This is a genomic window from Streptomyces sp. NPDC041122, from assembly GCF_055592445.1.
In genome coordinates this window covers 222,630-436,167 of record NZ_JBVIYQ010000006.1, presented here as the reverse complement: position 1 = coordinate 436,167, position 213,538 = coordinate 222,630, and the positions used below count along the sequence as shown (strand labels likewise).

General features: G+C 71.3%; 256 protein-coding genes, 1 tRNA gene and 5 pseudogenes (1 of these 262 running past the window's edge). 77 read left to right on the top strand and 185 right to left on the bottom strand.

From position 1 onward, the window contains the following. Positions 1-42: 42 nt before the first annotated feature. Positions 43-1,731 (top strand): amidohydrolase family protein, encoded by a 1,689-nt coding sequence (locus ACZ6B8_RS23820; RefSeq protein ID WP_471608522.1) that lies wholly within the window; start codon positions 43-45, stop codon positions 1,729-1,731. Positions 1,732-1,836: 105 nt separating this feature from the next. Here the strand turns inward: ACZ6B8_RS23820 and ACZ6B8_RS23815 are convergent, their stop codons facing one another. Further along, positions 1,837-2,304, bottom strand: a complete 468-nt coding sequence (locus tag ACZ6B8_RS23815) for a MarR family transcriptional regulator (RefSeq protein WP_471608521.1) — start codon at positions 2,302-2,304, stop codon at positions 1,837-1,839. Between the two features lie 238 nt (positions 2,305-2,542). Here ACZ6B8_RS23815 and ACZ6B8_RS23810 point away from each other — a divergent pair, with 238 nt between their 5' ends. Then, a complete protein-coding gene (locus ACZ6B8_RS23810; protein ID WP_471608520.1) occupies positions 2,543-2,923 on the top strand; it encodes a peptidase inhibitor family I36 protein in 381 nt (126 codons plus the stop codon). Between the two features lie 155 nt (positions 2,924-3,078). Here ACZ6B8_RS23810 and ACZ6B8_RS23805 read toward each other — a convergent pair whose 3' ends face one another. Further along, entirely contained in the window at positions 3,079-3,954 is an 876-nt protein-coding gene (locus tag ACZ6B8_RS23805) for a LysR family transcriptional regulator (RefSeq protein ID WP_471081724.1), read from the bottom strand. Positions 3,955-4,058: 104 nt separating this feature from the next. On the opposite strand from ACZ6B8_RS23805, the gene ACZ6B8_RS23800 reads away from it, so the two are divergent. From ACZ6B8_RS23800 to ACZ6B8_RS23785, 4 genes are all read left to right on the top strand, one after another. Next, on the top strand, positions 4,059-4,616 hold the full coding sequence (locus ACZ6B8_RS23800) for a GNAT family N-acetyltransferase (RefSeq protein ID WP_471608519.1): 558 nt from the start codon (positions 4,059-4,061) through the stop codon (positions 4,614-4,616). Positions 4,617-5,222: 606 nt separating this feature from the next. After that, entirely contained in the window at positions 5,223-6,215 is a 993-nt protein-coding gene (gene dhaK, locus ACZ6B8_RS23795) for a dihydroxyacetone kinase subunit DhaK (protein ID WP_471608518.1), read from the top strand. Between the two features lie 76 nt (positions 6,216-6,291). Then, positions 6,292-6,918 (top strand): dihydroxyacetone kinase subunit DhaL, encoded by a 627-nt coding sequence (gene dhaL, locus ACZ6B8_RS23790; RefSeq protein ID WP_471081733.1) that lies wholly within the window; start codon positions 6,292-6,294, stop codon positions 6,916-6,918. After that, entirely contained in the window at positions 6,911-7,321 is a 411-nt protein-coding gene (locus ACZ6B8_RS23785; protein ID WP_471608517.1) for a PTS-dependent dihydroxyacetone kinase phosphotransferase subunit DhaM, read from the top strand. The genes dhaL and ACZ6B8_RS23785 overlap by 8 nt, the downstream gene beginning before the upstream one ends. A 33-nt stretch (positions 7,322-7,354) precedes the next feature. Here ACZ6B8_RS23785 and ACZ6B8_RS23780 read toward each other — a convergent pair whose 3' ends face one another. After that, on the bottom strand, positions 7,355-8,077 hold the full coding sequence (locus ACZ6B8_RS23780) for a glycoside hydrolase family 75 protein (protein ID WP_471608516.1): 723 nt from the start codon (positions 8,075-8,077) through the stop codon (positions 7,355-7,357). Positions 8,078-8,307: 230 nt separating this feature from the next. On the opposite strand from ACZ6B8_RS23780, the gene ACZ6B8_RS23775 reads away from it, so the two are divergent. The 3 genes from ACZ6B8_RS23775 (at position 8,308) to ACZ6B8_RS23765 (ending at position 12,189) form a co-directional block, all read left to right on the top strand. Beyond that, on the top strand, positions 8,308-9,303 hold the full coding sequence (locus tag ACZ6B8_RS23775) for a fibronectin type III domain-containing protein (RefSeq protein WP_471608515.1): 996 nt from the start codon (positions 8,308-8,310) through the stop codon (positions 9,301-9,303). A gap of 69 nt (positions 9,304-9,372) precedes the next feature. Beyond that, a complete protein-coding gene (locus ACZ6B8_RS23770) occupies positions 9,373-10,935 on the top strand; it encodes a GMC family oxidoreductase (protein WP_471608514.1) in 1,563 nt (520 codons plus the stop codon). Positions 10,936-10,947: 12 nt separating this feature from the next. Next, on the top strand, positions 10,948-12,189 hold the full coding sequence (locus ACZ6B8_RS23765; protein WP_471608513.1) for a glycosyltransferase: 1,242 nt from the start codon (positions 10,948-10,950) through the stop codon (positions 12,187-12,189). A gap of 36 nt (positions 12,190-12,225) precedes the next feature. Here the strand turns inward: ACZ6B8_RS23765 and ACZ6B8_RS23760 are convergent, their stop codons facing one another. Next, a complete protein-coding gene (locus tag ACZ6B8_RS23760) occupies positions 12,226-12,789 on the bottom strand; it encodes a PadR family transcriptional regulator (protein ID WP_471608512.1) in 564 nt (187 codons plus the stop codon). 85 nt (positions 12,790-12,874) lie between these two features. On the opposite strand from ACZ6B8_RS23760, the gene ACZ6B8_RS23755 reads away from it, so the two are divergent. The 5 genes from ACZ6B8_RS23755 (at position 12,875) to ACZ6B8_RS23735 (ending at position 16,872) form a co-directional block, all read left to right on the top strand. Beyond that, a complete protein-coding gene (locus ACZ6B8_RS23755) occupies positions 12,875-13,306 on the top strand; it encodes a nuclear transport factor 2 family protein (protein WP_471608511.1) in 432 nt (143 codons plus the stop codon). 230 nt (positions 13,307-13,536) lie between these two features. Then, positions 13,537-14,049, top strand: coding sequence for a hypothetical protein (locus ACZ6B8_RS23750; RefSeq protein WP_471081757.1), 513 nt, complete (start codon positions 13,537-13,539; stop codon positions 14,047-14,049). 183 nt (positions 14,050-14,232) lie between these two features. After that, the gene (locus ACZ6B8_RS23745) at positions 14,233-14,985 is read left to right on the top strand and encodes a sugar phosphate isomerase/epimerase family protein (RefSeq protein ID WP_471608510.1); all 753 of its coding nucleotides are present in this window, start codon (positions 14,233-14,235) and stop codon (positions 14,983-14,985) included. Further along, a complete protein-coding gene (locus ACZ6B8_RS23740) occupies positions 14,982-16,103 on the top strand; it encodes a Gfo/Idh/MocA family protein (protein WP_471608509.1) in 1,122 nt (373 codons plus the stop codon). The genes ACZ6B8_RS23745 and ACZ6B8_RS23740 overlap by 4 nt, the downstream gene beginning before the upstream one ends. Positions 16,104-16,263: 160 nt before the next feature. Then, positions 16,264-16,872: a hypothetical protein gene (locus ACZ6B8_RS23735; protein WP_471608508.1), complete on the top strand. Its 609-nt coding sequence runs from the start codon at positions 16,264-16,266 to the stop codon at positions 16,870-16,872. Between the two features lie 52 nt (positions 16,873-16,924). On the opposite strand, the gene ACZ6B8_RS23730 is transcribed toward ACZ6B8_RS23735, so the two are convergent. Next, a complete protein-coding gene (locus tag ACZ6B8_RS23730; RefSeq protein ID WP_471608507.1) occupies positions 16,925-17,458 on the bottom strand; it encodes a PadR family transcriptional regulator in 534 nt (177 codons plus the stop codon). A gap of 40 nt (positions 17,459-17,498) precedes the next feature. Beyond that, positions 17,499-19,520, bottom strand: coding sequence for an NADPH-dependent 2,4-dienoyl-CoA reductase (locus ACZ6B8_RS23725; protein WP_471081772.1), 2,022 nt, complete (start codon positions 19,518-19,520; stop codon positions 17,499-17,501). 230 nt (positions 19,521-19,750) lie between these two features. On the opposite strand from ACZ6B8_RS23725, the gene ACZ6B8_RS23720 reads away from it, so the two are divergent. Continuing rightward, a complete protein-coding gene (locus ACZ6B8_RS23720) occupies positions 19,751-20,248 on the top strand; it encodes a methylated-DNA--[protein]-cysteine S-methyltransferase (protein ID WP_471081776.1) in 498 nt (165 codons plus the stop codon). Beyond that, a complete protein-coding gene (locus ACZ6B8_RS23715) occupies positions 20,245-20,967 on the top strand; it encodes a 2OG-Fe(II) oxygenase (protein ID WP_471608506.1) in 723 nt (240 codons plus the stop codon). The genes ACZ6B8_RS23720 and ACZ6B8_RS23715 overlap by 4 nt, the downstream gene beginning before the upstream one ends. Before the next feature lie 16 nt (positions 20,968-20,983). On the opposite strand, the gene ACZ6B8_RS23710 is transcribed toward ACZ6B8_RS23715, so the two are convergent. The 3 genes from ACZ6B8_RS23710 to ACZ6B8_RS23700 form a co-directional block, all read right to left on the bottom strand. After that, entirely contained in the window at positions 20,984-21,634 is a 651-nt protein-coding gene (locus ACZ6B8_RS23710; protein ID WP_471081782.1) for an alpha-ketoglutarate-dependent dioxygenase AlkB family protein, read from the bottom strand. A gap of 99 nt (positions 21,635-21,733) precedes the next feature. After that, positions 21,734-24,094: a phosphoketolase family protein gene (locus ACZ6B8_RS23705; RefSeq protein WP_471608505.1), complete on the bottom strand. Its 2,361-nt coding sequence runs from the start codon at positions 24,092-24,094 to the stop codon at positions 21,734-21,736. Positions 24,095-24,365: 271 nt separating this feature from the next. Then, entirely contained in the window at positions 24,366-25,535 is a 1,170-nt protein-coding gene (locus ACZ6B8_RS23700; RefSeq protein ID WP_471608504.1) for a methyltransferase, read from the bottom strand. A 175-nt stretch (positions 25,536-25,710) separates the two neighbouring features. Between ACZ6B8_RS23700 and ACZ6B8_RS23695 the strand changes: the two genes are divergently transcribed. Beyond that, positions 25,711-26,232, top strand: coding sequence for a P-loop nucleotide/nucleoside kinase family protein (locus ACZ6B8_RS23695; protein ID WP_471081791.1), 522 nt, complete (start codon positions 25,711-25,713; stop codon positions 26,230-26,232). Positions 26,233-26,343: 111 nt separating this feature from the next. Here the strand turns inward: ACZ6B8_RS23695 and ACZ6B8_RS23690 are convergent, their stop codons facing one another. Genes ACZ6B8_RS23690 through lnt form a run of 3 tightly spaced genes read right to left on the bottom strand, consistent with a single transcriptional unit; the run spans position 26,344 to position 29,143 of the window. Continuing rightward, complete coding sequence (locus tag ACZ6B8_RS23690) at positions 26,344-26,982, bottom strand: GrpB family protein (protein ID WP_471608503.1); 639 nt, start codon at positions 26,980-26,982, stop codon at positions 26,344-26,346. Next, the gene (locus ACZ6B8_RS23685) at positions 26,979-27,461 is read right to left on the bottom strand and encodes an NUDIX hydrolase (protein WP_471608502.1); all 483 of its coding nucleotides are present in this window, start codon (positions 27,459-27,461) and stop codon (positions 26,979-26,981) included. The genes ACZ6B8_RS23690 and ACZ6B8_RS23685 overlap by 4 nt, the downstream gene beginning before the upstream one ends. Before the next feature lie 47 nt (positions 27,462-27,508). After that, positions 27,509-29,143, bottom strand: a complete 1,635-nt coding sequence (lnt, locus tag ACZ6B8_RS23680; protein ID WP_471608501.1) for an apolipoprotein N-acyltransferase — start codon at positions 29,141-29,143, stop codon at positions 27,509-27,511. Between the two features lie 222 nt (positions 29,144-29,365). On the opposite strand from lnt, the gene ACZ6B8_RS23675 reads away from it, so the two are divergent. Then, on the top strand, positions 29,366-30,442 hold the full coding sequence (locus ACZ6B8_RS23675) for an O-antigen ligase family protein (protein WP_471608500.1): 1,077 nt from the start codon (positions 29,366-29,368) through the stop codon (positions 30,440-30,442). 12 nt (positions 30,443-30,454) lie between these two features. Here the strand turns inward: ACZ6B8_RS23675 and ACZ6B8_RS23670 are convergent, their stop codons facing one another. Then, positions 30,455-31,006 carry a hypothetical protein gene (locus tag ACZ6B8_RS23670; RefSeq protein WP_471081806.1) on the bottom strand — a complete coding sequence of 184 codons (552 nt, stop codon included), beginning with the start codon at positions 31,004-31,006 and terminating at the stop codon, positions 30,455-30,457. 117 nt (positions 31,007-31,123) lie between these two features. Next, positions 31,124-31,912: a glutamate racemase gene (locus tag ACZ6B8_RS23665; RefSeq protein WP_471081809.1), complete on the bottom strand. Its 789-nt coding sequence runs from the start codon at positions 31,910-31,912 to the stop codon at positions 31,124-31,126. 58 nt (positions 31,913-31,970) lie between these two features. On the opposite strand from ACZ6B8_RS23665, the gene ACZ6B8_RS23660 reads away from it, so the two are divergent. After that, complete coding sequence (locus ACZ6B8_RS23660) at positions 31,971-33,161, top strand: glycosyltransferase (RefSeq protein ID WP_471608499.1); 1,191 nt, start codon at positions 31,971-31,973, stop codon at positions 33,159-33,161. 50 nt (positions 33,162-33,211) lie between these two features. Here the strand turns inward: ACZ6B8_RS23660 and ACZ6B8_RS23655 are convergent, their stop codons facing one another. Together ACZ6B8_RS23655 and ACZ6B8_RS23650 are read right to left on the bottom strand one after the other, a co-directional pair. Continuing rightward, a complete protein-coding gene (locus ACZ6B8_RS23655; protein ID WP_471608498.1) occupies positions 33,212-34,522 on the bottom strand; it encodes a TerD family protein in 1,311 nt (436 codons plus the stop codon). A gap of 112 nt (positions 34,523-34,634) precedes the next feature. Continuing rightward, on the bottom strand, positions 34,635-35,918 hold the full coding sequence (locus ACZ6B8_RS23650) for a DUF6777 domain-containing protein (protein WP_471608497.1): 1,284 nt from the start codon (positions 35,916-35,918) through the stop codon (positions 34,635-34,637). 149 nt (positions 35,919-36,067) lie between these two features. On the opposite strand from ACZ6B8_RS23650, the gene ACZ6B8_RS23645 reads away from it, so the two are divergent. Further along, positions 36,068-37,369 carry a streptophobe family protein gene (locus ACZ6B8_RS23645; protein ID WP_471608496.1) on the top strand — a complete coding sequence of 434 codons (1,302 nt, stop codon included), beginning with the start codon at positions 36,068-36,070 and terminating at the stop codon, positions 37,367-37,369. 20 nt (positions 37,370-37,389) lie between these two features. On the opposite strand, the gene ACZ6B8_RS23640 is transcribed toward ACZ6B8_RS23645, so the two are convergent. The 4 genes from ACZ6B8_RS23640 to ACZ6B8_RS23625 form a co-directional block, all read right to left on the bottom strand. Next, positions 37,390-38,433 carry a serine/threonine-protein kinase gene (locus tag ACZ6B8_RS23640; protein WP_471081823.1) on the bottom strand — a complete coding sequence of 348 codons (1,044 nt, stop codon included), beginning with the start codon at positions 38,431-38,433 and terminating at the stop codon, positions 37,390-37,392. After that, positions 38,433-39,326: a hypothetical protein gene (locus ACZ6B8_RS23635; RefSeq protein ID WP_471608495.1), complete on the bottom strand. Its 894-nt coding sequence runs from the start codon at positions 39,324-39,326 to the stop codon at positions 38,433-38,435. The genes ACZ6B8_RS23640 and ACZ6B8_RS23635 overlap by 1 nt, the downstream gene beginning before the upstream one ends. Positions 39,327-39,337: 11 nt before the next feature. Beyond that, a complete protein-coding gene (locus ACZ6B8_RS23630) occupies positions 39,338-41,719 on the bottom strand; it encodes an ABC transporter ATP-binding protein/permease (protein ID WP_471608494.1) in 2,382 nt (793 codons plus the stop codon). 106 nt (positions 41,720-41,825) lie between these two features. Then, on the bottom strand, positions 41,826-42,434 hold the full coding sequence (locus tag ACZ6B8_RS23625; protein WP_471081832.1) for a sigma-70 family RNA polymerase sigma factor: 609 nt from the start codon (positions 42,432-42,434) through the stop codon (positions 41,826-41,828). Positions 42,435-42,740: 306 nt separating this feature from the next. Between ACZ6B8_RS23625 and ACZ6B8_RS23620 the strand changes: the two genes are divergently transcribed. From ACZ6B8_RS23620 to ACZ6B8_RS23600, 5 genes and pseudogenes are all read left to right on the top strand, one after another. After that, positions 42,741-44,396 carry an SDR family oxidoreductase gene (locus ACZ6B8_RS23620; protein ID WP_471608493.1) on the top strand — a complete coding sequence of 552 codons (1,656 nt, stop codon included), beginning with the start codon at positions 42,741-42,743 and terminating at the stop codon, positions 44,394-44,396. Between the two features lie 201 nt (positions 44,397-44,597). Further along, on the top strand, positions 44,598-45,758 hold the full coding sequence (locus tag ACZ6B8_RS23615) for a polyprenyl synthetase family protein (RefSeq protein ID WP_471608492.1): 1,161 nt from the start codon (positions 44,598-44,600) through the stop codon (positions 45,756-45,758). Further along, positions 45,755-47,254, top strand: a pseudogene (locus ACZ6B8_RS23610) (phytoene desaturase); the annotation flags it as partial. The gene ACZ6B8_RS23615 and the pseudogene ACZ6B8_RS23610, both read left to right, overlap by 4 nt. Continuing rightward, positions 47,254-48,270: a phytoene/squalene synthase family protein gene (locus ACZ6B8_RS23605; protein WP_471608491.1), complete on the top strand. Its 1,017-nt coding sequence runs from the start codon at positions 47,254-47,256 to the stop codon at positions 48,268-48,270. The pseudogene ACZ6B8_RS23610 and the gene ACZ6B8_RS23605, both read left to right, overlap by 1 nt. Continuing rightward, on the top strand, positions 48,267-49,283 hold the full coding sequence (locus ACZ6B8_RS23600) for a DUF5914 domain-containing protein (RefSeq protein WP_471608490.1): 1,017 nt from the start codon (positions 48,267-48,269) through the stop codon (positions 49,281-49,283). Before ACZ6B8_RS23605 ends, ACZ6B8_RS23600 begins: the two co-directional genes overlap by 4 nt. 84 nt (positions 49,284-49,367) lie before the next feature. On the opposite strand, the gene ACZ6B8_RS23595 is transcribed toward ACZ6B8_RS23600, so the two are convergent. From ACZ6B8_RS23595 to ACZ6B8_RS23560, 8 genes are all read right to left on the bottom strand, one after another. Next, positions 49,368-50,921 (bottom strand): FAD-dependent oxidoreductase, encoded by a 1,554-nt coding sequence (locus ACZ6B8_RS23595; RefSeq protein ID WP_471608489.1) that lies wholly within the window; start codon positions 50,919-50,921, stop codon positions 49,368-49,370. Then, entirely contained in the window at positions 50,918-51,646 is a 729-nt protein-coding gene (locus tag ACZ6B8_RS23590; protein WP_471608488.1) for a class I SAM-dependent methyltransferase, read from the bottom strand. Before ACZ6B8_RS23590 ends, ACZ6B8_RS23595 begins: the two co-directional genes overlap by 4 nt. Next, a complete protein-coding gene (locus ACZ6B8_RS23585; protein WP_471608487.1) occupies positions 51,643-52,884 on the bottom strand; it encodes a lycopene cyclase family protein in 1,242 nt (413 codons plus the stop codon). Before ACZ6B8_RS23585 ends, ACZ6B8_RS23590 begins: the two co-directional genes overlap by 4 nt. 267 nt (positions 52,885-53,151) lie before the next feature. Continuing rightward, positions 53,152-53,583 (bottom strand): STAS domain-containing protein, encoded by a 432-nt coding sequence (locus tag ACZ6B8_RS23580; RefSeq protein WP_471081855.1) that lies wholly within the window; start codon positions 53,581-53,583, stop codon positions 53,152-53,154. After that, complete coding sequence (locus tag ACZ6B8_RS23575; protein WP_471608486.1) at positions 53,580-54,665, bottom strand: cobalamin B12-binding domain-containing protein; 1,086 nt, start codon at positions 54,663-54,665, stop codon at positions 53,580-53,582. Before ACZ6B8_RS23575 ends, ACZ6B8_RS23580 begins: the two co-directional genes overlap by 4 nt. Then, positions 54,662-56,374: a PP2C family protein-serine/threonine phosphatase gene (locus ACZ6B8_RS23570; protein ID WP_471608605.1), complete on the bottom strand. Its 1,713-nt coding sequence runs from the start codon at positions 56,372-56,374 to the stop codon at positions 54,662-54,664. Before ACZ6B8_RS23570 ends, ACZ6B8_RS23575 begins: the two co-directional genes overlap by 4 nt. Before the next feature lie 206 nt (positions 56,375-56,580). Next, positions 56,581-57,063 carry an ATP-binding protein gene (locus tag ACZ6B8_RS23565; protein WP_471081860.1) on the bottom strand — a complete coding sequence of 161 codons (483 nt, stop codon included), beginning with the start codon at positions 57,061-57,063 and terminating at the stop codon, positions 56,581-56,583. A 13-nt stretch (positions 57,064-57,076) separates the two neighbouring features. Then, a complete protein-coding gene (locus ACZ6B8_RS23560) occupies positions 57,077-57,466 on the bottom strand; it encodes an STAS domain-containing protein (RefSeq protein WP_471608485.1) in 390 nt (129 codons plus the stop codon). A gap of 325 nt (positions 57,467-57,791) precedes the next feature. On the opposite strand from ACZ6B8_RS23560, the gene ACZ6B8_RS23555 reads away from it, so the two are divergent. The 3 genes from ACZ6B8_RS23555 (at position 57,792) to ACZ6B8_RS23545 (ending at position 61,746) form a co-directional block, all read left to right on the top strand. Continuing rightward, entirely contained in the window at positions 57,792-58,217 is a 426-nt protein-coding gene (locus tag ACZ6B8_RS23555; protein ID WP_471608484.1) for a DUF6643 family protein, read from the top strand. Positions 58,218-58,518: 301 nt separating this feature from the next. Further along, the gene (locus ACZ6B8_RS23550) at positions 58,519-59,124 is read left to right on the top strand and encodes an Rv1733c family protein (protein ID WP_471081869.1); all 606 of its coding nucleotides are present in this window, start codon (positions 58,519-58,521) and stop codon (positions 59,122-59,124) included. Positions 59,125-59,334: 210 nt separating this feature from the next. Continuing rightward, positions 59,335-61,746, top strand: coding sequence for a right-handed parallel beta-helix repeat-containing protein (locus ACZ6B8_RS23545; RefSeq protein WP_471608483.1), 2,412 nt, complete (start codon positions 59,335-59,337; stop codon positions 61,744-61,746). Here the strand turns inward: ACZ6B8_RS23545 and ACZ6B8_RS23540 are convergent. Then, complete coding sequence (locus tag ACZ6B8_RS23540) at positions 61,706-63,970, bottom strand: hypothetical protein (RefSeq protein WP_471608604.1); 2,265 nt, start codon at positions 63,968-63,970, stop codon at positions 61,706-61,708. The two genes, ACZ6B8_RS23545 and ACZ6B8_RS23540, sit on opposite strands and share 41 nt — an antisense overlap. A 289-nt stretch (positions 63,971-64,259) precedes the next feature. Here ACZ6B8_RS23540 and ACZ6B8_RS23535 point away from each other — a divergent pair, with 289 nt between their 5' ends. Together ACZ6B8_RS23535 and ACZ6B8_RS23530 are read left to right on the top strand one after the other, a co-directional pair. Continuing rightward, a complete protein-coding gene (locus tag ACZ6B8_RS23535; RefSeq protein WP_471608482.1) occupies positions 64,260-65,183 on the top strand; it encodes a DeoR/GlpR family DNA-binding transcription regulator in 924 nt (307 codons plus the stop codon). A 63-nt stretch (positions 65,184-65,246) separates the two neighbouring features. Then, positions 65,247-65,750: an SRPBCC family protein gene (locus ACZ6B8_RS23530; RefSeq protein ID WP_471608481.1), complete on the top strand. Its 504-nt coding sequence runs from the start codon at positions 65,247-65,249 to the stop codon at positions 65,748-65,750. A gap of 53 nt (positions 65,751-65,803) precedes the next feature. On the opposite strand, the gene cds1 is transcribed toward ACZ6B8_RS23530, so the two are convergent. Continuing rightward, positions 65,804-66,901, bottom strand: a complete 1,098-nt coding sequence (gene cds1, locus ACZ6B8_RS23525; RefSeq protein WP_471608603.1) for an L-cysteine desulfhydrase Cds1 — start codon at positions 66,899-66,901, stop codon at positions 65,804-65,806. 327 nt (positions 66,902-67,228) lie between these two features. Here cds1 and ACZ6B8_RS23520 point away from each other — a divergent pair, with 327 nt between their 5' ends. Together ACZ6B8_RS23520 and ACZ6B8_RS23515 are read left to right on the top strand one after the other, a co-directional pair. Continuing rightward, positions 67,229-67,561 (top strand): hypothetical protein, encoded by a 333-nt coding sequence (locus ACZ6B8_RS23520; RefSeq protein WP_471081881.1) that lies wholly within the window; start codon positions 67,229-67,231, stop codon positions 67,559-67,561. Positions 67,562-67,753: 192 nt separating this feature from the next. Further along, positions 67,754-68,227 carry an ATP-binding protein gene (locus tag ACZ6B8_RS23515; protein ID WP_471081884.1) on the top strand — a complete coding sequence of 158 codons (474 nt, stop codon included), beginning with the start codon at positions 67,754-67,756 and terminating at the stop codon, positions 68,225-68,227. A 98-nt stretch (positions 68,228-68,325) separates the two neighbouring features. Here ACZ6B8_RS23515 and ACZ6B8_RS23510 read toward each other — a convergent pair whose 3' ends face one another. Genes ACZ6B8_RS23510 through ACZ6B8_RS23500 form a run of 3 tightly spaced genes read right to left on the bottom strand, consistent with a single transcriptional unit; the run spans position 68,326 to position 72,079 of the window. After that, complete coding sequence (locus ACZ6B8_RS23510; protein ID WP_471608480.1) at positions 68,326-70,914, bottom strand: ABC transporter permease; 2,589 nt, start codon at positions 70,912-70,914, stop codon at positions 68,326-68,328. Next, on the bottom strand, positions 70,911-71,780 hold the full coding sequence (locus tag ACZ6B8_RS23505; protein WP_471608479.1) for an ABC transporter ATP-binding protein: 870 nt from the start codon (positions 71,778-71,780) through the stop codon (positions 70,911-70,913). The genes ACZ6B8_RS23510 and ACZ6B8_RS23505 overlap by 4 nt, the downstream gene beginning before the upstream one ends. Further along, positions 71,777-72,079: an SHOCT domain-containing protein gene (locus ACZ6B8_RS23500; RefSeq protein WP_471081893.1), complete on the bottom strand. Its 303-nt coding sequence runs from the start codon at positions 72,077-72,079 to the stop codon at positions 71,777-71,779. Before ACZ6B8_RS23500 ends, ACZ6B8_RS23505 begins: the two co-directional genes overlap by 4 nt. 162 nt (positions 72,080-72,241) lie before the next feature. On the opposite strand from ACZ6B8_RS23500, the pseudogene ACZ6B8_RS23495 reads away from it, so the two are divergent. Then, a pseudogene (locus ACZ6B8_RS23495) lies at positions 72,242-72,382 on the top strand (TetR/AcrR family transcriptional regulator); the annotation flags it as partial. A 63-nt stretch (positions 72,383-72,445) separates the two neighbouring features. Next, positions 72,446-73,969, top strand: coding sequence for a recombinase family protein (locus ACZ6B8_RS23490; protein WP_471608478.1), 1,524 nt, complete (start codon positions 72,446-72,448; stop codon positions 73,967-73,969). Here the strand turns inward: ACZ6B8_RS23490 and ACZ6B8_RS23485 are convergent. Then, complete coding sequence (locus ACZ6B8_RS23485; RefSeq protein ID WP_471608477.1) at positions 73,953-74,111, bottom strand: hypothetical protein; 159 nt, start codon at positions 74,109-74,111, stop codon at positions 73,953-73,955. The two genes, ACZ6B8_RS23490 and ACZ6B8_RS23485, sit on opposite strands and share 17 nt — an antisense overlap. Positions 74,112-74,525: 414 nt before the next feature. On the opposite strand from ACZ6B8_RS23485, the gene ACZ6B8_RS23480 reads away from it, so the two are divergent. Continuing rightward, complete coding sequence (locus ACZ6B8_RS23480) at positions 74,526-75,095, top strand: hypothetical protein (protein ID WP_471608476.1); 570 nt, start codon at positions 74,526-74,528, stop codon at positions 75,093-75,095. Between the two features lie 1,039 nt (positions 75,096-76,134). On the opposite strand, the gene ACZ6B8_RS23475 is transcribed toward ACZ6B8_RS23480, so the two are convergent. From ACZ6B8_RS23475 to ACZ6B8_RS23465, 3 genes are all read right to left on the bottom strand, one after another. Next, positions 76,135-76,329 carry a hypothetical protein gene (locus ACZ6B8_RS23475; protein ID WP_471608475.1) on the bottom strand — a complete coding sequence of 65 codons (195 nt, stop codon included), beginning with the start codon at positions 76,327-76,329 and terminating at the stop codon, positions 76,135-76,137. 184 nt (positions 76,330-76,513) lie between these two features. Continuing rightward, a complete protein-coding gene (locus ACZ6B8_RS23470; protein ID WP_471608474.1) occupies positions 76,514-76,729 on the bottom strand; it encodes a hypothetical protein in 216 nt (71 codons plus the stop codon). After that, the gene (locus ACZ6B8_RS23465) at positions 76,726-76,941 is read right to left on the bottom strand and encodes a hypothetical protein (protein WP_471608473.1); all 216 of its coding nucleotides are present in this window, start codon (positions 76,939-76,941) and stop codon (positions 76,726-76,728) included. The genes ACZ6B8_RS23470 and ACZ6B8_RS23465 overlap by 4 nt, the downstream gene beginning before the upstream one ends. A 173-nt stretch (positions 76,942-77,114) precedes the next feature. Between ACZ6B8_RS23465 and ACZ6B8_RS23460 the strand changes: the two genes are divergently transcribed. The 5 genes from ACZ6B8_RS23460 (at position 77,115) to ACZ6B8_RS23440 (ending at position 81,165) form a co-directional block, all read left to right on the top strand. Next, positions 77,115-77,867 (top strand): DUF6879 family protein, encoded by a 753-nt coding sequence (locus ACZ6B8_RS23460; protein ID WP_471608472.1) that lies wholly within the window; start codon positions 77,115-77,117, stop codon positions 77,865-77,867. Between the two features lie 13 nt (positions 77,868-77,880). Next, positions 77,881-78,735, top strand: a complete 855-nt coding sequence (locus ACZ6B8_RS23455; protein WP_471608471.1) for a helix-turn-helix domain-containing protein — start codon at positions 77,881-77,883, stop codon at positions 78,733-78,735. 78 nt (positions 78,736-78,813) lie between these two features. Beyond that, positions 78,814-79,545 carry a GntR family transcriptional regulator gene (locus ACZ6B8_RS23450; RefSeq protein WP_471608470.1) on the top strand — a complete coding sequence of 244 codons (732 nt, stop codon included), beginning with the start codon at positions 78,814-78,816 and terminating at the stop codon, positions 79,543-79,545. A gap of 190 nt (positions 79,546-79,735) precedes the next feature. Further along, positions 79,736-80,191: an NUDIX domain-containing protein gene (locus tag ACZ6B8_RS23445; RefSeq protein ID WP_471608469.1), complete on the top strand. Its 456-nt coding sequence runs from the start codon at positions 79,736-79,738 to the stop codon at positions 80,189-80,191. A gap of 236 nt (positions 80,192-80,427) precedes the next feature. Continuing rightward, entirely contained in the window at positions 80,428-81,165 is a 738-nt protein-coding gene (locus ACZ6B8_RS23440; RefSeq protein WP_471608468.1) for a hypothetical protein, read from the top strand. 52 nt (positions 81,166-81,217) lie between these two features. Here the strand turns inward: ACZ6B8_RS23440 and ACZ6B8_RS23435 are convergent, their stop codons facing one another. Together ACZ6B8_RS23435 and ACZ6B8_RS23430 are read right to left on the bottom strand one after the other, a co-directional pair. Then, positions 81,218-81,370 carry a hypothetical protein gene (locus ACZ6B8_RS23435; RefSeq protein ID WP_471608467.1) on the bottom strand — a complete coding sequence of 51 codons (153 nt, stop codon included), beginning with the start codon at positions 81,368-81,370 and terminating at the stop codon, positions 81,218-81,220. A gap of 54 nt (positions 81,371-81,424) precedes the next feature. After that, entirely contained in the window at positions 81,425-81,643 is a 219-nt protein-coding gene (locus tag ACZ6B8_RS23430) for a hypothetical protein (RefSeq protein WP_471608466.1), read from the bottom strand. 113 nt (positions 81,644-81,756) lie between these two features. Here ACZ6B8_RS23430 and ACZ6B8_RS23425 point away from each other — a divergent pair, with 113 nt between their 5' ends. Beyond that, positions 81,757-81,951, top strand: coding sequence for a hypothetical protein (locus ACZ6B8_RS23425; protein ID WP_471608465.1), 195 nt, complete (start codon positions 81,757-81,759; stop codon positions 81,949-81,951). 79 nt (positions 81,952-82,030) lie between these two features. Here the strand turns inward: ACZ6B8_RS23425 and ACZ6B8_RS23420 are convergent, their stop codons facing one another. The 10 genes from ACZ6B8_RS23420 to ACZ6B8_RS23375 form a co-directional block, all read right to left on the bottom strand. Then, positions 82,031-82,252 (bottom strand): holin, encoded by a 222-nt coding sequence (locus tag ACZ6B8_RS23420; RefSeq protein ID WP_471608464.1) that lies wholly within the window; start codon positions 82,250-82,252, stop codon positions 82,031-82,033. A 7-nt stretch (positions 82,253-82,259) separates the two neighbouring features. Beyond that, positions 82,260-83,003: an N-acetylmuramoyl-L-alanine amidase gene (locus tag ACZ6B8_RS23415; RefSeq protein ID WP_471608463.1), complete on the bottom strand. Its 744-nt coding sequence runs from the start codon at positions 83,001-83,003 to the stop codon at positions 82,260-82,262. Next, on the bottom strand, positions 82,996-83,469 hold the full coding sequence (locus tag ACZ6B8_RS23410; protein ID WP_471608462.1) for a hypothetical protein: 474 nt from the start codon (positions 83,467-83,469) through the stop codon (positions 82,996-82,998). The genes ACZ6B8_RS23415 and ACZ6B8_RS23410 overlap by 8 nt, the downstream gene beginning before the upstream one ends. A gap of 149 nt (positions 83,470-83,618) precedes the next feature. Beyond that, positions 83,619-83,888 carry a hypothetical protein gene (locus ACZ6B8_RS23405; RefSeq protein WP_471608461.1) on the bottom strand — a complete coding sequence of 90 codons (270 nt, stop codon included), beginning with the start codon at positions 83,886-83,888 and terminating at the stop codon, positions 83,619-83,621. Positions 83,889-83,897: 9 nt separating this feature from the next. Beyond that, a complete protein-coding gene (locus ACZ6B8_RS23400) occupies positions 83,898-84,971 on the bottom strand; it encodes a hypothetical protein (RefSeq protein ID WP_471608460.1) in 1,074 nt (357 codons plus the stop codon). Next, positions 84,968-86,113, bottom strand: coding sequence for a DUF5047 domain-containing protein (locus ACZ6B8_RS23395; RefSeq protein WP_471608459.1), 1,146 nt, complete (start codon positions 86,111-86,113; stop codon positions 84,968-84,970). Before ACZ6B8_RS23395 ends, ACZ6B8_RS23400 begins: the two co-directional genes overlap by 4 nt. A gap of 15 nt (positions 86,114-86,128) precedes the next feature. Beyond that, complete coding sequence (locus ACZ6B8_RS23390; protein ID WP_471608458.1) at positions 86,129-90,091, bottom strand: hypothetical protein; 3,963 nt, start codon at positions 90,089-90,091, stop codon at positions 86,129-86,131. Further along, positions 90,091-94,407 (bottom strand): aggregation-promoting factor C-terminal-like domain-containing protein, encoded by a 4,317-nt coding sequence (locus ACZ6B8_RS23385; protein WP_471608457.1) that lies wholly within the window; start codon positions 94,405-94,407, stop codon positions 90,091-90,093. The genes ACZ6B8_RS23390 and ACZ6B8_RS23385 overlap by 1 nt, the downstream gene beginning before the upstream one ends. Before the next feature lie 22 nt (positions 94,408-94,429). Further along, on the bottom strand, positions 94,430-94,696 hold the full coding sequence (locus tag ACZ6B8_RS23380) for a hypothetical protein (protein WP_471608456.1): 267 nt from the start codon (positions 94,694-94,696) through the stop codon (positions 94,430-94,432). Positions 94,697-94,710: 14 nt separating this feature from the next. Further along, on the bottom strand, positions 94,711-95,103 hold the full coding sequence (locus ACZ6B8_RS23375) for a hypothetical protein (RefSeq protein WP_471608455.1): 393 nt from the start codon (positions 95,101-95,103) through the stop codon (positions 94,711-94,713). A gap of 72 nt (positions 95,104-95,175) precedes the next feature. Between ACZ6B8_RS23375 and ACZ6B8_RS23370 the strand changes: the two genes are divergently transcribed. Then, positions 95,176-95,514 carry a histone-like nucleoid-structuring protein Lsr2 gene (locus ACZ6B8_RS23370; RefSeq protein ID WP_471608454.1) on the top strand — a complete coding sequence of 113 codons (339 nt, stop codon included), beginning with the start codon at positions 95,176-95,178 and terminating at the stop codon, positions 95,512-95,514. 93 nt (positions 95,515-95,607) lie between these two features. On the opposite strand, the gene ACZ6B8_RS23365 is transcribed toward ACZ6B8_RS23370, so the two are convergent. The 19 genes from ACZ6B8_RS23365 to ACZ6B8_RS23275 form a co-directional block, all read right to left on the bottom strand. Next, positions 95,608-96,078 carry a hypothetical protein gene (locus ACZ6B8_RS23365; protein WP_471608453.1) on the bottom strand — a complete coding sequence of 157 codons (471 nt, stop codon included), beginning with the start codon at positions 96,076-96,078 and terminating at the stop codon, positions 95,608-95,610. 17 nt (positions 96,079-96,095) lie between these two features. After that, the gene (locus ACZ6B8_RS23360; RefSeq protein ID WP_471608452.1) at positions 96,096-96,512 is read right to left on the bottom strand and encodes a hypothetical protein; all 417 of its coding nucleotides are present in this window, start codon (positions 96,510-96,512) and stop codon (positions 96,096-96,098) included. A 280-nt stretch (positions 96,513-96,792) separates the two neighbouring features. Further along, the gene (locus tag ACZ6B8_RS23355) at positions 96,793-97,128 is read right to left on the bottom strand and encodes a hypothetical protein (protein WP_055563606.1); all 336 of its coding nucleotides are present in this window, start codon (positions 97,126-97,128) and stop codon (positions 96,793-96,795) included. 11 nt (positions 97,129-97,139) lie between these two features. Then, complete coding sequence (locus tag ACZ6B8_RS23350; RefSeq protein WP_471608451.1) at positions 97,140-97,577, bottom strand: hypothetical protein; 438 nt, start codon at positions 97,575-97,577, stop codon at positions 97,140-97,142. A 1-nt stretch (position 97,578) separates the two neighbouring features. Continuing rightward, complete coding sequence (locus ACZ6B8_RS23345; RefSeq protein ID WP_471608450.1) at positions 97,579-98,190, bottom strand: hypothetical protein; 612 nt, start codon at positions 98,188-98,190, stop codon at positions 97,579-97,581. Between the two features lie 12 nt (positions 98,191-98,202). Next, positions 98,203-98,445, bottom strand: coding sequence for a hypothetical protein (locus ACZ6B8_RS23340; protein WP_471608449.1), 243 nt, complete (start codon positions 98,443-98,445; stop codon positions 98,203-98,205). Continuing rightward, positions 98,442-98,858 (bottom strand): hypothetical protein, encoded by a 417-nt coding sequence (locus ACZ6B8_RS23335; RefSeq protein WP_471608448.1) that lies wholly within the window; start codon positions 98,856-98,858, stop codon positions 98,442-98,444. The genes ACZ6B8_RS23340 and ACZ6B8_RS23335 overlap by 4 nt, the downstream gene beginning before the upstream one ends. A gap of 66 nt (positions 98,859-98,924) precedes the next feature. Continuing rightward, positions 98,925-100,190, bottom strand: a complete 1,266-nt coding sequence (locus tag ACZ6B8_RS23330) for a phage major capsid protein (protein ID WP_471608447.1) — start codon at positions 100,188-100,190, stop codon at positions 98,925-98,927. Positions 100,191-100,252: 62 nt separating this feature from the next. Then, complete coding sequence (locus tag ACZ6B8_RS23325) at positions 100,253-101,398, bottom strand: HK97 family phage prohead protease (protein WP_471608446.1); 1,146 nt, start codon at positions 101,396-101,398, stop codon at positions 100,253-100,255. Continuing rightward, on the bottom strand, positions 101,388-102,833 hold the full coding sequence (locus ACZ6B8_RS23320) for a phage portal protein (protein ID WP_471608445.1): 1,446 nt from the start codon (positions 102,831-102,833) through the stop codon (positions 101,388-101,390). The genes ACZ6B8_RS23325 and ACZ6B8_RS23320 overlap by 11 nt, the downstream gene beginning before the upstream one ends. Before the next feature lie 3 nt (positions 102,834-102,836). Next, entirely contained in the window at positions 102,837-104,417 is a 1,581-nt protein-coding gene (locus ACZ6B8_RS23315) for a terminase (protein ID WP_471608444.1), read from the bottom strand. Beyond that, the gene (locus ACZ6B8_RS23310; protein WP_471608443.1) at positions 104,414-104,719 is read right to left on the bottom strand and encodes a hypothetical protein; all 306 of its coding nucleotides are present in this window, start codon (positions 104,717-104,719) and stop codon (positions 104,414-104,416) included. The genes ACZ6B8_RS23315 and ACZ6B8_RS23310 overlap by 4 nt, the downstream gene beginning before the upstream one ends. Next, positions 104,716-105,921, bottom strand: a complete 1,206-nt coding sequence (locus ACZ6B8_RS23305) for a hypothetical protein (protein ID WP_471608442.1) — start codon at positions 105,919-105,921, stop codon at positions 104,716-104,718. Before ACZ6B8_RS23305 ends, ACZ6B8_RS23310 begins: the two co-directional genes overlap by 4 nt. 62 nt (positions 105,922-105,983) lie before the next feature. Beyond that, positions 105,984-106,484, bottom strand: coding sequence for a hypothetical protein (locus tag ACZ6B8_RS23300; protein ID WP_471608441.1), 501 nt, complete (start codon positions 106,482-106,484; stop codon positions 105,984-105,986). Beyond that, positions 106,481-106,750: a hypothetical protein gene (locus tag ACZ6B8_RS23295; RefSeq protein ID WP_471608440.1), complete on the bottom strand. Its 270-nt coding sequence runs from the start codon at positions 106,748-106,750 to the stop codon at positions 106,481-106,483. Before ACZ6B8_RS23295 ends, ACZ6B8_RS23300 begins: the two co-directional genes overlap by 4 nt. A 9-nt stretch (positions 106,751-106,759) precedes the next feature. Beyond that, a complete protein-coding gene (locus ACZ6B8_RS23290; RefSeq protein WP_471608439.1) occupies positions 106,760-107,482 on the bottom strand; it encodes a hypothetical protein in 723 nt (240 codons plus the stop codon). A 25-nt stretch (positions 107,483-107,507) separates the two neighbouring features. Further along, positions 107,508-107,918 (bottom strand): hypothetical protein, encoded by a 411-nt coding sequence (locus tag ACZ6B8_RS23285; RefSeq protein ID WP_471608438.1) that lies wholly within the window; start codon positions 107,916-107,918, stop codon positions 107,508-107,510. 12 nt (positions 107,919-107,930) lie between these two features. Next, positions 107,931-108,404 (bottom strand): hypothetical protein, encoded by a 474-nt coding sequence (locus ACZ6B8_RS23280; protein WP_471608437.1) that lies wholly within the window; start codon positions 108,402-108,404, stop codon positions 107,931-107,933. Positions 108,405-108,418: 14 nt separating this feature from the next. Continuing rightward, the gene (locus ACZ6B8_RS23275) at positions 108,419-108,703 is read right to left on the bottom strand and encodes a phage fiber-tail adaptor protein (protein WP_471608436.1); all 285 of its coding nucleotides are present in this window, start codon (positions 108,701-108,703) and stop codon (positions 108,419-108,421) included. On the opposite strand from ACZ6B8_RS23275, the gene ACZ6B8_RS23270 reads away from it, so the two are divergent. After that, a complete protein-coding gene (locus ACZ6B8_RS23270) occupies positions 108,702-108,932 on the top strand; it encodes a hypothetical protein (RefSeq protein ID WP_471608435.1) in 231 nt (76 codons plus the stop codon). The two genes, ACZ6B8_RS23275 and ACZ6B8_RS23270, sit on opposite strands and share 2 nt — an antisense overlap. Before the next feature lie 720 nt (positions 108,933-109,652). Here the strand turns inward: ACZ6B8_RS23270 and ACZ6B8_RS23265 are convergent. The 79 genes from ACZ6B8_RS23265 to ACZ6B8_RS22875 form a co-directional block, all read right to left on the bottom strand. Then, positions 109,653-110,789 carry a transglycosylase family protein gene (locus tag ACZ6B8_RS23265; RefSeq protein WP_471608434.1) on the bottom strand — a complete coding sequence of 379 codons (1,137 nt, stop codon included), beginning with the start codon at positions 110,787-110,789 and terminating at the stop codon, positions 109,653-109,655. A 453-nt stretch (positions 110,790-111,242) separates the two neighbouring features. Further along, positions 111,243-111,473, bottom strand: a complete 231-nt coding sequence (locus tag ACZ6B8_RS23260) for a hypothetical protein (RefSeq protein ID WP_471608433.1) — start codon at positions 111,471-111,473, stop codon at positions 111,243-111,245. A 42-nt stretch (positions 111,474-111,515) separates the two neighbouring features. Beyond that, on the bottom strand, positions 111,516-111,653 hold the full coding sequence (locus ACZ6B8_RS23255) for a hypothetical protein (RefSeq protein WP_471608432.1): 138 nt from the start codon (positions 111,651-111,653) through the stop codon (positions 111,516-111,518). After that, positions 111,650-112,090 carry a DUF6221 family protein gene (locus tag ACZ6B8_RS23250; RefSeq protein ID WP_471608431.1) on the bottom strand — a complete coding sequence of 147 codons (441 nt, stop codon included), beginning with the start codon at positions 112,088-112,090 and terminating at the stop codon, positions 111,650-111,652. Before ACZ6B8_RS23250 ends, ACZ6B8_RS23255 begins: the two co-directional genes overlap by 4 nt. After that, positions 112,087-112,281, bottom strand: a complete 195-nt coding sequence (locus ACZ6B8_RS23245; protein WP_471608430.1) for a hypothetical protein — start codon at positions 112,279-112,281, stop codon at positions 112,087-112,089. Before ACZ6B8_RS23245 ends, ACZ6B8_RS23250 begins: the two co-directional genes overlap by 4 nt. Continuing rightward, positions 112,278-112,523 (bottom strand): hypothetical protein, encoded by a 246-nt coding sequence (locus tag ACZ6B8_RS23240; protein ID WP_471608429.1) that lies wholly within the window; start codon positions 112,521-112,523, stop codon positions 112,278-112,280. Before ACZ6B8_RS23240 ends, ACZ6B8_RS23245 begins: the two co-directional genes overlap by 4 nt. After that, positions 112,523-113,251 (bottom strand): hypothetical protein, encoded by a 729-nt coding sequence (locus ACZ6B8_RS23235; protein ID WP_471608428.1) that lies wholly within the window; start codon positions 113,249-113,251, stop codon positions 112,523-112,525. The genes ACZ6B8_RS23240 and ACZ6B8_RS23235 overlap by 1 nt, the downstream gene beginning before the upstream one ends. Continuing rightward, positions 113,241-113,390, bottom strand: a complete 150-nt coding sequence (locus tag ACZ6B8_RS23230; RefSeq protein WP_471608427.1) for a hypothetical protein — start codon at positions 113,388-113,390, stop codon at positions 113,241-113,243. The genes ACZ6B8_RS23235 and ACZ6B8_RS23230 overlap by 11 nt, the downstream gene beginning before the upstream one ends. Next, positions 113,387-113,551 carry a hypothetical protein gene (locus ACZ6B8_RS23225; RefSeq protein ID WP_471608426.1) on the bottom strand — a complete coding sequence of 55 codons (165 nt, stop codon included), beginning with the start codon at positions 113,549-113,551 and terminating at the stop codon, positions 113,387-113,389. Before ACZ6B8_RS23225 ends, ACZ6B8_RS23230 begins: the two co-directional genes overlap by 4 nt. A 125-nt stretch (positions 113,552-113,676) precedes the next feature. Further along, positions 113,677-113,985: a hypothetical protein gene (locus ACZ6B8_RS23220; RefSeq protein WP_471608425.1), complete on the bottom strand. Its 309-nt coding sequence runs from the start codon at positions 113,983-113,985 to the stop codon at positions 113,677-113,679. 403 nt (positions 113,986-114,388) lie between these two features. Then, on the bottom strand, positions 114,389-115,717 hold the full coding sequence (locus ACZ6B8_RS23215; protein WP_471608424.1) for an AAA family ATPase: 1,329 nt from the start codon (positions 115,715-115,717) through the stop codon (positions 114,389-114,391). 42 nt (positions 115,718-115,759) lie between these two features. Beyond that, positions 115,760-116,380 carry a LuxR C-terminal-related transcriptional regulator gene (locus ACZ6B8_RS23210; RefSeq protein ID WP_471608423.1) on the bottom strand — a complete coding sequence of 207 codons (621 nt, stop codon included), beginning with the start codon at positions 116,378-116,380 and terminating at the stop codon, positions 115,760-115,762. A 172-nt stretch (positions 116,381-116,552) separates the two neighbouring features. After that, a complete protein-coding gene (locus tag ACZ6B8_RS23205; protein ID WP_471608422.1) occupies positions 116,553-116,942 on the bottom strand; it encodes a hypothetical protein in 390 nt (129 codons plus the stop codon). Further along, complete coding sequence (locus tag ACZ6B8_RS23200; RefSeq protein WP_471608421.1) at positions 116,932-117,132, bottom strand: hypothetical protein; 201 nt, start codon at positions 117,130-117,132, stop codon at positions 116,932-116,934. The genes ACZ6B8_RS23205 and ACZ6B8_RS23200 overlap by 11 nt, the downstream gene beginning before the upstream one ends. Further along, complete coding sequence (locus ACZ6B8_RS23195) at positions 117,129-117,350, bottom strand: hypothetical protein (RefSeq protein WP_471608420.1); 222 nt, start codon at positions 117,348-117,350, stop codon at positions 117,129-117,131. The genes ACZ6B8_RS23200 and ACZ6B8_RS23195 overlap by 4 nt, the downstream gene beginning before the upstream one ends. Beyond that, entirely contained in the window at positions 117,347-117,508 is a 162-nt protein-coding gene (locus ACZ6B8_RS23190; RefSeq protein ID WP_471608419.1) for a hypothetical protein, read from the bottom strand. The genes ACZ6B8_RS23195 and ACZ6B8_RS23190 overlap by 4 nt, the downstream gene beginning before the upstream one ends. Further along, positions 117,501-117,716 carry a hypothetical protein gene (locus ACZ6B8_RS23185; protein ID WP_471608418.1) on the bottom strand — a complete coding sequence of 72 codons (216 nt, stop codon included), beginning with the start codon at positions 117,714-117,716 and terminating at the stop codon, positions 117,501-117,503. Before ACZ6B8_RS23185 ends, ACZ6B8_RS23190 begins: the two co-directional genes overlap by 8 nt. Continuing rightward, entirely contained in the window at positions 117,709-117,942 is a 234-nt protein-coding gene (locus tag ACZ6B8_RS23180; RefSeq protein ID WP_471608417.1) for a hypothetical protein, read from the bottom strand. Before ACZ6B8_RS23180 ends, ACZ6B8_RS23185 begins: the two co-directional genes overlap by 8 nt. After that, on the bottom strand, positions 117,939-118,115 hold the full coding sequence (locus ACZ6B8_RS23175; RefSeq protein ID WP_471608416.1) for a hypothetical protein: 177 nt from the start codon (positions 118,113-118,115) through the stop codon (positions 117,939-117,941). Before ACZ6B8_RS23175 ends, ACZ6B8_RS23180 begins: the two co-directional genes overlap by 4 nt. Beyond that, entirely contained in the window at positions 118,108-118,287 is a 180-nt protein-coding gene (locus tag ACZ6B8_RS23170) for a hypothetical protein (RefSeq protein WP_471608415.1), read from the bottom strand. The genes ACZ6B8_RS23175 and ACZ6B8_RS23170 overlap by 8 nt, the downstream gene beginning before the upstream one ends. Beyond that, entirely contained in the window at positions 118,284-118,733 is a 450-nt protein-coding gene (locus tag ACZ6B8_RS23165) for a hypothetical protein (protein WP_471608414.1), read from the bottom strand. The genes ACZ6B8_RS23170 and ACZ6B8_RS23165 overlap by 4 nt, the downstream gene beginning before the upstream one ends. After that, positions 118,730-118,900: a hypothetical protein gene (locus ACZ6B8_RS23160; protein WP_471608413.1), complete on the bottom strand. Its 171-nt coding sequence runs from the start codon at positions 118,898-118,900 to the stop codon at positions 118,730-118,732. Before ACZ6B8_RS23160 ends, ACZ6B8_RS23165 begins: the two co-directional genes overlap by 4 nt. After that, positions 118,897-119,274 (bottom strand): SLOG family protein, encoded by a 378-nt coding sequence (locus ACZ6B8_RS23155; RefSeq protein WP_471608412.1) that lies wholly within the window; start codon positions 119,272-119,274, stop codon positions 118,897-118,899. Before ACZ6B8_RS23155 ends, ACZ6B8_RS23160 begins: the two co-directional genes overlap by 4 nt. After that, a complete protein-coding gene (locus ACZ6B8_RS23150) occupies positions 119,271-119,486 on the bottom strand; it encodes a hypothetical protein (protein WP_471608411.1) in 216 nt (71 codons plus the stop codon). The genes ACZ6B8_RS23155 and ACZ6B8_RS23150 overlap by 4 nt, the downstream gene beginning before the upstream one ends. After that, positions 119,483-119,680 (bottom strand): hypothetical protein, encoded by a 198-nt coding sequence (locus tag ACZ6B8_RS23145; RefSeq protein ID WP_471608410.1) that lies wholly within the window; start codon positions 119,678-119,680, stop codon positions 119,483-119,485. The genes ACZ6B8_RS23150 and ACZ6B8_RS23145 overlap by 4 nt, the downstream gene beginning before the upstream one ends. Next, the gene (locus ACZ6B8_RS23140; protein WP_471608409.1) at positions 119,673-119,948 is read right to left on the bottom strand and encodes a hypothetical protein; all 276 of its coding nucleotides are present in this window, start codon (positions 119,946-119,948) and stop codon (positions 119,673-119,675) included. Before ACZ6B8_RS23140 ends, ACZ6B8_RS23145 begins: the two co-directional genes overlap by 8 nt. Further along, on the bottom strand, positions 119,945-120,352 hold the full coding sequence (locus tag ACZ6B8_RS23135; protein WP_471608408.1) for an SsgA family sporulation/cell division regulator: 408 nt from the start codon (positions 120,350-120,352) through the stop codon (positions 119,945-119,947). The genes ACZ6B8_RS23140 and ACZ6B8_RS23135 overlap by 4 nt, the downstream gene beginning before the upstream one ends. A 51-nt stretch (positions 120,353-120,403) precedes the next feature. After that, complete coding sequence (locus tag ACZ6B8_RS23130; protein ID WP_471608407.1) at positions 120,404-120,604, bottom strand: hypothetical protein; 201 nt, start codon at positions 120,602-120,604, stop codon at positions 120,404-120,406. A gap of 70 nt (positions 120,605-120,674) precedes the next feature. Then, positions 120,675-120,851, bottom strand: coding sequence for a hypothetical protein (locus ACZ6B8_RS23125; RefSeq protein ID WP_471608406.1), 177 nt, complete (start codon positions 120,849-120,851; stop codon positions 120,675-120,677). After that, positions 120,848-121,042 carry a hypothetical protein gene (locus ACZ6B8_RS23120; RefSeq protein ID WP_471608405.1) on the bottom strand — a complete coding sequence of 65 codons (195 nt, stop codon included), beginning with the start codon at positions 121,040-121,042 and terminating at the stop codon, positions 120,848-120,850. The genes ACZ6B8_RS23125 and ACZ6B8_RS23120 overlap by 4 nt, the downstream gene beginning before the upstream one ends. 103 nt (positions 121,043-121,145) lie before the next feature. Beyond that, positions 121,146-121,460, bottom strand: coding sequence for a hypothetical protein (locus ACZ6B8_RS23115; RefSeq protein WP_471608404.1), 315 nt, complete (start codon positions 121,458-121,460; stop codon positions 121,146-121,148). Next, on the bottom strand, positions 121,457-121,609 hold the full coding sequence (locus ACZ6B8_RS23110; RefSeq protein WP_471608403.1) for a hypothetical protein: 153 nt from the start codon (positions 121,607-121,609) through the stop codon (positions 121,457-121,459). Before ACZ6B8_RS23110 ends, ACZ6B8_RS23115 begins: the two co-directional genes overlap by 4 nt. Then, a complete protein-coding gene (locus ACZ6B8_RS23105; RefSeq protein ID WP_471608402.1) occupies positions 121,606-121,779 on the bottom strand; it encodes a hypothetical protein in 174 nt (57 codons plus the stop codon). Before ACZ6B8_RS23105 ends, ACZ6B8_RS23110 begins: the two co-directional genes overlap by 4 nt. A gap of 493 nt (positions 121,780-122,272) precedes the next feature. Beyond that, on the bottom strand, positions 122,273-122,545 hold the full coding sequence (locus ACZ6B8_RS23100) for a hypothetical protein (RefSeq protein WP_471608401.1): 273 nt from the start codon (positions 122,543-122,545) through the stop codon (positions 122,273-122,275). Then, positions 122,542-122,829: a hypothetical protein gene (locus ACZ6B8_RS23095; RefSeq protein WP_471608400.1), complete on the bottom strand. Its 288-nt coding sequence runs from the start codon at positions 122,827-122,829 to the stop codon at positions 122,542-122,544. The genes ACZ6B8_RS23100 and ACZ6B8_RS23095 overlap by 4 nt, the downstream gene beginning before the upstream one ends. Further along, a complete protein-coding gene (locus tag ACZ6B8_RS23090; RefSeq protein ID WP_471608399.1) occupies positions 122,826-123,167 on the bottom strand; it encodes a hypothetical protein in 342 nt (113 codons plus the stop codon). The genes ACZ6B8_RS23095 and ACZ6B8_RS23090 overlap by 4 nt, the downstream gene beginning before the upstream one ends. After that, positions 123,164-123,391, bottom strand: a complete 228-nt coding sequence (locus tag ACZ6B8_RS23085) for a hypothetical protein (protein ID WP_471608398.1) — start codon at positions 123,389-123,391, stop codon at positions 123,164-123,166. The genes ACZ6B8_RS23090 and ACZ6B8_RS23085 overlap by 4 nt, the downstream gene beginning before the upstream one ends. Before the next feature lie 26 nt (positions 123,392-123,417). Then, positions 123,418-123,540: a hypothetical protein gene (locus ACZ6B8_RS23080; RefSeq protein ID WP_471608397.1), complete on the bottom strand. Its 123-nt coding sequence runs from the start codon at positions 123,538-123,540 to the stop codon at positions 123,418-123,420. Next, positions 123,537-123,794 (bottom strand): hypothetical protein, encoded by a 258-nt coding sequence (locus ACZ6B8_RS23075; protein WP_471608396.1) that lies wholly within the window; start codon positions 123,792-123,794, stop codon positions 123,537-123,539. The genes ACZ6B8_RS23080 and ACZ6B8_RS23075 overlap by 4 nt, the downstream gene beginning before the upstream one ends. 68 nt (positions 123,795-123,862) lie before the next feature. Then, positions 123,863-124,162, bottom strand: a complete 300-nt coding sequence (locus ACZ6B8_RS23070) for a hypothetical protein (protein ID WP_471608395.1) — start codon at positions 124,160-124,162, stop codon at positions 123,863-123,865. A 2-nt stretch (positions 124,163-124,164) separates the two neighbouring features. Continuing rightward, a complete protein-coding gene (locus ACZ6B8_RS23065) occupies positions 124,165-124,485 on the bottom strand; it encodes a hypothetical protein (RefSeq protein WP_471608394.1) in 321 nt (106 codons plus the stop codon). 11 nt (positions 124,486-124,496) lie between these two features. Next, entirely contained in the window at positions 124,497-124,655 is a 159-nt protein-coding gene (locus ACZ6B8_RS23060; protein ID WP_471608393.1) for a pRL2-8, read from the bottom strand. After that, positions 124,655-124,810: a hypothetical protein gene (locus ACZ6B8_RS23055; RefSeq protein ID WP_471608392.1), complete on the bottom strand. Its 156-nt coding sequence runs from the start codon at positions 124,808-124,810 to the stop codon at positions 124,655-124,657. Before ACZ6B8_RS23055 ends, ACZ6B8_RS23060 begins: the two co-directional genes overlap by 1 nt. A gap of 1 nt (position 124,811) precedes the next feature. After that, on the bottom strand, positions 124,812-125,045 hold the full coding sequence (locus tag ACZ6B8_RS23050; RefSeq protein ID WP_471608391.1) for a hypothetical protein: 234 nt from the start codon (positions 125,043-125,045) through the stop codon (positions 124,812-124,814). Positions 125,046-125,128: 83 nt separating this feature from the next. Beyond that, on the bottom strand, positions 125,129-125,311 hold the full coding sequence (locus ACZ6B8_RS23045) for a hypothetical protein (RefSeq protein WP_471608390.1): 183 nt from the start codon (positions 125,309-125,311) through the stop codon (positions 125,129-125,131). Between the two features lie 14 nt (positions 125,312-125,325). Continuing rightward, positions 125,326-125,670, bottom strand: coding sequence for a hypothetical protein (locus tag ACZ6B8_RS23040; protein ID WP_471608389.1), 345 nt, complete (start codon positions 125,668-125,670; stop codon positions 125,326-125,328). A gap of 348 nt (positions 125,671-126,018) precedes the next feature. Then, positions 126,019-128,100 (bottom strand): cell division protein FtsK, encoded by a 2,082-nt coding sequence (locus tag ACZ6B8_RS23035; RefSeq protein ID WP_471608388.1) that lies wholly within the window; start codon positions 128,098-128,100, stop codon positions 126,019-126,021. Next, the gene (locus tag ACZ6B8_RS23030; RefSeq protein WP_471608387.1) at positions 128,097-128,909 is read right to left on the bottom strand and encodes a DUF2637 domain-containing protein; all 813 of its coding nucleotides are present in this window, start codon (positions 128,907-128,909) and stop codon (positions 128,097-128,099) included. Before ACZ6B8_RS23030 ends, ACZ6B8_RS23035 begins: the two co-directional genes overlap by 4 nt. A 93-nt stretch (positions 128,910-129,002) precedes the next feature. After that, a complete protein-coding gene (locus tag ACZ6B8_RS23025; RefSeq protein WP_471608386.1) occupies positions 129,003-129,896 on the bottom strand; it encodes a LuxR C-terminal-related transcriptional regulator in 894 nt (297 codons plus the stop codon). Between the two features lies 1 nt (position 129,897). Beyond that, on the bottom strand, positions 129,898-130,074 hold the full coding sequence (locus tag ACZ6B8_RS23020; protein WP_471608385.1) for a hypothetical protein: 177 nt from the start codon (positions 130,072-130,074) through the stop codon (positions 129,898-129,900). Positions 130,075-130,115: 41 nt separating this feature from the next. Next, the gene (locus ACZ6B8_RS23015; RefSeq protein WP_471608384.1) at positions 130,116-131,081 is read right to left on the bottom strand and encodes a phosphoadenosine phosphosulfate reductase domain-containing protein; all 966 of its coding nucleotides are present in this window, start codon (positions 131,079-131,081) and stop codon (positions 130,116-130,118) included. After that, complete coding sequence (locus ACZ6B8_RS23010; RefSeq protein ID WP_471608383.1) at positions 131,078-131,995, bottom strand: bifunctional DNA primase/polymerase; 918 nt, start codon at positions 131,993-131,995, stop codon at positions 131,078-131,080. Before ACZ6B8_RS23010 ends, ACZ6B8_RS23015 begins: the two co-directional genes overlap by 4 nt. A 55-nt stretch (positions 131,996-132,050) precedes the next feature. Next, entirely contained in the window at positions 132,051-132,290 is a 240-nt protein-coding gene (locus tag ACZ6B8_RS23005) for a hypothetical protein (RefSeq protein WP_471608382.1), read from the bottom strand. After that, on the bottom strand, positions 132,290-133,015 hold the full coding sequence (locus ACZ6B8_RS23000; RefSeq protein ID WP_471608381.1) for a VWA domain-containing protein: 726 nt from the start codon (positions 133,013-133,015) through the stop codon (positions 132,290-132,292). The genes ACZ6B8_RS23005 and ACZ6B8_RS23000 overlap by 1 nt, the downstream gene beginning before the upstream one ends. Before the next feature lie 102 nt (positions 133,016-133,117). Then, complete coding sequence (locus ACZ6B8_RS22995; protein WP_471608380.1) at positions 133,118-133,966, bottom strand: hypothetical protein; 849 nt, start codon at positions 133,964-133,966, stop codon at positions 133,118-133,120. 19 nt (positions 133,967-133,985) lie between these two features. Next, entirely contained in the window at positions 133,986-134,111 is a 126-nt protein-coding gene (locus ACZ6B8_RS22990) for a hypothetical protein (protein ID WP_471608379.1), read from the bottom strand. Continuing rightward, a complete protein-coding gene (locus tag ACZ6B8_RS22985; protein ID WP_471608378.1) occupies positions 134,108-134,293 on the bottom strand; it encodes a BldC family transcriptional regulator in 186 nt (61 codons plus the stop codon). The genes ACZ6B8_RS22990 and ACZ6B8_RS22985 overlap by 4 nt, the downstream gene beginning before the upstream one ends. A gap of 184 nt (positions 134,294-134,477) precedes the next feature. Continuing rightward, entirely contained in the window at positions 134,478-135,269 is a 792-nt protein-coding gene (locus tag ACZ6B8_RS22980; protein ID WP_471608377.1) for a hypothetical protein, read from the bottom strand. 1,185 nt (positions 135,270-136,454) lie between these two features. Next, on the bottom strand, positions 136,455-136,985 hold the full coding sequence (locus ACZ6B8_RS22975) for an endonuclease VII domain-containing protein (RefSeq protein ID WP_471608376.1): 531 nt from the start codon (positions 136,983-136,985) through the stop codon (positions 136,455-136,457). 163 nt (positions 136,986-137,148) lie between these two features. Continuing rightward, entirely contained in the window at positions 137,149-138,492 is a 1,344-nt protein-coding gene (locus tag ACZ6B8_RS22970; RefSeq protein ID WP_471608602.1) for a DNA cytosine methyltransferase, read from the bottom strand. Positions 138,493-138,567: 75 nt separating this feature from the next. Continuing rightward, positions 138,568-138,888 (bottom strand): hypothetical protein, encoded by a 321-nt coding sequence (locus tag ACZ6B8_RS22965; RefSeq protein WP_471608375.1) that lies wholly within the window; start codon positions 138,886-138,888, stop codon positions 138,568-138,570. A 2-nt stretch (positions 138,889-138,890) separates the two neighbouring features. Beyond that, the gene (locus ACZ6B8_RS22960; RefSeq protein WP_471608374.1) at positions 138,891-139,076 is read right to left on the bottom strand and encodes a hypothetical protein; all 186 of its coding nucleotides are present in this window, start codon (positions 139,074-139,076) and stop codon (positions 138,891-138,893) included. Next, the gene (locus ACZ6B8_RS22955; protein WP_471608373.1) at positions 139,073-139,264 is read right to left on the bottom strand and encodes a hypothetical protein; all 192 of its coding nucleotides are present in this window, start codon (positions 139,262-139,264) and stop codon (positions 139,073-139,075) included. The genes ACZ6B8_RS22960 and ACZ6B8_RS22955 overlap by 4 nt, the downstream gene beginning before the upstream one ends. Then, positions 139,264-139,431, bottom strand: a complete 168-nt coding sequence (locus tag ACZ6B8_RS22950) for a hypothetical protein (protein WP_471608372.1) — start codon at positions 139,429-139,431, stop codon at positions 139,264-139,266. The genes ACZ6B8_RS22955 and ACZ6B8_RS22950 overlap by 1 nt, the downstream gene beginning before the upstream one ends. Next, positions 139,428-139,598: a hypothetical protein gene (locus tag ACZ6B8_RS22945; RefSeq protein WP_471608371.1), complete on the bottom strand. Its 171-nt coding sequence runs from the start codon at positions 139,596-139,598 to the stop codon at positions 139,428-139,430. The genes ACZ6B8_RS22950 and ACZ6B8_RS22945 overlap by 4 nt, the downstream gene beginning before the upstream one ends. A 320-nt stretch (positions 139,599-139,918) precedes the next feature. Further along, complete coding sequence (locus ACZ6B8_RS22940; protein WP_471608370.1) at positions 139,919-140,407, bottom strand: hypothetical protein; 489 nt, start codon at positions 140,405-140,407, stop codon at positions 139,919-139,921. Positions 140,408-140,564: 157 nt separating this feature from the next. Next, positions 140,565-140,747: a hypothetical protein gene (locus ACZ6B8_RS22935; protein WP_471608369.1), complete on the bottom strand. Its 183-nt coding sequence runs from the start codon at positions 140,745-140,747 to the stop codon at positions 140,565-140,567. Next, entirely contained in the window at positions 140,744-141,259 is a 516-nt protein-coding gene (locus ACZ6B8_RS22930; protein WP_471608368.1) for a hypothetical protein, read from the bottom strand. Before ACZ6B8_RS22930 ends, ACZ6B8_RS22935 begins: the two co-directional genes overlap by 4 nt. Continuing rightward, entirely contained in the window at positions 141,256-141,867 is a 612-nt protein-coding gene (locus ACZ6B8_RS22925; RefSeq protein ID WP_471608367.1) for a hypothetical protein, read from the bottom strand. The genes ACZ6B8_RS22930 and ACZ6B8_RS22925 overlap by 4 nt, the downstream gene beginning before the upstream one ends. A 128-nt stretch (positions 141,868-141,995) precedes the next feature. Continuing rightward, positions 141,996-142,070: transfer RNA gene (locus ACZ6B8_RS22920), tRNA-Leu, on the bottom strand. Between the two features lie 56 nt (positions 142,071-142,126). After that, positions 142,127-142,366: a hypothetical protein gene (locus tag ACZ6B8_RS22915; protein WP_471608366.1), complete on the bottom strand. Its 240-nt coding sequence runs from the start codon at positions 142,364-142,366 to the stop codon at positions 142,127-142,129. A gap of 11 nt (positions 142,367-142,377) precedes the next feature. Beyond that, positions 142,378-142,608: a hypothetical protein gene (locus tag ACZ6B8_RS22910; RefSeq protein WP_471608365.1), complete on the bottom strand. Its 231-nt coding sequence runs from the start codon at positions 142,606-142,608 to the stop codon at positions 142,378-142,380. Further along, entirely contained in the window at positions 142,601-142,828 is a 228-nt protein-coding gene (locus ACZ6B8_RS22905; RefSeq protein ID WP_471608364.1) for a hypothetical protein, read from the bottom strand. The genes ACZ6B8_RS22910 and ACZ6B8_RS22905 overlap by 8 nt, the downstream gene beginning before the upstream one ends. An 89-nt stretch (positions 142,829-142,917) precedes the next feature. Beyond that, positions 142,918-143,235, bottom strand: coding sequence for a hypothetical protein (locus ACZ6B8_RS22900; protein WP_471608363.1), 318 nt, complete (start codon positions 143,233-143,235; stop codon positions 142,918-142,920). A gap of 393 nt (positions 143,236-143,628) precedes the next feature. Continuing rightward, on the bottom strand, positions 143,629-143,754 hold the full coding sequence (locus tag ACZ6B8_RS22895) for a hypothetical protein (RefSeq protein WP_471608362.1): 126 nt from the start codon (positions 143,752-143,754) through the stop codon (positions 143,629-143,631). Further along, a complete protein-coding gene (locus ACZ6B8_RS22890; protein WP_471608361.1) occupies positions 143,754-144,194 on the bottom strand; it encodes a hypothetical protein in 441 nt (146 codons plus the stop codon). Before ACZ6B8_RS22890 ends, ACZ6B8_RS22895 begins: the two co-directional genes overlap by 1 nt. 9 nt (positions 144,195-144,203) lie before the next feature. Continuing rightward, a complete protein-coding gene (locus tag ACZ6B8_RS22885; RefSeq protein ID WP_471608360.1) occupies positions 144,204-144,530 on the bottom strand; it encodes a hypothetical protein in 327 nt (108 codons plus the stop codon). Between the two features lie 157 nt (positions 144,531-144,687). Continuing rightward, positions 144,688-144,936 (bottom strand): hypothetical protein, encoded by a 249-nt coding sequence (locus ACZ6B8_RS22880; protein ID WP_471608359.1) that lies wholly within the window; start codon positions 144,934-144,936, stop codon positions 144,688-144,690. A gap of 93 nt (positions 144,937-145,029) precedes the next feature. Beyond that, positions 145,030-145,224 carry a hypothetical protein gene (locus ACZ6B8_RS22875; RefSeq protein WP_471608358.1) on the bottom strand — a complete coding sequence of 65 codons (195 nt, stop codon included), beginning with the start codon at positions 145,222-145,224 and terminating at the stop codon, positions 145,030-145,032. 139 nt (positions 145,225-145,363) lie between these two features. On the opposite strand from ACZ6B8_RS22875, the gene ACZ6B8_RS22870 reads away from it, so the two are divergent. Next, complete coding sequence (locus ACZ6B8_RS22870; protein WP_471608357.1) at positions 145,364-145,639, top strand: hypothetical protein; 276 nt, start codon at positions 145,364-145,366, stop codon at positions 145,637-145,639. Here the strand turns inward: ACZ6B8_RS22870 and ACZ6B8_RS22865 are convergent. Further along, positions 145,633-145,800: a hypothetical protein gene (locus ACZ6B8_RS22865; RefSeq protein WP_471608356.1), complete on the bottom strand. Its 168-nt coding sequence runs from the start codon at positions 145,798-145,800 to the stop codon at positions 145,633-145,635. The two genes, ACZ6B8_RS22870 and ACZ6B8_RS22865, sit on opposite strands and share 7 nt — an antisense overlap. A 144-nt stretch (positions 145,801-145,944) precedes the next feature. Between ACZ6B8_RS22865 and ACZ6B8_RS22860 the strand changes: the two genes are divergently transcribed. The 8 genes and pseudogenes from ACZ6B8_RS22860 (at position 145,945) to ACZ6B8_RS22825 (ending at position 151,853) form a co-directional block, all read left to right on the top strand. Then, the gene (locus ACZ6B8_RS22860; RefSeq protein ID WP_471608355.1) at positions 145,945-146,124 is read left to right on the top strand and encodes a ribbon-helix-helix domain-containing protein; all 180 of its coding nucleotides are present in this window, start codon (positions 145,945-145,947) and stop codon (positions 146,122-146,124) included. Positions 146,125-146,177: 53 nt separating this feature from the next. Beyond that, a pseudogene (locus ACZ6B8_RS22855) lies at positions 146,178-146,660 on the top strand (TetR/AcrR family transcriptional regulator); the annotation flags it as partial. 11 nt (positions 146,661-146,671) lie between these two features. Next, on the top strand, positions 146,672-147,067 hold the full coding sequence (locus ACZ6B8_RS22850; protein WP_471081899.1) for a (R)-mandelonitrile lyase: 396 nt from the start codon (positions 146,672-146,674) through the stop codon (positions 147,065-147,067). Between the two features lie 23 nt (positions 147,068-147,090). Further along, positions 147,091-147,675, top strand: a complete 585-nt coding sequence (locus tag ACZ6B8_RS22845; RefSeq protein ID WP_471608601.1) for a DUF4865 family protein — start codon at positions 147,091-147,093, stop codon at positions 147,673-147,675. After that, on the top strand, positions 147,669-148,619 hold the full coding sequence (locus ACZ6B8_RS22840) for a phosphotriesterase family protein (RefSeq protein ID WP_471082660.1): 951 nt from the start codon (positions 147,669-147,671) through the stop codon (positions 148,617-148,619). The genes ACZ6B8_RS22845 and ACZ6B8_RS22840 overlap by 7 nt, the downstream gene beginning before the upstream one ends. Positions 148,620-148,800: 181 nt before the next feature. Further along, complete coding sequence (locus ACZ6B8_RS22835) at positions 148,801-149,535, top strand: S1 family peptidase (protein ID WP_471081905.1); 735 nt, start codon at positions 148,801-148,803, stop codon at positions 149,533-149,535. A 324-nt stretch (positions 149,536-149,859) separates the two neighbouring features. Further along, on the top strand, positions 149,860-150,459 hold the full coding sequence (locus tag ACZ6B8_RS22830) for a TetR/AcrR family transcriptional regulator (RefSeq protein WP_471081911.1): 600 nt from the start codon (positions 149,860-149,862) through the stop codon (positions 150,457-150,459). Positions 150,460-150,587: 128 nt separating this feature from the next. Then, positions 150,588-151,853, top strand: coding sequence for an MFS transporter (locus ACZ6B8_RS22825; RefSeq protein WP_471608354.1), 1,266 nt, complete (start codon positions 150,588-150,590; stop codon positions 151,851-151,853). Here the strand turns inward: ACZ6B8_RS22825 and ACZ6B8_RS22820 are convergent. Continuing rightward, positions 151,850-153,091 carry an ROK family protein gene (locus ACZ6B8_RS22820; protein ID WP_471608353.1) on the bottom strand — a complete coding sequence of 414 codons (1,242 nt, stop codon included), beginning with the start codon at positions 153,089-153,091 and terminating at the stop codon, positions 151,850-151,852. The genes ACZ6B8_RS22825 and ACZ6B8_RS22820 overlap by 4 nt on opposite strands. A 190-nt stretch (positions 153,092-153,281) precedes the next feature. On the opposite strand from ACZ6B8_RS22820, the gene ACZ6B8_RS22815 reads away from it, so the two are divergent. Next, a complete protein-coding gene (locus ACZ6B8_RS22815) occupies positions 153,282-154,604 on the top strand; it encodes an MFS transporter (RefSeq protein WP_471608352.1) in 1,323 nt (440 codons plus the stop codon). Between the two features lie 51 nt (positions 154,605-154,655). Then, entirely contained in the window at positions 154,656-155,471 is an 816-nt protein-coding gene (locus ACZ6B8_RS22810) for a maleylpyruvate isomerase family mycothiol-dependent enzyme (RefSeq protein ID WP_471608351.1), read from the top strand. A gap of 12 nt (positions 155,472-155,483) precedes the next feature. Here the strand turns inward: ACZ6B8_RS22810 and ACZ6B8_RS22805 are convergent, their stop codons facing one another. The 4 genes from ACZ6B8_RS22805 to ACZ6B8_RS22790 form a co-directional block, all read right to left on the bottom strand. Continuing rightward, the gene (locus ACZ6B8_RS22805) at positions 155,484-155,885 is read right to left on the bottom strand and encodes a MarR family winged helix-turn-helix transcriptional regulator (protein WP_471081924.1); all 402 of its coding nucleotides are present in this window, start codon (positions 155,883-155,885) and stop codon (positions 155,484-155,486) included. A gap of 130 nt (positions 155,886-156,015) precedes the next feature. Then, a complete protein-coding gene (locus ACZ6B8_RS22800; protein ID WP_471081926.1) occupies positions 156,016-156,681 on the bottom strand; it encodes a response regulator in 666 nt (221 codons plus the stop codon). Continuing rightward, a complete protein-coding gene (locus ACZ6B8_RS22795) occupies positions 156,678-158,084 on the bottom strand; it encodes a sensor histidine kinase (protein ID WP_471608350.1) in 1,407 nt (468 codons plus the stop codon). The genes ACZ6B8_RS22800 and ACZ6B8_RS22795 overlap by 4 nt, the downstream gene beginning before the upstream one ends. 162 nt (positions 158,085-158,246) lie before the next feature. After that, complete coding sequence (locus ACZ6B8_RS22790; RefSeq protein ID WP_471608349.1) at positions 158,247-158,954, bottom strand: TetR/AcrR family transcriptional regulator; 708 nt, start codon at positions 158,952-158,954, stop codon at positions 158,247-158,249. Positions 158,955-159,094: 140 nt separating this feature from the next. Between ACZ6B8_RS22790 and ACZ6B8_RS22785 the strand changes: the two genes are divergently transcribed. Continuing rightward, positions 159,095-159,625: a nitroreductase family deazaflavin-dependent oxidoreductase gene (locus tag ACZ6B8_RS22785; protein ID WP_471608348.1), complete on the top strand. Its 531-nt coding sequence runs from the start codon at positions 159,095-159,097 to the stop codon at positions 159,623-159,625. Positions 159,626-159,632: 7 nt separating this feature from the next. On the opposite strand, the gene ACZ6B8_RS22780 is transcribed toward ACZ6B8_RS22785, so the two are convergent. Further along, complete coding sequence (locus ACZ6B8_RS22780) at positions 159,633-160,889, bottom strand: geranylgeranyl reductase family protein (RefSeq protein WP_471608347.1); 1,257 nt, start codon at positions 160,887-160,889, stop codon at positions 159,633-159,635. A gap of 147 nt (positions 160,890-161,036) precedes the next feature. Between ACZ6B8_RS22780 and ACZ6B8_RS22775 the strand changes: the two genes are divergently transcribed. Continuing rightward, positions 161,037-162,392 (top strand): M20/M25/M40 family metallo-hydrolase, encoded by a 1,356-nt coding sequence (locus ACZ6B8_RS22775; protein ID WP_471608346.1) that lies wholly within the window; start codon positions 161,037-161,039, stop codon positions 162,390-162,392. A 136-nt stretch (positions 162,393-162,528) separates the two neighbouring features. Here the strand turns inward: ACZ6B8_RS22775 and ACZ6B8_RS22770 are convergent, their stop codons facing one another. Continuing rightward, entirely contained in the window at positions 162,529-163,572 is a 1,044-nt protein-coding gene (locus ACZ6B8_RS22770; protein WP_471608345.1) for an NUDIX domain-containing protein, read from the bottom strand. Positions 163,573-163,919: 347 nt separating this feature from the next. On the opposite strand from ACZ6B8_RS22770, the gene ACZ6B8_RS22765 reads away from it, so the two are divergent. From ACZ6B8_RS22765 to ACZ6B8_RS22755, 3 genes are all read left to right on the top strand, one after another. After that, the gene (locus tag ACZ6B8_RS22765) at positions 163,920-164,339 is read left to right on the top strand and encodes an anti-sigma factor antagonist (protein ID WP_471608344.1); all 420 of its coding nucleotides are present in this window, start codon (positions 163,920-163,922) and stop codon (positions 164,337-164,339) included. A gap of 204 nt (positions 164,340-164,543) precedes the next feature. Then, entirely contained in the window at positions 164,544-165,320 is a 777-nt protein-coding gene (locus tag ACZ6B8_RS22760) for a DUF998 domain-containing protein (RefSeq protein WP_471608343.1), read from the top strand. A gap of 64 nt (positions 165,321-165,384) precedes the next feature. Next, positions 165,385-166,257: a DMT family transporter gene (locus ACZ6B8_RS22755; RefSeq protein ID WP_471608342.1), complete on the top strand. Its 873-nt coding sequence runs from the start codon at positions 165,385-165,387 to the stop codon at positions 166,255-166,257. 77 nt (positions 166,258-166,334) lie between these two features. Here ACZ6B8_RS22755 and ACZ6B8_RS22750 read toward each other — a convergent pair whose 3' ends face one another. After that, positions 166,335-166,598, bottom strand: a complete 264-nt coding sequence (locus ACZ6B8_RS22750; RefSeq protein ID WP_471608341.1) for a hypothetical protein — start codon at positions 166,596-166,598, stop codon at positions 166,335-166,337. 149 nt (positions 166,599-166,747) lie between these two features. On the opposite strand from ACZ6B8_RS22750, the gene ACZ6B8_RS22745 reads away from it, so the two are divergent. After that, entirely contained in the window at positions 166,748-168,073 is a 1,326-nt protein-coding gene (locus ACZ6B8_RS22745) for a low temperature requirement protein A (protein ID WP_471608340.1), read from the top strand. Between the two features lie 121 nt (positions 168,074-168,194). Here the strand turns inward: ACZ6B8_RS22745 and ACZ6B8_RS22740 are convergent, their stop codons facing one another. After that, a complete protein-coding gene (locus ACZ6B8_RS22740; protein WP_471608339.1) occupies positions 168,195-168,770 on the bottom strand; it encodes a CGNR zinc finger domain-containing protein in 576 nt (191 codons plus the stop codon). Between the two features lie 102 nt (positions 168,771-168,872). Here ACZ6B8_RS22740 and ACZ6B8_RS22735 point away from each other — a divergent pair, with 102 nt between their 5' ends. The 3 genes and pseudogenes from ACZ6B8_RS22735 (at position 168,873) to ACZ6B8_RS22725 (ending at position 173,331) form a co-directional block, all read left to right on the top strand. Next, entirely contained in the window at positions 168,873-170,045 is a 1,173-nt protein-coding gene (locus ACZ6B8_RS22735; protein WP_471608338.1) for an epoxide hydrolase family protein, read from the top strand. A gap of 218 nt (positions 170,046-170,263) precedes the next feature. Next, a pseudogene (locus tag ACZ6B8_RS22730) lies at positions 170,264-171,029 on the top strand (class I SAM-dependent methyltransferase). Positions 171,030-171,237: 208 nt separating this feature from the next. Next, the gene (locus ACZ6B8_RS22725; protein ID WP_471608337.1) at positions 171,238-173,331 is read left to right on the top strand and encodes an NPCBM/NEW2 domain-containing protein; all 2,094 of its coding nucleotides are present in this window, start codon (positions 171,238-171,240) and stop codon (positions 173,329-173,331) included. Between the two features lie 69 nt (positions 173,332-173,400). On the opposite strand, the gene ACZ6B8_RS22720 is transcribed toward ACZ6B8_RS22725, so the two are convergent. After that, a complete protein-coding gene (locus ACZ6B8_RS22720) occupies positions 173,401-174,369 on the bottom strand; it encodes an ROK family protein (protein WP_471081971.1) in 969 nt (322 codons plus the stop codon). A 216-nt stretch (positions 174,370-174,585) separates the two neighbouring features. On the opposite strand from ACZ6B8_RS22720, the gene ACZ6B8_RS22715 reads away from it, so the two are divergent. After that, on the top strand, positions 174,586-175,626 hold the full coding sequence (locus tag ACZ6B8_RS22715; RefSeq protein ID WP_471608336.1) for a LacI family DNA-binding transcriptional regulator: 1,041 nt from the start codon (positions 174,586-174,588) through the stop codon (positions 175,624-175,626). Positions 175,627-175,665: 39 nt separating this feature from the next. Here the strand turns inward: ACZ6B8_RS22715 and ACZ6B8_RS22710 are convergent, their stop codons facing one another. The 3 genes from ACZ6B8_RS22710 to ACZ6B8_RS22700 all read right to left on the bottom strand — a co-directional run bounded on the left by ACZ6B8_RS22710 (position 175,666) and on the right by ACZ6B8_RS22700 (position 179,377). Further along, positions 175,666-176,196, bottom strand: coding sequence for a hypothetical protein (locus tag ACZ6B8_RS22710; protein ID WP_471608335.1), 531 nt, complete (start codon positions 176,194-176,196; stop codon positions 175,666-175,668). 37 nt (positions 176,197-176,233) lie between these two features. Next, positions 176,234-177,979, bottom strand: coding sequence for a protein kinase domain-containing protein (locus ACZ6B8_RS22705; protein ID WP_471608334.1), 1,746 nt, complete (start codon positions 177,977-177,979; stop codon positions 176,234-176,236). Positions 177,980-178,084: 105 nt separating this feature from the next. Then, positions 178,085-179,377: a DUF6986 family protein gene (locus tag ACZ6B8_RS22700; protein ID WP_471081983.1), complete on the bottom strand. Its 1,293-nt coding sequence runs from the start codon at positions 179,375-179,377 to the stop codon at positions 178,085-178,087. A gap of 252 nt (positions 179,378-179,629) precedes the next feature. Between ACZ6B8_RS22700 and ACZ6B8_RS22695 the strand changes: the two genes are divergently transcribed. Further along, the gene (locus ACZ6B8_RS22695) at positions 179,630-180,529 is read left to right on the top strand and encodes an endonuclease/exonuclease/phosphatase family protein (RefSeq protein WP_471081986.1); all 900 of its coding nucleotides are present in this window, start codon (positions 179,630-179,632) and stop codon (positions 180,527-180,529) included. A 77-nt stretch (positions 180,530-180,606) separates the two neighbouring features. Here ACZ6B8_RS22695 and ACZ6B8_RS22690 read toward each other — a convergent pair whose 3' ends face one another. The 4 genes from ACZ6B8_RS22690 to ACZ6B8_RS22675 all read right to left on the bottom strand — a co-directional run bounded on the left by ACZ6B8_RS22690 (position 180,607) and on the right by ACZ6B8_RS22675 (position 183,709). Further along, complete coding sequence (locus tag ACZ6B8_RS22690; RefSeq protein WP_471081989.1) at positions 180,607-181,569, bottom strand: electron transfer flavoprotein subunit alpha/FixB family protein; 963 nt, start codon at positions 181,567-181,569, stop codon at positions 180,607-180,609. 59 nt (positions 181,570-181,628) lie between these two features. Continuing rightward, a complete protein-coding gene (locus ACZ6B8_RS22685; protein ID WP_471081992.1) occupies positions 181,629-182,414 on the bottom strand; it encodes an electron transfer flavoprotein subunit beta/FixA family protein in 786 nt (261 codons plus the stop codon). Positions 182,415-182,645: 231 nt separating this feature from the next. Continuing rightward, positions 182,646-183,155, bottom strand: coding sequence for a flavin reductase family protein (locus ACZ6B8_RS22680; RefSeq protein ID WP_471081995.1), 510 nt, complete (start codon positions 183,153-183,155; stop codon positions 182,646-182,648). A 227-nt stretch (positions 183,156-183,382) separates the two neighbouring features. Then, complete coding sequence (locus tag ACZ6B8_RS22675) at positions 183,383-183,709, bottom strand: thioredoxin family protein (protein WP_471608333.1); 327 nt, start codon at positions 183,707-183,709, stop codon at positions 183,383-183,385. A gap of 227 nt (positions 183,710-183,936) precedes the next feature. Here ACZ6B8_RS22675 and ACZ6B8_RS22670 point away from each other — a divergent pair, with 227 nt between their 5' ends. Further along, complete coding sequence (locus ACZ6B8_RS22670) at positions 183,937-184,665, top strand: lysophospholipid acyltransferase family protein (RefSeq protein WP_471082001.1); 729 nt, start codon at positions 183,937-183,939, stop codon at positions 184,663-184,665. 33 nt (positions 184,666-184,698) lie between these two features. On the opposite strand, the gene ACZ6B8_RS22665 is transcribed toward ACZ6B8_RS22670, so the two are convergent. The 7 genes from ACZ6B8_RS22665 to ACZ6B8_RS22635 all read right to left on the bottom strand — a co-directional run bounded on the left by ACZ6B8_RS22665 (position 184,699) and on the right by ACZ6B8_RS22635 (position 191,650). Further along, entirely contained in the window at positions 184,699-185,403 is a 705-nt protein-coding gene (locus tag ACZ6B8_RS22665) for a B3/B4 domain-containing protein (RefSeq protein WP_471082004.1), read from the bottom strand. Between the two features lie 26 nt (positions 185,404-185,429). Next, positions 185,430-186,023: a transglutaminase domain-containing protein gene (locus ACZ6B8_RS22660; protein WP_471608332.1), complete on the bottom strand. Its 594-nt coding sequence runs from the start codon at positions 186,021-186,023 to the stop codon at positions 185,430-185,432. 110 nt (positions 186,024-186,133) lie between these two features. After that, positions 186,134-187,204: a threonine aldolase family protein gene (locus ACZ6B8_RS22655; protein ID WP_423598476.1), complete on the bottom strand. Its 1,071-nt coding sequence runs from the start codon at positions 187,202-187,204 to the stop codon at positions 186,134-186,136. Continuing rightward, positions 187,201-187,941: an SDR family NAD(P)-dependent oxidoreductase gene (locus ACZ6B8_RS22650; RefSeq protein WP_471082009.1), complete on the bottom strand. Its 741-nt coding sequence runs from the start codon at positions 187,939-187,941 to the stop codon at positions 187,201-187,203. The genes ACZ6B8_RS22655 and ACZ6B8_RS22650 overlap by 4 nt, the downstream gene beginning before the upstream one ends. A 26-nt stretch (positions 187,942-187,967) precedes the next feature. After that, complete coding sequence (locus tag ACZ6B8_RS22645) at positions 187,968-189,371, bottom strand: DUF6421 family protein (protein WP_471082011.1); 1,404 nt, start codon at positions 189,369-189,371, stop codon at positions 187,968-187,970. Positions 189,372-189,452: 81 nt separating this feature from the next. After that, on the bottom strand, positions 189,453-190,514 hold the full coding sequence (locus tag ACZ6B8_RS22640; RefSeq protein ID WP_471608331.1) for an alpha/beta hydrolase: 1,062 nt from the start codon (positions 190,512-190,514) through the stop codon (positions 189,453-189,455). Then, on the bottom strand, positions 190,514-191,650 hold the full coding sequence (locus ACZ6B8_RS22635) for an LLM class flavin-dependent oxidoreductase (protein ID WP_471608330.1): 1,137 nt from the start codon (positions 191,648-191,650) through the stop codon (positions 190,514-190,516). Before ACZ6B8_RS22635 ends, ACZ6B8_RS22640 begins: the two co-directional genes overlap by 1 nt. Positions 191,651-191,965: 315 nt before the next feature. On the opposite strand from ACZ6B8_RS22635, the gene ACZ6B8_RS22630 reads away from it, so the two are divergent. After that, a complete protein-coding gene (locus ACZ6B8_RS22630; protein ID WP_471608329.1) occupies positions 191,966-192,859 on the top strand; it encodes an ANTAR domain-containing protein in 894 nt (297 codons plus the stop codon). A gap of 65 nt (positions 192,860-192,924) precedes the next feature. Here ACZ6B8_RS22630 and ACZ6B8_RS22625 read toward each other — a convergent pair whose 3' ends face one another. Together ACZ6B8_RS22625 and ACZ6B8_RS22620 are read right to left on the bottom strand one after the other, a co-directional pair. Further along, complete coding sequence (locus ACZ6B8_RS22625; protein WP_471608328.1) at positions 192,925-194,124, bottom strand: GDSL-type esterase/lipase family protein; 1,200 nt, start codon at positions 194,122-194,124, stop codon at positions 192,925-192,927. Between the two features lie 78 nt (positions 194,125-194,202). Further along, positions 194,203-194,796 carry a TetR/AcrR family transcriptional regulator gene (locus ACZ6B8_RS22620; RefSeq protein ID WP_471608327.1) on the bottom strand — a complete coding sequence of 198 codons (594 nt, stop codon included), beginning with the start codon at positions 194,794-194,796 and terminating at the stop codon, positions 194,203-194,205. Between the two features lie 133 nt (positions 194,797-194,929). Between ACZ6B8_RS22620 and ACZ6B8_RS22615 the strand changes: the two genes are divergently transcribed. Next, positions 194,930-195,061, top strand: a complete 132-nt coding sequence (locus ACZ6B8_RS22615; protein WP_471608326.1) for a hypothetical protein — start codon at positions 194,930-194,932, stop codon at positions 195,059-195,061. Positions 195,062-195,170: 109 nt separating this feature from the next. On the opposite strand, the gene ACZ6B8_RS22610 is transcribed toward ACZ6B8_RS22615, so the two are convergent. Continuing rightward, a complete protein-coding gene (locus tag ACZ6B8_RS22610; protein ID WP_471608600.1) occupies positions 195,171-195,851 on the bottom strand; it encodes a DAK2 domain-containing protein in 681 nt (226 codons plus the stop codon). A gap of 87 nt (positions 195,852-195,938) precedes the next feature. After that, positions 195,939-196,910, bottom strand: a pseudogene (locus ACZ6B8_RS22605) (dihydroxyacetone kinase subunit DhaK); the annotation flags it as partial. 341 nt (positions 196,911-197,251) lie between these two features. Between ACZ6B8_RS22605 and ACZ6B8_RS22600 the strand changes: the two are divergent. Next, the gene (locus ACZ6B8_RS22600; protein WP_471608325.1) at positions 197,252-198,049 is read left to right on the top strand and encodes a helix-turn-helix domain-containing protein; all 798 of its coding nucleotides are present in this window, start codon (positions 197,252-197,254) and stop codon (positions 198,047-198,049) included. A gap of 21 nt (positions 198,050-198,070) precedes the next feature. Here the strand turns inward: ACZ6B8_RS22600 and ACZ6B8_RS22595 are convergent, their stop codons facing one another. The 5 genes from ACZ6B8_RS22595 to ACZ6B8_RS22575 form a co-directional block, all read right to left on the bottom strand. Further along, positions 198,071-198,943, bottom strand: coding sequence for a formylglycine-generating enzyme family protein (locus ACZ6B8_RS22595; protein ID WP_471608324.1), 873 nt, complete (start codon positions 198,941-198,943; stop codon positions 198,071-198,073). A 140-nt stretch (positions 198,944-199,083) separates the two neighbouring features. Then, on the bottom strand, positions 199,084-199,632 hold the full coding sequence (locus ACZ6B8_RS22590; protein WP_471608323.1) for a cysteine hydrolase family protein: 549 nt from the start codon (positions 199,630-199,632) through the stop codon (positions 199,084-199,086). Between the two features lie 152 nt (positions 199,633-199,784). Continuing rightward, positions 199,785-200,789, bottom strand: a complete 1,005-nt coding sequence (locus tag ACZ6B8_RS22585; protein WP_471608322.1) for an alpha/beta fold hydrolase — start codon at positions 200,787-200,789, stop codon at positions 199,785-199,787. Between the two features lie 156 nt (positions 200,790-200,945). Next, positions 200,946-201,740, bottom strand: a complete 795-nt coding sequence (locus ACZ6B8_RS22580; protein ID WP_471082040.1) for an SDR family NAD(P)-dependent oxidoreductase — start codon at positions 201,738-201,740, stop codon at positions 200,946-200,948. Between the two features lie 109 nt (positions 201,741-201,849). After that, on the bottom strand, positions 201,850-202,236 hold the full coding sequence (locus tag ACZ6B8_RS22575; protein ID WP_471082043.1) for a DUF488 domain-containing protein: 387 nt from the start codon (positions 202,234-202,236) through the stop codon (positions 201,850-201,852). Positions 202,237-202,390: 154 nt separating this feature from the next. Here ACZ6B8_RS22575 and ACZ6B8_RS22570 point away from each other — a divergent pair, with 154 nt between their 5' ends. The 4 genes from ACZ6B8_RS22570 (at position 202,391) to ACZ6B8_RS22555 (ending at position 205,777) form a co-directional block, all read left to right on the top strand. After that, complete coding sequence (locus ACZ6B8_RS22570; protein WP_471608321.1) at positions 202,391-203,941, top strand: phosphatase PAP2 family protein; 1,551 nt, start codon at positions 202,391-202,393, stop codon at positions 203,939-203,941. Positions 203,942-204,015: 74 nt separating this feature from the next. After that, positions 204,016-204,813 (top strand): PadR family transcriptional regulator, encoded by a 798-nt coding sequence (locus ACZ6B8_RS22565; protein ID WP_471608320.1) that lies wholly within the window; start codon positions 204,016-204,018, stop codon positions 204,811-204,813. 77 nt (positions 204,814-204,890) lie between these two features. After that, positions 204,891-205,016 carry a hypothetical protein gene (locus tag ACZ6B8_RS22560; RefSeq protein WP_471082051.1) on the top strand — a complete coding sequence of 42 codons (126 nt, stop codon included), beginning with the start codon at positions 204,891-204,893 and terminating at the stop codon, positions 205,014-205,016. Between the two features lie 77 nt (positions 205,017-205,093). Beyond that, positions 205,094-205,777, top strand: coding sequence for a glycerophosphodiester phosphodiesterase (locus tag ACZ6B8_RS22555; protein WP_471082054.1), 684 nt, complete (start codon positions 205,094-205,096; stop codon positions 205,775-205,777). A gap of 12 nt (positions 205,778-205,789) precedes the next feature. On the opposite strand, the gene ACZ6B8_RS22550 is transcribed toward ACZ6B8_RS22555, so the two are convergent. Beyond that, positions 205,790-206,344, bottom strand: coding sequence for a GNAT family N-acetyltransferase (locus ACZ6B8_RS22550; RefSeq protein WP_471082057.1), 555 nt, complete (start codon positions 206,342-206,344; stop codon positions 205,790-205,792). 80 nt (positions 206,345-206,424) lie between these two features. Here ACZ6B8_RS22550 and ACZ6B8_RS22545 point away from each other — a divergent pair, with 80 nt between their 5' ends. Continuing rightward, the gene (locus ACZ6B8_RS22545) at positions 206,425-206,817 is read left to right on the top strand and encodes a VOC family protein (protein ID WP_471082059.1); all 393 of its coding nucleotides are present in this window, start codon (positions 206,425-206,427) and stop codon (positions 206,815-206,817) included. 208 nt (positions 206,818-207,025) lie between these two features. Further along, positions 207,026-208,375, top strand: a complete 1,350-nt coding sequence (locus tag ACZ6B8_RS22540; RefSeq protein WP_471608319.1) for an NAD(P)/FAD-dependent oxidoreductase — start codon at positions 207,026-207,028, stop codon at positions 208,373-208,375. Positions 208,376-208,532: 157 nt separating this feature from the next. Here the strand turns inward: ACZ6B8_RS22540 and ACZ6B8_RS22535 are convergent, their stop codons facing one another. Next, on the bottom strand, positions 208,533-209,291 hold the full coding sequence (locus ACZ6B8_RS22535) for a GntR family transcriptional regulator (protein ID WP_471082065.1): 759 nt from the start codon (positions 209,289-209,291) through the stop codon (positions 208,533-208,535). Between the two features lie 230 nt (positions 209,292-209,521). Here ACZ6B8_RS22535 and ACZ6B8_RS22530 point away from each other — a divergent pair, with 230 nt between their 5' ends. After that, positions 209,522-210,832, top strand: coding sequence for a PTS transporter subunit EIIC (locus ACZ6B8_RS22530; RefSeq protein WP_471608318.1), 1,311 nt, complete (start codon positions 209,522-209,524; stop codon positions 210,830-210,832). A 47-nt stretch (positions 210,833-210,879) separates the two neighbouring features. Continuing rightward, positions 210,880-211,935 (top strand): SIS domain-containing protein, encoded by a 1,056-nt coding sequence (locus ACZ6B8_RS22525; RefSeq protein WP_471608317.1) that lies wholly within the window; start codon positions 210,880-210,882, stop codon positions 211,933-211,935. A gap of 177 nt (positions 211,936-212,112) precedes the next feature. Here the strand turns inward: ACZ6B8_RS22525 and ACZ6B8_RS22520 are convergent, their stop codons facing one another. Continuing rightward, complete coding sequence (locus tag ACZ6B8_RS22520; RefSeq protein WP_471082074.1) at positions 212,113-212,649, bottom strand: MarR family winged helix-turn-helix transcriptional regulator; 537 nt, start codon at positions 212,647-212,649, stop codon at positions 212,113-212,115. Further along, positions 212,646-213,538: the 3' portion of an FUSC family protein gene (locus ACZ6B8_RS22515; RefSeq protein ID WP_471608316.1), read on the bottom strand. 922 nt of this gene lie beyond the right edge of the window; 893 of the gene's 1,815 nt are visible here — the last part of the coding sequence; its start codon lies beyond the right edge, outside the window — the gene reads right to left on this strand; the stop codon is at positions 212,646-212,648. Before ACZ6B8_RS22515 ends, ACZ6B8_RS22520 begins: the two co-directional genes overlap by 4 nt.

The following is a 213,538-nucleotide window of genomic DNA, read 5'->3' as shown; positions in this document are numbered from 1 at the left end:
GCGCGGCCGGGCCTTCCCTGTGCGAACGCGAAGGAGCGTGCTGTGGTGCAGCAGGCGTGGCAGGACGGGTCATCGAGCGACGGCGGCGGCGCCGACAGGCACGGCCTCGGTGGGCACGGTGTCGACCAAGGGGGCGCGCACGCCGTGGACGCGGTGCGGGGTGTTCCTCCGGAGGCGGGCGGCGAGGACGGCGGGGCACGGGGCGTGGGGCGTCGGCGCTTCGTCGTGGGGGCCGGGCTCGTCGGGACCGGCGGCCTACTGGGCGCCGCCGGCGCCGGGGCCACGCCCGCGGCGGCGGCGAGCCGCGACACTCACACGAGCCACGACAGCGACGGCAACGCCAACGGCAGCGCAGGCCACGACGCCTTCGGTCCCCGAGACTTCCACGCGAAGCGGCTGCTGCTCGTACCGGACGTGGTCCTGTTGCCCCAGGGGCCGGTCAGGGACCGGGCAGTGCTCGTGGAGGGCGGCACCTTCCGGGCGGTCGGCCCGGTCCGCAAGCTCACCCAGGAACACCGGGACGCCCGCACGGTGCGGCTGAAGGGCCATCTGCTCATGCCGGGCTTCGTGGACGCCCACCACCATCTGACGCAGAGCTTCGGCAAGGCGCAGGCGTTCGGGCAGCCTTCGGAGATCTTCAAGACCGTGTGGGAGCCGCTGGAACACGCCCTGGACGAGGAGACCGCGCACCTCTCCGCGAAGCTCGCGGCCTTGGAGGCGCTGCGCGGCGGGTTCACCACCGCCGCCGACGCGGGCACGCGCGCTCCGATCGACGTGGGCGTCATCGCCAAGGCCGCGGAGGAGGCCGGGCTGCGCTGCGTGCTGTCCAAGGTCGTCTCCGACGGCAAGGGTGGCAAGGAACACCTGGAACGCTTCCAGGACTCCCGGCTGATCCACCCCTCGCTGGCGATACCCGTCCCGGAGGACGCGACGGCGGAGGTGCTGAAGAAGACCGCCGACCTGTGCGCGGACGCCGACGCGGTCTTCCAGGTCCACGTCAACGAGCACTTGGCCTCCGTCGAACGCTCGCTCAAGAGCGTGGGGCGCCGGCCGCTGTCGTACCTGCACCACGTCGGCGCCCTCAACGCGCACACGCTCGGCGCCCACGCCACCCTGCTCACGCCCGACGAGATGCGCATGCTCGCCGATACGGGCGCGGCGGTCAGCTACAACCCGGTGGCCAGCGCATGGAAGGGCAACGCCGTCGCACACGCGCTGATGTGGCAGACCATGGGCATCCGGTTCGGCATGGGCACCGACGGCACCCGGGGCAACGGCTTCCGGCTGATCGACGCGGCGGAGAGCGCCCAGCGCCTGACCTACGGCCTGCTGTCCGGCGACTCGGTGTGCGGCGCCGGCCGCACCTGGGTCACCCACGCCACCGGCCTGAGCGCCGACGCGGTCGGGCTCGGCAAGGTGACGGGCGAGATCGCGGCGGGCAAGGCCGCCGACTTCCTGCTCGTCGACCTCCAGGTCCCCGAACTCACCCCCTCCTACGACCTGTCCTGGGAACTGGTCAGGCTGGCCGACCGCGACCAGATCACCGCGGTCTTCGTCGACGGCACGCTCCGGCTGTGGCAGGGCTGGCCCACGACCTGGGACGGACGCGCGCTGGTCCGCAAGGCAGCGGAGGTGGGACCGAAGGTCGTCCAACGCGCCCGCATCCAACGGGTGGATCCGGACCCGGACGGCACGACACGTCACGTGCCGACTCCTCAACGCCGCTCCTAGGAGCCGGTTTCCGCCCGGTGTCGAAGCGACGGGCGGCCGAAGCTCCGGGCACTCGCGGGCGCCGGTCTGCCGGGCCGTGGCCGGACCGGAGGAGGCCCCGACCCGCTAGCCCGTCGTCCCGCCCGCGTTCCGGATCAGGCGCTGGAGCACCTTCACCGTGGTGACGTAGTCGGCGTCGTCGATGCCCTCGTGGAGGGTGGCCCGGATCGCGGGGGCGTTGCGGGCGAGGTCGACGCGGGCCCGTTCGCCCTCTTCCGTGAGCCACAGGCGGTCCGCGGTGTCCCGGGTCAGCCAGCCGCGCTCCACGAGCACCGCCGCCTCCGCCGCCAGGTCGTCCTCCGGCCGGATGTAGGAGGCCATGGCCGCCCGCAGTTCCGGCAGGGTCATCCCGGCGCCGTCGGGCGAGATGTCGTTCGCCGACAGGTTGCGCAGCAGCCAGAACTGGGGCTGGGTGTACCCCTTCTCGGCCTGCTGGGCCCGGGTGTAGGCGATGAGCGCTTCATACGCGACGCCCGTCCAGTACGCGGCGGGCTGTCCGGCGAGTTCGGCGTCGGACATCTGCTGGTTCCTCATGTCATCCCCCTCGTGGCGCGGCGTGATACTTCGCCGCACTTCGTTGCGGGACCTGCATACGGTGCAGGTCATGCGGATACCGTAGAACCTCAAGTGCACTTGAGGGCAAGGCGGTGATCTTCCGGACGCCTGGCACACAGGGGGGCACAGCATCTCAGCGAGGAGCAGGGAATGAGGGTGAGGATGAAGATCCGGAAGACGAGCCAAGACAGGAACTGAGAACCTCACCGCGCTGGTCATGGCCGTGGCCGCGACCACCGCCGTCGTGGTGCCGGCCTCCGCCGCTCACGCGGCCGACGGGTACGACCGGTGCCCCGACGGCTACTACTGCATGTTCTCGGGACTCGACGGCACCGGAGACATGATCAGGCTCATGCCGGGCACCCCCGACCTCGCGGCGCTCGGCATGAACGACCGTGCCACGTCGGACAGGAACCGGACGCCCTCGACCGTGTACCTCTGGTCGGACGCGAGGTACAGCGGCTGCACGGCCGTGACCTCGGCCGGGCCGTCCGGCAAGGGCAACTTCTTCCCCGCGTACCGGGACTTCCTCAGCTCGGTGCGGTTCGACGGGCCGGACGGCCCGAGTTGCGGCACGCCGCCCGGGGAGGACGGCTGAGCTCGGCGGTTCGAGCCCGGCGGTGCCGAGGGCGGCCGCCCAATTCCCCAGCCTCGCCACCCCGACGCTCCCCACCGTCCGCCCTTCAGCTTTGAGCGTGCCGGTCCACCCGCCCCCCCCCGGCCCCGCCCCGCGCCGTCCTGTGCTCCCGTGGGTCAGAGTTGCAGATGGCTCAGGGCGTTGATCACGGCGGCGATGGCCGGCTCGTCGGCGCGTTCGCGGTGGTGGGCCGCCATGAGGTCGACGTGCCACTCGGGCATGTCGCTCACGTCGAGTTCGACCAGGCTGCGGGTGGCGAGGTCGCGTACGACCGTGGCGCGAGTGAGGACGGCGATGGCCTGCCCTGAGCGCGCGAGATCGGCTGCGATCTCGGCGGAGCTGATGCGGTAGATCTGATGCGCGCGGGTGGGCGCGTCCAGAAGCTGTTCGTGGAAGAGATCCGCACCGCTGCCCCAGAGGTTCACGGCGAGGGGGTGACCGCTCAGCCGCGCGAGGTCGCAACGGCGCGCCGCGAGCGGGTGGTCCGGGTGGCAGACCGCGACGACCGGCTCACTGCGGAACTTGTGCAGCCGTACCTCGGGGGCGTGCGGCAACGGCAGCGTGATGGCGATGTCGGTCGTGCCCGCGGCCACGCGCTGCAAGGCGCTTGGGCTGTGCTGGTCATCGACCACGACGCCGTACCTGAGCGGTTGGAGGGCGCCGATGACGAAGGGAACGGCCAGCGGCGCGTAGGTGGCGTGGGTGGTCAGGTGCAGGGTGCCCTCGGTGTCGTCCTCTCGGGCGATGTCCAGGACCCGGGCCGCCATGTCCAGGCACCGCTGCGCGTGGGGCAGCACCCTTTCCCCCGCGGGGGTCAGCGACACTCCTCGGCTCGACCGATCGAGCAGCGGCCGGCCGACGAGCCGTTCCAGCCGGCGCAGGCGTTCGCTGACGGACGGCTGCGCGACTCGCAGCTCGCGTGCCGCGGCGGATAGCGAACCGGCGGAGGCGGCGGTGACGAAGACGCGCAGGTCCACGAGTTCCAGAGCCATAGGCGCAGCCTATCGCCAGCCGTATTGGATCACGGGGTTCTGTGTGGTCGACGGTGCCCATAGCGTGCCGATATGACGTCCCCGCTGGCCTGAGGAGCCTCTCCATGTACGAGTTTCACCAGTCCGTGTACGAGCTTCACCCGACGGCTGTCGATATCGCCCCGGCGACCGCGCATGATCTGCCCGGGATCGTCGCCATCCAGAATCACGCGGCCGCGACCTCGCACGCCCGATTCGCCACCAGGCCGCTGGGTATGGAGGAGCGGCGCGACTGGTTCGCGCAGTTCTCGGAGTCGGGCCCGTACCGGATGCTCGTCGCCCGCCGAGGTAGCCAGGTTCTCGGTTATGCGTGCAGCCAGATGTACCGCGATCAGGAAGCCTTCCGAGAAACGGTCGAGGTGAGCGTCGGGCTTGTTGAGGGCAGCAGAGGACAGGGCCTGGGAACCTCCCTGTACCAAGAGCTCTTCGGCCTCCTGGCCGAAGAACCGGTACACGTCGCACTCGCAGGCATCGCCCTGCCGAACGACGCCTCGGTGGCCTTGCACCGCAGGTTCGGTTTTTCCGACATCGGGATCTTCCGCGAGTACGCCGTGAAGAACGGCCAGTACATCAGCTCGTTGTGGATGCAACGGCTGCAGTCCGCCCCGCTCTGCGTCCGGTGATCTCGTCGCGCACGGCGCGCGGGCGGCCTGTCGCTTGCAACATGGCTCGCGCGCCGGCCGACGCGTCGTGCGCCGTACCTATCGCGGTCTGTTTTTTGAATACGAACACGGGATCCTCGACACGCAGCCATTTCACATCCTGCGGGATGGCGCCCGCGGCCACACCGGGCACCACCGAGATGCCCAACCCTGCGGCAACGAGCCCCCGGCGTGTCTGCAAGCCGGGGGATGAAGTGTCCCCCCACAGCACCTACAGCACCTGATGTCGAGGCCCGACACACCACGGCACCGGTATGCGACCACCACCGCACGGCTCCTGACGGACCGGGGCGCGCCCATGCCGTTCTCGCGCGTGACCTTCGCTGCCGCAAGGCCGATACTGCCGACAGCAGGGGTCCCGACCAAGCCGCATCCGACCGACCGAACGCCCAAACGCCCACATGCCCTGACGAGGCGTCACAAAAGTCAGCATTGAGTCAGCATCAGTACCGCCGGGACCCGCTCCACGCCGTCACGAACCGCCAAGATCGAAAACTACTTCCACCCGCTCCGACCAGCAAAAACACAGGTGAGGGACCTGCCTGCCAACCTTCCCAGGAGGTATCCATGAGGATGCTGATCAATGTCGCCGAGACCGTCGTCGCCGACGCGCTGCGCGGGATGGCCGCCGCTCACCCCGAGCTGACGATCGACGTCGAGAACCGCGTGATCGTACGCAGGGACGCCCCCGTCGACGGGAAGGTCGCCCTCGTCTCCGGCGGCGGGTCGGGGCACGAGCCGTTGCACGGCGGGTTCGTGGGGCCGGGGATGCTCTCGGCCGCCTGCCCCGGCGAGGTGTTCACCTCGCCCGTTCCCGATCAGATGGTGCGGGCGGCCGCCGCCGTGGACAGTGGCGCGGGCGTGCTCTTCGTCGTGAAGAACTACACGGGCGACGTGCTCAACTTCGACATGGCGGCGGAGCTCGCCGAGGACGAGGGCATCCAGGTGGCCAAGGTGCTCGTCAACGACGACGTGGCGGTCACCGACAGCCTCTACACCGCCGGGCGGCGCGGCACCGGCGCCACCCTCTTCGTGGAGAAGATCGCGGGCGCCGCCGCCGACGCGGGCATGCCCCTGGAACGGGTGGAGGCCGTCGCCCGGCGGGTCAACGAGAACGCGCGCAGCTTCGGCGTCGCGCTCAGCGCCTGCAGCACGCCCGCCAAGGGCAGCCCCACCTTCGAACTCCCGGCCGGTGAGCTGGAGTTGGGCGTCGGCATCCACGGGGAGCCGGGACGCGAGCGGCGGCCCATGATGACCTCGCGCGAGATCGCCGACTTCGCGGTCAACGCCGTACTGGAGGACCTCGACCCGCGCAATCCCGTCCTGCTGCTCGTCAACGGCATGGGCGCGACCCCCCTGCTCGAACTGTACGGATTCAACGCCGAGGTCCACCGCGTCCTCGTCGAGCGCGGCGTACCCGTCGCCCGCACCCTCGTCGGCAACTACGTGACCTCGCTGGACATGGCCGGTGCCTCCGTGACGCTCTGCCAGGTCGACGAGGAGCTGCTCGGGTTGTGGGACGCCCCGGTCCGCACGCCCGGCCTTCGCTGGGGAGTCTGAGCGCCCTTCCGCATCGCCACGGCCGTCTGTTCCTGAGCGCAGGCGCCCCGCACCCACGACAACGCAAGGAGACCCCATGCTCGACGCCGATTTCTTCCGCCGCTGGCTGGTGGGCACCGCCGCCGCCGTCGACCGCGAGGCGGACCGGCTCACGGAGCTGGACTCGCCCATCGGCGACGCCGACCACGGCAGCAATCTGCGGCGCGGGTTCACCGCCGTCGTGACCGCTGTGGAGAAGGAGGCGCCGGATACTCCAGGGGCCGTACTCACGCTGGCCGGGCGGCAGTTGATCTCGACGGTGGGCGGGGCGTCGGGGCCGCTCTACGGTACGTTGCTGCGCCGCACCGGCAAGGCGCTGGGCGATGCGGCCGAGGTGGACGAGGCGGAGTTCGCCGACGCGCTGCGGAGTGGCGTCGACGCGGTGGCCGGGCTCGGCGGCGCCGCGCCCGGGGACAAGACGATGCTGGACGCGCTCGTCCCCGCGCTCGACGCGCTCGGCGAGTCCTTCGACGCCGCCCGGGAGGCCGCGCTGCACGGGGCCCTGGCCACGACGCCGCTCCAGGCGCGCAAGGGCCGGGCGAGCTATCTGGGCGAGCGCAGCATCGGCCACCAGGACCCGGGCGCGACGTCGGCCGCGTTGCTCTTCGAGGCGCTCGCCGAGGCCGCGGAGGGCGACGGCAGGACGGAGGGCGGCCGTGGCTGACGCCCCGTTGGTCGGCATCGTCCTCGTGTCGCACAGCGGCCCCGTCGCGGAGGCGGTCGCCGCGCTCGCCACGGGCCTCGCGGGCGGCGGCACGATCGCACCTGTGGCGGCGGCCGGCGGGACACAGGACGGCGGCCTCGGCACGAGCGCGGCGCTCATCTCGGCCGCGGCCGAGCGGGTCGACCGCGGCGCCGGCGTCGCCCTCCTCGCCGACCTCGGCAGCGCCGTCCTCACCGTGAAGGCGCTGCTCGCCGAGGGCGACGAACTCCCGCACGGGGCACGCCTGTTGGATGCCCCGTTCGTGGAGGGCGCGGTGGCGGCGGTGGTGACCGCGTCGGCCGGCGCCGATCTCGCCGCGGTCGAGGCGGCGGCCACGGAGGCGTACACCTACCGGAAGGTCTGACCGGAAGGCCTGGCCCGGGGTGCCACGGCCGCCTCACCCACGCGACGACAGGCCCTGATCGCCCCGCACGAACCGCCGGGCCAGCACCTCGCCCCGGTCGACCGCGGCCCGGTGGCTCTCGATCGGGACGGCCTTGGACCCCTTGAAGAAGATGTACGTGACGTCGGCGGCCGTACCCCCCGACCGCGGGTCGGGACGGATGCCGAGCGCCTGAGCCGTCGCGTACGACGCCTCGCCGATGAGGTCGACCGGCCCGGTGTCGCCGACGACGGCGTACTGGACCTTGTCGCCGTGGACGACGGCCGCGACGGTGCCGCCGGTGACGCCGTGCCGGGTGTGGTTCCAGCGGTGGCTCGGGCCGGGCACGACGACGTAGGGCAGGTGTTCAGCGGCCAGGTGCCGGCCGTCGGACTGCTGGAAGGCCGTGGTGTGGAGGAACAGCGGGTCGGTGCGGCGGTTGCAGGCCGTGGTCGGCCGGCCGTCGCAGTCGATGTCCATGTCCGCCGTCCAGAACACCGCGTCGCGCGTCCCGCAGACGGGGACGACGGCGCGGGCGCCGTCGTCGGTGCGGTACTTGCCGTGTGAGATCTCCGTGCAGGTCTTGGTCGCGGCGAGCAGATCGGCCGCCCGCACGGTCCCCTCCCCGCCCGGGGCGTTCGCTTCGGCGGCGGGCCGCTGGGCGGCGGCGGAGTACGCGGCGGGGGCGAGCAGGGTGGCGCCGGCCGCGGCGACCACGGCCACCGTTCTGATACGCACGAGAAGGAACCTTTCGCAGGGGAAGACTGACGGCTTGTCAGCCACGTATCCCACGTCACGCACGGTCATAAGCCCCACGCCCGGCTCGGTGCGCAGCCTCGCACTCGGCTCGGTACGCGGCCTCGCAGTCAGGCCCGTTCTCACCTCGTACTCAGCCCGACCCCTTGATGTGCCCCCGTCACCTGTGTCAAATAGGTCCGGACCAATGCCGTCGAGTGGAAGGCAGCACCGTGCGACGGATCCCCCAACTGTCCGCCCCTCTCACCCTGCTGACCGCGGTCACCGTGACCGTGATGACACTCGGCGGCTGCGCGTGGAGCGGCGACGACGCCGGCGACACCCATCCCCCGGCGGCCCCGCGCGGGCTCACCGTGCAGGCGGGCAGTTCCACCACCGCGCACGTCATGTGGAACCGGGCCACCGACGACAGGGAGGTCACCGGGTACGAGGTGTATCGCGGCGCCAAAAGAGTGAGGGAGGTTTTGGGCGGCGAGACGATGGTGGACGTCGTCGGGCTCGAACCCGACGCCACGTACACGTTCACCGTCCGCGCCCGGGACGCCGAAGGCAATGTCAGCGAGGACAGCGAGCGGCTGTCCGTCACGATGCCCGCGGCGGCCGCGGCGGACCGCGAGGCCCCCTCGCGGCCCGGGCGCCTGACGGGCCGGGCGGCGGGGAGCAGTTCGGCGATGCTCTCGTGGGGGAAGTCGTCGGACAACCGGCGCGTGGCCTCGTACGAGATCTATCAGGGCGGTTCGAAGGTCCACAGCGTGGGCGGGGGCCAGACCGCGACGCTGGTCACCGGGTTGCGGCCGGGCACGGACTACACCTTCACGGTGAAGGCGCGCGACGCCGCCGACAACTTCTCCCCCGCCGGCACGCGGATCCGTCTCACCACGGCCGGGAGCGGCAAGGGCTCCGGGCGCGGCACCGCGCCCACCGCCTTCCGGGCCGGCACGCACGAGAAGGGTGGGGCGTACTACATCGACTTGTCCTGGGTCCCCCCGCGGACCGGCGGGGCGGTCGCGGAGTACCAGATCCGGCTCGACGGCCGCACCGCCACCTCCCTCGTCTTCGGCGGCACGGCACCGGAGGACAAGGCGGAACACAGCTTCTACATCGGCAGGAAGGCCGGGGAGTCCCACCGAGTGAGAATCCGCCCCAAGCTCCCGGACGGAACGTGGGGCGGCTATACGCCCGAGCGGACGGTCAGGACGACGGGGTGAGCCGCGGCGGGTCCCATCAAAGCGCCTGTGCACTAGGTCAGTTGGCGGTTTCCGTGAAAGATGGGGCAGATGTTGCTCGGTGAGTGGGACTACGTCGTGGTGGGGGCCGGGTCGGCCGGATGTGTGGTGGCTGCCCGGTTGTCCGAGGACCCGGAGAGCCGGGTCCTGCTGATCGAGGCCGGCGGGGAGGACGTCAAGCCCGAGATCTCGGTGCCCATGGCCTGGCCCGCGCTCCAGGGGTCCGAGGTCGACCACGGCTACACCACGGTCCGGCAGACCGGTGCCGACGGGACCGCGCGGGCCTTTCCCCGGGGGCGGACGCTGGGTGGTTCCGGTGCCATCAACGGGCTCATCCACCTGCGTGGGCACCGTGCGGACTTCGACCGCTGGGCGGCTCTGGGCTGTACGGGCTGGGGGTACGACGAGACGCTGCCGTACTTCCAGCGGATGGAGACCGTCCACGGCAGGGACCCCAAATACCGGGGACACGATGGGCCGTTGCTGCCGGAGACCGCGGAGGAGGGCGGCCACCCGCTCTCCCAGGACTTCGTCGACGCCGCGACCTCGGTCGGGTTCATCCGGACTGATGACTTCAACGGGGCGACCCAAGAGGGCGTCGGCTGGCATGACTTGAACATCTCGCGGGGCGCGCGGCAGTCCGCCGCCCACGCCTACCTCCACCCCGTGCGGGCCGACAGGAGCAACCTCACCGTCTCGACCGGCTCCCGCGCGCTGCGCCTGCTCTTCGACGGTGACCGTTGCGTCGGCGTGGAGTTCGAGCGTGACGGCGACCGGCACACCGCCCGTGCGACGGCGGAGACCATCGTGAGCTGCGGGGCCGTCGACTCGCCCCGGCTCCTACTGCTCTCCGGCATCGGCCCGGCCGACGACCTGCGGAAGGCGGGCGTCACCGTCCGGCACGACCTGCCCGGGGTCGGCCGCAATCTGCACGACCACCCGCTCTGCCCCGTCGTCCACGAGGCCGGCTGCACTCTTCCCCCGCCGCGGACCAGCCTCGCCGAAACCTCCCTGTCCTGGCGCAGCGACGCCACCGCCTCGGGGCCCGACCTGCAGCTGCTCTGCATCCACGTGCCGTACCACCCGCCCACGATGCCGGTCCCGGCCAACGGGTTCACGTTGGCGGTGGCCACCGTTCCGGAGAGCCGCGGTTCGGTGCGGCTGGCCGGGCCCGACCCGGACACCCCGCCGCTCATCGACCCCCACTACCTGGGCCGGGAGTCGGACGTCCGGCGCCTGCTCCAGGGCATTGCGACCGCACGGGAGATCGCGGCCGCGCCCCCGTTCGCACAGTGGGCGCCGCGCGAGGTGCTGCCCGGTCCGGGCGTCACCGACGAGGCGGGGCTGCGCGACTACCTCGCCGCGGCCGTGGGCCCGTACTTCCACCCCGTGGGCACCTGCGCGATGGGTACCGGACCGGACGCGGTGGTGGCGCCGGACCTGACCGTGCACGGCCTCGAAGGCCTGCGGGTCGTGGACGCCTCGGTCATGCCGACGATCGTCTCGGTCAACACGAACGCCGCGACCGTCATGATCGCGGAGAAGGCGGCGGACCTCATCCGGCGGGACGGCATGCCGGGCCCACGACACCCTGCGCCCGCGGGCGGCGTCTGACATCCTGACGCGGTGCGCGTACTGATCGTGACGGCGGGGAGTTGGGGCGACGTCGCCCCGTACACGGGCCTGGGCGTGCGGTTGCGCTCGGCGGGCCACGAGGTGTCCCTGGCCACTCATGAGCGCTTCGAACGGGCGGTGACCGCCCACGGGCTCGGCTTCCGGCCGCTGCCCGTCGACCCGCGGCAGGAGCTGGCCTCGCGGACCGGCCAGGGCCTCGCCAAGGCGGTGAGCCCGCCCGTCGCCCTGACCCAACTGATGCGGATGGCACGGGCGTTCATGCCCGGCCTGACCGCCGGGGTCGCGGACGCCGTCCGGGCGGGCACCGACGCCATCCTCAGCTCCACCGTCACCGACCCGATGTGCGCGGCGCTCGGCGAGGCCCTGGGGCTGCCGAGCATCGGGGTCTACCTCCAGCCGGTCCACCCGTCCGGCGCCCATCCGCCGATGATCACCGGCGCCCGTACCTTCGGCACCCACGGCAACCGGCTGGCAGCACACGCCCTGTGGCTCGGCAGCGAGCGGATCTTCGCGCCCGCCGTCACCGCGCTGCGCCGCGAACTCGGCCTGCCACGAAGGAGGTTCAGCGGACCGCTCGGCCTGCCGCGCGGGCGTCACGTCCTGCACGGCTTCAGCCCGCGCATCGTCCCGCGGCCCGCGGACTGGCCCGACGGGCACCGGGTGAGCGGCTACTGGTGGCCGCGGACCCCGCCCGGCTGGAAGCCCGAACCGCGACTCCTCGACTTCCTCGGCGCGGGACCGCCCCCGGTCTTCGCCGGCTTCGGCAGCTTCGTCACCGCCGAGTCCGAGCGACTGAGCTCCCTGCTCGTCGACGCCATGCGCCGGGCCCGGGTGCGCGGCATCGTCCAGGCGGGCTGGAGCGGTCTGCACGCCGAGAACGACGACGTGATCACCGTGCAGGAGGTCCCGCACGCCTGGCTCTTCCCCAGGACGGCCGCCGTGATCCACCACGCCGGGGCCGGCACCACCGCGGCCGGGCTCCGCGCGGGCACCCCCGCCGTCCCCGTACCGGTCCAGTTGGACCAGCACTTCTGGGCCAACCGCCTGCACGACCTCGGGCTCTCGCCCCGGCCGTTGTGCTTCCAGCGGCTGACGGCGCCGAGCCTGGCGCAGGCCGTCACCGTGGCCGTCCACAGTCCCGTCCTGCGCACCCGCGCCCGGAGCGTCGCCGACGCCCTCGCCCGCGAGGACGGCGCCCGCCAGGTCGTCGAGACCCTCGAACGGCTCGGCTGACCCGCTCCGGGTCCGCGCCCGGTCCGCATCAGGTCCTCAAGGCGCGGCGGAAGCCCGCTCGGTCAGCAGGGCCGCAGCCCGCCGGCACCAGTCCCGTGTCTCCCGCTCGAAGGCGAGCCCGCGCAGGCACGTCAGATAGGGGCCGACGCGCTCGCCCGTGCGCAGGAAGTCCTCCTCCTCGGCATCGCCCCGCAGCCGGACCAGGAACTTCTCCAGGACCTCGATCTTCGCGTCGGCGGCCGTGGCCCGTTCCGCGAGCTGTTCGATCACCGGGGCGGCGGCCACGCCGTCGACGGCCTGCACCTTGACCAGCAGGTCGTCGCGGATGAAGGACGGTTTCGCGGCGCGGGCGGCGAACCGCTCCATCTCGGCGAGGCCCTCCTCGGTGACCTTGAACAGCCGCTTGTTGGGCCGGCCCTCCTGGACCACCTCCCGCCCGGCGACCAGGCCCTCCGCCTCCAGCCTCGCCAACTCGGCGTAGAGCTGCTGGGGCAGGGCGTGCCAGAAGTTGGCCACGCCGATGTCGAAGCCCTTGGCCAGTTGGTAGCCGCTGTACTCGCCGTCCAGCAGTGCCGCGAGCACCGCGTGCCGCAGAGCCATGGTCCGGCCCCCTTCCCTCGCGCCGCCTCGTACCCTCATCATAGTCATGAATATGACTACTCAGATTCATGACTATGGAGGCACCATGACCCACCCCACCGCCGCACGCTTCCGCGCTCTCGTCGAGCAGCGTGACCTCGATGGGATCGCGGAGCTGTTCACGCCGGACGTCCGCCTCTACAGCCCGGTGAAGTTCACGCCCTTCGACGGGCGCCCCGCGGTCCTTGGGCTCTTCGGCGTCCTGCTGCGGACGTTCGAGGACTTCCGGTACGTAGGCGAGTACGCGGGCCGGGCGCGGACCAGTGTCGACGGCACCGAGGCCGAGTCGGACGTGCTGCTCTTCCGCACCACCGTGAACGGCAAGGAGGTCCACGGCATCGACCTGCTGCACTTCGACGAGGAGGGACGGATCAAGGAGTTCACCGTGATGGTCCGCCCGCAGTCCGCCGTCCAGGCGCTCGGCCAGGCCGTGTACGAGGGGCTGGTGGCGGAGGGCCTGGCTCCGGCCCCGCGCTGACCTGTGCTCGGCTACGGGCTCCGCGCCGGTCTGTCGCCGGACGGCTCTCCGGTCGACGCGTCCCGCGCCGGCTTGTGCGCCGGACGATGGATTTAGTCACCTGCCCGGCGGCCGTCCGCATGCGCCGGCCGCTCCCGCCGCGTTGGCTCTTCGTCAGGTAGCACGGGCGATCCCCGACTCTCGGCGGCGCATGGGTTGTACCGCCTCCCGTGTCACCGGAGGGCAGACTCATGCGTACCACTCAGATATGTGTCCGGGCCGGCGTGACCGTCGCCGCCGCCGCGCTGCCGCTGGCCCTGAGCGCCCCGTCGGCGTTCGCGGGCAGCGACCTCACCGTCACCGCCACCGGATCCACCGTGACGGCCACCACCACCGCGTGCGGTAGCGGTGGCGGCACGGCCTCGCTCATGGGCGGCACCAACGCGAGCTTCGCCGGCGGCCAGCAGGCGGAGCTGATGAACGGCACCGCTTCGTGGCGGAACGTCGGGGCGGGCACCTACACGGTGCTCGTCGCCTGCAAGGACGGCTCATCGGCGGGACCGAGGACCGTCACCGTCGGCGCGGCGCCGACGTCCTCCTCCACGACGGCGCCCTCGCGCGGCGTCCGCGGAGGGCTCGGGGGCGGTTCGGAGGACCGGGGCACGCTCACGCTCGTCACGGGCGGTGGCCTGGTGGCCGCGGCCGCGGTCGGCGGCGGTGTCTGGTACCTGCGCCGTCGCCGGGGAGCGGTCGGCCGTTTCTGACCGGGGCCGCGGGCACGGTTCCTGGTTTCCCTGTCGGCTGCCGCTCACCTGTCGGGACGAGGGTGGGCGGCAGCCGCGTGCGGGCGCCCCCCTGCCACACGCCCCTCCCGCCCGGCCGACGCACCCTTGCCCGCCCCCGCGAACCGACTTACCGTCCTCCCAGCCGACAGGGAGGGCGCGCTCATGCCACGACCGCTCAGCGTTCAGCTCTACTCCGTGCGCGATCAGCTCGTCGCCGACCGGGCCGGGACGCTGCGCCGCCTCGCCACTCTCGGGTACGGCGCCGTGGAGGCGTACGACGTCCTCGGCGACCCGGAGGGGCTGCGGCGACTGACCGACGATCTCGGTCTCACCGTCTCCGGCACGCACGCCCCGCACCTGCTCGGCCCCGAGCCGGAACCCGTGCTCGACGCGGTGGCGACACTCGGCACCGACCACGCGATCGTCCCCGCGGGCATCGCACCCGAGGAGTTCACCTCGCGCGACGGTCTTGCACGGACCGCCGACCGCCTCAACTCCCTTGCCGCGGTGGCCGAACGGCACGGCATACGGATCGGCTACCACAACCACTGGTGGGAGATCGAGCCCCGCTTCGGCGACCGGCACGCCGTCGACGTGCTGGCCGAACTCCTCGACCCCGCCGTCTTCCTGGAGATCGACACCTACTGGGCCGCGGTCGGCGGCGCCGAGGTCCCGGCGCTGCTGCGCCGCCTCGGGGACCGCGTCCGCGCGCTGCACCTCAAGGACGGGCCCGGCACCAAGGAGGACCCGAACGTGGCCGTCGGCGGCGGTGTCATGCCGGTGCCGGAGATCCTCGCCGCGGCGCCCGACGCCTGGCGCATCGTCGAGTTCGACTCCTGCGCGGGCGACGCGGACGACCTCTTCGACGCACTCGCCGCCAGCCGGACGCACCTCGCCTCCCTGGCGGCGCCATGAACCACGCCCCGGCCGGCGCGGGCCCCGTCGGCGTCGCCGTCGTCGGCGCGGGCGTCATCAGCGCCCAGTACCTGCATACGTTGAGCGGGTTCCCGGACGTGCGGGTCGTGGCCGTCGCCGACCTCGACGAGGAGCGGGCCGCCACCGTGGCCCGCACCCACGGCATACCCGTGGCGGGCGACCCCGCGACGGCGCTCGCCCTTCCCGAGGTCGAGGTCGTCGTCAACCTCACCGTGCCGGCGGCCCACGCGCAGGTGGCCGCGGCCGCGCTGCGGGCCGGCAAGCACGTCTACGGCGAGAAGCCGATCACGCTCGCGCCGGGCGAGGCGGAGAAGCTGCTCGCCGAGGCGTCCGAGCGCGGGCTGCGCGTGGGCAACGCGCCGGACACGTTCCTCGGCGCGGGTTTGCAGTCGGCGCTGCGGGCGGTGGCGGCTGGGCACATCGGCGCGCCCGTGGCGGCGACGACGGTGACCCAGGGCCCCGGTCCCGAGTCATGGCATCCCGACCCGGCGTTCTTCTACCAGCCGGGCGCGGGGCCGCTCTTCGACCTCGGCCCCTACTATCTGACCTCGCTCGTCGCCCTGTTCGGCGGGGTGGCGCAGGTGGCCGCGGTGGCGGCACGCGCGCGTGCGGAGCGCGTCGTCGGGTCGGGGCCGAAGGCGGGGCAGGTGTTCCCCGTCGACGTGCCGACGCATGTGGCGTCACTCATCGGGTTCGCCTCCGGGGTACGCGCCGCCTCGACGTTCAGCTTCGACTCCGCGCTGCGCCGCATCCGCTTCGAGATCACCGGGACCGACGGCACCCTCGCGGTGCCCGACCCGAACACGTTCGGCGGCCCGTTGCGCCTGCTGCCCCACGGCAGCGACGAGTGGCGCGAACTGCCGGTCCGCGGGCGGACGGACGGGCGCGGGCTCGGCGTGGTCGACATGGCGCGCGCCCTGCGGACGGGCACCGCCCACCGGGCCTCCGGCGCGCTCGCCCTGCACGTCCTGCAGGCGATGACCGCGATCACGGACTCGGCGGCGCGCGCGAAGTTCCTGCCGCTCGCGACCCAGCTCGTGCCGCCGCAACCGCTCCCCGACGACTGGGACCCCGAGGAGCCGACCCTCGGCGGGTGACCCGGCAGCGCACGCCCCGGGCCGCGCCGCGGTGGAACGGAAGCGGCGCCACCTGATGACGTGCGGGCCGCACGGTGAGACGTTGCGCACCCGGGAAGCAACGGGATGCGAACGCCCGGGCCGACAGTGCCGCCCCGGCGGCATCAGGAGGGGGACTGCCATGACGAAGGAGTACAAGGGCGTCGTCTACGCGGAGAGCCAGAAGGAGGCCGAGGTCCTGCTGCTCGCGTTCTGCGACCGCATCGACTTCGCGCGGGAGTGGATCTCCGACGCGACCTGGCAGAACACGCTCGACATCGCCTGCAAGAAGGACACCGGCATCGACACGGCCGAGAAGGCCATCCTCGGGGACCAGCAGGAACGCCAGAACGCGACTCAGAAGGCGGCCCGGCAGGCGAAGATCTCCGGGGACGAGGAGGACATCCTGGGCCAGACCGAGGGGGTGGACTCCTTCGACGAGCACGCCGTCCGGATCTTCCAGCAGGTGTGCGCCCAGTACGTCGGGGGCGGCGGCCTCAACATGACGTACGGCACGAAGCTCGGCCAGACCCGTTACGACGATCTGTGCGGCCACTGGCGCCGGGTCGGCAAGATCGCCGCGGCGGCCGACGACAAGGTGTTCCGCGGCTTCGACTACCTGCCGGTCGAGAACAAGGAGCAGAAGGGCAAGGGCAGCACCGGCGACACCCTGGAGCGCCGCACCAAGCAGGGCAACTTCTTCGTCACGGTGGTCAACATCCGCTTCAACGTTCACATCAACATCAGCTAGTACCCGCGGAGGCGTCGGCCCGAGCCCACGGACGGGCGGAGGCGCCGTCCCGTCACGGCGCCTCCAGCTCCTCGATCGCCCGCGTGAGCCACTGGGTCCAGAAGGTCTCCAGGTCGATGCCCGCGCGCAGCACCACATGGCGCAGCCGGTCCTCGACGGCGTCCTTGCCCGGCGGGAAGTCCCGCCGTTCGATCTCCTCGTACTCGGCCAACTGCCGCTGGTGCAGGCCTAGATGGCGGTGCAGCTCCTGCTGGATGCCGTCCGTGCCGACGACGGCCGCGGCCCGCAGGCGCAGCAGGAGGGTGTCCCGCAGCGGCTTGGGGTCCTGCCGCTCGGCCGTCCAGCGCGCCAGTTCGGCGCGGCCCGCCGGCAATACCTCGTACTCCTTCTTCTGCCCGCGCGTGACCCCCTGCGGGGGCAGCGCGCGGATCGCCCCGTCGCGCTCCAGCCGGCCCAGCTCGCGGTAGATCTGCTGGTGCGTGGCCGACCAGAAGTAGCCGATCGACTTGTCGAACCTGCGGGTGAGCTCCAGGCCCGACGACGGCTTCTCGAGGAGGGCGGTGAGGATGGCGTGCGGGAGGGACATGGGGCAATCCTAGGGACGCCCCGCGCCGGGCGAGGCCGGCTCAGAGCGCGGCGGCGAGCTCCGTGCCCTGCTTGATGGCGCGCTTGGCGTCCAGCTCGGCGGCGACGTCGGCGCCCCCGATGAGGTGGGCCGTGACGCCGGCGGCGACGAGCTCCTCGTACAGGTCGCGGCGGGGCTCCTGCCCGGAGCAGAGCACGACGGTGTCGACGGGGATCACGGACGACTCGCCGTCGACGGTGACGTGCAGGCCCGCGTCGTCGATCAGGTCGTAGGTGACCCCGGCGACCATGGCGACGCCGCGGTGGCGCAGTTCGGTGCGGTGGATCCAGCCGGTGGTCTTACCCAGGTCCTTGCCGACCTTGGACGCCTTGCGCTGGAGCAGGTGGACGGTGCGCGGCGGGGTGGGCCGCACGGGCTTCGTCAGACCGCCGCGCTCGCGGTAGTCCATGTCGACGCCCCACTGCCGGAAGTACGTCGCCGGGTCCAGGCTCGCCTTCTCGCCGCCGTCGGTGAGGAACTCGGCGACGTCGAAGCCGATGCCGCCGGCGCCGATGATCGCGACCCGCTCCCCCACCGGCGCGCCGTCGCGCAGCACGTCGAGGTAGCCGACGACGCTGGGGTGGTCGATGCCGGGGATCTCCGGGATGCGGGGCGTGACACCGGCGGCGACGATCACGTCGTCGTACCCGGCTCCGGCGAGCTCTTCCGCGGTGACGACGGTGTTCAACCGGACGTCGACGCCACGCAGTTCGAGCTGGGTGCGGAAGTAGCGCAGGGTCTCGTCGAACTCCTCCTTGCCCGGGACCCTGCGGGCGACGTTCAGCTGCCCGCCGATCTCGGGAGCGGCGTCGAAGAGGGTGACGTCGTGGCCCCGCTCGGCGGCCGACACGGCGAAGGCGAGTCCCGCGGGACCGGCGCCGACGACGGCGAGGTGCTTCTTGGCGCGGGTCGGCGAGAGCACGAGTTCGGTCTCGTGGCAGGCGCGCGGGTTCACCAGGCAGGAGGTGATCTGCAGGTTGAAGGTGTGGTCGAGGCAGGCCTGGTTGCAGCCGATGCAGGTGTTGATGGCGTCGGCCCGCTCGGCCCGCGCCTTGGCGACGAAGTCGGGGTCGGCGAGCAGCGGGCGGGCCAGCGAGACCATGTCGGCGGCGCCGTCGGCGAGCAACTGCTCGGCGATCTCCGGGGTGTTGATGCGGTTGGTGGTGACGAGCGGGACGGAGACCTCGCCCATGACCTTCTTGGTGACGAAGGTGTACGCGCCGCGCGGCACCGAGGTCGCGATGGTGGGGATGCGCGCCTCGTGCCAGCCGATGCCGGTGTTGATGATCGTGGCGCCCGCGGCCTCGATCTCCTTGGCGAGGTGGACGACCTCGTCGAGGGTGGAGCCGCCGGGGACGAGGTCCAGCATGGAGAGGCGGTAGATGAGGATGAAGTCCGCGCCGACCCGCTCCCGGGTGCGCCGGACGATCTCGACGGGGAAGCGGATGCGGTTCTCGTAGGAGCCGCCCCAGCGGTCGGTGCGGGTGTTGGTGGGGGCGGCGATGAACTCGTTGATCAAGTAGCCCTCGGAGCCCATGACTTCGACGCCGTCGTATCCGGCGAGCTTCGCGAGCTCGGCGGTGCGCACGAAGTCCTCGATGGTCTGCTCGACCTCGTCGTCGGTGAGCGCACGGGGCACGAAGGGGCTGATGGGCGCCTGGAGCGCGCTGGGAGCGACCAGCTTGTCGTGGTAGGCGTACCGCCCGAAGTGCAGGATCTGCAGGGCGATCCGGCCGCCCTCGGCGTGCACGGCCGCCGTGACGGCCCGGTGCTCCGCGGCCTCCGCCTCGGTGGTCAGCTTGGCGCCGCCGTCCCAGGGCCGGCCCACCTCGTTCGGGGCGATGCCGCCGGTGACGATGAGGCCGACGCCGCCGCGGGCGCGGGTCGCGTAGAACTCCGCCATCCGCGCGAAGCCGTTCGGTGCCTCTTCGAGGCCCACGTGCATGGAGCCCATCAGGACCCGGTTGGGCAGGGTGGTGAAGCCCAGGTCGAGCGGGTTCAGCAGGTTCGGGTAACGGCTCATGCGGCGCCTCCGTACGCGGTGTCTACGGGACAGTTGTAGACCAGCACGACCCTCTTATGCAACTAGTTGCATAAGGCGGGACGAACCTCACGGGCCACCCGCGGGGCGTGCCGGACCTCGCCTCAGCGCCATGTCCGAATCCCGCCAGCCACGCTCGCGCGCGCGCAGCAGACTGGTGGATGTCACCAGGAAGAACCCGCACGGATCACGGCACCACCGAGGAGAGCCCCATGACCGTCCACACGACCTTCGACAGCCCGCTGGGCGAGCTGCTGCTGGTGGGCGAGGAGTCGGCCACCGCCAAGGGCGGCACCGCGCTCGTCTCGCTGTCCATGCCGGGGCAGAAGGGCGGCGCCGTCGTCCGGGACGGCTGGACGCGTGACGACGCGGCCTTCGACGTGATCACCGCGCAGCTGCGCGGGTACTTCGCCGGGAGCCTGACCCACTTCGACATCGAGTACGCCGCCGGGGCGGGCACCGCGTTCCAGCGCAGGGTCTGGGACGCCCTGGACACGGTCCCGTACGGCACCACGACCACCTACGGGCGGCTCGCCGAGCAGCTGGGACTCTCCCGGGTCGCGGTCCGCGCCCTGGGCTCCGCCGTCGGACGCAACCCCCTGCTCGTGGTGCGCCCCTGCCACCGGGTGATCGGCGCCGACGGCTCCCTCACCGGGTACGCGGGCGGCCTCGACAACAAGCGGCGGCTCCTGGACCTGGAGGCGGCATGACCACCACCGCACGGTCGGCCGGGGCGGCGGTCGACGCCGCGGACTGGACGGCAATCGCCGCCGAGCTCGACGCGCACGGCTGCGCGCTCACGCCGCGGCTCCTCGATCCGGCCGCGTGCCGGCACCTCGCCGGGCTCTACGACGACCTGACGCTGTTCCGCTCCACCGTCGACATGGCCAGGCACCGCTTCGGCTCCGGACAGTACCGCTACTTCACCCACGACCTGCCCTCCCCCGTCGCCGAGCTGCGGGCCGCGCTCTACCCGCACCTGCTCGCCGTCGCCCGCGACTGGGCGGCCCGCCTCGGCCGCCCCGCGCCCTGGCCGGATTCCCTGGAGGAGTGGCTCGACCGGTGTCACGCGGCGGGCCAGACGAGGTCGGCCCAGATCCTGCTGCGCTACGAGGAGGGCGACTGGAACGCCCTGCACCGCGACCTCTTCGGCGACATGGTCTTCCCGCTGCAGGTCGTCATCGGCCTGGACGAGCAGGGCACCGACTACACGGGCGGCGAGTTCCTTCTCGTCGAACAGCGTCCCCGCGCGCAGTCGCGGGGCACGACGACGGCCCTCCCCCAGGGCCACGGCCTGATCTTCACCACCCGCGACCGCCCGGTCCGCTCCGCCCGCGGCTGGTCGGCCGCCCCGGTACGCCACGGGGTGAGCACGGTGCGGTCGGGACTGCGGAGGTCGCTGGGGCTGGTCTTCCACGACGCGTCATAGGCGGCCCCCGCGGGCCTCACCCGAACCCGCTCACGCGCAGGGTGATGTTCACCCGGCCGGCGAGGCCGAGCTCCGGCGGCCCCGTGCCCGGGAGCACCCGTGGCACCCCGTGGTACGCGAGGCGGGACGCGCCGCCGAAGACCACCAGGTCGCCGCTGCGCAGCTCCACGTCCGTGTACGGCTTCGTACGCGTCCCGGTGTTGCCGAAGCGGAAGACGCCCGTGTCACCGAGGCTCAGCGACACCACGGGGGCGTCGGACTTCTCGTCGCTGTCGCGGTGCATGCCCATGCGCGCGTCGGCGTCGTAGAAGTTCACCAGGGCGATGTCGTACGGCTCTTCGACCGTGTGGCCGGCCGCCTCCGCCGCCGCGCGGCCCAGCTCGGCGAGCCACGGGGGCATCGGCTTCACCGGCGCCCCGTCCCCGTCCACCACGGTGCGCGCGTACCCGTACGGATACCAGTGCAGGCCCAGGCAGAACTGGCGGGCCGTCATCGTGCCGCCCCCGGGTGTCCTGACCAGCCGGAGGCCGGCGGGCGGCCGGGCCCACGCGCGGCACGCCTCGAGAAGGCGCCGTTGCTCCCGCGCGGGCAGCCAGTCGGGCAGGTGCGCCGCGCCCGGGCCGAGCTCGGTCCGGGCGCGCGCGAACAGCTCGTCGGCCGGTGACATGCCCCTCCTCGCGCCTGTGTGGTCGGTCCACTCCACACGGTGCCACAGGGGTCCGACAACGGCCTCGGACCGCTGTGGGGCGTGGTGGGCCCGGCCGGATCAGAACGGCCATGTCCAGTCGGCGACCTCCGGCAGGTCCGTGCCGTGTTCGCGGATCCAGGAGTGGTGGCGGGTGCGGGTGTCGGCCATCGCCTGACGTACGGCCGTCGCGCGCACGGCCAGGCCCGGGACGCGGTCGATGACGTCCATGACGAGCCGGTAGCGGTCGAGGTCGTTGCGGACCACCATGTCGAAGGGCGTGGTCGTCGTGCCCGCCTCCTTGTAGCCGCGCACGTGCAGATTGGCGTGTCCTGTACGGCGGTAGGCGAGCCGGTGGATCAGCCACGGGTAGCCGTGGTATGCGAAGATCACCGGCTTGTCCGGCGTGAACAGGGCGTCGAACTCGGAGCCGGCCATCCCGTGCGGGTGCTCCTCCTCGGGCATCAGCCGGGCGATGTCGACGACGTTGACGACGCGCACGGCCAGGCCGGGCAGGTGCTCGCGGAGCAGCGCCGCGGCGGCGAGGACCTCCTGGGTGGGTACGTCCCCGGCGCAGGCGAGGACGACGTCGGGCTCGCGCGAGCCGTCGTCGGTGCCGGCCCACTCCCAGGTGCCCGCGCCGCGCGCACAGTGCGCACGGGCCTCGTCGAGGGTGAGCCAGTCGAAGCAGGGCTGCTTGCCGGCGACGACGACGTTGACGTAGTCGCGGCTGTGCAGGACGTGCTCGGTGACGGAGAGCAGGGTGTTGGTGTCCGGCGGCAGGTAGACCCGGACCACCTCGGGGCTCTTGTTGAGCACGTGGTCCACGAAGCCGGGGTCCTGGTGCGAGAAGCCGTTGTGGTCCTGGCGCCAGACGTGCGAGGTCAGCAGGTAGTTCAGGGACGGCACGGGCGCGCGCCAGGGCAGCGACCGGGAGGTCTTCAGCCACTTGATGTGCTGGTTGACCATCGAGTCGATGATGTGGACGAACGCCTCGTAGCAGGAGAACAGGCCGTGCCGGCCGGTGAGGGTGTAGCCCTCCAGCCAGCCCTGGCAGAGGTGTTCGGAGAGGATCTCCATGACGCGGCCGTCACGGGCGAGGTGCTCGTCGGTGGGGAGGGTGCGGGCCTGCCAGGCCTTGCCGGTGGCCTCGTAGAGCGCGCCGAGCCGGTTGGACTCGGTCTCGTCCGGGCCCACCACCCGGAAGTCGCGGCGCCCCGCGGTGTCCGCCATGACCTGCTCGAGCAGCTCACCGGCGACGCGGGTCGGCTCGTGCAGGACGGTGCCCGGCTTGTCGACGGGGACGGCGAACCGCTCCAGGGGCGGCACCGGCAACGGCCGGGTGAGCCGTCCGCCGTTGGCGTGCGGGGTGGCGCCGAGCCGGCGCTCGCCCTCGGGCACGCAGGCCAGGACCTGCGAGGTCGGGCGGCCGTCCGCGTCGAAGAGGTCGCGCGGCCGGTACGAGAGGAGCCACCGCTCCAGCTGGGCGAGGTGCTCCGGGTTGTCGCGCACCCCGGCGAGCGGGACCTGGTGGGCGCGCCAGGTGCCCTCGACCGGCTCGCCGTCCACGGTCGCCGGGCCGGTCCAGCCCTTGGGCGTCCGCAGCACGATCACGGGCCAGCGGGGGCGGCCCTGCGCCCCGTTGCTCCGGGCGGCCCGCTGGATGGCGGTGATGCGGTCGAGCGCCTGGTCCATGGCCTTGGCCATCGTCTGGTGGACCTTGCGCGGGTCGTCGCCGCCCACGTACAGCGGCTCGTGGCCGTACCCCCGCAGCAGCGCGTCGAGTTCGGCCTCGGGGAGCCGGGCCAGCACGGTGGGGTTGGCGATCTTGTAGCCGTTGAGGTGGAGGATCGGCAGGACGGCGCCGTCGTGCACGGGGTCGAGGAACTTGTTGGCGTGCCAGGAGCCGGCCAGCGGCCCGGTCTCGGCCTCGCCGTCGCCGATCACACAGGCGACCAGCAGCTCCGGGTTGTCGAACGCGGCTCCGTAGGCGTGCGCCAGGGAGTAGCCGAGCTCGCCGCCCTCGTGGATCGAACCGGGCGTCTCGGGCGCCACGTGGCTCGGCACGCCGCCGGGGAAGGAGAACTGCCGGAACAGCTTCGCCATGCCCTGCGCGTCCCGCGTGACGTCCGGGTACACCTGCGTGTAACTGCCCTCCAGCCACGCGTTGGCGAGCACCGCGGGACCGCCGTGCCCGGGACCCCACACGCAGAGCGGGTCCAGGTCACGCTCCTTGATGACGCGGTTGAGATGGGTGTGGACGAAGTTGAGGCCCGGCGAGGTGCCCCAGTGGCCGAGCAGCCGGGGCTTGATGTGCTCGGGCCGCAGCGGTTCGGTGAGCAGCGGATTGCTCATCAGGTAGATCTGACCGGCTGCCAGGTAGTTGGCGGCACGCCAGTGGGCGTCGAGCGCCGCCAGGTGTTCCTTCGCCAGGGCTGCCACGGGCTTCTCTCCTCGCAGGGTTCGGGACGTACGGCCGGGCAGGCGGTACGGCGGAGCGCCGGTCGGGTTCCACGAGAACGGCGGGTCAGTCGTGCGCGGCGCGTCCCGTGCTGCGCGGGGGCACGCCGACCGGGCCCCACGGCGCCGCGGCGGCGTACCGGTACGCCGGCCGTACGGAACGGCTCATGCGCGTCCAGCACACCAGCCGTGCGGGACGAGCGCCACCGGGCGGGCGGGGGGACGGCGGGAAAGGGACCTCGCGGGCGGCGGGTCAGCGGCCGCCCTTCACCGCCCGCAGCAGCACGAACTTCGGGTCGCTCGCCACGACCTCCGCGTTGCCGAAGAGCTTGCGGAGCTTGACGTGGTAGCCGAGGTGGCGGTTTCCGATGACCCACAGCTCACCACCGGGGCGCAGGGCGGCGCGGGCGCCGGAGAACATCCGGCGGGCCGTCACATCGGTGGTGGCCTGGTGGCTGTGGAAGGGCGGGTTGTTCAGGACGAGGTCCACGGTGCCGGGCGGGACCGCCGCGAGGGCGTCGCCGGCCACGAAGTGCGCCTCGGCGTCCTCGGCGGCGTTCGCCCGGAAGGTGGCCTCGGCGGAGGCGACGGCCTGAAAGGACTCGTCGATGAAGGTGACCGTGGCGTCGGGCTCGGCCACGGAGGCGGCGGTGCCGAGCACGCCGTTGCCGCAGCCCAGGTCGACGACGTGGGCGCCGCCGCGGGCGCGCGGCAGGTGCTTGAGGAAGAAGCGGGTGCCGATGTCGAGCCGGTCGGCGCAGAAGATGCCCGCGTGGTTAACGACGGTCAGGCCGGCGGCGGCCCCGGAGTCGGCGGGCAGCACATAGCTGCCGGGCCAGGGGTTCGGGCCGGCCGCGCGCGCCGGGTCAGGCGTGCTGAAGATCAGGCGCGCCTTCTGCCGGGCCAGCGACGTCCTGGTCGGCCCGATGATCCGTTCGAAGAGGTCCAGGGTCGACGTGTGGATCTCGGTGACCATGCCGGTGCCCACGACGACGGTGCCCTCGTGCAGGGCCGGGGCGAGCCGGTGCAGCTGGTCCTCCAGGAGCGCCAGGCTCTTGGGGACGCGGACCAGGAGCACGTCGACGCGCTCGGGCGGGGCGTCTCGGGTGGTGCGGAGCCGGGCCGCGTCGGGCGCGTGGCCCGCCCGGGCGAGATTGGCCCGGGTGGCCTGCTGGGCGAGGAAGGAGTCGGTGATCTGCACGGGCCCGCGCGCGTGCCCGGCGAGAGCGGTGGTCAGCGCGCCCCACCGGTCGCCGACGACGACCACGGTGCCGCTGAGGCCGACCGCGTCCGCACCCTCCTCCCCCGCGAGGTGGCGCAGCAGGTACGCGTCGGCGGCGGACCAGGCGCGCAGCTGGTCGCGGGGGTCCTCCGGGAAGCGGGTGAGGTCGTACGCACCCCATGACGTGCTCAAACGGTTCATCGTGCCCTCAGGCTAACGGAGTGCGGCCGGACCGCGGACGCCGCATGGGGCCCCGAGCCGGCGTACAGGGAGTTCCCCGCCGTCGTACGCCGGTCCGGGCCGCCGGGCGGTGTCGGCTCGCCCGCCCGCCGCGAACCCTCGTGCCCCTCCCGGGCGGATCGCTACGCTCGGCCGCATGATCGTATGGCTGAACGGAACCCATGGCGCGGGCAAGACGACGACCAGCGGCCTGGTGCAGCAACTGCTGCCGGACGCGCGGGTGTTCGACGCCGAGAAGGTCGGCGAGACGCTCATGGACATCAAGCCGGGGCTGCCGTGGACGGGCAACTTCCAGCACTGGCCGCCGTGGCGGCCGCTGGTCGTCGAGACCGCCCGGCACGTCCTCGACTACACCGGCGGCACCCTGGTCGTCCCGATGACCGTCCTGGTCGAGCAGTACTGGCGGGAGATCAGCGCGGGCCTCGCCCAACACGCCATCCCCGTACGCCACTTCGTCCTCCACGCCGACCAGGAGACCCTGCGCGGCCGTATCGAAGGGGACACCGTCCTCGGCCCCTCCGAGTTCCGCCTCGCACACCTCGCGCCCTACGCCGAGGCGGCCCGCACCTGGCTGCACGCCGCGGCGGAGGTCGTGGACACCACCCGGCTCGGGCCCGAACAGGCCGCGCTGCGCATCGCGGAGGCCGTCAAGAACTGAGGCCGCCGTCGCCCTCGGCCGGGAACACCGGGGTGGCGTCCGGTTCCTCAGCGGCAGTCGGCCCTGCCGAAGCGACCACTCGCGGTCTCCCGGCGGGCGCCCCGGCCGTCGTCACCGCTCCTGGTGTTCCCCGCCGGCGCGGGCCATGATGCCCGCCACCACCTCCGACTTGGCGTCGGCGTAGTTCTGCACGTACTCCCATGTCCGCCGGGACAGCGTGCGCTTGGTCTCGGCGTACAGCTCGCGGTCGCCGCGGTGCTCCCGGAGCCGGTCGCGGAAGACCAGCATGCGCTCGGCCTCCGGGCAACCCGTCGACAGGACATGCAGGTTGGCCGTCCCGGCGCTCGCGTCGAGCGCGTGCTTGCGGAGCATGCGGTGCTCGTACCAGTCGGGCTCGCGGATCACGAGCTCGAAGCCGAGGTCCAGAAGCGCCGGTGCGTAGGAGCCCTCGTCGGCCGGGTCGGGGACGGTCAGCAGCATGTCGACGACCGGCTTCGCCGGGAGGTCCGGCACGGAGGTGGAGCCGACGTGCTCGATGCGGTGGTCGACGTGTCCGAGGCGCTCCCGTATCCGCGCCGCCTCGCGCTCGAAGACGTCCGGCCAGCGCGGGTCGTACTCCCGCAGGGTGATCCGGCCGTCGAGTCTGGGCGCGGCGGCCACATGGACCGCTTCGATCTCGTCGGCGGTCATCGAGTCGTGCGGGGCGTTCCGGCCGGGCGGGGGCGTCTGCTCCCCGTTCTCGCCGGTCATGCCCGGGCCTGCGGTGCGAACCAGGCCGGGCCCTCGGCCGCCATCGCCTGCTTGATCCGGAACAGCGAGAACTCGTGCAGGTGGGGCAACACGTCCACGTCGAACCACGCCACTTCGAGCGATTCGTCGTCGTTGACCTTGGCCTCGCCGCCGACCGCGCGGCAGCGCAGGGTGATGTCCATGTACTGGCACTGGTCGCCGTTGTCGTACGTGACCGGTTCGAGTGCCTGCACCAGGACCACGCGCTCGGGGACGCAGTGCACCGCCGTCTCCTCGTACACCTCGCGCACCGCGCACTCGGCGGGCTGCTCCCCCGGTTCCGGGATGCCGCCGATCACCGACCACCTGCCGTTGTCGGAGCGCCGCCCGAGCAGCACCCTCCCGTCGTCGTCGAAGACGATGGCGGTGACTCCGGGGAGCCACAGGAGCTGTTGGCCGGCGTCGGCCCGGATCGTGCGGATGAAGTCAGGAGTAGCCATGCTCCGACCCTAACGGCGTCGCGCGGTCCTCCCGGCGAGGTCCCCGGTCATCCCCGCGCGGCCCGCCGTGCCCGCGCCGCCGACGTGACGGCCCAGCCGAGACCGCCCGCGGCGATCAGCACCAGGATGCCCTCGGGCAGCACGCCGAACCGGGTGGCGGGTGTCCGCGAGGAGCGCAGCGGCACCTCCTCGACGAGCGAGTCGGCGGTGTACCAGGTCGTCTTCGCCCTGACCTGGCCGTCGGGATCGATCACGGCGCTGACGCCGCTGGTCACCGGGACGGCGACGGCGCGGCTGTGTTCGACCGCGCGGATCCGGGACATCGCGAGCTGCTGGTAGGTCATCTCGCTGCGGTCGAAGGTGGCGTTGTTGCTGGGCACCGAGATGAGCTGCGCGCCGTGCGTGACGGTGTCGCGCACCGCCCAGTCGAAGGCGGCCTCGTAGCAGGTGGCGATGCCCACCCGGGTGCCGGCCATGGTGAAGACGCCGGGCTCGGTGCCGCGGCTGAAGTCCTGGCGCACCTTGTCGACATCACTGCTGAACGCGCTGATGAGGGACCGCAGCGGGATGTACTCGCCGAAGGGCTGGATCTGGCGCTTGTCGTACGTCTCCGTGGGGCCCTTCTCCGGGTCCCACAGGATCTGCTCGTTGTACAGCTTGCCGTCCTCGGTCTCGACGACGCCGCCGACGGAGACCGGGGCCCCGATCGCCTTGACCGCGTCCTCGATGGCGACGCGCGCGTCGGGGTTGGTGAAGGGGTCGATGTCGGAGGAGTTCTCCGGCCACAGGACGAGGTCCGGGCGCTTCGCCTTGCCCGCCTTCACCTCGGCGGCGAGGCGTTCGGTCTCGTGGACGTGGTGGTCGAGGACCGCGCGGCGCTGTGCGTTGAAGCCGAGCCCCGCGCGCGGGACGTTGCCCTGGATGGCGGCGATGGTCGCGGTGCCGTCCTCCGCCTTGTCGCTGACGAGCCCCCGCGCGGCGAAGGCGCCGGCCACCGGTACGAGCACGCTGAGGACCGCCACCGCCACCGCCGCCGCACCGTGGCGCACGGTCCGGGCGCCGTCCACCGCGGTCTCACGCAGAGCGCGGAGCAGCCGGACGACTTCGTACAGCCCGAAACCGCAGAGGACGACGGCGAACCCGAGCACGGGGGTGCCGCCCAGGGCGGCGAGCGGCAGGAAGACGCCGTCAGCCTGGCCGAAGGCGATCTTTCCCCAGGGGAAGCCGTGGAACGGCACGCGCGCGCGTGCCGCCTCCCCCGCGATCCACAGGGCGGACGCCCAGAGCGGATAACCGGGCAGCTTGGAGACGGCCGCGATGCCCGCGCCCACCAGGGCGACGAAGACCGCCTCGACGGCGGCGAGCGCGAGCCAGGGACCGGGGCCGACCTCGACGCCGGTCCAGACGAGGAGCGGCAGCAGGAAGCCGAGGCCGAAGAGATAGCCGAGGCCGAGGCCCGCCTTCCAGGTCCGGCCGTGCAGACACCAGGCGAGGAGCCCGAAGGCGGGGAGCGCCAGCCACCACAGGGTGCGGGGCGGGAAGCTGACGTAAAGCAGCACTCCGGAGAGGGCCGCCACGGCGGCGGGCGCGAACCGTCGCAGGACACGCAGGGCACGGCCGCCCTGCGAGGGCCGCGGATCCAGCTGATCCGGTTCGTCTACGGGAGTGGTGGTGGCGGTCACCCGGGGAGTGTACGGCGCGTCCTGCGGGCGCCGACAGCTCGGTCGGCGGGGAACGGCGCGGGCCGGGGCAAGCCTCGTGCGCCGGATCGTTCCTGCACAACTGACCCCATTCCGGGGCGCCAGCGGTTAGCGTGTGGCCGAGTCCCCGAGGCCCGGCCGGTGCACGCCACCGTGGAGCCGTCCGCGCCGGCAGGGGCCCGTCATACACCGGGGGGCGACGGGATGGGGTCAACGGGGACAGCTGTGTCGACCGGTCCCGCGGCGGCGGGAGAGCTGCGGAGCGCCTCCGACGCCACGGGCGGGGCGCTGCTCGGCGCGTGTGCCGCCTGGGCGCTGATCACGGCGGGGGTGCACGGCGGCAGTCCCGAAGGGATACTCCTCGCGGTGCTCGCCGTGGCCGCCGGCTTCGCGGGCGGGCGGATCTGCGGGGCGCTGCTCCCGGTCGCCGCGCCCTGCGCCGGAGCCCTCGCTGGGCTCGGGCTCGCGGTGGCGGCGCCGCGTCCCGCGCTCGGTGCGCCCTCCGCGCTCGGCCACGCCGGTGCCACGGCCGGGGTGCTGATCCTCGCGGCCGGTGCGGCGTGCTGCGCGGCGTGGGCCACCGGTCGTCCGTCCGCCCGTCTCGCGCTGAGGCTCCTCGCCGCGGTGATCGCCGGTACGGCGGCGGCGCTGGGGTCGCCGGTCGGCTGCGCGGGCGCCCTCGCGGTGCTGCTCTGCTCCCTCGCGAGCGCCCGGCTGCGCGGCAGGGCGCTCGGCGTCGCCGGGCTCGCGCTCGCCGCGGTGCTGGTCACCGGGCTCTCGGTGGCGGTAGCCGACGAAGCGCTGCCGGAGGGCCTCGCGGCTCCGCTGGAGGGCGGCCTCGGCCGCCAGCGCGTCCTGCTCTGGCAGGACGCGCTGGGCCTCGCGGAGCGGGACCCCGCGTCGGGGGTCGGGCCGGGGCGCTTCGGCGAGGCCGGCCCCGTGGTCGCCGAGGACGTCCCTGCGGACGGCAAGCCGCATTCGGCTCTGCTGCAACAGGCTTCGGAGCAGGGGCTCGTCGGAGCGGGGCTGCTCGCGGGGGTGTACGGCTGGCTGTTGTACGCGCTGTGGCGTTCGCCCGGCTCCACACAGGTCGTGCTGTCGGCGGGCGCGGCCCTGACGGGGTTGACGGCCGTGGCGGCGGTGGGCAACGCGCTGAGTGTGACGGTGGTGACGACGGGGGCGGGGCTGCTCGCGGGCATCGCTACGGCGCTGCCGCTGGACGACGAGCTGCGGGAGAGGCCTGCGGCACGCCCTCACAGAGTCAGCGAGGACGGCGGGTGATCGCCCCTCCGGTCAGGATCCGTTGCCGCCCTTGAGGCCCAGGCGGGCCCGGATCGCGCGGACGCCCGCCTCGGCGTTGTCGACCGTCACCGTGAACTTGTGGCCGTCGCCCAGGCTGATCACCAGGCCCTCGCCGCGCCGGACCACGACGGCGGTGCCCTTCTCGGGCCGCCAGCGGTAACCCCAGCCGCCCCACTGCCGGGGCGTGACGGCGGGCGCGAAGTCGGCGCCGACGACATGGGAGAGCGGAATGAGGCGGCGCGGCAGCCCCAGATGGCCGCAGCGCACTTCCAGGCACTCCTGGTCGACCTTCACGGCCACGTGGACGAAGGCGAGCGTCCCGAAGAGCATCAGGAGTCCGACCGCGATGCACCCGACGACGGACATGACCAGCGGAGCGATGCCCGACGTCCACATGGAGTCCACGGCGAGCTCGATGCCGAGCGCCACACACGCGGCGCCGGCGCAGGCCAGCAGCCACTGCGCGCGGTTGGTCGCGCGCCCGGTCCACACTTCGGGCGGGCCGTCGGATGCGGCCCGCTCACCTGGGGCTTGGTCCTTCATGGTTCGAGACTACTCAGATTCCGCCGTGAAGCCACCTCGTCGCGGAGAGTGATCACGCGGCCGGGCGGGCCCCCGTGCGCCGGGCCGAGGCGGGTGGCGCCCCGGCGGGGCTGCGGCTCAGAGCGCCGGGCTGACCGCCGCGAGCATGCGCCCCTCCGCGTACGCGAGCGCGGCGGGCGGCAGCTGCTCCTCGCGGCCGCTGAGCAGGACGGTGAGGCCGGGCGCCGCCGCACCGGCGTCCGTCCCGGCGAGCGCTCCGGTCCTGCGCAGCGCCTGGGCCGCCACCGCGCCGGCCGAGCCGTGCAGGACCAGCGGCGGCAGGCCGGGCCGCTGGACGGCGGCCCGGATGCGTTCGGCGACGAGCTCGTAATGGGTGCAGCCCAGGACGACGGCCCTCGCCTCGGGCGGCGTGCGGGCCGCGGCGGCGGCGATCGTCTCGTCGATGGCCTGCTCGTCCGCGTGCTGCACGGCGTCGGCGAGGCCCGGGCAGGGCACCTCCGTGACGTCCGCGCCGTGCGCGAAGTCGTCGATGAGCCCCCGCTGATAGGGGCTGCCGGTGGTGGCGGGGGTGGCCCAGATGGCGAAGGGGCCGCCGCCCGCGGCCGCGGGCTTGATCGCGGGGACGGTCCCGATGACCGGGATCCCGGGCTCCAGGACGGCTCGCAGCGCGGGCAGCGTGTGCACGGACGCGGTGTTGCAGGCCACGATCAGCGCGTCGGGGCGGTGCCGGGCGGCGGCCTCGGCGACGGCGATGGCGCGCTCCGTGAGGTCCTCGGGAGTGCGCGGACCCCACGGCATGCCGTCGGGGTCCGAGGAGAGGACGAGATCGGCGTCGGGCCGCAGGCGACGTACCGCGGCCGCCGCGGCGAGCAGTCCGATACCGGAGTCCATGAGCGCGATCTTCACCCGGTCACCATAGTCGATGGGCCCCACAGCACCCCTCCGGTGGGGCAGACTTCGGCGGATGAGCGCCGTTGCGTGGATCGCCGCCGGATCGCTTGCCGCGTGGCTGTGGCTGTTGGTGGGGCAGGGCTTCTTCTGGCGTACGGACGTCCGGCTGCCACCGCGCCGGGAGCCCGCGGACTGGCCGTCGGTCTGCGTGGTCGTCCCGGCCAGGGACGAGGCGGAGGTCCTGCCGCTGAGCCTGCCCTCGCTGCTCGCCCAGGACTATCCGGGGCGGGCCGAGATCTTCCTGGTCGACGACGGCAGTACGGACGGGACGGGTGAGCTGGCCCGCGCGCTGGCCGAGCGCCACGGCGGCCTGCCCCTCACCGTCGGCTCCCCCGGTGAGCCGCCCGCCGGCTGGACCGGCAAGCTCTGGGCGGTGCGCCACGGCATCGGCCTGGCACGCGCGCGTGACCCCGAGTACCTGCTGCTCACCGACGCCGACATCGCCCACGAGCCGGACAGCCTGCGCCAGTTGGTGGCCGCGGCCCGGCACGGGGGCTACGACCTGGTCTCCCTGATGGCCCGGCTGCGGGTGGCGAGCGGGTGGGAGCGCCTGGTGGTCCCCGCCTTCGTGTACTTCTTCGTGCAGCTCTATCCGTTCCGGTGGATCGGCAGGAAGGGGTCGCGGACGGCGGCCGCGGCGGGCGGCTGTGTCCTGCTGCGCACGGACGCCGCCGAACGCGCCCGGATCCCCGACGCCATCCGGCAGGCGGTGATCGACGACGTGGCGCTCGCCCGCGCGGTCAAGCGCGCGGGCGGCCACATCTGGCTGGGGCTGGCCGAGCGCGTCGACAGCGTGCGCCCGTATCCGCGTCTCGCCGACCTGTGGCGGATGGTGTCGCGCAGCGCGTACGCCCAGCTGCGGCACCAGCCGCTGCTGCTCGTCGGCACGGTCTGCGGCCTCGCGCTGGTGTATCTCGCCCCGCCCGTCGCGCTGTTCGCGGGGCTCGCCACGGGGAGTGCGGCGGCCGCGGCGGCGGGCGGGCTCGCATGGCTGGTGATGACGGTGACGTACCTGCCGATGCTGCGCTATTACCGGCAGCCGACCTGGCTCGCCCTGTCGCTGCCCGCCACCGCGTTCCTGTACCTCCTGATGACCGTGGACTCGGCGGTGCAGCACTACCGCGGGCGGGGCGCGGCATGGAAGGGGCGGACGTACGCGCGCCCCGACACCACCACGGCGGAGCCCTCACCCGAGCAGCACTGATCTGCGCGGTGCCGGGGCGGGGCGCCGCCGGTCCGGGCGGCGCCCGTGGGTCACTTCCTGCCGGGTGTCCAGTTCATGCCCCACCCGTAGGCGTGGTCGACGGTGCGCTGCGGGCTGACGCCGCGGTCCGGGACCAGGTAGCGGGCCTCGCGCTGGACGACGATGTCGCCGCCGTTGTTGGTGAGCAGGGCGAGCGCGCACACCGTCGAGGGGACCGTGCACTCGTCGAGCGAGAAGTCGACCGGGGCGCCGTGCTGCGGCTGGAGGGTGACCGTGGCGTTGAGGTCGGCGAAGCTGCGCGCTCCCTCGTAGACGGTCACGAAGATGAGGATGCGGCGGAAGTCCTTGATGTGGTCGAGGTTGATGGTGAGGTTCTCGCCGGTGGCGACGGCGCCGGTCCGGTCGTCGCCGTCGAGCAGGATGTACGGCGGCTGGTGCAGCGCCCCGAAGGCGTTGCCGAGCGCCTGGACGACTCCCTTGCGGCCGTCGGCGAGTTCGTAGAGGGCGCAGAGGTCGAGGTCGAGGTCGGCGTGCATGGCGACGGCCCTGCCGAGCTTGGCGCCCCACCCCTTGAACTGCTTGCGCACCTGCCAGTTGAGGTTGACCCGCATGCCGCCCGAGGTGCCGCCCTGCTTCATCAGGGAGACGGAGGGCGCGTCCTTGGTCAGAGTGACCTTGGTCAGGCGTACGGGGGCGGCGGGGGCGGCTGCCGCGGCGGGAGGGGCGGGCGGGGCCGCCGGTGGCGGGGTGGGGGCGGCGGCCGGCGGGGCGGGCGGGGCCGGAGGTACGGGGGCGGGCTGGGCCGGAGCCGCCGGGGCCGGGGCCGCCTGCTGGGGCTCGTCCACTGTGATGCCGTAGTCGGTGGCCAGCCCCTCCAGCCCGCTGCCGTAGCCCTGTCCGACGGCGCGGAACTTCCACGCGCCCTGGCGCCGGTACAGCTCGCCGAGGACGAACGCGGTCTCCACGGTCGCGTCGGAGCTGTCGTAACGCGCGAGTTCGGCGCCGTTCGCCGCGTCGAGGACGCGGATGTACAGGCCGGGGACCTGCCCGAAGGTGCCGCCGTCGGCCGACGCGGCGAGGACCACGGTCTCGATCTGCGGTTCCACGCGCGCGAGGTCGACGCTCAGCACGTCGCTCACCCCGCCGTCCGAACGCTGCTTGCCCTCGTGCCGTACCGCCCCGGACGCGTGCCCGGGCTGGTTGTAGAAGACGAAGTCCGCGTCCGAGCGCACCTTTCCGGAAGCGGCCAGCAACAGTGCCGACGCGTCGGCGTCCGGCACTCCGGCGCCGGCACCCCACCCCAGTTCGATCCGTACCGCGGGTGCCGGTACGGGCACGTTCGATCCCTTAGGCATGGTCATGTCCGCCCCCATCACAAGTCGCCGCGTCCGGCGGGGTCGCTGTTCACGTTCGCGGCCAACCTATATCCGGACCGCGCGAAGGCCCCCCACCGGCGTCCGTCGGCTTGTCCGGTCAGGGACTCCCGTCCGTACCGGGAGCCGACGGCGGCTGCGCGGGCTCGGACGCGGACGACTCCTCCTGGGCCGACGAGGGCGGCTGCGTGGCCGGCGAGGAGGACGGTGCGGACGACGACGCGGACGAGGGCGGGCACGAGCTCGCCGACGACGCGCCGGCGGACCGCGAGGCGCACGGCGGCGGAGTGCTCGCCGAGGACGACTCGTCGGTGGACGGGGGCGTGGAGGGTTGCGTGGAAGGGGGCGTGGAGGGGTCGGCCACCGGCGGCTCGGTCTTGGTGTCGCCGGTTCCCGTGTCGCCCTTGGGCCGTTCGAACCAGGCGCCACTGTCCCGGTCGTACATGACGAACGTGTGCACGGCCTGGGCGGCGGGCGCCACGGCCACGACGTTCGACGAGCGGTAGCCGGGCCAGGCGTCGCCCGTCCGCTTCGGCGTGCCCTTCTGCGCGACGGGCGGCGTCAGCGGGTTGCCGCACGCGCAGCGCACCCGCGGCACGCCGCGGTCGTCGACCAGCACGGCCGTGCCGGCCTGCAGGACGGCCTGATAACTCGTGGACTTTCCGTCGCGGTAGCCGTGGTTGGTCACGCGGGTGTCCCACCGCAGCTGTACGGGCGTGAGCGCACGGAGATGGGCGGGGACACCGGACGGCTGGACGCCGAGGACCGAGGCGAACGCCTTGTTCTTCGCCGGGTCCTTCCGGAGCGCGTCGACCTGCTTCTCCACGTCGCAGCTGGCGACCTTACGGGTCCCGCCGTAGAGGCCGGGCGCTCCGCCGTCGACGCCGCGCGTCACGTTGGCCGACGCCGAGGAGCTCGGCAGGGCACTCGGGGAGGGCGGCGTGGAGTCGCCGCGGGCCGTCGACCCGGTGAAGGGGTCGGGTCCCGACTTGGCGGCGGGCTGGAGGAGGACCTCGCCGCCGGCCTGCGACGAGCCGTCGGGGCGGGTGAGGACGACGGTCAGCACCACCGCGGCCACCACCGCGGCGGAGACGGCCGCGACGCGGGGCGCGGACTTCCACCACGGGCGGGACGGACCGGGGCTCGCGCCGGAGCCCTCGTCCGGACCCTCGGGCCCACCGCCGCGGCCCCCGCCGCCCGGCGGAGCACCGCCGGAAGGCGGGCCGGAGGGACGCTCGCCTCCTGGCGGCGGCGTCGCGGGACCGGCGCGGGTCGCACCCGCCTGGGTCTCGCCCGGCCCCGAAGGACTCGGCTGTGAGGGGCCCGAGAGCGGACCCGAAGGGGGCCCCGTGGGGCGTCCTGACGACGGCGGTTCGACGCTCACGAACACTTCTTCCCTGCGTAGGGGGAACCACTACGTACGGTTTGTTGCGTTACGCGCCTATTGTGTGCCTGGGTCTCCGGGGGCCCGCAAGCCGACGCGGTCGGCCCTCCCGACGGGCGAGCCGGTCCGGCGCTGCTTAGCGTGACAACGTGAGCGAGCAGACACCGCCTCGGCGGGCAGCGGCGCAACGCGCGGAGCAGGGCCGAAGGGCACCCCACGGCTGGCCCCACGCGCTGGTGGCCGTGCTCGCCCCGCTGGTGGTCATGGCGGTCGTCGCGGCGCTCGGCCTGTGGGCCGCGGGCGCGGCCGACCTGCCCGGCGGGGCCTTCCCGAGCGTCGTCGCGGCCGTCGTCGTGATGGCGGTCGGTGGCTCCGTGGGGCTGTCCGGCGGCGCCGGGATGATCGCCGAGACGAACGCCGGGCTCTCCGTGCTCCCGCTCTCCGTGAGCCTCGCCGGAGCCCTGACACTCGCCGTCGGGTTCCTCCGGCCGCTGCGGCACCGGGCCGTCGCCGACGCGAAGGAACTCGCGGGCTGGGCAGGCCGGATCGCGGTGCTGTGGCTCCTGGCGCTCGTCGGCCTCGGGCTGCCGGCACGGCACCGCTTCGCCGTCGGACTCGGCGACGGTCCCGCCGACGAGATCGGCGACCTGCTCGACTCCTCGCCCGAGGTGGGGTTCGAGACCGACGTGCCGCTGACCCTCCTCTTCGGACTGCTCTGGCTCGCCGGCGTCCTCGCGCTGGTCCTCCTCGTCTCGCGTGGGGCCCCGCTCCCCGCCCGTCTGCTGCGCTTCCAGGAGTCGGTACGCCCCGCGGCCTTCGCCATGGTCGTCCTGCTGCTGTCGTACGTCGTCCTCGGCTTCGTCATCGGGCTCGTCGTGGCGGTGACCCGGGGCCATGCCGCCGAGACGTGCGCGGTGGTGCTGCTCGGGCTGCCCAACCTCGTCTGGCTCGCCTTCACCCTGGGGCTCGGCGCCTCGTGGGAGGGCCGGGTGGACGGGCCGTTCGGGCTGCCCATGCCGCAGGTCCTCGACGACGTACTGCGGACGCCGGACATCTCCACGCTCAGCCTGCACACGCTCGCCGAACACGACGGGCGGGTGTGGTGGCTGCTCGTCGTCGCGGCGGTCCTGGTGCTGGGGGCCGCGTTCCTCATGGCGGTCCGTTCCCCGGCGCGGATGCGGCTGTGGCAGCACGCCGTGCACATGGCGGTCGCGCTGGCCCTCACGGTGCTCGCCGTCTGTCTGCTCGCCGGTGTGTCCGCCCACTACGGCCTCTCGCTGCTGGGCATCGGTGACCTCGGCGGCGGTCTGTCCGGCCTGGTCGAGCTGCGGCCCCAGCTGGGGAGGGCGCTGATCCTGGCCGTGGCCTGGGGCCTGGTCACGGGTTTCCTCGGCGGCCTGCTCGCGCGGCCGATCCACCGGCGGGGCGAGGTGGAGAACGGCCACGTCTGACGGGCCGGAGCGGGGCGAGGTCAGCCGGTCAGCGACCGGAAGACCGGACGGGCCCAGGCGGGCGGTCCGGGAGGCGCCCCGGGCCCCGGCGACGCTCCCACGACCGGGCGGTCCACCCGCGTCGGAGGGTGGTCCCCCGCCGTGCCGGCCGTGACCGCGGCCCGCAGCGCGGCGGTGAACGCCAGGCAGGAGCCGTACCGGTCCTCGGGGCTCTTGGCCAGCGCCCGCCCGAGGACGTCGTCGAGGGCCGCGGGGACACCGGGGCGCTTCTCCGTCAGGCGGGGCGGCGCGTCGTACTGGTGGGCCCAGAGGAGGGCGATGTCGTCGTCACGCTGGAACGGCGGCCCGCCCGCCATGGTCTCGTGGACGACGCAGGCGAGACTGTAGACGTCGCATCTGCCGTCCACCGGGCGGCCCGAGATCTGCTCCGGGGCCACGTAGTCGAGGGTCCCGACGAACTGGCCCACGGTCGTGAACCCGGTCAGCGAGAGCGACTTCTTGGTGAGGCCGAAGTCCGTGAGGTAGGCGTGCTCCGGGTGGTCGCTGTCCGTGCCCTTGGCCACGAGGATGTTGCCCGGCTTGACGTCGCGGTGGACCAGGCCGTGGTCGTGGGCGGCGTCGAGCGCGGACGCGACCTGCGTGGCGATGCGGAGGGCGGCGCCGACGGAGAGGGGGCCCGCGTGGTCGAGGAGATGGCGCAGATCGCGACCGGGGACGTACCGCATCGCGATGTAGAGCACGCCGTCCGTCTCCCCCGCCTCGAAGACCGGCACGATGTGCGGGTGCTCGATCGCGGCGGCGACGCGCGACTCATGGGTGAAGCGCTGCCGGAAGGTGTCGTTGCGCGCGAGCTCGGGGGCGAGCAGCTTGAGGGCGACGGTCCGGTCGAGGCGCAGGTCCTTGGCGCGGTAGACGACGGCCATGCCGCCGCGCCCGATCTCGTCCTCGATCCGGTAGCCCGCGATCTGCTTCCCGATCAGCTCGGAGGGCCGCCCGGAGTGCGGGCTCGGGCCGCGGTCACCCGGGGCGGGTCCGGGAGCGGCGGGCACCGCTGCGGGAACCATCAGGCGTCACCGGGTCGTTGGGCCGGATCGGGATCGTCCATCCCGGGCGGCAGGAGCGGGGCGGGGCGTCCGCCGTGCGGAACGGGGCCTTCGCCGTGGGGCGCCTGTCGAGCGGCTCGCCCGTCCTGTGGCGCGGGCGCCCGCCCGGGGTCGGACACGACCTCCACCAACTGCGTCTCCTCGGGCCCCACCATCTGCGGCGGCCCGACTTCCACCACCCGCGTCGGCTCGGGCCCGGCCACCCCGACCACCTGGGTCTCCCCCGGCCCCACCGTCCCTTCCCCAGCGTCGTCGACCTCCCGCACGGCCGGGACAAGAGCGGTGGGTTCCTCGTCGTACGGGCCGGGCGAGCCGGGCAAAGAATCCCCCGGTCCCGCTTCACCGTTCGGGATCCCCCGCCCCTCGACGCCGGGGCCGCCCCCCGCCGCGTAGGTACTGAGCTGCGTCCCGTCGCAGTACACCCACCGTTCGTGTTCGGCGTCGTAGAGCCAGACCGACTCGCCCTCCACGACCACGCCCACCCGCAGTCCGCGCGTCCTGCGCCGGAACGACTCCCCGTCCACGCCACCCTCCGCCAGCTCCTGCGCCGCGCGCCGGTAGCGGCCCAGGGCGTCCTCGGTCCTGGACAGGAGCGGCCCGGGGTCGGCCGTCCGGGTCAGCGGGCCGCCCGCGCCCGGCGGGTCCCGCGGTACGGCGACCAGGAGCCTGCCATCGACCCACGCCGACCATCCGTTGGCGCAGACGATCCGGCCCCAGTCGCCGAGCCGGTCGACCAGTTGTACGGGCAGCAGCGCGTCGAGCGGGGCCGTCGGGCGCCGCACGTCCGGCGCCTCCCAGGCGGGCAGCCCGTCCTGGGGGACGACATGTGTGGGGCGGAACTCCGCGGTGGTCATCGCTCGGGCTCCTACTTCCGCATGACGGCGGGTTCGTGGCGGCGCAGCAGCCGGGCGACCGCGTATCCGAAGACGGCGGAGAGGGCCACCAGCATGCCCAGGTCGAGCAGCCAGACGCCCAGGGAATGGCGGAACAGCGGGTCGGCGGTCAGTTCCCCGGGGATGATCCTGCCGAGGCCGATGGTCCCCGCCATGGCGCCCAGCGCCCAGCGGGACGGCACGAGCCACGCCAACTGCTCGACGCCCGGCACCCCGTTCAGCTTGAGGAGTGCGCCGCAGAAGACCACCTGGACGATGGCGAGGAGCACGAGCAGCGGCATCGTCACCTCCTCCTTGCGCACCACCGCCGACACGAGAAGTCCCAGCATCATGGCGGTGAACGCCAGCAGGGCGACCGCCAAGGTGACCTCGACCAGCGGTGGCAGGACCACCCCCTTGCCGCCGGGGGCGTTGAGGTCGACGCCGAGCAGGGCGACCAGGGTCAGCACCACCGCCTGCAGCACGGTGATCGTGCCGAGGACGACGACCTTCGACATCAGGTACGCCGATCTGGAGAGCCCGACGGCCCGTTCCCGCCGGTAGATCACGCGCTCCTTGACCAACTCCCGTACGGCGTTGGCCGCGCCGGTCAGGACGCCGCCCACACAGAGGATGAGCAGCGCGTTCATCGCCGTGTCCTGCGTCAGCTTGCTCCCGGCGAGCGCACGCGCCATGGCACCCATCACGAACGGCAGCGCGATCATGATCGCGAGGAACGTCCGGTCCGCGCCGAGTGCGGCCGCGTAGCGCCGTACCAGCGTGCGCAGTTGGGATCCCCAGCTCTGCGCCTTCGGCGGTGGCGCGAAGGAGGCGGGCGGTGCCGCGCCGCCCCGCGCGCCACCCGGGAAGGGCTGGGCGGAGGAGTTGGCGATGTACTGCTGGTGGAGGGGCGAGCGCCGGTACTCCTCGGCCCAGTCCCGGTCGCGGTCTCCTTCGAAGGCTTCGAACGCCTCCGGCCACTGGGTGAAGCCGAAGAACGGCAGCGCGTCCTGCGGCGGCCCGTAGTAGGCGATCCTGCCGCCCGCGGCGAGCACCAGGAGCCGGTCGCACACGTCGAGGCTGAGCACGCTGTGCGTGACGACGATGACCGTGCGGCCGTCGTCGGCCAGGCCGCGCAGCATGTGCATCACCGAGCGGTCCATGCCGGGGTCGAGCCCGGACGTCGGCTCGTCGAGGAAGAGCAGCGACGGCTTGGTGAGGAGTTCGAGCGCGACGCTCACCCGCTTGCGCTGGCCGCCGGAGAGGCTGTGGATGGGCTGGTTCACGCGTTGTTCCAGGCCGAGTTCGCGAATGACCTCGTCGACCCTGGCGCGGCGTTCCGCCTTCTCGGTGTCCTGGGGGAAGCGGAGTTCGGCGGCGTATCCGAGGGCGCGGCGCACGGTCAGCTGGGCGTGCAGGATGTCGTCCTGCGGGACGAGACCGATGCGCTGGCGCAGCTCCGCGTAGTCGCGGTAGAGGTCGCGGCCGTCGTACAGGACGGTGCCGTCGTCCGCGGGGCGCAGCCCGGTGAGGGCGTTGAGCAGGGTGGACTTTCCCGCGCCGCTGGGCCCGACGACGGCCAGCAGGCACTTCTCGCCGACGGGGAAGGAGACCTGGTCGAGGAGGGTCTTGCGGCCCCGGTCGACGGTGACCGTCAGCCCCTGGACGTCGAGCGACACCTCGCCCGTGTCGACGTACTCCTGCAGTTCGTCGCCCACGAGGCAGTACGCGCGGTGGCCGACGCCGATGATGTCGCCCGCCGCGACCGGGGCGCGGACCACGGGCTGGCCGTTGAGGTAGGTGCCGTTGTGGCTGCCGAGGTCGACGATCTCGTACGTGCCGTCGGCGAGCACCCTCAGTTCGGCGTGCCGCCGCGAGACCACCAGATCGTCGATGACCACGTCGTTGTCGTCGGCGCGGCCGATGCGGACCGTACGGGAGGGCAGCGGGCGTACGGACGTCGGCTGCCGGAAGGTGCCCGTGGCCGAGGGCATGCTGACGGAGGAGGGGCGCTCGGGGGCGACCGGCCGGGCCGCGACGGGCTCGGGCGGGGCGCGGCCGACGAGGACCGCGCGGGGGCCGTCCGTGACGCTGCCGAACCGGATGACGCTGCCCGGCCCGATGTCCCCCTCCTGGACGCGCCGCCCGTCGGCGTAGGTGCCGTTGGTGCTGTGCTCGTCCTCGATCGTCCAGTGGTCGAGCCCGGCGTGCAGGACGGCGTGGTGCCAGGAGACGCGGGCGTCGTCGATGACGATGTCGCTCAAGGGATCGCGCCCCACGTGGTAGTCCCGGCTCGGACTCATCACCGTAGAGCCCGAATCGGTCTCCAGGACGAGCTCGGGCGCGGTCGACGCCATGGACCACCACTCTCCCATGCCCGAATTCTACCCATTTGGCCGAGAGGTCGCCTGGGCTGGAGGCGGCTGCGTCGAATATGCACGATTCCGCGCGGACGGCCTGGTCGGTGCGGGCGGGGCGGCGCTAGTTCCGCAGGGAGCGGTTCAGGCGGCCCAGCGCCCGGCGGATGTGGCTCTTCACCGTGCCCAGCGGCAGCCCGGTCCGCTCCGCGATCTGCACCTGGGTGAGGTCCTCGAAGAACGCGAGACCGAGGACGTGCCGCTGGGCCGCGGGAAGCTTCGCGAGCTCCTGGCCGAGCAGGACGCGGTCGAGCGCGGCGTCGAGATGCGCCTGCGGCACGGGGTCGGCCTCGGCGGCGACGCACCCCCGGTCGACGACCTCGCCGCGCCGCGCGCGGGCCGAGAGGGCGTCGACGGTCTTGTGCCGGGCGATGCCGACCAGCCAGGCGGAGACGGGCCCGCGCTCGGGCCGGTAGCCGCCCCGGCCGCGCCACGCGGCGAGGAACACCTGCTGGGTGACGTCCTCGGCCTCCCGCGGGTCGCCGAGGGAGCGCACCGCGAGCGCGTAGACCAAGGAGCCCCAGCGGCGGTAGAGCGCGGTGAAGCAGTGCTCGTCGCCACGGGCGAGGCCCGCGGAGAACTCCTCGTGCGCGTGCGCCTCTTCGGCGTCGATCGCCCACCCGCCGAGCACCTTCGACGAGGGGCCGGTGCCGGCCTGTGCCGTCGCGGTCATGTACGTCGCCCTCCAGCCGAGTCCTGCGCGGCACCGGCACAGTGGTACGGAGAGCCGGGCGCGCCGGTCGTCGCGGGCCGCCCGCCTGCACGCCGGTGCACGCCCGCCGCCCTTCCCTGTGCCCCCAACCTCACGGTCACGCCGCCCGAGCCGCAATGTGCGTCGGTTGTGCGTCGCTTCTGCGTCGGACCGGGCCAGTGACCCCGAACGGCCGTACGCCTCCGGTTCGGCATCCGGCCTGGTCCGTGCATCCGCCGGCGGCTCCCGCGAGGAAGTGGTCATGTGAAGCGGCGGCCCGTTGCGGTCATGATCGGCCGAGGGGGCCGTTTCCGGCGCGGGGCCGAGGGAGCGGCCGCGGTGAGCACGCGGAGCGAACAGCCGGTGGATGGTGGAGAGCAGCCGGTGGAGAGCGCCGGTGCGGAGCAGCCGAAGGAGTCGATCGTGGCCAGGGACGGACAGCCGACCGAAGAGCCCTTGCACTGTCTGGTCACCGGGGCGTCCGGATACATCGGCGGGCGTCTGGTGCCGGAGCTGCTGGCGGCGGGCCACCGCGTGCGCTGTCTGGCCCGCTCCCCCGGCAAACTGCGCGACCTCCCCTGGGCGGGAGACGTCGAAACGGTCAAGGGCGACGTGACCGACGCCGAGTCCGTAGGGGCGGCGCTGAGCGGGATCGAGGTCGCGTACTACCTGGTGCACGCCCTCGGTTCCGGGTCGGATTTCGAGGAGACGGACCGCCGGGCGGCCCGGATCTTCGCCGAGCAGGCGCGGGCCGCCGGGGTGCGCCGGATCGTCTACCTGGGCGGCCTGACCCCCCAGGGCGTTCCGGAGCGGCGCCTCTCACCGCATCTGCGCTCGCGGGCGGAGGTCGGACGGATCTTCCTGGACGGTCCGGTGCCGGCCACCGTGCTGCGGGCCGCCGTCGTCATCGGCTCCGGGTCGGCCTCGTTCGAGATGCTGCGCTATCTGACCGAACGGCTTCCGGTCATGGTCACCCCCAGCTGGGTGCAGACCCGCACCCAGCCCATCGGGGTGCGTGACGTGCTGCGCTACCTCGTCGGTTCGGCCGGCATGCCGGCCGACGTCGACCGGGCCTTCGACATCGGCGGCCCCGACGTCCTCACGTATCTCGACATGATGCGTGGATACGCGGCCGTCGCCGAGCTGCCGCGTCGCCTCATCGTGCCGGTCCCGGTGCTGACCCCGAGCCTGTCCAGTCACTGGGTCGGCCTCGTCACGCCGGTGCCCGCCTCCATCGCCCGGCCGCTCACCGAGTCGCTCCGGCACGAAGTCGTCTGCCAGGAGCACGACATCGCCCGGTACGTGCCGGACGGTCCGGGCCGCCCGCTGCCCTTCCCCGAGGCGCTGGCCCTGGCGCTGCGCAGGGTGCGGGAGGCCCAGGTCGCGACGCGGTGGTCGTCGGCGTCCGTGCCGGGGGCGCCGAGCGACCCGCTGCCCACCGACCCGGACTGGGCGGGCGGCAGCCTCTACAAGGACGAACGGGAGCTCACCGTCGACGTGTCGCCCGCCCGGCTGTGGAGGGTCATCGAGGGGATCGGCGGCGACAACGGCTGGTACTCGTGGCCGATCGCCTGGGCGGTCCGCGGCTGGCTCGACCGCTTCGTCGGCGGGGTCGGACTGCGCCGCGGGCGCCGGGACGCCGAGCATCTGCGGGTCGGTGACTCGCTGGACTTCTGGCGGGTGGAGGAGATCGAGCCCGGCCGGCTGCTGCGACTGCGCGCGGAGATGCGGCTGCCGGGTCTCGCGTGGCTGGAGATGTACGCGGAGACCGACGAGGAGGGCCGCACCCGCTACCGCCAGCGCGCCCTGTTCCACCCGCGCGGGCTCCTCGGCCACGCCTACTGGTGGTCCGTCTCCCCGTTCCACGCCGCGGTGTTCGGCGGCATGGCCCGCAACATCACCGAGGCCGCCGCGAAGGGCCGCAGGCCGGGCGACCGGGGCTGACGGCCCACACCGGCGGCGGGCCTCCACGAGGAGAGCCGCGCGGGGTGGGACGCCGCCATGAGGCTCACACCGGTGGCCCCACCGTGTGGCGTTCGGCCGATCGCGCCGTCGGGCGGGCAAAACTGCCGGAGCCGCATCCGTATCGGGGCCGGCGGCGGAACCACATGTGTGCAGGTGTCGGAGACCGAGAAGAGGCAGTGCATGCTTGGACTGCGGCCGACCGCCGCCGAATCCGCCGGACCGGTCGGCACCCCACGTACGGCCGTCGGCACACCGCGTACGGCCGCCGACGCCACCGGGGCCGTGGAGGCGGTGCTCACCCGGGTGCTGGACGCCTCGGCGCGGCGGGCCCGTGCCGTCGACCCGGTGTTCGCCGAGGACGTGGCCGACCGGCTGACCGCGTTCGTCCTGCGCGGCGGGAAGCGGCTGCGCGCCGCCTTCGCGTGGTGCGGGTGGCGTGCCGCGGGCGGTTCGGGGGACCCGGAGGCCGTCCTGCGCACCGCTGCCGCCCTCGAACTGGTCCAGGCGTGCGCCCTCGTGCACGACGACGTCATGGACGGATCGCCGCTGCGCCGGGGCGCGCCGGCCGTGCACGTCGAGTTCGAACGGCTGCACCGGGCCGCCGGGATGGGCGGACCGCCCCGGACCTTCGCCATGTCCGCCGCGGTGCTCACCGGCGACCTCGCGCTGGCGTGGGCCGACGACCTGCTGACCGAGACCGCGCTCACCTCGGCCCACGGCGCCCGGCTGCACACCGAATGGCGGGCCATGCGGAGCGAGATGGTCGCCGGCCAGTACCGCGACCTGCACGCGCAGGCGACCGGCGCGACCGGCCTCGACGAAGCGGAGGCCATCGCCACGCTCAAGAGCGCCCTCTACACCGTCGCCCGCCCCTTGGCGCTGGGCGCCCTGACGGCCGGCGCCGACGAGCGGACCCTGGAGGCGCTGCGCGCGGCCGGGCGGTGCGCGGGGCTGGCCTTCCAGCTCCACGACGACCTGGTCGGCGCGTTCGGCGACCCGGCGCGGACGGGCAAGCCGGCCGACGACGACCTGCGCACGCGCAAGCTCACCTACCTGCTCGCGGTGGCCCTCACCCTCGCCGAGACGTCCGGCGACCCGGACGCCACCGCCGCCCTCGCACCCGGCACGGACCCCACGCCAGCCGCGGTGCAGCACATGCGGCGGACCCTGGAGAAGACCGGGGCGCGCGCGGTGGTGGAGGCCAAGATCGTGGAGCTGGCGGCCCGGAGCCGCCGCCACTTCGAGGCCACGGGCGCGGACCCCGACGTACAGCGGGAGTTCGCGGCCCTGGTCGAGCGCGCCGCGGGTCTCGCGCCGCACCGCATGGAGCGGGTCCGATGAGGGCCGTGAGCGGGCCGACCGACCACGTCGTGGTCGTCGGCGCCGGGCTCTCCGGTCTCGCCTGCGCCCTGCACCTCATCGGCGCGGGGCGCAAGGTCACCCTGGTCGAGCGGGACGCGGGGCCCGGCGGCCGGGCGGGGCGGGTCGAGCTGGGCGGGTACCGGCTCGACACCGGCCCCACCGTGCTGACCATGCCGCACCTGGCCGACGAGGCGTTCGCCGCCGTCGGCGACAGCCTGCACCGGCGGGTGGAGCTGGTGGCCCTGCACCCGGCCTACCGGGCGTGCTTCGCGGACGGCTCCTCGCTGGACGTGCACACCGACGGCGAGGCGATGGAGGCCGAGGTCAGGCGCTTCGCCGGCCCCGCGCAGGCGGCGGGGTACCGCAGGCTGCGGCAGTGGCTGGAGCGGCTCTACGCGGCCCAGATGCGGCGCTTCATCGACACCAACTTCGACTCGCCCCTCCAACTGCTCCACCCCGATCTGGCCCGGCTCGCGGCGCTCGGCGGCTTCGGCAGCCTGGACCGCCGCATCGCCGGCTTCCTCTCCGACCCGCGGCTGCGCCGGGTCTTCTCCTTCCAGGCCCTGTACGCCGGGGTCGCCCCGGCCCGCGCGCTCGCCGCGTACGCCGTGATCGCCTACATGGACACCGTGGCCGGGGTCTTCTTCCCCCGGGGCGGCATGCACGCGCTGCCCCGTGCGATGGCCGACGCGGCCGGGGACGCCGGTGCCGATCTGCGCTGGTCGGCCGAGGTGAGCACACTGGAACGGTCGGCGGGCCGGGTGCGCGCGGTGCGCCTGACGACGGGCGAGCGCATCCCGTGCGACGCCGTCGTGCTCTCCTGCGAACTCCCGTCCGCCCACCGCCTCCTGGGCCGCGCGCCCCGGCGCCCGGTACGTCTGCGCCAGTCCCCGTCCGCGGTCGTCCTGCACGCGGGCACCGACCGCACCTGGCCCCAACTCGCCCACCACACGCTGTCGTTCGGGTCCAAGTGGGCGGAGACCTTCGACGAACTGACCCGTACCGGGCGGCTGATGAGTGATCCGTCCCTGCTGATCACCCGGCCGACCACCCACGACCCCTCCCTCGCCCCGCCGGACCGGCATCTGCACTACGTCCTCGCCCCCTGCCCCAACACCGCCGTCGGCCCCTCCCCCACCACCTGGCGGGACCTGGGCCCGCGCTACCGCGACGAGCTGGCGGCGGAACTGGAACGCCGGGGTCTCGACGGGTTCCGGGACAGCATCGAGAGGGAGTTGCTCGTGACCCCGTGGGACTGGGCGGCGCAGGGCCATGCCGCGGGCAGCCCCTTCTCCGTCTCGCACACCTTCGCGCAGACCGGCCCGTTCCGGCCGCGCAACCTGGTGCGCGGTCTCGACAACGTGGTCCTCGCCGGGTGCGGCACCACCCCGGGCGTGGGCGTCCCGACCGTCCTGATCTCCGGCAAGCTGGCCGCCGCGCGCGTGACCGGCGCCGGAACCGCGAAAGGCCGCCGATGACCCGTCGCGAACTCACCGCCGCCCGCATCACCGACCCCGCGCTGCGCGCCGCCTACGCCCGGTGCCGGCAGCTCAACGCCCGGCACGGCCGCACCTACTTCCTCGCCACCCGGCTGCTTCCCGTGGAACGCCGCACCGCCGTGCACGCCCTGTACGGCTTCGCCCGGTGGGCGGACGACATCGTCGACGACCTGGACCGGCGGCTGACCCCGGCGGAACGCGACCGGCTCCTCCTGGAACTGGAGGGCGACCTCGCGCGGGGTCTGCGCACCGGGGGCGGCGAGGAACCGGTGGTCCGCGCGGTGGCCGACACCGCTGAGCGCTACGCCATCGATCCGGACCTCTTCTCCGACTTCCTGGTCTCGATGCGCAGCGATCTGAGCGTCACCGACTATCCGACCTACGCGGAGCTGCGGACGTACATGCATGGTTCGGCCGCGGTGATCGGACTGCAGATGCTGCCGGTGCTCGGCACGGTGGTGCCCCGCGAGGAGGCGGCGCCGCACGCGGCGGCCCTCGGCGTGGCCTTCCAGCTCACCAACTTCCTGCGGGACGTCGGCGAGGACCTGGACCGGGGCCGCGTCTATCTGCCCGCCGACCTGCTCGCCGCGCACGGCGTGGACCGGCCGCTGCTGGAGTGGAGCCGCCGCACCGGACGACGCGACCCACGGATCCGCGCGGCACTGGTCGCCGCCGAGGCGATGACGCGGGACGTGTACCGGGAGGCGGAGCCCGGCATCGCCATGCTCGACCCCCGCGTGCGCCCCTGCATCCGGGCCGCGACCACGCTGTACGGCGGCATCCTCGACGCGATCGCCGACCAGGAGTACGACGTGCTGCACCGCAGGGCCGTGGTGTCCCGTGCCCGCCGGGCGGCGACCGCGGCGGCCGGGGTCGTCCGCGTGATCGGCGCGCGGTGGCGCGCCCGCGCCCGGGAGTTCACACCACCCGGACGCGCCGGGACCCTGGAGACGCACTCCCCCAACTCCCCCGTGGAAAGGACCAGTCAGTGACCGGCCGACCGGAACGGGCCCGCTGGACACCTCCGTTGCGGCGGCGCCGCGGTCCCGGCTGGGCGGACCAGGAGCCGACCTGGCGGGAGGCGCGGCCCGCGCTGATCGCCGGGGCGCTCGACCGGGCCTCGGCGCGCCCCTCCGGCAACTGGTTCGTGGTCGGCGCCTCCCGTGACGTGCGCGCCGGGGGTGGCCCCTGCGGCCGAACGGTGGGCGGCGAGGAGGTCGTGCTGTGGCGTTCGGACGGCGGTGAGCTGCACGCGGGCCCGGGGATCTGCCCGCACCTCGGGGCGCCGCTGCGCGACAGCCGGGTGGTGTGCGGGACCCTGGTCTGCCACTGGCACGGACTGGCCCTGAACGGCGGCCCGTTCGCCGGCTGGGAGCCCTACCCCGTCCATGACGACGGGGTGCTGGTGTGGGTACGTCTGGACGCGGTGGGCGGCGAGGAACCCTCGCCCCGGCCGATGGTTCCGGAGCGTCCCGCGCCGGACACCGGGGTGGCGGCGGTCTTCACGGCGGCGGGGCGGTGCGAACCGCAGGACGTCATCGCCAACCGGCTGGACCCGTGGCACGGCTCCTGGTTCCACCCGTACTCGTTCGTCGACCTGACGGTGGTCCGGGGGCCGGAGGACGGCGCGGAGGGAGCTGACGACGCGTTCGTCGTCGACGTGTCGTTCCGGGTGACGCGCCGTCTGGTCGTGCCGGTGCGGGCCGAGTTCACCGCCCCGGGGCCGCGGACGGTGGTGATGCGCATCACCGAGGGCGAGGGAGCGACGTCCGTGGTGGAGACGCATGCCACGCCGCTGACGGGCGCGTCCGCCACACGGCCGCGCACCGCGGTGGTCGAGGCGGTGGTTGCCGCATCGGACCGGCGCGGCTTCGCCCTGGCCCGAGCCGCCGCCCCCGCGCTGCGCCCTCTGATGCGTCACACGGCGGGCCGCCTGTGGCGCGACGACCTGGCGTACGCGGAACGGCGCTGGGCACTGCGCAGCACGAAGCGTTTTCCGGGCTGAGCCAGACGACAGGCAGGTGACACTTCGTCAACTCCGTACCACAGCACGTTAATCAGCCGGCTATGCGCCCCGTGAATCCCCCACTCACGGGATGACCGCCAGTGAGCCGAGGGCTCGCAGCACGGCTGAGCGGCCCATCCGTGGAACCGTCCACAAGGTCTGACCCTTGACCCCGTGTTCGGCCAGCAGGGTGTTCGCCGCCAAGAAGCCCGTGGTGGCGGCGCGTTCCATCAGGGCGACCGGGAGGTCGCAGCGCACCACGTCGCCGGCCAGGGTCAGCCAGGGGTGGGGGCTGCGTACAGTCGGCCGCCGTCGGTAGGTGCCGACCGGGAAGAGGGGGCAGTCGGCGTGCCACTCGTGCCGGGCGTCGACCACACGGGCCCCGCGGGTCTCCGGATATACCTCGTACAACTGCTCCACAAGGCGCCGCTCGACGGCGGTCCGCTCCTCGCCCTCCCCCACGGCGTAGGCGTGGAGTTCCACGACCGCGCCCCCGTTCCGTGAGGCCCAGCGCGCGGCCTCGTCCTCGTACCGGTCCAGGACGCTGACGTTGTCCAGGCCGCCGTATCCGCTGGTGCCGAGGAACCCCGGCCGGTCGGCGCGGACCGGCCGGTCGAGCCAGAGCCGGCTGACGAGGAAGGGCGGCGCGTTGCGCAGGGCCGCGATGTCGTCGCGCCAGGGCGGGGTCCCCAGGCCCGGCGAGGCGGCGACGAGCCGGCGCAGTCCGGCGGAGTCGAGGGCGAGGACCACCGCGTTGTACCGGTCGGCCGCCGTCTCGGTGCACACCTCGGCCCCGCCGTCGCGCGGACGCACCCTCCGCACGGGTGTTCCAGTGCGGATGTCCGTCCCGAGGCGCTGCAGGTAGTCGCCGAGGGGCTCCCAGAGCGCCTGCGGGAAGGGCTCGTTCGGTACGTCGAAGAGGAGGCCCTCCGCCGAGCCGAGGAAGTAGATGTGGAACATCAGGAGCAGTTCGGCGGCGGACAGTTCGCGCGGGTCGGCGAAGAAACTGCGCGAGAACACCTCGAACGCCAGGTGGTGCGCCGCCTCGGGGAAGCGGATGCCTTCCAGGAAGGCGGTGGCGCTGAGCCCGTCGTACCGCTCGTACACCTCGGGGACGCGGACGTCCAGGAGGGGCAGCGCGGCGCGGGCGTCCATGGTGGCGAGGTCGCGCCAGCCGAAGGTGGGGCTCAGCGCGACGAAGCCGAGCGCGCTGAGCGGGGGCGTGCGCGGGACGCGGGCGAAGCTGTCGGTGAGGCCACCGCTGTGCCGCAGGGGGTAGTCGGGCAGGGCGGTGAGCCGGGCGAGCGTGGGGTCGGTGCGCCGCAACAGGCCCCGCAGGTTGTAGTACTGCCGGAAGAAGGCGTGGAACCCGCGACTCATGGTCGCCGCCGAGCCGTCCGCCAGCCGGATCCGCCGGCCCGCGAGCCGCCCGCCGAGCGCTTCGCCGCTCTCGTACACGGTGACGCGGACGCCGCGCTCGGCGAGCCCGGTGGCGGCGGCGAGTCCGGCGATACCGCCGCCGATCACGGCGGCGCGGGGCGCGTCGCCGGGGGCGAACCGCGCGCGGCCCGGGACGGCCCGCAGCACGTCGGCCTTGCGGTCCCGGCCCCGGCGGGGGATGTCGCGCGGGGTGCTCACGAGGTGGCCTCCGATGTGGCGGCGCCGCCCGCCGCGAGGAAGGTGTGCACGATGCCCGTCTGCCAGCCGGCGACCGGGACGGCCCGCGCTCCGGTGAACCCGGCTCGGGTCAGCCGGGCGGTGAAGTCGGGCACGGTGTCGAAGTCGAGGACGCTGCGCCGCAGATGGCGGTAGAGGGCGCCGTCGCCGCTGAGGGTGCCGGCCGGGATGATCACCGCGCGGCACACGGCGTTCCACAGGGCCCGGTGGGCCGCCGCCCCGCTGAGGCTGTACTCGTGGACGGCGAGCCGGCCGCCGGGGCGCAGCACGCTCCGGACGGCGGCGAGGACCCGGTCCGGGTCGGTGACATTGCGGAACAGGTAGGCGGCGAAGACCGCGTCGAACGGTCCGCGGTCCGCCGTGGCCAGCTCCTCGGCGCTCAGGTGCAGGAAACGGACTCCGACCGGCCACGACTTGGCGCGGGCCCGCGCCAGCATGCCCGCCGATGCGTCGACAGCGGTGATGCGGGCCTCGGGCGCGGCCCGCAGCAGCGCGCGGGTCGAGGAGCCGGTGCCGCAGCCCAGGTCGAGCAGGTGCAGCCCGGCCCCGCGGCCGGGCAGCCGAAGCCTGCGGGCCGAGCGCGACAGGTCGGCCCGGTAACCCGGGTTGAGGGCGGTGAGCAGGTCGTACGTGGGTGAGGCGGCGTCGAAGGCACGCGCAAGGTCGCGGTCGCGCAGCAGGGTCATCCGGGGCTCTCTTCGCTTCGGGGGCGGCCCGGTGCCGGGTGGAACCGGCGGGGCAGGAAGGGGAGTTCGACGGCGGTGCGGAGCATCGGCCCCACGGGGCTGCGCATCCCGATGCCCCACTCCTCCCACGGCGTGGTGGCGCCGTCGAGGAAGCGCAGCAGCCGCTCCGCGGGGGTGGTGCGGAACAGACCGGTGAAGAAGTCGGGGCCGTCGATCCGCCCGGTGTCCAGGGCGCGCAGCAGTACGGCGTCCATGGCCAGCGCGCGTCGCCCGTGCGGCGCGGGCACGTCGGGGCGCCCGGCGCGCACGGCGGCGGCGATGGCCCGGCTCTGCCGCTGGACGGCGGCGAAGGTGTAGCCGGTCGCGGGGCGGGTGGCGCCGCCCGCGGCCCCGATGCGGTGGACGGCGGGCCCGGTCCGGCGCGGGAAGCGGGCGTCGGTCATCGGGATGACGCCCTGCTCGGCCGACTCGATCGTGGGCGTGCCGATGCGGAGGATGTCGCGGCAGTAGTGGGTGAGGGCCCGCTCGTACGCCTCGGTGGTGAGCGGGGCGCGGGAGAACTCGGTGTACTCGACGAGTGCGCGGTCGGGGGCGAGCGGCAGCACGTATCCGAAGGCGAGGCCGTGTCGCGGCTGGGGGACGCGGAAGTCCATCAGGTCGGCGACCGCGGGATCGAACCGGTCCGTGGCCGTGCGGACGAACCAGCCCCGGAAGTGCTGCAGCAGCAGGGTGCGGGCCGGGGGCGGCGAGCGCAGTGGGCGGGAGTCGAAGACGTGGCGGGCACGCAGGGTCAGGTCCTGCCCGTCCTGGCCGGTGCAGCGGACCTCGGCCCCGCCGCCCACCGTGCGCACCGCCTCCGCCGTCGCGCGCAGCACCCGTGCTCCGGAGGATCGCGCCAGCCGTGCGTGCACGAGGCGTTCGAAGGGCCCTGAGCGCAGCATGCGGTAGCTCAGGGGCGCGGGATCGACGGTGACGGCCGCGCCGTCGGCGCCGTGCACCCGCAGCCGGGACCAAGTGGCGGTCAGCGCCGCGTCGAAGTCGCCCGTGCCCCGGTCCCAGTAGCACCAGGTGCGTTCGGCGGGGCGCAGCGGTCCGGCCGGCGGCTCCACCACGGTCACCGCGCCCGCGCCGGTCTCCGTCAGGCGGTACGCGAGGCTGAGTCCGGCCGCGCCGCCGCCGAGAATGACCACGTCCGAGGGCCGGCCGGGGATGTCGTGCCCGTGCGACGCCCGCCTCATGGCTGCCGCCGCCCCTCGGCGGGCCCGGCACCGCATCCGCCGCCCGCGCCCGTCACCGGCGGGAACACGCATCGAAGGTTCACGTCACACTCCGGATCGCAGGGACACTGGGGCGCGCCGGTCCCGCTCCGGTGGTCCCGGCGCGCATCTCCTCTTCGGCCCGTGGTCCGCGTTCGGATGCGACGGGTTCGACGGGACAGCCGGCCATCAGTACAGACGGCGCGGCGCACGTGCCAGGTGGCGGCGCGCCGGGACGCCTACGATTCGCTACTCCGTGCCGGAGAACCGCCGGTCCCATGCGTCGGCCACGCCGTCGTCACCCGTCTCCCCCTCCGCGGCGGCGGCACTCGGGGGGTCGACGGCGGCGGTGAGGTAGCCGAGGGTGCCGGTGAGCTGCAGCAGCCGCTCCAGGCAGACCGGCCGGTCGAGCAGGCGCAGGGTGACCGCGTGGGCGTCGGTGACGCGTCGGATCATCAGCAGGGCGGCCAGCCCCATCGAGTCGACGAACTCCAGCTCCGCCAGGTCGAGGTGGAGCCGGCCGACGGGCCGGCCGTGCGCACGCGGGGCGTTCAGCTGGTCGGTGACGGCGGAGACGAGTCCGTCGGCCACCCCGTACTCGAGGCTTCCGCCGACGTGAACGGTCACGACGTCCTGGTGGAACTCGGCGCGCAGGCTCAGGCGCGCACAGGGGCGGGTCATGCGGTCTCTCCGGTGTCGGGGCTCGCCGCCCTGCGGGGCATGGTGACACCACGGGCGGCGTCCAGCACCCGGGTGGCGCGCGGAAAGTCGGACAGTCTGCGGCTCAGCACGTCCAGGGCGAGGAGCAGGCTGTGCGCGGGGACGCTCCGGGCGGTGAGGATCTGCGCCGTCCACTCCAGGAACCCGGTGAAGAGCTCGTCGTCGTCCAGGTAGAGCGCGGTGGCCAGGAAGTCGACGATGTGGGCGACGTCCTCGGCGGTGTGCTGGCGCTGCTGCGGCGTGTACCGGGCCATCGGCGGGAAGAGCCGCTCCAGTTCGCAGAGCACCTCCTTGACCAGTTCGCCGCGGGTGCGGGCGACCATCGAGTATTCCTGGTCGACCAGGTGCGGGAGGTCGTCGACGGCCTGATGGAGCGTCATGCGCGGTCGGTCCAGCCCGTGTTCGAGCAGGGCGACGGCGTCCCGGGCGTCGCCCGCCCAGGCGTCGGCGCCGAAGACCTCCGCGTACCGTCCGCCGGGACCGAAGGCGGCGCCGCCGACCAGGACGGGCATGCCGATGGCCTGACAGGCCGTGAGGGCGGCGTGGGCGACGGGGAGGTTGGTGGGGATCGACGAGGAGAGCGCCACGGCGTCGGGCACGTGCTGGTGCAGGTGGGAGACCAGGTGGGGCGTGGGGGTGTGGGCGCCGAGGAAGTCGACCTGCCAGCCGTGCAGGCGCAGCACCTCGGCGAGCAGGCGCGCGGGCATGGCGTGCCACTCGCCGTCCACGCAGGCCACGGTGATCCGTCTGCGTCGTCCGGCCCGCTCGGGCGGCGGGGCGGCGGACGCGGTGAGGGTCATGACCCGGTCGTTGATGGCCGTCGCCGCGTGTTCCTGGGCGACGCTGATGCGGTTCGCCGCCCATTCGACGCCGACCCGCCGCTGCACGGGGGCGATGAGGTCGAGCAGGACGCTCTCCGCTTCGACACCGGCGTCGAGCGCGGCGCGCACGGTCGCGGCGGCCGCGGCCTCGTCCCCGGCGCGTACGTCCTCCCACAGGCGGTCCCTGACCGGTTCGAGCTGGTCGTGAAGGGTGGCGGTCATCCGGTGTACCTGCCTCGGGTGTGTCCGTCGACGGCGCTGAGGTGCTGGTGGCGGGGGACGGCTATGGCGACGACGGCCATGTCGTCGTGCGGTCCGCGGCCCACCCACTGCGACGCCAGCATCTGCACCCGTTCGACGACGGCCTCGGCCATCATGCCGAAGCACTCGCCGAGCGCCCACGACAGCCGTTCCTGCCCGAACATCTCCTCGCCCGTCGGCCCGCCCCTGGCCTCGATGATGCCGTCGCTGAACAGCAGGCAGACCTCGCCGGGCCGGAGGCGGACGGCGGCGGTGTTGGAGGTGACCTCCGGCAGGGCGCCGATCAGGGTGCCCCGTGTCTCGGCCGACTCGACGGTGCCGTCCGCCCGCACGATCAGCGGCGGCGGGTGGCCGGCGCTGGTGACGCGGAGATCCACGCCGTTGCCCCGGCGGACCACGGAGGCCAGCGCCAGCGTCGCGAAGCGGGTGTGCTCGGTCTGCAGCAGCGAGTCGTTCAGGAGGGCGAGCAGCCGCTGGTGGTTGTCCCCCATCGGACGCAGCGCCTGCACGGTGTTGCGGATCTTGCCGGTGAGCGCGGCCGCCTCCAGCCCCTTGCCGCAGACGTCGCCGAGGACGGCGAGCGTCTCGTCCTCGGGGCCCTGGCCCGCGTGCACGTCGTAGAAGTCGCCGCCGATGCGCTCGCCGGGCCCCGCCGCGATGTAGCCCCCGGCGAACTCCACGCCGTGCACCGTGCTCAGGGACGGCGGCAGGAGGTCGCGCATGAGGGTGCGGGAGATGGCGCTCTGTTCGGCGTACAGGCGGGCGGCGGAGACCGCGGCGCCCGCGCGGGCGGCGAAGATCCGGGCGAAGAGCTCCTCGGCCTCGGTGAAGGCGCTGCGGTCGGTGGAGCGCAGCAGTATCAGGACACCGGCGGGCACCCCGTGACCCGGCAGCGGGGTGATCACCACGGAGCAGACCGGACCGGTGAAGTGCGCGGGCACGGCCCACTCCGGCAGCGAGGACGGGTCGATCCAACGCGAGGGCACCGGCGGGAAACCCTGCATGGCCTCGCTGAGACCGGGCACCTCCGCGAGGTCGACGGTGAGGGTGGTGTGGGTGACCTCGCCGGCCGGTCCGGTGAAGGTCACGGGGTAGGTGCTGCCGTGACCCGGCGCGATCACGAGGGCGGCGTCGCAGAGATGGCCTGCAGCCATGGTGGCCGTCACTTCCATGCACCGCTCCACGTTCAGCGATGCCAGTAATTGCTGGGAGACGTCGGCGAGCAGCGCCGTACGCCTGCGTTCGGCGCCCAGTTCGGCCTCGGCCTCGCGCCGGGGGGTGTCCTCGGTCAGCCACCAGGCCCAGTGGTCCCCGTCCAGCCGGGCGGGGCGGGCCTCGAAGCCGCGCACGCCGATCTCGCCGCGCACGGGGCGCGTCTCGGGTGCGCTCTGCGCGCAGGTGGGCGCCTGGGCCTGCGCCGGCAGGACGGGGCGCGGCGCGCCCCCGGTCGTGAGCCGGGTGTGGGCGTCGGCGAGCCAGGGCGGGACGGTGTCGTGCAGGACGGCACCGGACACAGCGGTCGGCAGGAGGAGTCTGCCCACCTCGTTGCTGGCCGCGATCCGGCCCCGGTCGTCCGCCACGACCACGGGGTGCGGTGCGGTCTCCCAGGCGCCGGCCAGGGCCGGTGGTGCGGTGGGCGTCGTCGTCTCGACCTGTTCCGGTGCGTTCATCTTCGTGGGCACGCGGTGCGAACCCCCACCCCCTTTCACATCGGTGGGTGTACGCCGACGGTCTCGCCTCCGCCCTCCGATGGCAAACCCTCGCCAGGGTTACATCCCTTTGGGGATGATTTGCACGCCGGTTCTGGGGGCGGATTGGCGAGCGCCAGCCACCTGTTCGAAAGGGATACGCGGGAAAAGGGAGGGGAGCGGGAGGCTCAGCGCAGGGGCAGGGTGACGGTGATCTCCTTGCCCGTGCGCCCGAGCACGAGCGTGATCTCGGTGGCCAGCTCACGGACGAGGAACCATCCGTATCCGCCCTCGCCGCGCGGGCGCGGCCGTTCGGGGTCCGGGTGCCGGGGAAGGTCCGCCGAGCGGTCGCCCACGGTCACGCGTATGCCCTGGTCGCCCACGTCGGCGTCGAAGCGGGTGACGCCGCCGCCGTGCCGGAGCGCGTTGGTGACCAGTTCGGAGACGGCGAGGAGGATGTCGGCCCGGGCGCGCTCGCCCACGGCCCCGCCCCGGCCGTCCGCCCACGTGCGCAGGGTTCCCGCGACCTGTCCGCGCGCTTCGGCCGCGGTGGCCGGGAGGGTGGAGGCGGCCGGGGCCGCCACGTCGTGACCGCGCTCGCTGCGCAGGTCGGGTACGCCGGTGCTCATGTCCGGTACGTCGGTGCTCATGTCAGGTACGTCGGTGCTCATGCCAGGGCCCCCTTCACCGGGCCGCGTTCACGGCGGCGTCGACGTCCTCGGTGAGGGCGAAGAACTCGGTGGTCCCCGTGACGCTGAACAACCGGTCCACGACCGGGCGCAGCGGACCGCACACCACCAGCTGCCGGTCGCTCGCCCGGTGCCGGCGCTGGGCGTCGAGGAGCACATGGAGCACCGAGGAGTCCGCGAACTCCAGCGCGGACAAGTCGACGACCGTTCTGCTCTGTCCGGCCAGCTCCGCCGCTCTGGCCAGCTCGCCGTCGAGCGCCGCCACGTTCTCGGAGTCCAGCGCTCCGCTCGCTCGTACCACCGCGGCCCGGCCCCGCCGGGCGAGCGTGACCTCCGCGACCATCGTGTGCCGCCGTGTCAGCTGGCTCTCCACCGGTTCCGTCATGGGCCTCTCCCTCGGCCGGGCGCGACCGCCCGCCTTCCCTCGTACAGCCCGGTGATTCTACGTATCCCCGAGCCCGCCTCGACTCCTTCTGCCCCGATCCCGCGGATCTGCGCAGCATCGGAAGAAGACCGCGCCCCTGCGCGCGAGCGCCGCGCACCTGCACGGAAGTGGTGGCGAACTCCGCCGGAACCCCTCGGGAACACCCCCGGACCGACACGTTCAACGGCGCCGTTTCGGCAGGTCAGTCGGGCAAAACCAGCGTAAATCGGATGACCCCAAGATTGGGACTCCCCAACCGGCACATCAAGGGCTTAACTTATGGAGCATGACCTCCCCCCGCTCCACCTATGGCGGCGGTTACTACTCCGCGCCGTCCTTCCCGGACACTCCGATCTACGACTCTCTCGTCGCAGAGCGGGGCACTCCGCAGATCGCCCCGATCCGGGTCCCCTCCGCGTACGACACCGGCAGCCACCTGTCGGCCCTCCCGGCCGCGCTGCCCGCCCTGCCGGCCGCCCCTTCCCATCCCAACCCCGCGTACGGCTACACGCAGGCCCAGCAGCCCGCCCCGCTGCAGCAGGCGCCGTCGCCCTACATCCCCCAGCAGGCCGCGGGCCCGCGCGGCTACCCGGGACCCCAGGCCCAGCGCCCGGCTCCCGGTACGGGATACGAGGCGATGCGCCCGGCGGCGCCCCGTCCCGCCCCGGCGTCGTACGAGGATCCGTACAACCGCCCCTACCGCGGATACTGACCGGCCGCGGACGCCGGGCGGCCGCAACCGTTCCGGCGTTGTCCGCCGTCGAGCCACGGCCCGGCGGCGGCCTTCCCGCGTCCATATGTTCCGGGGGTCAGATGTCCGGATGCCCGCTCCCCGAATGATCGGCGCCCGGACGGGGAACTCGTTGACGGGGCACGGTCGTTGGGCATCATGGATGTGAAGGGGCGACGCGAAGAGGGGCGACCACGGAGGGTGATGTCACCCTCACTTCTCGCCTGTCGCGCTCGGGCCGTGCCGTTCTTGGCCGAGACGGACGCGGAAGGGGGTGCAGGGCGTGCGAGCGATCGCCGGCCTCTGGCGGTGGCGGCACAATCCGCTGCGCCGCGGCACCGACCTCGCCGAGGCCTGGACGGCCCTGGTCGCCCTGGTGTTGATCGTCGTCGCGGTCCCGGTCGCCGCGGTGCTCACCACGAGCCTGACGCGGGACGCCCTCCTCGGCTCGGTCCACCAGCAGCACGAGAACCGGCACAGGATCGTCGGCACCGTCCTGCGGAAGATCGACTCCCCGCCGCTCGACCCCGACCCCGAGACCTCCTCGGTCCGTGACGCGCACAGCCGCGTGCTCGCCCGCTGGACGGCCCCCGACCGCACCGACCGCTACGGCGTGGTGCTGTCCGGACTCAAGTCCCCGGACCGCGGCGACCACTTCAGGATCTGGACCGACGAGCGCGGCCGGGTCGTGGGCCGCCCGCTGGACACCGCGACCGCGACGACGCACGCGGTCCTCGCCGGTTTCGGCGCGGCCGTGGCGGCGGCCGGTCTTCTCGAGGGCACCCGCAGGCTGATCCTCTGGCGCATCGTGCAAGGGCGTTACGCCCGCCTTGACCGGGCCTGGGACAAGGCGGGCCCGGACTGGGGCCGTACGGGCACCGGTTCCTGACCCGCCCGGCGGACGCGGCCGGGTGCACGCCGCCCCGCGCCGTCGAACACCTCTGCCCAAGGCCGCCCAGGTGAGAGCCTGGCCATCGGGTCAACTCCGCCTGCTCCCGCGCGCTACGGTGGACCGGCCGAACTCTTCGGCTCCCTGCGCGGCACCACGGAACGACGACGCAGGATCCCGCGTACGACGAGGTGGGGGCAGAGCAACTCCATGGCACAGGGCACGGTCCAGGTGACGCACACCGGCACGTCGCGGTGGCGGCGCCGCACCGGCGAGTACGCATCGCTCGCCGCTGCCTTGGAGGCCGCGAGCGACGGCGACATACTGACCGTCGCCGCCGGCACCTACCGCGAGAACCTCGTCGTCCAGCGCGCGGTGACCCTGCGCGGACCGGAGAGCGCCCCCGGCTCGGTGCGCATCGCGCCGGCCGACGGAGTGCCGCTGACCGTCCGCGCCTCCGCGATCGTCCAGGACCTGCACGTCGAGGGCCAGGACTCCTCCGCGCCCGCCCTGCTCGTCGAGGACGGCGCCCCCGAACTCATCGGCATCCGCGTCGTGACACGGTCCGCGGCCGGCATCGAGGTGCGCGGCGGGGCGCGCCCGACGGTGCGCCGCTGCACCGTCGACAACCCCGGCGGCATCGGCATCGCGGTGCTCGACGGCGGCGGCGGTGTCTTCGAGGAGTGCGAGATCGTCGCGGCCGGCCAGTCCGGCGTCTCGGTGCGCGGCGGCGCCCACCCCCGCCTGGAGCGGTGCCGGGTGCACCACGCCTCGGGCGCCGGCCTCTCGGTGACCGGGGAGCACACCGGGCTCGAGGCCATCGGCTGCGAGGTGTACGAGGTCAAGGGCTCCGGGGTGCAGATCACCGGACGGGCCGCGGCGCACCTGACCGACTGCGACGTGCACCGCACCACTTCCGACGGCGTCACGCTCGACACGGACGCCGTCCTCACCCTCGCCGACTGCCGCATCCACGACATCCCGGAGAACGCGGTCGACCTGCGCTCGCGCTCCGTCCTCACCCTCACCAGGTCCACGGTGAGCCGCTTCGGCCGCAACGGCCTGTCGGTCTGGGACCCGGGCACCCGCGTGGACGCCAACCAGTGCGAGATCCACGACAGCACGGGGGACTACCCGGCGGTGTGGGTCAGCGACGGGGCGACCGCCGTCCTGGAGTCGTGCCGGGTGCACGACGTGCCGGACGCGCTGTTCGTCCTGGACCGCGGCTCGCGCGCGGACGTCGTCGACAGCGACCTCTCCCAGGTGCGCAACACCGCCGTGTCGGTGAGCGACGGGGCGACCGCGCAGCTCGACGACTGCCGCATCCGCGAGGCCGCCACTGGCGCGTGGTTCCGCGACCACGGCAGCGGCGGCACCCTCGCCAACTGCACGGTGGACGCCGTCCAGACGGGCGTCATCGTCACCAAGGGGGCGGACCCCACCCTCGAACGGTGCACGGTGACCTCCCCCGCCGAGGCGGGCTTCTACGTCTCCGCGGGCGGCCGCGGCAGCTTCCACGGCTGCCGGGTGAGCGGCAGCGGCGGCTACGGCTTCCACGTCATAGACGGCTGCCGTACGACGCTGAAGAAGTGCCGCACCGAACGGTGCGCCCGGGGCGGCTACGAGTTCTCGGAGGAAGGGCCGCTCGTCGAGGACTGCGCGAGCGACGAGAGCGGCGGCCCGCGCACCCCCGCGCCGGCGGCCGCGGAGACGCCGGCCGTGCAGACGGCCACCCAGACCGTCGGACTGCTCGGCTCGCTCCCCGCCCAGCACGCCCCGCAGGCCGCACCGCCCGCCGCCGAGAAGCCCTCCCGCGCCTCCAAGGAGGTCCTCGGCGAACTCGACGCCCTGGTCGGCCTGGACAGCGTCAAGCGCGAGGTGCGCGCCCTCACCGACATGATCGAGGTCGGCCGGCGCAGGCAGCAGGCCGGCCTGAAGGCCGCCTCCGTCCGCCGCCACCTGGTCTTCACCGGCTCCCCCGGCACCGGCAAGACGACCGTCGCCCGGCTGTACGGCGAGATCCTCGCCTCGCTCGGCGTGCTGCAGAGCGGCCACCTCGTCGAGGTCTCGCGCGTCGACCTGGTCGGCGAGCACATCGGCTCGACGGCGATCCGCACCCAGGAGGCGTTCGACCGGGCGCGCGGCGGCGTGCTGTTCATCGACGAGGCCTACGCGCTCTCCCCCGAGGACTCCGGGCGGGACTTCGGCCGCGAGGCCATCGACACGCTCGTGAAGCTGATGGAGGACCACCGCGAGGCCGTCGTGGTGATCGTCGCGGGTTACACCGCCGAGATGCAGCGGTTCCTGTCCGTCAACCCCGGTGTGGCGTCACGCTTCTCACGCACCATCACCTTCAGCGACTACGCCCCCGAGGAGCTGCTGCGGATCGTGGAGCAGCAGGCCGACGAGCACGAGTACCGCCTCGGCACCGGCACGCCCGAGGCGCTCCTGAAGTACTTCACGGCGCTGCCCAAGGGGCCCGCCTTCGGCAACGGCCGCACCGCGCGGCAGACGTTCGAGGCGATGGTGGAGCGGCACGCGGGCCGGGTCGCCCAGCACGACGAGCCGAGCACCGACGACCTCACCCTGCTGTATCCGGAGGATCTGCCGGAGCTGGTGTGACGTCGTCCGCCCCGGCGGGCCGCGGCGAGGGCACGCCCGGCCTGAGGCGGGCCAGCAGCCGCGCCCGCTCCTCGGCGAACGCGGGATCGGCCTGGTAGTCGCCGTGCCCGAGGATGGGCGCGGGCAGTGGATGCTCCTCCGTACGTCCGTAGGCGAGGGGGTCCTTGAGTGCGGGGCGGTCGACCTTGGGGCCGCAGTCGCCGGGCAGGTCGATGGGGCCGCCGATCGGATCGGTGGTGCGGTGGAGGTTGCGCCAGCAGTCGACCTCGCGGTGCAGGGAGGACAGGGCCGCGGTGCCGAAGTGTGCGGGGAACCAGCGGCCGTAGAGGCGCTCCAGGGGCGAGCCGTAGGTGAGCAGGGCGACGCGTCTGCGGACCGACGGGCGCAGTTGCCAGGCCGCGGCGGCCGCGAGGACGCTGCCCTGGGAGTGGCCGGAGAGGACGAGGCGGCCGCCGGTGGCGCTGGTGGCGCGCGTCCAGGCGGCCATCCGCCAGGTCAGGTCGGGGACCGCGCGCTCGGCGTAGCAGGGCGGGGCGAAGGGGTGGGCGGCGCGCGGCCAGAAGGTGCCCACGTCCCAGAGGATGCCGATGGTGCGCCGGGCGGAGGCGTCCTTGTAGGCGCGGCGCCCCCAGGTGACGAACAGTATGAAACCGAATCCGATCAGCCAGGAGCCGAGGGCCTGGGCGGTCTCGGCGGCTCCTTCCAGGATGTCGGGCAGGCCCTGCGCGGCCTGCGCCGGGGCCTTCCCGGTCGCCCACGCGCCGGTGAGCGCGGCGGCGCCGAGGAGCAGCGTCACGGCGGAGACGATGCCGACGACCAGCGGCGTGCGGTCGGTGAGCGCGGCACGCGCTCGGGTGCCCGCGATGCGGCGAGTACGGGTGGTGTCCTTCGGTTCGCCGGGGTAGTCCAGCGGAATGCGGGCCATCTCCCGGTGTTTGCGCTGGAGGGCCCGCACGCCGAACCAGCCGCACAGCGCCGCGACCACCACGAGGAGCGGCGGGATCACGGACGCCTGCCAGGTGAGCAGCACCGGCGGACCGTCGATCGAGCCGTGGTTGCCGTCCAGCCAGTCGGCGACGCGCTGCGCCCCGCCGCCGGTCATGACCCCGCCGAGCGCGCAGGAGAGCATCGCGACGGCGGGGCCGCCGAAGCCGCGGATGGCGGTGCGGGAGTCGGGTGAGGAGCGGTACAGGAAGTGGGCGGCGGCCGCGAGGCAGAGCACCAGCAGGCCCTGGACCAGTGCGATGCCGCCGAAGGTGGCGTCCCCCGGGAGTCCGCCGTCGGAGCGCCAGTCGGGGCGCGACCACCCCGCGTACAGCAGGGCGAGGACGAGCAGGATGAGCGCGCCCGCCGGGAGCCACCGCACCAGGGTCGTGTCCAGCCGCCGGTCGAGCCGGTTCTCGCTGCGCCCCCTGCGGCAGACCACCCACACGACGAACCCGCCGCCCAGGACGAGCGTGGTGTCGAGCGCCCAGCCGAGGACGTCGAGGAGCGCCGGTCCGTCCGCGCGCCGGTCGTGCCGTGCGGCCGACGTGCCGACCGCTGCGGCGACGGTGAGCAGGCCGGCGGCGGTGTGGGCGACGCGCAGCCGGGCGACCAGGCGCCGCCCGTACCAGAAGCCGGGCCTGCCGAGCGCGGTGCGGCCGGCCTCCTCCTCGGGGTCGGGCTGGTGGGGCAGCGGCTGCTGGGACTCGTACGCGCTCCAGGTGCGGTGGGACAGGTACCAGAGCAGTCCGGTGAGGGCGGCGGGCAGGAGCGCGGCGAGGGCGAGGCGGCGGCCCGGCTGGGACCACCAGCCGCCGTGTCCGTCGGCGTCGACGGCGAGGAAACCGAGCCAGGCGCGGTCCTCGGCGCACCGGGGGGTGCCCGCGCACTGCCAGGCCGTGAGGTCGAGCGCGACCTCGCAGGCCGCGGCGACGAGCAGCACGGTGAGGGTGAGGCCGACGAGCCGTACGAGGAGGCCGTAGGTGCGTACGAGGCGTCTGCGGCGGTGCGCGGTGGGGCGCATCCAGTGGGCGATGTTGACGACCATGAAGGGCAGCAGCAGGAGCCACAGGGCCCGGGAGCCGTTGCCGGACGTCAGATTGCACCAGACGTACGCCTCCGGCACCGGTTTGCCGCGGTAGTCGTCGGGGCGCCGCTCGGCGTCGGCGTCCTCGGTGCGGCGGAACACGGCCGCCGTGTCGTCGCCGGAGATCCGCACGGTGCGCGGGTCGCCGAGCATCTTCTCCGGTGTGGTGCCCCCGACTCCGTGCACCAGGAGTTCCAGGGCCGTCTCGTCCTGCGTGGCTCTCTCCACTGTCCCGCTTCCCCGAGATGCGCATGGTGAGGGGACAAGGATCTCGGCTCGTGGCGCCCGGCGCACCCCTCGTCACGCAATCTCCTCCTTCCGTGCCGTTCCCGGCCGGGGGCGGAACCGGGTGGTGGGACGTCCGTCACCGGCCCGTGCGAGGATGAGACGGTGCGCCGCAGGGGCGCGGGGAGCGTGTTGAGGCAGAGGGGCCGGAGCGGGCGTGAGTGACCATCAGAACCTTCTCGCCGAGCAACGCCGCGCCCTGATCCTCGACGAGGTGCGCCGGCGCGGCGGCGTCCGGGTCAACGAACTGACCCGCAAGCTCGGGGTGTCCGACATGACGGTCCGCCGCGACCTGGACGCGCTGGCCCGCCAGGGTGTCCTGGAGAAGGTGCACGGCGGCGCGGTCCCGGTGGTCGAGGCGAGCACGCACGAGCCGGGGTTCGAGGCCAAGTCGGGCCTGGAGCTGACCGCCAAGGAGGACATCGCGCGGACCGCGGCGTCCCTGGTGGCGCCCGGTACGGCCATCGCCCTGTCGGGCGGTACGACGACGTACGCGCTGGCGCACCACCTCGTGGACGTGCCGGATCTGACGGTGGTCACGAACTCGGTGCGGGTGGCGGACGTGTTCCACTCCGCGCAGCGCACCTCGGGGCAGGGGCAGGGCGCGGCGACGGTCGTACTGACCGGCGGTGTGCGGACCCCGTCGGACTCGCTGGTCGGCCCGGTCGCGGACCAGGCGATCGGCTCGCTCCACTTCGACGTGCTCTTCCTCGGTGTGCACGGCATATCGCCGGAGGCCGGCCTGTCGACGCCGAACCTGGCGGAGGCGGAGACGAATCGGCGTCTGGTGCAGTCGGCGCGGCGCGTGGTGGTGGTCGCGGACCACACCAAGTGGGGGACGGTGGGCCTGAGTTCGTTCGCCACGCTCTCGCAGGTGGACACGTTGGTGACCGACGCGGGGCTGCCCGCGGGGGCCCGCGCCGAGATCGCCGAGCATCTGAACCGGCTCCTGGTCGCGGGTGAGCGCGAGCCGGACGGGGACGCGGACGCCGATGCCGAGCCGGCCGGTGAGTCCGCCAGGTCCGACCTGCCCGGCGCCGCTGACGGAATCGGCAACTCCGGGGCGGGCAAAGACATCTGACGACCCGCCAGCTATGGTGACCGGACCCGGTCAACCGTCCGTTCCGCTGGGGGGCAGAGTTCGATGGCACGCCGACTGAAGCCCGTGGGGCTCGACTTCGTCGACACCGCTCCGCTGCGTCTGGTCTTCTCGCGCGAGGTGAGCGCTCCGCCCGTGGAGGTCTACCGCGCCCTGGCCGACGACGTGACCGGCTGGCCCCGCTGGTTCACCGCGGTCACCCTGTGCCGGCCCACCGGCGGCGGCACGGGCCGCGAGGTCCGGCTGAAGGGCGGCACCCGGTTTCGGGAGTCGGTCCTCGCGGCCGACGAAGCGGAGCGGTACACCTACCGCGTCGACGAGACCAACGCGCCCGGCCTGCGCGCCCTCGTCGAGGAGTGGCGGCTCTCCCCGGCCGGCGCCGGCACCCGGGTGCAGTGGACGTTCGCCCTGGACGGCCCGGCCCCGCTGCGCGCGGCCCTGAAGCTCGGCCGCGCGGGCCTGGGCCGGGCGTTCCGCGACGCGGTCACCGCCCTGGACCGCCGGCTCACGACCACCGCGGCGCGGGACACACCAGGGAGCGGGGCATAGGAGGCCGCCTCGTGCGGGAGCACACAGGGCCCGGGCCGGACTCGGGCACGGCGCTAGCGGCGCCACTCCCCCGTGCTGAGGAGCATCTCGATCGTCTGCGCGTACGGCCTGATGTCCAGGCCCTGTTCGGCCAGCCACGCGTCGGAGTAGTACTTGTCGAGGTAGCGGTCGCCGGGGTCGCAGATCAGCGTGACGACGCTGCCGGTGCGGCCCGCGGCCACCATCTCGGCGACGATCCTCAGGGCGCTCCACAGGCCGGTACCGGTCGAGCCGCCCGCCTTGCGGCCGATGGCCTGTTCCAGGGCGCGGACGGCGGCCACGGACGCCGCGTCCGGCACCTTCATCATGCGGTCGATCGCGCCGGGCACGAAGCTGGGCTCCATGCGGGGCCTGCCGATGCCCTCGATGCGGGAGCCGCAGTCGCTCGTCGCCTCCGCGTCGTTCTTCGTCCAGCCGTCGAAGAAGCAGGAGTTCTCCGGGTCGGCGACGCAGATGTGGGTGTCGTGCTGCATGTAGTGGACGTAGCGGGCGATGGTCGCCGAGGTGCCGCCGGTGCCGGCCGTGGCGACGATCCAGGTGGGCTCGGGATAGCGCTCCAACCGCATCTGCTGGTAGATCGATTCGGCGATGTTGTTGTTGCCCCGCCAGTCGGTGGCGCGTTCCGCGTAGGTGAACTGGTCCATGTAGTGCCCGCCCGTCTCGACGGCGAGGGCCGCGGACTCCGCGTACATCGTGCGTGAGTCGTCCACGAAGTGGCACCGCCCGCCGTGGAATTCGATCAGGCGGATCTTCTCGGCGCTCGTCGTGCGGGGCATCACCGCGATGAAGGGCACTCCGATCAGCTTCGCGAAGTACGCCTCGGAGACGGCCGTCGACCCGCTGGAGGCCTCGATGACCGGACGCCCCGGCCTGATCCAGCCGTTGCACAGGCCGTACAGGAACAGGGAGCGGGCCAGGCGGTGCTTGAGGCTGCCCGTCGGGTGGGTCGACTCGTCCTTCAGGTACAAATCGATGCCCCACCGCTCGGGCAGCGGGAAGAGCAGCAGGTGGGTGTCGGCCGACCGGTTGGCGTCGGCCTGGACCTTGCGGACGGCTTCTTTGAGCCAGTTCCGGTAGGCGTCGTCGCTGTGGTCGACGTCGAGCGTCGGCATCGGCTCGTCGACTCGATCCTGCTGTGGGGTGCTCACGGCGGGGCTCCTTCGCGTCGTGCCGGACGCGATTCGACGCGGCCGTACACCTCGATCTTAAACACCCGCCACACGCTTCTCACCTGCATAAACACACCTTTGAGCACCTCAAAGGAGCGCGTGGCGGCACTGCGGGGAACGCATGCGGGCCCGTCGCGTCGAACAGGTTTGAAGCCGTGGCCCTCCGTCTCCATGCACACTGGTGCTCGACGGCCGGGACGTGCAGACTTCGTTCCACGGGGCACCCGTCCCGTGGAACTGACCAACCGAGGCACACAAGGGGGCGGTGCCATGGCGGAGCCGGAATTCACAGCCAGGGGCGTGCAGATCGAGCGGCGCCTGCGCTCGCTCACGCGCGCCGGACAAGTACGCATCACCGACGGCCGGCTGGAGTTGCTCACCAGCTACGGCACGGAGATCGACAGCGCGCCGCTGCAGGCGGTGCGCACGGGCAAGCCGTGGTTCGCTGCCCAGGACAGAGCGCTGGCCGAGGTCAACGGCACCCGGTACCGGCTCACCCTCGGCGAGCACGAGCCACGTCCCGGCGAACCGGGACCACCGACGGCGCGCAGATTCATCGAGGCGGTGCGCAGCGCCACGGAGCACCGCCGCCCGCGAGGCTGAGCGGGGCCGCGCGATACGCGCGAGTTGCACGCCCGCACCCCCTGGGTCACTCTGGTCTCACATCACTCTGGGTTTACCGGCGATGACGCTGCGAACCAGCCCCGCCGGCCACACAGCAGGCGGCAGACCACGCGGCCCCTGCTGGATCCGAATCTCGTCTTCTTCCGGACCTCAATTCGGGGAGTCGCAGCCGTGATCAGCCAGCCGAGCAGGCATTGCACGGTAGAGCTCCAAGCTCTGCCGTCGCGGATCCGCCAGGTCCGCAGAATCGTATCTGCGCAGTTGCGCTACTGGCATCTGGATCCATTGATCGACCAGGCCGCCATCGGGGTGACGGAACTGCTCACCAACGTCCATCGGCATGCCGAACCGGACAAGGTGTGCACCGTGGAGATCGAGCTCCTGCTCGACCGGCTCACGGTCTCCGTCCACGACCATGATCCCCGCCTTCCGCAGATCGGCGCGCCGGATCCCCTCGCCACCTGTGGCCGGGGACTCGCGATGGTCGCCGCGGTCAGCGACGCCTGGGGCGTGAGCCCACGGGGCGACGCCGGGAAGACCGTGTGGTTCACGCTTCCCACGCCGGTCGCCGCGACGGCCGTGTCCTCGTACCCCGTGTACGGGATGGCCGCCAAGACTCCCGCCCGGTCGGCCATTGCCGGCTGACCGGGCGGTGATCGTCCCCCCGGGACGCCCTCCCGCGTCCGGGCGTCCGCTCCCGTACGCGGGCGGTTCCACTCCCCCGTACGCGGACGGGCCGACCGTCACTCGGTGGCGATGGCCCGCAGTACGTCGAGACGTGCCGCCCGACGAGCGGGGCGCAGGCCCGCCAAGGCTCCCGCCGCCAGGCCCACCAGGGCGACCACCCCGAGTTGCACCGGCGGCACGGCGAACGCGAAGGCGCTCTCGGTCGTGCTGTCGGACGCCTTGACGAGCACCCACCCGAGGAACCCGCCGAGCGCGAGGCCGCCCGCCGTCCCGAAGGCGGCGACGAGCATCGACTCCCAGCGGACCATCGCCCGCAGCTGCGCCCGGGTCTGCCCCACCGCGCGCAACAGGCCGAGTTCACGCGTGCGTTCGTGGATCGCGAGCGTCAGGGTGTTGGCGATGCCCAGCAGGGCGATGAGCACCGCCAGGGCGAGCAGCGCGTAGACGAGGGTGAGCATCATGTCGATGCCGCTCGCGGAGGTCTCGGCGTACTCGGAGCGGGTCTGCACATCCGGATTGCCGTAGTTCCGCGCGGTGTCGGCGACCGCGGCCTTGCCCTCGGCCGTGCTCACGCCGTCCTTGAAGGTGACGGAGACGAGGTTGTCGGAGTCCTGCATGCGGTGCGGGGCCCACGCCTCGCGGGTGATGACGTAGTCGCCCGCCAGCTCGAAGCGGCCGTAGACGGCGCGGACCGTGAAGGTCTGCTTCTTGCCGTCGGCGAAGGCGAGTTCGGCACGGGAGCCGACCTTCAGATCCTGGTTGTCGGCCTCCGAGCGGGTGAGGGCGATACCGTCCGTTCCGAGCGCGGCCAGGGATCCGTCGACCGTGCCGAGTTCGAAGGACGTGGCGAACGGGCCGGGATCGGTGACGGTCAGTGCGCGGCCCTCGCCGTTGACCTCGGCGGTGCCCTTGCCGAGCCCGACGGCGGTCGCGACCTCGGGGCGCTCCGCGAGGGCGGGGGCCAGCTTCGGGCTGAGACCGCTGCCGCCGGCGCCGAATCCGGGGGTGCTCACCGCGACGTCGCCGGCGAACGAACGGTTGACGGTCTGGTCCATGGTGGCCTTCAGCGAGGCACCGAAGACCGTGAAGAGCGAGACGACGGCGACGCCGATCATCAGCGCGCTCGCGGTGGCGGCGGTCCGTTTGGGGCTGCGCAGGGCGTTGCGCCGGGCCAGGCCGCCGGTGACGCCGCGCAGCCGGTCCAGGGGCCCGCCGAGAACGCGTACCGCTCGCGAGGACGCGACCGGTCCGAGCACCACGAAGGCCACCAGGGCGAGGACCGCCCCGGCGCCCGCCGCCCAGACGGACGGGCTGACCAGGGTGCCGGTCAGGGCGAGACCCACGGAGGCCAGGGCGAGGACGACGCCCACCACGGCCCGGCGGCGGGAGGCCGCCGAGTGGTCGACCGCGGTCTCGCGCAGCGCGGCCAGCGGGGCGGTGCGCCCGGCCCGTACGGCCGGTGCGAGGGCGGAGCCCAGACAGACCACGACGCCGACACCGAGCGGCAGCAGCATGGACAGCGCGCTGATCACCAAGTCGCCCTCGGGAAAGGGGAATCCGATGGCGGGGAAGAGCGCCTGCAGACCGGCCGCGATGCCGATGCCGCCCGCGAGACCCGCGGCCGACGCGACGACGGCGACGGCGCCCGCCTCCACCAGGGTCGAGACGGTGACCTGGCGGCGCGAGGCGCCGAGGGCGCGCAACAGCGCGTTCTCGCGGGCGCGTTGGGCGACGACGATGGCGAAGGTGTTGTGAATGCTGAAGGTGGCGACGAGCAGCGCCACTCCGGAGAACACCAGCAGGAGGGTGGTGAAGACGGAGAGGAACTGGCCGGAGATGTTGTCGGTGTTCTCCGCGGCCGACGCCTCGCCGGTGATCGCCTCGACCCCCTTGGGCAGTACGGGTGTCAGCGCGTCGACGAGTTCTCGCTGGCTCACGCCAGGTGCGGCCCGCACCTGGATGGTCGAGGCCTCGCCGGGCCTCGGGGTGAGGTACTTCTCGGCGTCGGCCTGCGTCATGCCGGTGAAGGTGGTCTGCGCCATGCCGTCCTCGCCGCCGAAGGTCGCGAGGCCCACGATCTTCACCTTCAGCGGGTCGGGGGTGCGCAGCGTCGCCGTGTCGCCGACCTCGAGGCCGCCGGACTCGGCGGCGCCGCGGTTGACGACGACCTCGCCGGACTTCGACGGGACACGTCCCTCGGCGAGTCGGTACGCGTTCAGGTGGGGGTCGTCGATCCAGTTGCCGGCGAGGGTGGGCGGGCCCTGACCGCCGATGGGTTCGCCGTCCTTGCCGAGGAGCTGGCCCGCGCCCTGGATGTTGGGGGCGGCCGCTTCCACCGCGTCGGACTTCTCGATCGTCGCGACGAGGCCGGTGCCGACCGGCTTGCGGGTGCCCTGTTGGTCGTCGGGGGTGGTGATGGTGTCGGCGCTGCGGACGACGGCGTCGGTGCCGCGGGTGGCGTTGCCGAACATCGTGTCGAAGCTTGCGCGCAGGGTGTCGCCCATGACGAGCGTGCCCGCGAGGAAGGCGACGCCGAGCAGGACCGCGAGGAACGTGCCGGCGAAGCGGCGTTTGTGGCCCCGCAGCGAGGACAGGCTGATGCGCGCCGAGGCCCTGAGAGAGCTCAGCGATCGCAGGGAGCTCATGACGACGGCTCCTTCCTTCCGGGACCCGTGCCGGCGCCGTCGGCCGCGGGCGCGGTCTGTGCCGCGTGCGCGCCGACGGGGTGCGGGTCCGGGGTGACGGCCGGCCGCGCGTCGAACGCCTTCAGGCGGTCCAGGACGCGGTCGGCCGTCGGATCCTCCATCCGGTCCACCAGGCGCCCGTCGGCGAGGAAGACGACCTCGTCGGCGTGGGCGGCGGCCACCGGGTCGTGGGTGACCATGACGACGGTGCGGCCCATCCGGCGCACCGCGCGGCCGAGCAGGTGCAGCACCTCTTCGCCGGAGCGCGAGTCGAGGTTGCCGGTCGGTTCGTCGGCGAAGACGACCTCGGGCCGGCCGGCGAACGCCCGTGCCACGGCGACGCGTTGCTGCTGGCCGCCGGAGAGTTCGGAGGGCCGGTGGTGCAGTCGGTCGCGCAGCCCGACGATGTCGATGAGGGCGTTGGTCCACGCGTGGTCGCCGCGGATGCCCGCGAGATCCATGGGAAGCGTGATGTTCTCGGCGACGGTCAGCGTCGGCACCAGATTGAAGGCCTGGAAGACGAAGCCGACGCGGTCGCGGCGCAGCAGGGTGAGGCGCCGGTCGTCCAGCGTGCCCAGCTCGGTGTCGCCGATGAAGGCGGCGCCCGAGGTGAGCGTGTCCAGACCCGCCGCGCAGTGCATCAGGGTGGACTTGCCCGAGCCGGACGGGCCCATGATCGCGGTGAAGCGTCCGGCCGGGAAGGCGACGCTCACCCCGTCCAGGGCCCGTACGGCGGTGTCCCCGCTGCCGTAGACCTTCACGGCGTCGGCGACGCGGGCGGCGCCGGTCTCCACCGGCCGGGCCGCCCGTCCGGTCGCGGTGCTCATGCCGCACCGCCCTTGTGGGCACGGCCGAACTCCTCGTTGAGGACGGTCAGCCGCCGCCAGTACTCGTCCTCGTCGATCTCGCCGGAGGCGAAGCGCCGGCCGAGCACGGCGATGGGCGAGTTCTCGTCGACGCCGGTGCGCCCGGCGGGACCGGCCATGCCCCGGAACGGGCCGCGCCGGCCGCGCCACACGGTGCGGCGGAGCAGGGTGACGACGCCGATGACGACGGCCGCCCAGATCAGCGGGAAGAACAGGATCCACGGACCGGGTCCGCCGTCCCATTGCGCCAGGGTCTCCATCTGAACTCATCTCCTTCAGAGCGGTTTCTCCGATGCCTCCAAACTCGCTCCGCGGGTGCCCTCACGTCGTCGTACGGCCAGCGGCACCGTGCGTACCACCCCGGGAGTACGCGCGGCGGGCGGGCCTGCTCCCACCGGCCCTGGCCTTCTGTACCTACTAGTATGTACAGTGTCGTCATGAGCACTTCGGAGCGGTTGATCGAGTCCACCCGCGAGCTGCTGTGGGAGCGCGGTTACGTCGGCACGAGCCCCAAGGCCATCCAGCAGCACGCGGGGGCGGGGCAAGGCAGCATGTACCAGAACTTGGCGTAGTTTCTTCCCCGAAACGCTGCGGCGCGGGCACATGCCGCTCTACGCTCTGACCCCATGAACAGCCGTCTGGTGCTGGACAGTTATGCGCGCGAAAGCCGCCGTGGGGACAAGCGCCGCCTGTCCGTCACCGGGCAGCACGCCTCGAACGAACAGCGCATCAAGGCGCTCGGCGCAACGCTTGGCCGCCGCCTCGATGACCAGGGGAAGTCGGCCTGGAACCCCGAAGTGCATCGCGAGGACTGGCACTTACTGATCAGCCGCCTCACGGTCGGCGAGTCCGACGGCGTGGTGATCTTCGACCTGGAGAGGTTCCTGCGCCAAGTCCGCGACGCGGTGCGCATCGTCGACCTGGCCAAGCTCGGCTTCAAGATTTTCGACTCCGACATGGAGTTCGATCTCACGACGACCAGCGGGCGCGACACCTTTTACAAGCAGGCCGTTACCGCTGAGACGTACAGCTCGCGGCTCTCCGAGAAAGTCTCACGCGGCAACCTGCAGCGCGCCACGAACGGCGAGGGCAAGCGCGGCCGGTACCGGGCTTTCGGCTTCGAGGACGACGGGACCACGGTGCGCGAGTCCGAGCGCCCGCACATCCGTGAAGTCGACCGCATGATCCGCAAGCAGGGGAAGACGTGGAGGGAAGCCGTCGCCTATCTGACGGCGCACGGCATCTACTCCACCGCGATCCGGCATACAGCGGAATGCCTGGAGACCAAAGACTCTCTCTCCTCGTACCAGCTACGCCGGTATGCATGCGAATGCACAGGCGATCCCTTCACGGAAAACGGTCTTCAGAAGGCGATGAAATCCCCGCGCATGGCGGGATATTCACGCCTCGGCAAGCTGCTGGTCGGCCGCCTGCCGGGAGAGCCCATCCTCGATCCACCCGACCATCAGGAGCTACTCATGCTCATCAGCTCACGCCGGGGCCGGCCGCCCACGCAGATCTTTCTGTGTACCGGAAAAGTGCCGGTGCGGTGCTGGAACTGCTCGACCGTCCTGACTCAGCGGCAGAGTTCCCACGGGACGCTGTATCCCGACCGGAGCGAGGTCAAGCGGCACTATCTCTGCGACAAGACCGCCGGGGGCTGCGGCAAGATGATCGCAGACCGGTATGTCCTGGACGGCCATGTGCGTGACGCTGTCATCGAGGAGCTGTCCAGCGCGGAGAGCGCCGAAGAACTGAAGCGGCAGCGTGAACGCAAACAGGCCGAACGCGAACCCTTCGAGAAGGAGATCGTGCGGCTGGAGCGGATTCGCGCGCACTGGGACAAGCAGCTCAATGACGGCGTGGAGGACATGACGATCGAGCGTCACTCCTTCCTGGTCGCCGACCTCAACTGCAAGATCAAACAGCAGCGGGCGGCGCTCGACGGCATCGGCTCCGCTCCGGCCGCCCCGCCCGAAGCAGAGCCCCGGGACGCAGTCCTCGCCAAGTGGGAGGCCGCGGGCCCCGAAGGGCAGCGGCGCATGTTCAAGGAGGCTTTCGCCGGGCGCCCCTTCTACGTGGTGCCGGGCTCCTCGCTGGACACTGATGCTCTCGACCGGATCAAGGCGCAGCCTAGGCAGAGTCCTTGAGACCGGACAAGCGGTGAATCTCGACGGATTCGTATTCCTGCACCAGTCGCTGCCTCGCCTCGTCGGAGATGGGCGGGAACTGCGCGAGCATCTTCTTCAGCCGCCGCCGGTAATCCGCCGCGGCTTCTTCGCCCGTCTGCATTGCCCCTCCCTCTGGCCGCCGCACGGCGTGTCACTGAGTCACTCCTGCTCAGCGGCGCTACCAGAGCGCCGCAAACAGCGGAAGTTGTTGGAAAAGTTCCGCCATTGCGGGTCTGCGGTCCAGCAGTTGTGGCTAGCCTTAGGCCTAGCCAGCGCTTCACGGTGTGTGACTGCTCAACCACTTGGCCGGGATGTGCCGGATGGCGTGCAGTGAAGGACCTGTGCAGCTATGGTCAACTTCGCAATGCCAGACGTCTGAACCAATGACCCCTGATCCTTGGCCCGCCGGGAGGATCTGTTGCCGCTCGCGCAGGGGCCGCGCCGAAGAGGCCGCCCCCATGAAGATCCTTACCTGTGCAGTGGCAGAGACTCCCCCGTCCGGTGCGGCAGCTGCGGCTTCTCTTTATCGGCCACGGTGCATCAGCGCGGGGCGACCTATGCCGAGGGCGGGATCCGCCACCACTACCGCTGCCACCGGGCGGCCGGCGGGTGCGGCAAGGTCATCGCAGACGTCCGGGCGCTGGACTGCGGCATCTCCCGGATGACGCTGCACCGCCTCACCGACCAGGATCAGCTCGATGTGATCCACAAGATCCAGGCCGACCACCGGGCCGAACGCGAACCCTACGAGGCGGAGATCGAGCGGTGCGAGGAATTGCGCGCGTACTTCGACAGACGGCTCGCCAGCGGGCTGATCACCGTAGGTCAGCATGCGGAAGCGGTGCAGCCGCTGGACGCTGCGGTCCTCAATGCGCGCTCTGCCCTGGAACGGCTCAACAGCATGCCGGTGCCGGACCTGGACGACAAGGAGATAGGGCGGGTGGTCACCGGCTGGGAGACCGCCTCACCTGCCGTCAGATACCGCGACCTGCGGCGAATCTGGGCGGGCTTCGAGATTCTCGTGAGGCCCGGCCCGTCCACCGAGTCCGCCTCCGAGGTGCGCCAGCGGATCCTGCCTCCTAGGCGGACCGCGCCCCGCCGGTGACGGGGCCGTGACCGTGAACCACCTCGCGCACGGACTCCAGGTCTTCGACATCATCACGGCTCATGGGCGTCAGCCCCTGCACCATGTCCTTGGCCCACGCTTCGGCGTCGGCGTCTTCCGCTGCCCCTGATGACACCGGCGCTCCCCTTACGTTGATGCGGGATCACGAGACACCGGGGGCCGGGGTGCTCTGCTCGTGCCCCGGGATCCATCGAAGGTCACGGCCTGGCCGTCACCGGGGCTTGTGCAGAGTGCGTGCGCCATGACCACGGAACACCGTTTTACGGGACGGGCGACCCGGCGCGGTCATGACGCAGCGCACTCTACGATTTTCGCTTGTGCTACCTAGAATTTGATCTCCGGCTTGGGCCCTCCGTCTGATCACGGTGCCTGCGGGTTTCAGCCGCGGTCGCAGCTCTCAAGGGCCCGGTCCTAGTGGTACCGGCTGGCCCTCCCGGTGATTTCGTCCGGGTCGTGTATGAGGAGCGGTCAGCCCATGCTTGAGGGGATTAGCCCAGTGCCTCGGAGGCTGATCTTTTGTCTCCCACCCAGTGGAGGAATTAACCACGCTGGGTGAGTGGCTCCATATTCCTCCGCAGCGTGCCGGGGTCAAGGTGTCCGGCAATGACCGACTCATGATTCTTTCGACCTCCGTGGGCATCCGTGGGTTGCGGTGTCCGCCGTGACGGTTTGCACTGACGCCCCGTCAAGCACAGCGGCACGCATGGCCGGCTCCGGGAGGGAGGGCCAGCCACGTGGGCATATGCACCGTCGCACTGTGGACGGTGCAGGGTCAGGGGGTGCGGTAGATATATGCGCGCACCAGGCTCACACGGGGTGTGAAGCCCACCGGCGGACTGAGACGCATCTACGCCAAAAAGCCCCGCCCCCGCTCCCCCCACAAGGGGAACGAAGACGGGGCTGCAAGGCAGGGTCCGTTCCGGTGTCAGCACCTCCCCAGGCGCTGACACCGGAACGGGGAGGAACGGCGACGGGTCCCAGCCGGCGGACCGGCTCGCCGTCCCCGTCACCGCTCCGCTCAGGGGCCCGGCTTCTCGAACAGCAGGAAGCCCAGCGAGCCGGCCGGATGACTGTCCAGCGGCACCATCTGCAGGATGTCGCGGCACACCGGGCAGAGGTACACGACGCGCCCCGCACCGGAAGCGACGTGTTCCAGGGCGACGGGTATCGGCTCGTCCGTCGGCTCGTCGCACTCGCGGCAGATACGCCTCACGACTGCGCCCGCGGAATCTTCCGCTGCCCGCCGTGGCAGCACCCGTGAGCACAGCGCCGTACGAAGATCGGCGGCTCGAACTCCGGCCGCTTGCCGGGAGCGTAGACCTTGACGCCGTCGCCCGGGCAGAGGCTGCACATACTGACCTGGCACTCCGGAGAGAGGTCTTCGGGCTTGGTCCGTGTCATGGCGTCCGCCTCTGCGTCACGAGGCTGACCTCCAGCACGCTGGCGCGCAGGATCTCCTCTTCCCTCGCCCGGCGGACGTGAGCGAGGTCGGCGTCCCACTCACGCCCGCCGCCCGGCGGGCGCAGCTGGAGGCGGGCGCCCACCCGGTCCATGACGCGGCCCAGGCGCTGCCGCTCGGTGTCGACGACCAGGTCGCCCCTCTGAACGCTCACGTCTCCCGCCCTCCCTGCCGCAGCACGGCCGCCAGCCGCACGGCCACATCGGCGCGGACGCTGCCGAGGATCACCAGGCCAAGCTGCGGCGAGGCGTGGTCTGCGGTGAGAGACGGCAGGACGATGTCCGCCGCGCTCAGCGCATCCCGCAGCATCTCCGTGGCCGTATGAGGGTCGACGACGGCGGGCTTGGACTTAGGTCGTGGGGCCATGAACAGGAAGCTAGAGGCGGGCAGTTGGGAGGGGAAAGTCAAGTTGCGCCAAGTTGCTTGACGCCTTCCTGGAGTTGCGCAATGTTGGTCACAAGGGTTGTGAATCACTCCTACGCGGAGGGCCGGTGTCGGGAATGCTTGTCGCACCAGCCCCCGTACAAGAGGAGAGATCCATGGCGCGACGACTGCGCTTCAACGGCACTGGCAGCGGCGGCGGTTCGTGCCCCGCCGTACACGAGGATCTCGACACGGGCGAGGTCATCGTCCACGGCCCCCGGCTCACGGATCCGGAAGCGCTCGCCCAGCTCCAGCACATCGACGAGGATGAGATCCCGATCGTCATGCCGCGCAACACGCTCATCGACTTCGGCCCCAGGGACCGTGACGAAGAGCCCCGCATCCTGGACCCCGAGGACTTCGCCCGGATGTTCCAGAACTTCCAGCACAGCGCCTGGCACCTGGAGATGCGCAAGCGCTACGCCGTGGACGAAGCGACCGACACGTGGGCGCAGTTCGTACGTGGCGAGACGCCGGCCTGGGATATGAACTCCGCCTGGGCGCGCACCATCAGCGCCAAGACCGCGGGCGGCGCCTCCGTCGGGCGCGTCCGCATCGTCGACGACCCGCCCACCCAGGGACAGCGCTACCTGCTCGCCCACGCCGAACACAACGAGGCCACCGGCGAGGACGTCCGCAACATGTGGCGCGAGGACGCCGAACGGCACAACCTGCCCGACGAAGATTTCTGGATCTTCGATTCACACATTGTCGCGCTGTGCCTGTGGGACGACGACGACAACCTGACGGGAGCGGAACTCATCACGGAGCCGCGGGCCGTCAACCAGTACAACCGCCTGCGGGACGTCGCCATGCACTACGGCGTACCGCATCAGGCCTTCGCCGCCCAGCTGGCCGCGAAGGAGTAGGAGAGCGTGACCGGTGACCGACTTCCAGCAAGCACGGGAAGCCCTCGGAGCACGAATGCGCGAACTGCGCTTCTCCTGCCCTGAAGGTCGGCTCACCGGTACGCAGCTTGCCGAACGGCTCGGCGCCGGCTGGGACAAGACGAAGGTCTCGAAGCTGGAGAACGGCAGGCAGACCGCGACCCAGGCCGACCTGCGGGCATGGGCCCAGGCGTCGGGCCATCCGGACGCCTACGAAGAACTCGCCGCCCGGCTGGCGGGCTTCGAATCACACATCCGCTCGTGGCGGCGCCAGCTCGCCAAGGGGCACCGCGCCGTCCAGGACACTGCCGCAATGGAAGACGAGCGGACACAGACACTGACCATCTGGGAGAACTGCCTGATCCCCGGACTTCTCCAGATCCCCGACTACGCCCGCCACGTCTTCACCCGTCACGCCGACCTCATGCGCTCCCCCCGGGACACCGAGGACGCCGTGCGCTCCCGCATCCAGCGGCAGGAAGGGCTGTACCGGCCGGGCAAGAAGCACCGGATCATGATGTGGGAGGGCGCGCTGCGCTCGCTGGTCTGCCCGCCCTCAGTCCTGGCGACCCAGCTCGACCGCCTCGCCGGGGCCATCGGCCTGGACACCATCGAGCTGGGCATCATCCCGTTCAGCGCCTCACTGAAGATCTACCCGGGCAACAGCTTCTGGGTCTACGACGAACGCCTCGCGATCGTGGAGGACTGGCACGCCGAACTGTGGATCGACGATGCCGACTCCGTCGCGGTCTACCTGCGCACCTGGAACACCCTGCGCGAGTCCGCCGTGCACGGCGCCGAGGCGCACAACGTCATCAACGCGGCGCGGCGGGCGCTCACTGCACGGTGATTTCGCCCCTCCTGTTGACGAGCCGCACCACCCCCGGAAGCATGACTACTGGACCAGTCCACCAGAAGGGGGAGGCTCATGACACTGCCCAAGTACGACCAGATTGCAGCCGACTTGCGCGGCAGGATCGTCCGGGGGGAACTGGCACCCGGCGAGGCCCTGCCTTCCGAGCGCGACCTGACCGAGCGCTGGGGTGTCGCCCGCGCCACGGTCGTACGCGCGCTTGACGTACTGCGTCAGGAGGCGCTGATCGAGACCAAGCAGGGCACCGGCTCGCTCGTACGTGAGCGCACCGCCCTGGCCCGCACCGCGCGCGACCGGTACGCCAAGGCAGCTTCCACCGGCACCATCTACACGGCCGGCGAGCACGCCGAGATCATCGCCGCAGAGAAGGTACCCGCCCCTGATGACGTCGCTACCGCCCTGGACGTCGACCCGGGGGCCACCGTCGTGCGCCGCCACCGCGTCACCTTCGAAGGTGACGTCCCCGTCGCCACCTCACAGACCTGGCTCACGGCCGACACCGGCGAGGCGGCATCGCGGCTCATGCAGCGGGAACGGATCCTGGAGGGCACCACCCGCTACGTCGAACGCGAGACCGGCCGCCGCGCCCACACCGGCCGCAGTTGGTGGATGGCGCGCCTGGCGACCGGGACCGAACGAGAGCAACTGCGCCTCGAAGATCCCTCCGCAGTACGCGAAGAGCGTCATGTCACCTACGACACCGAGGGGCGCCCGCTCGCCTACGAGGTGGATATCAGCCCCGGAGGGCGCTGGAGTCGCACGGAAGACTTCCCAATGGGCGGCTGACACACCGTCATCTGCCCACGAAACCCCCGCTGTTGGCGGGGGTTTTTGCTGTCCGCACCCTTGACCGGACTAGTCCACCAGTCCACCATGGAAGTAGGAGCTTCATGTCGAGTGCGGCGTTTGGCCGACTCACCCCGGATGCGCCATTGTGGTCCGCCTCACCCACCGACTCCCGGAAAGAAGGCAGAAGTTGAAGAAGATCCTTGCCGGTCTGTGGCGGGCGCTGCGCGGTCCCTTGCAGTGGCGCATCCTGTGGTTCGCCCACGCCAAGTTCATGGTCGGAGTCACTGGCGTTGTCCGTGACGACCAAGGGAACGTCCTCTTGCTGCGCCACCGCATGTGGCCCCCGGAGAAGCCCTGGGGGCTGCCCACCGGTTACGCGGTCAAAGGCGAGGAGTTCCCGCTCACCATCGCCCGCGAGGTGAAGGAAGAGACCGGTCTCGATGTCAAGGCTGGTCAGCTCGTGCATCTCAAGAGCGGATACAAGCTCCGGGTCGAAGTGGCCTACGAAGCCGCCCTGACCGGAGGCACCCTCAAGATCGATGAGTTCGAAATCCTGGAGGCGAAATGGCACTCTCCGGACTCCCTGCCCGACGGGCTACAGGAGTCACACCGGGCTCTGATTCTCGGCACCACGACACTCTGAGCCTCGCACCGAACGAGCACCTGACCGGTGACCCCGGCCCGCTCACGGAAGCGCTCGCACACCTGCGGGCCACCCCTGACCAGCTCACCGCAGAGCACCCCGACCACACGTTCGTCACGGCATCGCTGGCACTGCGCCAGTGGGGCGCAGATGCTTCTCTCTTCCATGACGGCGCCGCTCAACTGCGGCGCAGGTACGCGGACCTGGGGCTGACCGATCTTCTGCCCCTCGACCGTGTGCACGTCGCGGTCCACTCGGCGCGGGACGGCGCGTTCGGCGGGTTCCATCACCCCGACCAGGGGTACCGCCACCTCCAGATGCGCGCCGTGATCACCATGTACGGCGACCTGACCGCAGAGGGACCCACCCGTCCCGCGCTCGCCGCGCTCGACCTGCTGCGGGCCTACGCACACGACTGTCTGCACTACGGCTCCTACCGCAGCTACCAGATGCGGGAAGGCGCCGTGATCCGTACGCAGTACGGCGTCAACTTCCGGCGCGTCGGCGGTCGTACGTACTCCGCTCCCGACATGACGGGCACCACCGGGACCCGCAATCTCGGAGTCGTCATGGAGGGGGCGTGCGACCGCGAAGCGCGCGCCATCACCCGCCGCATCGCGACACAGCACCGGGTCGCCGCACAGGACGGCATCGACGGCTACGCCCTGCGGGACGTGACCGGGCAGCTCACCGGCATCGAGGCGCCGTCCGGCCTGAGCACGGAACAGGCGGCGTACCTCGCTTCCATGGCGAAGTATGAGGCAGGCGTGGACGCGCGGTATGCCGATTTCCTCGCGGACATCGGCGGCGCTGAGCGGGACGAGCTGCACTCTCTCATTCTGTCCTGCATGATCAGCGGCGATCTTTCGCCGCTGTGCACGTGGCTGGATCGCAGGCACGGGCCGGGAAGCTTCGGCGCCCTGTTCATGTCGCCTCTGTACCTGAGCACCGACCGCATGGTGCTCGCGAGCTAGCGCGCACCGCGAAGCCCGGCGCCAGTCAGGGGCGCCGGGCTTCTCCCATGCCCTACCCCGCCTCCCGCGACGGCACCCGCGCGGCCACCTCGCACAGCAGGCGCTGGGCGTCCGCGTCCCCCTCCCCTGCCGCCCGGGCCAGCACGTCGATCAGGTCGTGGGCCTCACCCAGGGTCAGCAGCGCCAGGCGCTCGTCATCGTCCATGCCCGGCACTGTAGAGCGGCGCACCCGGGAACTGGTGTGCCTGTGGACAGCCCGTCACGCCGCCTCGTACTGGTGGGCCCGGCCGCCCCGCCACGTCACCCACGCCGGATCATCGAGCAGGCCTTCCGCGTCCTCCAGCCCGGCGCGGCGCAGGAACTCCACGACGTCGTGGTCGGAGTGGGCGAGGCCCAGGATCTGCCCGCGCACCGTGACCCGCCGGCCGCCCGTGGGGGACGGCGGGTGAACAGCTATCGGCGCCGCTGCACTGGCCATGCCTCCAGGGTGCGGCAGAGCAGACCGACCGGCATGTCGAAGCCGCCTCGTCACGTGCAGTGGCCACTGACCCGGGGCTGAGTACCGTCGGTGAACAAAGGGAGGGGGACGTCATGAACGACATCCCGAAGAGCCGCGACGCGAAGCACCCGGTCCTGAGACAGCTGCTCACGCCGTTCTACCGGACACGGATGCGGCGGATCCAGCGCAGCCGGGCGACGGCGGGCGAGAACGCGGCGAAGGCCAGGGCGAACCGGACCGCGGCGCAAGAGGTCAAGGACCTCAGGAAGCGCGGCATCCTGAAGTAGCCGCCGCCACCCTGAGCGGAAAGGCAGCAAAGAAGCCCCCTCCACCCGCAAGGGCAGAGGGGGCTTCGCCGTGCTGCGGTCAGGCGGACGCACGCGGCGAATGCTTCGCCGCCCAGCCGGACACGAAGGTGATGGCCGCGGGGATCAGAGCGAGCACGAACGGGGCGATCCCGCTCGGCAGCGCACCGACCAGGCGGTCATCGCTCTGGACTGCCGTAAGCACGGCCAGCAGGCCGGTGCTGGCCAGGTAGGCGGCAACGGTGGCAAAGGTGACCTTGTTCTCTACGGGCGCGGTGGCCATGACTGCCTCACTTCTTGGGGATCTTCAGTTCCTGACCGGGGTAGATCCGGTAAGGCGTCTTGATGTTGTTGGCCTTGGCGATGGACGGCCACGGCACGTCCACCAGGGCGCCGATGGAGGACAGCGTCTCGCCGGGACGCACCGTGTGCGTGGCAGGCGGCGGCGCGAGGCGGCGCCTCACCCGCTCGCGCATGCCGCCCATCGTGAAGCCGCGGGGATCGGACTTCCCGGGCTGCCACTCCAGGTGACCGATGACCGAGCGCTCCGTCCAGCCGTGCGCCCGGCACAGAGCCGCGGACACCCGCTCGATCGCGTCCAGTTGCACGGACGGCCACGGGTCGCGGCCGTCCCCGAGGTTCTCGCACTCGAAGCCGTAGAAATGCCGGTTGCCGTCGGTGTTCGCCTCGTTGTCTGCAGGCAGCGGCGCCTCGTTCTTCACCGCGGTCAGCACGTCGTCGTCCCCGAGCCCGGCGTGATTCGCGCGGCCGTAGCCGACCAGGTGGACGCGGCCGTCCTTCGCGATCATCCCGTGACACAGCGGGCCGGGAAGGCCTGCGTACCCGTCACGGACGATGCGGACCGTGGCCGCCGTCCCCGACGTCACCGTGTGGTGGATCATCACGCCGTGCACCGGGCCCCACGGACCCTTGCTGTTGCGGTTGTGCGTGCGCCAGCCCGTCACTTCGACGACGCGCACGCCTTCCGCCTTCAGTGCCGCGATGAAATGCGCGGCCGACTTCGGATCAGCCATTACCGTTCCCGTTCTTGTAGCCGTCGGCCTGCTCGTTGAACTTCTCGCACTGCAGGACCTTGTAGCCCTGCCTGATGAGGGAGACGGCGCGGTCGTACTGCTCGGGGTCAGGCGCAGACGCGCGCCCCTTCGGCGTCTGGTAGTCGAGAAAGACCTGATAGAGGGGACACAGGGCCTGGCGCCGGTACAGCGTCTGCGACGTGTCGAGCCGCACCGTCAGATCAGAGATCCGGTCCGCGTTGCTGTCGACCTTCACCAGGGCGATCGTGAGGGCAGTGGTCAGCGCGACGACCATCGCGATGCCCACGCTCATGATCTGGATCCAGCGCCGGTTGGCCTTCTCCCGCCGGGACAGCGCCACCAGTTGATCCCCGCCGCCGTCCGCCAGGGCCTGCACCTCGGTCAGCAGCTCACCGGCCAGCTCAGCCAGCCGTGCCAGACGGTCCGCTTCCTGCTCCGTCGTCATCGTCACCTCCCCCCGCGTCGCGCAGCTCTTGTACTTCCGTCGTGAGTTCGCGGGAGAAAGCGAGCAGGCGGGCCGCCGTCTTCTTCAGGTCCGCGCGCAGCTTCTCCGACTCGGCAATCAGACGGTCGGCGCTCTCCCGTGACATCGGATCAACCCCGTCGGACCGCGGCCAGGGCGTCGGCGACCGCACGGTTTGCGTCGTTGATCGCCTGCGCGGACTGAGTGATGGTGGAGATGTACTCACCTCTCACCGCCTCATTGAGTTTGCGCAGCTCCTCTTCGAGACGGTCGGCGCGCTGCGCCTCACGGTCGACCGCGGCCTGAAGGCGCGTGAACAGCACCCGGACCGCGGCTATCGCCATGACCGCCACAGCACCCACGGCGCCGTACTGGATGAGCACGCCGGTAACGGGGTCCATGCGCCGCCCCTAATCCAGGAAGTACTCCACGTTGAAGGAAAACCACGCCGGATCGTCGACCGTCGGCGTGAACGTGTGCAGGTGTGCCTCGGTCCCGGTCGTGCCGCCCGGCTGGCCGGCCACCGGACTGCCGTGCTTGTGCGTCGTGGTGCTGACCGCGTGGGCGTGGTCGTTGACCGACGTCGTGCCGCCGGGCTCGCCGTCCGCCGCCGATCCGTGCTTGTGCGTCGTGACCGGGATGGAGTGGCTGTGGCTTGAGGCCGATCCCGTATTGCCGCCGTGATTGTGATCGTTGTTGGCGATGCCGTGCGTATGCGAGCCCTCCGACGAGGTGTCGCCGCCGTGGTCGTGGTCGTTGTTCTCCATGCCGTGGGAGTGGCCCGACTCGGAACTGGTGTTGCCGCCGTTCGGCGCCGTGGTGCCGCCGACCAGCTCGACCGTGCCGTCCTGGTTGAAGTCGAGTTTCACCGCGTTGCCGCCGCCGGTCGCGGTGCGGCCGACAACGATGGAGCGCTTCTCCACCGGGCGGTAGCCGGAAGCGAGCGGCGTGGACACCACGACCGTCCCTGAGCTGCGCGTGGCCGCACCCTTCCACTGCATCTTGGGGCTGCCGTGATCCCAGATCTTGCGATAGCGCACGGAGCCGTTCGCGTTGCCGTTGTGGCCGAAGCCCGCCCCGAGCGTGACTGTCGTCCAGGCGGACGCGGAAAAGGCGGCGGTGATCTGACCCAGCGCCACAAGATCCGTGCCCTGTTTGATGATCAGGGCGGTGTCGCCGGCCACGGGCGCGTAGCTGTCGATGTACCGGACCCCGTCGATCGTGGTCGTCGTGTCCCCGGAGATCTGCACGGACAGCGTCGGGGGCGCCGCGGTGTCCGCGATGGCGGTGACAGTGCCCTTGCGGATCGTCGCCGGGTCGAAGTCCAGCACAGCCTGCCTGGCAATCTGCGTGGCCAGCTCGCGGATGGCATCGAGCTGCGCGGAGGCAGCCGACTCCGCTTCCTGCGCGGCCTGCTGCGCCGCGGCCTCCTCCGGGCTGACCGGCGGCTCGGCCGGTACCGACGCGTCCGGGGTGGTGGTCATGCGCCCCCCGTCCGCTTCTGACGCAGCGTCAGGGACTGCGTGCCCTTGGCGTCCAGCGGGACGGTGAAGGAGTCGACCGCGTACAGGCCGCTGACGTGCGCCCGCTCCCGCACGACTTCGACGACCGCGCCGGCCTCGTAAGCCGGATTCACGATCCCCGAGATCGAGAGCTGAGAAGAGAAGCCCAGCAGGTTGCGGAGCAGCTGGTCCGCGGTGGCCTGGGCTTCCTCCGTCGTCTTGATGAGCTGGTCGGTGATGAAGGTGGGCACCTCGCCGTAGGGGCCCAGGTGGTACGTCGCCGACGTCGGCTCTTCGTCCCACGCCACCGCGCGCACCGGAGGCAGCTCATCCCCCGGCGACTCCCCCGTCAGCACGACCCCGTTGAAGCCGGGCTCGTCGGTGAGCACCCGGGACAGGTCGAGCATCGTGCACCGCTCGCCCTCGACGTAGGTGAAGTCCGGGCTCGGCAGGGCGTCGATGTCCGGTGGAGGCGCGATCACCACCCAGCCCTCGACGTCGAAGTAGATGTCACAGCCGAGGCTCTGCGCGAGCACGGTGACCGCATCCCACGGGTCGTCGCTCACGTCGTACAGGCGCGGCGCCGTGGTGGTCCTGGTGGTGCTGATCGCGTCGTAGCTCAGGTCATCGAAGGTGCGCGCCAGGATCGCCTTGATCGCGTCGATGATGTTCGTGCCGGTCTCGATGACGTACGGCGAGATGAACTTGTCCCGCGCCACCGTCCGCGACAGATCGAACGCTTCGAGGCCTATGTCCGGCGAGCCGCCCGGCTGGTCCTGGATCGATACCTTGGCCAGCCGGAAGACACCCAGGGGCAGCACCTCGACCTCGCCGTCGGGATGCTCGGGTGTGGCGGCGTACCGCACGCCCCGGTACGGGCGCAGCTCCGTGCCGTACGGCGTCAGGAGCGACGTCACGTCGCTGGGGACCAGGGTGCCCAGAGGATCCACGCAGGTGGCCTTGCAGGTCCGCCGGATCGCGGCCGTCCGGTCGCACGACACGTCACCGCCGACGGCAGGAAGCCGCACACGCTCCTGGGTCGGGCTGATCACATCCACATACGCGTAGACCTGATGGGAGCTGCGGATCTCGGAAAGCAGGCGGGCCGAAGCGCGTTGGATCACCGGCCCGCCTCCTTCCTACTCGGGTGCGGCCACCTCCACGAAGGTGACTTTGACGAACCGGATCGGATCGACGAACCGCTGCCCGCTGACCTGGACTTCCGCCTGGATGTCGCCGACAGCCCTGACCCACCAAGCGTGATCGACATTGGTCTGGAGGAAGAGCGTGCGGCCGGACTTCAGTAGTCTGCGCAGCGGCGCGTACTCCTCCCGCCGGAGAATCAGCGTCAGCTCGATCGCGTCACCCTTGTAGCCCTCGGACACCACCACCGGCCGGTCTTCGCCCAGCGGCTGGTACATGACGGACGTGCCCGTCGTGCCCACCTGCAACGGCTCAGCCTTGACCCGCAGCGGGATGTTGTGCCCCGGGTCGGTGATGTCCTTAAGCCACCAGCCCACCGCCGTCAGCGAGACCTCGTCAGACGGCGGGCCGAAGCCGGAGACAAAGCGGTCCCCGGCCAGGCCATAGCTGATCGTCTGCGCCCGGTAGCGACGGTTGACCAGCGGAATCACCGTCTGGTCGGTGTACGTGGCGAATCCGCTCAACGGGTCGTACACAGGCGGCGACGTATCCAGACCTGGCAGCACCTGCCAGTCGCCGTACCCCGCGCCGTCGTCGTCCGCGTACTGGATCACCGGCGCGTGCCAGACCGCGTGCGTGCTGCGGCCGGTGCCGTTGCGCCACACCGGCGACGACCCGAGCATGATCCCGACCCTGTCGAAATAGACGAGATCGCTCACCGCGCGGTCCGTGACAGCGACCTCCCCCTTGATCCGGGTCGTGCCCGGCGGAATGTCGTACGTCCCCGCGGACTTCATCCAGGTGGCCGTGCCGAAGCTGGTCCCCTGGATCGTCTGCGCCGTGATCAGCTGATTCGCGCGGTAGAAGGCGAGCGTCAGGTACGGCGTGCCGCTGGTCGACCCGAGGAACGCGCTCGTAAACGTGACCTTCTGTCCGGCCAGCTGCAGAATCTGAGGATCGATCCCGGAGATGTCGACCGCGTCCGGCATCGTCGCGACCGTCCGGCCGGCGACCAGCGGGACGGCCGGTTTGATCAGGCCGATCCATGACGCCGCGCTGTTGATGTCCGCCCCCGACCCGGGGGTGAACGCACCTGTCACAGAAGTCGCGCCGACGGGCACCACGCCGTTGGAGTCGTACACCCCGGTCGTCAGCCACGGATCGGCAGAGCCGACCGTCACGTCCGAGCGCTCCGTCTCGTTGGCGCCCGCAGCGGGCGCCGACGGCAGCGGCTTGATGATCCCGACCCAGCTCGCGCCCCCGTAGAAGTTCCGGTTCAGCGAGCCCGTCCGGCTGTGACTGCCCGTGCCGACCGGGCCGTTGGAGTCGGCCATCATCAGCGTCGCCGTGCGATAGCTGTACCAGCTGATCTGATACTCGGCCGTGCTGTCCGAGCGCTCCGTCACCTCCGACGTATAGCCCCACGACGTCTCGTAGTCGCCGGACGCCCCGAAGGCACTGATGCGCCAGGCGCGGGAGTCGGTGTTCGTGACCGTCGCCGTCGACACCGTGCTGCCGCTTCCGGACTGACTCGTGTTCTCCGCGATGAACTGATTCGCCGCCGTGTCAGCGTTCCTGTACGCCGACACCTGGGTGACGACCGGCTTCACGGTGGCGCTGAGAGTGCCTGTCCAGGACGACGGTTCGGACGACCCCGCGGTCCGCTTCAGTACCGCGAAGCGGAGACTGGCCGTGCCGTCGGTCTCCGTGATCTGCCGGACCACCGTCCAGCCCGACGGCGCCGTCAGCGTCGCGGTGACCGTGTCCGAGATGGCGACGGTCGCCACCATGAGGTCACCGGACACCACACCGGACGGACGGTTGATCACGTAGCTGGTCGCGTTCGATGTCGCCGTCCAGGCTGTGCCCCTGCCGACGTAAGCGATCTCCGGACTCGTCACCGGCGGCGCGATGTTGGCGACCATGCTGCCGCCGGTGACGTTGTCGCTCACCGCGAAGGCGCTGATCCTCCACGCGTTGACGTCGCTGTTGTTGAGCGTCGCCGACGTCAGGTACAGCGGCGTGCCCGTCGCCCTGGTCAGCACACCCTCGGCAATGAACTGGTCGACGGCGTCGGCGGCGCCGGAGTACGCGACGACGACGGCGTACCGCCGGGTGCTCGCCACGCTCAGGCTGCCGTCCGTCCAGGTCGACGGCTCACTGCCGCCGGCGGTGCGCTTCAGGACGAAGAGCGCCGTGTCCGTCGTGCCGTCGTCCACGCTCGCGGTGTTGACGGCCGTCCAGCCAGCAGGCGGCGTGATCACGGAGTGCTGGTTCGAACTGACGAAGGCCACCATCAGATCACCAGTCGTCACGCCCGCGGGCTTGTTCAGCGTGAAGTCGCTGCCGGACGTCGGGCTCGTGAAGGCTGTGCCCGTCGCCCTGAAGGCCAGCGACGGGGTGATGCCCGTGTAGGTGAGGCGCTTCGTCTGACTGCCGTGCGAGCCGGTGCCGGTGACCGCGACGCGGCTGATGGTCGAGCCGGTGCCCGCGACCCAGTTGTCCCCCACCGGGTCATCTCCGGTGGCAGAGAAAGCGCTCAGGATATTGCGGCTCGCGTGCCCGCCGTCCGACCACGGCGCGGCGGCCCCGTACATCAGACCGACGTGATCGACGTTGTGCACCTCGGCGCTGGCCGGCGAGGCGACCTCGACCTCAGCCTTGGCGTACACCGTCGTCGCCGGAGACGTACCGGTGGCCACGACCTCGGTCCACGTGCTGGTCGAGTCCGTACCAGTGCCCGTGAGCGTCCCCGCGATGGCGGTGTACGTCACGTCGTAGAAGCGGACGCGGACGCTGCACGTCCTGGCCGTAGCCGCGGAGCGCAACTGCGCCCGCACCGTGACCGGCGAGTCCGGCGCCAGCTCCACGAAGGGCGACAGCGCTGACATCGTGGCCGCGCTGGACGCGGTGAGCTTCAGCGACGCGACGCCCGCGAAGTACACACCCGTGTCCTGTGCCGCAGTGCAGTTGGTGGTCGTGTACTCAGGGGCATCCGTCAGCGTCTCGAAGTCCGCGGACTGCACGGAGAGCAGGTTCGAGCTGTCCCGCAGCGTGAGGGCCACCGCGGACGCGTAGCTGTCCGGGACGACGCTGACCACGCCAATGCCCGGTGTGCCGGACACGGTGTTGTCGTCGCCGGGTACACCCGGGGACGGCCCCTGCACTGCGAAGGCGCGGCCCACCCAAGCCGACTTGGCGCCGAAGCTGGAGTACACCCGCACGTACACGGCGTAGCTGTCCGGGTTGATCGACGTCGGCAGCGTCTGGGACGTGATGTCACCCTCGACCGTGCCCGAGTACACGGGTGACGTCTTGGTCGGGCTGAACGTCGTCTCGCTCTCCTGGATCGCCGTGAAGATGCGGTACTCGGCACGGGCCTGAGGGTCACCGTCCGCCTGCGCATAGGTCCAGGAGATGACCGGTGACGGCGTGAGCACCGTACCGGTCGGCGCCTCTACCGTCACGGTGGGCCGCACCCGGTAGTTGATCTGACACCAGACCTTGTACACGCGGATGCAGTCGAAGACCGCGGACACCGAGAAGACCTGACACAGCAGCTTGTTCAGGCGGTGGATGTCCCACGGGTGCCCCAGCGGGTCGCGCGTATAGGTCGCCACCTCGTACGTGGTCGGCGTCGTCGTGGGGTAGATGGTGCGGCTCGTGAATTTGCTGGTGTCGTCCAGGCAGACGACGTTGACCGTGATCGAGCGCGAGCCGCTGCCGACTTTCGCGCACCGGATGTAGATGGTCACGCTGGTGATGACGGCGCCGTCGGGGACGGTACCGATGTCCACGGGAAACCTGACGCAGGCCCGCCCCTTGTGGGGCGGGTTGCGGCAGTACTTGCTGTCGTCGTCGTTGTTCCAGCAGTGGAACAGCCGGGAGACCAGCGACCCGACCAGCGACCAGCCCTCATTGCGGTAATCGTCATTGCAGATGTGGGCCAGACCGGTCATCAGCTGCGCCTCCCGACTCCCTGCTTGATCGCCATCGTGAGCTTCGGCACCAGCTCGCGCTCCAGGCGGTCGACGACGCCATGATCGGCGCGGCCGTTGATGGTGATCGGAACGGTGACGTTGGTGTCCCCGCCGCCGCGGCCGACCAGATCGGACAGCGGATCGATGCGTTCCCCGCCCCGCAGATTGATGAACTCCGGCTCGTGTTCGCCGACAATGGCCGGCCCCCTCGCCGCGCCGGGAGTCCCCAGGCCGTACCAGTTGTGCGACTTCTGGAAAGAGTTCGCCTTGCCGGGATTGCCGTACCGGGACTTGATGTAACCCAGGCCCCACTTGATCTGCGTCGCCGGATTCGACTTCCAGTCCGAGCCGGCGGACTTCATCTTCGAGCCGGGCAGCGCCTGCGGGATTCCGTAGGCGTCTGAACTGGGGTTGTCCGCGTTCCAGCGCCAGCCGGACTCACGGGTCCACAAGGCCTTCAGGTCCGACCAGTACTTCGCCCAGCCACGGGCCGCGTTCAGGCTCTTGCCGGTCGCCTGGGCTGCCGCCACCGACTTACCGGACGTCACCCCGCCGTGGTAAGTGTCGGGACCGTTGTCGGCCAGGCCGTTCTTGCCAGCCTGGAAAGCCTTGACCTGCTGCTTGGCCGCGGACGAAGCCGTCGGGTCGCCCACGGCGATGCCATGGATGTGCGGGCTGAAGCCTTCGGCAGGAGTACGCCTCCACGCCGCGAAGCCCGACGACCGCATCGCGCCGACGATCGCGTCCTTGGCCGGCCCCAGGTCGATGGCGCCGCCCCCGGAGTGCGTACCGGCGGACGCGCCGACGCTGTTGGAGTACGACCCCTGGAATGCCGTGAAGGCCGTATTGGCGATCTTCTCGGCGTGGTGAAGCATCGCTGCCGTACGGCGGTTGACGATGACGCCGCGGTAGGTCTGCTTGGTCCCGTCGCCGTCCTTCCACTTGGCCCACGGGATGAAGCCACCGCCGCCCGTCTCGGCCACGTCGTTGTCGCTGACCCACGACTTGGCGACTTCGCCGATCTTCGCGGGAATCCCGACGGCCAGCTTCTCCAGGCCGGTGTCATCACCGGGGACAAGCTTTCGGATCACGGACTGAGCACCCTTGACCATGGCGTCGACGGCCGCGCCGAAGGGACCGGAGATCGCCCCCAGCGCCAGGTCCTTCAGCTTGCCGACGGCGCTCCCGATCGCACTGCCGATGTTCCCGATGATCCCGTCCGGCACCAGATCGGGGCCGGTGTCCGGGCCCCAGCCCGACCCGAAGATGCCTCCACCGTCCTTGAACCGGTGGTCGCCGTCGCCGTAGGTGCGCACGTTCGCGCCGCCCATGGCCCGGCGCCGCAGCGCCGCGACAGCCTCATGCCCGCCGGCCCCGGCGACCTCCTTCGCCGTCCACACGTGCTCCCCTGCGGAGAGGCGCGCGACGACCGAGTCCGAGGTACCCGACCCGGCCCCGGACACGGGGCCGCCCTTCCGGAACGCGGGCAGCTTGAAGTCGTGCAGCTTCGGCGCCGAGAAAACTCCGGCTACGGCGTTCCACAGTTTTACAATGCCCCCGTTATAAACGACATCAACGACCGCCTGTATGGGCTTTCGAACAAGCGCCTTAATTGAATCCCAGGCCTTGCCGAGTGCCTTCGCCCCCGCCTCGAAAGCAGCAGGTATCGTCTTGGTGAAGAAATTGCTAACAGGGCTCCAGAAGGTATTCCGCAGCCACGTGGAACCGGCGCTGAAGATTTCCCGTATCTTTTCCCAGAGCCCCGAAGCGGCAGTCTTCACGCCGTCCACAACCGTGTTGAAATATGTCTTTATCGCACTCCACGCCGTATTCCATGCAGCCTTCACCGCAGCCAGGAATAGATCAAGCGCCGCGCGGATCGTATTCCACGCCGCCTGCCCGATCGAAATGACTGCATTGACAATAGCCTGGAAGATGGAGCGAATGGCGGTCCAAACCGTGTTCCAAATATTCTGAAGCGCATTCAGAAATACTTGGAATGCGGACCGGATAGCAGACCAGGCTGCTGCGGCAACTGCCTGGATCGCCGCCCAGACGGCACGGAAAGCCGCGGAGAAGACGGAGGCAAAGGCATTGAAAACCGCGGTGATCACACCCAGGAAAGCCGACCAGGCTGCTTTTATCAAATTCCATACAGCAGCCGCCGCATTCTTAATTGCGTTCCAGGCGGCACCCCAGTGCCCAGTGAATATGGCAGTGAAGGTCAAGAAGATCGCAGTAACGACTGCCCACAGCGCACTCCAGGCCGCTTTGACGACATTCCATATTCCGGTAGCAATGGCAACTATTACGTTCCAGGCCGCAGAGAATATAGCGCTGAATGTCGCGTAGAAAACATTCCAAACTCCCTGCACGACAGCCCATATCACAGACCAGGCGCCCGTCAGAACCGCCCACGCCATCTGGGCCGCACCAGTAAGCAACGCCCACCCGATCTGCCAGGCACCGGACAGAATCGCCCAGCCGACTTGGAAGATCGAGCTGATTACTGCCCACACCAGCTGCCACGCTGAAGTCAGCAGATTCCACAGCCCCTGAGCGGTGGCGACAATGCCACTCCAGGCCGTGACAAACACGGGCCCGAATACGCCCCAGAAGATATCCCAGGCACCCCTGATCAGGCCCCACAGAAATGACCATGCGGAACTAAGGGCGTTCCAGATATTCTGAGCAGCCAGCTTGATCTCCGGCCAGACCTTATTCCACATCTCCATGAACGGGCCTATAAAAGCGTTCCAGGCCGTGAGGAGTCCGCCCCAGATCATATCCCAAGTGGAAGAAAGCCAGCCAGTGAAAGCCGCCCAGCCGCTACGCAGGGCATCCCATACAGCCTGAGCCGCGACCTTAATTCCCTCCCATATCTGCTTCCAGTGGGACGCCACATAGATCAGGCCGCCGATGGGACCCATCAAAATCAGAAGGAACTGCCCCCACCCGTGTGTGAGGAAATCCCACACCGCCACGGCGGAAGCTTTTATGCCGTTCCACACGAAATCCCATGACGACTTGATGGCGCCCCAAACCGTGTCCCAGTACTTGACCAGGAAATAGATCCCTACGGCGAGAGCCGCAAGAGCTGCGACCACGGCAAGGACCGTGAGGGCGGCGCCCGCTATGAGCAAGAGGAAAGGCGATGCGGCCGTAGCAAGCGCAACAGACGCCATAGCCGCCAACGTGCAGTACAGCGCATAGCCTTCCAGAGCGAGATTCCAGCCCAGCCATGCATAAGTGATTGCCGTAATCATCTCAGGGCTCAGAAGAGCCAACAGGTCCGTCAGGATTCCGACGAGCGTCAGCGATTCGTCGGACGTATCCGCCATGGAGCCGCTGACCGCACCGAGAATTTTGACGAGATCCTTGAAGATGCTTTTCAGTTCCGGCGCATTGTCCGTCACCTTTTCTATGAAGCGCTCGAAGCCGCCACCCTCTGCCCAGCCCTGCAGCTTCTTGGCGCCCTGCGCCAGGGCTTCGACAACCTTCATTCCCAGCGGCAGGAAATCCTTGAAACCCCTGCCAAGGACCGCGACGACACTCCTGCCCATGTCGATGAAATCAGACAGGGCGGGAACCCCGTACTTCAGAACCAGGTCGATGAACTGGTCGAGACCCGGGCCGTCCATCCACTTGGCAAAGTCCTTGGCCAGGCGAGTCACGAGCGGCGAGACAGCCTTGACGATCGGCACGAATTTCGACATGTTGCGGCTGACCGCGTCCATGGCAATGGAGACGGGCGTGAGGGTGTCCTTCTCCGTGGCCTGGATGAAGTCGCCCCAAGCGCCCTTCATCGCCTGCTCCGACTTTATGTACTTCTGGGCAGGGTCAGACATCCCGGCGATTGTCAGGTTCAGGTTCTTCTGAGCCTCGGCAACCTTTTTCAGCTGCTCGCGGTACGCCTTCGTTCCCGGCGTCATTCCGGCCAGCGTCGCCTTCTGCCGCTCCAGCGCGTCGGTGGGGCCCTTGATCTGAGCGGAGATGCTTTTCAGCGCCCCGGCGAGAGCACCGCCGAAAACACCCGCTGCCGCACCGGCCGCCACCGACGCGGCAGCCATCCCGCCGGCCAGCGCGCCCACCGCGGCTGCCGCCGGGATCAGTGCCGGCCCGAGCCCGATCGCAATCGCCGACATCGTTTTGAGCTGCGAGTTGAACGGCGTGAGGATGCTGTGCAGCGACTTCGTGCTGCTGCCGAAACCGTCAAGATCCCGGCGGGCCCGGCGCATACCCGCCCCGTCATAAGTGGAGGTGATGACGAAGCTGAGAGACGTGATGGTGGCCAAGACCGAGCACCACCTTCGCTATTCAGCTGCCGCCCTCCTCCTCGGAGGAGCCGTACAGCTCATAAGGGCGCGGATAGTGCTTCGGCTCGGGTGCCGGATTCTTCTTGTGCTTCCTGTCCGTGAAATGAGCGGCGCCCGTCATGCGGTTCAGCGTCTGCACCTGCTCATGAAGAGCCGCCAGAACCCCGGCCAGGTATGCCTCATCGATCGGCCCCGCGTAGCGCTCGTACGCAGACCATTCGGCCAGCTCCCGGGAATCGATCCGTTCCAGCAGTTCGCGGACAGTCATCCCCAGGACCTTGGCTAGCCGGAAGTAGAGTCCTCGCTCGGGGCGTCGTCGAAACCCTCGGTCAGCTCCTCGACATCACTCTCCGAGAAGCCGTTCAGCTTCTGGCAGGCATCGAACACCCGGGACAGCGCAGCGGCGCTCTTCTCCCCCAGCGGCTCGATGTCCGGAGGGCTGAACATCAGCTCGCCGTTCTCGTTGACGATGCACTTCGCGATGAGCCTCGCCCTGAAGTTCTTGAGGTTCTGCCGCTGCTTGCCGCCCTTCGTCTCCACCATCGACTGCTCGAAGGCATCCCGCTCCTTGCCCTTCAGGGTCTTGATCCGTACATCGCCGCCCCACTCGGGAACGGGCACGTCCTCGGTCTTGAGGTCATCGGCCTTCAAGATCTGTTCGCGGGAAAGCAGCATTGCATTACCTTTCGATCACGGGTTTTGAAAACTCAGGGTTGGATGGGCTAGAAGATGGGGTAGCATCCGGCCATGGCCCAGAAAGTTGTGACTACCTATACCGACGACCTCACCGGCGAAGCGTCGGAAGAGATCGGCACGCACACAATTCTTGTAAACGGCGCAGGCGTAGAGATCGACCTGACACCGGAGAATTACGAAGAGCTTCTCGAAAAGCTCTCGCCCTACTTCAGCGCCGACGGCGCCCGCCGGGTGCGGGGCACCGCAGGCAAGAGCAAGCAGCGCAAGACGACAGCGGGCGGACCCAGCGCTGAAGCAGTACGCGGCTGGGCGAGGGAGAACGGGTTCGAAGTCAACGACCGCGGCCGTGTGCCCGCCTCCATTCGCGAGGCATTCGACAAGTCGCACTGACCAGACGGAGCAGAGCCCCCGGTCCGATGCCGGGGGCTTCGTCGTGCGCAGGTCCGGCCGGGGTACCCGCGAACCCCGGCCGGACCGCACCGATCAGCCGCGAGAAGCAGCGGCGATCGTCTCGGCTGCGTCGTCCAGCACCTGACGCAGGTTGTCGGCGATCTCCGGACGGTGGTCCGCCAGGACATCGCGGAACCAGCTGCCGCCCGTGCTCTGGTGCACCCATACATGCCGGTTGCCGAATACGGGGTGCCTCCAGCCGGCTGCCTCGTCCAGGTACAGCGGAAGGCGCTGCTCGTCCCGCTCCGCCATCGACGTGGTCACCCGCAGCATCGGGCTCCTGCTGGTACGCGCCTGAATGCTGACACCCCGCGCCACTCGGCGGCGCAGCCCGGTGTGTTCGGAGCCGGTGACAGGAAGACTCCGTACGCGCGCCTTGGCATCCGCCACCGCAGGGCGTACAGCCTTCTCGATGTCCTTTCGGAGCTTGGCAGGCAGCGCACCGTCCACCGCTCGCAGAGCGGTCGCCGTACGCCGGAACTCGTCGCCCAGGTCGATATTCACGCCCGCACGGGCCGCCATCAGCTGGTCGCCATGGTGATACCGGTGCGCTGCGTCGGGAAAGTGACCTCCGTCTCGGAGAGGTCGCCGACGTCACCGGAAAGCGGCTGGTACTCCAGGAGAATGCACGTAGCCGTGTACGAAGGATTCGATACCGACACTGCCGACCCCGTCGGCTTGATGACGACAGTGAACTCCGTTTCATTGTTCCACAGCGGATAGAGCGTGGCGTTCACTTCGCCAGCAGCGAAGTCCTGCTGAAAATTGACAGTGATCGCATCGTCCTTCAGGCCCGCAACGCGTTCGCGGCCCTGGCCAGAGAAATTCGTCGTCTCGATTTCGTCCTTGACCAGCGTGATCTCGACAGATGACACATGGTCGGACAGATCCACCGAGTTGACGACTATCGAGCAGTCGCGCAGTACGAGCTTAGCCATCGCTAGCCTCTTCCTTGTCGGCCACCGATGGCCGGTCCATTTCCGGCGCGGGCCTGACGTGCCCGGCTTCGATAAGCGCCCGTTCCTGGGCATCAGTGAGGGCGAGCGTCACCCGCTCGCCCTTCTTCCTGCCGCCTACTGTTTTCGGCCCGACTACCTCGTAATTCCGCTCCGTCGGCTCCTGCCTCCGGACACGCAAAGACCGCCGCGGCTGATCTGCCGGGCGGTCCTGTACGGGGAGCGGTTCGGGTATCGGGCGGCTATCCGCCCTGGCCATCGCTCATCGCCTCACTACAGCCATCGTCACGGCCGTCTGCTGGGACGTCGTGACGGTGGCCAGGCCGGTGACGGAATCCTGATACGACCGGTAGAGCGGAATGCGCAGCTCTGACATGGTCACGTTGCCGATGCCCAAGGTGTAGACCTTGTTCGGCACGGTGTCGCCGTTGTCGAGAACGCCCTTGCCGAGAACGGTGACCGTGGTGGTAGCAGAATGAGTGCTGCGGTATTCGACCCAGACACGGTCACCGATCTCGCACGTATCGGAAGCGGTAGCGGCCGTGAATGTAGGAGCCGTGCCCGCAGGCACAATGACTTGAGTTGTCCTGAGGGACATTGCTGCCTCGCTTAATTGGGAGTGCGCACCGTGAGCCGCACGACAGCGCCCACATGCTGAATACCGGCCGTCATGAAGCTGCCGCCGTACTCGCGGATTCCCTCCGCATGGGCGTCCGTCCCGTCGTCCAGTCCGAGATCCGGCGCGCTGAAAACGATTTGCCGTACGCTCTTCGGCCCGCTGCCCGTGACGAAACGGTCCAGGCTCTTCTGAGAGAGAGCCCCGTCGGTCCGGGGAACGAGGACGTAAAGGTCCAGCGTCCAGACGTCCATGCCCCGGCCCATAGCACCGTTGAAGTCACAGGCGAAACCGTCCGGACGGGGTGCAGGCAGAATGACAACGGCAGGTACCTGCGCGACGTCGGCCACTTCGGAATATACATTGAGTTCCGGAGCAGCCGATTTAATGGTGGTCTTCAGCGCAGCCCTGATCTCTGTGAGGGACGCCATGTCACCTCACTCGGATAGGGTCGCGGCAATAACGGGAGAGCTTCGCGGCAGCCATGCGGTTGTCGCGTACTCGGATGGCGCCGAATTGATCCATCCCGGCCACACCAAAAGGCGCGTCCTTGATCTGGAAAGTTTCGGCGGCCATGATCAGGCAGGCTTGCTTCACCGGCGCAGGGACGGTGGACCAACCCCACTTCGCCGTGACGCTCAGACCTCCGGTGAATGAAAGAGAACCGGCGGCGTAGACCTCGTAGTGCGGCCAGCCCGGCTGCCCGTCTACCACGCCGTTGCGGGGATGCAGGACGAAGTCATCGGCCGTCCACACGGTGCCGCCCGACTCGATGACCAGGCCGGCCGTGTCGTAGAAGTCATCGACCTCCGCCCAGTGCGCGAGCATCGTGCCCTCGCGCAGCGTGAAGACTTCGTCGGGCCCGTACGTCCGGGCCGTCGCCGTATCAGCCCGGTTGAACTGGCGCCCGCAATGCAACTCGATCTCGCGGCTCACGGAGTCGAGAGCATCTTCGAGGACCTCGTCATACAGATCCTGGCCATCGAGGTTCGAGAGCCGCGCCTTCAGCTCCGCGAGCGTGGCGTACGAGTCGCCAAGGGCCATGGGAGAGCCCCCTCACCGCCGCTTGTTCTGCGTGGGCGTGCGCTGCTTGTTCGCCGCAGGCTCTGCCTTCTTGACCTCGGGAGCGGCAGCCGGCTCTGGCTCGACCGCCCCCAGGCGCACAGCCTCGTCACGCCGGACCAGGTCACCGGGCTTCCAGTGCAGCCAGCGCGCCGCCGGGTCCGTCTCCGGCACCACGCGGTCGCGTTCCTCGGTGAAACACCAGTGCTGCCTGATCGTCACCCAGTCGCCGCTCACGCCAGCTCCACGTACGTGACGAGCACCGAGAACTTCCCCGCGGTCAGTGCCGCGGTGGCCACCGTCGCCACCACGGAACGGGCCGCGGTCGTGCGGATGGCGCTGAGCGCCTCCTTCGGCGTCGCCGTCGACAGCGCGGGCGCCGTGGACAGCGTGGCCGCCGCGCGGATGTCCGCCGCCGCCTCCAGATCCAGCGACACCGTGGCGGCGCCGCCCGACGTCGTGACCGTGGTGACGTCGACATGCGTCGCCAGTACCAGCGAGCCGGACGGAACCGTCTCACCGCGCAGCGGGATCGCGCCGACAGCCCCGCCTTCGACGGCGAAGTCGTAGAAGAACCGCGCCACCTTCACGCGGGCCACCTGATAGGAGAGCCCGGCCTTACCCGAGCCCGCTCCTGACTGAACAGCCATGGTCAATCTCCTTTCGCAGCAACAGGGCAGGCGAAAGGGGCCGGGCGGGATCCGGCCCCTGATCGCTTACAGGCCTGTCACCGTGGCCATGGCCTTCGGGCGGTACACGACGAACGCGGCGCGCACGTCGGCGCGGATCGCGAGCTTGCCCTCAGCGAAGAAGGTGCTGTGGCTGTTGCTGACCTGGACGTCCAGACCGCGGCGGACCGCCAGCTCCGTGAAGTTCTGGAGGTCTCCGAGCACTGCCTTCGTGGCCGTGACCGCCGTGGTCTCGATGACCGGGATTCCCCAGCAGGTGTACGGGCCGGGCATCGAGGGATGCCCCCACACGTACACGCCGTCAGCGGTCTTCAGCAGCCGCACGGCTTCCCACTTCGACGGGGCGATGAAGACGGCGGACGGCTCCGCGAAGCCGTCGTCACGTATCTTCCGAGCCGCCTTGTAGATCGCGTCGGGAGTGTTGTCGGAGCCGAGCGCCTGCGTCTGGATCCCGGAGACGTTCTCGATGCCCAGCAGGTTGGGAGCGATGCCGTCGCCCTTGAGGATCTGCGAGTCGAGCCGCTGCTGGATCATGAAGGGCAGACGGTTGTTCACGTAGCCCTGCGCGCGCGCCTCGTCCTCGAACTGCTCGTCCGTGACCGGCAGGAAGACGGCGACCTTGCGGACCGCGGAGGACCGCTCGGTGAGCGCCAGCACGGCTTCCGGATAGGTCCCCGCCTCAGCGACCTCGGCGGCGTTGTTCGTGAACGTCGTCTCTTCCATGTAGACCACGGCGGACATGCCGGTCGTCGTCTGCGGGATGAAGGTCGTGACGTGCGGCGCCGGCCGGGTCGGCATGTACTCCAGACGTCCGGTACGGACGTCCTCGGAGTCCCAGCCCGCAGAGGTCTGGAACAGCGTCTTCAGGCTGATGTCCAGGTTGGCCGACGGGCCGGACTGGGAGCCGACGTTGTAGCCCTTGAACGCCTGCGACTTGACGAACAGCTCGCCCATGTCGACACGCCCGCGGGAGTCCTTGCGCTCCGGGTCACGCTCCCTGACGCCGTCGCCGGACTCGGTGGCCTTCTCCTCCTGCTTCGACTGCGCGGCGGCGCGAGCCACCACGAGGTAGTCGTCGACCTGCTTCTTGCACTCGTCGATCTCGTTGTTCATCTTGCCGATCTCGGCGACCTTGGCGTGCGTGTCACCGTCGATCGACTTGACCTTCGACATGTCGTAGTCGGGGCCCGCTTCGGCCAGCAGATCGGCCAGCGACTTGCGCTTGGCGTCCAGCTTCTCCTGAGCGGTCTTCAGCGCCGGGAATTCGACCACCCGGCCAGAGTCGTTGTACATGGCTCTCCGTTTTTGGGCATGAAAAAAGCCCCCGCTATGGGGGCCTTCAGAAGGAACGTGGTTCAGATGCCGTTGATGCGGGCGACCGAGGCCATGACCAGCGCTGCGATTTCCTCGCTGGTCGGCTCAGGCGGCGCGCCCTCGTCCACCGGAATCGAAAGGAGAGTGTCGAGCCGCTTCACGTCGTCCCTGATCCATGACAGGAGATCGGCGGAACCCGCGGACATTCCCTTTCCCTTTTGCGCACGGAGAGCCATGACGTCCGTCGCGCGGTCGATCAGCCCCGACAGGTGGGCCATCACCTCGATGGCCTGATCAGCGAAGCGCCTGCCCTTTTCGCCGTCGGCTGTACGCAGCTGCGGCGGTTCCCTGTCGGCATCGAGCAGATGTGCCGACAGATGCTTGTGCACGGCCTCGCGGTCCTTCTCGGGAATACCCGAGTCGGGCCCTGCGCCGTTCAGTTGCGCGATGCCCTGGAGACACGCGCGCAGGTTGGCCGGCCCGTCGATGCCGTGGTGGTGGGCGAAGCGGTAGGAGCCCTTCAGCTCCGGGTCGCCGTCCGGGTCGACCCACGCATACACGCTGCGGAGCTGCGAAGGGCGAGCGTCCCCGGGAAGGTCACCGATCGTTTTCGCACCGTCCCAGGGGCGCGTGAGCGTCGCCGTCTCCCGCGCGGGAATCGGACCGCGGACCGCGGTGCCCGCCTTCGTCTCCGGGACGTCGTCCGTGTCCTCGACCTGGCGGTTCTTCACCGACAGCGTGCGGGTGTTGACCCCGGCGCCCAGCAGGACCGGTGACACCTCGTGCACGGTCACGCTGTCGAGGTAGCGGACCGGGCGGTCCTTCTCCTCACCGAAGCTGTACTCATTGATGTCGAAGCCGTAGCTCCACTCCCCCAGCCCGTCCTCCGCCAGAGCCTTCACGGTCTCGAAGGTGTCGCGGCCGTGAGCCGTGTTCATGAAGAAGGTGCCTTCCAGCACGGCCTTCTTGCCCTTGACGCGGACGACACCCTTGCCGACCGGCAGGGCGCCGTCCCAGCTCTTGTGCCCGTAAGCACTGATGGCGACCTTCGCGCCGTCGGTGAAGGCCCCCTCGCGGGTGAAATCCCCGTCGTGATCGCGGACGTTCATGGTGGAAAATACGGCGGTGACGATTCCCTTGGCCTCGTCCTTGATTTCCAGGCCGCCGGGCAGGCTCTTACGTTCCATTGCTGTCGCCTCCCGGCGTGCCGGATTGGTCGGTCGGTGCGGGTGGCAATTCAGGGGGTGCAGGCGGCCCTTCGAGTGCCGGAGGTTCGAGACTCGCGGGCGGCTGCATCTGCACGGACACCAGACCCGTGTGCTGGCCGACCAGCTGGGAGACGTCCTCGGCAAGAATTGCCCTTACCGCCGCGTCCGGCTCGAAGCCCGCCTTGATAAGCGAATCGATGGTGTTCGCCTGGACACGCAGGATGTCCGCCCGGTCCCGCGAATCCTCGCGCAGAAAGGCGATGTCCCGGTCGTCGTACCAGAGGCTTGCGCCACCCGGCGGCGACACGAGGTTTTCGAGGCTGGAGGCAGCCATCCGCCACAGCGGGCGCATCGTGCCATCCGCGAACCGGCGCCTCGAAGCAGCGAAGTTGTTCGTGTTCAGCGCTGACCCCGACAGGCCCTCGGAGAAGCCGACCCACGACGGAGGCACCCCGGCCGCGCTCGCAATGCGCGCCTCGCCCTTGCCGACGGTCGATGTGAAGTCCAGCTGCCGGAAGTCATGGGTCAGCGGAGTGACGTCGGCGCCGCCCTGGAGGAAGAGCGTCTTGTACGCGTTGAAAGCACCCTGGTGCCCTGCCTTGAAGGCTTTGACGAAGGAGTCGAACTGCTCCTTCTGCACATCCTTGTCGAAGCGCACCACCATGTTCGGCACGGCCGCATGCTCGAAGAACGTCTTCTTGTGGACGGTCGCCGCAGTGTCCGCCTCGATCTCCCTGATCACCGGAGTGATCCAGGACATGCCGCGGAAGCGCGCCGCCGGGTCGGGGATCGGGCTGTAGTGGGCGACCTCGTGCGGCAGCAGCAGCACTGAGCCGCCGGACGTATTCGGCGCCCCCGATGCCATGACACCGAACTGCCGCGGCTCGTAGAGGAACCCGATGACCCGCGCGTCCGCCGCGTACAGATCGCCGCTGTGAGAGCCGATGACCATCGACACCCAGTCCGGGCGCAGTCGCGCCAGCCTGAGCCCGGGGCCGCTCGCAGAGCTGCCGAAGCGCCCCTGGTCGTCGCACTTCGTCCAGTACGAGTTGCCCGCGAGTGAAGCGTCCTGCTCCATGCGCGCGAGCAGCTCGCCGGTCGTGCCGGACTCCCAGGGGCGTTCGAGCAGCGCCAGCTCGCCGGACCCGAACAGATCCTGCGGACGCCCGTTCTTGAACTGCCGGAACTGGAACCGGGCTTCGCTGAAAACCATCTGCCGCGCCATGACGCAACTGAAGATCGGCCCGTTGCGCTTGAAGGCACCTTCGACGTAGCCCTCGAAGTCAGTCTCGATCCGCTCCTTGTCGGCGGTGCTGCCCATGAAGAACGGGGCCGCGTCCATCGACCAGAAGTCGGGCTGGCTGAAGGACTTCCTGTTACGTCCCCAGGGGATGAGCTTCTTCCACCAGGCCATCCGTCACCCCCATGCGCAACCTGCTTCGACGGGTGGCTTCCTGGCGCTCTGCTGCAGACCCCAGACCGCGAGCGTCGCGGCCTGGAGAGGTGAGATGTCGATGGCCGCCCCCCGCTGGTCCCAGGCCCACAGATCAGCCACGACGCGTTTGTCGGCGCCCGCCACCGCAGAGGACAGCGGCACCTGGTCGAGGTGCACGAGAGTGGGGTGATTGCCGCGCATCGGGACGACGGCGCTGCCGAAACTACCGCAGGCCTGCGCGAATTCGCGGGCCGTCGGGTGGATGACCTCGATGCCCTTCGCTTCGAGCGCCGGTATCAGCGCGCCCGCCTGGCCGGCACGGTTGATGACGACAGCCTTCGGCTTCCAGCGGGCCACCAGATCGGCGATGCGCGGCACGATCCACCGGTCACCGGGGCGGTGATCGAGCGTCGCTTCATCCGGCGTCGTGATCTCTACGTGGGTGAGCCCGTCGGGGTTCATCCCGGCGACGACGATGCACCCGCTCTTGCGGTCCGGCGACAGATCGACCCCGAAGGACAGATCTCCGACGGGCTCGCTCGCCGGGTCGACGCACGCCTTCCAGTACGCCTCGCCGATGACGCGCCACGACTCGCCCTCGACCGGCCAGTCCCCGACGCCGAGACGCTCGCGCCCGAACTCCTCAGCGGACATGCTGCGGCGCTCTGCCTCGATGTGCTCGATGGAGCGCTCTGGAGACCTGATGCCACCGATGCGGATCCCGAAGCCCGGATTGGCCTTGGGGTAGCTCGCGTACAGGCGGGACAGCTGCCGGTCGTACTCTTCCTGCGGCCAGCGGGGGTCAGCCCTGAAGCCCTGCGCGTCGTGGTCCTCGCACGTGGGAGGACAGAACTGTGAGCAGGGGTCTATGGACCATTCCAAGTAGCACAAGCGAGGGTCGGAGCCCGCGATGCCGCGGGTACGGACGCGACCGAGCGCGGTCGACTCCTTGGTGCCGGACGACCCCGTGTACCAGACTTGCGGGTCCGGGACGGCGGACAGCGTCGGCAGGATCGCGCCGACCGCCCGGTCCGTGAGGATCATGGCTTCGTCCAGCACAAGGCAGTCGCAGGAGAACCCGCGCCCGCCGCCGGCCGTGCGGCTCCTGAACCGGAGGCGGCGCAGGGCGCCGTCACGGAAGACCTCGATGCCCTCTTCGCCGTGGGAGCGCGATACGCGCTTCACCATGCGGTCGAGATCAGGAGTGTTCTCGATGAGTCCGAGGATCCGCTTGAACGCTTCGAGGCTCGTGTCGAAGAGGTGCGCGCTGTGGATGCACAGCTCTTCGTCCAGCAGGTACAGACTGGCCAGCTCGCGGGCTTCGAGGACGACGCCCTTGCCGTTCTGTCGGCCGACGATCAGCCCCACCTCGAACGCGGACCACGTCCCGTCGGCCCGCTGACCGAGCGATTCGTCCAGCACACGGCGCTGCCAGGGGTCCAGGGTGAGCCCGGCGATCTCCGCAAGCTCCGCGACATCGGCGCCCGCAGTGGTCACGCGCGGCGGCGCACTGAGGATCCGGGGGGCCTGGTCGCCGCGCCCCGGTATGACGAGGCCGCTCATCCCCCGCTGCCCCTGCGCCTGCCGCCCTGACGCCGCGCCGCCGCCGGTGTGCCACCGGTGCGGCGCGCCATCAGCTCATCGACCCGGGACACCGTCGCGCTGTCGGGGATGCCTTCGAGCGCTTCGAGGACTTTGACCAGCCGCAGCGCCAGGGCCGCCGTCTCGGCGCCGGATGACCGGCGCACCTTGCCGCAGTCGCAGCACTCCGACTCACCGCTGATCTCCGCGGCAAGCCGGTCGCGTATCGCTTCGAGCTGCGCGCGCTTGTCGCCCTTGGAGATGGCCTCGCGGAAGTCGCTCACCCGAAGTCACCCGCCACTTCCAGAGTTCGCGGCACCGGCTCGATCAAGATCGTGCGGACCTCGGGGGCGGGGGTCAGTGTGCGGGGCTCTGCCGCCACCTGGACGGTGCGCCGTTCCAGGGGCACGTGCAGGGTGCGGGGCTCCGGGGCCACCGTTATGACACGGGGGCCGGTGACTGCGGTCTCGACAAACGTGAGAGCGACGGGCAGCGGCGCGAGCACCGCGAGCGTGCCGGGAATGAGTACCGAGCCGGCCAGCGCGGCCGTCACGGACGGCGCCGTCGCCACCATCGCGCCCGGCGAGGCCACCAGTCCGGCGGCCGACACGCTCACCGACGGCGCGGTGGCGGCCAGCGGCCCACTCGCCCGCACAGCGCCGGCGAGGGCAGATGCGGCGGATGGCGCGGTCACCGCCAGAGCGGCGCCGACCGTCACCGTGGCGAGCGCCGTAGCGGTGGGTGCGGGCGCCGTCGCCCCCAGCGCGCCCGGGATGGATGTGGCAGCTACCAGGTCCGGAAACGGAACAGGGGCGACGACGCCCGACGTACCCGCCACGGTGAGCGTGGCGGTGACGGTCGCCGCGGCCGGGGGCGCGACAGCGTCGGCTGTCCCCGACACCGTGACGGAGCCCGTCATGGCGGACGTGGGAGCAGATACGGCGGTGTCCACGCCGCCTGCCGCGGTCACCTCGCCGGACATGTCGGCCAGAGGCTGCGGGGCGCTCACATCCACCAGGTCGGTGGGACCGCCCACCATGAAAACGTCGGGCGTCGGGGCAACCACGCGCATCGCGTAGGGCAGTTCACCCGCCAGCAGGACAGCGGGCGCGGCAGCCAGGACGTCAGCCGCGCCGGCCACCGTCAGCGAGCCGGCCATGCCTACCGCGGCGGACGGCGCGAGAGGACCCAGCGCGCCCACGACGGCCACATCGCCGGACAGGGCCATCAGCGCCGCAGGGGCGGCACTCGCCAGAGAGCCGGCAGCTACGACAGCCGCCGATGCGGCGGCCACCGCGGAAGGTGCCCCGGCATCGGCCGCACCCGAAACCGTCAGCGCGCCGGACGCCGCCACCGCCACGGACGGAGCCGACACCACCACGGTGCCCGCCACCGTGAGCGCCGCGGCGATGTCGGCCGTGGCCGACGGGGCAGTGACATCGAGCGGACCCGTCGAAGGGACAGCAGCGTCGCCCTGGCGGACCACGGTGACGTACGCGCCTGCGGGATGTCCGCGACCGAGACGGGCCATGGATCACACCGCCTCGGTCAGCACTCCTCGAAGACGACGTACGCAATGGCCGTCAGCGTCGCGGCGGTGTTGATGCGCAGTTGCAGGTATTTCGACGGCAGGATCACCGGCTCGCGGCCCAGCGGCCACTGCTTCTCGTACTGCGTCGTCGGCGCCACCAGGGCGCCCGCGACCTGCCGCTCGGTCGTGTTCGTGATGATGGTCGCGGCGCCGTAGCCGGTGGACCCGGTGCCCATAGTCAGGCTGGACGCCTTCGCGTTGTCGCCGACCGGCATGACCGTGGACGTGCTGTGCGCGGTGAGCGAGGTGGTCGCGGCGCTGGCCTGCGCCAGCGTGACCACGGCAGGCGACCCCGCCGCAGTGCCGCTGAAGGACACGCCCCACTCCACGACGCGGACACTGATCGTGGACGGTGTGGCCAGCTGTACCGCGCACTTCGCGCCGGTCGTGTAGCTGGTGCCCGCCATGACACCCGTCGTCGCGTCGATCGCGCAGTTGTAGGCGACGTACAGCGTCATGCGACACCGGCCACGCCGTAGACCAGCAGATACGCGCCGTCCCTGTTCGCGCCGGCGGGCACCGTAACCGTCGTGCCCGAAATGCTGGCGCCGACCGCCGCCGCCACCGTGGTGCCCATCAGCACCGCCCGCTTGATGACGGTGAACTGCTGGACGACGTCCACCGTGTCGGAGGCAGTGATGTCCCGCAGGGCGTACAGCGCCACGCGGTCCGACTCGCCATTCATCCACATCAGCGGATACCTGTTGGGCTCAAGAGCGGCCATGACGTCCCCTCACCACGTAGAGGCACGGCGCACCGCCGTGCCGGTCTGGGTCTTGCGGGGCGGAAGCGAGGGGGCAGCAGCCAACTTGAGCGTGACGACCTTGGCGATCCACTGGCTCGATGGCGTGACCGTCCCCGCGTAGGCAGCGGCGCCGGTGGCGGCGACCTGCTGATAGCCCGACATCCACCGGTCGGCGAAGGACCCCTGTGCCTGGCTGACCTGCGGCAGGTTCGTCCACGGCGCGCCAGGACCCGTGATCGTTCCGGCACTGGAGTCCGTCGTGAACACCGCACCGACCCACAGCTCATCGGCCTGCGTCGTGGCGGCGGTCGCCGTGGACGTCCAGGAAGTGGACCCGCCGGAGACCGAGTTCGCCGTCTTGTCCAGCACTCCGGAAGCGGCCAGCCCCTGCCATTCGTAGACCGTCGCCATCAGCGCGAGCGTGCCCGACCCGCCCGTCGCCGTGATGGCGACCGCCGTCTGGCCGCCCGCACAGTTCAGGTCCAGCCAGGTGACGCCGATACCCGCATCCGAGTCCGACCCGAAAGTCGAGGCCTGCGCGAAGTTGTCGACGACACCCCCGAGCGTCATCGTGATCGCCGTCGGGTTGACACTGGTCCCCGATGCGGCGACCAGCACAACCAGGGCGTTCCCGGCTGTGGTCGCGCCGTCCAGCGTGACGGTCAGCGTCCCCGTGGCGCCGGAATTCTGTTTCGACTGAACAAGGCCCATACGACGGCTCCCGTATCAGTGCAGGTCAAGAGGCTGGCATCGTGAACGTGCCGGAAGTGATCTGCACCGTGACGCCGACGGAGATCGAAGTCGAGTTGAGCTGCAACTGGCCGCCGCCACCCGTCGCGGTGACGCTGCCGTCGAAGACCGTGCCCGGGGTGCCGCTCGCGCAGCGGAAGTGCGAGGCGGTTCCCGCGGCGACGCCGGTCGTCGACAGCGGCGTGCCGGACAGCGTGATCACGCCCGCGCTCGCGTTGCCGTAGGCGGGGTTGTCCAGGGTGAACGTGGCGAGCAGCGTGCCGGTGATCGACGCATTGGCGTTGGCGGGCTGGGTGCCCGAGTAGACCTTGATGGTCCCCGCGCCGGAAGCGTTGATCAGGGCATCGACGGCGTCCGCCATCGCATTGACGGTTGCAGTAGCAAGCTGGACGGCCATCCTGGTTTCCCTTCACCATGCGCGGGAGCCGGTGGCCGGCCGCGGCAACGCGCCCTGCGGCGCTTCAGTCTGTGGTGGCTCCGGACGCAACGCCGGACGTTTACGCAGGCCAGAGCCGTACCAGCGCTTCACACCGTCCATGTAGTTCTCGGGGCGCTCGGCTCGGCAGCGGGCTTCGACGACGTCGCGGCCCGGGTCGACCGTCACGACCTCTGCGCCGTGTTTGCGGTAGCGGTCCATGATCGTCGGTTTCGGCACCGAGTGGATCACGTAGACGTCGTGGTCCTTCACGTGGCGCAGCGCCTCGGTGATCGCACCCTCGCGGGCCCTGAAGGCGACGCTGGCGAGCGGGCGCTTGTGGCCGTGCGGAGTGGCATGGATCGACGTCAGAGCATTGGCGATCCGGTCGTAGTCGATGACGATGTCGCCGGGCACGGCGCGCTCGTTGACCCAGGTCGACTTGCCCGCGGCGGGCGGGCCGATCACGATATATAGGGCCATCAGCGGTTCTTGATCCGGAGCGTCATAGACCTGTCGTCGGCCCGGCCCGCGGAAGTCACGATGTGATTGGTGACCAGGTACGGGGTCCCAGGGGTGCCGCCGGAGAGCCACGCGGTCGCACTCGACAGGGTGCTGGAGGTGGCCCCGAGGTCGAGCCCGGCGGACACGACGAAACCCGACGTGGAGATCGTCTCGCCTGGGGCGAGCCACTCCGACCAGTCCCATATCCAGTCCAGGACGGCGTCCGGGTCCTGGAAGTAGACGGGGATGACGACGTCAGCCATGCATACCCCCACGGAATCTATGCAGCGGCGGCGGATGGCGATGCATAAACGCGATGCGATCTATGCAGCCCGTTATGCACTTGATCCACGACGCAATCACGAACTGATCTACGACTGGCTGCACTTGACGATCAGTCACCCAGTGAAACGCGATCAAGGACAAGCAAATTTGCAGCACAAGGCGATCTTCGTGGGGGTGAAGCCACCCCAGGAATCGATCAAGTCCTGACCTGCAATTTCGTTGGCGATCTTCGCCTAATTGACACACCGTCAGATCAACAGTAAACGATCACGCCTCTGACCTGCGGGTTTGCGGAGATTCCGATAGAGGGTTAACCGGGAGACAGGGGCATTTGGGGTCACCGAGAAAATCTTTTGCAGCAAATACCCACCCCCCTATTTGATATCGCAAAGGCGATCCCCATTGATCCATATCGCGATCAACGATCTCCCCTATTCCAATATCGTCGATCTCCCCCACCGGTCACCGAGGAGATCGAGAAGCAGCGCCAATGCATATCCATACATCATCTATTCAGCATGTCTATGCAGGGGTTATGCACTACCAGCGCCGCGAGGCGGTCACTGGCCGCCTGGCCTCGCCTGATCCTTTGCGCTGGTTGCACAGGCGGTGCGAGGGCTTGAGCCACTGCACATCATCGGGATCATCACCGCGAGCGATCAGCACCGCGATCGGCGGCTCGTGATCCGCTTGCCATGCCATCGGGTCGAGGTAGTGCAGTGCCGTGTCGATCGGCTGACCACACAGGTGACAGATCGGCACTGACTCGCGCTTGAGCTGTGCGACCGCAGCTCGCCATCGGCTGCCACTACGGCCGGCGCACCTGGTCACCGGCACGGTGCACCTCCAAGAGTGGGGGCACACCGTGCCGGTGAGGGTGCATCAGGCAGCACAAGCGAGGCGGGTACAGCAGGGCATGATGCTCGTCTACCTGGACAGGTGCAGTACCTGGCCCGGGTGGATCAGGTGCGGGTTACCGCCGACAACCTTGGTGTTGCCTGCGTACAGCGCCTGCCATCCACCGCGCACGTTGTGCTGCTGTGCGATGCGGTAGAGGCAGTCACCACGCCTGACCTTGTAGACCTTGCCACCCCACGTCGTGGGCACCCTGCCCGTGCGGGGTGCCACCCCGTGGCGCGGGGCGCCGCCCCTGGACTCAGGCACCGCCCTGTCCGCGGGTACCGCCCTCTGTCCGCTGGGCACGCCCTGCCTCTTCGGCGTGACGGGGGCGGCCCTGTGTACCGGGCCCCCCGGTGTCGAGCCTGCGGGCCGTACGACGGCAGTGAAGGCGCTGGCGTACCAGCCGCTGCGCCAGGGCGCGATGCGGACAGGTGCGCCAGGACGGGAGGCCTCTATGATCTTGCCGCCCCCGATGTACAGGGCCACGTGCCCACCGCCGCGGTAGACCACGATGTCGCCGGCCCGCACCTGGGACGGTGCGACCCGCCCAAGTCCGGCCAGCTGAGCCTGAGACGTACGCGGGATCGATACCCCCGCCGCACGCCACGCCGCCTGCGTGAGGCCGGAGCAGTCGTAGGCATTGGGGCCGGTGGCCCCGTAGATGTACGGCTTGCCGCGCTGCGCCAGGGCGTACGCAACAGCCTTGGCTGCGGTGCCGCTGACGGCCGCCTTCGGCCTGGCGGGCGCCTTCCTGGGCGCCGCCGCGTACGGCTTGGCGCCGCCCCTGGTGAGGCCCGCCTTCACGCTGCACACCGGCCACGCTCCGGGTCCCTGCGCCCGGAGAACCTTCTCCGCGATCTGGATCTGCTGCGCCTTGGTGGCGAGGTCGGCGCGGCTGGCGAAGGTGCCGCCGCCATACGCGCGCCAGGTCGACGCGGTGAACTGCAGCCCGCCGTAGAAGCCGTTGCCGGTATTGATCCTCCAGTTGTTGCCTGATTCGCACTTGGCAACGCGGTCCCACGCGCTGACCGAGGCGGCGTCTGCCGTGCCTGCCGCGGTAACCGTGAGACCCGTTCCGACGAGAGCACTGACGCCCGTCGTGGCAAAGGCGCGCTTGGTCCGGGCGCCCTTGGTCTTTCTGTGCTTGTTGCGGTCGTGCCCCATGTGAGTTGATCTCCGATGGGTGTCGGGTCCGCCCCTGCTCAGACCACCCGCCTAAGTGCGGGCATGAGGAAGCGGCCCCGCCAGGGAGCCGCTGTATCCGCGCATTCAGCTGCGCGTCGAGTGAATGGCGCAGCCGCTCATCGGGAGCGGCGCGCAGCAAAAAGGCCCGCACGCGGCGGGCCCTGATCGGCACTCAGGCGCTCTCATGGGCATGCCTGGTACGCCTCGATAGTGCACCAGCAAACGCCTACATGCAATCACCCCGTCTCGCTTCGCGCTTCGGCGGCGGCTCCGGAAGCGGCTTTCCCGGCTCCCGCGGTCCCATGGCGCCCAGGTCCCACAGCCTCCGCGCCGCGGTGCCGTGGCGCACCAGACGGCCCTCGCTCGCCCACTTGAACAGGACACGGCGCGAGCAGCCCCAGTACAGGCAGGCGGCCTCGGTGTCGGCGAGGATCACGGGCGGATCTCGAAGATCTCGGCTACCGCGCCGTCGTAGTCGCGGACCTCGAAGCGACCAGTCGCTACGGCCACGTAACCGCCATAGCGCGCAACAGCGTCATATCCCGCCCCGGGCGCCGCCTCAGGGAAGGAAGCCCGGTCATACCACCAGCCGTTCAAGCGCGGCGGCACAGCGACAGGCAGGTCTTCCGCAGGACGGATGACGATGTAATCCGGGTCACTCACAACCCCACTCCTCTCATCTGGTCACGCCCAGGATGATCCGGGTCACAGCGCCTCCCACCACATCCACGCGATGCCGCCGACCATGCCGATGCCGCTCGCGATCCACACGGTGACCATGAACGCCTGGAAGATCCCGTACCCGACGCCGTAGCAATGCCAGTACTGGCGCCAGGCGTTCACGGCCGGAACTCCTCACGGAAGTCCGGGTGATCGTCGTAGGCGGCGGCATCGCGCCGCGCGACCCGCCGCAGCGTGTTCACCGCGCCGGTCATGATGTCGTAAGGCGGTGTTCCCGGCTCGGACTTACTCAGCGTGAACTCAGCCTGCTCCAGCTCCCGTAGGGTCTCCCGCTTCGCCTCGACGTCCCTGAGGACGCGGGCGGGATCATGGCGGGCGATGTGGTCGGCCTGATGGAAGGTCGCAGCTGCCCGATCCTGTGCGTGCATCCGCTCCGGCTCGAAGCCGAACTCGACAACCGGCCGCTCACCGGAGGCGAACACCACGCCGCCGCTGCGGTCGAACACGTCGTACCGCCACGTATCGCCGCCCGCCTTCTCGGCCAGCGCCGCCTCCTCGTCGTACCGCGCCCGCAGGAACGCGACCAGTTCGGCGGTCACTGAGCCCCGTCCCTCACGGCCTCGTCGTCCACAGCAATCTCCATGCTCCGGAGCTTTCCGCCGAAGGTGATCCGCGCCTTCGGTGAAGCAATGCCCGCCGCCCCGGCTGCGCGGACCTGGCGGCAGAAGGCCTCGATCTCGTCCAGGTTCATGGCCTTGCCCGCCGCCGCGTGCTTGATCGTCTGTGTCATCGGTTCTCCAGGTGAACAATGGCCTCGGCGACCGCCAGGGCAGCCATCCGCGCGATGTTGTCGACTGAATTGACCGCCCCGTCCCCGACGTACCGCAGTGCCAGCACCGGATCGCCGGTCGGGCTGATGATCGCCCACGATGCGAGGACTGCTTCGACGAGATCCTTGCGCACGCCGACACCTCCCGCGCTGTACATGTACCCTTCGCGGGCCTCGCCCTTCGACACATGAATGGGTTCCATTACGCCCCTTCCCCTTCGAGCAGATCGATCCACTGCCACCTGAAGTACTTCGTCCCGCACGGCGCCGCGTCGGGTGTCCCGATGCACCGCACGTCTGTTGACGCATCGTCAGCGACGATCAGTGCTCCCCCGCAGCCGCCGCAGACCGTGTCCTTGATCATCGCCATCGGCGAGTCGTAGCCGAGAACGATCCGCGCCGTGCGCACCCGCTTGCGCAGCTCCTCCTTGATCTCGTAGACGAGATCGTCGTATCCGCTCTCCGACGCCATTGCGCACCAGTCGGGAATGGCACGCAGAGCACTGACCACGCCGACGCCTTTCCGCTCACCGTGATCCGGATAGAGCACCTGGCGCAGGGCCGCGTAATGCCTGTGCGCATCCGCCCCGATCGTCAGCAGCAGCGCGAGCGCCTCGCCATTACCGGGTGGATTGGAATGCGGCTTGCCGATGGCCCCGATGCCCTCGCCACCCGCTTTCGACACCGGCTCGGCCACCGCTTCCTGCAACTGATCGAGAAGCGGCGGCAATTGCATGGTCTGCGCCCGCGCCTCGAAGTGGACCGGGCATCCGCATTCGTGATGCCTGCGCCTGGCGGGCGGCATGGCCGATCTCCATACCTGGCACAGCGTCACATGCTGTGTGATCGGCACCTGGAATTCGATCCGCTCTTCCCAGCCGGCGACGAGCTGGGATACGAGGCCGGCGATGAACTCGGCGTCACTCGCCATCGCTGCCGCCGGAGTAGTCGTGGGGGCGGCCGGCGCCGTGCTGGCAGTCGCAGCCGGGGCAGGCGCCATGCCCGAGGTGGGGGAACTCGCGCTGCGCCTCGGGATGGTCGGCGCCCCACGCGCATTCGCGGCAGATCATGAGCGCCGCCCTATGCCCAGCCGGGCCAGGCGGGTGATGCGCCGCGCTTCGGCCTCGAAAGCCTTCGGGTCGTGGAACGGGCACTGGGTGACCGTCACTTCCGCCCGTCCGGGGTGCCGCGAGGTGTGCAGCAGCTCGATCAGCTTCCAGACGTCCAGCATGGTTCCTCTTCCTGATCATGAAGGAGCGGCCCCTCAGGGGCCGCAGAAGGTCTCTGGGTCGCCCCGGATACCGCTCCGGGGCCCGAAGGGCGTCAGAAAGGCGCACAGCGGCGCGCACGGGGCATCTACGCCCCGGGGCACACGTCGTGAACCGCCCAGTGGAAGCTGTCGTGGTCGATCGCCCAGTACGCCTCGCCGCCCCCGATGAGGCGGCGGCACGTACGGCAGCGGTGCGGCCAGCTCCTGGCCGGGCGGGACGGCTGCGGAGCGTCGGCACCGGCGCCGCAGGCATGAGCGGCGACGATGTCGCACGCTCTCGCGCTGACACTCGCGGTGCGCGGCCTGAGGCGGCCCGCGATGACGTCGTAGGCGGGCCGTCCGGCGATCAGGGCGGCCCGGTAGCTCTCTGCGTCCAGCGGCTGGGTGTCCGCCACCGCCTCACGCCCTGAGACCCGGCAGACGAAGACGCAGCCGCCGCAGCGGCTGCAGGCGGCCAGTTTGATCTCTGTGTCCAGCGGGCTCTGCTCAGCCGTGGCAGTGATCCTTTCTTGTCTTTTGATCTTGTGTTGTCGCATGCGTCGCTAGTGGGGGCTAGTTCCTAGACCCCCCAGCGACTAGCGACACGATCATGGGATTTAAAGAAGGGGTAGCGACGAAAACACGACGCCCCAGGTCAGAGGTAGCGACCGATCCACGACGGAATAGCGACGGTAGCGACGGGCGGTAGCGACCAAAGCACGACATGATCTTGAAAAATAGCGACGAATAGCGACGCCGCAGGTCAGAGCACACGACCGATAGCGACGGGTTTTTAAAACCGCAGGTCAGAGCCTTGCGCTATTCCGCCTCTTCGATCATGTCCTGGACGTGTTCGGGACGCTGCGCCGCCGCTGCCCTGTCGACGGCCTCAAGCTGTCGCCGGCCCTCGTAAGTGATCTCGTAGCGGGCCGTCCCCGGAACCTTTTTGATCAGCTCCTTGCGAAGGATCGCGCTCACGTGCGTTCCGCACTTGCCGCGTTCCTTCGCTTCCAGTCCGAGCGCTGTCGCGATGCCGCTGACGGACACTCCGACTTCGCCGAACTCGGAGATCGCCCTCAGCACGAACTGCTGCTTGCCGGTCACGATGATCTCTACGGCGACGGGCAGGGCATCGCCCTGGATGCGGAACGCGACGGAGTCGCCCACTGTGTGACCTTCCAGGAGAAGCTCCGGCGCCTCGGCGATGTCCTTCTGGAAGCGGCTCACAAGTGTGACGCGCATGCTGTGCTCGTCGCGCCGTACCTCGAACTCGGCGTCGACGGCGCCGTCCCAGGCGGTCGCGCCGCGGCCTCTGCCGCCCTCGGTCCCGGAGTGGTGTACCAGCATCACGCAGGCGCCGGTGGACTCCTTGAGGGCGTCCAGCGCGGCGATGACCTGGCCCATCTCGGTGTTGTCGTTCTCCTTCACGCCAACGGTGCACCGTGCCTGCGTGTCGAAGATGATGAACGCGTATCCGTAGGTGCGGGCGTAGGCGATGAGGCGCCGCTGCTGGTCGGGGTCGCCGATCTGGACGGCCCGGGGGTAGAACCGCACTTCGATGCTCTGGCCGTTCTCCTCCTCCCACGCCCGCACTCTGCGCTTGGTGCCCCGCACGCCCTCGGCGACGACGTAGAGGACGCGGGCCTTCTCGGTGCGGTAGCCGAACCATCTGAGGCCTCCGGCGACGGAGCCGGCCATGGACAGGGCGATGAAGCTCTTGAGGCTCTTGGGCGGCCCGAAGATCCGCACGAGGGTGCCTTTGTCGAGATAGTCGGAAATGATCGGCTCGGGTTCGGGAATGTCGTCAAGCTGGTCGGTGGTCAGCACGTCGCGGGCGAACTCCTCGGCAAGGGCGGCCATTCCGTCGGGGGAGGTGAGAAGGCGCTTCTGCCTTTCCAGGAACCGCCGGGAGGCTTCTTCCATATCCTCCCGGTTGGCTATCTCTCCTTCTATGCGGCGTTCACGGTCGGGGTCGGGAAGGCCGGCCAGCAGATCGGTTCCTGTGGCGATGCGGGCGAATTCCTGTGCCTGTGACCGGTTGATTCCCAGGAGCACGGCCCGCTTTGCTTCCGGGGCCAGCCCCCGGAAGATCGCCGCAAGGGTGTAGAAGTCGATTCCCTGCTGCGTTTCGCCGGTCTCCACGGGCACGCGCCTCTTTCCTGCTGTCGTCGGGCTGTGCAGCGGGTGATCTCATACCGCTGCTTTCAGGAGAGACTCGATGTCGCCGGGCGTGATGATCCCCGCCCTGTACAGGACGCTGACGGCGTGCGGCGCGCTGAATGCGAAGCAGTCGTCCAGCATGCGCTCGTAGGCCACTCCGCGCGGCAGCAAGGGTGTCCGCTCGCCCCCCAGGAGCCGCAGCAGGGACCGGGCATGGCCCTGCGTGACCTCGCAGGACTCCGGCAGGGGCTGCCTGCTCCTGCGTACCGGCCGGATGTCCCTGCGCACCAGTGCCGCGGCGACGGCCGCGGCCGTGCTGTGCACGCCGTAGCGCCGCCGTGTGCGTGCCAGGCAGCCCCGGACGGTCTCGCAGGCCGTCCACTTCTCTTCCGCGATCTCCTCCACGGTCAGGCCGTCGGCGTGCATCTGCAGGACGGCCAGGTCCCGGCGGGTGGCCGGGCGCGGCTTCTTCGCCCGCACCGGCGGGCCGGGCCGGGCGTCGGTGCGCCGGTATGCGGCCCGGCGCCGGCTCGCGCACGGCCTGCAGTACCGGGAGGTGGTGCCGTTCCGGCGTTGGGTTTGTGCCACGTTGGCGGGGTCGGTCAGGTCGTGCTCACCCGCCCCGCACACGGTCTGCCGCGGTGTGCCCATGCTCACCCTCCCTGCCGGGGCAGCACGGCGCCCCTGGGTGCGGGGGTCCATGACCCGGGGCAGCGGTACCAGCGTGCGGCGCCGGAGAAGAGCGGTGCTTCGTGTTCTTCCAGCCGCGGCCCCTGCCGGGTCATGACGGTCTCGCAGGGCGCGGCGCAGCGCGGGCAGCCGGTCATATCCGCACTCCCGTCCAGGAGCTGCCGCAGAAGCAGCGGTGCGCGCCGCCGCACTGCGGTGCGGTGCACACACAGACGCCGCGCCGGGCGGGGCAGGGCGCGGTGCCGGGCACGGCCTCCGTCTGCGGGGGCGCGGTCTGCGTGACGGCCTCCCCCGCTTCCGCGCCGGGGCCGGTGCCCGCCGTCTGCACCCATGACCAGTCCTCGCCGTCGTCCAGGGCGCCCGCGGATGCCGCGCCGGTGCCGCGGCACGACGTGAGGCCGTAGCCGTGGCCGGGCAGCACGACGTGATGGAGCGACAGAACAAGGTCCCCCCGGAAGGACTCCAGGGGGACCGACTTGCGGCAGCGGGGGCAGGTGCCCTCGGCTGAATCTTTACTCTTCATCGCCTTCCTCCTGCTGCTTTCTGGCTGGCCAGACGGTGGCGGCGTCCTGCAGTTCCCCGCCGGGCGCGCCGACGATCAGCCGCGTGCGGCTGCCGCTGATGAAGTCGACGACCATGCCCGCCTCTTCGGCGCCCCGGATCGCCTCGCGGATGGTGGCCGCCCACATCTCCGCGGCCTGCTGCGGGGTCATGGCCGCTCCCCCGGGGCGACGTCCTGGGCGGCCCATTCCAGGACCTCTCTGACGGCGCTGGGCTTCATTTCCGCCGGGCCGACGACCGCCTTCAGCTTCCGGATCTTCGCGGCGTCCTTGCGCCGCTGCTCGGCCTGGACTTCGGCCAGCGCCCTGTTGCACGTGGCCAGCCACTCGGGCGAGCTGTCCGCGCAGACGATCTCCGCCCAGGCGCTCATCCCAGCACCTCGATGTACTGGTCCGTGTCGGCTCCGTCCTCGCCGGGGATGCAGATCTGGACGTTGTCGCACCCGACGCTCAGGTACCAGCCGCGCGCGGTGAGTTCCTGTGCGAGGCGCTGCCAGATCGCGCGGGCCTCTGCTTCGTCGTCATTCACGCCGTTGCCCTCCTTCTTCCAGCAGCTGCTGGATCCCTGCCGCCACCGAGGGGCAGCCCAGCTCGCCGGCCGCGTCGCGCAGGCGTTCCATCGCGGTGCGGTCGAGCAGCACGTCGGGCTGTCCGTAGGCGTCTGCGCGGATCTGTACGTCGACCCCGAGGGCGGCGGTGAGCTCTTTCCAGAACAGGACGCTGAAGTTGTCATCCACGGGACGGGTCCTCTTCGTCCTGCAGCACGTAGCCGCTGCGCCGCGGCTGCCCGGTCTTGGTGACCGCGCTCCCGTGCAGCGAGCGGAGACTGATCCACCGCCCCCGCTTGCCGGTGCGGGCGTCCACCACCCAGGCGTGACTGCGGCCGGGGCTGAAGCGCTCGATGCGGATGACGATGTCCTCGCGCGGGTCGGCGTGCTTGCAGATCTGACCTTTCTTGATCATGAATCCCCTTCCTTGAACTGATCGAGCGCGAGGGGTTGCATCACGTACGTCGGGATGTCGTCGCCGTCCAGCACGCTGTCGATGTTGACCAGTACGAGGCCGCGCGACTTGAGCCACGCTTCGAGCGAGCCCCACACCACGGGGTGCACGACGACCTGGCGGACCTCATCCATCGCTGCCGTCCATGAGCTGGGCGACCTTGCGCATCCACCTGACGGTGCTGCCGCCGCGCGAAGGGTGGTGCGACTCCGAAGTGTTGGCGTGCTCGCGCAGCATCTTGGCGCTGGGCGGGCACGGAACGATCATGACGCCGACCCGTTGAAGGATCTTGTTGACGGTCCTCATTGATCTCCTTCTCCGGTCTGTTCCAGCAGCCCCGCGTCGTCCAGCGCCGCGAGCGCGCGCCGCGCCGTCGCGTCGGGGTAGGGCTTCATGACGTCGCCCGGCCCGCCGTGAGCGACGTACCGCGCCACCTCCACGAGGCCCCGCAGCGCGTCCCTGGGGACGGGGACGGCGTCATCCAGCGTCTCCCATGACGATCCGTCAGCGGCTTGGTGCACAGGCCCCTGGTGCCCTTCGCGCAGGACGCACGGTCCGAACGTCATCTGCTTCCCCAGCAGTCCGGCTGAGGCGGACGCGTCGCAGGCTGACTGCCTGGCCAGCCCCAGCGCCTCGGCTTCGTCCGGACTGACGACGCGCCGTTCCGCCTGGTACGGCGAGGCGCCTGCTGGTGCGGCGGGGTGGCGCAGGTGCCACCACGTGTTGCGCCAGAATGCGGTGATCGCGTTCATGTCTGCTCCCTCACTGCCTCGCACGGCCAGCTCTCGCCGTCCCAGCCGCACACCGGCGTGCTGTAGGGCACGCCGTCGATGTCGTGGCTCTGCGGGGTGTGCGGGTCACCGTCGCTGTCGATGTACGTGTCGTCTTCGTCGTAGGAGTAGGTGCGGTCCTCGCTCACGCCGTCCACCTCCGTGTCGGTATGCCTGCCGCTTCGGCGAGCGCGGCGGTGTGCGAGGCGCCGCGGCTGCCGTCCTTGATGAACGCGAGGCAGACGTCCGCCCCGAGGCTGACCATGTGGGCGTTGCGGATGAAGCCCGCCCGCCTGCCGTTGACCGTCCAGTTGGCGGGGTGGGCATCGATGGCGACGCCGCCGTAGGCGCGAGCCCACCTGTCGGCCATCGCGTCGGCTCCGGTCGGGCATGCGCCGTGCACCACGACCAGCGCGCGGCTGGCCGTGGCTGCGGGCACGGTCTCCGCGAGCGCCCGCCAGACGACAGCAGCGTCCGGCCAGCCCCGTGAGCCGGTGACGAGGATGCGGTAGGGCTTGCTCACCCCCGCCCCCCTTCGATCTTCGCCGCGACGTCTTCGAGGACGGCGTTCAGGTACCGCTCCGCGTCGTCGACGGGTTCGCGCACCGTCGCGGCGCGCACGATCTCGGCCGCCTCGCGCCGCACTTCGTCGCGGTAGGCGTCGGCGGCGCTGACGAACTCCTGGTCGTCGGGGTCGAGCATTCCCAGGCGCAGCAGTTCGTCACGGGCACTCACGTCTGCCTCCCTACGCCGTCGCCCCGGACCGCGGCGGCGATGTCCAGCAGGGCGGCGGCGATGGCGAGATCGGCGCGGACCGCGCATGACGCGATCAGCTGGTCGGCGGTGAGGCCGTTCGGCTGGTTCAGGTCTTTGCGCGTCTCGTTGAGTTCATGGACTGCGAATCCGTACGGCGTCCGCTCCTCAGGCATCGGGCCCCTCCCCCACGTACCGCGCGTACAGCCGCGCCTCGCCGTCAACGGTGCGGGCTGTGGCGTCGAACGATCCGGCGGGGCGGTACGCGGACGTCTCGCCCTGCCGGATGCGCCGTGCCGTGCCGCTGGCCACGCTGATGCCCTTGTATGCCTTGACCCGGGCCCATTCGCCGGGCCTTGCCCTCAGTCCGGCAGCCACGGCGGCGTGATCCATGTCGTCCGGCGCCCGGCGCTTCGCGGGCGGGTCCTCGAATTGCAGTGTCATGCGGCTTCTCCGAACAGTGCGGCGAGGCCTGCGCCTATCCCGAGGTGCTCGGTCTCGGTGCCCTCGGGGACGGTCATGTAGCTGGCGCTGAGCAGCGCGTCTATGCCTTCGCCGTCGATGGCGAAGTCCGCCCGGCCCTCAGGGCTGGACAGGTGCAGGGTGATGGCGCCGCTGGAGTGGCGCTGTACCCGGACGTCTCCTTCGCCGACGATGCCCGGGTGGCTGATGCCGTCGGCGAGCAGTTCGCGGGCGAAGGCCCACACGACGTGCTTGCCATCAGGCTGTGCGATGTCCAGCACGACGGCGTACGGGTCGCCGGCGCGGTATTCGAGGACGGCCGACAGCTGTGTCAGCTGTCCGTCGGCGTGGATCAGTTCAAGGTCGACCGGCTGGATGATGGTCATCACTCCCCCTCGGGATGTGATCGCGGGTTGGTCGTGCGGAGGGACCCCGTCTCAGCGGGGCGCGGGTGTCTCGGTGCGGGGCAGCTGCTCGGTCTCGGCTTCTGCGGGCGGCGCGGGCGCCCGGCGCCAGATGGGCCGGTGTTCACCGCGCCGACGGCCACGGCCGCGGGGCAGGCTGATGAGCTGGTTGATCACGGCGCCTGCCGCCCCGCCCCCGAGCGCGCAGCACGCGAGGCTCAGGGCGTCGTTCATGTGCAGATGCATTCGACGCGGCTGCAGAACGGGCAGACGGGCACGGACGCGGCCACCAGCCGCAGGAAGATCACCGCTCCTCCGTCTTCACCGTCGCCATCAGCACGGCGCCCGCGTCACCGGTGATCTGGTGTCTGCGCGCGACGTGGCTCCACAGCTCGGAGAACGAGGCGTCCTCGTCGTCCGGCGAGACCCACTCCTCGTAGCCGCACACCTTCACCGGGCACGGCAGTACTCGGTCACTCATCGGTCGTTGTCCTCCGCTTCGTCGCAGCAGTCGCCGCACGATGCGACGGGTTCGTCATCGATCAGCCCGGCCTGGTCGCCGGGCCTGATGCGGTTGCCGCACGCGCACTTGGTGGCGAGTTCGGCCGTGAAACGGCGGACGCCCCCGGGCGGCTGCTCGGGGGCGTCGGGGCGGATGAAGGGGCCGCTCATACGGGGAACTCCTTTCCGCACCCGCAAGGGCACGGCGCCGTCGCAGGGGCGTCCGGATCGGGCGGCGGCGCCGGGACGGGCCAAATGCGGGATCCGTCTGTGGTCACCTGATCGCCTCGAATCGGCTGACAGCCACCTCGTGGCCGCACATGTCGCAGATGACCGGGTCGGTGTTGAGCCATGCCCGCCAGAACGGATGCGCAGCCCGTTCCAGTGCCTGGCGGTGCTCGGGGCACAGCGGCATGGGCGGCTGTCCCTCGCACTCGGTGTCGGCCAGGTGCTGGAAGTACGCGATCCACGCAGCCGTCTCGGGGCACGACGGCTCTGCCATCGACATGACGCACGGCACGTTGCCCTCGAACATCCTCAGCGCGAGAGCGCGGGTGTCCTCGGTGGCGTTGATCTGAGGGAAGCTCACGACGCCGTCGCCTCCGGTATGTCCTCGCCGTGCTCGTCCAGCGCCCGCGCCGCGGCAGCCAGCTCCATGCGGGCGGCCGGCGAGCCGGTCGTCTGCTCGCGGTGCTGTGCTGCGAGGTAGCGGGTGAGGCGCCCTTCGCGGTCGGTCATGACACCTCCGTCATGACGTGCCGCTCCCACGGTGCGGCGAAGCGGTCGAGCGACTTGTCCGGCGTGATGTTGCCGAAGCTCTTGCCGCACTGGCAGCGGCCCCACAGGTCGCAGTCCCCCAGCTCGACGACCAGGGCGTGGCCGCCTTCCCAGCTCGCAGGTTCGGTCATGAATTGCGCCTGGTTTCGGGCTTACGGAGCAGCGCCCACAACTCGATGGCGAAGGCTGTGAAGAAGACGGACGCTATGTACACGAGAGTGAATACGACAGCGTGGATCACGTTGCCTCACCCCGGATGTAGACCTCGAAGATCTTTGAAAGCAGAAGGGCCGCCATCGAGGCGGCCCCGGAAGAGGTGGTCAGTAGCGCCTTACGGCGCCTGCGTGTGTGCTCAGGCATGGGGGTCCTGTTCGTCGGGGGTGGTGGGGAGCGGGTGGTCTACGGTCCCGAGCGCCCTGAGGCAGGTGCAGCCGTCCACCGGGCCCCACGACGGGCACACGCTGGCGACTCCGGCCCGCTCGTGGCCGCAGGGAACGTTCCACCACGTGCTGTCGCAGCCACAGTGATCGTTGTTGTGCCAGCCCGTGACGGGCTGGCTGCACCGTTCGCACACAAGGTGCGGGTTCGCGAAGCCGGTGATCACGTGTGTCCGGGTATGAGTCGTCACCGCTCCTCCTCTTCCTTGAACGCGTCGGCCAGCGAGCACACGGCGGTGGTCACGGCGGCTGCGGTGCCGGTGACGACGCCGCGTACGATCAGTTCGCCTTCCGCGTCGTCCCGCTGGACGGTGAGCGTCGCCGTGTAGTGCGGCAGGGTCACGGGTTGCATCGGCTTCAGCTCCCTGGAGATGAGCCTCTGGGGGCGGCACGCCTCGTGGACGCACATCTCATCGGCTCCGGCCCACGCCTTCAGGCACCGGTGGGTGTCGTGGTTCACGGCGCACGGTCCTTCACGAGGTCGACGGGCCCGCCGTCGCACCGGACCTCTGTCGTCTTCTCTGCCCAGCGCGAGCGCGGTGCCGTGTCGGGGACGATCTCGCGCAGGTGCGGGATGACGACGCCGTCGCGCAGCGCCGACCAGTTGCCGTAGTCGCGCTGCACTTCCCCGCAGGCGGGGCAATAGGCGCGCCGCCCGTCGGCGGGTGCGGCGCTGCTGCTGCCGGGCGGGGTGATGGGCAGGCGCCGCTTGCGGCGCCGCTGCTGTGTGGGCAGACGGCTCATGCGGCGTTCTTGCCCTTCTCGATCAGCTGGTCGAGGCGCCGGAGGGCGGCTTCGTTGCTGTACTCGTGGAAGAGGCAGTTCGCATCGCGCAAGTCGAGGCCCATGACGTCGCGGGCGTAGTCCTGCGGCTCCTGGTGATTGACGTACCAGAGCCGCTCCTCCCACTTCCCCTCGCCGCGCCAGTCGAGGGCGCCCTGGGTGAGTACTCCCGCCCACCCTGCGATGCAGTAGGTGGTGCCGCACTCGGTTTTCGCGCCCCACGAGTCCTGGTCGTGCGTCTCGGGGTGGCTGGTGATCTGCTCCCTGATCTCAAGCAGCAGGTCAGTGTTGATCGTCATGTCTCTTCCTTTCCGTGCCGGTGGCATTCCAGCGACGGGATGCCGTGGCGGGTGTAGCCGCGGTTGCCGGTGATGTAGTGCTCGGACAGTCCGCACTGGCAGGCCGGCCGCTGGTCCACCTCGGCAGCGAAAAGCCCCGGCTGCCACCGCGCGATGTCGGCGCGGATCCTGGCCAGGGCCTCGTCGGATATCTCGTTGGCGGTGGCGCGCTTGCCCTTAGCCACCGGGGCTGGTCATGAACGGCACGTCCTCACCTTCCGTCCGGGTGGGCCCCGCCGTAGTGGGCGGTCAGGGCGGCCTCGTTACCGAATCGCGCCCCGCACAGCGGGCATTCGACCCAGAACGAGAGCACGGCGTGGATCAGGTACCTCATGTGCGGTTCTCCTTGATGTCGTCGTGTCCGCTGCCCGTGGCGAGGGAGCAGCCGTAGCAGGGCCTGCCGTCGTCGACACTCATGTCGGCGACCGAGGCCAGGGTGTAGGTGTGGCCGCATGCGGTGGTCAGCGCCAGGACAGCGGGGCCCGATCGGATCGCGCGGGCTCGGTGGGTGAGGTGGCCGCGGCGCAGCCGGATGCGGTGGTTGTAGTCGGCCGCCTTCCGTGCGTGCGGCTGTGGGTTGGTCTTCACGTCGGGGTCTTCCATGACGAGCGCCCCGCTGCCGGTGGGCAACGGGGCGCGGGTGCGGGTGAGTCGGCTCAGCAGAGGAAGTCCTCTTCGTCCAGGCCGTCCAGGTATTCGCTGGCCTTGCCGAGCAGGACCGCCCTGGCGGGGTCGTCGTCGGCAAGCTGGTGGGCGTCACACAGGTACATGTGCGCGGCCTGCATCGCTTCGCGGTCGTTGCACCAGAGAGGGCTCAGGCTCAGGAAGTGCACGGCGGAATCGACGTGGTCGATGAACTCTGCCGCTGTGGCGGTCTTCTTGATCTTCTTGTCGAGCATCGTCGCGAGCAGGCTCCGGTGACGCCTGATCACGTGATCGAATGCGGTTGCAGGCATGGTCATTTCTCCTTCCGGTAGTCCCGCCACATTGACCGCAGCACGATCGTGCAGATCGTCAGCGCGACCGTTGCAGTGGCCAGTGCGATGGCGAGGACGGCCAGCCCGATCATGACGAAGACGAGCACGAGGGCGGCCAGGGAACCGAGTGCGATGTACGCCGCCCACGGCCGCGCGACGATCGGCTGCAACGGTGCAACGCCCCCTGCAACGGGGGCCGCCGGCGGGCTGCCGTACACAGGCTGGCCGTGCTCGTCGGTGCCCAGGTACTGCGGCGGGTGCACCGGGGCGCCGTGGCGGCGGTGCAACGGGGGGTGGTGCACTGCACTTCCTTTCAGGGCAGGTTGCGGTAGAAGCCGCGGCAGTTGGTGGCCAGGTGATCCAGGCACGGGCCGCATTCCTCACCCGGCCTCAGCGCCCGGTGGATGGACTTGTCGTAGGCGTGCAGCCAGCACTGCGGGCACTGGCGCTCCGGACACGGCTTGACGGCCATCAGCGCTTGTACGGCAGCACGCGTCCGGCCGGATAGCTGCCGTCGGCGACGTACACGATCTGCTCGCCGTCGCGCCAGTCGGTCTGCCGGATGCGGGCGATCCGGCCACCGGGGCAGATCACGTAGTCGCCCGCCCTGAAGCTGCGCCTGGCCACGTCACTTCCTCTTGCCGCGGCGGCCGTTGACGCGCGTGTTCTGGCCCATGGCCACGGCGCCGGTGATCGTCACGTTGTCGCCGATGATCCCGCAGTTGCCGGTGCCGTCCGTGGCACCGCGGTGCTTGCGGGGCGTCTCCTTCTTGCCGTTGCTCCTGCCGTCGTCCTGTTCGCTCAGGTCGATGGGCCCCTCGATGACCAGGTCGTGGTCACCGGAGTGGTGGATGCCGGGCATGGTGTCCTCGCTTTCGCAGGTGCGGAGTACTGATGCACTCCCCTCACCGCCGGGCGTACAGGTTCCGGCGGATCGGGCAGCGCTCAGGCCCTGCGGACACGGGAGGCGGTGACGCTGCCTCCCGGTTCCTGCGCGAGCGCGGCGTCTTCGGCGCTGTCGAGCAGGCTGTCCCCGCTCGCCTCGTCGGGCCCCAGTCCGTCGCCGGAGTAGGTCACGTGCTGGCCGTCGCCGGTCGTGATGTCGACCTCGGTCTCGTAGCGGCGCATGATCTTTCCCTTTCTCAGAGTCCGGCTTTGCGGGCGGCGCGCTGCGCGCGCTTCAGCGCCGCCTCGGCGTCGTTCCTGACGATGCGGGCGGCGTGCCTGTCCTTCGGGGCGGCGGCATCGAGGCGGACCTTCGCCGTGGCCGCCGCGGTGCGGGCCTCTTCGAGCTGCCGCTTCGCGGCGTACTCCTTGTAGCTGCCCTCTTCTTGTGCGCGCCGGTCGATGCGTTCGATCTCGCGGAGCAGCGCGGGGTCGACGCAGCTGTCTGCGCTCAGCTCGTCATCGGCCATCGCCTGCTTGGCGACGCGGGCGGCGAGCCAGGTGCGGCGGGCCATCTGGCTCTTGGAGTAGGAGTGGGGCATGCGGGTCCTCTCGGCGGGTGCCCGCGCGGTGGATCGCGCGGGCGTGGTTGTGGATGCGCCGGCCGGTGCGCAGCCGTTTGCCGGTCCCCCGGCAGCGGTGGCACCGTTTCCCGGTCCGGCATCGGCGGCAGTTGCCGAACGGGCTGATCCAGCACAGGCCCGCATAGGTGAAAGCGGCCAGCAGGAGCAGGACGGTAGTGGTGAGCACGGTGGCCATGAAGTGCCTTTACTGCCCGGAGGGGCGGTGCAGCGGGATGCGGGTGCTACCCGCTGCACCGCAGGTGGATGAAGGTCTGGGGTGCTAGCGGGGCTGCTACACGTAGCGGGTGCGGGTGCTACCGGCGGGCCTCATGCCGCGGCCCTGGCCCGGCCCCGGGCATCGACGACATGGGCGCGCTCGATGCCGCGCCGCGTGGTGCGTTTGCCGTCGTCGGTGTAGCCCGCGATGTCCTTGGTCTCCACGCCGTGCGGCTTGAGGTTCGACGTGACCGTCTCACCCTTCCATCCGTCGTAGATGTCGGGGCGCAGCGCGGCGAGGCGGGCGGCGATCCGCTCGTTCCAGATCGTCTTTTCGTCCGCCGCCACGACCTTCAGCAGGTCGGCGAGCAAGTCGAACGACGGCTCTCCCGAGTCCGGCTGCTGACCGGCGGCGTGCCCGGTGACGCTGCCGTACTCCTCGCGCAGCAGGCGGGCGCGCTTGGCGACCACCTCGGCTGCGGGGGCGTCCACGAATGATCCGGAGACGATGGCCGGGTCGTCACCTTCACCGGACATCCAGCAGATGCCCCGGTCGGAGCGGGAGAACATCGTCGCCCGGTAGCCCGCCTTGTACATCGACGTGCCGAGGATCATGTCGTTCTCGATCTGGCCCATGACCTTGAGCGCGAAGCGCAGCACTGCGTTCGCGCTGATGCCGGTGGGCAGCGACTTCTTGTCGGGCCGCTGCGTGCCGAACATCGCGATCATGCCGAGTGCCGGGCCGCGCTTGACCAGGTCGGTGCAGATCGACTCGATTTCCGCGCCGTACTTCTCGTGCTCGAAGGCGACCTGGCATTCGTCCAGCGCCACGGCGATCGGGTGCAGCCCGTACCGCTTGTCGCTGGCCAGCTGGCTGGTCACCTTCGACTCGGGGCAGAGTGCGTGGGGCAGTTCCTTGATGACCTTGGCCCGGCGCCGCAGTTCCGCCTTCAGCTCACGCAGCGCGAACAGGCAGTACTCGACATCCTCGTCCTCCTCGCCGGAGCGGTAGCGGTGCGCCACCCTCTCCAGGGTGCGGAAGTCGCCGGTGCCTTTGAAGTCGAACATATGCAGCTCGCAGCGCGGATCCAGGGCGCAGATCAGCAGGAACAGCCGCAGCAGGAACGTCTTGCCCATGCGGGGGATGGAGCCGACGATGACGGAGGCGAACATGAGGGTGACCTCCATCCACCTCATGCGCTGGTCGTTGCCGAACACCACGGGCTTGAACAGGTCGACGGTGCCCGACTTGAGCAGCGGCCAGGCGGGCTTCTTCGTCTCGTTCATGGGCCGGTCGCCGACGTACAGCGACAGCCGCCCCTCATGTTCGGCAGGGTCCCCCGCCGGCCAGACGCAGCCCAGCTTGCGGCGCAGCCCCGAGGCCAGTGACTCCCGCTTGTCCATGATGTCTTCCGGCGTGACGCCGTACGGAAGGTCGAGGTCGGCGCGGTAGCCGGGGCCGTCGCGGCAGATCTCGGAGGTGAAGCGCATGCCGTCCATCTCGCCGCCCCTCTTCAGGGCCGCGTTGATGCGGGTGTCGCCGATCGCCCCGAGCGCCCGCATGACGATGGAGCTGGTCAGCTTCTGCACTTCGGTCTTCAGCACCGCCGGCCCGATGACCGGGGCGTCCTGCTCCTGGCCCGCGTAGCCCAGCGCCATCACTCCCGCTGCGGCGGCGGCCCAGATCCAGCCGGGCGCCATCACGTACAGAGTGAGGGCGAGCCCCAGGCCGATGGTGCAGGCGGCGACCGCGACCAGCCCGCGCAGCCGGACCCGCCCCGCACGCAGGCGGGAAAGGTGCATGTACTCCGCGGCGTCCTCCTGCCGTACGGCGTGGTCCCTGAGCGCCGCCGCCTCCTGGTCGAAGATGTGCCGCCATGCGGCCGTGGCCAGGCGGTACGCCCCGAGGGGGGCCCGCACGGCCAGGCGCGCCGGGTAGACGCCGCAGCAGACGCGCAGCCCGTGGTACAGCGCCGCGTAGCCGACGTTGGCGCCCACGTGCCGGGCGGTGGCGAGGAAGTCCTTCCTCGTGGTCAGCCATGTGGCGACGATGGGGCGGCGCTTCTCGGTGGTGACGCCCGGGGCGGGCAGTGCCGGGTTGTCGACGGGGACGGGTGCTTCTGCGGGTTCCGGGACCGCCACGGGGACGGTGTCCTCCGGCCGGCCGGGGCGGGTCAGGCTGACGGTGCTCACGGCGTACCCCGCAGCCGCTCGACATCACGGGCGTCGAAGAGGTGCGCACCGCCGTCGGGGTCGGTTGCAACTGGGGTCAGCTTGTGGCGGCGCTTCCACGACCGGACGGTCTCCGGGCTGACGTTCAGGCGCTCCGCGACCTCACTGGTCGTCAGCATCTCGCCACGCCCCTGCACCGGCACCGCCACGGGCGTTGCAGTGGTGCAACACCGCGGCCACGCGTCCAGCAGACGGGCCCCCGCGGGGGCCGCGCCGACCCATGCGACGGGGACGGCCGCGCAGATGGCCGCAACGGGGGTGCGTTGCACTGCAACGCCCCCCGTTGCAGTGCGGTGCGCGATGGCTTCGTGGACCTGCCGCATGAGTGCGCCGAAGGCGAGCAGCGCGGCGACGGGCGGCACGGCGGCGACGACATAGTCCATCGGTTCGGCGCCGGCTCCGACGCCTGCGACGTTCAGCGCGATGGAGCCGAGTGATCCGGCGACCGACAGGGCGATGGCCCACCAGTCGATGCGGCGCATCAGTGATGCGCGCAGGATCAGGACTTCGCCGATGACGATGAACAGGTCGACGGTGCCGGGCCACGCCCATGCTCTGGCCGGTGAGTGCTTCAGGCCCTGTGCCGCGGCGACGTCGTGCAGGTGTTCGTAGCTGAGCCAGAAGGCCCCGCCGGTCAGGGCCACGGTGGCGACGGCCGCGATGACGGCCAGCAGGATCAGTACGGGCGCGGCGCCGGAGTTGGAAACGGGAAACGTGTCAGAACTCTTGATCACCGCACGGGGTGCGGCCTTACTCTTCGAGCGGGCCATGGAGGTTGTGCTCCCTGGTCAAGGGTCCCGGTCGGCGGGTGCAACCGCCGTCCGGGGTCCGCGGGTTGATGTCGTCCGCTTTACTCCCGCCGCTCAGGGCGGCGCAAGCGGCTGCGGCCGTCCGCCACCCCGCACCATCACGGGTGGGGCGGAATGCTGCGCGCGTGGTGTGCTGCTTCCGCGTACCGCCGCGATGCGGTTCCAGAACACCGCTTCTGCGTCGGCGGGGGTCAGCGACGCCATGGCGGTCATGGCGGTGAGGATGACGTCGGTGAGTTCGGCGAGGACGTCATCACGGGTGTGCGTGACGGCGCAGCGTCCGTTCTGCGCGGTCATGCCGATGTAGGCGGACGCGGCCTGCCCCGCCTCTTCGGTGACCTTCAGGAGCTGGGTGCCCAGGCCGCGGTCGCCGTCCAGCCGCGCCGCGATGCCGCGAACCGCGTCCCAGAGGTCGGTCACCTGCCGGGCGCGCTCTTCCGGCGCGGCCTCCCGGCCGCCCGGGTCGGGCATCAGCAGCCCCGAGGTCTCCGCGATCAGTACGGCGTGGATGCGGTTGCGTGCTCCGAGTTTGGTCAGCAGCCGCTGCACGTGCCGCTTGATCGTGTTGACGCTGAGGTACAGGGTGTCGGCGATCTCGCGGTTGCTGCGGCCTTGCGCCATCACCCTCAGGACGCGCAGCTCAGCGGCGCTGATGTCCGCTTCGCACTGCGGCGCGGGCGGAATATGGCCGTGGCGCCCGGCGAGGCGGACCGCCGTCATGGTGTCGTCCATGCCGAAGCCCTGCCGGATCGCGGCCACGTCCGCGCGCACCGTCGCCTCGGCTATCGACAGGGATTCGGCGATCTCCCAGCAGCTGTGCCCCTGGCTCAGGGCTGTCAGCACTGCGAGGCGGCGCCGGGCGAGAGGGCCGCGCAGTCCCCGGGTCCGGGGGCGTCCGGGCGGACGCTCTTCGGGCAGCAGATCCGCGTACGGCGGGTGCGGGATCATGTCATGCGTCCTTGATCTCTACGAAGAAGTTCCCGCCGTCGTCCGACTCGATGAAGAGGACCGCCTCTTCCTCCGTCATCGTGTCGACCGTGGGCAGCGTGGACGTGTGGCGCTGAAGCGTGAGCTTGATCAGCTCCGCAAGTTCTTGCCTGGAGATCGTTTGCCGACGAGGAATCATGTCATCCAGGTCGGATAGAGAGTCAGGTGGGAGTCGGTCTTTCACACCGCCGCCTTGTCCAGTTCGGTAGCCATACGGTCGTCGCACGCGTCGCACAGCGGGCCAGTACGGATCTTGCCTCGCTTCATCAGCCGCGTGAGGTCATCGCGGTACGCACCCCACCCCCACTTCTTTGCGTGCTCGGGAATATCCGCGCGGTCGGCAATCTCCGCTTCGAGTGCCTCTATCTCCTGGCGGTCGGCGGGGAAGAACTCGCCGATCATTTCAAGTTCGTCCCGCTTGGCGAAGCTTCCGCACAAGCATTCGCCGGACATGTGCAACAGGTCCGACACTTCGTTAACGGGCACGTCACCGCACATAATCCGGTAGGTGTTCATGTCCAGCTTGGTCCAGAGAACCAGCGGTGAAGCCCAGATGACAGAGCCTTTTCGTTCCGTCATCACCACATCCGCGCGCCGCTTAGACTCGTTGCGCCTGCGCCCGGCTATAAAAAGGATGCGCTCCTTGCTCGGGTTGCAGATGAAGTCGTTGCGCACCTGTTCCAGGCACCGCTCCTTCAGGCGCTGGTACATCTTGAAGTGCTGGGCGGGGCCGGGGAATCCCTGATCGAGTACGAGCCTTCGGAACTGCGAACCGATCGGCGGGTACTTCTCAATCAGCGGCATTCCCCACTCTGCACACGTATCGCGCACATACTGGCGTGTCTGCTCAATTCCGATCGTGGTGTTCGCGTGGGCTGCGTGCGTCGCCGTGCACCGGAACATGTGGGCCAGCGTCGTGGAGTCGTTGCCGCCTGAGAACAGCACTACGTTCCCCATCGGGCGGTGGCCTTCCAGGTGCTCGATCTTCGCGCGCTCGACAACCCAGTGGGAGTGCCCGACCAGCTCTCTCACTCGCTGTTCGCGCTGCGGCCGGGTAAGGCGAGCGACGTCCTCGGCGGACATAGTCAGCCCGTCAGTAGCCATGCGAACGTCATCGCCGAACGGGATGAAATCGATCTCTTTCACAGCCCCTCCTTTCTCTGCTGATTGCGGTACGCGCTGCGCACCGAAGCTTCGGCCTGGCGGTGCCCGCCGCGGCCGTGTGCGTCCACGTACGCGCCGCCCAACCGGTCGATGGCGTCGTCCACGGGGATCCCGTCGGAGCAGGCTGAACGGGCCGCCCAGTACAGGGCGTTGGAGAGGTTCCCGTCAGCCGCGTTGCGTACGGTCTCGACCAGCCCGCCGACGGAGCCGCCGCGCCGGGGCTGCGCGAACAGCGGCTGCACGGGGCGGGGCTTCTCGCGGCACAGCTCGACCAGCCAGGGCGGCGCCTCTCGCACGGGCGCCGCGTTCTCTGCCGTGTAGCGGCCCTTCGTGGTGACGGAGCCGGCCGCAAGCACGTAGCCGCCGCGCTCGCCGCCGTTGCCGCGCACGTCGATGAGTCCTTTGACGGGCGAGGCCTGCGAGGCTTTCAGCCCGGCGGGCCACCGGAAGTACAGGTGCAGCCCCATGGAGCCGGTGCACACCCGGTAGGTGTCGTTGAGTTCAGTCCAGCTGCCACCGCTGGTCTCGCAGATGTGGCGCAGCGCGTCGGCGCCGTCGACCATCGGGCCGAGCTGCTCGTGCAGTGCCTCGTAGGGGGTGCCGCGCAGCGCGTAATCGTCCTTGGCGATGTCGCAGTCGATGACCAGCAGGCCCGACGGCCCGCATGCCACGGCCGGGTTGGCGGTGGGTGAGTGCGTCCACGCCGCGATGATCCGGTCGAGGTCGCGGGTGGCCCACTCCCCCCACCGGATCTTGTACGGCCGGTCGGGCTGCACGAGATGCGGCTGTTTGTCGATGACGTCGCCGGACTGTGGGCACACCGTGCCCGCCGCGTTGCACGGGAAGACGGTGAACCCCTGCTGCCAGGCGGTGACCGCGTAGGCGATGAGGGACATGCGGCGCCTCCGTCTCTGCGGGAGGGGCCGCCGCATCCGGAGCCCCTCAGATGAGTCAGCGCTCGGTGCACTTCGGGTAGCGGGATCCGCGGTAGCAGTTCTTGTAGTCGTCGTGCTTGACCTTGAACTCGTGCTCGCTGCCCGCCTTGTCGCGGGTCGTCAGCTCGTACTTCCACTGCTTCGACACGTACGAACGGTCCCTGTCCACAACCGTTCCGGCAGGGCCGGGCTTCGGGCTGCACGACGCGAGGGCGAGCACGACCGCGACCAGCGCAGCGGTGTACAGGCGGCGCATCACTTGACGATCCCGGCAGCGGAGGCGGCGGCCAGCCAGCCCGCGTACTCGTGAGTGATGCCGTCGTACAGATCTGCGTCGCTCACGGCGTGCGGGTTGCGGGCATGGAAGAACGAGGCGTTGTCGACCTGTCGGCCCTTCAGGTCGTCCAGCTTCTCCAGGAACTCGATGCGTTCCCCGAAGCCGACGAAGGCCCAGAACAGAGGAAGGCCCGAAGCGTCCTGAAGAGCGTGCTTCGCATCGGCCCGGCTGTCCGGCGCACCGTCGCTCTGGAAGATGACCAGAGCCGGATCCGTGGCACCCGAACGCTGGTAGTGCGTGACGACTGCGCGCATGGCCGAGCCGTAGTTGGTGGTCCCCCATCGCATGGCCGTGTGAGTGCCGTCGATGACGCCCGTGTAGCTGTTCAGGCTGACATTGATCGGAGGCTCGGCAACGGTGCCGAAGTACACGAGCGGCACCGTGCCGTCGTCGTCCAGGTTGGCGGACAGTCCCAGCGCCTGCTCTGCCAGGCGCTGGACGCTGCCGTCGCGGTAGAAGCCGGACATCGAGCCGGAGTGGTCAAGCACCAGGTACACCGCCGCACGCTGGCCGGTGAGCCCTGACTTCTCCAGGCTGACGGCCGCCGACTTGGTCAGATTGACCAGCCCCGGCGGGACCTTGTCGAGCGTGATCGCCGGGCCGCTGCCGGTCGGCGCGGGGACATTCTTCTTGCTGCGGAACATGCTTCTCCTCGCGGGTGTCGGGGCCCGTCGCAGCTGGACGGGCCCCGGGCATGAAAAAGGACGCGGCCAGGTGGGCGCGTCCGTTGTGGTGGTGCGGCGGTCCTAGAACGGCGGCGGCTCCTGCGCGAAGCTCTGCGCGATCATGCGCGCCTGGCCGTCCGACATGCCGGTGGTGTCGATGCCCTTGCCCTGCAGGAACGTGACGAGCTGCGGGTCAAGGCCCCCGGCAGATGCTGAGGCAGGGGCGGCCGGGGCAGGGGCTGCCTGCGCTGAAGCGGCAGGGTTCCCCCACTGAGGGCTACCGGCACCCCCGGCACCGTTCGGGGCAGGAGCTGCAGCCGGAGCAGCGTTCGTCGCCGCCGTGGCAGGTGCACCCTGCGGCACCCCCCACTGCCCCTGCGGAGGGCCCGCGGGTGCCGCCCCCGGCGTGCCCTGCCACGGGTCGTACGGCAGCTGCTGCGAGACGTGCTGAGGCTGCTGTCCCCACGCCTGCTGCTGAGCCGCGGCAGGCGCAGCCTGTGCGGTCGGCTGCGTGAACTGATTGCGCGGGTGTGCGGCGATGTACTGCATCGCCATCTGCGCGTCGGCGTCGCTGTACTCCGCAAGGTAGAAGGCTCCGGACTTCTGCCCCTGCGCCGCGGTCTGCGCGAGCCTGCCGAGCACCATGCCGCCGCCGCAGTGCTTCTTGATCTGCGGCACAAGCGCCTTGCCGCCGACGCGCGCGTTGCTCAGCACGGTCGGCTGCCCCGTCTCCTGGCTGACCAGGTCGACGATGGCGATGTCCGCCTCGACTGCCTCGTACGGTTCCGGCTGGCCGTTCTGCCCGGTCCCCATCTGCTGGGTGACGCTGTCCGGGTAGAACAGGAACAGCTTCCCGAGCCACTCGGGATGGTCGCGCGGGACGAACCGGTCGCCGCGGTCGGGCTGCGCGAAGGGATTGGGAGTGCTCACGTAACGTCTCGCTTTCCTCTTAGGGGAGTTCATATGTCTGCGCGCCGCAGCCGGCGCATATCCAGCGCAGCGGACCGCTCGCCGTCTCTGCCCACCAGTGCAGGGCGGGGAAGGCGCGGTGCATCAGAATGCGGAGCAGCCTCATGCGGCCTGCTCGTGCTCCACCGCGGCGCGCACTTCGCGGTCGCGGTAGCGGCGGTGCCCGCCCAGCGTGCGCACCGATGTGAGCTTTCCTGCCTTCGCCCACCGGGCCACGGTCTTCGTGTCGACGCGGAAGATCTCAGCCACCTCACCGGGGGTGAGCAGCTTTTCGTAGTCGAGTTCCATATCTGTCACCTCCTATCGGGGCAGCACTTCGAAGATGGGGCGTGAGTACCCGCTGGAATCCCGTCCGGGCGTGATATCGATCGCGAGTTCCGGGGTATGGCGGCTCGGCAGGGAATAGCTGACCTCGCACCGCCCCAGATTCCCGGGGCTTTCCGGATCGGTCTCCCACCACTCAACGGCGGGATTACTGGCGGCCATTGCAGCCCCTTTCCATGGCGGCATCACCCGGCGCGAAGAACGGGCAGAAACGGCATGACTCGGTGTCGATGGGGAACCCCTTCGCGATGCGTAGGTTGATTCCCGCCATATCCCGCTCCCCTGCCGCGACGGCGGCGTCAAGGCGGGCATCCTGCATGGGGCGCAGCGATGTGCCGATCCGGTCGACCCGCGCCAGCGCATCGCGCGCTATCTGCGGGTCGTACGGCTCGACGACCACGTACATGTCGTCCAGCGACGATGACTCCATCGGCCACGACAGCAGCGCGACGTGGTCGACGATTTCACCCTTCAACCGGGCGCCGTACCCGTAGACGTGAAGCTGGACGCGCTGCGTCTGCGTCATGCCCTCGGTCCGCAGTCTGCTCTGCGACCACTTCCCCTGGATCTTGTGGTCGTCGACCATGAACAGCGTGCGGTCGAGAAGATCCGTCGTGCCGCGCGGTACGCGGTGCGTCGGGAACTTCAGCGGCACCTCAACCGCGAACCGCCCGGTCCCGCCGTCAGCCCACGTGAACATGTCGGCCAGGGCCGCATGGATGGCCGTGCCCTTGAAGCTCGCCCAGCCGTCGCCGCCGGGATTGACCGGCGGGATCCGCAGCAGCGACATCGCGAGGCGCCTGTCGCACGGGCTGCCGATCTCGCTCGGTCCGAGGGTGCTCTGCGCGCCGCGGTTGTCGTCGGTCTTCCGGTTCCCGTAGCTGTAGAAGATCTCCCGCATCCTGGCGGCCAGGCGTTCAGCCAGCACCGTCATCGGCACCGCGGGCTCTGCCGCAGGCGCCTTCCTCGGCTGAGAGAACGGGCTGCCGGGCTGGGCGAAGAGGCTACTCGAAGGCGGCGCAGTGGCTGGGGTCGTCGGGGTTGCAGCCGTCGAAGGTTCCGCATCCGGTGCTGGCGTAGCGGCACCGTTCGATGACGCGACCGGGGCACCCGCAGGTGCCGGGGCTGCACTGTCCGCAGGCGTGCCGTCCGGGGTGGGGGCACTCTTCCGGGAGAGCCTCCTCACCGCCGCGGCGCCCCGCTCGCTCCTGCTGTCGTTCGAGCTGGACGGCGCAGCCTCCGATGCAGTGGCAGCACGCTCCGCAGAAGGGGTGGTTGGAGCAGGCTCCGTAGGCGCATTCGTCGGCGCGGACTTCCCCGGGCACTGCGCCTGCCGCCTCTCGTGCATCCACTTGTGCGGCGGGTGGTCCGCCGTCCGGTGGCACGCCTTCTCCGGCGGGCTCGATGCCTCTGCACCAGCACCATCCGCTGAGACCACACCAGTTGGGTTCGCTGCAGGTGTCGAGGGGCCTGGGCTGCTCTGTCGCGGCGGCGAGTCCTGCCGCGTAGTCGTCGACTCCGGGAAGGGTGGGGGCAGTTCTCGCTTCGCGGTTGCTTCTGCTGCGGCTGCGGCCCACTTGCTGATCATCTCCTCGGACTCGTTCGGGGAAAAGGAAGGGGAGTTCGAAGAGGACGCAGAATCCGCACCGGTCCCCGATGCGCGGGACGCCAGGGTGTCGCTCGCAGGACATGACTCCCCTTCCGGGGCTTCGTACGGCTCGCCGGACATGGGGCACTTCACGCGCGGCGCCGTCGGCGTCTCGCCGGGGCGCATATGGCCGGTGAAGCAGCCTGTCGCGCCGTCCAGCACGGGCGAGCCGGGGCATGCGGGGCACGGCGCGTAGTCGCGGCCGATGACGGGCCGCTCGTCCTCTGGCCCCGTCTCGGGGCCGCGGCGCAGAAGCCAGGCGGGGATGTCGCGCCTGGATCGCGCGCACTCCTTCCCCTTCTCGCGGTCGTGCTTGCGGTAGTGGTCGTCCGCCGTCGCGGCCACATTCTTGTGGCACGAGATGCAGTGGAACTTGCGGGTCTCAGCCACGGTGGTGGCCCTTCTGCAGCCAGGCCCACACCAGGACGCACAGCCAGAAGCAGCCCGCCCCTGTGGCGCCGATCTCGAATTGGGGAATCATGTGTCGCCTCTCAGCCGGCGCGCGGGCGGGGTGATCAGGTAGGCGGTTGCCCGGTCGAAGAAGGCGAGGTCGTCGCGGGCGTGCGCCAGGAAGGAGTTGCACCGCCCGCAGACCAGGCCCCGTACGCACTGGCCGCACGAGGTCGGCCCGGCGCAGCACTTGTGGTCATGGTCGACCGCGAGGCGTTTGCTGATCCCCCTGCCGCGCTGGCACAGCGCGCAGCGCCCGCCCTGGAAGCGGTAGAGCTTGGCGTAGTCGCCGGGCGCCAGGCCGTAGGTGTCGCCGACCCGGCGCTCGTGCGCGGCCTCCCTACGCCGCTTCGTCGCCTCGCGGTGGTGCGTCGTGCACCGCGGCCCCTTGTGCGGGGCGGGGCGCTTCGACGTCGGCGGGCAGTCCTTGCACTGCCGGGGCAGCTCGCCGCCCGCCGCCTTGTGGTGGCTCGCGCAACGCGGCCCCGGAAACGGCGCGGGGCGCGGGTGCGTGCTGTCCTCCGGGCAGTCCGTGCAGCGTGGGTTCTTCGGCGGCATCGGCCTCCGCTTTCCATTGGGCTGCCTTCGCAGCGGGGTCCATGAAGCCGGGACGGGGCATGCCGCAGCTGACGCACCAGTCACACTCGATGACCTTGGACTGAACTCCGATCGCGGAGTTCCACAGGTGGCCCGCGGGCAGGTCGTCCCGGCACATGGCGTCTCAGGCCGCCATGGATTCCAGCGCGCAGCCGACCAGGTCCCGGGCCATGTTTACCGGCACGGCCTGCCCGGCGAGACGCACCCGGTCGCGCTTGCTCAGGCGCCCGTCCAGCCAGTCGTAGGTGTCGGGGAAGTCCATGAACCGCGCGTACTCACCCGGCGTGATCATGCGGAATCCACAGTCGTTGATATCCGCCCGCAACGAGGGCATGAGCGCCGCCCGGTCCACCGTCGTCACCGTCATGAACGGCTGCGCGGTGGTGCGCGCCTTCGTCCGCCCGTAGTAGGGGATCACCAGGCCGTGATGGTTGCCCGACGCGCACACCGTCGACAGTGGCTCGGAGACGGGCCGCGTCTTGCTGCTGCCCCCGCGCAGCTCCGCGATGAACGGCGGTACCGCGAGGCCCGTCTCATTGCGTCCGGTCACCGTCCGCATGGGGCGGTCCACCCCGAACGGCGCCTTGCCGTCGCGCCCTTCCACCGGGATCAGCGACGGGCCGTACTCCTGCAGTCCGTGTCGGATGCGCGCCAGCGTCTTCTCTGCCAGAGGGCGCACCCGCTCGCCGATCGTCGGAGCGGGAAGCGACCAGTCGATGACGTCGCCCGCGGGGCGCACGAGCGGTTCGACGGGGCCCGCGCAGAGGCGGCAGGCGAAGTCGTACTGGCGGCGGTATTTGCCCGCCTCGCGGCCGTTCTTCCAGACCTGCCGCCCGGTGGTCGGCCCGCAGTGCGCACAGAGCGCGGCGGGCGAGATCCAGGCGTCGATGTCCGGGCAGGGCGTGCCCCTTGGGTGCATCAGGCAGAACCAGCGGTCCCGCCATTGGTGCGCCGGGTCTCCGAGCCGGCCCGCATGCGCGGCGTTCAGGAACACCTCGTGCAGGCACTTGCCGCCATCCTGCATCGCCATCTTCCAGGCGCGGAAGCCGATCCACTGCCGCACCTCGACCACGTTCTCCACGATGATGAAGCGGTACTTGTGGATCTCGTCGAAGCGCTGGACGTCCCACATCGTCGACCGGGCGCGCACTGCGGACTCGTCAACGGCCATGTACCGCGAGCCCTGCGCGATGCTGTGCGCCGTGCACGACGGCGAGAACCAGGCACAGGCGGTGCGCGGGTACCGGCGCGGGTCGACCTGCGAGATGTCCGCGCAGTCATGGTCCGTGTCCGGGTTGTTGGCCTGGTGCACATCCACCGACGGGCGCCAGTGGTTGATCGCGACCCGGGTCTTCTGCCCCGGGATCAGGTGGATACCGCGCGTGGAGCCGCCACCGCCGCAGAACCCGTCCAGCCACTCGACGGGTCCAAGCCTGGCCAGCAGCTCGAAGAGCGCCATTCGCTGCACAAGATTCAACGGGTCCCCCTCCAGGGCATGCAGAAGCCCCGCGGCCGGTGCGGCGGCGGGGCGGGGTGGTGCTGGTCAGGCGGGCTTGATGGCCTTGACCGGCGTGAGTAGTTCGAACTCTGCGAAGACCGCCGGGTACCTGGCCTCCAGGCCCTTCTTGTCGAAGCCCTTGCGGTAGCTGACCTCCACGGCGAACAGCGGCTTGCCGTCGGCGTCGTGCGCCACACGTGACGGCGGCCTGTCGTCTTCCGCCTCGTAGCCCAGCTCTTCGAGGATGCTGGACGTGAGGCTCTTCACGTACGCGTTCCACTTCGCCGCGGACTCCTTGGCGCTCTGCAGCTCCGCGAAGCGCAGCGCGAGCCGGTCGTCCACATCCACCGGGATCGGTTCCGTCATGGTCAGGGTCCTTCCGTTTCCGAGATGGCGATCTGCCGCCAGCAGTCCGCGCACAGCCGGGCCGCCGACCAGATCGGGGGCAGGTGATGGGTGCGGACCGTCGCCGCGTGCAGCGGTGTGCCCGCCGTGCTGCACAGGCTGCAGCGGGCGACGTGCGTGCAGGAACGCACCAGGCTGCGGCGGTTCACAGCCGCGGCCGGCGGGCGCGGTGCCACTCCGTCATGACAGCGGCGCCGGCGAGCTGCGCCGCGGCCATCGCAGCGATACCGACGAGGATGCGGCCCGTTCCGGCGTTGCCCGGAAGGACGACGGCGGACAGGGCCGCGAGCCCCAGGGCTGCCGAGCCGAGCAGCATGCGTACGACGAAGGGCCCCATCACGGCCGCCCGGTCCGGGCGAGGAACTGCCTCGCGGCCTGCGTCACCAGGGCGGCGCGGCGCGATGCCGTCCTGCCGCGTGCCCGGTCGGCGCTGCCGCTCTCGTCCCGGCGGGCCGCCTTGCGGGCGGCCTTCTGCTTCGTCAGCTGGACGCGCTGGCGGGTCACGCCGCACCGCCCTTGGCCAGGCTGACAGGGGTCAGGTGCTCGGGGTGCAGGATGACCAGGGCGTCGAAGGCGCGGACCACGGGGTCGCTCTCGTCCAGCAGGGCGACGAGTTCGGCGGGTGCCATGGCGGCGGTCGGGTACTTCGAGGCAGTGGCGGGATCGGACATGACGCCCCCTTCAGGGCGGTGCTGCGGACAAGCAGAGGGCGCCGACGGTGCGGCGCCTGCGGGTCCCCTCAGGGGACATGACCGGGTGCTTCGAAGTGCCTCCGCCCGGAGTCGAACCGGGATCGGTGTCCCCGCTGACGCGCACGGGGCGGGGCGCTCTGCCTGCCCCGGTAATCAGCCGGGCGCTTGAGCTACAGAGGCGGGGCAGGAGCGGGCCGCGTGAGCAACGGCGCGCTCCTGCTGTTCAGTTGTTGCGGCCTGCCGGATCACGCCGACTCGTCGTGTTGTCGCGGGGCCACGCCGCCGTATTGGGGTGGGCGTCAGACGGGGAACACCTCCGGGTGGGCAGTCTTCCAGTCGAGCCAGTCCTTGCTCGGGTACTCGCTGTGCATGTGCTTGTCGCGGTCCATGACCTGCACGAGACTGAGTGGGCCGATCTTCACGGTGTCGTACTGGCCGCCTCGACTGCGGGGCGACATCGGCACCCACAACGGCCCGTGCTGCCACGTGTCGACACGGTAGGACCAGTCGTCGTCGCCCCACTTGTGGAAGATCCGAGTGACGGCGTCCACATCGAGAGGCTTCTCCAGCAGCTTGGCTTTGTACCAGTCATTGAAGAAGTAGTCCTTGTACTGCTCGATGTAGCTCGCAAGCTGGGCGGCTTCGAGGTCGGTGGGGCGGACTTCAGAGTCGCGGTCGAAGGTGGCGATGTACCGCCACATCGGGTGCGCGCCCGTGACAGGAATACGGAGCGCAGTCAGCGGGTCGCGCTCGTCGGCGTCGGTGCCGAACGGCCAGTCGGTGTTCATTGCGTCCCCTTCCAGGGCTGTGAGTTGGCGGGCGCCCCGGAGACCGAGAAGGAGTAGAAGTCTCCGGGGCGCCGTGCTCCCCGCGCGGGCCCTCCACGGGCGTGCGGGGTCCCTGCCTGCACCCGCCGTCAACGGGCAACCCGCAGGCAGGGGAGCTTCAGGAGTGGTGCGGGCAGTAGTCGATGCCGTCACCGGGGCGGTGGGACCACCCTCCATCGGAGGCCTCGCTGCGCAGGACGTCGATGGACGGGGTGCCCGGGTCGCCGCCGTACTCCGCGCCGCACACCTCGCCGTCGTCGGTGGCGTCGCACGTCAGGATGCGGATCGTGAGAGCGGTCATCGTTCTTCCTTACGCCAGATCCATTCGTCGCTGCGGTAGACGACCCAGCCTTCGCGGCCGGACTCGATCAGGCGCCCCCGCAACTGCCACACGTTGCGGCCGTGCAGCTCTTCCATCCGCGTGTACGGGCGGCCGTCGTCCAGCTTGCTGCCGCGTTCGATGCGGGCCGCCTGCGGCTTGGTCAGCACCTCGTACAGACCCCTGGCGTCATCCGGGTCGGTATACACCCAGCGGGCGCAGAGGTCGCCCGGCTCGATGGCGTACGGGTCGGTCGCGCCGTACTGCCCGCAGATCTCCCCCCGCCTGCGGCGCGCATCGAGGACCGCCGCATCGAGCCGCGCGCGGTAACCGTCCAGGTTCTCGGCACACGGGGCGCAGAAGTGCTTGCGCTCCTGGTCGCGGCTGGTCCGCACCGTGGTTGCCTCTGCCGTGCAGCGGGTCATGGTGTCCAGCGAGGCGTAGCCGTGCGGGCCGGGGCGCTTCCAGGTGAGCCACACATTTTCGCAGATCACGACGGCACCACCACCGGGTTCGCCTCGATCGCCTCGCGGATCTTCTTCAGTGACGGGGCGTCGCGCCACTGCGCACTGTCGGGTGTCTTGGCCAGACCCGCACGCACCCTGGCGCCGTTCGCTCCCGGAGCGGGAAGGCCCCACATCATCTGGTACTCCCACCGTGCGCCCGTGAAGCGGGCCTCGGCGGGTCCGGCCAGGCGGCCGAGCTTCACGTCCACGTGCGCGCTGCCGTCGTCGTGCAGCGTCCAGGCGACGGCGGTCTTCCAGCCGTGCGCCATGGCGTGCGCCAGAAGTTCAGCAACGGCCTTCGGCAGCGCGTAGCCGTCCGGCGGATACACGGCCAGCTGCCGCTTCGCGCCGTCCAGTTCGCGCTGAAGCCGCCGGGCGGCGGCCTTCCACTGGTCACGCTCGTCGCTGCGCACCTGCGCGTCGAACTCGGCGCTGTGCAGCCGCCGCAGGATCTCGTTCGGAGACAGTTCCTCGTACTGCGCGAACACCTTCTTCTCGTTCGCCGTCAGCGGGCGGTCGTGGAACTGCGTGTACGTGGACGACCCGTCCGGCTGGATGACCATCTTGCCGCCGGAGACTGGGTACTGCTCGCTCATGAGGCCCCCTTCCGGGGCAGTGATCGGTTGAGGTGGCAGGCGCCTTCACCGGGGGGGGTGTGGCGAAGGCGCCTGCCGGGCCCGCCCGGGGGTGCAGGGGAGTCACCCCGGGCGGGGGCTTGGTGAAGTGCGCCCGACGGGATTCGAACCCGCGCTGATCGGGGCTTTTAAGGCCCCACCCTCTGCCGCTGGGGTACGGGCGCAGGGCCCGCCCGGGAAGCGAGTCGGTGGTGCGGGTCGCATGTCCCGGGCGGGGGCTTCAGTCGCCGGCCTTCTCGACGATCGGAGTGGGGTCCTCGGACGACCGGGGGACGGCCTCCCACGTGTCGCCGATCTCCAGTTCAGTGCGCTGTCCCCAGCCGCTGCAATGCGCACAGATCGTGGGGAAGTCGACCTGTCCGTACGCCGCTTCGACGATCTTGTCCGGGTCGGTCTCGTCGGTCTCGACCTCGACCGTGGTATTGGCGTACGTCGTCATCGGGATGTGGTACTTCGCCATGGCGTTTCTCCTCAGTCGTCGAAGCCGGACCACGCCGTGACCGGGACGCCGAGCGTGACCAGGTCGGCGTCGGCGTAGTACGCGGCGGGGTCGTCCTCCGCGCGGTCCGCGTCGAACCACGGCGCGGGGTCCCCGAGGCGGCGCGGCGCCCACACGACGTCGATGTCGTCACGGGTCCGGTGGATCTTCACCTGGCGGCGGATGCCGTCCTCGGTGTACGTCCAGGCGTAGGGCTCAGGCATCGTCGCCTGCCCAGCGCTTCAGCATCCCCGCGATCTCCCGCAGGTCGCCCATCGTCAGGCCCGTGCGCTCGCCCTTGCCGTACATCCCGGAGGTCGCCTGGATCAGGAGCCTGTCGTCGTCCAGCTCCTCGAAGAGCTTCAGCGTGTGCGCCAGCGCCTCGATGGGGTTGGTCGGCCGGGGGTGCTGCTCGATGAACTCGTGCCGTTCGCGGTCATTCATGACGCCCCCTCGGGGCTTGCGGGTGGGATGGAGTCGGTGCCCCGGTCTGCCTTGCGGCGTACGTCCGTGGTGACCGGACCGGGGCGGGGTCACTCAGTAGTCGTGACCCGGTAGGCGCCGTACGGCCACGCGCTGCCGTAGAGCTTGCGGAGCGTGGCGTAGAGCGCGGCCGACTTGTCCTCGAAGCAGCCGACCGACTCGAACCAGTCGGCTTCGGGGTCCTCGATGCGCGCCCGGTATCCGTCCGGGGCACGAGAGAGCTTGGCCACTACCCCAAGTCCCGGCATGGCGAGGAAGAGGATGCCCTCGTCGCCCCTGGCGCCCCACCGGTATGAGGCAACCGGGATCTTCTTGACTGACTTCCCCGAGGCAGTGCCGCCGTAGATGACGGCATAGACCGTCTTCACGACGACCGCCCCGTCCCCACGGTCACCGCGACGGCCACCATGAACAGCGCGGCGGCGGCGGCCATGTACAGGAACCAGTGGTCCCAGACCCAGACGACGATGGAGAAGATCATGAGGTGGACTCCTTCACGGTCGTCGCGACGGCGGGCGGCCCGTAAAGACCGGGCAGCGCCGTCTTCCAGGGGCGCCCCGCGCATTCATCGCAGAGGTTGCCGCCCGCAGTGGACCGCTCACCTCGGCAATCGCCGAACTCGCATTGGTCCTCGCCCTTGTGGAGTCCACAGACGCAGGCGCGGGCGTCGTAGCAGGGACCCGGGTAGACGGAGGCGGGAGTCCACCTGCCGGTCGTGAGCTGAATCCGAATCCGGCGGGGCCGTTCATCGCGTCGCCCGGTCACGACCCGAACCCCATCTCGATCTCACCCTCAAGGTCGTCGGCTTCACGCTGCTGGCAGTCCTCGCAGCCGCAGTACGTGTACGAGTCGTCGATCAGTTCTGCGTAGCATTCGTCGTCGTCCATTACTCCCCCTCCCGGGCTTCACGTGCAGAGGTGGCATGCAGGCCGCATGAGCTGCGGTCGCACGGCTTGGCGATCTCGGCCTGACGGGCGTCGTGCGCTTCCCGTCCGGCGGCCAGCCAGTCATCGCCTGCGGTGTACTCCGGGTTCCACTCGGTCCAGTCGTTCAGCGCCTTGGTCAAGTTCGGCCCGTCGTAGAACTCGCTGAAGCCGAACATCGCGATGTGGTCGACCCAGGACTTCCGGCTGGACTCGTACGAGCGTCGGCTCATGTTGTGACCGCTGCTCGGGTCGATGTCGTCCATGGCCACCCCCATGGCAACGCACAGCGCGATGCGCGCGTCATCCATGTCGGTGCGGTCCTCGACCTCGCCCACGGTCCGCAGGCCGATGCTGCCGGGGAACCGCAGCATCCGGAGCCGCGCCTTCGTGCGTATGTCCATGACTCCCCCTCACGGGTGCCGCGTGAGCGGCTGGTTGCCGGGCTGCCACCGCATCGCGTCGCTGCTGCCGAGCCAGTCGGCGGTGCGGCGCGGGGTGATGTCCGGGGTGGTGCAGCGCGGATAGATGAACCACGCGGTGTCGAGCACGTGCCGCTCACCGGGGCGGTACGCCATCACCCGGCGGAACTTGCCGTTGATGAAGCGGAACGCCTTGCGGGGTTCGCGGCGGTAGATGCTGCGGTAGGTCCCGGCAGCGACGCGGCCGAACGGGGACGCGTAGCGCCAGGTGGCGGGCAATCCCCGGGTGACCAGGTACTCAGCGACAGTGGTCTTCATGAGAGGCCTCCCCGGGGCTCTACCTTCACTACCCATTCTCACCCCAAATCATTGGGATGCCAATACCCCAAACACTTGGGATATTGGCGGGATGTGGAGGCATGTGCTCCGGGCAGGGAGAAGCCCCGGCGGCGTGGCGGCCGGCCGGGGCTCGGAGTCAGTCCTGGAAGCAGGTGAAGTCGAAGGTGACGTCGTTGCCGTCCTTGTCCGCGACCTCGATGTCCCAGACGATGCCGCGCTCCGCTCCCCGCGCGGCCAGCGCGCCGACGCACTCGATGCCGGACGCCGGGAGGGTGCGGACGATGGTGCCGTTGACCGTGCCGTAACTGAGGCGGAAGGTCGCCACGTACCGGCCGGTGCGCAGGTCGCGGTCCAGGGTGCCGAGGTCGTGGATCGCAGTGGTCATGACGTCCCCTCAGGATGTGCGGGTGGGATGGATGCAGTGCCCCAGCGCCCTGCGACAGGTGGCGGGCGACTTCCCCCGCCGGGGCTTTGTGGGTCACTCGGGGCGGATCGATGTCACGGCGTACTGGTTGCTGCCGATGTATTCGGCGAGGGCGGCCAGGGCGGCATCGAGGTCATCCGCTTGCACTCGTACATGGCAGCTCTGGACGTCCACGTATCGGCGGTACGTGATCCCCCACGCCGGGCGGGTGTCCCGAGCGTCCGTCACGTGGTCGATTCGTGCGTCCATGGCCATTCCCCTTGCCTTAGGTGCTCCCTGCCGATGACTCCACTATTCACCCCAAGTTCTTGGGATGCAATACCCCAGACACTTGGGGTGTCATGATTCTTCTGCGTACCCCAAAGGATTGGGCTGTAGCATGAGCGGCATGGCCGATGACGTGACACCCGACGAAGAGACCGCGAAGGTCTTCGAGAAGTACCGGCGCCACCTCAAGGGCGAGCGCGAGATGCGGCCCGACGTGATGGCCCGCGCACTGGAGCTGCTACGCGCGGGCATGGGGACCAGGACCCTGGCCGACCTCACCGGCAAGACCGATGAGACGTTCCGGACCCTGGCCCGCAAGCACGGCATCGAGCCGCCCGCGGAGTACCGCAGCCGCTCGGAGCAGGCCAAGCGGCGGGCGGCCGGCGAAGCTCAGTAGGTCAGCGTCCCGTCGCGCAGACCGGCGATGATCTGCTCCTTGTCGGCGTCGGAGAGCCCGCCGTTCGTCCACTGCGCCTTCATCTCGGCCAGCTTCAGGCCGAAGAAGTCGCGGACCAGCTTCAGATGGCCGCTCTGCTTGGGTGCGGTCGTGTCGGGCATGGCGGAACTCCTCGCATCGGGTGGTGGAACCGCGGCGCGCACCGAGCAATCCAGGTGCGGGCCGCGGGGCATGAGGGAAGCGCTCTGCTCACGGGGAGCTGGCGCCTGTTAACGTGCTGCGCTTACGGCGAAAGGATCTTCAGCATGGCCATCCCGCTGCGCAATGTCCGCGTGCCCGACGAGCTCTGGTCGGCAGCCATGGCCAAGGCCGAAGCCGAGGGCCGGACAGTCACGTACGTGATCAACACCGCCTTGCGGAACTACGTCTCGACGCCTCCGCAGATCCTGAAGATCGAGGCTGACCCGCCAGGCTCAAGCACATGATCCCCTGCTTCGCGTACGGTATCGCCGCAGGTCAAGCAGGGGGCCGAAAAGCAGCCATGTACCACCATTTCGCCGGCAAGCCCGACCTCGCGCTCACCGCGATCCGGCGGACCGCGAAGGAGATGCGCGCCGCCGCGGAGGCCGTCCTGGACGGCACCGGCCCGGCGTACGACCGCGTCGAGGCCTATCTGCTGCGCGAGCGCGACGTACTGAAGGGCTGTCCCGTGGGGCGGCTCACGATGGACCCGGACATCATCGCCAGCGACGAACTCCGCGCGCCCGTCACCGAGACACTCGACTGGCTGCGCGACCGTATCGCCGAAATCCTCGAAGAGGGCCGCACCGAGGGCGAGTTCAGTGACGCGCTCGACGCGCGGGACGTGGCTTCGGCGGTCGTCGCGACGGTTCAGGGCGGTTATGTGCTGGCCCGCTCGTCCGGCTCGCCCGCCGCGTTCGACGCGGGAGTACGCGGCCTGCTGGCCCTGCTCGCGGCGGCCCGCACCACCCCGACCGCACACCGGACCACTCACTCCTGAGGACGACCCCCTTGCTCATCACCCGGAACCGCCCCGACAGCCGCAGGGGCCCGGCCGAGCACTTCACCGGCACCGTCTGGCTCGACGAGATCGCCGCCCCCGGCCCGCCCTCGCGCCTGCACCTGTTCAGCGTGCACTTCACGCCCGGCGCCCACACCGCCTGGCACCGCCACCCGCACGGCCAGGTCCTGCACGTCACCGAGGGCGAGGGCCTCGTACAGCGCGAGGGAGGGCCGATCGAGTCGATCCGGGCCGGCGACACCATCTGGATCGAGCCCGGCGAGGCGCACTGGCACGGCGCGGGGCCGCGCACCTTCATGACGCACCTCGCCGTGGTCGAGGCCGCCGACGACGGGACCACCGTCGACTGGGGCGCGCTCGTCGACACCGCCGCCTACCCCAACTGAGCCTGCGCCCCAGGGAGTACATGATGCACGCGATGCAGTACGAGATCACTCTGCCCGCCGACTACGACATGGGCGTCATCCGCCACCGCGTCGAGTCCAAGGGCCATCTCCTGGACGACTTCACCGGGTTGGGCCTGAAGGCCTACCTGATGCGCGAGCGCGGCGCGAACGGCTCGCCGGTCAACCAGTACGCCCCCTTCTACCTCTGGAACACGCCCGAGGGTATGAACTCCTTTCTGTGGGGCCCCGGTTTCCGTGGCCTCGTCGACGACTTCGGGCGACCGGTCGTGCAGAACTGGACGGTGCTCGCGTACGAGGACGGGGGCGCGGCCGCGACCGTTCCGCGGGCGGCGGTCCGCCGCCGGCAGCGCATCACCGAGCAGACACCGCTGCCCGGCATCGCCGAGGAACTGGTCGACGAGGCGGCACGGTTGAGTCGCGCGGAGGGTGCGGTGAGCGTCCTGACCGCCATCGATCCGCGCACGTGGGAGGCGGTGCACTTCTCGCTCTGGGAGCACGGGTCACCCGAGGCCGACGGTGAGGTCTTCGAGGTGTTGCACCTCTCCGCGCCCGAGCAGGAGAAGCTGCCGCGGGGGCGGCACTGGTGACCGGCCCCGCCGGGCCCGACGAGGCAGCGGTCACCCCCGCTGTCCGTACCGTTCTCGGGGACATCGCGCCGGAGCGCCTCGGTGTGTGCGACGCCCACGACCACGCCTTCCTGCGCAGTCCCCGACTGCCGGGACAGGAACTGGACTCGGCCGAGCACGCGGCCGCCGAACTCGCGGCGTTCCGTGCCGCGGGCGGACGGAGCGTCGTGCAGTGGACGCCGCACGGGATGGGACGCCACGCGGAGCGGCTGCCCGGCCTCTCCAGGACGACCGGGGTCCACCTGGTCGCGGCGACCGGGCTGCACCAAGCTGTGCACTACACACCGGAGTTCCTCGACGACCTCCGCGCGACGGACCTCGCGGACCTCTTCGCCCGCGAACTCACCGAGGGCATCGGGGAGTCCGGCGTACGGGCCGGGCTCATCAAGGTCGCGGGCGGCTTCCACGGACTCGACGGGCACGCCCGTCGGACGATGCGCGCGGCGGCCGAGGCCCACCACGCGACCGGCGCCCCGATCTGCGTCCACCTGGAACTGGGGACCGCCGCGTCACTCGTACTCGACCTGCTCTGCGGCACGTTCGACGTGCCGCCGCACCGGGTGATCCTCGGCCATCTGAACCGTTCCCCCGACCTGACGTGCCACCTGGGGGCCGCGCGGGCGGGCGCGTACGTGGCGTTCGACGGCCCCTCGCGCGCCCATCACGCCACGGACTGGCGCATGCCGGACGCGGTGTGCTCCCTCGCGGACGCGGGGTTCGGCGACCGGATCCTGCTCGGCGGTGACACGACGACGGCCGGGGCGCGCTCGGTGCACGGTGGCCCCGGCATGCCGTATCTGCTGCGCGGGGTGCGGCCCCGGCTCGAACTCGCGGTGGGCGAGGAGCTGGTGGAACGGATCCTGACGGTGAACCCGGGGCGGGCGTTCGGGGTGGCGTGGCGGTAGGGCCGGCCGGCCCCCTGGGGCGTGCGCCCCGAACACCACGGGCCGTGGCAGAGGGTCGAGGACACGATCCGGGACGCGCCGTCCGGCTGCCGGGAAATCGTGGGGTTCGTGCGGAACGCTTTCGCTCAGCGGGGTCTCTCACTATCCGTACGGCAGTACCCCCTGAGAGGAGTTGTTCCGCATGATGCGACGCGTTCGTGTCCTGTTGCTGACCACGCTGGCGCTGGTCGCGGGCTCGGTGATGTCATCCGCCCCCGCCTCCGCCGTCATCGGCGGCTCGAAAGCCACCTATGGCCCGTGGGCGGTACGGATGCTCGTCGACGGCAAACCGGCGTGCACCGGGACGGCGGTCTCCCGCCAGTGGATCCTCACCGCGTCGCACTGCTTCTACGAGCAGGCCCAGCCGGTCCCCGACCGGCGGATCTCCTTCCGCGTGGGCCACCTCGACATGCGCAGGGGCACCACGGTCCGCCCGCTCCGCGGCAAGCGCGTGGGCAGCGCGCACGCCGACATGATGCTCGTCAAGGTCCCGCCGATGAACGTCCGCACCGCACGCCTTTCCACGGTCGGCGTCAAGCGCGGCCAGCTCGTGCGGCAGTACGGGTGGGGCGCCACCTGCACCACCGATGAGAGCGCCTGCCAGTCCCCCGTCCTCAAGCAGTCGAAGCTGAAGGTCGTCCGGCCGAACGACCCCCTGTGCGCGGGCCACACCGCGCCGGGCGGCCCCGACTTCTGCATGAAGAAGGTGGCGGGCATTCCCGCCGGCGGCGACTCCGGAGGCCCGGTGATGACCATCGGCCCGCGCGGCACCGAAACCCTCATCGGCGTCTTCAACGGTTCCGACCGGGAGAAGAGCGCCGAGGCCGGAGAGGTCTCGCAGCAGCTGTCCTGGATCCGCTCGGTCATCCGGCGCTAGGTTCCGTCCGCCCTTGGTCCGTTGGCCGGCACATCGCGCAATTCCCGTTCCCCAAAAGGCAATTGCGCGAGCCGTTGTCGGCCCACGGCGGCCCTGGACATACGTCGACGCCACCTTCGTTCAGGGGACGCGGTCGCTCGATGTGCGCGGGGAGCGGGAGGAGCGGGCGAGGAGCGCGGACCTCATGCGTGAGGGGCGGGGCACGTTCCTGTCCGCCGTGCAGCGCTTGACACCCGCCTCCCGTCCAGTAGGCCCCGGCACTTTTGCATCGCGTTGTTCCACAACATATTGCACTGATCGTTCCAGAACCGGTACGGTACCGGCATGGCCCGACCGAGGAGTTTCGACGAGGAGCGAGCCCTGGACGCGGCGATGCACGCCTTCTGGACGCACGGCTACGAGGCCACGTCGACCCAGGACCTGTGCGAGGCCACCGGACTGGGCCGCAGCAGCATCTACAACACGTTCACCAGTAAGCACGACCTGTTCCGGCGCGCCCTGACCCGGTACATGGAGACCATGAACGCGAACCAGGCCGCCCTCCTCGAGGACACCGAGCGCGCCCCCTTGGACCGCATGCGCGCACTGTTCGCCCGGATCATCGACGGGGAGTTCGAGCACCGCGAGAACGGCCACAGCATCGGCTGCCTCACCGTCAACACGACCGTCGAGCTCGCCGGGCGCGACCCCGAGGCCGCCCGGATGCTGGAACGCGATCTCGCGGCCCGGCTCACCGTGCTGCGCGCCACGATCCGATCCGGCCAGCGGGACGGCGACATCACCTCGGCGCGGGACGCCGACACCCTCGCCCAGTTCGTCAACGCCGTCATCGGCGGCATGCGGGTCGCCGCGCAGGGCGGCGCCGACCGGGACGCGCTGGAGGGCATCGCCGAAACCGCCCTCGCCGCGCTGACGGCCCCTTAACCCTCCGGACGCCGAACACCCCGCACCGGCCCACTCCGCCGAACCGCGCCCCCTTACCCCTGCGCGTTCCCTCATGCCCGTTTTCTGTACTGATCAATCCAAAACCTGCCCGACAGGAGCACCCCGCCATGCCTCGCGCCGTTTACGTACTGGCCCTCGGCATCTTCGCCATGGTGACCAGTGAGTTCGTGGTCGCCGGACTGATGCCGCAGATGGCCGACGGACTGGACGCCACGATCCCGGAGATCGGCTACCTCATCACCGCCTTCGCCGCGGCGATGGCCTTCGGCGGCCCCTTCCTCACGGTCGCGGTGCTGAGGATGCGTCAGAAGTCCGCCCTGATGGTGCTGTTCGGCATCTTCCTCGCGGGCAACGTGCTCGCCGCCCTCGCACCCGACTACCGCACCATGCTCGTCGCCCGCGTCCTCACCGGCATCGCGTCCCAGGCCTTCTTCGGCGTCTCCATATCGCTGGCCTCCCGCCTCACCCGGCCCGACGTGCGCGGCCGTGCCGTGGCGGTGGCACTCAACGGACTGATGCTGGGCACGCTGCTCGGACTTCCGTTCGCCACCGTCGTCGGTGAACACCTCGGCTGGCGCGCCGCGTTCTGGGCGATCACCGGCCTGACGGCGCTGGCCGCCGCGGCCACGTTCGCCGGTGTGCCGAGCGCCGACGGTGACGACGCGGAAGCGGGCGGCCTGCGCCAGGAGCTCGGCGCCTTCCGCAGCCCCCGGCTCTGGCTGACGCTCACCACCAGCACGTTCGTGATCGGCGCGACCTTCTCCGCGTTCAGCTACCTCAACCCGATCCTCACGGAGCTCACCGGCTTCTCCACGGGGACCGTTCCGCTGCTCCTCGTCGCGTACGGCGCCGCCACCGTCATCGGCAACACCGTCGTCGGCCGGTTCGCCGACCGCCGCACCGTGCCCGTCCTGGTCGTCGGGCTCGCGCTCAACCTGACCTTCCTCACCGGATTCGCACTCTTCGCCGAACTGACCGTCCCCGCGGTGGTGTTCATGCTGGGCATCGGCCTGGTCGGTGTCACCATGAACCCGGCCCTGGTGACCCGCGTCCAGCGGGTCGGCAACGCGCGGCCGCTGGTGAACACCGTCCACTCGTCGTTCATCACGCTCGGCATCATCATCGCCACGTCCGTCGGCGGGCCCGCCATCGACACGTTCGGGCTGCGCTCACCGCTGTGGATCGGCGCCGGCCTGGCCGCGCTCGGCCTGCTCTCCCTGGTGCCGGATCTGCTCCGCCGCCGCACCGCATCCGCCACCACGGCACCGGACCCTGGCGCCGCCCCAGTTCCCGCCCCGGGCGTCGTCAAGACCGCACCCCCCGCGGCGGCTGCCACGAGCAATGCCGCCGAGGACCTCCCTCAGCCCGCCTAGGCCAACGCACCCAAGGGGTCGTCGAGCACCGGCTGCCAGGCCAGCTCGGCGGCCCCCACCAGGCTGTTGTGGTCCAGCGTGCACGACAGGATCGGCACGCCGCCGCTGCGCCCCCACAGGCTCCGGTCCGCGACGACGGCCCGCAGCCGCTCCGGGTCCGCCTCCAGGAGGGCGCGGTGCAGACCGCCCAGGATGATCCGGTCGGGGTTGAGGATGTTGACCAGGCCGGCGAGCCCGAGACCGAGCCGGTCGATCAGCGCCTCGGCCGCGGTGCGCACCGCCGGGTCGTCGTACCCGTCGCGGAGCAGTTCCCTGGCCTGGACGAGAAGTCCCTCCGGTCCCGGCTCACGCCCCGCCTCCGTCAGGAAGGCGAGCGGATCCGTCTCGACGTCCAGACAGCCCCGGCTGCCGCAGTGGCACGGGCGCCCCTCGGAGTGCACGGTGAGGTGACCCACCTCCAGCGCGAGGCCCGAACTCCCGGTGTGCAGACGGCCGTCGAGGACCAGGGCGCCACCGACACCGCGGTGCCCGGTCGCCACACAGAGCAGGTCACGGGCGCCACGCCCGGCACCGTGCCGGTGCTCGGCCAGCGCGGCGAGGTTCACGTCGTTGCCGGCGAACGCCGGTCCCGCGATGCCCGCCCCCCGTACACAGCCGGCGAAGATCTCGCGCACCGGCGCACCCGCGGACCACGCCACGTGCAGCGGGTTGAGGGCGGTGCCGTCGGGCTCGGCCACCGCGGACGGCACCGCCAGGCCGGCGCCGACACAGCGCCTGCCGGTTTCGCGCAGCAGCCCGGCGCCCGCCTCGACGACCGCGCCGAGGACCTCCGCGGGGTCGGCGCCCACGGTCTCGCAGCCCGGCGCGGTCGCCACGATCGAGCCGCCGAGCCCGACCAGCGCGGCCCGGAAGCCGTCGGCGTGCACCTGCGCGGCGAGGGCCACGGGCCCCTCCTCCGCGACCGCGAGGCGGTGCGACGGCCTGCCCTGCGAGCCCGCGGCGGCACTGGGCTTCGCGTCGATCCGGATCAGTCCCAGCGCCTCCAGCTCGGCGGCGACCGCGCCGGCCGTGGCGCGCGTGACGCCCAGCTCGGCGGTGAGCACGGCACGGGTGGGAGCGCGTCCGGTGTGGACCAGTTCCAGCGCCGGGCCCAGCGCGCCGCGCCCTCGCTCCAGGCGGGTACGCGTGCTCACTTCGGTCACTTCCCCCTCGGCACGGGGGTCAGCCTTGCCGTTCATGAGGGCGAGTCTCCCATGATCCGTACACGGCCTCGCCGTTCAGCCGCCATCGGCTCGTTCCTCCCCGTATCCGTGCCATGTCCGTGCCGTGTCCGTCCGGTGCGTGCTTCCGGCGCGCGCTTGCGGACGGTCCCGTGCACCGCCGGCAACCGTCTTGAACGACACCCTCGCGCACCCCTACTCTGACTTTGTGCCGCCACTAAACAAAATCGGGAACGCAGCGTCGCGGCCCACCGGCCCCCTCGATCCCGCCCCCGCACCCGACCTCCGCCGACTGCGTGTCGCCCTGACCCTCTTCTTCGCCCTCGACGGCTTCGTCTTCGCCGGCTGGGTCGTCCGCATTCCCGCGATCAAGGAGCAGACGGGGGCGTCGGCGGCCCAGCTGGGCCTTGCGTTGCTGGCGGTCTCCGCCGGGGCCGTCGTCACCATGACGCTCACCGGGCGGCTGTGCACCCGCTTCGGCAGCATTCCGGTGACGGTGGCCTGCGCCGTGCTGCTGCCGCTGAGCGTGGCGCTGCCGCCGCTGACGGGCTCGGTCCTCGTCCTCGGACTCGTACTGCTGATCTTCGGAGCCGCGTACGGCGGGATCAGCGTCGCCATGAACAGCGCCGCCGTCGATCTCGTGCGCGCGCTGCGGCGGCCGGTGATGCCCAGCTTCCATGCCGCCTTCAGCCTCGGCGGCATGCTGGGCTCGGGCCTCGGCGGGCTCGTCGCGGGCCGCCTCTCCCCCACTCCCCATCTGCTCGGGATCACCGTCGTCGGCCTGGCCGTCACCGCGGCGGCCGCGCCCACCCTGCTGCGCCACGGTGCGTCGATCGGGCCGCGCCCGAACGGCGACGCGGCGGCCGCACCCGCCCCCGCGACCGCCGCCGCCGATGCCACCGCCGCGGTGGGGCGCGGCGGTTCGGGCCGCATGGACCGCCGTACCCGCGGGCTCGTGGTGGTCTTCGGGCTCATCGCGCTGTGCACCGCTTACGGCGAGGGCGCCATCGCCGACTGGGGCCCCCTCCACCTGGAGCAGGACCTGCACGCCCACCCGGGCGTCGCCGCGGCCGCCTACTCGTGCTTCGCCTTCGCCATGACGATCGGCCGGTTCTCCGGGACCACCCTCCTCGAACGGCTCGGCAGGACCCGCACGGTGGTCGGCGGCGGCGCGACGGCGTGCGCCGGAATGCTGCTCGGCGCGCTCGCCCCGTCGACCGGCCTCGCACTGGCCGGATTCGCGGTCACCGGACTCGGCCTCGCCAACATCTTCCCGGTCGCGGTCGAGCGGGCGGGCGCCCTCGCCGGCCCCGGCGGGGTCGCCGCGGCGTCGACGCTCGGTTACGGCGGCATGCTGGTCGGGCCGCCGCTCATCGGTTTCATGGCCGACTGGTACTCGCTGCCCACCGCGCTGACCAGCGTCGCGGTGCTCGCGGGCGTCGCGGCGGTCATCGGCTTCGCCACACGTCGTACGGAGGGCAGGGACCGTACGGAAATCACGGAGCGTACGAAGGGTACGGAAAGGGTCTGACATCACGCGGAGTTCCCGTTCGACGGCACTCCATCCGACACAATCTTCCGCATGGACATTTTCCGGCACATCCAAGTCGTGGAGCGCGAGGGGGAGTTACTGGCCCGAGCCGCAGCGGAGGCCGGCTCCGACGCCAAGGTGCCCACCTGTCCCGACTGGCAGGTGCGGGACCTGCTGCAGCACACCGGGATGGTGCACCGCTGGGCCGCCACCTTCATCAGGGAGCGGCGCATGGCGTACCGGCTCGGCGGCGAGCTCCCCGAGCTGGACGGGGACGCGCTCGTCGAGTGGTTCCGCGAGGGGCACGCCTCGCTCGTCGAGACGCTCCGCGCGGCGCCGCCCGACGTGCGGTGCTGGGCCTTCCTGCCGGCCCCCTCCCCCCTGGCCTTCTGGGCCAGGCGCCAGGCCAACGAGACGACTATCCACCGGGTGGACGCCGAGTCCGCCCGCGGGGGCCAACCAACCGTGATCGAAGCGGAGTTCGCCGTGGACGGGATCGAGGAGCTGCTCCTCGGCCTGCACACCCGCAAGAAGAGCCGGGTGCGCAGTGACGTGCCGCGGGTGCTGCGGGTGCGGGCCACGGACGTGCCGGACACAGCGAGTACGCCGGGTGCATCGAGTGCGGCAGGGACGTCCGGCTCACCGGGTCCGCCCAGTCCATCCGGCGAGCGGATCTGGACCGTACGCCTCTCCGACGGACCGCCGGTCACGGAGCGCGGCGCGACGGCGCCCGCCGACGGCGAGGTGTCGGGGTCTGCGGCACGCCTCTATCCGGCGCTGTGGAACCGGCTGCCGTTCCCGCAGGTGACGGGCGACCACACGCTGGCGGAGCTGTGGCGGGAGAAGTCGGCGATCGTCATGGGCTGACGGGCGCGAGGGTCAGCGTGCGTGATCGTCGAGCATCCGCTCGAGGACCGCGCGCTGCAGCGGCCGCACCTCGGCATGGAGCGCCCGCCCCTTGCCGGTGAGCGACACCCGTACGCCGCGCCGGTCCTCGCTGCACATCCCGCGCTCCACGAGACCGTCCTTCTCCAGGCGCCCGATCAGGCGGGACAGGGCGCTCTGGCTCAGGTGGACCTGCGCGGAGATCTCCTGCACCCGGAACGTACAGCCGCCGTCGTCCGAAGAGCCTTCCGCGAGCACGTCGAGCACCTCGAAGTCGCTCGCCCCCAGACCGTGCGGATGCAGCTCCCGATCGAGCTCGCACAGGGTGCGCGCATGCACCGCGAGGATGTCGCGCCAGTGGTCCACGAGCCCTTGCTCGGCCGTTTTCGCCGCCATGACACCGCACGGTAGCAGGATTTCCGGCTTTTGTTGCACCGTCATTAAATGCATGCGCATAGATAAGCCGCGGGGCGGGATGTACGCACACCCGCGGGGCGATCGGGCTCGCCCGCCCGGGGCCCGTCTGTCAGCCCAGCCAGCCGGGGCGGACCAGGCCCGACTCGTAGGCGAGCACGACGAGTTGCGCGCGGTCCCGGGCACCCAGCTTCACCATGGTCCTGCTGACGTGCGTCTTGGCGGTGAGCGGGCTGACCACCAGGCGGCGGGCGATCTCCTCGTTCGAGAGACCGATGCCGACCAGGGCCATCACCTCCCGCTCCCGCTCGGTCAGACCACTCAGCGCGTCCGCGGCCGCGGGCTCCTTGGAACGGGCCGCGAACTCCGCGATGAGGCGGCGCGTCACGCCCGGCGAGAGCAGCGCGTCACCCTCGACCACCGCCCGCACCGCGCGCAGCAGCTCGTCCGGTTCGGTGTCCTTGACCAGGAAGCCGGAGGCTCCGGAACGGATCGCCTCGAAGACGTACTCGTCGAGCTCGAAGGTGGTGAGCATGACCACCTTCACGCCCTCAAGGCCCGGCTCGTCGGTGATCCGGCGGGTCGCCGCCAGACCGTCGAGCACCGGCATGCGGATGTCCATCAGGACGACGTCGGGGCGCAGTTCCCGCACCATCCGCACGGCTTCCGCGCCGTCGGCGGCCTCGCCGGCCACCCCGATGTCGGGCTGCGCGTCGAGGAGCGCCTTGAAGCCGGCCCTGACCAGGGACTGGTCGTCGGCGAGCAGTACGCGGATCACTGGTCCTCCCGAGGTGCGGTGCGGCCCCGGTCCCGGGGGTCCCGGCCCGCCGGCAGGGGCAGTACGGCGGTCACGCGGAAGCCGCCGTCCGGGCGCGGGCCCGCCTCGATCGTGCCATCGAGGGCGGCGGCGCGCTCCCGCATCCCGGCGAGTCCGTTGCCGCTGCCGCCCGCGTCGGCGCCGGTGGCGGGACCGTCGTCGTCGACGCGCAGGGTGAGCGCGGCCGGCTCGTGGCGCACCAGCAGGCGCGCGTGGCGTGAACCGGAGTGACGTACGACGTTCGTCAGCGCCTCCTGGACGATGCGGAAGGCGGCGAGGTCCACGCCGGGCGGCAGCTTGTCCGCGGGGGCGGGCCCGGCGCCGGAGGCTGTACTGATCTTGGGGGTGGGCTCGGTCGCCCCCTCGGGCGTGCCGCCCTCCGGGGCGACCTCCGTGACGACCTCGGGGGCGCCGTTCGCTGAGGCGACCTCCGTGGTGACCGCGACGGTCAGGCCGGCGCTCCGGGCCTGCTCCACGAGCTCGGGCAGCCGGTCGAGGCCGGGCGCCGGCGCGCGGGGCGCCTCCCCGGGCGCGCGCAGCGTGCCCAGGACCTGTCGCACCTCACCCAGCGCCTCCTTGCTGGCGGCCTTGATGGTGGTCAGCGCGGTCCTGGCCTGCTCGGGGTCGGAGTCGAGCAGGGCGAGGCCGACGCCCGCCTGGACGTTGATGACGGAGATGCTGTGCGCGAGGACGTCGTGCAGCTCCCGCGCCATCCGCAACCGCTCCTCGTCCGCGCGCCGCGCGGCGGCCTGCGCGCGCTCGGCGCGCTCCTTGGCCCACTGCTCCCGTCGTACGCGGCCGAGTTCGGAGACCGCGACGATCGCGACGACCCATACGGCGACGATGATCTCCTCGCCCCAGGGCCGCGAGGCGTCGCCACCGGGCGGCAGCCACCGGTAGAGCCAGTGGGCGATCAGCAGATGCCCGGCCCAGAGCCCGCCGACGGCCCCCCAGCCCGCGCGCCGGTGTCCCGCCACGACAGCGGCGAAGCAGGCCACCGCGACGGCGAGGAAGATCGGGCCGTAGGGAAAACCGGCCCCGATGTAGACCAGTGTGACCCCGGCCGTGGCGTACACGACGGGCACCGGGTACCGGTGACGCAGCACAAGGACCACCGTCGCCAGGAACAGCAGCACCCGCGCGAAGGGCGTGAGGTGCTCCCGGGAGCCGGACTGGGCGTGCTCGGCGAAACCGGACCCGATCTGCACGAACACGGTGAGCGCGAGCGTCGTCGGCCACGGCAGCCTGCGCCCCGCCCGCCCCTCGCCCCCGGAGTTCCACCAGGGCGGCCCCAGCCGCCACATCGGCGGTCCGCCCGACGCCTGGGGCGGCCCGCCGGGCCCACGTTCGCGCTGCTCGTCCATGACCGCAACGCTAGACCGGGACGGCTCCCGGGGGCGTCCGACGGGCGTGGTGATCACGCGTACTCCCGGGGGAGTATCCGGACGTGCTGGGTGACCGACGGGCTTCCGACTTCCGGCTACCGGCTGGGAACCGGCCCCACACCTCACCCGCACCCGCGTGCCTCACCCCTGGGGCAACAGCCCCACGCTGTGGGCGAGTTGCGTGGCCGCCTGAGCGAAGAAGGCCGAGCGGTCCTCGACGACGCGGTTGTACTGGCCGAACACCTCGAAGCTCACCAGGCCGAAGAGCTGCGCCCACGCCGCGACCAACGCCGTCAGCACCGCCGGCGGCAGATCGGGCGCGAGGTCTGCCGCGAGCCGCTCGCCTTCCGCCCGCAGCTCCGCCGGCAACGGCTGCACGGCGACCCCCCGCCCCTGATGGGCGTCCCGCACCACGGCGATGAGCAGCAGCCCCACCCGCGCCGCCGCCCGCACGGTCGAGTCCGGCGCGCTGTAGCCGGGGACGGGCGAGCCGTAGATGAGCGAGTACTCGTGCGGATGCGCGAGCGCCCAGTCCCGTACCGCCTCACAGACCACGGTCCACCGCCGCACCGGCTCCTCCCCGGTGACACCCGCGTGCGCGGTCTCGGCAGCGGCGCCGAGGGAGTCGTACGCGTCGATGATCAGCGCGGTCAGCAGGTCGTCGCGGCTGGGGAAGTAGCGGTAGAGCGCGGAGGAGACCATGCCGAGCTCGCGTGCGACGGCCCGCAGGGAGAGCTTGGCGGCACCCTCGGCCGCCAGCTGTCTGCGTGCCTCGTCCTTGATCGCCGCGGTGATCTCCTCGCGGGCGCGGGCCCGCGCTCCCTTGGTGGCGCTGGTATTGCCGGTCATGGGGGCCAGTGTGACACGGAAAGGAAGCGGTGCACACATTCGAGAGCAGTGCTCTTGCTTTGGAGTACCCATCCCGTGCACACTGCTCTTAAGCGAGAGCACCGCTCTCGGAATTGGTTCCCGCAGCCCTGGAGGGCCCCATGTCTTCGTCGCCTTCGTCGTCCTCGTCGCCTTCGTCGTCCTCGTCGCCCCTGACATCCCCCTCGTCCCCCGCCTCCCCCTACTACCTCAAGGGCAGCAGCCTCAACGTCCGTTTCAACGGCGTGATCGGGTGGCTCGCACGTCACGGCGTCAGCCTGATGGGCAGCGCCGAGCTCTCCGTACGGGGACGCAAGAGCGGCAAGATGCAGCGCGTGCCGGTCAACCCGTACACGCCCGAGGGAGACCCGGACCAGTACCTCGTATCCGCGCGCGGGCACTCCCAGTGGGTGCGCAACATGCGGGCGGCCGGGGGCGGGGAGTTGCGGCTGGGGCGCAAGGTGCGGCAGTTCACGGCCGTGGAGATTTCCGACGCCGAGAAGCTGCCGCTGTTGCGCGGCTATCTGGAGCGGTGGGGCTGGGAGGTCAACCAGTACTTCCAGGGCGTGACCGCCACGTCCTCCGACGAGGAGATCCTTGCGGCCGCGCCCGACCATCCCGTCTTCCGCATCACCGTGCGGAAGACGCGGTAGAAACCGTCTAGCTGTCCCCGTCACCGTCCTGGTTCCGGTCGCGGCCCCGCTTGCGGTCCCGATCCCGGTCCCGCGCCTGCAGCACGCGCCCCACCATCGGGTGGTCGCGCACCAGCTCGCCCAGCGTCGTCGAGCCGCGCGTGATCCGCGCGAAGGCGTTCCACGCGGGGCGGACGCCCGTGAGCGCCGCGTGCACCACGCCGGGCCGGTGCTCGAAGGCCTGGAGCATCCGGCGCCCCACACTCATCTCCACACCGAGCCCCGCCTTAATGGCGAAGGCGTAGTTCAAGGCTTGGCGGCGGGCGTCCACCGCGTCGTGCGCCTCGGCGATCCGCACCGCCCACTCCCCCGCGAGCCGTCCGGAGCGCAGCGCGAAGGAGATGCCCTCGCGGGTCCACGGCTCCAGGAGCCCCGCCGCGTCGCCGCAGACCAGGACCCGGCCGCGCGAGAGCGGCGAGTCGTCGCTGCGGCAGCGTGTCAGATGCCCCGAGGAGATGCTGGGCTCGAAACCGGCGAGGCCGAGCCGGGCGATGAAGTCCTCCAAGTACCTCTTGGTGGCCGCGCCTTCGCCGCGCGCGGAGATCACGCCGACGGTGAGGGTGTCGCCCTTGGGGAAGACCCAGCCGTAACTGCCCGGCATCGGGCCCCAGTCGATGAGGACCCGGCCCGCCCAGTCCTCCGCGACGGTCTCCGGCACCGGGATCTCGGCCTCCAGACCGAGGTCGACCTGGTCGAGCTTCACACCGACGTGGGCGCCTATGCGGCTCGCGCTGCCGTCGGCGCCGACCACGGCGCGGGCCAGGACGGTCTCGCCGCCCTGCAGCACCACGGCCACGGTGCGCCGGTCGGGCACCTCGGAGCCGTGCTGTTCCACCCGCGCGACCGTGACGCCGGTGCGCAGCTCGGCGCCGGCCTTCTGGGCGTGCTCGACGAGCTGCTGGTCGAACTCGGGGCGGTTGATGAGCCCGAACAGCATCTGCCGGGAGCGGCGGGTGCGCGTGAACTTGCCGTCGAGGGAGAACGTCACCGCGTGCACGCGGTCCCTGAAGGGCAGCTCGAAGCCGGGCGGCAGGGCGTCGCGCGAGGGGCCGATGATGCCGCCGCCGCACGTCTTGTACCGGGGGATCTCGGCCTTCTCCAGAAGGAGCACCGAGCGCCCCGCGACCGCTGCCGCATAGGCCGCCGAGGCCCCCGCGGGGCCGGCTCCGACCACGACGACGTCCCACACGTACCGGGCGTCGTCCGCTGAGTTCTCGCTGCTCACGTTGGTCTACCGCTCCTGATCCCGCTGTTGGCCGCGCTGTCCAAGGCATCCTACGGCGGAGCCCCACGGGTCCCTCCTGTGGGAGGATCACAACTACCCACATGTACGACCCACACGTACAACGTCGCACCCATGAGGAGCGTGCCCATGTCGCCGGATCCGATCGCCGAGACAGTCGCCTCACTGATGCCGAAGGCGAAGGCGGAGCTCACCGAACTGGTGGCCTTCAAGTCGGTGGCGGATTTCGATCAGTTCCCGAAGAGCGAGAGCGAAGGCGCCGCCCGCTGGGTGGCGGACGCGCTGCGCTCCGAGGGTTTCCAGGACGTCGCGCTGCTCGACACCCCGGACGGCACGCAGTCGGTGTACGGCTTCCTGCCGGGCCCCGAGGGCGCGCCGACGGTCCTCCTCTACGCGCACTACGACGTGCAGCCGCCGCTCGACGAGGCCGGCTGGGTCACCCCGCCCTTCGAGCTGACCGAGCGCGACGGCCGCTGGTACGGCCGGGGCAGCGCCGACTGCAAGGGCGGCGTCATCATGCACCTGCTCGCGCTGCGCGCCCTGAAGGCGAACGGCGGTGTGCCCGTGAACGTGAAGGTGATCGCGGAGGGCTCGGAGGAGCAGGGCACGGGCGGCCTCGAGCGGTACGCGGAGGAGCACCCCGAGCTGCTCGCCGCGGACGCGATCGTCATCGGCGACGCGGGCAACTTCCGCGTCGGCCTGCCGACGGTGACGTCGACGCTGCGCGGTATGACGCTGGTGCGCGTCAGCGTGGACACCCTCGGCGGGAACCTGCACTCGGGCCAGTTCGGCGGCGCGGCCCCGGACGCCCTCGCGGCGCTGGTCCGCGCGCTGGACTCGCTGCGCGCGGAGGACGGTTCGACGACGGTCGACGGTCTGACGAGCGACGCCGTCTGGGACGGACTGCAGTACGACGAGGACGCGTTCCGCAAGGACGCGAAGGTCCTCGACGGGGTGGAGCTCATCGGTGAGGGCACCGTCGCCGACCGCATCTGGGCGCGCCCCGCGGTCACGGTCCTCGGCATCGACTGCCCGCCGGTGGTCGGCGCGACGCCGTCGGTGCAGGCCGGCGCCCGCGCGCTGATCAGCCTGCGGGTGCCGCCGGGCGTGGACGCCGCCGAGGCGACGAAGCTGCTGCGGGCGCACCTGGAGGCGCACACGCCGTGGGGTGCGCAGGTGCGCACGGAGCAGATCGGACAGGGCCAGCCGTTCCGCGCGGACACGACGAGCCCCGCGTACGCGGCGATGGCCGAGGCGATGGGTGAGGCCTACCCGGGCGAGGAGATGCAGTACGCGGGCCAGGGTGGCTCGATCCCGCTGTGCAACACCCTCTCCACGCTCTATCCGCAGGCCGAGATCCTGCTGATCGGCCTGAGCGAGCCGGAGGCGCAGATCCACGCGGTCAACGAGAGCGTGTCGCCGAGCGAGCTGGAGCGCCTGTCGGTGGCCGAGGCGCTGTTCCTGCGGAAGTACGCGGCGAACTGACGCCAGGTGGCGGCCGGGACCCTCGCACGGGGCCCGGCCGCCTTTCCGTGCACCGCCTCCACGCGCCTTTCGTGCGAGGCGAGGGTCCGCCGGTTCGAGGTTCAGGTCCCCGGGGCACCCGGGCGGCCGCGGACGCCTATCCGCCGAGCGGGACGCCGGCCTCCAGATAGAGGGTGGCCCCGCGTTCGCGTGCGCGCAGCGCCCAGCGCAGCCGTTCGTAGCGTACGGCGGGCAGCAGTTCGGCGGCCTCCTGCTCGGAGACGAAGCGCCAGCCGCGCAGCTCCGGACCGGGCAGGAGCATGCGGTGGGCCTCGCCGCTGTCGAGACTGCCGCCGTCGAAGAGGAAGCGCATCCCGCCGTAGCCGGGCGGTTGCGGCGGCTCCCAGTCGGCGACCAACAGGCGCGGCAGATCGGTGAGTTGGATGCCCGTCTCCTCGGCCACCTCGCGCACGCCGGCGCGCGCGGGTGCCTCGCCGGGTTCGACGACGCCGCCGGGGAACTCCCAGCCCGCCTTGTACGTCGGGTCGACGAGCAGGACGCGGTCGTGTTCGTCGAAGAGCAGCACGCCGGCGGCGAGGGTCTCCGCGGTGGGCTCCGGCGTCTGCACGATGTCGCACACGGAGGCGGTGTCGGTACGGACGGCCTCGGCGACCCGTTCTGCGGTCTCGTACGGGGTGAGGGAGCTGGTGTCGATGCGGTGGGCGTCCGCGTCGAGCCAGGCGGCGCGGGCCGCGCGGTAGGGCTCGATGTGGTCGAACGACCACTGCCGCACCCGCAGTTCCCCGTCGGGCAGGTCCGGCGGTACGTCGCGGCCGGATATTCGCTCGCGCAGGATCGTTTCGTCCGGGTCGAGCAACACGTGACGCACGGGGATCCTGCGCGAGGCGAGACCACCGAAGATCTCGTCGCGGTACTCCTGGCGCAGCAGCGTCATCGGCACCACGAGGACGCCGCCCACCTCGGCGTGCAGGGCGGCGGCGGTGTCGATGACGAGACGCCGCCAGATCGGCAGGTCCTGGTGGTCGCTCACCTCGTCGAGGCGCTTGGACGGCAGCAGGTACGGCAGTGCGCCGCCGATGACCTCGGGGTCGAAGAGTGTGCTGTTCGGGATCAGCTCGATCAGTTCCCGTGCGGCGCTGGTCTTTCCCGCACCGAACGTGCCGTTGATCCAGACGATCACGGTTCCCCCTCTTCTGTTGGCCCCCTGTGGATTGCCCGTAACACCCTGCCATGGAAACCCGGCGCTGAGGGGAGGGGCAGCGCCCTCGGCACACCACCGCCACAGCGCCCCCAGGGAGGCCTCCCGACCCCTTCCCCCGCAAAACGGCGATACGTCAAGGGAGTTGCGCCACCTTCACCCCAACGTGTGGCGATCACCGCGCATGAATCGTTCCCTCACTCCAGATCACCCCTGGCCCCGCTAGCGTTTCCCCGCAGGCACCCCGGCCCCCGGTGCTTTCATCCGACGGGTGCTCCCATCGGACAGGTTCCTTCGGGGCGCTGCGGCCCCCCGGCGCTGGGGGATACATGCGACAGAACGCAATGAACGACGCCGCGTGCGAGGACTCCGACCAGCCTCCTCGGGTGTACGGGGTCCGCCACGCGATCGTGGTCGAACTGCACGGGGAGATCGACGTCGTCGCCTTCCAGCAGTCGGCCCCCCTCCTGGACGCGGTGACCGCGGGGCCCGAGTCCCTCCTGGTCGTGGACCTCACCCAGGTCACCTTTCTCGACTGCTCCGGGCTCTCCCTGCTGATGCGGGCCCACCGGCGCATGGCCGCGACGGACGGCCGTGTGCGCCTGGTCTGCACAAGCCCGCTGACACTGCGCATGCTGAGCGTCACGGGGCTCGCGTCGGTACTGGATCCGGCACCGACGGTGGAGGCGGCGCTGGGCGAGTCCCAGGAGGACACGGGAACCGACGCGACGGGAACCGACGCCGCGTAGAGAGCCGCGTCCGGACGAGAGCCGCCGCGCACAGCCCAGGGTCCCCGCCCCTCTCCCGGCGCTCTCCCCCATCCGCCGCGCCGGACGAGTGAAAGCAGCCCGGCGCGGCCCGGCCCCGGTGTCCCGCGTGGCCACAATGGCCACTTGGCCTCCTCGACTCAGCCGTGGCGCAGGAAGGGCTCGGGTTCCGTGCAAACCGATTCCATGAGGACCGATCTCATGACGGCCGGGCGGCCGGCGCGTCCATCGGGAGGGCGGCGGTCGGCGTTCGTCCGGCACACCGCGGTGGCGGCGCTGGCCGCGGGCGGCCTGCTGTACAACGCGTGGGTGCTGGAGTGGGCCGTGCCGACGCAGTTGGACGCCCGGCATTCCTACATCAGTGAGCTGTACGCCGAACACCAGCCGTACCGCGAGCTGTTCGCGGGGGTCGAGTTCGCCTGTGGGGTCCTGGTGCTCATCGGCGCCCTGGCGGCACGCTGGTCCGCGCCGCGGCCCCTCCCTCTGGCCGCCGGACGGGCGCGGCAGTGCGGTTGGTGGATGCTGGCGGGGTTCGCCGCCGCTTCCCTGGGCGACGTGCTGTGGCCGATGGCGTGCGCGCCCTCGCTCGATCCCGCGTGCCGTCCGGTCCATCCGGCGCACACCGTCACCAGCGCGCTCTGCCACTTCTTCCTCTTCGCCTCGTTCGTGGCGCACACGTGGGCCGCGCGGCACAGGAAGGACGCGCCCGGCGGTCCGATCGCCACCTGGGGCTGGTGGCTGGCGGGCGCCGCGCTGCTCTCCGCGCTGGGGACGGTGGGCGCGCTGCTGGGCCACCCGGGCTGGCACGGGGTTCCGCAGCGGGTGCACGTGCTGCTCGTCGGGGTGTGGCTGATCCTGCTGGCGTCGTACGCGGCCCGCTCCGCTGCGACCGCACCGGCCCCGCCGCCCGACGCCGGGGACACCCCCGCCGTACGGGCCGTCGGTGCTCCTCAGGCGCCGTGACGGCCGCATTCCGCGAGGCGTCGGCCGCCACTTCCCGCCGTCCGACGCGTGAAGTGGTCCGCCGGTGACGCAGGCGCTCTGGGCGTCGGCCGTGTGCGCGGTGGCGGCCGCCGGGGCGAACGCGACGGCCACCGTTCTGCAACGGCAGGCGGCACGCCGCATTCCCACGGCGGACGCCTTCAGCACCCGCTTCGTGAACCGGCTCGTGCGCAGTCGGGTCTGGCTGGGCGGCGTGCTGGTGATCTGCGCCGCGGCCGTACTTCAGGCGATGGCGCTGCTGTGGGGTCCGCTCTCCCTGGTCCAGCCGATCCTCGTGCTCGAACTGCCGCTCGCCCTGGTCATCGCGCACGTCGCCACCACCGCGGCCATGCCCCCGGGCGGCCGGCGCGCGGCCGGGCTGACGGCGGCGGGTCTCGCGCTCGCGCTGGCCAGTGCCGCCCCGCACGAGGGGACGAGGAGCCTCGACGGTCGGGACTGGGCCCTGGCCGTGGCGGCGACGCTCCTGGCCATCGTCCTGTGCACCGTCGCCGCCCTGCCACGTCCCGAGGGCAGGGCCAGGGCCGCGCTCCTGGCCACGGCCTCGGCCCTGGCCTACGGTCTGACCGCCCTGTTCATGAAGGAGTCCATGGCCCGCCTGGCGCAGGGAGGTGTGTCCGCCATGGTGAGCGCCTGGCAGACGTACGCGTGTGTCGCCGCCGGCGGACTGGCCCTGCTCCTCCTCGCCCACGCCATGCAGGCCGGACCGCTGATCGCCTCCCAGCCCGCCGTCACCCTGGGCGAGGCGGGTGCCAGCCTGGCCCTGGGCATCACGTTCACCGCGGACCGCATCCGCACCGGCTGGTGGCTCCTGCCGCAGACCGCGGGCGCCCTGCTCACGATCCTCGGCGTCGTCCTCCTGGCACGCCTGCCCGGTTCCGCGGACGATCCACAAGCTTGACGTGACCGTAGCGGAGATCTCCCGTACCGCTGTGACCGGAGCGGAGACCACCCGTACCGCTCAGGAACACGCGGCGCTCACCCGGCCCGGCGGGCCTGTCTCCGCTCCCGTTTCCGCGCCAGGCGGGCCTCGCGCATCCCCTCACCGGCCTCCCGGCCACGGTCCATCATCCAGTCGCGGACCCGCCACCAGCACAGGATGACCGGAGTGACCAGCAGAGAGAACAGCAACGCTTCTCCCCAGCCCATCGGGCGACGGGGCGTGAAGTGCAGATATAGCACCCCGGTCGCGTACAACGCGAGGAAGAGCAGAAGGTACTTCACCGGCTTCGAAAGTGTCATGGCATTTCAACTACCCCTGAAGTGGCCCGACATGAGAGGCGCCTCTCCCCGGGCACACCGGGGGCCGTCCGTCGCCGGCCGGATGCGGTCGCGGACCGCCCCGGCAGGCCTCACCGCCCTACGGCGGGGCGCCCAACATAATGCTGACCATGAGTCACTCCGCACACCCCGGCCGTCCCGCCGGCGACGCCACCGGCAGGCTGGCGCACAGCATGGTGCCCATGACCGGCCGCGACCCGGACGAGCGGGGCCGAACCTCCTCGCCGCTGGAGCTCCTGTTCGACCTCACCTTCGTGGTAGCGGTCGGCACGGCCGCCTCGCACTTCGCCGAGATGGCGGCCGAGGGGCATCCGGGGCAGGCCATCACGGCGTTCGTCCTGGCGATGTTCGCGATCAGCGTCGCCTGGATCAGCTTCAGCTGGTTCGCCTCCGCGTTCGGCACCGACGACTGGCTCTACCGGGCGCTCACGATGGTGCAGATGATCGGCGTCGTCGTCTTCTCGCTCGGCCTGCCGGCGATGTTCCACTCCGTCGAGGAGGGCGGCCACCTCGAACTGCGGGTCATGGTGATCGGATACGTCGTGATGCGTGTCGCGATGATCCTGCAGTGGTGGCGCGCGGCCCGGCAGTCCCCCTCGTTCCGCCACGTCGGCAGGGCGAACATCCTGTGGACCGTGATCGCCCAACTGGGCTGGGTCCTGGTCGCGTTCACCCACATGCCGCTCGCCGCGGTGTTCGCCGCCTTCGTCGTGCTGGGCGCGCTGGAGCTGATCCTGCCGGTGCTCACCCAGGGCGACGCGGGCGGCACCCCGTGGCACCCCCACCACGTCGCCGAACGGTACGGGCTCTTCGCCATCATCGTCCTCGGCGAAGGAGTCGTCGGCACGGTCGCGTCCTCCGGCGATCTGCTGGGCGGCGCGGACGGCATGGACTGGAGCGGGAACGCCGTCGCCGTCGTCATCGCCGGCGTCGGACTGACCTTCGGCATGTGGTGGGTGTACTTCGCGACGCCCTTCGGCGACGTCCTCGTACACCGCCGCGGGCGCGGATATCTCTTCGGTTACGGCCACATCCCCCTGTTCATCGGGATCGCGGGCGCGGGCGCGGGACTCCACGTGGCGGGGCTGCACCTGGAACACCATTCCGAGCTCGATGACGTCGCCGTCGTTCTGTCGCTGGCCTTGCCCGTCGGCCTCTACCTGCTGATGGTCTATCTGCTGCACACCCTGCTGCTGTCCGCGGCGGACCGCTTCCACCTGCTCCTGATCTCCCTGACACTCGCCGTGCTCCTCGCGGCGGTCCTGCTGGCCGCGGCGGGCGTCGCCATCGCGGTGTGCTTGCTGGTGATCATGGCCGCCCCCTTCGTCACGGTCATCGGCTACGAGACGATCGGCCACCGCCACCAGCGCCAGATGCTGGAACGGCTCCGCGTGCGGGACGGCGGCGCGCCGGAGGCGGGCACGGAGGCCAACTGACGCCATCAGGCCGCGCGGCGGTCCGCCACCCCCGCCAGTACGGCCTCGTCGGTGACGGGCCCGCCCGCGGCTCCGAAGGCGGGGCGCCACGGGCGTCGCTGCGGACGTCTGCGCGCATCGGTCACTCCGGCGGGGCGGACTTCCTGCGCTGGTTGGCGTTGAAGCGTGCCTTCTTCTGGCGGTTCCCGCACGTGTTCATGTCGCACCATTTACGGGTGCGACTCTGACTGGCGTCGAAGAAGGCGGCTCGGCACGTCGGCGAGGCGCACAGAGCCAGCTTTCCGTCGCGTTCGCCCGCGATGACGCCGATCGCGTCGTCGGCGATCACGCCGAGGGCGTCTTCCACGCCGGAAGCCGGGCCGAGCCGCCACTGCCGGGCACCCTCGGGCGTCAGGAACGCCGAGGCCCGGCCCCGAGCACTCCGCTCATTGATGATCCGGACGGCGGACGCGGGAAGAGCCTCCCCGGTCGCGGCCGCCGTCGCGGCGGCATGGATCGCCTCCCTCAGTTCCCGGGCGAGGTCGAGCAGGGCAGGGGTGCAGGACTCCACGGCGAGGCCGTAGGCCGCCAGCCAGTCGACGAGTCGGTGCGGAACGGGAATGCGCTCCACGGGGTCGCCATGACGCTCCGACAGGGTCCCGGTGAAGCTCGTCGCCAGCACCGCGCCGAGGCGGAAGTCGGGGAACTGAGCAGACATGGAACCACCTTAGCCGGTTGCCGCGCGGCACGGAGAACTGTTAGAACCGTCTTAGCCGGTTCATGAGAGGCGTGGCCGGTTCCGCGACGGCCAGGAGGTTCCATGACCCGCCCGACCAGCGACGTAGAGGCATGTGCGGCCCGCGCGACCGACGCGGACCTCGACGATCTGCGCGCGCGGCTCGCCGCGGCGCGACTGCCGGAGGCCGAGACGGTCCAGGGCGCCGCACCCGGCCCTCGCCGATGGGGACAGGGCGTCCCGCTCACCGACCTGACCCAGGTCGTGGAGTACTGGCGCACCGAGTACGACTGGCGGGCGTTCGAGGCGCGCCTCGACGAGATCGGCCAGTTCCGTACGACCATCGACGGTCTGGGAATCCACTTCCTGCACCGCCGGTCCACCCGCGGGGACGCCACTCCGCTGCTCCTGACGCACGGCTGGCCGGGCAGCATCGCCGAGTTCATCGATGTGGTGGACGACTTGGCGGATCCGACGGACGGGGACGCACCGGCGTTCCACGTCGTGATCCCGTCGCTGCCCGGCTTCGGTTACAGCGACAAGCCGGCGACCACCGGATGGGGAACCGAAAGGATCGCGGCCGCCTGGGTGGAACTGATGGGGCGGCTCGGATACGCCACGTTCCTTGCCCACGGCGGTGATTGGGGAGGGAACATCACCACCGTCCTCGGCGGCAGGTTCCCGGCGCACGTGCTCGGCATCCACACCTTGTTCGCGGAGGCGCCGCCCGGGTTGTCGACGGACGGGCTGACCGCGGACGAGCGCAGGTGGACCGAGGAGACCCACGACTTCTGGCGCCACCGCGCGGCGTACGCGAAGCAGCAGGCCACCCGGCCGCAGACCATCGGCTACTCGCTCGTCGACTCACCGGTCGGGCTTCTCGCCTGGATACTCGACAAGTTCGCCGAGTGGTCGGACACCGAGGACAGCCCGTTCGAGACGATCTCCCTGGACAGGATCCTCGACGACGTCACCCTGTACTGGCTGACGCGGACCGGGGCGTCGGCGGCCCGCATCTACTACGAGAGCCACAACTCGCTCGACCCCGAGCTCCGGGTCGACGTCCCGTCGGCGATCACCATGTATCCCCGCGACATCGAGAAGAGTCCGCGCCCCTGGGCGGAACAGCGCTACCGGCAGATCGTCCGGTGGCGGTCACCCGAGGCCGGCGGGCACTTCCCGTCACTGGAGGTTCCCGAGTTCTTCGTCGGGGATCTGCGGGAGGGCCTCGCGGCGGTCCTGGCCGCCGCCCGGTGACATGAGGGCGGAGCCGGCCCGCCGGTCGGTGACACGGAGACGGAACCGGCCCGCCGTCCTGTGCGATCCCCCGCCCCAGCCGAGTGTCGCGGCGCTCGGCCTCGCCGAGCGGGGGCTCCGGGGGTGCGTGGCGGCGCGGCGAAAGGAGTGGGTCCTGACCCGGCGGTAGCGTCACGAGGATGACAGGAACCCATGCCGGCCGGGGGTGGACCGCGTCCATGTCCGCGGCCTACGAGCAGTATCTGGTGCCCGTGGTATTCCGCCCTTTCGCCGAGGACCTGGCCGTCCGGGCGGCGGCCCTCCACCCGGAGCGGATCCTCGAACTCGCCGCGGGAACCGGTGCGTTGACCTCGCACCTGCTCGCGGCGGCGCCCTCGGCCGAGGTGACGGCCACCGACCTCAACGAGGCCATGGTCACGCTCGGGTCGGCCCGGGCTCCCGGCGCGACGTGGCGGCAGGCCGACGCTCAGCGGCTGCCGTTCCCGGACGGCGGGTTCGACCTCGTCGTCTGCCAGTTCGGCGTGATGTTCTTTCCCGACCGCGTCGAGGCCTTCACCGAGATCCGCCGGGTCCTGGGCCCGGGGGGGCCGGTTCCTGTTCAACACCTGGGGACCGTTCGCGGAGCACGCCTTCGAAGTGGCGCTGCAGGCCGGACTGGAGCGCGCCTTCCCGGCCGATCCCCCGCGCTTCCTCCCGACGGTGCCGCACGGCTACGCCGACCCCACGGTCGTGGCCGCGGACCTGGCCGCCGCAGGGTTCACGGTCGAGCACGAGCAGAAGCTGACGCTTCAGGGACAGGCGCCGTCGATCGCCGACCTCGCCACCGGGTACCTCACCGGAACACCGGTGCGCGCAGCCGTGGAGGAGCGCGGCGACGGGCCAGGCGTCCAGGGCACCGTCATCGAGGAGATGACGAGCCGCCTGGGCCCGGGTCCGGTCACCGCCCCCATGACGGCGTACGTCTTCCGGGCCGCCGCAGCCTGACGGGCCCACCTCAGGACGCAACCCAACACAACCGAACGCAAAGGTCGGATGTCCATCCCGCGAGGCGCCACCGCCCAGGCGCCCCGCATCGACCGGATGAACCAGTACCGCTCCCCTTCCAACAGAGTCCAACAACCCCTACCGTAAGCGCGCGTGTGACACGGACATGCAAACCCCCCATCTTCCGCGAGTACGGAGGAACGTAACGATGCGTCAACTCCCCGCCCGCACCACCCGCCGAAGAGTGGTCGGATCCCTGACCGCCGCCCTGCTGTGCGCCGCCGGGCTCGCCACCCCCGCCGCGGCACGTGACACCGCCGACCGGACCCCCACGGAATACGACGCCACCGGCGCCGCCACAGCCGGACAGTCCCGGTCCGAGGCCGGTGGTGTGCGGCTCCCCGACGGGCTCGCGCTCACCCCGCCCATGGGGTTCAACAACTGGAACTCCACCCACTGCCGCGCCGAGTTCAACGAGGCGATGGTCAAAGGGATCGCGGACATCTTCGTCGAGAAGGGCCTCAAGGAGGCCGGGTACGAGTACGTCAACCTCGACGACTGCTGGGCGCTCCCGGAGCGCGACGCGAACGGCAAGTTGGTGCCCGATCCCGCGCGTTTTCCCGGCGGGATCAAGGCAGTCGCGGACTACGTCCACTCCAAAGGGCTCAAGCTCGGCATCTACACCAGCGCGGGCACCAAGACCTGCAACTCCGCCGGGTTTCCCGGCGCGCTCGGCCATGAGCGCAGCGACGCACAGCAGTTCGCCGACTGGGGCGTCGACTACCTCAAGTACGACAACTGCAACAACCAGGGTGTGGACGCCAGGCAACGGTACGTCGCCATGCGCGACGCACTGAAGGCCGCCGCCGAGACCACCGGCCGGCCCATCGTCTACAGCATCTGCGAGTGGGGCGAGAACAAGCCGTGGGAATGGGCGGCGGACGTCGGCCACCTGTGGCGTACCACCGGCGACATCAGCGACGACTGGGGCTCCATGTTGTCGATCATGAAGCAGAACCTGCCGCTCGCGGAGCACGCCGGCCCCGGGCACTGGAACGACCCGGACATGCTCGAGGTGGGCAACGGCGGCATGACGGACACCGAGTACCGCACCCACTTCTCGATGTGGTCGATCATGGCCGCGCCGCTGCTCATCGGCTCCGACCTGCGCAAGGCCACGCCGGAGACCTTCGAGATCCTCGGCAACGAAGAGGTCGTCGCCGTCGACCAGGACCCCTTGGGGAAGCAGGGCCGGGTGGTCTCGTCGCGGGACGGGCGCTGGGTCGTCGCCAAGGAGATGAAGGACGGCAGCCGGGCCGTCGCCCTGTTCAACGAGACCGGCAGCCCGCAGACCGTCGCCACGACGGCACGGGAGGCGGGCCTGCCGGACGCCGAGGCGTACACCCTGCGCGACCTGTGGCAGCACAAGAGCTACAACACCGCGGGCCGCATCGCGGCGACGGTTCCGGCGCACGGCACCGTACTGCTGCGCGTGAGCGCGGACGGCGCGTGGGAGCAGCACCCGCCGGCCGTCGAACTCGGCCTGCACGGCGCCCTGTTGGTGGAGGCGGGCACGCCCGCCGAGGTCACCTCGAAGGTCACCGACCAGGGCCGCTCGCCCGCCCAGCGGGTCTCCGTGACGCTCGACGCCCCCGAGGGGTGGGCCACGAAGGCCACGTCGGCGAGCACGGTGAAGTCACTGCGGACCGGCGCCTCGCTCGCCACGTCCTGGAAGGTCACCGCGCCCGCCGACGCCAAGCCGGGGCCGTACGACGTGACCCTGAAGGCCACGTATCGCTCACCGCGTGGCGCGCGCGCCGAACAGCTGCTGCCGCTCACCGCGCAGGTGGTCGTCGCCCCGCCCGCGGGCACGTCGTCACTGGGCGACCAGTCATGGCTCTCGGCGACCAACGGCTGGGGACCCGTCGAACGCGACACCAGCAACGGCGAGCAGGAGGCGGGCGACGGAAACCCGCTCACCATCGGCGGCACGGTGTACGAGAAGGGGCTCGGCGTGCACGCGGAGAGCGCCGTCGAGTACTACACCGGAGAGGCCTGCGAGAAGGTCACCGCGCAGGTCGGCGTCGACGACGAAAAGGCCACGAAGGGTTCGGTCGCCTTCGAGATCTGGGCGGACGGGAAGAAGGCGGCCTCGACCGGAGTGCTCACCCATGCCATGCCGGCGCGGCCCCTGTCGGCGGATGTGAGCGGCGCCCGGGTCGTGCGCCTCGTCGCCACGGACGGCGGGGACGGCATCGACTCGGACCACGCCGACTGGGCGGACGCGACGCTGAGTTGCTGAGTCATTGAGCGGCGGGGGGCGGGGAGAGTGGGTGCCAGGGAACAGGTCTCCCGTCCCCGTCCCACACCCTCAGCCCCTCACCGCCGGCCGCAGGCCCACCGTCGCGCTCGGTTCCATGTCCAGCGCGGCGGCCGCCGCGCCGACCAGACCCGCGTCCGTACCCGTCAGCGCGGGCGCGACGGTCAGCTGCCGCACGAAGGAGAGCGTGGCGTAGTCCCGCAGGTAGCGGCGCAGCGGGGTGAACAGCACGTCGCCCGCCTTCGCCACTCCCCCGCCGATCACGGCGATGTCGATCTCGACGAGCGTGGCCGTGGCGGCGATGCCCGCGGCCAGCGCCTGCGCCGCGCGCTCGAAGGAGGCGAGCGCGACCGGATCACCGGCGCGTGCCGCCGTCGCCACCGCGGCGGCCGAGGTGTCGCCGTCGGGGCCCGGGTCCCAGCCGCCCTCCAGAGCGCGCCGGGCGATGTTCGGGCCACTGGCTATCCGCTCGACGCAGCCGCGCGCCCCGCAGGGGCAGGGATCGCCGTCGAGGTCCACGCTGATGTGACCGATGTGGCCCGCGTTGCCCGTGGGGCCGGGGTGGAGCTTGCCGCCCAGGACGAGCCCGCCGCCGACGCCCGTGGAGACGACCATGCACAGCGCGTTGTCGTGACCGCGGGCCGCGCCCTGCCAGTGCTCGGCCGCGGTCATCGCCACGCCGTCGCCGACCAGGGCGACGGGGAGCCCGCCGGTGGCCGCGCGGACCCGCTCGACCAGCGGGTAGCCGCGCCAGCCGGGGACGTTGACCGGGCTGACCGTACCGGCCGACGCGTCGACGGGACCCGCGCTGCCGATGCCCACGGCCGTCGCCCGGCCCCACAGCTCGCCGGAGGCCAGTTCTCCGAGGACCTCCTCGACCGCCCGCATCACGGTGTCGCCGTCCTCGCGCGCGGGCGTCGGCCGCTGGGCGCGCAGGAGGATCCGGCCGCGGCCGTCCACCAGGGCTCCGGCGATCTTGGTGCCGCCGATGTCGAGGGCGGCGACGAGGTCCATGTGCATCTGTGTCGGGTCTCCTGGTGTATCGGCAGGCCGGAGAGTGCGAAGGTCAGTCTCCCCTGCATCTGACAACGTTGTCCAGGCCCTATGCTCGACGCCACATGCTCATGACCGAACCCGTGGAAGAAGCGTGGACGTCCCGTGGGAACACTGTGGACGACCCCATGGACGGACCTCCGCGAACGGACTTTCGCGGACGACAGGACAGGACAGCGCACCGTGGCCGAGACCGCCGCCCGACGACCCGAGAACCGTTACGGCAACCGGCCGACCATGAAGGACGTCGCCGCGCGCGCGGGAGTCGGTCTGAAGACCGTCTCGCGCGTCGTGAACGGCGAGCCCGGCGTCACGCCCGACACCGAACGCCGGGTCCAGGAGGCCATCGAGGCCCTGGGCTTCCGCCGCAACGACAGCGCGCGCGTGCTGCGCAAGGGGCGCACCGCAAGCATCGGCCTCGTCCTGGAGGACCTCGCCGACCCCTTCTACGGGCCGCTGAGCCGTGCGGTCGAGGAGGTGGCCCGGGAGCACGGGGCGCTGCTCATCAACGGCTCGAGCGCCGAGGACCCGGAGCGTGAGCAGGAGTTGGTGCTCGCGCTCTGCGCCCGACGGGTGGACGGGCTCGTGGTGATTCCGGCCGGGGACGACCACCGCTATCTGGAGCCGGAGATCGCCGCGGGCGTCGCCACGGTCTTCGTCGACCGGCCCGCCGGGAAGATCGACGCGGACGTGGTGCTCTCCGACAGCTTCGGCGGCGCGCGGGACGGTGTCGCGCACCTCATCGCCCACGGGCACCGCCGCATCGGCTTCATCGGCGACCAGCCGCGCATCCACACCGCCATAGAGCGACTGCGCGGCTACCGTGCCGCGATGGAGGACGCGGGGATCCCGGTCGACGAGGCGTGGGTGTCGCTCGGCGTCACCGACCCGGAGCGGGTGCGGACGGCGGCCGAGGCGATGCTGAGCGCACCCGACCCCGTCACAGCGGTCTTCGCGGGCAACAACCGTGTGACGGTCACCGTCGTCCGCGTGCTGGCGGCGCTCGACCGCCCCGTGGCGCTCGTCGGCTTCGACGACATCGAGCTCGCGGATCTGCTGAGCCCCGGCGTGACCGTCGTGGCGCAGGACGCGGCGCAGCTGGGCAGGACGGCGGCGGAGCGGCTGTTCCGCCAGCTGGACGGGGCGTCGGAGACGCCGGAGCGGTTCGAACTGCCGACTCGGCTCATCACCCGCGGGTCGGGGGAACTGCCGCCGTCGTCGTGAGGGGACCCGTCCGGCGCGGGGCCGGACCGCGCTCCCCGGTCAGGGCCAGAACGCGATCGCCAGCCCGATCAGTGTGCCGAGGGCGATCAGACCGCCCGCGGCGCCGGCGATGAGGACCGCTCTCGCGGTGGCGGGCCTGCGTTCGCGCCAGCCCAGTTCCTCGGCCGCGCTCCGGATCAGGCGATGGCCGTCGGACGAGGAGAAGGAGAAGCGGGTGCCGTCCGGGGAGGTGCCCCAGGTCCGGTATCTGCTGCGGCCGATCTCCACCTTGGGGCCGGGCCCGGTGAGCGTGCCGAGCGACCGGGTGCGGACCACGTCCGTCATGGTGAATGTGGCCTCGCGCGCGTGGAGTGCGACGCGGTACGTGTGCAGCACCTCCACGCGGCGGGTCGCCTGCGGGACGTCCACGACGAGGTCGAAGCCGCGCTCCGTCCGCCGCAGGCGGTAGGCCGAGTCCGCGGTCGCGGCGGCCAGCCGGGCGTACAGCGCCTCGGGATCGCCGCCCGCGCGGGGCGTGCCGGGTGCGGCGGGTGGGCCGGGGGTGTCGGGCGTCCCGGGGACCACGTTCATCGGATCGCTTCCCTTCTCGTCCGTCTCAAGAAGCGTCTCAACAGGTCGGCAGGCCCGGCAGCGGCTTGTCGTTGTCGCCGCCCTTGAGGTAGACGTCGCTGACGAAGACGTTGGTGTTGCCGCTGTCGTCGTCCGTCTTGGCCCACCAGACGTTGGTCCACCGCCCGTACGTCTCGCGGCGGCCCAGGTTCTGCTGGCAGTAGAAGTAGTTGGCGCCCTTGTTGAGGGTGCCGACCTGTGCGCCGCCTGCCGTGTACGACTGCGCGGTGCGCCACACGTCGCAGTCGTACTTGCCGCCGCCCGCCGGATGGCAGACGGGGGCCGGCGCCGAGCCGCCACCGCCGCCGCCCGACGGCCGGCCCGAACCGCCCTCCGTCGGCTTGGAGGTGGGGTCGGGGCGTGAGCCGGACGGGTCGCCGTCCTTGCCCTTCCCCTTCCTCCCGCCCTCGCCCTTCTCCGCGCCGGACGAGTCCTTGTCGGCGGCGTCCTCAGCGTCGTCGGCGTGTCTCCCGTCGGGCGTGCGGGACTTGCCGTCCTCCTGCTGCGAGGGCTTGGGGCGCTTCGATCCGCCGCCGAGCGGGCCGCGGCTGTCGTCGTCCCCGGACGAACCCGCGCGCCCCGGGGCCGCCGCGTCCTGCCGAGCCTGAGTGCCGTCGTCCTCCTTGCCGTTGAGGACGGCGACGGTGACGCCGGTCGCCGCGAGGACGACGGTCACCGCTGCGGCGGCCAGCACCGCGCGGCCGCGGCGCGGGCGCTGACGGGTGGCCCGGGTCTCGGCGCGGCCGGGAGACACGGGCGCCGGCGCGGGCCCGGCGGGCATCCGGTGCTGTGCGTGAGGTTCGGGGGCCTGCGGTCCCGCGAGCGGCGGTCCGAAGCCCGGCGGGGGCGCACTGGGAATGCCGCGTTCCGTCGCCACGTACGGCGCCGCCGCCGACGCCACCCCCGCGAGCAGCCGCCCCGCCGCGTCCGCGTCCGGGCGCGTCCGGGGGTCCTTGTGCATCAGCTGCTGGAGTACGGGCGTCAGCGGCCCCGCACTCCGGGGCTCGGGCAGCGGGTCGGCGACGATCGCGGTGAGCGTGGACCACGTCGACGTACGGCGGAAGGGCGATGAGCCCTCGACCGCGGCGTACAGCGTGGCACCCAGCGCCCAGACGTCGGAGGCCGGGCCCGGGTCCTGGCCCTGGGCCCGCTCGGGCGCCAAGTAGTCGAGGGAACCGACCAGTTCACCGCTGCGGGTGAGGTGCGTGGCCGAGCCGTCACCCGGGTCGTCCATCGTGGCGATGCCGAAGTCGGTGAGGACGACGCGGCCCCCGGTCTCCAGGAGGATGTTGCCCGGCTTCACGTCGCGGTGCAGGACGCCCACCCGGTGCGCGGCGGCCAGCGCCGCCATGACCTCGGCGCCGATGGCGGCGGCCTCGCGGGGGTCGAGCGTGCCGCGGTCGCGCAACACGTCGTCCAGGGAGGGGCCGTCCACGAGTTCCATGACGATGAGGGGGCGCCCGTCGACCTCCGTCACGTCGTGCACCGCGACGACGCCGGCGTGCCGCACGCGGGCGGCCGCGCGCGCCTCGCGTTGCATCCGCAGGCGCAGATCGGCCAGTTCGGGCCCTGCCGCGTCCGTGTAGGTGCGCAGTTCCTTGACCGCGACCTCGCGGTGCAGCACCTCGTCGACGGCGCGCCACACGACCCCCATGCCGCCGCGCCCCAGTTGTGCCACGACGCGGTAGCGCCCGGCGAGGAGTCTGCCGACCCCGTCCGTCTGTTCCTGGTCCCCCGAATGCACCGCTGCCCCGTTCCTGCGACACCACGTTCCGTGGCGTACAGAGTACGGGGCAGCTGTGACAGGCAGGGACCGCTGTTACGCGCGTGACACCGGGAGGCCGTCCGGCTACTTGCCGGACACCGTGAGGTCGCCGCGGCGCGGGCCCGAGAAGCCCTGGAGGCGGGCCAGGGTGAGGCCGGTGAGGCGGGTCACCTCGCCGGCGTCGAGGGCGCCGCAGTCCAGGCCGCGCAGCAGGTAGCCGGCGAGGGCCTTGGCGGTGGCGGGCTCGTCGGCCACGCCGCCGCCCTCGTGGTGACCGGCGTAGGCGGCCAGGCGGGCGGCGGCCGCCTCGAAGCCCTCGCGGTAGAACGCGAACACGGCGGCGTAGCGGGTGGGGATGTGGCCGGGGTGCATGTCCCAGCCCTGGTAGTACGCGCGGGCCAGGGCGCGCCGGGTGAGCCCGTAGTGCAGCCGCCAGGCGTCGTGGACCTGCTCGGTGGTGCCGACGGGCAGCACGTTGGTGGAGCCGTCGGAGACGCGGACCCCGGTGCCGGCGGCGGCGACCTGCATGACGGCCTTGGCGTGGTCGGCGGCCGGGTGGTCGCTGGCCTGGTAGGCGGCGCTGACGTGCAGGCAGGCGCTGTAGTCGAAGGTGCCGTAGTGCAGGCCGGTGGCGCGGCCCTCGGCGGCCTGGATCATCCGGGCGACGGCGGCGGTGCCGTCGGTGGCCATGATGGACTGGCTGGTCTCGATCTGGATCTCGAAGCCGATGCGTCCGCGCTCCAGGCCGCGGGCCTTCTCGAACTCCTCCAGGAGCCGCACCATCGCGGTGACCTGCTCGGGGTACGTCACCTTGGGCAGGGTCAGGACGAGGCCGTCGGGGAGGCCGCCCGCCTCCATGAGGCCGGACAGGAAGATGTCGAGGGTGCGGATGCCGCGGTCGCGTACCGCCTCCTCCATGCACTTCATGCGGATGCCCATGTACGGGGCGGCGGTGCCGTTCCGGTAGGCCTCGGCGACGAGCCGGGCCGCGCGGGCGGCGTCCTGGTCCTCGTCGGCGCCCTTGTAGCCGTCCTCGAAGTCGATGCGCAGGTCCTCGACCGGCTCGCGCTCCAGCTTGGCGCGCACGCGCGTGTAGACGTCGTCGGCGAGCGCGCCGTCCAGGCCGAGGACGGCGGCGAAGGCCGCCGCGTCGGGGGCGTGCTCGTCGAGCATCTCCAGGGCCTTGTCGCCCCAGGTGCGCAGGGAGTCCGCGGTGAACTGCTCACCGGGCACGTACACGGTGTGGACGGGCTGGCGGGTGCCTGGGTCTCCCGGGTAGAGGCGCTCCAGCTTCGCGTCGACGGAGGCGAGGGAAGCGCTGATGCCCTCGCTGACCGTGCCGGCGAGGCTCGTTGCCACCTTCTCTTGCTGACCCATTCCTGCATCCTCCACACGCTCGGTGCCGCGCCCGGCATTTCCGCTCCACGGAATCAACAATCCGTATAGCGAAGTTATCCGTGACCTCGATGCAGGTCAACACCCTCCCGTGTCCTGCATCCGTACCCGACCTCGCGGCTTCACGCGTGTCCCGGGCCGCCCGGGGCCCCGACGCCGACAGGGTGGCCCCATCCTCCCCGCGTGCCACGGTGCCGTCCCACGCGGGCCCGAACCCAAGGAGACCGCGTACCGATGCCGATCGACTCCCCCTTCACGCGCCGGTCCGGACTGCGCGCGCTCGCCGCGGGCGCCGCCCTCCCGCTGTTCGGCTCGGCGCTGTCGGCGTCCCCCGCGCACGCCGCCCCGGCGCCGGAGGCAGCCCGGCTGGAGGTCATGTCGTTCAACCTGCGCTTCGCCAGCAGCAAGCCGCCGCACACCTGGGCCGAGCGCCGCCCGGTCACGCGGGAGCTGCTGCTGCGCGCCAAGCCGCACGTCATCGGCTCCCAGGAGGGCCTCTACTTCCAGCTCCAGGACATCGAGGCCGACCTCGGCGCCGACTACGACTGGGTCGGCACCGGGGTCGGGGGCGGCAGCCGTGACGAGTTCATGGCCGTCTTTTATGACAACCGCCGCTTGTTCCCGCTCGAATACGAACACTTCTGGCTCTCGGACACGCCGTACACCATCGCCTCGAACACCTGGGGCGCCAACTCGCCCCGCATGGCCACCTGGGTGCGCTTCCTCGACCTGGTCACCAACACCCAGTTGTACGTCCTCAACACGCACCTCGACCACGTCAGCCAGAACGCGCGCGAGCGTTCGGCGACCCTCATGGCCGAGCGCATCGCCCTGATGAAGACGAGCACGCCGCTCATCGTGACGGGCGACTTCAACGCGACGGCGCACGACAGCGCCGTGTACACCACGATGCTGGGCGCCGGCCTCGTCGACACCTGGGACGCCGCGAAGGAACGCGGCCCGGCGTACGGCACGTTCGGCGGCCACAAGCCGCCCGTCGTGGGGGCCGGGCGCATCGACTGGATCCTGACCAGGCCGACGGCGCAGGTGCACTCGGCCTCGGTGAACACGTTCTCGCTCGGCGGTCAGTACCCGAGCGACCACCTGCCGATCCAGGCGACGCTCACGCTGTGACGCGTGCGGGGGTCACCCGACGCGCCGAGGCCCTCGTTCCGCGCGCAGCGGGACGAGGGCCTCGGTGACCGACGGGGTCAGCCCTTGCGGGTCTTGACCTCTTCGGTGAGCGCGGGGACGACCTCGAAGAGGTCGCCGACCACGCCGTAGTCGACCAGGTCGAAGATCGGGGCCTCGGCGTCCTTGTTGATGGCCACGATGGTCTTCGAGGTCTGCATGCCCGCGCGGTGCTGGATCGCGCCGGAGATGCCGGAGGCGATGTACAGCTGCGGGGAGACCGACTTGCCGGTCTGGCCCACCTGGTTGGAGTGCGGGTACCAGCCGGCGTCGACCGCGGCGCGCGAGGCGCCGACGGCGGCACCGAGCGAGTCGGCGAGCGCCTCGATGATCGCGAAGTTCTCGGCGCCGTTGACGCCGCGGCCGCCGGAGACCACGATCGCGGCCTCGGTCAGCTCGGGGCGGCCCGTCGACTCGCGCGGGGTGCGCGAGACGACCTTGGTGCCGGTGGCCTTCTCGGAGAACGAGACGGTGAGGGCCTCGACGGTGCCCGCGGCCGGGGCGGCCTCCACGGCGGCCGAGTTCGGCTTGACCGTGATGACCGGGGTGCCCTTGGTGACCCGGGACTTGGTGGTGTACGAGGCGGCGAACGCGGACTGCGTGGCCACCGGGCCCTCGTCGCCGGCCTCGATGTCGACGGCGTCGGTGATGATGCCGGAGCCGATACGGACCGCGAGGCGGCCGGCGATCTCCTTGGCCTCGGCGGACGACGGGACGAGCACGGCGACCGGCGAGACGGCCTCGTACGCGGCCTGCAGCGCGTCCACCTTCGGTACGACGAGGTAGTCGGAGAACTCGGGGGCGTCGGCGGTGAGGACCTTGACCGCGCCGTGCTCGGCGAGCGTGGCGGCGGTGGCCTCGGCGCCGGTGCCGAGGGCGACGGCGACGGGCTCGCCGACGCGGCGGGCCAGGGTCAGCAGCTCCAGGGTGGGCTTGCGGACGGCGCCGTCCACGTGGTCGACGTAGACGAGAACTTCAGCCATGGGACTTCAATCTCCTGCGATTACGAAGAAGTTGGGGCGGTTGAGGGGGTGACTGAAGCTCAGATGAACTTCTGGCCCGCGAGGTACTCGGCCAGCTGCTTGCCGCCCTCGCCCTCGTCCTTGACGATCGTGCCGGCCGTGCGGGCCGGACGCTCGGCGGCGGAGTCGACCTTGGTCCAGGCGCCCTCGAGGCCGACCTCTCCGGCCTCCAGGTCCAGGTCGTCCAGGTCGAGCGACTCCACCGGCTTCTTCTTGGCGGCCATGATGCCCTTGAAGGACGGGTAGCGGGCCTCGCCCGACTGGTCCGTCACGGACACGACGGCCGGCAGGGAGGCCTCGAGCTGCTCGCTGGCGGCGTCGCCGTCACGGCGGCCCTTGACGGTGCCGTCCTCGACGGAGACCTCGGAGAGCAGCGTGACCTGCGGGACGCCCAGGCGCTCGGCGAGGATCGCCGGCAGCACGCCCATGGTGCCGTCGGTCGAGGCCATGCCGGTGATGACCAGGTCGTAGCCGGTCTTCTCGATGGCCTTGGCGAGCACCAGCGAGGTGCCCATCACGTCGGTGCCGTGCAGGTCGTCGTCCTCGACGTGGACGGCCTTGTCGGCGCCCATGGAGAGCGCCTTGCGCAGCGCGTCCTTGGCGTCCTCGGGGCCGACGGTCAGCACGGTGATCTCCGCGTCGTCCGCCTCGTCGGCGATCTGCAGCGCCTGCTCGACCGCGTACTCGTCGAGCTCCGAAAGGAGGCCGTCGACGTCGTCGCGGTCGACGGTCAGGTCATCGGCGAAGTGCCGGTCGCCGGTGGCGTCGGGCACGTACTTCACACAGACAACGATCCTCAAGCTCACGCCGGCTCTCCTACTGCATCGTCTTTACTGGGCTGCTGCCTTGGCTTATGGCTACTGCCTTCTTGCAGCAGCATAGGCGCCTGAAGCGGCGGATCCCGGTCGGGGCGGCCCGCGCTCCGACCGGAATATTACTCATGAGTACACCCAGTTCATTCCCGCTGAGCAAGCGCTTTGAACTGTGACGTTCCCAACGCTCCGTGAGCGGCCGACAGCCGCCCCCACCGGGAACTTTCAGTCGCGCAGCGCGTTGAAGCGGCCCTGGTGGTACAGGAGCGGGCGGCCCTCTCCCGCGCGCTCGCCGACGACTGCCTCGGCGAGGACGATGCGGTGATCGCCCGCGGGTACGCGCGCGACGATCCGGCAGACCAGCCAGGCGAGCGCGCCGTCCAGGACGGGCACTCCCTCCGGCCCCTCGCGCCACTGGGTGGCCGGGCCGAATCGGTCGGCGCCGCTGCGCGCGAACGTGGCCGCGAGGTCCTGCTGGTGTTCGGCGAGTATGTGCACGCCGACGTGCGTGGCCTCGGAGACCGCGGGCCAGCTGGAGGAGCCGGTGCCGATGCCGAAGGAGACCACCGGGGGCGCGGCGGATACCGAGGTGAGCGAGGTGGCGGTGAAGCCGACGGGGCGCGCGCCCTGGGCGGCGGTGATCACCGCGACACCCGCCGCGTGCTGCCGGAAGACCGAGCGCAGCAGGTCGGGGGTGGCGAGCTGGGGCGTGCCGAGGGCCGTCGATGCCGTCATGGAGTTGTCCTTCTGCCGGAGGTACGAGCGAAGACGTCGGTGCTCAGCGGCGCGGACAGCGCGCGCTGGCGTGGCGGGCGAGGTCCACGTGGACGCGCTCGTACAGAAGGAGGTCCCGAGGCATGACAGCAGGCTCCCGACAGATGCCACATGCAGTCAAGTCCTTTCCGGGAGATGAAAGATGCGTCACGCCTCCCGCCACCCCCGGTGACCTGCGCGTCGACCGGTCACACCGCCTCGCCGAGCGCGGCGATCACATCGGCCTTGCGGGGCTGCCCGGCGGCGCGGCGCACCTCGTGCCCTGCCGCGTCCAGGACGAGCACGGTGGGGGTCCGCGCCACGCGCAGTTCGCGGACGAGGTCGAGCCGGGCCTCGGCGTCGAACTCGACGTGGGTCACGCCGGGGACCAGTGCGGCCACGTCCGCGAGGACTCTGCGCGTCGCCCGGCAAGGCTGGCAGAAGGCGCTGGAGAACTGCACGAGCGTCGCCCGCTCCCCCAGCCGCTCGCCGATGTCGTCCGCGCCGAGCCGCCGCCCGCCGTCGCCTCCTGGCACGTCCTTGCCTCCTGCCCCGAGGGCCTGGTTCCCGATCGTTCCCCTGTACAGCACGGGTGGGCTCCACAACATTCCTACGTGACGAGAATCTCCCGGATCTGCGGCACCAAGGCTGGTCAGCCGTCCGTTCTTGGGGCACGATCTGCGCAACGCCGAAAAACCTACGGCTGCGTAACCTCCCGCCGGGAGCCCCCTCCCCAGGCAGAAATGAAGGGCCCTCCCCACCCATGGCAGAGCTTGTCTACCGTCCGGTCATCGGTGCCGCGAAAACCCTGTTCAAGGCATGGGACCTGAAGATCGACTGCAAGGGATCGGAGAACATCCCGCGCTCCGGCGGTGCGGTCCTCGTCAGCAACCACATCAGCTACCTCGACTTCATCTTCGACGGTCTCGCCGCCCTGCCGCAGAAGCGCCTGGTCCGCTTCATGGCGAAGGACTCGGTATTCCGGCACAAGATCTCCGGTCCGCTGATGCGCGGGATGAAGCACATCCCCGTCGACCGCAAGCAGGGCGAGGCGGCGTACGCGCACGCGCTCGACTCGCTGCGCTCCGGGGAGATCATCGGGGTCTTCCCCGAGGCGACGATCTCGCAGTCGTTCACCCTGAAGACCTTCAAGTCCGGCGCCGCGCGGCTGGCCCAGGAGGCCGGGGTGCCGCTCATCCCGATGGCCCTGTGGGGCACCCAGCGGCTGTGGACCAAGGGCCACCCGCGCAACTTCAAGCGCAGCCACCTGCCGATCACGATCCGGGTGGGCGAGCCGGTGGAGGCTCCGAAGGACCAGTACGCGGGGGCGATCACGCGGCGGCTGCGCGAGCGCTGCCAGGAGCTCCTCGAGGCCGCCCAGCGCGCCTACCCGGTGCGCCCCAAGGGCCCGGACGACACGTGGTGGATGCCGGCTCACCTCGGCGGGACCGCGCCGACCCCGGCCGAGGTGAAGGCCGCCGAGGCGACCTGACCGCCCCCGATGAGTGCCCCGGCACCCTGGTGACTACTCCGGCGCGCGAACGCTGACCCGGGCGCCGGGGCTGAACTTCGCCAGGAGCTCGGCGAGCTCGGCGCCCGCGGCCTCCAGTCCGGCGTCCGGCCCCATGCCCTCCAGCAGGAAGACCGCGTTCACCGACTCCTCGGTGAGAGCGGTGCGCGGGCCCTGGCGCCAGTTCCAGCGCCGGCAGGTGACGCCCTGGCCGTCGCACCACACGACCTCGCCCGCGCCGGGGTTCTCGACGACCCGCTCGCCCCCGGCGGTGGTCACGAACTCCTCGTCGCCGGTGGCGCGCACCAGCCGCATGCCGCCCTCGATCCGGTCCAGGTCCTCGCCGCCCACCGGGATCAGGTGGGCCACGCTGATGGCGTTGTAGAGGTCCACGAGGACGTTGATCCGCGGCAGTCCGCCGTCGGCGAGCGCCCGCTTGGCCAGCGCCTCGGCGGAGTTGCGGGTGCGCGAGGGCTTCGCGCCGAACGCGCTGTAGGCGGCGCGCCACGCGACCATGTGCGGGTCCTCGTGCGGGGCACGCCCGTCGAGCCGTACGGCGAGGCGGCGGGCCGCGTCGTCGAGGAGCGCCGAAGTGTCGTCGGTGCTGGGGCCGTTGACGAGCCCGTGGGCCTCGATGGCGACGTGGGTGAAGCCGGGCGCGAGGGCGCGCACCTCGTCGGAGACGGTGAGCGCGAGGGGTTCGGAGGACGGAAGGGTCATCGGATGCCTTGCTGCGTCGGGGCTGCTCAGAGCGCGTCGGGAAGGTTCTCCCACAGATGCGGCCGGTCCGGGGCGTCCTTCAGGGCGCGCAGGACCGCCGGATGCGGTGCAGCAAAGAGTACGGGATAGTCCATCTCACTGTCCTTGGCGTCGGGCACGAAGGCCAACCGCTCGCCGCTCAAGGAGAACTGGGCGTCGACGCCGGGCTTGCTGCCGCGGCAGTCCTGCCGGTGCCACGCGCCGTGGAAGCGCACGGCGACCAGGCCGTGCAGGCAGTGCCCGGTGCCCGCGTCGTGGGTCAGCCGCTGGTAGCAGAGCGCGGTGGGGATGTCCTCGGCCCGCAGGAGCGCGGCGAGGGCGTGCGCCTTGGCGTGACAGATTCCGGTGCGCCGCGCCAGGACGTCCGAGGCCCGCCAGGTGACGCGCGGATCACCGCTGTCCGCGGAGTGCGGGATGCCGTCGCGCACGAATTCATAGGCGGCCTGGGCGTATACGTATGAGTCAGCGGCGTGCTCCGCGAGACGGGCGGCGGTCTCGCGTACGAGCGGATGATGATGGTCGACGACCTCGTCGGCCGCCAAGTAGGCCGAGAGGTCGGGGTTGTTCTGGATCAGCTGCATGGCACGGGAGCATAGGAATACGGCCGACCGCACGTCAATGACTTTACGGTCGACCGTATATCTATGCAGCGGGTATGCGGCCCGCGCACAGCGGTTTCAGTGCGGCCGGGTCAGCGCGCCATCTCTTCCTTGAGCGCCGCGAGGAAGCCGTCGACGTCCTCCTCGCGGGTGTCGAACGCGCACATCCAGCGGACGTCGCCCGCCGCCTCGTCCCAGAAATAGAAGCGGTAGCGCTTCTGCAGGCGCTCGCTCACATCGTGCGGCAGCCGCGCGAAGACGGCGTTGGCCTGCACCGGGTAGAGGATCTCCACGCCGTGCACGGACCGGACGCCCTCCGCGAGGCGCTGTGCCATCTCGTTGGCGTGCCGGGCGTTGCGCAGCCACAGGTCCTTGCCGAGCAGGGCCTCCAACTGCACCGAGACGAAGCGCATCTTGGAGGCGAGCTGCATGGACATCTTGCGCAGGTGCTTCATGTGGCGGACGGCGTCCTGGTTGATGACCACCACCGCCTCACCGAACAGCGCGCCGTTCTTGGTGCCGCCGAGGGAGAGGATGTCGACGCCCACCGCGTTCGTGAACGTCCGCATGGGGACGTCGAGCGCGGCCGCGGCGTTGGCTATCCGGGAGCCGTCGAGGTGCACCTTCATGCCCAGTTGGTGGGCGTGGTCGCAGATCGCGCGGATCTCGTCGGGCGTGTAGAGCGTGCCCAGCTCGGTGTTCTGCGCGATCGAGACGACCTGCGGCATCGCGCGGTGCTCGTCGTCCCAGCCGAACGCCTGCTTGTCGATCAGCTCGGGGGTGAGCTTGCCGTCCGGCGTGGGCACGGTCAGCAGCTTGATGCCGGCCATGCGCTCGGGGGCGCCGCCCTCGTCCACGTTGATGTGCGCGGACTCGGCGCAGATGACCGCGCCCCAGCGGTCGGTGACCGCCTGGAGCGCCACCACGTTCGCACCCGTGCCGTTGAAGACCGGGAAGGCCTCGGCCGTGGGGCCGAAGTGGCCGCGGATCACCTGCTGGAGGTGGGCCGTGTAGTCGTCCTCGCCGTACGCGATCTGGTGGCCACCGTTGGCGAGCGCGAGCGCGGCCATCACCTCCGGGTGGGCGCCCGCGTAGTTGTCGCTTGCGAAGCCGCGGACGTCCGGGTCGTGATGGCGCCGGGCGTCGGTCTTCGGAGGGTTCACGGCTTCTCGGTCAGCCACAGGCGGTTTCCGTTCACTTCCCCGGCGGGCCGCTCCCAGACGCCGGCGATGGCCTCGGCCAGCTCCTTGACGTCCGTGAACCCCGCGAACTTCGCGTTGGGCCGCTCCGCGCGCATCGCGTCGTGCACCAGCGCCTTGACCACCAGGATCGCAGCCGCCGCCCGCGGCCCGTCCTCGCCCCCCGCCTTGCGGAAGGCGTCCGCGAGGGCGAGCGTCCAGGCCTCGGCAGCCGCCTTGGAGGCGGAGTACGCCGCGTTGCCCGCGGTCGGCTTGCTGGCACCCGCCGCGCTGATCAGCAGATAGCGGCCGCGGTCGCTGCGCCGCAGGCCTTCCTCGAAGGCGAGGGAGGTGTGCTGCACGGTGCGGATCAGGAGCTTTTCGAGCAGGTCCCAGTCGGCGAGGTCGGTCTCGGCGAAGTTCTTGCTGCCGCGCCAGCCGCCGACGAGGTGGACCAGGCCGTCGACCCGGCCGAACTCCTTCTCCGTGCGCGTGGCCCACTCGCGGGTCGCGTCCAGATCCAGCAGGTCCACCGTGTCACCGATCACGGTCGCGCCGCCGTGCGCGTACCGCGCGGCGTCCACCGCTTCGGCGAGGCGTCCGGCGTCGGCGTCCGAGGCCACGACGGTGGCGCCGGCCTCGGCCAGCCTGAGCAGTGTGGCCTGTCCCGCGGGCCCGGCCGCGCCGGCCACCGCGATCACGGCTCCATCGAGTGCGGACATGGTCCTCGCCTCCTCCTGGCGGCCGCTCACGCGGCGACCTTCTCGGCGTCCGAGGAAGCAGTGATCCCCTTCGTGGAGGCGATCACGTTCTTGAGCTTCTTGGAGAGCGCCTCATAGAACATGCTGAGCGGAAACTCGTCGGGAAGCACCTCGTCCACGAGCTTGCGCGGCGGGAGCGAGGTGTCCAGGGCGTCCGGGCCCTTGGCCCAGCGCGATCCGGGGTGCGGGGCGAGGTAGCGGGAGACCAGGTCGTACGCCGCGAACCAGTGGACCAGCTTCGGGCGGTCGATGCCGGCCCGGTAGAGGTCCTCGATCTCGCCGCACAGCTGGTTGGTGACCAGCGGGGCGCGCTCCCAGTCGATCCGGAGCTGGTTGTCGGTCCAGCGGACCACGTCGTGCTTGTGCAGGTAGGCGAAGAGGAGCTGGCCGCCGAGGCCGTCGTAGTTCTTGACGCGGTCGCCGGTGACCGGGAAGCGGAACATCCGGTCGAAGAGCACGGCGTACTGCACGTCGCGCGCCTGCGGGACGCCCTCGGCCTCCAGCTTCACGGCCTCCTTGAAGGCGGTGAGGTCGCAGCGCAGCTCTTCGAGGCCGTACATCCAGAACGGCTGGCGCTGCTTGATCATGAACGGGTCGAACGGCAGGTCGCCGTGGCTGTGGGTGCGGTCGTGGACCATGTCCCACAGGACGAACGCCTGCTGGCAGCGGTCCTGGTCGCCGACCATCTCGCGGATGTCGTCGGGCAGTTCGAGTCCGAGGAGGCCGACGGCGGCCTCGGTGACGCGGCGGAAGCGGGCCGCCTCGCGGTCGCAGAAGATGCCGCCCCAGGAGAAGCGCTCGGGGGCCTCGCGCACGGCGATGGTCTCGGGGAAGAGGACGGCCGAGTTCGTGTCGTACCCGGCGGTGAAGTCCTCGAAGGTGATGCCGCAGAAGAGCGGGTTGTCGTAGCGCGTGCGCTCCAGCTCGGCCAGCCAGTCGGGCCAGACCATGCGCAGCACGACCGCTTCGAGGTTGCGGTCGGGGTTGCCGTTCTGCGTGTACATCGGGAAGACGACGAGGTGCTGCAGGCCGTCCTCGCGGTGCGCCGCGGGCTGGAAGGCGAGCAGCGAGTCGAGGAAGTCCGGCACCTGGAAGCCGCCGTCGGCCCAGCGGCGCAGGTCCGCGACGAGGGCCCGGTGGTACGCGGTGTCGTGCGGGAGGAGCGGGGAGAGCTCCTCGACCGCGGATATCACGCGGTCCACGGTGAGTTCGGCGACGCCGCGCGCCGGGGCGCCGTCCGCGGCGAAGTCGATGGACCCGTCGGCCGACTGCCAGGGCCGGATGTCCTCCACGGCGTCCTTGAGCACCGGCCACGCCGGGTGGTCCACCACACGCCCTTCAGCGGAAGGAACCGCACCCTCCGTACCCGACTGCACAAGAATTTCCGTCATAACCCATCCTCCACGGGAGAACCTCGCGTCAGAACACCGTATGCGGGGGAGGTTCTCCGCGACAAGGGGGGTCCCGGGAAATCATCCTGTGCGACCCCCCACTCCACCGACGTTTTTCCTGTGGGTCGCCGTCGAGCCGATCGCTTCTGCCACATCCGCCAGCGCCCGCCCCGCGGCGGGCAGCCGTCCGGGGAAGCCGAGGAAGCCGTGGAACATGCCCGGACAGTGGGCCAGGGCGACCTTCACACCGGCTGCCCGCATCCGCTCCGCGTACGCCAGCCCTTCGTCGCGCAGCGGGTCGCAGCCGGCGGTGACGAGGTGGGCGGGCGGCAGACCCGTGAGGTCGGCGGCGCGCAGCGGGGAGGCGAGGGAGTGGGTGCCGTCACCGTCGGGCCCGAGGTACTGCCGCCAGAACCAGCGCAGGTGTGCGGCGGTCAGGAAGTAGCCGCGCGCGTTCTCGCGGTACGAGGCGGTGTTCTGGGCGGCGTCCAGGAGCGGGTAGAGCAGCACCTGCAGGGCGAGCGCGGGGCCGCCCGCGTCGCGTGCCCTGAGCGCCACGGCGGCGGCGAGCCCTCCCCCGCTGCTGTCTCCGGCGGTGACGAGGGCGGCTGGGTCGCCGCCGAGCGCGGCGCTGTGGCCGGCGGCCCAGCACAGCGCCGCGTACGCGTCGTCGACGGCCGCCGGGAAGCGGTGTTCGGGCGCGAGTCGGTACGCGACGGAGACGACCGCGGCGCCCGATCGCGCGGTCAGACGGCGGACCGTGGCGTCGTGGGAGTCGAGGCCGCAGAGCGTGTAGCCGCCGCCGTGGAAGAAGACGACGGTCGGGCGCGGTCCGGGGTGGCGCCGCGGGTCCGGGAGGTAGACGCGCACGGGGATCTCCGGCGCGCCCGGCGGTCCCGGGACGGTCCGGTCCCGGACCGGACCGACGGCGGGCGGCGCCTCGGCCCCGGCATGCGCGGCGGACGCGGCGGCCAGTAGCCGCCGTGCCTCGGCGGCGGTGGTGACGGCGCCGCCGAGGTCGGGGAAGCCGCTGCTCAGGGCGGAGACCAGGGGACGGGCGAGGGGGTCGAGGCGGTCCGGCGCGGAGGGCGGCCGATCCGGCTCGCAGGTGTGGCGCTCCGGGCCGCCCGCTTCGGACCGCATCAGGAGGCGGCCGCTTCCTGGGCGCGGAAGTACGGGATGACCTTCTCGCCCCACTGGCGCAGGGTCTCCAGGCAGGCCTCCTGCGGGACGGTGCCCATCTGCATGAGGCACATGATCTCGTCGGCGCCCGCGTCGCGCAGACGCTCCACGTGGGCGATGGCGTCGTCCGCGGTGCCGTAGGCGTGGTCGGCGTTGAACGTGGCGGTCGAGGTGGGCCGCACCGGGATGTCGTGCTCGTGCAGCCGCGCGACGACCTGCTCGGCGGCCCTGCGCATCTCGGCCGCCTCGTCACTGCCCTCGACGACCGCCTCGTCGGGGAGGCCCGCGCCGCCGTACCAGTGCCCGATGGACTGGGCGAAGAACCGCTGCCCCCGGATGCCGACGCGCCGCGCCGTCTCCCGGTCGTCAAGCACGATGGTCGGGCAGAGCACGGAGAAGTGGTCGTTGACCGCGCTCGATACGAGCCGCGCGCCGGTGCGGGCCGCGAGCGCGGTGTCATACGCCCGGCGCATGTCGGCGATCGACTCGGGGCCCGCGAACCCCATGACCAGGGCGCCGACGCCGAGTTCCGCGGCCTGCCGAAGCGTCTCGGTGCGGCTGCACGCGAGGAAGAGCGGGGGGTGCGGGGTCTGCGCGGGGCGCGGGAGGATCGGGTGCGGGTCGATGTCGAGGAGCGCGCCGTGGTGCTCCAGCTCCTCCTTCTCCCAGGCCTTGCCGATGATCCGCAGCGCCTCCTCGACCTCCTGCGTCGTACGGTCCCTGTCGACCCCGCACAGCGACGTCTCCTGCGCGGTGCCGCCCCGGCCCGCGCCCAGGTCGAGCCGTCCGCCGGAGAGCAGGTCCAGCATCGCGGCGCGCTCGGCGACCCGCACCGGGTGGTTGAAGTGGAACGGCATGCAGACCACGCCGTGGCCGATCCTGATGGTGCTGGTGCGCGCGGCGACCCAGGTGAGGAAGATCTCCGGCGCGCTCATGTGCGCGTACCACTTGAGCGCGTGGTGCTCCACCGCCCATATGCGGTCGAATCCCATGGCCTCGGCGAGGACGGCCTGTTCGACGCAGTCGTGGATGACCTGGTGCTCGCGTTCGACGGTGGGGTCGGCGAGCTGTGCCTCGAAGATGACGGAGAACTTCATGTGCCCTCCAGGGTGTGGTGGCCTCGGTGCCCGTACGGCACGGCCTTTGTTTCGATCAGCGATATGACTAGTCGTCATATCGTCAACTTGCAAGGGATCCCGCAGGGGCAATTCCCGGGCCCTCGCGCCCGCCTGGAATGGGCTCTGCCCGTGACCGGTTCGTGGGGCGGGGCATGACATCGGGAACCGGTCGCGTTACGGTCGCGGAAGCGTGAAGGAGCAGGCCCCTCCTGCGGACGGAGCTGGGCATGGCCGATGCCGGTGCGCGACCGCTGCCCTCACGGAACGACGAGAAGGCCGGAGCAGGGTGCAGCCATGGAAGACCATTCGACCGTTCCGTCTGCGTCCTCGCCGGACGGCCCGCTCTCGTCTCTTCCGCTGCCCGGCCCCCGGGACGAGGCGGATGTACTGAAGGCCACGGCGGAGCAGCTGCGTGACCAGGTGACCGAGCTGCAGGTCCAGTCGCGTGCGCGCGCGAGGGTCGCGCTGGCCGAAGGCATCCTGGTCGAGCGCTACCGCCTGGCCGACCCGCAGGCGGCGTTCGCGCTGCTGCGTCAGGCGTCCCAGCGGGCCAACATCAAGCTGCACCAGCTCGCCGCCGCGGTCGCCCGCACGCCGGGTCCGCCACCGGGTGTGGAGACCTGGATCGTCAGACGGGCCCAGCTCCCGACCCCCGACCTGGCCGTGCTCGGCGCGGGTCCACTCGATACGACGAACCAGGGTGAGGTCCTCGGCGCCGCGCTGCGCCGCGTGCTCGCCGTCACCGACACGGACATGGGCAACGTGCAGCTGGTCGAGGACGACATCCTGCGCATGGCGAAGCACGCGGGTCTCCCCCGGCAGTTCACCGACTACTTCGCGTTCGTCGACGGGAACACCTCGTGCGCCCGGGCGGCCGCCGCCAGCCATCAGGTCACCGTCAAAGAGGTGGCCTCATCGGCCGGTTTCGACGACGACACCCGCCGGGTCATCCTTTCCTCGGGCAGCCGCGCCTGCCACAGCGTTCCCCTCGTCGACGACCAGAACACGGTCCGCGGCGTGATCTCCTCCCACCACGCCCGCCCCCTCGCCGGCTTCTCCCAGGCCCAGCTGAGGGCGCTGGACAGCACCAGTCGCACTCTCGGCACCTGGATCAGGTGGCACCGGCAGACCGTGCTCGTCGACGCGCTGCAGGACCTGCACCGGCTCGCGCTCGCGTCCCGCGCGTAGCGGCCGACGGACGCACCGGACCCACTGGGCGACCGAGTGCCCCGAGTGCACCGGGCTCCCCTGGCTCATCCGGCTGCCACGAACGCACCTCCCCCGGCGAACACCCGCTCCGCGAAGCGCTCGCCCATGCGCCGGTGCGCGGCCGCGTTCGGGTGGAGCTGGTCGGGCAGCGGCAGTTCGTCGAAGTCCGCGGCGCCGTAGAGCTCGCGGCCGTCGAGGTAGTGCAGGTTCGGGTCGTCGGCCGAGCGCTGTTCGACGATCCGGGCCAGCTCGTCGCGGATCACGTTGAGCGTGAGCTTTCCGCTCGCCCGCTCCGCCGGGTCGCCCATGGCCTTGAACGTGAGCCTGCCCTCGCCGAAGTCGCTGAAGTCGGGCGCGCTCGGGCCCGGGGTGTCCTCGTGCATCGGGCACAGGATGGGCGAGACCACCAGGAGCGGGGTGTCGGGGTGCCCCTCGCGGATGGTGTCGAGGAAGCCGTGCATCGCCGGGGCGAAGGCGCGCAGCCGCATCACGTCGGCGTTGACCACGTTGATGCCCATCTTGACGCTGATCAGGTCGGCCGGGGTGTCCCGTAGCGTGCGCGCGGTGAACGGGTCGAGCAGGGCGCTGCCGGCCAGACCCAGGTTGATCAGCTCCACCCCGCCCAGCGAGGCGGCGAGCGCGGGCCAGATGGAGGTGGGGCTCGCCGCGTCGGAGCCGTGACTGATCGAACTGCCGTGGTGCAGCCAGGTCTTGCGGCCCGGGTCCCGGGCCGGCTCGACGGGGGCGTCGGTGCGCAGGGCGATGAGTTCGGTGGTCTCGTTGTGCGGCAGCCAGATCTCGACGTCCTTCACGCCCTGCGGCAGCTCGTCGAAGCGGAGGGTGCAGGGCTGCCCCTCGGTGCGCTCGGTGGTGCCCGTGGTCAGGTCGATGGTCAGGACGTGGCCGCCGGTCGCGCTCCGCTGTCCGGCCGGGCGTCCGTCGACGAGCAGGTCGTAGCGGCCGTCGGGGCGCGGCGGGGCACCCGTGTAGGAACGCTTCGTGGGCAGTGTGTCGAGCTCGACGGTGGTGGCGCCCGTGCGGAACACCAGGCGTACGCCCGAGGGCTGGGACTCGGCCATGGCCAGCTGCCCGTCGGTGTTCTGCGCGCGGGCCCATGCGGGCAGCCGGTGCGGCAGCACGCCGTGCTCGGTGCGCTCGACGTCGAGGGCACCGCGCAGGAGGTCGGCGGTGACGGGTGTGGTGGTCCATCGCTGATCGGTGTTCGCGGTGTTCGCGGTGCTCATTGCGGAGTCCATTGCCTCAACCTGTTGATCAATGTGAAGGGGTACGGCGCCGGGCACGTCCCGGCCCGAGGCGGCCGGTCACGGGGCGGAAGGGTGCTCGGCGGAGGGGGCGGGCCAGTTGCGGAGCAGGGCGTCGAGCGCGTCGATGACGCGGGTCCAGGTCTCTTGCGAGTCGGGGGCGCTGTGGCTGAACCCGCCGCCCAGTTCCAGGCTCACGTAGCCGTGGAAGACGCTGCCGAGCAGGCGGACCGCGTGCGTCTGGTCCGGTTCCGCCAGGTCGTACCCGCGCAGGATCGCCCGGGTCATCTCCACGTGTCTGCCGCCCGCACTGGCCGCGGCCGCCTCCGGGGTGAGCCGCAGCTGCGCCGCGGCGTACCGGCCGGGATGCTGCCCGGCGTAGTCACGGTAGACGTTGGCCAGCGCGGCCAGGGCGTCCTTGCCGGCCCGCCCGGCCAGCGCCTGGCCTCCCCGGTCGGCGAGCTCGGCCAGGGCGAGCAGGGCGATGCCGGTCTTGAGGTCCTGGGAGTTCTTGACGTGCGAGTAGAGGCTCGCGACCTTGACGTCGAAGCGGCGGGCGAGCGCCGACACGGTCACCTGGTCGAACCCGACCTCGTCGGCCAGCTCCGCCCCGGCCCGGACCAGTCGCTCCGTGGTCAGTCCTACGCGCGCCATGGGAACCCCCTCACTCGTTCGGCATAAACGAGTATGCATTTACCTAAAGGTTTTAGGCAAGAGGAATCCTGGTTTAGCTTGGCGGCTCGTACGGCTCCCCCTGCTCCGCTCAGCCCGATCCGCCCCCGGAACCGTGCCCGATCCGCTCCAGGAGCGAGCCCGCGAGTTCGTCGCCGCGCTCGTCGAGCAGGGCGCGTTCGCGGCGGCCGGCACCGGTCAGCCGGACGGTCCGGACCCGGCGGTCCCCGGGGCGCGGTGCGGTTGAACCGCCGCCACCTGCTCGACCTGCCCCTGCACCCGCCCCGCACGTGAACCCCTTCTCCGACTCCGGTAGGAGAAGGGGTTCCGGGGCAGGCGCACGGTCCCGTGGGCCGTCAGGGCACGGTGATGTGGCCGGGGGCGGGCAGGCGCGGGGCCGTGGCGGGTTCGTGGATGTCCGCGAGGGCCATGAAGAGCAGCGCCACGGCCAGGGCGCCGGGGTCCGGAACGCCGAGTGCGTGGTCACCGACATAACTGGCGCGTCCGCGCCGGGGACGCAGGGACGCGGTGGCCAGGGCGCCGCGGATGGCGGCCTGGGCCGCCTCGGTGAGCGGGGCCTCGGTCTCCGCGTCCCGCGACGCGGCCAGCGACTCGGCGGCGGGCGCGAGGGCGTCGACGAGTGTGGAGTCCCCCGGGACCGCGCCGCCCACCCGGTGGATGGCGGCGTGGCCCGCCGCGGCGGCATCCGCGAGCGCGGCGACCGACGGGGTCCCGCCCTCGGCGGGCGAGGCGGCGGCCAGGTGCTGGAAGAGGAGCCCGAAGAGCGGGCCGCTGGTGCCGCCTACGTCGTTGAGGAACGCCTCGGCGAGGGCGGCCGTACCGTCGACTCCCGTCTCGTCGGCCAGCTTCACCGCGCGCCGGACGCCGCCCGCGAGGTTGTCGCCGAAGTCGCCGTCCCCGATGAGCTGGTCGAGCTTGGTGAGGTTGTCGCGGACCTGCGTGACGGTGAGCGCGTACCGGTCGAGCAGGGCACGGTCGCCGCCCTGGCCGCCCGTACGGGGCGTGGGTTCCGGCAAGTTCGTGGCCGTCGTCGGCGTGGCCGTCGTCGGCGCGTCCGCCCCGGTCCGGCCCGGGGTGCGGGAGGGGCGCGGCAGGACGAGCGGGGTGCGGGTCGGGGTCGTCCACAGCTCCGCCCATCCCTCTTCGAGGCGGGTGAGGGTGAGGGAGAAGCCGGCCATGTCCAGGGCCGCGGTGAAGGTGCCGGGGACGACCAGGACCGGCCGGAGGCCGCGGGCGGTGAGCTCGTCGGCGAGCAGGACGGCGATGGCGTTGAGCTCCAGCTCGGTGGTGGCGCCGAGGCCGTTGACGAGGGCGAGCACCTCGTCGGGGCCTTCCGGCAGCGCGTCCAGGAGATCGTCGGTCATGCGCCTGACGAGGTCGCCGGTGGCGGGCCGGGCGATGGTGCGGATGCCGCGCTCCCCGTGGATGCCGACGCCGTAGTCGAGGGTGTCCTGGTCGAGCGCGAAGGCGGGGGCCAGGGTGGTGGGCGAGGTCTGGGCGCGGGCGGCGACCGCGATGCTGCGGGACCGCTCGACGACGCGCCGGCCAAGGTCGGCGAGCTCCTCCAGGCCCGCGCCCCGGTCGGCGGCGGCGCCGAGGAGCTTCTCGACGACGACGGTGGCGGCGGTGCCCCGGCGCCCGGTGGCGCTGTCCGCGCTGTCGGTGGCCAGGTCGTCCTCGACCAGGACCGTGGCGACCGGGATGCCGTCGTGGCGCAGCCGCTCCGCCGCGATCTGGAAGTTGATGACGTCGCCGGTGTAGTTCTTCACGATGTGCAGGACGCCGTCGCGCTTGGCGGCCGCGGCGCTCGCCTCGTAGATCTGCCGGTTGTGCGGGGAGGCGAAGATCTCGCCGGGACAGACCGCGTCCAGACCACCGCGCCCCAGGAGCCCGGTGTGCAGCGGCTCGTGCCCGGAGCCGCCGCCCGAGACGAGGGCGACCGTGCGGGCGGGGTCGGCGTCGCGGGCCCGCAGGTAGAGGGGGCTGCTGTTCACCTCGATCAGTCCGGCGTGCGCCTGGGCCAGCCCTCGGGCGGCGGTCAGCACGGCGTCGTTCTCCGGCAGGAAGTGGCTCATCGGGATCTCCGGGTGTGCGGTGGACGAGGTGGTGGTTGTGGCGGTCGAGGAGGCTGCTTTTACGGCTTTCACGGGGTCTACGGCTTTCCCGCGCTTTACGGGGGCGGTGTCCGGCACACGGGAGTTCCGACCCCGTCGGCCAGGCCGGGTGACGGTGGGCCCGGCGCTCACCATGGCCGCCCGCCCCGGCCGAAGGTCGGCACCCCGCCGTACCGGCACTCCCGCGTTCCGGCGCGCCGCCCCGTGTGCGAGGCTGACACCGTGCCCCGGCCCGGGCGGTGATCCGCGAAGGGCGCGCGGGCCCTTCGTACGACAGCCCCTTCTTTGCGAGGTCTTTACAGTTGCCGGACGCGCGACGCGAGGATCTGGGACGGATGCTGCGCTCCTGGCGGATGGCGCGGGACCCGGGGGCGCTGCCCGGCCCCGTACCGTTCCGCGGCCACCGCAGCTATCTCACCCAGCTCGACATGGCGCTGCTCCTCGGCGTCTCCGAACGCTGGTACCGCGCCCTGGAGCGGGGTGAGGACCGCGGGTACGCGCGCGAGATGATCGCCGGCATCGCCCGCATCCTGGACCTCACCCCGCGTCAGACGGCGACGCTCCACCGCGGCACCGGCCACGAGCCGCCGGGCCGACGGACCGAGGCGGCCCGGCCCGACGCCGCGATGCTGGATCTGCTGCACGGGCTGCGCCGGGTGAGCTGGATCTGCGACCGGGCCTGGGACGTGCTCGCCGTCAACGCCGTGGCGGCGCGCCACTGCCCGTGGCTGGCGCGCGCGGACGCGAACGTCATGACCTGGGCGTTCTCCCCGGAGGCCCGGTATCAGCTGCGCGACTGGGAGACGCGGTGGGCGATCCCGCTCCTCGCCCGGCTGCGCCTCACGTGGCAGCGCGGGCCGGACGACGAGCGGCTCGACGAGGTGGTGCGGACGGTGCGGCGCGCGCCGGGCGTCGCCGAGCTCTGGGACCGCACGGCCGACGACCCCGGCATCGCGGACGACGGCCCGCACCCCATGTACTTCCCGCTGGTCGCGCCCGACCCGGTCGACGTGCGCGTCACGGCGTACGGCCGCTACGGGGACGCGGCACTGCGCTGGCTGGTCCTGACCCCGGTGGACCCGGACATCACGTTTCCCTGAGCCGGAGCGGGGTCACCGGCCTCACCCGGCCGACCTCGCGGTCGGCGCCCCGTCAGGTGCCGGCGCCGGTACAGGTGCCGGTGCCGGTACAGGTGCCGGTGCCGGTACAGGTGCCGGTGCCGGTGCCGCCAGGCGGAAGCCCACGCCGATCGCCTCGAGGTCCTGCTCGTACGCGCCGTGCCGGCGGGCGCAGCGGGCCAGGTCCCGGTCGTGGCGGTACGCGCCGCCCCGGGTGACGTGGCGGTCGAACGCCCAGTCCTCGGCGGGCGGCACCTCGGCGGGCGCGCCGGGGTAGGGAGCGTAGAGCGTGGAGGTCCACTCGTCGGCGTTGCCCGCCATGTCCAGCACACCGAACGGACTCGCCCCCTCGGGGAACGTACCGACGGGCGTCGTCGTACCGACGCCGAGGTCCACGAGGTTGGCCAGTCCGGTGCGGTACTCGTCGCCCCACGGGAACTCCCGGGCATCATCACCCCGTGCCGCACGCTCCCACTCGTCCTCCGTGGGCAGCCGTACGTCGAGACCGAGCCGTTCACCGAGCCAACGGCAGTACGCGTCCGCGGCCTCCCAGGCCACCCCGACGACCGGATGGTCTCCCGGCCCCCGCGGCGCCGGCCGGCCGGTGGCCACCGCGAAGCGGGCCCACTGGGCGACCGTGACCTGCGTACGGGCGATCCGGAAGGCCGGGACGTGGACCTCCGCGCGCGGGGCCTCCTTCACGTACCACTGCGCCGGCACCCCGGTGTCCGCGTAGCGCCTGGCCACCGCTGCCAGTTCCTCGGCCGGTGTGCCCCGGCGCAGCGTCCCGGCCGGTACCCCGACCCAGTCCACCTGCTCCAACCGGCCTGCCCGGTCCGCGTGTTCCGCCTGGCTGATCTGTCCCCTCCGCTCCACGCGTTCCACCCGCTCCTCCCCCGCCGTTCGTCCGCCTTGGTGATCGCTTCGATGATCACTTCCGGCGGTGCGGGCGGCATCGGCCGAAGGTCCCATCCCGGCAAGGACCTTGGGACCAGGGCCTGCCCCGGGCCCCGTCGCTACCCTTGCCGCCATCCCGCGCAGGTGACGACCTCGAAGCCCCGGCTCGGGAACACGGCGTCCATGAAGAAGTCGTGCATCGCCGGATCGCCGTCGGCGCAACCGTCGCGCAGCACCGTCAGGTCGTAGCCGCGGTCCGCCGCGTCGTAGCACGTCGCGGCCACCATGGCGCTGGTCGCGACACCGGCGACGGCCAGGCTGGTGACGCCGCGGGCGCGGAGCACGAGGTCCAGGTCCGTGCCGGCGAACGCGCTGGCACGCCGCTTCAGTACGACGACGTCCTCGGCTGCGACCGGCAGCGCGAGTTCCGTGCCGGCCGACCCCTCGTGGAAGCCGTCGCCCGCCTCGAAGAAGGTCCTGAGCAGTGCGTTGTCCCGCGGTACGTCGGCCCCGTTGCCCCGGAGGGCGAAGTGCACGAACACCACGAGGGCGCCGGACTCGCGGGCGCGCGGCAGGAGTTCGGTGAGCGGTGCGACGACGCCTCGGGTGAAGGGGTAGTCGTCGGTGATGCCTCGCTGGATGTCGCCGATGATCAATGCGGTGGTCATGGGCGGTCACTATAGGACGGCGGATGCGTCACATCGCCGTCACGGCACGGCCGTTCAGGCCCACGGAAGCTGAGGCCCGGAATCCGCCGTCCGGCCGCCACCCCACGGCGGAGCGGTCGGAGCGGTGGGAGCGGTCGAAGCGGTCGGATCCGTCAGTCGGGCAGGCCCGTGAGCCACTCGGTCAGGAGGCGGTTGACCTCCTCGGGGCGTTCCTGCTGGATCCAGTGGCCGCAGCCGTCCAGGACGTGTGCGGAGCACAGGCCGGGCAGGGTGTCCGGGAAGGCCTTGATCGCGTCGGCGAGCCAGGCCGTGGAGGCGTCCAGGGCTCCGCCGGCGAACAGGGACGGCTGGGTGACCGGGGCGCCCGCGTACTCGGGGGTGAGGTCCGCCCAGTCGCGGTCCATGGCGCGGTAGCGGTTGAGCGCGCCGGTCAGGCCGGTCCGCTCGAACTCCCCCGCGTAGACGTCGAGATCGCGCTCGTCGAGCCAGCCGGGCCGTCGGCCCATGGGGAAGCGGTCCCGCAGCCGGCCGCCGCGGCGCACGAAGTGCGGGTCAGGAGCGCCCGGTTCGGGCATGGTGTCCGCGGAGAGCGCGGCGTAGAAGCCGGCCAGCCAGCCCCGGACGTCGGGCTCGATCTCGGCCTCGGCGCGCCCCGGCTCCTGGAAGTACGCGACGTAGAACTCCTCTTCGCCGCCCATTCCCGCGAACACCTCGCCGGGGCGCGGGCCGCCCGGCGGCGTGTAGGGGACGCTCAGCAGACCGACCGCGCGGAAGATGTCCGGCCGGACGAGTGCGGAGTGCGCGGCGATGGTCGCGCCCCAGTCGTGCCCGACGACCACCGCGGTATCGGCGCCGAGCGCGCGCACCACGGCGACGTTGTCCTCGACGAGGTCGAGCATCCGGTACGCGTCGGTCCTCGCGGGCCGTGACGACCTGCCGTAACCGCGTACGTCGACGGCGACCGCGCGGTACCCCGCCGCCGCCAGCGCGGGCAGTTGGTGGCGCCAGGAGTACCAGGACTCGGGGAATCCGTGGACCAGCAGGACGAGGGGCCCCGTCCCCTGCTCCACCAGGTGGGTGCGGCCCGCGGGGGAGTCGACGAGGCGGTGCGTGGCGGTGTGCCCGGCGGGCGGGGACTGGGGCAGGGGCGTGGACATGGGCCCTCCTGGGGTTCCGGCGAACGGCTCCGGCGACCGGCTCCATCGAGCGGCGGCGGCCCGGCCAACGGCCGGTGACCCGCTCCGGCCACGATCATCCGGCGCGCGCACGCGACGGGGCGACGTTCGTTGCCGATCCGGCAAACGCCGCACGCCTTACGGAACGATGGAGTCCACGTACCCGCCGTCGACCCGCACCGCACCGCCCGTCGTGGCCGACGCCAGCGGTGAGCTGAGGTAGACGACCATGTTCGCGATCTCCTCGGGCTCGATGAGCCGCTGGATCAGGGACTGGGGGCGGTGCTTGGCCATGAACTCCCGCTGCGCCTCCTCCCAGGGCAGCGCGCGGTCGACCAGTTCGTAGACGAAGTCCTCCACGCCGCCGGTGTGCGTCGGGCCCGCGATCACCGAGTTGACGGTGACGCCCGTGCCCGCCGCCTCCTTCGCGAAGCCACGGGCGACCGCCAGCAGCGCGGTCTTCGACATGCCGTAGTGGATCATCTCCGCGGGCGTGACGAGCGCCGAGTCGCTGGCGATGTTCTGGATGCGCCCCCAGGAGCGGTCCTTCATGCCGGGCAGGTAGTGGCGGATCATGCGCACCGCGGTCAGGACGTTGACCTCGAAGTAGCGGCGCCACTCGTCGTCGGTGATGTCGAGGGCGGGTTCCGCGCCGAAGACACCGAGGTTGTTGACCAGGATGTCGGCCCGCGGCACGGCGTCGAAGACCTGCGCCGCTCCCTCGTCGGTCGCGATGTCCCCGGGCGCCGCGAGGAAATCGGCCCCGCCGCACTCGCCGCTCAGCCGGTCCACGGCGGCGTCGACGGATTCGCGGGACCGCCCGTTGACCGCCACCCGGGCGCCGGCCCGGGCGAGGCCGACGGCGATCGCCGCGCCGATGCCCTGGGTCGATCCCGTGACGAGCGCGGTCTTTCCGGAAAGGTCGACGAGCACGGTGCTTACCTCCTGCTGTGTTGGCGACGTGGGGTCCCCCGTGGTCAGGCCCGGTGTTCCGGGTACCTGACGTACCTCTCCTCCCCCTGGTTACCTGCCGTCCCCATCCTTACCCTCCTTCACCCCTCCCCCGCCGCAACGCGTCGACGAGCACGCGCACGTGCCCGTGCGGCAGGTCCTTCGTCGCCGTGAGCAGGGTCAGCCGGCCCTCGCGCGCCAGGGCCCGCAGCCGGTCGAGTTCCGCGGCCCGGCCCTCGTCGGTGAGCTCGTGGCGGTAGCGCTCGGCGAACTCCTCGTACCGCTCGGGGTCGTGGCCGTACCAGCGCCGCAGCTCGTTGGACGGGGCCAGTTCCTTGTCCCACACGTCGAGCCGCGCCCGCTCCTTGGAGAGCCCGCGCGGCCACAGCCGATCGACCAGCACGCGCGTGCCGTCGTCGGGCGACGCCTCGTCGTGGACACGCTTGACCTGGACGTCGGGGGACCGGCTCGGCGTCATCGGGTGCTCTCCGTTTCTCCGTCCGGCCCGTGCGCCGGTCCGTCCGGCGGGGGCCACCCCCAGGCTGCGGTCGGCGGCGCGCCGCTGCCAACGGCCGTACCCGTTCGGGCGAGCATCACGGGCCGCCGCCGGGCCGTCCTGATCAAGTGAGGCCATGACGGGACGCATCGGCAGCATCGACCGGCGGTGGTTCGAACGGGTGGCGTCGGCGCGGCTGCCGGGCGCCGGACAGTTGTTGCCGCCGCTGAGTTCGGCGGCCGACCACGGGCGGCTCTGGTTCGGCACCGCGGGCGTTCTGGCCGCGCTCGGCGGCCCCGCGGCCCGGCGCGCCGCGCGACGTGGGGCGGGCGCGCTCGCGCTGGCCTCGCTGACCACGAACGTGCTGGCCAAGTACGCCGTGCGGCGGCACCGGCCCGGCCTGGACACGGTCCCCGTGGTGCGGCGGCTGGCCAAGGACCCCTGGACGTCGTCGTTCCCGTCCGGCCACTCCGCGTCGGCGGCCGCGTTCGCCGTCGGGGTGGCCCTGGAGGCTCCCCGGTACGGCGTGCTGGTCGCGCCGCTCGCCGCCGCCGTGGCCTTCTCGCGGGTGTACGTGGGCGTCCACTACCCCGGCGACGTGCTCGCGGGGTGTGCGCTCGGCGCGGCCGCCGCCGCGGTCACCTGCTACTGGTGGCCGCCGCGCCCCTCGCCGGCCCAGCTCCGGCGGACCCGGGTGTCGGCCCCCGCGCTGCCGGACGGCGAAGGCCTGGTGGTGGTCCTCAACTCCGGTGCCGGCAAAGGCGTTCCGGGGCGGCTGCCCGCGCGCGAGCACCTGGAACTGCTCCTGCCGAAGGCCGAGATCCTCGCCCGCGGACCGGGGGACGACCTCGACGCCGTCCTGGACCGGGCCGTGGCACGGGCCACCGCGTCGGGCGGCGTGCTCGGGGTCTGCGGCGGCGACGGCACGGTGAACGCGACCGCCCGCCGCGCGGCGTCGGCCGGGCTGCCGCTCGCGGTGTTCCCCGGCGGGACCCTCAACCACTTCGCCCTGGACGCCGGCACGCCCACCTTCGAGGACACCGCGCACGCCGTACGGCGCGGCGAGGCCGTCCGCGTCGACCTGGCCCGGGTGCGGGACGGTGACGGCGCGGACGTCACCGGCTTCGTCAACACCTTCAGCATCGGGCTCTATCCGGAGCTGGTGCGCAAGCGCGAGAAGCTGGAGGGGCGCATCGGCAAGTGGCCCGCGGCCGCGGTGTCGTTCGTGGAGGTGTTGCGGACGGCGACGCCGCTGCGGGTCCGGCTCGACGGCCGCGACCGCGTCCTGTGGCTGCTCTTCGCGGGCAACGGCCGGTACGTGCCGGACGGCCTCGCGCCCGCGCACCGGCCGCGCATGGACGACGGACTCCTCGACGTCCGCACGGTCGACGCGGAGGCGCCGCTGGCCCGTACTCGCGTCGCCCTCTCCGCGTTGGGCGGCGCGCTGCGGCGCTCCCGGGTCTTCCGCGCCGAGCGGGTCGAAGAGGTGCGGCTCGGCGGCCTGGAGGACGTGGCGTCGCTCGCGTACGACGGGGAGACCGCACCGGCTCCGGACGCCCTGGTCCTGGACAAGCGGAACGCCGCGCTGACTGTGTACAGCCCCGCGGCGCCGCTGGACGAGATCGCGCAGCGGGCCCGCACCATGACCCTGGCCGCGCACCGCGGACCGCGCGGCACCCGCGCCTGACGGAACCGCACGGCACACCGTTCGCGGGCTTACGGCCTTGCGCCCGGGGCGCGCCGTTCACTTCAATGCGGCCTATGGCAGCCCGTCGCACGACCTCGCACAGCACACCGCCGCAACAGGAGGGCGGTGCGGCCGACGGGCTGCCGCCCACCGCCTGGGCGGTGCTCGGGTTGCTCTCCTTCCCCGGGGAGCGGACCGGCTACGAACTCAAGAAGTGGGCCGACGCCTCGCTCCGCTTCTTCTACTGGTCGCCCGCCATCAGCCAGATCTACGCGGAGCTGCGCCGCCTGGAGGCGCTCGGTTACGCCACCTCGCGGCGCTCGGGGCCCGAGGAGCCCCGCGCCAAGCGGTCGTACGCCATCACCGAGGAGGGCAGGGCCGCGCTCGCGGCGTGGGCGGGCGGCGGCCGGGACGCCGGGCCTCCGGTCCTCAAGCACCCGCTGCTGCTGCGGGTCTGGCTCGGGCATCTGACGGCGCCGGACCATCTCCGGGCCCTGGTCGCGGAGCACATCACGCAGACGGAGCGCGAGCTGGCGGAGGTACGGGACGCGCTCGCGCGGGCCACGGGGACCGAGGCCTGGTCCCACCCTCAGGTCGCCCTGCGCTGGAGCGAGCGGCGCCTGGTGGCGGAGGTGGAGCTGGCGGAGGCGATGCTCGCGGACCTCGCGGCACCGGGTGCGCCGGACGGTTCCACGGATCCACTGCGGGCTGCTCCCGGGGGTTCCGCCGATCCTCCGCGGGGTGTGCCCGGGAGTTCCACGGAGCCGGCGCCCGCCGCCCTCCCCGTACCCCGCCAGACCCGTCCACCTCACACGCCCCAGCCACCCCACCCCCAGCGTCAACCCGCCACGGACGCGCCCACGCCCGGGTGAAGCGGCTCGCCCCGGTGGCGCGCCGAGCGGTAGGACGGGCGGGGTCAGCCGTCCCCGCCCTTCGGAGCAGCGCACCCGTGAGCACCCGCGCCGTCCTTGTCGCCGCCCTGATCACCGGGCTCCTGCTCGGCATCGCCGGAACCAGGGCGGAGGGTTCCGGTCACCCTCGTCCGCACGGTTCCCTCACCGTCCGGGGCCATTAGGCTGCGACATTGCCGCGCGGCTTCATCCGTCCTCGTCGCGCGGTCGCCGAGCCTCCGTCGACGGAAGCGAGTGGATCTTGAAATTCCTCACCATCGGTCATCGCGGGGTCATGGGCGTCGAGCCCGAGAACACCCTGCGTTCCTTCGTCGCCGCGCAAGCGGCGGGCCTCGACCTCATCGAGCTCGATCTGCATCTGAGCAAGGACGGCGCCCTGGTCGTCATGCACGACGCCGACGTGGCCCGTACGACCGACGGCAAGGGACCGATCGCCGAGAAGACCCTCTCCGAACTGCGCGAGCTCGACGCGGGCCGCGGCGAACGGGTGCCCACCTTCGAGGAGGTCCTGGACGCCGTGAGGGCGCCGCTGCAGGCCGAGATCAAGGATGTCGCGGCCGCCCGCGCCCTCGCCGAGGTCATGCTCCGCCGCGATCTGGTCTCCCGCGTCGAGGTGCTGTCCTTCCACGACGAGGCGGTCGCCGAGATCGCGCGCCTGGTCCCGGGGGTGCGCACCGCGCTCGTCGCCAGCCGCTACGGCACCGACGTGGTGGACCGCGCCACCGCCGTCGGCGCGACCACCCTGGTCCTCAACATCCGGCGGCTGACGCTGGAGACCGTCGAGCGGGCCAGGAAGGCCGACCTGCGGATCATCGGCTGGGTCGTGAACACCCAGGACGACCTGCGTCTGGTGCGGGCGCTCCAGCTGGACGGCGCGACCACCGACTATCCCGAGATCAAGCGCACGGGCCGCTTCACGGCCTGACCGCGCACCGGTTCACTCGGCGAGGTCCTTGACCAGGAGTTCGAACTCCAGGTCGTCGCGCTGCGGGATGCCGAAGCGCTCGTCGCCGTACGGGAAGGGCGTCGTCTTTCCCGTACGGCGGTAGCCGCGGCGCTCGTACCAGGCGATGAGGTCCTCGCGGGCGTTGATCACGGTCATGTGCATCTCGCGGACGGCCCACGTCGCGCCCGCGACGCGCTCGGCCTCGGCGATGATCTCCTTGCCGAGCCCCGCGCCCTGCAGCGCCGGGCTCACCGCGAACATCCCGAAGTAGGCGTGGTCACCGCGGTGTTCGAGCTGGCAGCAGGCGACGAGCGCGCCGTCCCGCTCGACCGCGAGCAGGCGGCTCTCCGGCTTCTCGATGACCGCGGCGACGCCCTGCGGGTCGGTCCGCTGGCCTTCGAGGATGTCCGCCTCGGTGGTCCACCCGGCCCGGCTGGAGTCCCCCCGGTACGCCGACTCGATCAGCGCGACGAGCGCGTCGACGTCGGCGGCGGTGGCGTCCCGGTAGGTGAGCTCGCCGGGTGTGGGGCGCAGGGCGGTGTCCATGGTGCTGACTCTCCGATGCTCGGCACGGTGTGGCTGAGCCGAGCCTAACCTCCCGCCCGGAACCGCTAGGGTGCGGCCGCATGGTGCATGTACTGAGCAGCAGGACCCTGGTGCGCCCCACCGATCCGGAGCGCTCCCGCGCCTTCTACGGGGAGGCGCTCGGTCTCGACGTCTACCGCGAGTTCGGCACCGGCCCCGAGCGCGGCACGGTCTACTTCCTCGGCGGCGGCTTCCTGGAAGTCTCCGGCCGCTCCGAGAACCCTCCCGCGCCGGGACTGCGGCTGTGGCTCCAGGTGGCGGACGTCCGGGCGGCGCACGAGGAGCTGCTCGGCGCCGGCGTCGAGGTGCTGCGGGCACCGGAGCGCGAGCCGTGGGGGCTGGTGGAGATGTGGATCGCGGATCCGGACGGGGTCAGGATCGTCCTCGTCGAGGTCCCGCAGGACCATCCGATCCGCTTCCGTCCCGGGGTCTGAGGGACGGCGGCACGGGAAGGGCGTGAGTGCACCGCCTTGCGCGGCACCTCACGCGCACCTCACGCCCTGTGAAGCACGTCACACGAGCAATCCATCCGGGATGCAGGGGTACAAGGCCACGGGTACGGTCCGCAGAAGATCAAATACAGCTTTCGACCGACCTGACGGCCCTGAAGTCGATCTCCCCACAGCTCAGGAGAGACATCACATGGCACCTCCCCGGATCCTCATCGTCGGCGGCGGTTTCGCCGGCATGGAGTGCGCTCACAAGCTGGAGAAGAAGCTCTCGCCCCACGAGGCGGAGCTGCGACTGATCAGCCCACAGGACCACCAGCTGTATCTGCCCCTGCTGCCGCACGTCGCGTCCGGGGTGCTCACTCCGCAGTCGGTGGCCGTGCCGCTGCGCCGGATGCTGCGCCGCACCAGGATCGTGCCGGGCGGTGCCGTCGGCATCGACCCGAAGGCCAAGGCCGTGGTGGTACGGAAGATCAACGGCGAGGAGGTCGTGGAGCGCTACGACTACCTGGTCCTGACGCCCGGCAGCGTCACCCGGCAGTTCGACATCCCCGGCGTCGCCGAGCACGCGGTGGGCGTCAAGACGCTCGCGGAGGCCGCCTGGATCCGCGACCACGTCATCTCCCAGCTGGACCTGGCCGCGGCGAGCTCCAGCCGCGAGGAGCGGGAGCAGCGCCTTCAGTTCGTGGTGGTCGGCGGCGGTTACGCGGGCGTGGAGACGGCCGCGTATCTGCAGCGCCTGACGTGCGCGGCGGTCAAGCGCTATCCGGGCCTGGACGTGTCGCAGATCAAGTGGCACGTGGTCGACGTCGCCCCGAAGCTGATGCCGGAGCTCGGCGAGCGGCTCGGCGAGAAGGCGATGGAGATCATGCAGCGCCGCGGGGTGCACGTCTCGCTCGGGGTGTCCGTCGCCAAGGCGACCGAGGACACCGTCACCCTCACCGACGACCGGGTGCTGCCGTGCCGCACGCTGATCTGGACGGCGGGCGTCGCGCCCAGCCCGCTCATCGCGACGCTGGACGCCGAGACGAACAAGGGCCGGCTCGTCGTCCGGCCGGACCTCACCGTCCCCGGCGTCGACGGCATCTTCGCGCTCGGCGACGCGGCGGCCGTGCCGGACCTCGCCAAGGGCGGCGACGCGATCTGCCCGCCCACCGCGCAGCACGCGATGCGCCAGGGCTGGGCCGCGGCCAGGAACGTCCTCGCCGCGCTGCGCGGCTTCCCGCTCACCGACTACCGGCACAAGGACATGGGTCTGGTCGTCGACCTCGGCGGGATCCAGGCCGTGTCGAAGCCGCTGGGTGTGCAGCTGACCGGGCTGCCGGCCCAGGTCGTGGCGCGCGGCTACCACCTGGGGGCGCTGCGCACGGTCACCGCCCGTTTCCGCACGGCCGCCAACTGGGGCCTCAACGCGCTCGCCGGCGACGACTACGTGCGCACCGGTTTCCAGGCCCAGCGTCCCGCCACGCTCAAGGACTTCGAGAAGACCGACGCGTACCTGACGCGGGAGCAGATCGACGAACGGATCGCCGCCGCGGTGTGACGGCGCGGCGTACGACGAGGGCCCGGGCGGACGACGCCCGGGCCCTCGTGCGTGGGAGAGGGGCCCATCGGCCCGTGCCGCGGTGACTTCCGTCGGGCGTGCGGCCGGCTCGGCGGGCGGACGATGGGGAAGCCGGGTCAGTTCTGCTGGAAGCGGGTCAGTTCTGCTGGAAGGTGGTGCGCAGGCGGTAGCGCTCGCCGCTGTACTCGACGGTCGAGAGCAGCAGGGGCCGCTGTTCGCGGGTGTAGATCGTCTGGTCGAGGGCGAGCACGGGTGAGCCGGTCGGGATCCGCAGATGACCGGCGAGCGCGGGGTCGGCGTTGCGGGCCTCGATGGTCACCTCGGAGCGGTCCAACTCGACGCCGCGGGAGCGGAGTTCCTCGAAGAGGGAGGCGGAGGAGAAGTCGGCGTCCTCGATGCCGGGCGCGTACCGGGTGACGAGGAGGGTGCGGTCGACGGCGACGCGGACGTCGTCGAGGAGCCGGACGCGGTCGAGCCGCAGCAGTGCGGTGCCCGCCGGCACGTCGAGCCGGTCGGCGTCGTCGAGGGAGGCCACGGCCGCCTCCTGGCGCAGGACGAGGGAGCCCGGCGCCATGTGCTTGCGACGGGCGGTCGCGGTGAACGACTCCAGGTCGTTGGGCCACTCCCGGGCGGGAGCGGGTTCGGCGACGAACCAGCCGCGCCCGTGCGAGGCGGTGAGCAGCCCCTGCTCGACCAGGTGCAGCAGGGACTTGCGCAGGGTGACGCGGGAGATGTCGAAGCGGGCGCAGAGGTCCCGCTCGGACGGCAGCCGGGCTCCGGGGCCGAGTCCGCGCCGGTCGATCTCCTCGCGGATCAGGTCGGCCGCCTGCGACCACAGGGGCTGAGCACCACTGGCGCGCTGGGGCGCCCGGCCCGACATGGCCTGCTCCGGCATGCGTGAACCTCCAGGTCAGCGAAGGGCAACAATACCACCGCCTACCACCTGGCACCGGCCATACATCCCATGGAGACAGGGCCTAAGACCCGAACCCGGCCCGCACAAGACTCCGGACCTCAACCAATCGAATACCACTATTGACCAGTTGCAGACCACTGCTTACCTTGTGAGGGCAGCGCGAGTGCCGCGAGTGCACCGACGCGACCCAGCACGACGGAGGAACACGGATGAGTACGGCGACCGCGAAGAAGCGAGCCGGCAGCGGAGTCATGGCAGTCATGCAGCGCATCGGCCGCAGCCTGATGCTGCCCGTGGCCGTGCTGCCGGCCGCCGCCGTCCTGTTGCGCCTCGGCAAGGAGGACCTCCTCAGCCGGGAGGGGCTGCCCGAGGCCATACGGAAGTTCGGCCTGATCCTGAACTCCGGCGGCCAGGCGGTCTTCGACCATCTGCCGCTGCTCTTCGCGATAGGCGTGGCCATCGGCTTCGCCAAGAAGGCGGACGGCTCGACGGCCCTGGCCGCCGCCGTCGGCTACATCGTCTTCCAGAAGGTCCTGGCGAGCCCGGCCTTCCCGCACGGCGTCGACGGCAAGCCGCTCGACGCCAAGGTGCTCGGCGGCATCGTGATGGGCCTGGTCTGCGCCCTGCTCTACCAGCGGTTCAGCCGCACCAAACTGCCCGAGTGGCTGGGCTTCTTCGGCGGCCGCCGACTGGTGCCGATCCTCAGCGCCTTCGCGGGCGTCGTCATCGGCACGGTCTTCGGCGTCCTCTGGCCGACGATCGGCGGCTGGTTCTTCCACTTCGGCGAGTGGCTGGTGGGCACCGGTGCCTGGGGCGCGGGCCTGTTCGGCCTGGTCGTCCGCGCGCTGATCCCGGTCGGGATGCACCACTTCTTCTCGTTCTTCCCGTGGTTCGAGGCCGGCAGCTTCACCAACCCGCAGACGGGAGCCCAGGCGCACGGCGACATCGCCCGCTTCCTCGCCGGCGACCCGAGCGCGGGCCAGTTCATGACCGGCGGCTTCCCCATCTACATGTTCGCGCTGCCCGCCGCGGCCCTGGCGATGGCGCACACCGCACGCCCGGAGAACCGCAAGGTCGTCAAGGGCATGATGATCTCGGTCGCGCTGACCTCCTTCGTCACGGGTGTGACCGAGCCGCTCGAGTTCAGCTTCATGTTCGTGGCACCCGTCCTCTACGCGATCCACGCGGTGCTCTTCGGTGTCTCGATGGCCGTCTGCTACGCCCTCGGGATCCGGGACGGCTTCGGCTTCTCCTCCGGCGCGATCGACTACGTGCTCAACTACGGGATCGCCACGAAGCCATGGCTGCTCATCCCCATCGGCCTGGTCTTCGCCGCGCTCTACTACGCGCTCTTCCGGTTCGCCATCGTCAAGTTCGACCTGCCCACACCGGGCCGGGAACGGATCGAGGACCCGGCCGACGAACCCACTCCGGTCGGCGGCGACCCCGCCGCACCGAGCCCCGGGCCGGCCGGCACCACCCCGGCCGCGCCGGACTCCCCCACGCCGCCCCAGGCCTGACCGACCCGCCCCCGACCACAGCGGCAGCCCCGAAAGGAACCACCCCCATGTCCGGATCCCGCATCACCTTCCAGGCCGGCCAGGACGCCCAGCCCGAGGCCCTGGAACGGATCGCCGCGCACCTGCGCACCCAGCTCGCCGCCGCCTCCCTGGCGGGCCTGCGCTCGGTCCGGCGCCCGCTGTTCACCGGCATCGGCGCCTCGTACGCGGCGCTCGCCGTGCCGGTCGCGGTGCTCCGCGCCCACGGCGTGGCGGCCCAGCGCGCCCAGTCCGACGAGGTCGAGACCGGGCTGACCGGCTTCGACACGGATCTGCTGCTCGGCGTCTCGCAGGGCGGGCGCAGCTCCGAGACGCTCGCCGCGTTCAAGGCGGCCGGCGAGGCGTCTACCCTCGCGGTCCTGAACGTCACCCCCTCCCCGCTCGGCGATCTCGCCGAACTCCGCGTCGACCTGGGCAACGAGCCCGATTCGTACGCCTCCACCGTGGGCTTCACCGGCACGGTCGTCGCCCTCGACCTGCTCGCGGGGGCCATCGCGGGCCGCGGCGAGGACCCCTGGCACGGCATCGCCGCACGGCTGAGGTCGGTCCGCGAACGGGCCGCCGAGGCGATCGCCCCGGTGAGCGCCCGGGCCGGCGGCTGCGTCGCCGCCGACTGCGTCGCGAGCGGCGCCTCGCGCGCCGCCGCGGAGGAGACCGCTCTGCTGCTGCGCGAGGTGCCGCGGATGCCCGCCGCCGCCTCGACGACCCGCACCTATCTGCACGGCGAGATGGAGTCGGCGGGCAACACCCTCCACGTCGTCTTCGGCGACGGCCGCGAGGTCGACCTGGCCCGCTCCCTGTCCGGGGCCGGTCACCTCACGCTGCTGGTCACCGCCGAGGAGGTGCCCGCCTCCGACGACCTCACGGTGGTCCGCCTCCCCCGGACCGCCGCCGCCCCGCGCGTCGTCCTCGAGACGGTGGTGGCGCAGGAGCTGGTCCGTGCGCTGAGCACCGAACGCGGCGTCCCCATCGAGTCGTTCGTGTTCGCCAACGACGACACCAAGGAGGGCGGCGTGGACCCCGGCGACTTCGCCATCGGGTCCCCGGAGCTGACCCGCGCCTGACCCCTCACTCCTGGTGGGGCCGCACCTGCACGCGGCCTCGCCGGGCCTCGAAGCGGTCCGCCCGGTACGCCGTCCGGTCCAGGCAGGCGGTCTCCGCCGCCGCACCCGTCCTCCCGTACACCCCTTCGTAGGTGAGGTAGCCGTACCGCGTACCGCGCGCCGTGCTCCCGCCGCGCCTCAGCCCCGCCGCACCCCGACGCGCCCCTCCAACTGGGCCAGCAACTCGCCCAGCAGACCGCTCAGTTGACCCTGCCCTGCGCCGTCGAGGACGGACAGCACGACCGTCTCGTAGGCGAGTTGTTCCGGCAGGATCGCGTCGACCAGGTCGCGGCCTGCCTCAGTCAGGCCGACATGTGCGACCCTGCGGTCCCGAGCGTCGGCGCGCCGCTCGACCAGCGCCCGCTCCTGGAGGGCCTTGAGCCGCTTGGTGACCGCCGCCCCGGACGAGAAGGTCTCACGGGCCAGCTCCCCCGGGGTCAGTTCGTGGCCGGTGCGGCGCAACGCGCCGAGCAGGTCGAACTCGGCGCGCGTCAGACCCGCCCGGCGCAGCGGCGCGTCCTCGGCCTGCTGGAGGAGGGCCGCACAGCGGTTGATGCGGCCGATCACCTCCATGGGGCCGGTGTCGATGTCGGGCCGCACCGTCCGCCACTGCCGCACCACCGCGGCCACGGTGTCCCCACCGGCGCCGGCCACGGGGCCGTTCTCCGTCGTCATGCTCGTGCGCCCTCCCAGGCGTCGGCGACCCGCGCGCGTGGCCGCGTCCCCTGACCGTTCTCTCCGCTGCGGCCGTTCGGCCTGCGGACCGTCGCCGCGAGCGTACGGTGTCCGGCGCGCTCGGCGGCGAGCACCCGCTGCTCGGGCAGGGCGCGCTGCCACCACTCCCCGGCCGCCGCGTCGGCGGCGGCGCGCAGCTCGACGAGGGCCGCGGTGAGGCGGCGGCGCGCCGGGGCGACCGCGCCGGCCCCGGCGAGGCCCGCCTCGGCCTGCTCCCTGGCCCGGTCGGTGGCCTCGATGGCGTGCTCGATCTGGTCGACGGCGCGCCGGTTGGTCACCAGGACGGCGGCCGCGACGCCGAGCACCGCGCCGACCAGGGTGTCCACCACGCGGTCGAGGATCAGTTCGCCGGGCTGCTGGAACCGGCCGAACTCGGTGACCAGCAGCGCCATCGGCGTCACGCACACGGTGCCGAGCCAGTAGTTGCGGGTGATCAGGGCCTCCGCCCCGAAGGCGAGAGCCAGGCAGCACACGATGAGCTCGGCGTGGCCGAGGTGCGCGAACGGCGCGATCACGGCGAAGGCGAGCACGCCGATCAGATTGCCGACCACGCGCTGCACGCCCCGGTTCCAGGTCAGCGTGACGTTGGCCTGATAGAGCGAGGCCGCCGTGACCAGGGCCCAGTAGGGGCGGCCGATCCCGAGGGCGAGCGAGCCGTATCCGGCGAGCGCGCAGCCGACGGCCGTGCGCAGCGCGATGGGAAGCAGCGGGGAGCCGGGCGTAAGCCGGCGCCACAGCGGCACCTTCGGTCCGGCCGATTCGGCTGCCACGCCGAGGAGTTCGTCCTCCTCGCCGGGATGTACGCCCCGTGGGCGCGGGACCGCGCCCG

Bases quoted from the DNA above. Each gene is read 5' to 3' on its own strand.
- cds1 (WP_471608603.1), bottom strand. From the start codon at position 66,901: ATGCCGACGCTCGACGTCGACCACAGCGACGACGCCTACCGGAACTGG.
- ACZ6B8_RS22985 (WP_471608378.1), bottom strand. From the start codon at position 134,293: ATGGAACTCGACTACGAAAAGCTGCTCACCCCCGGTGAGGTGGCTGAG.
- ACZ6B8_RS23230 (WP_471608427.1), bottom strand. From the start codon at position 113,390: ATGATCTGCCGCGAATGCGCGTGGGGCGCCGACCATCCCGAGGCGCAG.
- ACZ6B8_RS23695 (WP_471081791.1), top strand. From the start codon at position 25,711: ATGATCGTATGGCTGAACGGAACCCATGGCGCGGGCAAGACGACGACC.
- ACZ6B8_RS22805 (WP_471081924.1), bottom strand. From the start codon at position 155,885: ATGGCGGCGAAAACGGCCGAGCAAGGGCTCGTGGACCACTGGCGCGAC.
- ACZ6B8_RS23575 (WP_471608486.1), bottom strand. From the start codon at position 54,665: ATGACCGCCACCCTTCACGACCAGCTCGAACCGGTCAGGGACCGCCTG.
- ACZ6B8_RS23120 (WP_471608405.1), bottom strand. From the start codon at position 121,042: ATGAGCGGCCCCTTCATCCGCCCCGACGCCCCCGAGCAGCCGCCCGGG.
- ACZ6B8_RS23500 (WP_471081893.1), bottom strand. From the start codon at position 72,079: ATGGAGACCCTGGCGCAATGGGACGGCGGACCCGGTCCGTGGATCCTG.
- ACZ6B8_RS22785 (WP_471608348.1), top strand. From the start codon at position 159,095: ATGTCTTCGTCGCCTTCGTCGTCCTCGTCGCCTTCGTCGTCCTCGTCG.
- ACZ6B8_RS23625 (WP_471081832.1), bottom strand. From the start codon at position 42,434: ATGACCGCGACGGCACAGGCCGGCACCGGCCCCTCGTCGAAGGTGCTC.
- ACZ6B8_RS23265 (WP_471608434.1), bottom strand. From the start codon at position 110,789: ATGGGGCACGACCGCAACAAGCACAGAAAGACCAAGGGCGCCCGGACC.
- ACZ6B8_RS22775 (WP_471608346.1), top strand. From the start codon at position 161,037: ATGTCGCCGGATCCGATCGCCGAGACAGTCGCCTCACTGATGCCGAAG.
- ACZ6B8_RS23070 (WP_471608395.1), bottom strand. From the start codon at position 124,162: ATGCCTGCAACCGCATTCGATCACGTGATCAGGCGTCACCGGAGCCTG.
- ACZ6B8_RS23270 (WP_471608435.1), top strand. From the start codon at position 108,702: ATGCATACCCCCACGGAATCTATGCAGCGGCGGCGGATGGCGATGCAT.
- ACZ6B8_RS23005 (WP_471608382.1), bottom strand. From the start codon at position 132,290: ATGCGCCGCCTGTACACCGCTGCGCTGGTCGCGGTCGTGCTCGCCCTC.
- ACZ6B8_RS23745 (WP_471608510.1), top strand. From the start codon at position 14,233: ATGCCACGACCGCTCAGCGTTCAGCTCTACTCCGTGCGCGATCAGCTC.
- ACZ6B8_RS22535 (WP_471082065.1), bottom strand. From the start codon at position 209,291: ATGCCGGAGCAGGCCATGTCGGGCCGGGCGCCCCAGCGCGCCAGTGGT.
- ACZ6B8_RS22910 (WP_471608365.1), bottom strand. From the start codon at position 142,608: ATGCCTGAGCCCTACGCCTGGACGTACACCGAGGACGGCATCCGCCGC.
- ACZ6B8_RS22710 (WP_471608335.1), bottom strand. From the start codon at position 176,196: ATGAACGTGGTCCCCGGGACGCCCGACACCCCCGGCCCACCCGCCGCA.
- ACZ6B8_RS23050 (WP_471608391.1), bottom strand. From the start codon at position 125,045: ATGCCCGGCATCCACCACTCCGGTGACCACGACCTGGTCATCGAGGGG.
- ACZ6B8_RS23420 (WP_471608464.1), bottom strand. From the start codon at position 82,252: ATGGCCACCGCGCCCGTAGAGAACAAGGTCACCTTTGCCACCGTTGCC.
- ACZ6B8_RS22745 (WP_471608340.1), top strand. From the start codon at position 166,748: ATGAGTCACTCCGCACACCCCGGCCGTCCCGCCGGCGACGCCACCGGC.
- ACZ6B8_RS23700 (WP_471608504.1), bottom strand. From the start codon at position 25,535: ATGAACCGTTTGAGCACGTCATGGGGTGCGTACGACCTCACCCGCTTC.
- ACZ6B8_RS23505 (WP_471608479.1), bottom strand. From the start codon at position 71,780: ATGAGCACCGCGACCGGACGGGCGGCCCGGCCGGTGGAGACCGGCGCC.
- ACZ6B8_RS22525 (WP_471608317.1), top strand. From the start codon at position 210,880: ATGTCCGGATCCCGCATCACCTTCCAGGCCGGCCAGGACGCCCAGCCC.
- ACZ6B8_RS23245 (WP_471608430.1), bottom strand. From the start codon at position 112,281: ATGACACAGACGATCAAGCACGCGGCGGCGGGCAAGGCCATGAACCTG.
- ACZ6B8_RS23400 (WP_471608460.1), bottom strand. From the start codon at position 84,971: ATGACCACCACCCCGGACGCGTCGGTACCGGCCGAGCCGCCGGTCAGC.
- ACZ6B8_RS22750 (WP_471608341.1), bottom strand. From the start codon at position 166,598: ATGACACTTTCGAAGCCGGTGAAGTACCTTCTGCTCTTCCTCGCGTTG.
- ACZ6B8_RS23380 (WP_471608456.1), bottom strand. From the start codon at position 94,696: ATGACTGTCCGCGAACTGCTGGAACGGATCGATTCCCGGGAGCTGGCC.
- ACZ6B8_RS22570 (WP_471608321.1), top strand. From the start codon at position 202,391: ATGACGGGACGCATCGGCAGCATCGACCGGCGGTGGTTCGAACGGGTG.
- ACZ6B8_RS22870 (WP_471608357.1), top strand. From the start codon at position 145,364: ATGGCCGATGACGTGACACCCGACGAAGAGACCGCGAAGGTCTTCGAG.
- ACZ6B8_RS23125 (WP_471608406.1), bottom strand. From the start codon at position 120,851: ATGAGTGACCGAGTACTGCCGTGCCCGGTGAAGGTGTGCGGCTACGAG.
- ACZ6B8_RS22880 (WP_471608359.1), bottom strand. From the start codon at position 144,936: ATGACCACTGCGATCCACGACCTCGGCACCCTGGACCGCGACCTGCGC.
- ACZ6B8_RS22835 (WP_471081905.1), top strand. From the start codon at position 148,801: ATGATGCGACGCGTTCGTGTCCTGTTGCTGACCACGCTGGCGCTGGTC.
- ACZ6B8_RS22935 (WP_471608369.1), bottom strand. From the start codon at position 140,747: ATGACCGCTCTCACGATCCGCATCCTGACGTGCGACGCCACCGACGAC.
- ACZ6B8_RS23685 (WP_471608502.1), bottom strand. From the start codon at position 27,461: ATGGCTACTCCTGACTTCATCCGCACGATCCGGGCCGACGCCGGCCAA.
- ACZ6B8_RS23000 (WP_471608381.1), bottom strand. From the start codon at position 133,015: ATGTTCCGCAGCAAGAAGAATGTCCCCGCGCCGACCGGCAGCGGCCCG.
- ACZ6B8_RS23090 (WP_471608399.1), bottom strand. From the start codon at position 123,167: ATGACGATCAACACTGACCTGCTGCTTGAGATCAGGGAGCAGATCACC.
- ACZ6B8_RS22975 (WP_471608376.1), bottom strand. From the start codon at position 136,985: ATGCCGCCGAAGAACCCACGCTGCACGGACTGCCCGGAGGACAGCACG.
- ACZ6B8_RS22990 (WP_471608379.1), bottom strand. From the start codon at position 134,111: ATGAGGCTGCTCCGCATTCTGATGCACCGCGCCTTCCCCGCCCTGCAC.
- ACZ6B8_RS22690 (WP_471081989.1), bottom strand. From the start codon at position 181,569: ATGGCTGAAGTTCTCGTCTACGTCGACCACGTGGACGGCGCCGTCCGC.
- ACZ6B8_RS22670 (WP_471082001.1), top strand. From the start codon at position 183,937: ATGGCAGAGCTTGTCTACCGTCCGGTCATCGGTGCCGCGAAAACCCTG.
- ACZ6B8_RS22630 (WP_471608329.1), top strand. From the start codon at position 191,966: ATGGAAGACCATTCGACCGTTCCGTCTGCGTCCTCGCCGGACGGCCCG.
- ACZ6B8_RS22540 (WP_471608319.1), top strand. From the start codon at position 207,026: ATGGCACCTCCCCGGATCCTCATCGTCGGCGGCGGTTTCGCCGGCATG.
- ACZ6B8_RS23170 (WP_471608415.1), bottom strand. From the start codon at position 118,287: ATGAGGACCGTCAACAAGATCCTTCAACGGGTCGGCGTCATGATCGTT.
- ACZ6B8_RS23545 (WP_471608483.1), top strand. From the start codon at position 59,335: ATGGCACAGGGCACGGTCCAGGTGACGCACACCGGCACGTCGCGGTGG.
- ACZ6B8_RS22945 (WP_471608371.1), bottom strand. From the start codon at position 139,598: ATGTCCGATCCCGCCACTGCCTCGAAGTACCCGACCGCCGCCATGGCA.
- ACZ6B8_RS22575 (WP_471082043.1), bottom strand. From the start codon at position 202,236: ATGACGCCGAGCCGGTCCCCCGACGTCCAGGTCAAGCGTGTCCACGAC.
- ACZ6B8_RS22890 (WP_471608361.1), bottom strand. From the start codon at position 144,194: ATGGACATACGCACGAAGGCGCGGCTCCGGATGCTGCGGTTCCCCGGC.
- ACZ6B8_RS23300 (WP_471608441.1), bottom strand. From the start codon at position 106,484: ATGACGCTGTACGTCGCCTACAACTGCGCGATCGACGCGACGACGGGT.
- ACZ6B8_RS23275 (WP_471608436.1), bottom strand. From the start codon at position 108,703: ATGGCTGACGTCGTCATCCCCGTCTACTTCCAGGACCCGGACGCCGTC.
- ACZ6B8_RS23105 (WP_471608402.1), bottom strand. From the start codon at position 121,779: ATGACCGAACCTGCGAGCTGGGAAGGCGGCCACGCCCTGGTCGTCGAG.
- ACZ6B8_RS22640 (WP_471608331.1), bottom strand. From the start codon at position 190,514: ATGCGGTCCGAAGCGGGCGGCCCGGAGCGCCACACCTGCGAGCCGGAT.
- ACZ6B8_RS22845 (WP_471608601.1), top strand. From the start codon at position 147,091: ATGCACGCGATGCAGTACGAGATCACTCTGCCCGCCGACTACGACATG.
- ACZ6B8_RS23145 (WP_471608410.1), bottom strand. From the start codon at position 119,680: ATGCCTGAGGAGCGGACGCCGTACGGATTCGCAGTCCATGAACTCAAC.
- ACZ6B8_RS22665 (WP_471082004.1), bottom strand. From the start codon at position 185,403: ATGACCCTTCCGTCCTCCGAACCCCTCGCGCTCACCGTCTCCGACGAG.
- ACZ6B8_RS23615 (WP_471608492.1), top strand. From the start codon at position 44,598: ATGCTTGGACTGCGGCCGACCGCCGCCGAATCCGCCGGACCGGTCGGC.
- ACZ6B8_RS23660 (WP_471608499.1), top strand. From the start codon at position 31,971: ATGAGCGCCGTTGCGTGGATCGCCGCCGGATCGCTTGCCGCGTGGCTG.
- ACZ6B8_RS22550 (WP_471082057.1), bottom strand. From the start codon at position 206,344: ATGGACACCGCCCTGCGCCCCACACCCGGCGAGCTCACCTACCGGGAC.
- ACZ6B8_RS22940 (WP_471608370.1), bottom strand. From the start codon at position 140,407: ATGAACACCGACTGGCCGTTCGGCACCGACGCCGACGAGCGCGACCCG.
- ACZ6B8_RS23405 (WP_471608461.1), bottom strand. From the start codon at position 83,888: ATGGACCCCGTTACCGGCGTGCTCATCCAGTACGGCGCCGTGGGTGCT.
- ACZ6B8_RS23195 (WP_471608420.1), bottom strand. From the start codon at position 117,350: ATGAGCGCCTGGGCGGAGATCGTCTGCGCGGACAGCTCGCCCGAGTGG.
- ACZ6B8_RS22865 (WP_471608356.1), bottom strand. From the start codon at position 145,800: ATGCCCGACACGACCGCACCCAAGCAGAGCGGCCATCTGAAGCTGGTC.
- ACZ6B8_RS23315 (WP_471608444.1), bottom strand. From the start codon at position 104,417: ATGAGCGGCCTCGTCATACCGGGGCGCGGCGACCAGGCCCCCCGGATC.
- ACZ6B8_RS22720 (WP_471081971.1), bottom strand. From the start codon at position 174,369: ATGCACATGGACCTCGTCGCCGCCCTCGACATCGGCGGCACCAAGATC.
- ACZ6B8_RS23425 (WP_471608465.1), top strand. From the start codon at position 81,757: ATGAACGACATCCCGAAGAGCCGCGACGCGAAGCACCCGGTCCTGAGA.
- ACZ6B8_RS23240 (WP_471608429.1), bottom strand. From the start codon at position 112,523: ATGGAACCCATTCATGTGTCGAAGGGCGAGGCCCGCGAAGGGTACATG.
- dhaL (WP_471081733.1), top strand. From the start codon at position 6,292: ATGCTCGACGCCGATTTCTTCCGCCGCTGGCTGGTGGGCACCGCCGCC.
- ACZ6B8_RS23675 (WP_471608500.1), top strand. From the start codon at position 29,366: ATGGGGTCAACGGGGACAGCTGTGTCGACCGGTCCCGCGGCGGCGGGA.
- ACZ6B8_RS22875 (WP_471608358.1), bottom strand. From the start codon at position 145,224: ATGGACGCACGAATCGACCACGTGACGGACGCTCGGGACACCCGCCCG.
- ACZ6B8_RS23025 (WP_471608386.1), bottom strand. From the start codon at position 129,896: ATGATCCCGCACCCGCCGTACGCGGATCTGCTGCCCGAAGAGCGTCCG.
- ACZ6B8_RS23130 (WP_471608407.1), bottom strand. From the start codon at position 120,604: ATGAACGACGCCCTGAGCCTCGCGTGCTGCGCGCTCGGGGGCGGGGCG.
- ACZ6B8_RS23350 (WP_471608451.1), bottom strand. From the start codon at position 97,577: ATGGCGTCCCTCACAGAGATCAGGGCTGCGCTGAAGACCACCATTAAA.
- ACZ6B8_RS23205 (WP_471608422.1), bottom strand. From the start codon at position 116,942: ATGAAGAGTAAAGATTCAGCCGAGGGCACCTGCCCCCGCTGCCGCAAG.
- ACZ6B8_RS22810 (WP_471608351.1), top strand. From the start codon at position 154,656: ATGGACATTTTCCGGCACATCCAAGTCGTGGAGCGCGAGGGGGAGTTA.
- ACZ6B8_RS23810 (WP_471608520.1), top strand. From the start codon at position 2,543: ATGGCCGTGGCCGCGACCACCGCCGTCGTGGTGCCGGCCTCCGCCGCT.
- ACZ6B8_RS22585 (WP_471608322.1), bottom strand. From the start codon at position 200,789: ATGTCCACGCCCCTGCCCCAGTCCCCGCCCGCCGGGCACACCGCCACG.
- ACZ6B8_RS23635 (WP_471608495.1), bottom strand. From the start codon at position 39,326: ATGACCACCGCGGAGTTCCGCCCCACACATGTCGTCCCCCAGGACGGG.
- ACZ6B8_RS23410 (WP_471608462.1), bottom strand. From the start codon at position 83,469: ATGACGACGGAGCAGGAAGCGGACCGTCTGGCACGGCTGGCTGAGCTG.
- ACZ6B8_RS22635 (WP_471608330.1), bottom strand. From the start codon at position 191,650: ATGAAGTTCTCCGTCATCTTCGAGGCACAGCTCGCCGACCCCACCGTC.
- ACZ6B8_RS23630 (WP_471608494.1), bottom strand. From the start codon at position 41,719: ATGGGAGAGTGGTGGTCCATGGCGTCGACCGCGCCCGAGCTCGTCCTG.
- ACZ6B8_RS22645 (WP_471082011.1), bottom strand. From the start codon at position 189,371: ATGACGGAAATTCTTGTGCAGTCGGGTACGGAGGGTGCGGTTCCTTCC.
- ACZ6B8_RS23375 (WP_471608455.1), bottom strand. From the start codon at position 95,103: ATGCTGCTTTCCCGCGAACAGATCTTGAAGGCCGATGACCTCAAGACC.
- ACZ6B8_RS22695 (WP_471081986.1), top strand. From the start codon at position 179,630: ATGCCGATCGACTCCCCCTTCACGCGCCGGTCCGGACTGCGCGCGCTC.
- ACZ6B8_RS23140 (WP_471608409.1), bottom strand. From the start codon at position 119,948: ATGACACTGCAATTCGAGGACCCGCCCGCGAAGCGCCGGGCGCCGGAC.
- ACZ6B8_RS23530 (WP_471608481.1), top strand. From the start codon at position 65,247: ATGGCACGCCGACTGAAGCCCGTGGGGCTCGACTTCGTCGACACCGCT.
- ACZ6B8_RS23565 (WP_471081860.1), bottom strand. From the start codon at position 57,063: ATGAGCACCGACGTACCTGACATGAGCACCGACGTACCGGACATGAGC.
- ACZ6B8_RS23390 (WP_471608458.1), bottom strand. From the start codon at position 90,091: ATGACCGGTCTGGCCCACATCTGCAATGACGATTACCGCAATGAGGGC.
- ACZ6B8_RS23570 (WP_471608605.1), bottom strand. From the start codon at position 56,374: ATGAACGCACCGGAACAGGTCGAGACGACGACGCCCACCGCACCACCG.
- ACZ6B8_RS23750 (WP_471081757.1), top strand. From the start codon at position 13,537: ATGCGTACCACTCAGATATGTGTCCGGGCCGGCGTGACCGTCGCCGCC.
- dhaK (WP_471608518.1), top strand. From the start codon at position 5,223: ATGAGGATGCTGATCAATGTCGCCGAGACCGTCGTCGCCGACGCGCTG.
- ACZ6B8_RS23805 (WP_471081724.1), bottom strand. From the start codon at position 3,954: ATGGCTCTGGAACTCGTGGACCTGCGCGTCTTCGTCACCGCCGCCTCC.
- ACZ6B8_RS23710 (WP_471081782.1), bottom strand. From the start codon at position 21,634: ATGTCACCGGCCGACGAGCTGTTCGCGCGCGCCCGGACCGAGCTCGGC.
- ACZ6B8_RS22660 (WP_471608332.1), bottom strand. From the start codon at position 186,023: ATGCAGCTGATCCAGAACAACCCCGACCTCTCGGCCTACTTGGCGGCC.
- ACZ6B8_RS23755 (WP_471608511.1), top strand. From the start codon at position 12,875: ATGACCCACCCCACCGCCGCACGCTTCCGCGCTCTCGTCGAGCAGCGT.
- ACZ6B8_RS22760 (WP_471608343.1), top strand. From the start codon at position 164,544: ATGAGGACCGATCTCATGACGGCCGGGCGGCCGGCGCGTCCATCGGGA.
- ACZ6B8_RS23725 (WP_471081772.1), bottom strand. From the start codon at position 19,520: ATGAGCCGTTACCCGAACCTGCTGAACCCGCTCGACCTGGGCTTCACC.
- ACZ6B8_RS23200 (WP_471608421.1), bottom strand. From the start codon at position 117,132: ATGACCCCGCAGCAGGCCGCGGAGATGTGGGCGGCCACCATCCGCGAG.
- ACZ6B8_RS22520 (WP_471082074.1), bottom strand. From the start codon at position 212,649: ATGACGACGGAGAACGGCCCCGTGGCCGGCGCCGGTGGGGACACCGTG.
- ACZ6B8_RS23135 (WP_471608408.1), bottom strand. From the start codon at position 120,352: ATGACCATCATCCAGCCGGTCGACCTTGAACTGATCCACGCCGACGGA.
- ACZ6B8_RS22820 (WP_471608353.1), bottom strand. From the start codon at position 153,091: ATGAACGGCAAGGCTGACCCCCGTGCCGAGGGGGAAGTGACCGAAGTG.
- ACZ6B8_RS22915 (WP_471608366.1), bottom strand. From the start codon at position 142,366: ATGGCGAAGTACCACATCCCGATGACGACGTACGCCAATACCACGGTC.
- ACZ6B8_RS23510 (WP_471608480.1), bottom strand. From the start codon at position 70,914: ATGAGCTCCCTGCGATCGCTGAGCTCTCTCAGGGCCTCGGCGCGCATC.
- ACZ6B8_RS22825 (WP_471608354.1), top strand. From the start codon at position 150,588: ATGCCTCGCGCCGTTTACGTACTGGCCCTCGGCATCTTCGCCATGGTG.
- ACZ6B8_RS23815 (WP_471608521.1), bottom strand. From the start codon at position 2,304: ATGAGGAACCAGCAGATGTCCGACGCCGAACTCGCCGGACAGCCCGCC.
- ACZ6B8_RS23490 (WP_471608478.1), top strand. From the start codon at position 72,446: ATGAACAGCCGTCTGGTGCTGGACAGTTATGCGCGCGAAAGCCGCCGT.
- ACZ6B8_RS23720 (WP_471081776.1), top strand. From the start codon at position 19,751: ATGACCGTCCACACGACCTTCGACAGCCCGCTGGGCGAGCTGCTGCTG.
- ACZ6B8_RS23095 (WP_471608400.1), bottom strand. From the start codon at position 122,829: ATGAGCCGTCTGCCCACACAGCAGCGGCGCCGCAAGCGGCGCCTGCCC.
- ACZ6B8_RS23370 (WP_471608454.1), top strand. From the start codon at position 95,176: ATGGCCCAGAAAGTTGTGACTACCTATACCGACGACCTCACCGGCGAA.
- ACZ6B8_RS23690 (WP_471608503.1), bottom strand. From the start codon at position 26,982: ATGACCGGCGAGAACGGGGAGCAGACGCCCCCGCCCGGCCGGAACGCC.
- ACZ6B8_RS23335 (WP_471608448.1), bottom strand. From the start codon at position 98,858: ATGGCTGTTCAGTCAGGAGCGGGCTCGGGTAAGGCCGGGCTCTCCTAT.
- ACZ6B8_RS23415 (WP_471608463.1), bottom strand. From the start codon at position 83,003: ATGGCTGATCCGAAGTCGGCCGCGCATTTCATCGCGGCACTGAAGGCG.
- ACZ6B8_RS23175 (WP_471608416.1), bottom strand. From the start codon at position 118,115: ATGGATGAGGTCCGCCAGGTCGTCGTGCACCCCGTGGTGTGGGGCTCG.
- ACZ6B8_RS22680 (WP_471081995.1), bottom strand. From the start codon at position 183,155: ATGACGGCATCGACGGCCCTCGGCACGCCCCAGCTCGCCACCCCCGAC.
- ACZ6B8_RS22955 (WP_471608373.1), bottom strand. From the start codon at position 139,264: ATGGGGCCCTTCGTCGTACGCATGCTGCTCGGCTCGGCAGCCCTGGGG.
- ACZ6B8_RS23760 (WP_471608512.1), bottom strand. From the start codon at position 12,789: ATGGCTCTGCGGCACGCGGTGCTCGCGGCACTGCTGGACGGCGAGTAC.
- ACZ6B8_RS22545 (WP_471082059.1), top strand. From the start codon at position 206,425: ATGGTGCATGTACTGAGCAGCAGGACCCTGGTGCGCCCCACCGATCCG.
- ACZ6B8_RS23290 (WP_471608439.1), bottom strand. From the start codon at position 107,482: ATGGGCCTTGTTCAGTCGAAACAGAATTCCGGCGCCACGGGGACGCTG.
- ACZ6B8_RS22735 (WP_471608338.1), top strand. From the start codon at position 168,873: ATGACCCGCCCGACCAGCGACGTAGAGGCATGTGCGGCCCGCGCGACC.
- ACZ6B8_RS22790 (WP_471608349.1), bottom strand. From the start codon at position 158,954: ATGACCGGCAATACCAGCGCCACCAAGGGAGCGCGGGCCCGCGCCCGC.
- ACZ6B8_RS23620 (WP_471608493.1), top strand. From the start codon at position 42,741: ATGATCGGCCGAGGGGGCCGTTTCCGGCGCGGGGCCGAGGGAGCGGCC.
- ACZ6B8_RS23580 (WP_471081855.1), bottom strand. From the start codon at position 53,583: ATGACCCGCCCCTGTGCGCGCCTGAGCCTGCGCGCCGAGTTCCACCAG.
- ACZ6B8_RS23715 (WP_471608506.1), top strand. From the start codon at position 20,245: ATGACCACCACCGCACGGTCGGCCGGGGCGGCGGTCGACGCCGCGGAC.
- ACZ6B8_RS22620 (WP_471608327.1), bottom strand. From the start codon at position 194,796: ATGGCGCGCGTAGGACTGACCACGGAGCGACTGGTCCGGGCCGGGGCG.
- ACZ6B8_RS23060 (WP_471608393.1), bottom strand. From the start codon at position 124,655: ATGGCCGTCAAGCCGTGTCCGGAGCGCCAGTGCCCGCAGTGCTGGCTG.
- ACZ6B8_RS23540 (WP_471608604.1), bottom strand. From the start codon at position 63,970: ATGCTCGGCGACCCGCGCACCGTGCGGATCTCCGGCGACGACACGGCG.
- ACZ6B8_RS23225 (WP_471608426.1), bottom strand. From the start codon at position 113,551: ATGCTGGACGTCTGGAAGCTGATCGAGCTGCTGCACACCTCGCGGCAC.
- ACZ6B8_RS23670 (WP_471081806.1), bottom strand. From the start codon at position 31,006: ATGAAGGACCAAGCCCCAGGTGAGCGGGCCGCATCCGACGGCCCGCCC.
- ACZ6B8_RS23110 (WP_471608403.1), bottom strand. From the start codon at position 121,609: ATGACCGACCGCGAAGGGCGCCTCACCCGCTACCTCGCAGCACAGCAC.
- ACZ6B8_RS23465 (WP_471608473.1), bottom strand. From the start codon at position 76,941: ATGGCCCCACGACCTAAGTCCAAGCCCGCCGTCGTCGACCCTCATACG.
- ACZ6B8_RS23655 (WP_471608498.1), bottom strand. From the start codon at position 34,522: ATGACCATGCCTAAGGGATCGAACGTGCCCGTACCGGCACCCGCGGTA.
- ACZ6B8_RS23730 (WP_471608507.1), bottom strand. From the start codon at position 17,458: ATGTCCCTCCCGCACGCCATCCTCACCGCCCTCCTCGAGAAGCCGTCG.
- ACZ6B8_RS22700 (WP_471081983.1), bottom strand. From the start codon at position 179,377: ATGGGTCAGCAAGAGAAGGTGGCAACGAGCCTCGCCGGCACGGTCAGC.
- ACZ6B8_RS23345 (WP_471608450.1), bottom strand. From the start codon at position 98,190: ATGGCCCTTGGCGACTCGTACGCCACGCTCGCGGAGCTGAAGGCGCGG.
- ACZ6B8_RS23605 (WP_471608491.1), top strand. From the start codon at position 47,254: ATGACCCGTCGCGAACTCACCGCCGCCCGCATCACCGACCCCGCGCTG.
- ACZ6B8_RS22625 (WP_471608328.1), bottom strand. From the start codon at position 194,124: ATGAGCACCGCGAACACCGCGAACACCGATCAGCGATGGACCACCACA.
- ACZ6B8_RS22905 (WP_471608364.1), bottom strand. From the start codon at position 142,828: ATGAATGACCGCGAACGGCACGAGTTCATCGAGCAGCACCCCCGGCCG.
- ACZ6B8_RS23320 (WP_471608445.1), bottom strand. From the start codon at position 102,833: ATGGCCTGGTGGAAGAAGCTCATCCCCTGGGGACGTAACAGGAAGTCC.
- ACZ6B8_RS23460 (WP_471608472.1), top strand. From the start codon at position 77,115: ATGGCGCGACGACTGCGCTTCAACGGCACTGGCAGCGGCGGCGGTTCG.
- ACZ6B8_RS22530 (WP_471608318.1), top strand. From the start codon at position 209,522: ATGAGTACGGCGACCGCGAAGAAGCGAGCCGGCAGCGGAGTCATGGCA.
- ACZ6B8_RS23285 (WP_471608438.1), bottom strand. From the start codon at position 107,918: ATGGCCGTCCAGCTTGCTACTGCAACCGTCAATGCGATGGCGGACGCC.
- ACZ6B8_RS22965 (WP_471608375.1), bottom strand. From the start codon at position 138,888: ATGACGGAACCGATCCCGGTGGATGTGGACGACCGGCTCGCGCTGCGC.
- ACZ6B8_RS23430 (WP_471608466.1), bottom strand. From the start codon at position 81,643: ATGGCCAGTGCAGCGGCGCCGATAGCTGTTCACCCGCCGTCCCCCACG.
- ACZ6B8_RS23555 (WP_471608484.1), top strand. From the start codon at position 57,792: ATGACCTCCCCCCGCTCCACCTATGGCGGCGGTTACTACTCCGCGCCG.
- ACZ6B8_RS22590 (WP_471608323.1), bottom strand. From the start codon at position 199,632: ATGACCACCGCATTGATCATCGGCGACATCCAGCGAGGCATCACCGAC.
- ACZ6B8_RS22650 (WP_471082009.1), bottom strand. From the start codon at position 187,941: ATGTCCGCACTCGATGGAGCCGTGATCGCGGTGGCCGGCGCGGCCGGG.
- ACZ6B8_RS22860 (WP_471608355.1), top strand. From the start codon at position 145,945: ATGGCCATCCCGCTGCGCAATGTCCGCGTGCCCGACGAGCTCTGGTCG.
- ACZ6B8_RS23040 (WP_471608389.1), bottom strand. From the start codon at position 125,670: ATGCCCCACTCCTACTCCAAGAGCCAGATGGCCCGCCGCACCTGGCTC.
- ACZ6B8_RS23210 (WP_471608423.1), bottom strand. From the start codon at position 116,380: ATGGGCACACCGCGGCAGACCGTGTGCGGGGCGGGTGAGCACGACCTG.
- ACZ6B8_RS22765 (WP_471608344.1), top strand. From the start codon at position 163,920: ATGCGACAGAACGCAATGAACGACGCCGCGTGCGAGGACTCCGACCAG.
- ACZ6B8_RS22925 (WP_471608367.1), bottom strand. From the start codon at position 141,867: ATGAGCGAGCAGTACCCAGTCTCCGGCGGCAAGATGGTCATCCAGCCG.
- ACZ6B8_RS23165 (WP_471608414.1), bottom strand. From the start codon at position 118,733: ATGAACGCGATCACCGCATTCTGGCGCAACACGTGGTGGCACCTGCGC.
- ACZ6B8_RS23355 (WP_055563606.1), bottom strand. From the start codon at position 97,128: ATGTCCCTCAGGACAACTCAAGTCATTGTGCCTGCGGGCACGGCTCCT.
- ACZ6B8_RS23030 (WP_471608387.1), bottom strand. From the start codon at position 128,909: ATGGCCCGCTCGAAGAGTAAGGCCGCACCCCGTGCGGTGATCAAGAGT.
- ACZ6B8_RS23560 (WP_471608485.1), bottom strand. From the start codon at position 57,466: ATGACGGAACCGGTGGAGAGCCAGCTGACACGGCGGCACACGATGGTC.
- ACZ6B8_RS23295 (WP_471608440.1), bottom strand. From the start codon at position 106,750: ATGGCCGCTCTTGAGCCCAACAGGTATCCGCTGATGTGGATGAATGGC.
- ACZ6B8_RS22895 (WP_471608362.1), bottom strand. From the start codon at position 143,754: ATGGACGACGACGAATGCTACGCAGAACTGATCGACGACTCGTACACG.
- ACZ6B8_RS23520 (WP_471081881.1), top strand. From the start codon at position 67,229: ATGGCGGAGCCGGAATTCACAGCCAGGGGCGTGCAGATCGAGCGGCGC.
- ACZ6B8_RS23010 (WP_471608383.1), bottom strand. From the start codon at position 131,995: ATGTCCCTCATCGCCTACGCGGTCACCGCCTGGCAGCAGGGGTTCACC.
- ACZ6B8_RS23020 (WP_471608385.1), bottom strand. From the start codon at position 130,074: ATGATTCCTCGTCGGCAAACGATCTCCAGGCAAGAACTTGCGGAGCTG.
- ACZ6B8_RS23435 (WP_471608467.1), bottom strand. From the start codon at position 81,370: ATGGACGATGACGAGCGCCTGGCGCTGCTGACCCTGGGTGAGGCCCAC.
- ACZ6B8_RS22795 (WP_471608350.1), bottom strand. From the start codon at position 158,084: ATGGACGAGCAGCGCGAACGTGGGCCCGGCGGGCCGCCCCAGGCGTCG.
- ACZ6B8_RS22830 (WP_471081911.1), top strand. From the start codon at position 149,860: ATGGCCCGACCGAGGAGTTTCGACGAGGAGCGAGCCCTGGACGCGGCG.
- ACZ6B8_RS23325 (WP_471608446.1), bottom strand. From the start codon at position 101,398: ATGGAACGTAAGAGCCTGCCCGGCGGCCTGGAAATCAAGGACGAGGCC.
- ACZ6B8_RS23485 (WP_471608477.1), bottom strand. From the start codon at position 74,111: ATGCAGACGGGCGAAGAAGCCGCGGCGGATTACCGGCGGCGGCTGAAG.
- ACZ6B8_RS23450 (WP_471608470.1), top strand. From the start codon at position 78,814: ATGACACTGCCCAAGTACGACCAGATTGCAGCCGACTTGCGCGGCAGG.
- ACZ6B8_RS23640 (WP_471081823.1), bottom strand. From the start codon at position 38,433: ATGGTTCCCGCAGCGGTGCCCGCCGCTCCCGGACCCGCCCCGGGTGAC.
- ACZ6B8_RS22565 (WP_471608320.1), top strand. From the start codon at position 204,016: ATGGCAGCCCGTCGCACGACCTCGCACAGCACACCGCCGCAACAGGAG.
- ACZ6B8_RS22885 (WP_471608360.1), bottom strand. From the start codon at position 144,530: ATGAAGACCACTGTCGCTGAGTACCTGGTCACCCGGGGATTGCCCGCC.
- ACZ6B8_RS23800 (WP_471608519.1), top strand. From the start codon at position 4,059: ATGTACGAGTTTCACCAGTCCGTGTACGAGCTTCACCCGACGGCTGTC.
- ACZ6B8_RS23590 (WP_471608488.1), bottom strand. From the start codon at position 51,646: ATGACCCTGCTGCGCGACCGCGACCTTGCGCGTGCCTTCGACGCCGCC.
- ACZ6B8_RS23770 (WP_471608514.1), top strand. From the start codon at position 9,373: ATGTTGCTCGGTGAGTGGGACTACGTCGTGGTGGGGGCCGGGTCGGCC.
- ACZ6B8_RS23585 (WP_471608487.1), bottom strand. From the start codon at position 52,884: ATGAGGCGGGCGTCGCACGGGCACGACATCCCCGGCCGGCCCTCGGAC.
- ACZ6B8_RS23180 (WP_471608417.1), bottom strand. From the start codon at position 117,942: ATGATCAAGAAAGGTCAGATCTGCAAGCACGCCGACCCGCGCGAGGAC.
- ACZ6B8_RS22725 (WP_471608337.1), top strand. From the start codon at position 171,238: ATGCGTCAACTCCCCGCCCGCACCACCCGCCGAAGAGTGGTCGGATCC.
- ACZ6B8_RS23330 (WP_471608447.1), bottom strand. From the start codon at position 100,190: ATGTACAACGACTCTGGCCGGGTGGTCGAATTCCCGGCGCTGAAGACC.
- ACZ6B8_RS23235 (WP_471608428.1), bottom strand. From the start codon at position 113,251: ATGGCGAGTGACGCCGAGTTCATCGCCGGCCTCGTATCCCAGCTCGTC.
- ACZ6B8_RS23735 (WP_471608508.1), top strand. From the start codon at position 16,264: ATGACGAAGGAGTACAAGGGCGTCGTCTACGCGGAGAGCCAGAAGGAG.
- ACZ6B8_RS23740 (WP_471608509.1), top strand. From the start codon at position 14,982: ATGAACCACGCCCCGGCCGGCGCGGGCCCCGTCGGCGTCGCCGTCGTC.
- ACZ6B8_RS23360 (WP_471608452.1), bottom strand. From the start codon at position 96,512: ATGGCTAAGCTCGTACTGCGCGACTGCTCGATAGTCGTCAACTCGGTG.
- ACZ6B8_RS23045 (WP_471608390.1), bottom strand. From the start codon at position 125,311: ATGCGCCGCTACGAGACCGAGGTCGACATCACGACCGGCGACGGCCAG.
- ACZ6B8_RS22740 (WP_471608339.1), bottom strand. From the start codon at position 168,770: ATGTCTGCTCAGTTCCCCGACTTCCGCCTCGGCGCGGTGCTGGCGACG.
- ACZ6B8_RS23080 (WP_471608397.1), bottom strand. From the start codon at position 123,540: ATGAGGTACCTGATCCACGCCGTGCTCTCGTTCTGGGTCGAATGCCCG.